The following is a 220,025-nucleotide window of genomic DNA, read 5'->3' on the forward strand; positions in this document are numbered from 1 at the left end:
CGCCGACCAACCCGCTGCTCGGCATCGCCGACATCGCCGCGCTGGCCGCCGTCGCGCACGACGCCGGCGCCCTGCTGGCGGTCGACAACACCTTCGCCTCGCCGTACCTGCAGCAGCCGATCGCGCACGGCGCCGACGTGGTGGTGCACTCCACCACCAAGTACATCGGGGGCCACTCCGACGTGGTCGGTGGGGCGCTGGTGGTGGCCGACGCCGCGCTCGGCGAGGAACTGCGCTACCACCAGAACGCGATGGGCGCGATCAACGGCCCGTTCGACGCCTGGCTCACCCTGCGCGGCATCAAGACCCTGGGCGTACGGATGGACCGGCACTGCGACAACGCCGAGCGGATCGCCGCCTACCTGGACGGGCACGCCAAGGTCGCCCAGGTCATCTACCCGGGCCTGCCCGCGCACCCGGGGCACGAGGTGGCCGCGAAGCAGATGCGCCGGTTCGGCGGCATGATCTCGTTCCGGGCCGCCGGCGGCGAGGAGCACGCGGTGGAGATCTGCAACCGGGCGAAGCTCTTCGTGCTCGCCGAGTCGCTCGGCGGGGTGGAATCCCTGATCGAGCACCCGGGCCGGATGACACACGCAAGTGCTGCCGGCTCGCCGCTTGAAGTTCCCGGCGATCTCGTGCGACTGTCTGTCGGCATCGAGACGGTCGACGACCTGCTCGCCGATCTGGAGCAGGCGCTGGGCTGACCGCTGGCTGGGGAGGGTGGCCGTGCAGGACATCATGCCGACCTGGGTGGGGGCGACCGCCAAGCAGATCGCCCGCGGCGTGCGTCGGGGCGACGTCACGGCCACCCAGGTGGTCGCCGACCACCTCGACCACATCGCCCGCGCCGACGCCGACCTCGCCGCGTTCCGCACGGTGCGCGGCGGGGAGGCGATCACCGAGGCGGAGAAGGTCGACGAGCAGGAGGACCTGGCCAACCTGCCGCTGGCCGGGGTGCCGGTGGCGGTGAAGGAGAACACCCCGGTCGCCGGGCTGCCCACCTGGAACGGGTCGGCCGCGGTGCGTACCGGCGTGGCGGAGGCCGACCACGAGGTGGTCCGCCGGCTGCGCGGCGCCGGCGCGGTGATCCTCGGGGTGACCCGGATGCCGGAACTCGGCCTCTGGGGCCTGACCGACGACGAGACGGCGGTGACCCGCAACCCCTGGGACACCGGCCGCACCCCCGGTGGCTCCTCCGGCGGGGCGGCCGCCGCGGTCGCCGCCGGCCTGGTGCCGATCGCGCACGGCAACGACGGCCTCGGCTCGATCCGCATCCCGGCCGCCTGCTGCGGCCTGGTCGGGCTCAAGCCCGGCCGGGGCGTGGTCCCCTGCCAGCTCGGCGCGGACGACTGGTTCGGCCTCACCGAGCACGGCATGCTGGCCACCACGGTCGCCGACGCGGCGGTCGGCTTCTCGGTGCTGGCCGGTCGCCGGCCGGAGAAGCTGGTGCCGCCGCAGCGGCTGCGGGTCGGTGTCTCGCTCCGCTCGCCGGTGCGCGGGGTCCGGATCGACCAGCCGAACCGGGACGCGGTGGCGGCCGCCGGCCGGCTGCTCGCCGCCGCCGGGCACGACACCGTCCCCGCGGACCCGGTCTACCCGACCCGGCTGGGCCTGCAGGGGATCGCCACCTGGTTCGCCGCGGCGGCCGCCGACGCGCGCGCCGCCGGCCTGGACCGGCGCAGCCTGCAACCGCGCAGCCGCCGGCACGTCGCGCTCGGCGAGTGGGCGCAGCGGCGCGGGTACGTGCGGGAGGCCGACCGGGCGGCCTGGCGGGACCGGTCCATCGGCTTCTTCACCGACCACTCGGTGGACCTGCTGCTCACCCCGGCGCTGGCCGGCCCGCCGCCGCAGGCCGAGCAGTGGTCCGGCCGGTCCTGGCGGGCCAACATGGTGGCGAACATCCGCTACGCCCCGTACGCCGCGCCGTGGAACATCGCCGGCCTGCCCGCGCTGGTGGTGCCGGTCGGCCGCCGCCCGGACGGGCTGCCGGTGGCCGTGCAGCTGGTCGGCCCGCCCGGTTCGGAGCTGCTGCTCCTCGGCGTCGCCGGCCAGTTCGAGCTGCAGGCCCCCTGGACCCGCCACGCCCCGGGCTACCCGCGCATCCCCGCCGCCGTCTGACCTCGCCGATCTCGCACGTCCCGCCCCGGCGAACCGGGGCAGCCGGTGCGTTCCGCGGGCCACACCCGCACCATCGCGGAGACGCGGGGTGCGCGGGGCGTCGGTGGTGGGGGCGGGGGTGGCGGGTGGCACGATCGGGGGCATGACGGAACTGGTCGGGCTCGCCGACGTACGGGCCGCGCGGGACCTGCTCGCCGGCGTCACCCGCACCACCCCGCTGGAACCCTCCCGCCCGCTGAGCGCGGCGCTCGGCGGGCCGGCGTGGCTGAAGTGCGAGAACCTCCAGCGGGCCGGCTCGTACAAGGTGCGCGGCGCGTACGTGCGGATCTGCCGGCTGTCCGAGGCGGAACGGTCCCGCGGCGTGGTGGCGGCGAGCGCCGGCAACCACGCCCAGGGGGTCGCGCTCGCCGCCGGCCTGGTCGGCACGCACGCCACCGTCTTCATGCCGGTGAACGCGCCGCTGCCGAAGGTGGCCGCCACCAAGGGGTACGGCGCGCAGGTCGAGCTGGTCGGCAACAACGTCGACGAGGCGCTGGTCGCGGCGCAGACCTTCGCCGAGCGCACCGGCGCGGTGCTGATCCACCCGTTCGACCACCGGGACGTGATCGCCGGCCAGGGCACGGTGGCGCTGGAGATCCTGGAGCAGTGCCCGGACGTCAAGACGATCATCACCGGGGTGGGCGGCGGCGGGTTGATCTCCGGCATGGCGGTGGCGGCCAAGGCACTGCGCCCGGACGTCCGGGTCATCGGGGTGCAGGCGGCCGGGGCGGCCGCCTTCCCGCCCTCGCTCGCCGCCGGCGAGCCGGTACGCCTGCCCGCGTTCGCCACCATCGCCGACGGCATCGCGGTGGGCCGGCCGGGCGAGATCACCTTCACCCACGTCCGCAAGCTGGTCGACGAGGTGGTGACCGTCTCCGAGGAGGACATCTCGCGGGCGCTGCTGATGCTGCTGGAACGGGGCAAGCAGGTGGTGGAGCCGGCCGGCGCGGTCGGGGTGGCCGCCCTGCTGGCCGGCGCGGTGCAGGTCGAGGCGCCGGTGGTCGCGGTGCTCTCCGGCGGCAACATCGACCCGCTGCTGATGCTGCGGGTGATCGAGCACGGTCTGGCGGCCGCCGGCCGCTACCTGCGGTTCACCGTGCGCTGCTCGGACCGTCCCGGCCAGCTCGCCTCGCTGCTCGGCGAGATCGCCGAGCACCGGGCGAACGTGGTGGACGTGGAGCACCAGCGGGTCAACCCGCACCTGCGGCTGGGCGAGGTGGAGGTGGCGTTGTCGGTGGAGACCCGCGGGGTGGAGCACTCGGACACGCTGATCAGCGCCCTGCGGGCCAGCGGCTACCAGGTGGTCTTCGCGGCCGAGGCGTGACACCCGCCGGTGCCACGCCTCGGTCGTACGCGATGCCGCCGGGCGCGTGCCCGGCGGTGGCCTAGCCGGAGAACGGCTCGAAGCTGACCACTGTCACCTTGATGTCGGCGCCGCTGGGCGCCGTGTAGGTGCAGGTCTGGCCGGCCTTGCAGTCGAGGATGGCCTTGCCGAGCGCGGACTCGGGGCTGTAGACCGTGAGGTCGGTGGTGGACGCGATCTCCCGCGAGCCGAGCAGGAAGGTCTCGGTGTCGTCCTTGTCGTCGTCGAAGTAGATCGTGACGACCATGCCGGGCGCCACCGCGTCGGCGGACGGCGCCTCGCCGACCTTGGCGGTGCGCAGCAGCTCCTGGAGGTAGCGGATGCGGCCCTCGGCCTTGCCCTGCTCCTCGCGGGCCGCGTGGTAGCCGCCGTTCTCCCGCAGGTCGCCCTCCTCGCGCCGCGCGTTGATCTCCGCGGCGATGACCGGCCGGTTCGCGATGTGCTCGTCGAGCTCGGCCTTCAGGCGGTCGTAAGCGTCCTGGGACAGCCAGGTGGCGGCCGCCTCGTTGCCGTTGGACACAGGCGATCTCCTCAGATGTGCGTGGCTGGCTGACAGGTGAACTTCCAAGTTACCAGTGCGGTACGACACGAGGTGTCGCCGATCACCACCGGTGCCCGTTCCGGGCGCCGGCCGTACCGCGCCGGCTCAGCCGGCCGGGCGGCAGCGCAGCACCTCGCCGATGAAGGGCCGGCCGCTGGTGGCCAGGCGGTGCACGGTGCTGACGTGCCGCTCGCCGGGCGGGGCGGACACGGTCACCTCCTCGCGGGCCACCTCGGCGCCGGCGTGGTCCCGGGCCCGCAGCACGCAGACCGCCGATCCGCCGTCCGGCACGGTCACCCGGAAGTTGACCATCACCTGGTTGTCCGTGATGTCGGTGTACGTGATCACCTGGGCCTGGTAGTTCGGATCGCCGTACTGCCGGTAGAGCCGGACCGAGACCAGGCCGAGCAGCGCCAGCAGGACCACCGCCAGCAGCGCCGCCAGCAGCGGGCGGCGGCGGCCGGGCTGGCGGCGGCGGCCGTACCGCCCGGGCGGGAAGACGGGCGTGCCCGGGGGGATTGTGGCGTGCGTCTCGGTCACCGGCGGGTATCTCCTGGCGTTGTTGTCGGCGGTATCGGCAAGAATGAGAGTCCATCCTCCCGGCCCGGCTTCGCCACTCAAGGATGACACCTCGGTGCCGGCGGTCCTCGGGGCGGGGGAGGATTTCGGCAGGTCACCAGGCCAGCAGGCGGTCCCGGGCGCGGGCCCGCCGCTGGGCACGAACGAGGAGCGCACGTTGGCAGAGCAACTGCGACTCATGGCCGTCCACGCCCACCCGGACGACGAGTCGAGCAAGGGCGCCGCGACCATGGCGAAGTACGTCGCCGAGGGGGTGGACGTCCTGGTCGTGACGTGCACCGGCGGCGAGCGCGGCAGCGTGCTCAACCCGAAGCTCGACCGGCCCGACGTCTGGGCCAACATCGGCGAGATCCGCCGCGCCGAGATGGACGCCGCCCGGGCGATCCTCGGCGTCGAGCAGGCCTGGCTGGGCTTCGTCGACTCGGGGCTGCCCGAGGGCGACCCGCTGCCGCCGCTGCCCGAGGGCTGCTTCGCCCTGCAGGACGTCGAGGTGGCCGCCGGGCCGCTGGTGCGCCTGATGCGCGAGTTCCGTCCGCACGTCGTCACCACCTACGACGAGGAGGGCGGCTACCCGCACCCCGACCACATCTTGTGCCACAAGGTCAGCGTGGCCGCCTTCGAGGCGGCCGGCGACCCGGAGCGCTACCCCGAGCTGGGCGCGCCGTGGCAGCCGCTCAAGCTCTACTACGACGTCGGCTTCTCCAAGGGCAAGATCATGGCCCTGCACGAGGCGATGCTGGCCGCCGGCCTGGAGTCGCCCTACCAGGAGTGGCTGGAGCGCTGGGAGGACCGGCCCGACAAGGGCAGCCGGATCACCACCCGGGTCGAGTGCGCCGAATACTTCCCGGTCCGCGACGACGCGCTGCGCGCCCACGCCACCCAGGTCGACCCGGACGGGTTCTGGTTCCAGGTGCCGATGGAGCTCCAGCGGCGCGCCTGGCCCACCGAGGACTTCCAGCTCGCCCGGTCGATGGTCGACAGCCCGCTGCCCGAGTCGGACCTCTTCGCGGGCGTACGCGAGACGGCGCATGCCCGCTGACCCGGCCCGGCGTTACGCTGGGTGCCAGTCGCACATCGGAGGATCGCCATGCTGACCGCTGCCCAGGTGCTCGCCCAGAACAACTTCGGGGACACCCGCACGGGTGGCCTGGCCGGCCCGATGGGCCTCTTCCTCATCCTGCTGCTGGGCACCGCCACCATTCTGCTGATCCGCAACATGAACTCCCGGCTGCGCCGGCTGCCGGACCGGTTCCCCGGCCAGGCGCAGTCGGGTGAGCCGGGTCGGGCGGACGCCGCAGTCGCCGATCCGACAGACGGGACCGCCTCGCAGGATTCATCCTCGACCGCTCCCAACGGGCGCCAGCAGGAGCGCAACGGCTAGTCCCGGCATGATTCACGCCGAACCGGGTCGTCGCCCCCTGTTGCGGTCACCGGGTTTGGCTTAGCCTTCCGCCGGGGGGACCACGCGTCCCCGAGCCGTGCGCGGGAGGGGGCGCCGATGACCGTCACAGTCGCGGCCGCCCGCCGTACCCTCCGCAGGTGGGCGGGAGGGGGTCGGTGACCTCCGATCGGGCCGGCGAGGAGTTCGACCGGCTCGGGTTGCGCGGCACGCCGCCACGGGTGCTCCTGCTCACCGCCGCCGTCGCGGTCACCGCGCTGGTCGCCGCGACGGTGGGGCTGACCCTGCCGGCCCGGCTGCCGGCCGACGACCCGCTCGGCGGCCCGGCCCGGTTCGGCGTCGCGGTCGCCGTCCTCGCCCTCGCCCAGTTGGCCCGGCTGCGGTTCCGCGCCGCCGCCGGCATGGTCAGCATCACCTGGGGCGAGGCCGCGCTGATCATCTGCCTCTATCTGGTGCCGGCCGGCTGGCTCCCCGCCGCCACCCTGCTCGGCGCCGGGCTGGCCTGGTCGGTGATCTCGCTGTTCGGCGAGCGCCGCAGCGCCCTCGAGGTGGTCCGCATCGCGGTGTCGCTCAGCGCCGCCACCGCGCTGGCCGTGTCGGTCACCACCGCGTTGGGCCAGCCGCTGCTGGCCACGCCGACGCCGGCGCTCGCCCTCGCCGTGGTCGCCGGCTCGGTCACCTACCTGCTCGCCAGCGCCTGGCTGGGCGGGGTCACCCTGGCGCTGCGGCACGGCGTGCCGATCGGGCCGCCGCTGCTCGCCGCGCTCCGCGGCAAGCTGCTGATGTTCGTCGGCAACGTCGCCGTCGGGCTGACCGTGGTGACCCTGCTGGAACTCGACGCGCACTGGCTGCTGCTGCTCCCGCCGCCGCTCTGGTTGCTCCAGCAGACCTACCGGCACCGGCTGCGGGCCGACCGGGAGCGGCGCGCCTGGCGGGCCTTCGCCGAGGCCACCGCCGCGCTCAACCAGCTCGACGAGCGGGGGGTCGCCACCGCGGCGGTGACCGGCGCGGTGACCCTGTTCAACGCCGAACTGGTCGACGTCGACGTGGCCCGGGGCGACGGCCGCTGGCGCCGCTACCGGGCCGACGCCGCCGGCCAGGTGGTGGACCGCGAGGTCGGCCCGCCCGGGCCCGCCGAGCCCGACGAGCACGAGCTGGTCCGGGCCCTGACCGTGGGCACCGCCCGGGTCGGCGAACTGCGGGTCCGGTTCCCCCGGTCGGCGCCGCCGAGCTCCCGGGAACACGACGCGGTGGCCGCCTTCGGCGACGCCCTCGCCGCCGCGCTGCACGACGCCGCGACCCACCGGGAGCTGCGGCTGGTCACCGCCCGCTCGTCGTACGAGGCGGTGCACGACCAGCTCACCGGCCTGGTCAACCGGGCGGCCATGCTCAGCAAGGGCGACCAGGCGCTGCGGCAGCTCGCGCACGACCACCCGGTCGCCCTGCTGCTGCTGGACATCAACCAGTTCAAGGAGGTCAACGACACCCTCGGGCACGCGGCCGGCGACCAGCTGCTGCGGCTGACCGCCAGCCGGCTGGGCACCCTGGCCCGCCCCGGTGACCTGCTCGGGCGGCTCGGCGGGGACGAGTTCGCGCTGCTGCTCACCTCGGTGCCGGTGCTCGGCGGCCGGACCGCGCCGATGGCGTACGCGCTGCGCCAGGCCCGCGAGATCGCCGAGCGGCTGGCCGCGCCGACCGAGGTGGCCGGGGTGCGGATGTCCGTGGAGGTCTCCGTCGGCGTGGTGGTCGCCGACGCCGGCACCGCCGACCTGACCGAGCTGCTGCGCCGCGCCGACATCGCGATGTACCAGGCCAAGGAGGGCGGCGGCAGCGTCGCCGCGTACGACTCGGCCCGGGACGCGGCCAGCACCGACCAGCTGGCCCTGCTGGCCGAGCTGCGCGAGGCGCTGGCCGCCGACGACCAGTTGGTGCTGGCCCTGCAACCGGCGGTGGACCTGGCCAGCGGGGCGCCGACCGGGGTGGAGGCGCTGATCCGCTGGCGGCACCCGCGCCGCGGCTGGCTCGGCCCGCACGACTTCATCCGTCCGGTGGAGAACAGCGAGCAGCTGGGCACCTTCACCCGCTACGTGCTGGACAAGGCGCTCTCGGTGGCCGCCGGCTGGGCCCGCGAAGGGCTGGAGATCCCGATCTCGGTGAACCTCTCGGCGCGCAGCCTGCTCGACCCGCGGTTGCCCAGCGAGATCGCCGACGCGTTGCGCCGGCACCAGGTCCCGCCACACCGGCTGGTTCTGGAGATCACCGAGACCGTGGTGATGAGCGAGCTGGAGGTGATCGACGAGGTGCTCGCCACCCTCCGCGCGATGGGCGTGCAGCTCGCGGTGGACGACTTCGGCACCGGTTTCTCCTCGCTCACCTTCCTCACCCGGATCGCCGTGGACGAGCTCAAGGTGGACCGGTCCTTCGTGATCCGGATGGCGGACTCCCCGGAGGCGGCGGCGATCGTCCGGACCACCGTCGGGCTCGCCCACGAGCTGGGGCTGCGGGTGGTCGCCGAGGGGGTGGAGACCGCCGAGCAGCGGACCGCCCTGGCCGAGCTGGGCTGCACCGCCGCCCAGGGCTACCACTTCTTCAAGCCGATGCCGGCCGACAAGATCGGCGCCGTCCTCGGCACCCTGCTCGACGAGGCCCGCCCCAACGTCTTCCCGCTGCGCGCCGACGACGCCTCCTGACCGACCGGCGGGTTCGGCTGCGGCTGGTTATGGTCGTCGGGTGAACCGACTCGCCGACGCCACGAGCCCGTACCTGCTCCAGCACGCCGACAACCCGGTCGACTGGTGGCCGTGGTGTGAGGAGGCGTTCGCCGAGGCGAAGCGGCGGGACGTGCCGGTGCTCGTCTCGGTCGGCTACGCCGCCTGCCACTGGTGCCACGTGATGGCCCACGAGTCGTTCGAGAACGAGCAGGTCGGCGCGCTGATGAACGACGACTTCGTGTGCGTCAAGGTGGACCGGGAGGAGCGGCCGGACGTGGACGCGGTCTACATGACCGCGACCCAGGCGATGACCGGCCAGGGCGGCTGGCCGATGACCGTCTTCGCCACCCCGGACGGCACCCCGTTCTTCTGCGGCACCTACTACCCGCGGCCCAACTTCGTCCGGCTGTTGCAGTCGGTGGCCACCGCGTGGCGCGACCAGCGCGAGGCGGTGCTGCGGCAGGGCGCCGCGGTGGTCGAGGCGATCGGCGGCGCCCAGGCCGTGGGCGGGCCCACCGCGCCGCTGGACGCCGGGCTGCTCGACGCCGCGGCCGAGCAGCTCGCCACGGAGTACGACGAGACGAACGGCGGCTTCGGCGGGGCGCCGAAGTTCCCGCCGCACATGAACCTGCTCTTCCTGCTCCGGCACCACCAGCGCACCGGTTCGGCGCGCAGCCTGGAGATCGTCCGGCACACCTGCGAGGCGATGGCCCGGGGTGGCATCTACGACCAGCTCGCCGGCGGTTTCGCCCGCTACTCGGTGGACGCGCACTGGACGGTGCCGCACTTCGAGAAGATGCTCTACGACAACGCGCTGCTGCTGCGGGCGTACACCCAGCTCTGGCGGCTCACCGGCGATCCCCTCGCGGCCCGGATCGCCGCCGAGACGGCCGCCTTCATGATCGACGACCTGGGCACCCCCGAGGGCGGGCTGGCCTCCGCGCTGGACGCGGACACCGAGGGGGTCGAGGGGCTCACCTACGCCTGGACCCCGGCCCAGCTGGTCGAGGCGCTGGGCGAGGAGGACGGCCGGTTCGCCACCGACCTGTTCGCGGTCACCGAGCAGGGCTCGTTCGAGCACGGCACCAGCGTGCTGCGGCTGGCCCGGGACACCGACGACGTGGACCCGGCGGTGGCCGACCGCTGGGCGCGGGTCCGGGCCCGGCTGCGGGAGGTGCGCGACACCCGGCCGCAGCCGGCCCGCGACGACAAGGTGGTCGCCGCCTGGAACGGGCTGGCGGTCACCGCGCTGGTCGAGCACACCGCGCTCACCGGCGACCCGGTGACCGCCGCCGCGGCGACCCGGATCGCCGAGGTGCTCGCCGACCGGCACCTGGTGGACGGCCGGCTGCGCCGGGTCTCCCGGGCCGGCGTGGTCGGTGAGCCGGCCGGGGTGCTGGAGGACTACGGCTGCGTCGCCGAGGCGTTCTGCGCCGTGCACCAGCTCACCGGCGAGGGACGCTGGCTGGAACTGGCCGGCCGGCTGCTGGACGTCGCGCTGGACCGGTTCGCCGCACCGGGTGGCGGCTTCTACGACACCGCCGACGACGCCGAGCGGCTGGTCACCCGGCCGGCCGACCCCACCGACAACGCCACCCCGTCCGGCCGGTCGGCGATCGTCGCCGCGCTGGTGGCGTACGCGGCGCTGACCGGTGAGCCGCGCTACCGGGAGGCGGCCGAGGCGGCGCTGGGCACCGTCGCGCCGATCGTCGGCCGGCACGCCCGGTTCGCCGGGTACGCGGCCACCGTGGGCGAGGCGCTGCTCTCCGGGCCGTACGAGATCGCGGTGGTCACCGACGAGCCGGCCGGGGACCCGCTGGTCGCCGCGGCGCACCGGCACGCCCCACCGGGGGCGGTGATCGTGGCGGGCCGGGCCGACCAGCCGGGCGTGCCGCTGCTCGCCGACCGGCCGATGCTCGACGGGCGCTCCACCGCGTACGTCTGCCGGGGTTTCGTCTGCGATCGCCCGGTCACCGACGTGGACGACCTGATCGCCCAGCTCGCCGGCCGGTAGGGAGGGTGGCGGCCCGGCCGGATAGGCTGGCGCCGCTATGGATTCCCGTACCGGTCTGCCTGTAGTCGGCATGGTGGGCGGCGGCCAGCTGGCCCGGATGACCCACCAGTCCGCGATCGCCCTCGGCCAGTCGCTGCGCGTGCTGGCGCTCGCCCCGGACGACGGCGCCGCGCTGGTCGCCGCCGACGTCCAGTACGGCGACCACACCGACCTCGCCGCGCTGCGCACCTTCGCCAAGGGCTGCGACGTGGTCACCTTCGACCACGAGCACGTGCCGAACGAGCACATCCGCACCCTGGCCGCCGAGGGCGTGAAGCTCTTTCCGCCGGCCGAGGCGCTGCGGTACGCCCAGGACAAGCGGGCGATGCGGGAGCGGCTGACCGAGCTGGGCGCGCCCAACCCGGCGTGGCGGCCGGTCGGCGAGCCCGCCGACCTGGTCGGCTTCGGCGACGAGGTGGGCTGGCCGGTGGTGCTCAAGGCGGCCAGCGGCGGGTACGACGGCCGGGGCGTCTGGGTGGTGGACGGGCCGGCGCAGGCCGCCGAGCTGGCCGGCACCCTGCTGGCCGGCGGTACCCGGCTGATCGTCGAGGAGCGGGTGCCGCTGCGCCGCGAACTCGCCGTGCAGGTGGCCCGCTCGCCGTTCGGGCAGGTGGCCGCGTACCCGGTGGTCGAGACGGTGCAGCGGGACGGCATCTGCGTCGAGGTGCTGGCCCCGGCGCCCGACCTGCCCGAGGACCTGGCGGTCGCCGCCCAGCAGCTCGCCATCGACCTGGCCACCGCGCTCGGCGTGGTCGGCCTGCTCGCGGTCGAGCTGTTCGAGGTCGTCGACTCCGCCGGCCGCCCGGCGATCGTGGTGAACGAACTGGCCATGCGACCGCACAACTCCGGCCACTGGACCATCGAGGGCGCCCGCACCTCGCAGTTCGAGCAGCACCTGCGGGCGGTGCTCGACTACCCGATGGGCGACACCGCGCTGACCGCGCCGGTGGTGGTGATGGCGAACGTGCTCGGCGGCGAGCCGGGTGGGATGTCGATCGACGAGCGGCTGCACCACCTCTTCGCCGCCGAGCCGGGGGCGAAGGTGCACCTCTACGGCAAGCAGGTACGCCCCGGGCGGAAGATCGGGCACGTCACGCTGCTCGGCGACGACCTGGACGAGGTACGGACCCGGGCCGCGCGGGCTGCCCGCTGGCTGCGGGAGGGTCGCGGTGAGCGCGAGGAGTGAGCTTGCGAGCCCCGCAGTCGCGAACGGAAGGCCGGCTCGGTGAGCGCGAGGAGTGAGCTTGCGAGCCCCGCAGTCGCGAACGAAAGGCAGGCACCAGTGAGCACGGTCGGGCTGATCATGGGCAGCGACTCGGACTGGCCCACCATGAAGGCGGCGGCCGAGGTGCTGGCCGAGTTCGAGGTGTCCTACGAGGTCGAGGTCGTCTCGGCGCACCGTACGCCGGTGAAGATGATCGAGTACGGCCGGGCCGCGGCCGACCGCGGCCTGAAGGTGATCATCGCCGGGGCCGGTGGTGCGGCGGCCCTGCCCGGCATGGTCGCCTCGGTCACCCCGCTGCCGGTGATCGGCGTGCCGGTGCCGCTGAAGCACCTGGACGGGATGGACTCGCTGCTCTCCATCGTGCAGATGCCGGCCGGCGTGCCGGTGGCCACCGTGTCGATCGGCAACGCCCGTAACGCCGGGCTGCTCGCCGTCCGGATCCTGGCCGCCGCCGACCGGGCCCTGCTCGACCGGATGTCGGCCTACCAGGCCGACCTGGAGCAGTTGGTGGCCGAGAAGGACGCCGCCCTCCGCGCCTCGCTGGCCTGACCCGCCCGGCCCCGGCACCGCCGCCGGTTCGGGCGTGCCCGGCCATCGCGTTCGCCCGGACGGCTTCCCGGATCCGGCTTGACCCTCACGGTGCGTGAGGCCGGAGGGTGGGGTGCATGAGCGACTACTACAACGCTTTCGAGATGAGTCCCGTGCCCGCGCCCGGCCCGGACGCGGTGGCGCCGGAGCCGTTCCGGGGCATCTACGGGATGCCCGCGTTCGCGACGATCCCCACCAGCGATCTGGCGGCGTCGGTGGACTTCTGGGTGCGTGGGCTCGGGTTCTTCGAGCTGTTCAGCATCCCCGGCACGCTGGTGCATCTGCGCCGGTGGGCGTTCCAGGATGTACTCCTGGTCTCGGCGGAGAGCGTTCCGGCGCAGGCGCCGGCGCTGAGCCTCAGCTTCGCGTGCGTGCTCAGCCAGGTCGACTCCATCGTCGAGGCCTGTCGCGCGGTGAACCCGGACTCGGTCGACGGCCCGCGGGACACTCCCTGGAACACCCGCGACGTGGAGGTGGTCACCCCCGAGAACGCACGGATCATCTTCACCGCGGCGAAGCCGTTCGATCCAGCCAGTCAGGAGGCGCGGAACCTTGCAGCCATCGGGATCACCCCACCGGGCGTCGGTCGCGGCGACGACGCGGAGCATGCCGGCGGCCACTGACGCCGACGGCCTGACCGTCGGTCAGGTCTCCACGCGGCTGGGGGTGACCGTCCGCGCGCTGCACCACTGGGACGACATCGGTCTGGCGCGGCCGTCGCTGCGCACGCCCGCCGGATACCGGCTCTACACCGCCGGTGACCTGGAACGCCTGCAGCGCATCGTGGTCTACCGGGAGATCGGCCTGGAGCTGGAGCGGATCCGGGCCGTCCTGGACGACCCGGCCGCGGACGTGCCGGGCGCGCTGCGCGCGCAGCGCGCCCAGGTCGCCCAGCGGATCGACCGCCTTCAGCAGCTCAGCGCCGGCCTGGATCGGATGATCGCCGCCCACGAGCGCGGCCTGCTGCTGACCGCCGAGCAGCAGGCCGCGATCTTCGGCCCCCAGTGGAACCCGGACTGGCCCGCCCAGGCCCGTCAGCGCTACGGAGACACGGCGCAGTGGCAGCAGTACGCCGAACGCTCGGCCTCCCGCAGTCCGGAGGAGTGGCGGGCCGTCGCCGACACGGTTGCCGACTTCGACAGGGCCCTCGCGGACGCGATGGACGCCGGTGTCGCGCCGGGCAGCCCGGAAGCGAACCACCTGGTCGAGCGGCACCGTGAGGTGTTCGCCGCGTACTTCCCCCTCACCCGGCAGATGCAGGTCTGTCTCGGCCGCACGTTCGAGGCCGATCCGGGTTTCGCCGCCCACTACGACGGCATCCGCGCGGGCCTGGCCACCTGGTTCCGGCAGAGCATCGACGCCAGCGCACGCGCCCACGGCATCGACCCCGACACCGCCGGCTGGCAGTAGGGCGGGGGTCGGAACCCGCACTCGCGGCGGCGGCCCGGCGGGCGCGGCCCCGGTGGCAGCCGCGTAGGCTGCCCGCCCGGGCCGACGCCCACCGGGCCCCTCCGCCTCACCGCATGCCGCGCAGCGCGGTCTGCAACCGTTCCTGGGCCCGGCGGCGCCGCTCGTTGCTCGCGCCGAGCACCAGCAGCAGGATGCCGACCGGGATCAGCGCCAGCCACGGGCCGAAGGCGAACAGCGCGTGGATCGCGGTGATCGCGGTGACCGTCGCGCCGACGATCACCGGGGCCTGCTGCTGACTCATCGAGCCGAAGACCAGCACGGCCACCGCGCCGAGCAGCAGCAGCACCTGCCGCAGGGTGCTGGAGTCGGTGGCCAGCACGATCGCCAGGGTCGGCAGGAACGCGGCGACCAGCGCCGGCCCGTACGCCACCCAACTGCTCAGGTCGGCGCGCTGCCGCAGCTCCAGGACGCCGACCAGCAGGGCCAGCGCCGCGAACGGCAGCGTGTACGCCTCGGGCAGCGCCACGTCGGCGACCCGCATCAGGATCCACCAGGCGCTGATCTCGCAGGCCACCACCGCCCAGAACAGGACCCGCCGCTCCACCGGCCGGCGGCCTGGACGGGTCGCCGCCACCCCGAGGACCGCACCCCAGGCGGCCAGCAGGGCGGCGATGTGCCGGGGCGAGTCGAAGGCCAGCGCCAGGGCGATCAGCGCGGCGGCGTGCCCGCTCCACTCCACGGTGGCCGCCTCGCGCTGCGCCTCGGGGCGGCGCAGCCGGGGCAGGGTGGCCGCGAACACCTGCAGCGCCGCCCCGACGGCGAGTACGCCGAACGCGGACCAGACCGCGGCCAGCCCGGCGACCAGGCCGGCGGTGAGCACGAAGAGCTGGGCCATCAGCGAGGCGAAGAGCCAGCCGAGGATGCGCGCCCGCTGGTTGGTGCCGAAGAGCGCGGCGACCGTGCCGACACCGACCGCGCCGCCGAGCGTGAACAGGGTCAGGTCCCGGGTGGCCAGGCTGCCGGCGAGCCCGGCGCCGCCGGCCGCCAGGCCGATGGCGAAGACCAGCACCCGGGCCAGCCGCAGCGAGCGGGCCGGCTCGACCAGCGGCGGGGGCGGGGTCAGCGCCAGACCGAGCATCGAGATGGTGAAGACCGAGAGCGCGGCCAGGGTGCTCGTCGGCCAGCCGCTGCCGAGCGCGGTCGGGGTGATCAGCAGGGTCACCGCCGCGCCGGGCAGCACCACCGGCACCGCCCGGGACCGGCGCCCGCCGCTGAACCCGGTGGCGGCCAGCGCCGCGGTCGCGGTCAGCAGCAGCGCGGTCAGCACGTGCGCCGGGTCGACGGCGTCGGGCGGCGGGCTGAGCAGCCCGGGCGGCGGCCCCTGCCACACCCGGGAGAGCGTGGCGTGCGGCTCGACCAGCGCCACGACCAGTGCCGGCGCGATCGACACCAGCGCGATGACGGTCGGCAGGGCGGCCGCGGCGAGGGCGCCGGCCGCCGGGCTGACCCGCCAGCGGCGCCGGGTGCCGTCGTCCGGCAGCCGCCGCAGCGCCCCGTCGAGCAGCACGGACCAGCGCCGTACCGGCTGGGCCGAGCCGGCCGGTGGCTCGGTGGCCCCACGGACCAGTTCGGCCAGCACCCCGAGCAGGCCCGCGGCGGCGGCGTACACGCCCACCGGCAGGCCACTGGGGACGGCGGCCAGGGCACTGATGGTGGCGCCGCCGACCACCGCCGCGCTGGTCCAGGGCAGGTACTGCGGCACCTGGCGGCGTACCGCGGCCACCCCGGCGAGCCCGAGGCTGGACGCGGCCAGCGCGGCGGTCAGCACCACCTGCGGCGAGCGGCCGAACTCGGCCGCCAGCGCGGCGACCGCACCGGGCAGCGCGAGCACCGCCGCCCCGGCCGCGGCGCCCCCGATCTGGGCCAGGTACGGCGGCATGCCGTCGGCCTCGATGTCCGGCACCAGCGGCTCGGCGAGCGACCGGGCCAGCGCCGCCACCACCATCCCGATCAGGGCGATGCTGCCGAGCGCCAGCGCGGTGGTCCACGGCCGGACCAGCCCGGCGCCGGCCGCGTGCAGCGCCACCACGCCGGCCACGGTGGCCCGGGACAGCCCGGCGCGCGCGTCGACCGAGGCCACCGCCGCCATCCCGAAGACCGTGGCGACCATGCCCCCGACCAGCACCGGTGACCACCACGGCAGGTCGAACGCGGCCGGGGCGCCGATGGTGGCCAGCACGGCGGCCACCCCGGACACGTCGTACCGCCAGGGCGGGGGCAGGAGGATCGCGGCGGCGACGCCGAGCAGCGCCAGCGCGACCGGGGCCTGCCAGGTGGCGCCGCCGGTCGGCGCGGCCGGCCAGCCGCTCAGGTCCCCGGCCCAGATCGGCCCGGGGGTGGCCAGGACGCCCACCCCGCCGCGCAGCGCCATCCAACCGGCCAGCACCCCGATCAGCGCCCCGCCGAGGGCGATGCCGAGCACCGGCCCGCGCCGCCACTCCGCCGGCATCGCCCGGGCGGCGACCGCGACCACCAGCACCAGCGCGGCGGCCACCGCCAGTTGACCGCCCGGGGCGAGCACGGCGGCCACCCGGACCAGGGTGGCGATCAGGGCGGCGGTCACCGCGGCCGCTGCCAGGTCGGACCCGTCGAGGGTGAGGTCGGAGCGCCGACCCGCGTCGATCGACGGGGCCAGGAAGAGCAGCACCGCGGCGACCAGCAGCAGCGCGCCCACCCAGGCGTCGGCGACGGTCGCGCCGGGTGCCCCGAACGCGGCAGCGGTGACGACCAGCGCCCCGAGCCCGGTGCCCACCGCCAGCGGGGCCGGGATCTGCCGCTGCGAGACCTGCACGATGGCGGCGTAGCCGAGGGTCACGCAGACCGCGAGGAAGGCGGCCGCGAGCACCGGCACGGTCACCTCGCGCAGGCTGGCCGGGGTGGGCGTGGGTCCGCTGGGCACCGTCGCGGCGACGAAGGCCGCCACCGCCCCGGGCAGCGCGAACGCGGCGCCGCCGGCGGCCCAGGCGGCGAGGGTCTCGGTCGCCGCCGGCGCGAGCCGGACCCGGGGCGCCAGCGCGACCAGGACGCCCGCCGCGAAGAGGGTGAGCAGCACGGCGGTGGTCAACGCCGGCCGGGCCAGCGCGGCACCCGCGCCGAACAGGCCCACCGCGGCGGCGGTGAGCGCGTGCGCCAGCGCGGCCCGTTCCGTCCGGGCGGAGAGCCCGGCCACGCCGATGCCGACCGCGGCCAGCACCAGCGGCCAGGGCGCCACCGCCCAGTCGAGCCCGAAGGAGGCCGGGACGGCGAGCGCGGTCAGCGCCGCGCCGACCACCGCGAACTCCCGACGGATCTCCGGTGGCAGGGCCAGCACCGCGGCGACGGTGAGCAGGAAGGCGCTCGCGGCGAGCTGCCAGGCGGCCGGGCCGACCGCGGCGGCCAGCTCGGCCGGATACCGGTCGAGGTCGGCGGCCCAGGCGGGCAGCGCGGCGCGGACCGGGGCCACGCCGGCCCGCAGGGCCCCGCCGGCCACCACCACACCGCTGACGGTCAGCGCCACCGCGGAGGCGAACTGCGGGCCGCGCCGGGCCGCCTCCGGCAGCGCGCGCACGGCCAGCCCGGTCGCCGTGATCACCGCCGCGATCAGCAGCAGCGACCGGCCGGGCAGGGCCACCGAGGCGACCCGGCCCAGCGCCCCGATCACGGCGAGGGTGAGGATGCCGGCGCCGACGTCCGGCAGCGGCGGCCGGCCCAGCGCGAGCGTCCCGGCCAGCGCCACCGCGGCGGCCAGCAGCAGCACCGTGCCGGCGCCGACCGCGGTGGGCACGGTCTGCGCGCGCAGCAGCGCGGTGACCGCGTACGCGAGGGCGACCGCGACCGCGACGGCGTGCAGCAGCCAGGTCAGCTCACGCAGCCACGGCACCGGACGGGTCGGCGCGGCGTCCGGGCCGGCCGGGCTGGTGCCGGTGAGCACCTCGCCGGCCTCCTCCGGCGCGCCCTCCGGCCGGCCCTCGGGCTGCCGTTGCCGGGGCGCCGCCGGTGCGGCGGCCGGCTCGGCCGGATCCGCCGCCTCCGCCGGGGCGGGCGACGGGAGGTCACGGCGCACCGGCCGTTCCACGGTGACCGGGGTGCGGGCCAGCCACAGGTCGAGGACGGCCACCACGGTCAGCGCCAGCGCCCAGCCGGCCGGTCCGGTGATCCGGTCGTACGCGAACAGTGGCACCACGGGCTGGGCGGCGAGCACGGTGGCGAACCGCGGGGCGCGCAGGCCGGTCCAGTTGGCGTAGCCGAAGGCGACGCCGGCGGTGACCGCGAAGACCAGCCCGGCGAAGACCGCCCCGGAGGCGCCGCTGCCACCGATCCGGTCGACCGCCCAGAGCGCGTACCCGGCCAGCGGCACCAGCAGCAGCCCCACCGCGGCGATGGTCTCGGCGGTGGAGGTGAGCCCCCGGCGGGCCAGCGCGGGCGGGGCGAGCAGCATCAGCACCGTGGCGAGCAGCAGGATGCCCAGCCGGCCCAGCGCGTCCATGGAGCTGGTCGCCACCGCGGCGAAGACCACCGCGGCCACCCCGAGCAGCAGCGCGCCCAGGCCGAGCGGGATGTTCTGCACCTCGCGGGAGGACGCCTCCGGCGGGTGCTCCGGGTTGTCGGCGTCGAGCCAGGTGGCGGTCGAGGGGGGCGGCGGCTCCTCCGGGCCGGGCGGCGGGGTGCCCTGCCGGGGCACCCGGGGCGGGGCGCCGGTGGTGGCCGTCGGCGGTCGGCGGCCCGGCCGGCGGCGCAGCACCCGGCGGGGCCGGGTGGCCTGCTTGAGCCGTTCCTCACCGGCGTGCGCGAGGATGTCCCGCTGGAAGAGCGCGGCCTGCATCTTGGCGGCGATCTGCCGCTGCTCGCTGGCGATGGCGGCCTCGCGGGCCTTCATCTCCGCGATGGACCGCTCGATCTCCGCCAGGTGCTCGATCCACTGTGGCTGCTCGGCCCCGCAGTGCGGGCAGCGGACGGCCGGCTTGATCTCCCGGCCGCACGAGGAGCACTGAAAGGTCGCCACGACACCCCTCCACCCGCACTGTGGACTCCCACTGTCGCAGCATGCCCAATGGCGGCGCGGAATTCGACAGTTGACGGCGGGTCCGGGGCAAACCAGTGACGCGGCCGGCCGCGGAGCGTGCTCCGCGGCCGGCCGTCGGTGTCGGGAAGGGGGACCGTCAGGGGCGGCCCATGCCGCGGTACTCCCAGCCGGCCTGGGTCCACAGGGCGGAGTCGAGGCAGTTGCGGCCGTCGACCACCTTCCGGCCGGCGGCCAGCTCGCCGAGGGCGACCGGGTCGGCGTTGCGGAAGTCGGCCCACTCGGTCAGTACGCAGACCAGGTCGGCGCCGGTGACGGCGTCGTTCATGCTGGCCTCGTAGGTCAGCTCGGGCGCCACCCGGCGGGCGTTCTCGGTGCCCTGCGGGTCGTAGACGTGCACGTCGGCGCCGGCCTTGTGCAGCAGCGCGGCGACGGCCAGCGCGGGCGCGTCGCGTACGTCGTCGGTGTTGGGCTTGAAGGTGGCGCCGAGCACGGCGATCCGGGTGCCGGACAGGTCCGGACCGGCCGGCCCGGAGCGGCGGCCGAGCAGCTCCGCGGCGAGCTGGAGGACCCGGGTCCGGCGGCGCAGGTTGATCAGGTCGACCTCGTGCAGGAAGCGCAGCGCCTCCCCGGCGCCCAGCTCCTGGGCCCGGGCCTGGAACGCCCGGATGTCCTTGGGCAGGCAGGCGCCGCCGAAGCCGAGGCCGGCCTGGAGGAACCGGTTGCCGATCCGGGGGTCGTAGCCGATGGCCCGGGCGAGCTGGGTCACGTCGCCGCCGGAGGCCTCGCAGACCTCGGCCATCGCGTTGATGAACGAGATCTTGGTGGCCAGGAAGGCGTTCGCGGCGACCTTGACCAGCTCGGCGGTGGCGAAGTCGGTCACCACCAGGGGCACCTCCCGGTCCTCGGTGGCGGCCAGGTCGAAGACGCCCTTGTGGGCGGCGTAGAGCATGCCGTTGGCCCACTCGCTCTTGACGCCGACCACGATCCGGTTGGGGCGCAGCACGTCGTCGACGGCGAAGCCCTCCTGGAGGAACTCCGGGCTCCACGCCACCTCGACGCCGAGGTCGGCCGGGGTGTGCTTGCCGACCAGCTGCTCGACCCACTCGGCGGTGCCGACCGGGACGGTGGACTTGCCGACGATCAGCGCCTTGCGGGTCAGGTGCTGGGCGAGGCTGGTCACCGACGCCTCGACGTACGACAGGTCGGCGCCCATGCCGTCGGCCCGCTGCGGGGTGCCGACGCAGATGAAGTGCACGTCACCGAAGTCGGCGGTCTCGGCGATGTCGGTGCTGAACCGCAGCCGCCCGGCGGCCAGGTTGCGCTTGAGCAGCTCGTCCAGACCGGGCTCGTGGATCGGCACCTCGCCCGCGTTCAGCTTGGCGATCTTGTCCGCGTCGACGTCGAAGCCGAGCACCTCGTAGCCCAGTTCGGCGTAACAGATGGCGTACGTCGCGCCGAGGTAGCCGGTGCCCAGGAAGGTGACCCGCGGCCGGGGCGCCCCGGAGGGGGGCGTCACCGCGGCGATGGCGGGTACCGGCTGGATGTTCGGGTACGGGATCGTCACGCCTGTCTTCTCCGCTCGCACTGGCGGCGCTTCGTCGCGTCGCGTTCTGCCGCTGCGGCGCCTGGGCCGGGCACCAGAGGGACTCTATGCCTGTCTGTTCCATCATCGCCGAGCGGCGTGGGCGCTCCGTCAGGTCCAAGCCTACGCGGCGGTAACATCTGCTGAACCGGTCGCTATCCTTCAGTCTGCGCGGTCGGGCGGTCAGGTGACGCTACCGACTGCGCATGATAGCCGTGAAGGGGAGGGGCCGACATGGCCGCAGAGGAGTCGTTCGACGTCTACCGGTTGCCCGAGGAGCACCAGGCGATCCGGGAGGCGGTCCGTGAGGTCTGTGCGGCCAAGGTGGCGCCGCACGCCGCCGAGGCGGACGAGACCGGTGAGTTCCCGAAGGCGTCCTACGACGCGCTGCGGGCCGCTGACTTCCACGCCCCGCACATCCCCGTCGAGTACGGCGGCGCCGGCGCGGACGCCCTGGCCACCGCGATCGTGATCGAGGAGGTGGCCCGCGCCTGCGCCTCCTCCTCGCTGATCCCCGCGGTGAACAAGCTCGGCACCATGCCGCTGCTGCTGGCCGGCTCCGACGAGCTCAAGCGCCGCTACCTGACCAGGGTCGCCTCCGGTGACGCGATGTTCTCGTACTGCCTCTCCGAGCCGGAGGCGGGCAGCGACGCGGCCTCGATGACCACCCGCGCGGTCCGCGACGGCGACCACTGGGTGCTCAACGGCGTGAAGCGCTGGATCACCAACGCCGGGGTGTCCGAGTACTACACCGTCTTCGCGGTGACCGACCCCGCCGCCCGCTCCCGGGGCATCTCCGCCTTCGTGGTCGAGAAGTCCGACTCCGGCGTCAGCTTCGGCGCGCCGGAGAAGAAGCTCGGCATCAAGGGCTCGCCGACCCGCGAGGTCTACCTGGACAACGTGCGGATCCCGGCGGACCGGATGATCGGCGCGGAGGGCACCGGCTTCGCCACCGCGATGAAGACCCTGGACCACACCCGGGTCACCATCGCCGCCCAGGCGGTCGGCATCGCGCAGGGCGCGCTCGACTACGCCAAGGGGTACGTGCAGGAGCGCAAGCAGTTCGGCAAGCCGGTCGCCGACTTCCAGGGCGTGCAGTTCATGCTCGCCGACATGGGCATGAAGCTGGAGGCGGCGCGGCAGTTGACGTACGCCGCGGCCGGCCGGTCCGAGCGCGGCGACGCCGACCTGACCTACTTCGGCGCGGCCGCCAAGTGCTTCGCCTCCGACGCGGCCATGGAGATCACCACCGACGCGGTGCAGCTGCTCGGCGGCTACGGCTACACCCGGGACTACCCGGTCGAGCGGATGATGCGGGACGCCAAGATCACCCAGATCTACGAGGGCACCAACCAGGTGCAGCGCATCGTGATGGCCCGCCAGCTGCTCAAGGGTCTGGCCTAGCGGGGCCGCCGCCGCGGCCGTCGGGGAACCGGCGGTCGCCGGCGGGTCCGGGGCGGGCCGGTCACCCGGCCCGCCCGTCCGTCACTTGATCTCGGTGGTGGTGTCCTCCGTACGGCCGGTCGAGCGGGGCGGCGCCGACCAGGGCGACTCGCCGGCGGTCCGGCGGGGCAGCGGCTCGGTCGGCGTGGGGTCGGGGTAGCCCAGGGTGAGCGGGGCACTGTCCCGGTCCGGCGTCCCCGACGACCAGTCGGTCAGCGTGAAGTCCTGCCCGGTCGGCCCGGCGACCGGCGCCGGCTCGGTCGCCGGTCGCGGCCACTGCCGCCAGCGCTGCCCGCTGAACACCGCCATCAGCAGCAGCAGGCCGATCAGGAACAGCGTGCCGTTCTCCACCGGCAGGCGCAGCGGGAGCGGATCACCGAAGGCCTTCCAGTCGTCCGGGATGCGGTTGCGCACCTGGAACGGCGCGACGAACAGCCCCACGTACGGGACGGCCAGCAACAGCCCGGCCGTCAGCGGGCCGAGCGGGGAGGTGCGCAGCGTGGCGAGCAGGCCCAGCAGGATCCCGCCGACCGCGAGGTAGACGGCCGGCTCGATGAGGTTGGCCGTGTTGAAGGTGCCGATCTCCACCCAGCGGTCGACGGTGCCGGCCGACCCGTCCTGCCCGAGGGCGACCAGCACCCACGTGACGGGTGCCACCACCAATCCGGCGAGGAAGCTCCAGAGATGTCGCATCCGCGCACCGTACCGTTTCCGACATGACAGAGCACCCCTCCGCCGCACCGTCGGGCAAGCCGACGTCGTACTCCCGCGTCACGCTGAGCCGGATCATGACGGCCGTCGACGTCAACCTCTACGGCACCGTGCACGGCGGCGTGCTGATGAAGTTCGTCGACGACGTGGCCGGCGCGGCGGCCGCCCGGCACAGCGGCGGCACGGCGGTCACCGCGGCGATCGACGAGATCGTCTTCTCCGAGGCGGTGCGGGTGGGTGACCTGGTGCACGCCCACGCCCAGGTCAACTGGACCGGGCAGACCTCGATGGAGGTGGGCGTGCGGGTGGTGGCCGAGCGCTGGGACTCGGCCGAGGACGAGCCGGTCCGGGTGGCCACCGCGTACCTGGTCTTCGTCGGCGTGGACGTGGGCGGCGCGCCCCGCCCGGTGCGCCCGGTGCTGCCGGAGACCCCGGAGGACGAGCGCCGGTTCCGGGAGGCGGAGATCCGCCGCGCCCACCGGCTGGCCCGCCGCCGCGCCATCCAGGCCCACCGCGCCGGCTGAGCCGCCGGCACCGGGCGGGTCCGGCCGGCGGCCGGCGGGCGGGCGGCGGGCGGTCGGGATCCACACATCCGTCCGGTCCGGCATGTGGCCCGGCCACGCGCCCTGGACGGCACCCGGTGCGCAGAATGACGATCTGAGGTAGGGCAAGATGGCGCCACGGCCCATTTCACAGCGTCGTGCGGGGCCAGGGGAGGGTGGAGCAGTGACTGACGTGCTGTGGACGCCGCCGGCGGACGTACGCGAGCGGTCCCGGATCGGGACCTACCTGAGCTGGCTGCGCGAGCACCGGGGGCTGGACTTCGCCGACTACGACGCGCTGTGGCGGTGGTCGGTCACCGACCTGGACGCGTTCTGGCGGTCGATCTGGGACCACTTCGAGGTCGTCGCGCACACCCCGCCCACCGCGACGCTGGCCGACCGGCGGATGCCCGGCGCCCGCTGGTTCCCCGGCGCCACGCTCAACTACGCCGAGAACGTGCTGCGGATGCCCGGCCGCGCCGACGGCGACCCGGTGGTCATCGCGCACGGCCAGACCCGGGGGCCGGTCACCCTCACCGCCGCCGGGCTGCGCGAGCAGGTCCGCCGGGTGGCGGCCGGCCTGCGCCGGCTCGGCGTGACCGCCGGCGACCGGGTGGCGGCGTACGCGCCGAACATCCCGGAGACGTACGTGCTGCTGCTCGCCACCAGCAGCCTCGGGGCGGTCTTCTCCTCCTGCGCGCCCGAGTTCGGCACCCGCAGCGTCACCGACCGCTGGCAGCAGATCGAGCCGAAGGTGCTGGTCGCGGTGGACGGCTACCGCTACGGCGACAAGCCGGTGGACCGCCGGGGCGAGGTGGCCGCCATCCGGGCCGCGCTGCCGTCGCTGGAGCACACCGTCGGCATCGCCTACCTCGACCCGGCCGGGCCTCCTCCCGAGGACGCCCTGGCCTGGTCGGAGCTGGCCGCCGCCACCGACGAGCCGCTCACCTTCACCCCGGTCCCCTTCGACCACCCGCTCTACGTGCTCTACTCCTCCGGCACCACCGGCCTGCCGAAGCCGATCGTGCACGGCCACGGCGGCATCCTGCTGGAGCACCTGAAGATGCTCGCCCTGCACCACGACCTGGGCCCGGCCGACCGGTTCTTCTGGTTCACCACCACCGGCTGGATGATGTGGAACTTCCTGGTCTCCGGGCCGGCCGTCGGCGCGGCGATCGTGCTCTTCGACGGCAACCCGGGCCACCCCGACCTGGGGGCGCTCTGGCGGCTGGCCGAGGAGACCGGCACCACGTACTTCGGCACCTCGGCGCCGTTCCTGCTGGCCTGCCGCAAGGCCGGCCTGGTGCCGAAGGAGATCGCCGACCTCTCCGCGCTGCGCGGCCTCGGCTCCACCGGCGCGCCGCTGCCCGCCGAGGGCTTCACCTGGGTGTACGCCGCCGTCGGCGACAGCCTCCAGCTCCAGTCGCTCTCCGGCGGCACCGACGTGTGCACCGGCTTCGTCGGCGGGGTGCCGCTGCTGCCGGTGCACGCCGGGCGGATCACCTGCCGGGCGCTCGGCGCCAAGGTGGAGGCGCGTTCCGGCGACGGCACCCCGGTCATCGGCGAGCTGGGCGAGCTGGTGATCACCGAGCCGATGCCCAGCATGCCGGTCGGGTTCTGGAACGACCCGGACGGCACCCGCTACCGGGAGGCGTACTTCGACCTCTACCCAGGGATCTGGCGGCACGGCGACTGGATCACGATCGACGAGCGCGGTGGCTGCGTGATCACCGGCCGCTCCGACGCCACCCTGAACCGGGGCGGCGTCCGGCTCGGCACCGCCGAGTTCTACTCGGTGGTCGAGGGGCTGGACGAGGTCGTCGACTCGGTGGTGGTGCACCTGGAGGACGACGAGGGCGGCGCCGGTGAGCTGCTGCTCTTCGTGGTGCTCGCCGAGGGCCTGGAACTCGACGACGCGCTGCGCGCCCGGATCTGCCGGGAGCTGCGCACCGCGCTGTCGCCGCGGCACGTGCCCGACGAGATCCACCAGGTCCGGGCGGTGCCGCGCACCCTGTCGGCGAAGAAGCTGGAGGTGCCGGTCAAGAAGATCCTCACCGGCACGCCGGTGGACTCGGCGGCCGCCAAGGGCGCGCTGGCCAACCCCGAGTCGCTGGCGGCGTTCGCCACCTTCGCCCAGCGCCGCGCCACCGAGGACCACCCCACCCCGGCCTGACCCGCGGCGGCGGGGCGGCGCTCAGGCCAGGCTGCGGGTCACCTTCTCGGTCTCCGCGCGCGCCGGGAGGCGGGTGCGGTCGAGGTTGGCGCAGAGGACCGTGCTGGCGGCCGCGGTGAGCGGGGCCAGCAGCCAGTCGACCGGGTCGGGGTGCGCGGCCGTGTCGACCAGGACCCGGTCGCCGGGGGCGATGCCCAGCTCCGCCGCGCGCCCGACCGCGCGGGCGATCAGCTCCGTCTCGCCCGGCCCCGGCGGGGCGTACGGGGTGAACTGGTCGCCGTGCGCGCGTACCTCCACCACGTAGTCGGCGAAGCCCGGCGGCACCTGGGGCAGCGGCAGCGCGAACGGGTGCAGGGCGAGCGCGTACCGCTCGTCGGCCGGCCAGGCGTCCGCCTCGCCGGCCCGGTCGGGGGTGGCGAATAGCGCACCGACCGGCCCCGGTTCCCGGGCCACCGCCAGCCCGGCCGACCAGCAGCCGAGCAGCACCCCGGCGGTCTGCCAGTGCGGCGGCAGCAGCACCCCGGCGGTGTCGCCCGGGCCGAGCGCCGCCCCGTCGACCAGCAGGTTGGCCGTCTTGGCCACCCAGTTCGCCAGCGTCGCGCCGGACAGCTCGGTCCGCTCGCCGGTGGCGTCGTCGTACCAGGTCAGCAGCGGGCGGGTGGGGTCGGGCGCGATCGCGCCGGCGAACACCCGGGCAATGTTGTCGGCCATCGACGCGAACGATACGCCCCCGCGGGCCGTACTCGATGGAGACGTCAAGTCGGCGTACCGTCGGGTCGCAGTCAGCGTCCGCCCCGGGCTCCGGCGTAGGCTTGCCCGGAGTGTTGTTCCCCACAGACCCGCCAGTTCAAGGAGTCGCCCCGTGACCGCCGGTCGCCCGCCCCGCGTGCTCATCGACGCCACGAGTGTCCCCGCCGACCGTGGCGGCGTCGGTAGATACGTCGACGGCCTGCTCGGCGCCCTCGGCAAGGTGTGCGGGTCGGGGGTGGAGCTGGCGGTGGTCAGCCTCCGCACCGATCTCGAGCGCTACACCCGGATGCTGCCCGGCGCGGAGATCATCCCGGCGCCGGCCGCCGTCGCGCACCGCCCCGCCCGGCTGGCCTGGGAGCAGACCGGCCTGCCGCTGCTCGCCCAGCAGGTGGGCGCCCAGGTGCTGCACTCGCCCTTCTACACCTGCCCGCTGCGGGCCGGCTGCCCGGTGACGGTGACCGTGCACGACGCCACCTTCTTCACCGAGCCGGAGCACTACGACAAGTCCCGCCGCACGTTCTTCCGCAGCGCGATCAAGACCTCGCTGCGCCGCGCCGACCGGGTGATCGTGCCCAGCAAGGCGACCCGGGACGAGCTGATCCGGCTGCTCGACGCCGACCCGACCCGGATCGACGTGGCCTACCACGGGGTCGACCACGCCGCCTTCCACGCGCCCAGCGAGGAGGAGAAGGCCCGGGTGCGGGCCCGGCTCGGCCTGGGCAGCAGCAGCTACGTCGCGTTCCTCGGCGCCAAGGAGCCGCGCAAGAACGTGCCCAACCTGATCCGGGGCTGGGCCCGGGCGGTGGCCGACCGCGCCGACCCGCCGGCCCTGGTGATCGCCGGCGGCCAGGGCCACGACGACGACATCGACCGCGCGGTGGCCGAGGTCCCCTCGCACCTGCGCCTGCTGCGCCCCGGCTACCTGCGCTACGCCGACCTGCCCGGCTTCCTCGGCGGGGCGCTGGTGGCCGCCTACCCCTCCTACGGTGAGGGCTTCGGCCTGCCGATCCTGGAGGCGATGGCGTGCGCCGCGCCGGTGCTCACCACCCCCCGGCTGTCGCTGCCGGAGGTGGGCGGCGACGCCGTCGCCTACACCAGCGAGGACGCCGACCAGATCGCCACCGACCTGGCCGCCCTGCTCGACGACGAGCAGCGCCGGGTGACCCTGGCCAAGGCCGGGTTCGACCGGGCCAAGGAGTTCACCTGGGAGTCCAGCGCCGAGGTGCACATCGCGGCGTGGTCCCGGGCCCGGGCCTGACCGCCCGTCGGGGGCCTCGGCCGTCCCGGCGGGTCTCGCCGAGCGGGGCCGGCTGGGGGTGGTCGCGGCCGGCGGTCGGCGACCGCGACGTACCAGGCCGGGCGAATCGGGCATGATGTGCGGGTGATTTACGCCGTCATCCCGGCGGGCGGCAGCGGCACGAGGTTGTGGCCGCTGTCCCGCGCCGGCCACCCCAAGTTCCTCCACCCGCTGACCGGCACCACCGCCTCGCTGCTGCAGGCCACGGTGGAGCGGCTGGCGCCGCTGACCAGCCCCGAGCGCACCCTGGTGGTCACCGGGGCCGCGCACGTGGCCGCGGTGGCCCGCCAGCTGGCCGGCCTGCCGGAGGAGAACATCCTGGTCGAGCCCTCGCCGCGGGACTCGTGCGCGGCGATCGCGCTGGCCGCGGCGGTGATCGCGCTGCGCGACCCGGAGGCGGTGATGGGCTCGTTCGCCGCCGACCACCTGATCGCCCACCCGGAGCGCTGGGTGGCGACGGTCCGCGAGGCGGTCCGCGGCGCCGAGCAGGGGCGGCTGATGACGGTGGGGATCACCCCGACCCGCCCGGAGACCGGCTACGGCTACCTGCAGACCGGCGACCCGGTCGGCGACGGCCCGATGCGCCCGGTCACCGAGTTCAAGGAGAAGCCGAGCGCCGAGGTCGCCGAGGCGTACGTGCGCTCCGGGCACCACCTCTGGAACGCCAGCATGTTCGTCTGGCGGGTGGACGTCTTCCTCGCCGAACTGGCCCGGCAGCAGCCGGCTCTGCACGCCGGGGTCACCGCGATCGCCGCGGCCTGGGGGACCGAGGAGCAGGACGACGTGCTCGGCACCGTCTGGCCGACGCTGCCCCGGATCTCCGTGGACTACGCGGTGATGGAGGGCGCGGCGGCGGCCGGGCGGGTGGCCACCGTCCCCGGCGAGTTCGGCTGGAACGACGTGGGCGACTTCCACACCCTCGGCGACGTGCTGCCGGCCGACGCCGACGGCAACGTCGTGCTGGGCGCGGCGAAGCCGGGGGTGCTGCTGCGGGACAGCAGCAACCTGGTGGTGGTGCCGAACTCCGGCCGGCTGGTGGCCACCGTCGGGGTGCACGACCTGATCGTGGTCGACACCCCGGACGCGGTGCTGGTCTGCCCCCGCGACCGGGCGCAGGACGTCAAGAAGGTCGTCGACGAGCTCAAGGAGCGGGGCGAAGAGGGGCTCGTCTGAGGGCGGCCAGGGCCGGCGCGACGAGCTGTGCGGTCCCGCCGGCCAGCGGCTGCGGCAGCCGCTCCGGCGGGAACCAGCCCAGCGCCTCCGACTCGTCGCTGACCCGTTCCACCGCGTCGGGCGGGGCGACGACGGCGAACCGGACGTCGTAGTGCAGCGAGCCGCCCTGGCAGGCCACCGGGTGGATGTCCACGTCGATCGGCACCGGGTCGACCCGCAGGCCGGCGATCCCGGACTCCTCGGTCGCCTCGCGCAGCGCGGCGCCGGCGAGCGTCCGGTCGGCCGGCTCGCAGTGCCCGCCGAGCTGCACCCAGCGCCGGAACTTGCCGTGCAGGCAGAGCAGCACCCGCTCGCCGGTCGGGTCGAGCACCAGGGCGCTCGCGGTGACGTGCCCGGCGCGGTGCGCCCGGCTCATCGCCACCGGCCCCGCGCCGAGCAGGTCGAGGGTGCGGTCCCGGGCCGCGGCGGCGGCCGCGCTGGTCGGGGCCCAGCCGGCGAGCACGGCGAGCGCGTCGGCGTGCAGCGCCGGGTGCCCGGCCGGGTCGGTGGTGCGGGTGGCGGTCGGTGCGTCCGGCATCCCGACACTGTACGAGCCGCCGGTTCGTACCCTGGCCGGGTGACCCTGCGACTGCTCGAGTTCGTGGTCGGCGGCAACGAGGCCAGCGACCTGCTGCCGGTCCGCTCCGCGGCGCTGCTGCGCGCCCACGGTGCCCGGCGCGGGTTCTGGACGGTGCTCGACGAGGGCCCGGTGGAGCACTGCCTGGCCCTGCTGCTGGAACTCGACGACGGCCGGTGGACGGCCCACCACGTCAGCGCCGACGCGGGGACGGAGAACGGCCGGACCGAGGACGGCGAGGCGCTCGCCCACCACGACGGTTGGGTCTACGTCTTCGGCTCGCACTTCGGCTCCAAGGGCGGGCCGCTGCGCCCGCGGCGCGCCTTCGTGGCGCGGTTCCGGGAGGACGACGCGGCCACCGGGGTGCTGCCGGTGCGGGTGGTGCGCAACCGCTTCCGGCTGCACCGGGCGGTCAACGACGCGCTCACCAAGGCGGCGTTCACCCCGCTGCCGCTCGGTGACCGGGTCCGGTCCCGGTTCGTCGAGGCGACCCTGGCGCGCGGCACCGCCCGGGCGAAGGGCTGGGTGAACCGGCTGACCCCGGACGACCTGCCGCTGAACGTCGAGGCGGCGGCGTTCACCCCGGCCGGCACGGTGCTGCTCGGGCTGCGGTTCCCGGTGACCGTCGACGGCGAGCCGATCCTGGTGGAGCTGGCCGGTGTGCCGGAGATGTTCGCCGACCCGCCGGCCTGGCCGACCGCGGTGGCCGCGTACGCCCTGACCGGGGTGACCCCGCGCGGCGCGCTCACCGGCTTCCGGGCCTTCGCCCCGACGCCCGACGGCGGGTACGCGGCGGTGATCGGCTCGATCGACGCGCTGGGCAAGGGCTCGGTGCTGCTGGACGACCATCCGGCCGGCGGGGACGTCACCTCGCGGCACGTCCGGTTCCGGCTGCCCCCGCAGGGCCACCTGGTCACCGGCGAACTGGTGGCCGACCTGGCGCCGTTCCACCACGTGGAGGGGCTGGCGGAGCTGGACGGGCGGTGCTATTACGTCACCGACGAGGACCACCGGGTCGCGCTCTGGGTCGGCTGAACCGGCGGGTCAGCCGGGACGAGACGACCGGACGGCACCCCTGCGGAGCATGGGCCGCAGACCCTCGTGGTGCCGCCCGGTCACCGGTTCCTCCCCCGGTCCCGGCGCCCAGGGCACGTGGCGCGTCGTCGACGCGCCGGCCTCGTCGGGCATCTGGAAGCATGCCTAACCGTCCCCGGAGGCGTCGAGGTTTTTCAGCCCACGCTTAAAGATGGAGATAAGTGCCGGCCAGGTACAGTGCGAAGGGTCGCCCGCCATCCCCCCTGACCCGGCGGCGCGGGAGCGCACCATGCTGAAGATCTACTTTTCCGGGGAGGACATCCTCCGGACCCGGGTCGCCCCGGGCGCGGACCCGGTCTGGGAGTTGGTCCTCAGCCTGCACCTGCTACAGGGACGCAGCCGTGACCCGCTGATGGCCAACTGGCGGCGCTCGGTGGCCCAGGGGCTGCGCCAGGAGAGCGCCTCCGAACGGCTCCGCCTGCTGCTCGCGCTGAACCCGCCGCGCGGCTACTTTCCCGACTTCCTGACCCCCTACCAGAGCGTCGACGGGTTCGAGGCCGGCCTGGACGCGGTCCGTGGCACGCCGATCCCGCTGCTCCAGCGCGACCTGACCCTGCTGGCCGCCGGCACCACCCTGCCCGAGACGGCGTCCGCGCTGGCCCGGGGCGAGCCGGAGGCGCTGCGCCAGCTCACCGCCGCCATGGAGCAGTACCGGTCGCTGGCCATCAACCCGTACTGGGCGCGGATCCAGGCGGCGGTGGAGGCGGACCGGACGCGCCGGGCCCGGGCCCTGCTCGACGGCGGGGTCGAGGGGCTGCTGGGCAGCCTGCGGCCGGCGATGCGCTGGGAGTCCGGCATGCTCGAGGTACGCGACTATCCGGACAGCCGGGAGCTGCACCTGGACGGGCGCGGGTTGCTGCTGGTCCCGTCGTTCTTCTGCGCGCGTACCCCGGTGGCGCTGCTCGACCCGGCGCTGCCGCCGGTGCTGGTCTACCCGGTCGACCGGCTGGGTGGCCTGGAGCCGGGCGGGGCCGGGTCCGCCGCCGGCCGGGAGGCGCTGGCCGCGCTGCTCGGCCGCACCCGGGCCGCGGTGCTGGAGGCGAGCGACGACGGCTGCACCACCGGCGAGATGGCCCGCCGGTTGCGGATCTCACCGGCCGCCGCGAGCCAGCACGCCACCGTCCTGCGCAACGCCGGCCTCCTGGTCAGCCAGCGCGACCGCAACACCGTCCTGCACACCCTCACCCCCCTCGGCCGCGCCATGCTCGACGCCTGACCCACCCCACCCGGGTCGACGTGCGCCGATCATGAAGTTGTCGCCGGTCGCCTCGGCGGGTCGCGACAACAACTTCATGGCCAACAGGGCGGGAGCGGGTCAGAGGGCGAGGGCGGCGGTGGCGGTGGTGTGGGCGGGGGGCGGGAGGAGGGTGGAGCCGATGCCCTCGGCGGCCAGCGCGGTGCGCAGGCGTTGCAGGTCGGCGCCGAAGCGGACCAGGTCGGCCGGGGCGACCGGGGTGGCCGGGGCGCCGAGCACCAGGGTGCTGGCGTCGGCCGGCCAGCCGGGCACCGCGGCGACCAGTCCGGCGCGTACCTCCTCGTCGGTGACCAGGGTGAAGGTCGTGCCGGGGGCGACCACCTCGGCGACCGCGGCGATCGCCCGGCGTACCGCGGCCGGGTCGGGCGGGGTGGCGCCGGGGCCGTCCGGCAGGGTGGCCGCGGCGGCCAGCCCGGCGGCCCGCGCCTCCGCGGTACCGAGCGAGAAGAGGTCCATCGAGGCGTCCCGGACCAGCGTCGCCGCGCCGGCCCCGTCGTCCGGCCCGGCCGCGTGCAGGTAGCCGCGCACCACCGCGACCGGGACCTGGTCGCACTTGCCCTTGACCAGCTCACCGGCGCCGGCCAACTCGTCGACCACCGCCATCTGGGTGAGCTGGAGCTCGTTGCCGTACGGGTCGGTCTCGCCCCGGTGGTCGCGGATCGCGTCCATCCCGGCCACGCCGAGCGCCACGTCGGTGAGCCCGTTGCGCCAGGGCCGGCCCATGGTGTCGCTGACGATCACCGCGACGTCGACGTGGTAGCGCTCGCGCAGCGCGGCCCGCAGCGCCCGGGCCGAGGCGTCCGGGTCCTTGGGCAGCAGCACCAGCCGGGTCTTGTCGACGTTGGACGCGTCGATCCCGGCCGACGCCATCACGAACCCGTGGTGGGTCTGCACGATCCGGGTGGTGCCCCGGGTCGCCACCACCCGCGCGGTCTCCGCGGCCAGCACCTCGTCCCGCGCGGCGAGCCGGTCCGGTCCGTCCGCCGGGACGTCCACCAGCCGCCCCTCCGCCTTGGAGACGATCTTGCTGGTCACCACCAGCACGTCGCCGTCGCGCAGCCAGGGCGCCGCGGTGGCGATCAGCGCCGCCAGGTCGTCGCCCTCGGTAACGTCGCCGATGCCCAGCACCGGCAGGATCTCCAGCCTCACGTCAACTCCACCGCGGCGCGGACCATGGCCGCCGTCGCCGCCTCGTCGGTCATCCGCAGCGGGACCGCGCGGACCGTCACCTCCGGCACCACGGTGCCCGCGTCCTCCTCGGCGACCAGCCAGCCGTCGAGCAGCCCGCCCGCGGCCCGGCCGCCGTAGAGCCGGCCCACGCCGGCCGCGCTGCACTCGACGCCGAGCACCTCCAGGCAGCGGTCGGCCATCCCGCGGACCGGCGCGCCACCGATGATCGGCGACACGCCGACCACCGGGGCGGGCCCGTCGGCCACCGCCTCGCGCAACCCGGGCACCGCCAGGATCGGCGCCACGCTCACCACCGGGTTGCTCGGCGCGATCAGCACCACGTCCGCGCCGGCGATCGCCTCCGCCACGCCGGGCGCCGGCTTGGCCGTCTCGGCGCCGACGAAGACGAACCGGTGGGTGGGCAACTGGGCCCGGTACCGCACCCACCACTCCTGGAAGTGGATCGCCCGCTGGCCGCCGTCGAGGTCGACCACCACGTGCGTCTCCAGCCGGTCGTCGGTCGCCGGCAGCAGCCGTACGCCGGGCTGCCAGCGGGTGGCCAGCGCCTCGGTCACCGCGTGCAACGGGTAGCCGGCGTTGAGCATCGTGCTGCGCACCAGGTGGGTGGCGACGTCCTTGTCACCCAGGCCGAACCAGGTCGGCTCGGCGCCGTACGCGGCCAGTTCCTCCTTGACCGTCCAGCTCTCCCCGACGCGTCCCCAGCCCCGCTCGGGGTCGGCGCCGCCGCCCAGGGTGTACATGACGCTGTCCAGGTCCGGGCAGACCTTCAAGCCGTGCAGCAGCAGGTCGTCGCCGACGTTGACCACGGCGGTCACCTCGGCGCCGACCTCCCGCGCGTACGCCCGGACGCCGAGCAGGAAGCGGGCGCCTCCGATGCCGCCGGTCAGAACCACGATGCGCATGCCGACCATCCTCGCGCACGTGACGCCGTCGGTCCGCCGGAGGCCGGGGAGACTAGGCTCACGTCGGCAACTGTCCGCTTTCGCCCCCAGGGGGATCTTCGTGACCAGCCCCGCCGAGCCCGCGTCCACCGACGCGACCCGGGCCAGCCAGGTGACAAAGCCGTTCCGCGAACCGGCCGCCCTCGTGCTTCTCGGCGCGAACGCCGTGCTGCTGTTCGTCGGCCTGATCCGGCTGCTGACCCCGACCGAGTACGGCACCTTCACCGGCCGGGCCGGGAGCGCCTTCTACGCGTTCGTCGGCTGGGAGGCGGTGGTGCTGCCGGTGCTGGCCGTGCTGCTGGCCACGCACGTGCAGCCGGCGGTCGCCAAGGCGAAACTGATCACCCAGGTGGCGCTCGTCGAATACGCGGTCAGCGCCCTGTTCGGCGTGCTGACCTTCCTGATCTGGACGGTCGGCCGGCTGGCCGAGGGCGAGGTGCTCGACTCGCTGCTCGGCCTGCTCGCCCGGGTGGCCTGGCTGGCCGTCTTCGCGGTCGCCGCCTACGTCGTCTACACCGTCTGGCGCAAGCTCTACTACGTACCGAAGCCCAAGCCGCAGCCCGGCGTCTACGGCCAGCCCCAGCCCGGCTGGCCGCAGCAGCAGGGCGGCTACCCGGCGCCGGGGCAGCCCGGCGGTTACCCGGTGCCCGGCCAGCCCGGCGCCTACCCGGCCCCCGGCCAGCCGAGCGGCTGGACCGCCCCCGGTCAGTACGGCGGCCAGCCCGCCGCGCCGTACGCCCCGCAGTCGGCGCCCCCGGCGCCGCAGTCCGCGCCGCCGGCCAACCCGGTCCCCGGGTTCGGCCAGTCGGAGAACCCGGTCCCGGGGTTCGGGCAGCCGCAGTCGGCGCCGCCGTTCGGCCAGCCGCCCTCGGCCGACCCGACCCAGGCGATCCCGCGCCAGTCCGCCGAGCCGACCCAGGCCATCCCGCGCGACGGCGACAGCGACCGGACCCAGCGGATCAACCCGGGCGAGAACCCCGACCAACCCCGCTGACCCGGCGCCCCGCGCCGCACCACCACCCGCGCCCCGCGCCGCACCCGCGCCCCGCGCCGCACCCGCGGCGCGGGGCGCGCCCGCGGCGCGGGGCGCGCCGCCTTCCACCCCCCTGTCCGCACCGTCGAACCAGGCCGAACGCCTGCACATTCACTGAACGAGGGGCCTCGCCCGTCGCTGAAGCCCCGCGTTCACTGAAAGTGCGGCCCGCCCCGTCGGCGCGGCCTGGCCCGTGTCCGCGCGGCGCTGCCGGTGCCGGTGCCGGGGCGTGGCTGCACGTTCACTGAAAGAGTGGCCTCGCGCGTCGCTGAAGCCCCTTGTTCACTGAAAGTGCGGCCCGCCCCCTCGCCGTGCCCGCCCCTGTCGGCGCGGCCGCGCCCCGGCCGGCCGGAGCCGGGGTGGGTGGGGGAGTGGTGGGCGGGGTGGGGTTTCCCACCGGGTGGCCGGGGCGGGTGGGGCGGGGCCGATCACCGCATAGGCTGAGCGGATGGTTGATCGCACCGACCCGGGCCCGAGTGACGCGAGCGTGCGCCGGGCCCTGCGCCGGGCCGAGACCGGGCGGGCGCTGGACGTCGACGAGGCGACAGCACTGCTGAGCGCCCGGGGCTCCGCACTGGACGAGTTGCTCCGGATCGCCGCCGCCGTACGCGACGCGGGCCTGCGCGAGGCCGGGCGGCCCGGCGTCATCACGTTCTCCAAGAAGGTCTTCATCCCGCTCACCCGGCTCTGCCGGGACCGCTGCCACTACTGCACCTTCGCCACCGTGCCGCACCGGCTGCCGGCGGCCTTCCTGGACCGCGACGAGGTGCTGGCGATCGCCCGGGCGGGCGCGGCCCTGGGCTGCAAGGAGGCCCTGTTCACCCTCGGCGACCGTCCCGAGGAGCGCTGGCCGGCGGCCCGCCGCTGGCTGGACGAACGCGGGTACGACTCCACCCTGGACTACCTGCGGGCCTGCGCGGTGGCGGTGCTGGAGGAGACCGGGCTGCTGCCGCACCTGAACCCGGGCGTGCTCTCCTGGGCGGAGCTGCAACGGCTCAAGCCGGTCGCGCCGAGCATGGGGATGATGCTGGAGACCACGGCGACCCGGCTCTGGTCGGAGCCGGGCGGCCCGCACTACGGCTCGCCGGACAAGGAGCCCGCGGTCCGGCTGCGGGTGCTCGACGACGCCGGCCGGGTCGGCGTGCCGTTCACCACCGGCATCCTGATCGGCATCGGGGAGACCCCCGCCGAGCGGGTCGACGCGATCTTCGCGATCCGCCGGGCGCACCGCGAGTACGGCCACCTCCAGGAGGTGATCGTGCAGAACTTCCGCGCCAAGCCGGACACCGCGATGCGCGGCATGCCCGACGCGGAGCTGCACGACCTCGCCGCCACGGTGGCGGTGGCCCGGGTGCTGCTCGGCCCGCGGGCCCGGATCCAGGCCCCGCCCAACCTCATCGCCGGCGAGTATGACCTGCTGCTGCGCGCCGGCATCGACGACTGGGGCGGGGTGTCACCGTTGACCCCGGACCACGTCAACCCGGAGCGGCCCTGGCCGCAGCTCGACGAGTTGGCCGGGCACACCGAGAAGTCCGGCTTCACCCTGCGCGAGCGGCTGACCATCTACCCGGAGTACGTCCGGGCCGGCGACCCGTGGCTCGACCCGCGGCTGCTGCCGCACGTGACAGCGCTGGCCGACCCGGCCACCGGCCTCGCCGTCGAGCAGGCCCGGCCGGTGGGCCGCCCGTGGCAGGAGCCGGATGAGGTGTTCGGCGGGCGGACCGACCTGCACGCCACCATCGACACCACCGGCCGCACCGGCGACCGGCGGGGCGACTTCGACAGCGTCTACGGCGACTGGTCCGAGGTGGCCACGAAGGTCGGTGCCGCGCCGGCCGGGTCGGGCGGCGGCGACGCCGACCTGCGGGCCGGGCTGCGGCTGGCGGCGGACGACCCGGGCGCACTGCTCGACCCGCGGCACACCGACGCCGCGCTGGCGCTCTTCGCCGCCGACGGGCCGGCGCTGGACGAGCTCTGCCGGCTGGCCGACGACGTCCGCCGGGACACCGTCGGCGACGACGTGACCTACGTGGTCAACCGCAACATCAACTTCAGCAACGTCTGCTACGTGGGGTGCCGGTTCTGTGCCTTCGCCCAGCGCGAGCGGGACGCGGACGCGTACCGGCTCTCGGTGGACCAGGTCGCGGACCGGGCCGAGGAGGCGTGGGCGGCCGGCGCGACCGAGGTCTGCCTGCAGGGCGGCATCGACCCGAAGCTGCCGGTCACCGGCTACGCCGACCTGGTCCGCGCGATCAAGGCGCGGGTGCCCGGGATGCACGTGCACGCGTTCTCGCCGATGGAGATCGTGACCGCCGCCGCGAAGGCCGGCGTGCCGGTGCGGGAGTGGCTGGGCCTGCTGCGCGACGCCGGGCTGGACACCATCCCGGGCACCGCCGCGGAGATCCTCGACGACGAGGTGCGCTGGGTGCTCACCAAGGGCAAGCTGCCGGCCGCCGCCTGGGTCGAGGTGGTCAGCACGGCCCACGAGCTGGGCATCCGGTCCAGCTCCACGATGATGTACGGCCACGTCGACCATCCCGGTCAGTGGCTGGCGCACTTCCGGGTGCTGGCCGGCGTGCAGGACCGCACCGGCGGGTTCACCGAGTTCGTGGCGCTGCCGTTCGTGCACACCAACGCCCCGATCTACCTGGCCGGCATCGCCCGGCCCGGGCCGACCTGGCGGGAGAACCGGGTGGTGCACGCGATGGCCCGGCTGCTGCTGCACGGGCGGATCGACAACATCCAGTGCTCCTGGGTCAAGCTCGGCGACGAGGGCACGGTGGCCATGCTCCGCGGCGGGTGCAACGACCTCGGCGGGACGCTGATGGAGGAGACCATCTCCCGGATGGCCGGCTCCGCCAACGGGTCCGCCCGCACCGAGGAGCAGTTGCGGGCCATCGCGGCGAAGGCCGGCCGACCGGCCCGCAAGCGCACCACCGCGTACGGTCACCCGCGCCCGTAGCGTCGAACCTTTCCCCGCCGCCGGCCGTACCACTGGATGCCGGCGGCGGTCGCGGCGAGGACCGCCGCCGGCATCCCCCGCAGGGGCCCGGCGGCGTCGTTCCGCGGCGCGGCGCCGGCCCTGGTCCGCCACCCGGGCGCGCCCGCGCCGCAGCCGGAAAGGTTGCCCATGACCAGTGATCAGCGGAAGCGGCCCTGGCCGCGACTGACCCGCCGGCAGACGTTGACCGCGGCGGCCAGCGCAACGCTCGGCGCGGCCGCCCTCACCGTGCCGGGCCTGTCGGCCGCGCAGAACGCCCCGGAGGCGGGCGCCGACGAGCCGATCGTCGTGCACCTGCGGGACGCCGCCGCCGGGAGGCTGGACGTCTTCGTCGGCACCACCCGGATCGAGGTACGCGACCGCGGCCTGGCCGACCGGCTGCGCCGCGCCGCCGGCCGGGCCTGAGCGGAGGTTGGTCACATGTCCTCCCACCGCGAGGCACCGGAGATAGCCAAGGACCCGGTCGCCGACTCGTCCGACCTGTACGCGTTCGTCAGCCCCGACCGGCCCGACACGGTGACGCTGATCGCCAACTACGTGCCGTTGCAACTGCCGTCCGGGGGGCCCAACTTCTTTGAGTTCGGCGACGACGTGCAGTACGACATCAATATCGACAACGACGGCGACTGCCGCGCCGATGTCGTCTACCGTTTCGAATTCACCACCGAGATCACCAATCCGAACAGCTTTCTGTACAACACCGGCCCGATCGACTCGCTGGACAGCGAGAACTGGAACCGGCGGCAGTTCTACAGCCTGACCCGGATCGCCGGCGGCCGGGAGCACCGCCTGGCGCACAAGCTGCCCTGCCCGCCGTGCAACGTGGGCCCGCTCTCCACGCCGAACTACACCGAGCTGGTCCGGCAGGCCACGTACAGCCTCTCCACCGGCGAGCGGGTCTTCGCCGGGCAGCGGGCGGACGGCTTCTTCGTCGACCTCGGCGCGGTCTTCGACCTCGGTACGCTGCGCCCGTTCCAGCAGCTGCACGTGGCCGGCCGGAAGGTCTTCCGGGCCGAGGGCGAGCCGGTGAACGCGACCGACCGGATGAACGTGCACAGCATCGCGCTGCAGGTGCCGCTGGGCACTGTGCGCCGGCGGGCCAACCGTTACGGGGTCACCGACCAGGCGTCGGTGATCGGCGTCTGGACCTCGGCCGCGCGCCGGCAGGCCCGGGTGATCGGCAGCGAACCTGGCCGGGGCGTGGCGGCCGGGCCGTTCGCCCAGGTGTCCCGGCTGGGCAACCCGCTGTTCAACGAGGTCATCGTGCCGATGTCCAGGAAGGACCTGTGGAACTCGCTGCCGCCGACGGAGGACAAGCGGTTCGCCCAGTTCGTCGAGCAGCCGGAACTCGCCGCCCTGCTGCCGGCGCTCTACCCGGGCGTCTTCGCCAACCTGGACCGGCTGAACAAGGCCAAGAAGCCCCGGGCCGACCTGGTGGCGCTCCTGCTGACCGGCGTACCGGCGGGGCTGATCGACGGGTTCGCCAACGCCACCGGCGACATCCAGGCCGACATGCTCCGGCTGAACACGGCGATCCCGCCCAGCCGCCGGCCGGACCGGTTCGGCGTGCTCGGCGGCGACCTGGCCGGCTTCCCGAACGGCCGCCGACCCGTCGACGACGTGGTCACCATCGCGCTCCGGGCGATCGCCGGGCTGACCGTGCCGCTGGTCGACCGGACGTTCCGGCCGGACGCGGCGGCGGCAGCGGTCACCCCGGGGCTGAGCGCCGCGGACGTGACCGCCGGGTTCCTGCCGAACTTCCCCTACCTGGGCACGCCGTACGACGGGTTCACCAACCCGTCGGCGGCGGGGTGACGGGGGAGCGGATGACCGAGCACGCGTACGGGCCGTCGGAGACCGGCAGCGTCGTCCTGGACCTGGGCGGGGACACCGGGGCCCTGATCATCTACACCGGACGGGATCTGCACGGGCGGGAGATCGAGATCAGCCGCACCGCCGACTCGGCGGCGACCGCCGACGACTCGCCGCGTACCCACTCGGCGGTGCGGGAGCGGCGGGTACGCGACGGCACCTTCCACAGTGCCGTCTACCCGGACCTGCCCGCCGGCCTCTATACCGTCTGGTGGGACGACCGTACGCCGGCCGGCGCGGTCACCGTCAGCGGCGGCTCGGTCGCCGAGTTCGTCTGGCCGACCAGGGTCCCGCCGGGTGGCGGCTGACCTCTGCCGGCTCGTCGGGCACCGCGCTCCGTCCACATTGTGGGCGGAGCGCGGTCGGCGTTTCCGGCTCGACGGGCGGCCCTGGCGAAGTCGGGTTAACCTGGCACCCATCAAGATCACCAACTTGGCGGGTGATCTCCCGGGAGTCCTCGCCGGCGCCCTCGTCCCGGGCCGGCGCGGAAACGCCACGGGAGAAAACTCGGGCAACTCGCCGGAGAGGGCGTTACTCGGTCGGGGTCTGAATCGATAGGGCAGGTTGCGAGGCCGGGTGGTCGCGGTGGCCGCCCGGATGCGTGTCGGGAGGGCGACTCCATTATCAAGTTTGGCTTGACGGCGCACGCATTACACGCGTGTAATTTGAATGGGGTTGTTCGCACGGAACGCAACAAAACGGGACCGGACGGACACGCACGCCTTTCGCGTGGGGGGTTGCAGCGGCGATGACGCCGGTGCGCGACAAGGAGGCATCAGATGGACGGCCAGCTTGAGGTGGCCGACCTGCTCGGAAACGCGCCGGAGTGGCAGGAGCGGGCGCTGTGCTCGCAGACCGACCCGGAGGCGTTCTTTCCCGAGAAGGGCGGTTCGACCCGCGAGGCGAAGCGGATCTGCTCGCGCTGCGAGGTCAAGACGGAATGCCTCGAATACGCTCTCGGTCACGACGAGCGGTTCGGGATCTGGGGTGGGCTCTCCGAGCGGGAGCGGCGCAAGCTGAAGCGGCGGGCCGCCTGAGCGGTGCCGGGCCGGGGCGGTGGGGGCCGCCCGGCTCGGGCCCGGGCGCCACGGCGTCCCGACGGGCGGTGACGCGCTCGCCCGGCCGGCTCCGGTCCGCGCTGGCGCGGGTCAGGCCAACTCGTCCGGGTCGACGCCGAGCAGGTTCGCCACCTGCTCGATGATCACGTCATGTACCAGGTCGGCGAGGTCCTCGCGGTCCATCGCGCGGAACTCCAGCGGGCGGCGGTAGAGCACGATCCGGGGCGGCACCTCCTGCCGGCCGGGACGGCCGGGCAGCAGCCGGGCCAGCGGCACCTCGCCGTCCTCCAGCACGTCGGAGTCGTAGACGTTCAGCTCCGGTGGCACGTCCTCCACCGCGAACTCGACCCCGGCCAACTCCTTGGCGAACCGCCGCTCCAGCGTCTCGACGGTGTCCAGGACCAGGTCGTCGAAGACCTCCGCCTTGGTCCGGGCCAGCGGCACGGTCGCCGGCACCAGCCGTCCGCGCAGCCCGCGCCCGTGCCGGTCACGGTGGGCGCGCCGGCCGGAGCCGGGGCGGCGGTGTTCCGGGCTCGTCATGAGGCCAGGGTAGTCCCCGGGCCGGCCTGGCCTGCGGCAGTGCCGCCCCCGTGGCGCGGCGCGGCCACGCCGGGCGAATTGTGATCACCATGACGGGCGTGTCGCAACGCGAAGCGGTGCGCCGGAGCCGGTAATGGAGATACCCTGCCGCCGTGAGGTCACCACGGCGCTGCTCCCGTAACGGCTGCCCCCGGCAAGCGGTCGCCACATTGACCTATGTCTACAACGAGTCGACCGCCGTGGTGGGCCCGCTGGCGGCCTTCGCCGAGCCCCACACGTACGACCTCTGTGAGCCGCACGCCCGGAGCCTGACCGCGCCGCGGGGCTGGGACGTGGTCCGCCACGAGGGCGAGTTCGAGCCCCCGCCGCCCACCACCGACGACCTGGTCGCGCTGGCCGAGGCGGTCCGCGAGGCCGCCCGCCCCACCCCCCGTCCCCCCGAGGACGACCAGAACCTCCCCACCCCCGGCCACACCGCCCGCCGCGGCCACCTCCGCGTAATCCCCCCCAACCACTAACCCCCCCACCGCGCCCCCTCCCCCCGCGCCCGGGGTTCCCGCCGTTGATCATGAGGTTGGCGGCGTTTTCGATCTCCCATGCTGCCGCCAACCCCATGATCGACGGGGTGGGCGGCGGGGGTGGGGGGCAGCCGGGGGTGGGGGGTTAGTGGCCGAGGAGGTGGGAGACGGTGGTGGCTCGGCGGGAGGGGCGGCCGGAGCGGAGTTCGGCGGCGTCGGCGGAGAACATCAGGCGCAGGGCGGCGTTGACCGCCAGCCAGCGCAGGGGCTCGGGCTCCCACCTCGGGGAGCGGTGGTTGACCCAGGGGAGGGCGGTCAGCTCCGTGCGCTCACCCCGGATCAGGTCGGCCAGCGTACGGCCGGCGAGGTTGCTGGTGCCGACGCCGTCGCCGACGTACCCGCCGGCCCAGCCGAGCCCGCTGGCCGGGTCGTAGCCCACCGAGGCGGCCCAGTCCCGGGCCACCCCGAGCGGCCCGCCCCAGGTGTGCGTCACCGGCACGTCCGAGCCGAGCACCGGGAAGAGCTCGCCGAGCGTACGGCGCAGCGCCGCGAAGACCCGCGGCTCCCGGTCGTACCCCGGCACCACGCGGGACCCAAAGTGGTACGGGGCGCCCCGACCGCCGAAGGCGAGCCGCCCGTCGGCGGTGCGCTGGCCGTAGACGATGACGTGCCGGTGGTCGGAGAAGGTCTCCCGCTCCGCCAGCCCGATCCGCTCCCAGGTCCGCGCCGGCAGCGGCTCGGTGGCCACCATCAGCGAGTAGACCGGCGCGACCGTGCGCCGCTGCCCGGGCAGCAGCGGTGTGTAGCCCTCGGTGGCCCGGATCACCACCGGCGCGCGTACCGTGCCGGCCGGGGTCACCGCCGCGCCGGACCGGATCGCCGTCACCGGGGTGCGCTCGTGGATGGTCACCCCGCGCCGCTGCACCGCCCGGGCCAGGCCGCGGACCAGCCGCGCCGGGTGCACCGCCGCGCAGTGCGGCGTGTACGTCCCGCCGAGCACCCCCTCGGCGGCGCACCGGGCCGTCGCCTCGCCGGCGTCCAGCAGCGCCAGGTCCTCCGGGCCGAGTCCGAACTCCCGGGCCTCCTCGACGGCCGCCCGGGCCCGGGCGAGCTGCGGACCGGTCCGGGCGAGCACCACCGTCCCGCCGTACGCCCAGTCGCAGTCGATGCCCTCGGCCGCGACCACCCGGCCGACCTCGCGCACCGTGGCCTGCATGGTGCGTTGCATGGCGAGCGCGGCGTCCCGGCCGTGCCGGCGGGCCAGCGCGGGCAGTGAGGTGGGGAAGAGCGCGGAGCACCAGCCGCCGTTGCGCCCGGACGCGCCGTACCCGGCGATCTCGGCCTCCAGCACGGTGATCCGCAACGTCGGGTCCGCCCCGGCCAGGTAGTACGCCGTCCAAAGCCCGGTGTAGCCGGCGCCGACGATCACCACATCGGCCTCGGCGTCGCCCGGCAGGGGCGGGCGCGGGGTCAGCGGCTCGTCCACCGTGGACAGCCAGTACGACAGCTCCGGGTAACGCATCACCACTCCGGGGGCGGCAGGTCGAAGCGGAGCGCCGGATCGGGCTCCGGGCGGCCGAGCGACTCCACCACCGGCACCACGCCGGCCCAGACCTCGCGCGAGAGGTCCTCGGGCGGATCGTCCGGCGGCCCGGCGCTGATCTTCACCGAGCACTCGGTCAGCGGCAGCGCGAGCACCAGGGTGGCCGCCAGTTCCTTCGCCGACGGTGGCCGGATCACCGCCCAGCGGCCGGGCAGCAGGTGCTCCGAGAGCCGTTCCAGCGCGGCCAGCTTCTCGTCGCCGGCCAGGCTGGCCAGGGTGCCGAGCACCATCGCGCAGCGGTAGTTCATCGAGGACTCGAAGGCGCTGCGGGCCAGCACCAGCCCGTCCAGCAGGGTGACCGTGAGGCAGGCCGGCGCGCCGGCGGCCAGGTGCCGGAACAGCCGGCTGCCGGTGGAGCCGTGCACCAGCACCCGGTCGCCGTCGCGGGCGTAGCCGACCGGGAGCGCGTACGGCTGGTCGCCGTCGACGATGGCCAGGTGGGCGACCCGGCCGGCGTCGAGCACCGCGTACAGGCTCGCCCGGTCGTGCGCCGCGAGGTCGGGCAGCCGGCGTACGCGGGTGCGCGCCGTCCGCCCGACCTCGGGGTCGGCCGGCGGGCGGGCCCCGGCGGACCGGGACCCGGCAGCGGGCGGAGGCCCGGACCCGCCGGTCAGAGGCGTGCCCACGCCTCGGTCAGCACGCCGCGCAGGATCTGCTCGATCTCGTCGAACTGCTGCTGCTCGGCGATCAGCGGCGGGGCGAGCTGCACCACCGGGTCGCCCCGGTCGTCGGCGCGGCAGTACAACCCGGCCTGGAAGAGCGCGGTGGAGAGGAAGCCGCGCAGCAGCCGCTCCGACTCTGCCTCGTCGAAGGTCTCCCGGGAGGTCTTGTCCTTGACCAGCTCGATGCCGTAGAAGTAGCCGTCGCCCCGGACGTCGCCGACGATCGGCAGGTCGTGCAGCTTCTCCAGGGTGGCGCGGAACGCCGCCTCGTTGGCGCGGACGTGCCCGACCAGGTCCTCGCGGGCGAAGACCTCCAGGTTGGCCAGGGCCACCGCGCAGGAGACCGGGTGCCCGCCGAAGGTCACCCCGTGGGCGAACATGCCGGTCTCGGTGAGGAACGGCTCCATCAGCCGGTCGCTGGCGATCATCGCGCCGAGCGGGGCGTAGCCGGAGGTGATGCCCTTGGCGGTGGTGATGATGTCCGGCTGGTAGCCGTAGCGGACGGCGCCGAAGTACTCGCCGAGCCGGCCCCAGGAGCAGATCACCTCGTCGGAGACGAGCAGCACGTCGTACGCGTCGCAGATCTCGCGGACCCGCTCGAAGTAGCCGGGTGGCGGGGGGAAGCAGCCGCCGGAGTTCTGCACCGGCTCCAGGAAGACCGCCGCCACCGTGTCCGGCCCCTCCCGCTCGATGGCGCGGCCGATCTCGTCGGCGGCCCAGCGGCCGAACGCCTCGGGGTCGTCGCCGTGCTCGGGCGCCCGGTAGAAGTTGGTGTTCGGCACCTTGATCCCACCGGGCACCAGCGGCTCGAAGTCGCTCTTGATGCCGGGCAGGCCGGTGATCGACAGCGCGCCCATCGAGGTGCCGTGGTAGGCGATGTAGCGGCTGACCACCTTGTACTTGTTGGGCTGGCCGGTGCGCTTGAAGTAGGCCCGGGCCAGCTTCCAGGCCGCCTCGACGGCCTCCGAGCCGCCGGTGGTGAAGAAGACCCGGTTCAGGTCGCCGGGGGCGAGTGCCGAGATCTTCTCGGCCAGCTCCACCGCCTTCGGGTGGGCGTACGACCAGAGCGGGAAGTAGGCCAGCTCGCCGGCCTGCTTGGCGGCGGCCTCGGCCAGCTCCGCGCGGCCGTGGCCGGCGTTGACCACGAAGAGCCCGGCGAGCCCGTCGAGGTAGCGGCGGCCCTGGGCGTCCCAGACGTACGCGCCCTCGCCGCGGACGATGGTCGGCACCTCGCCGGCGGAGTAGCTCGCCATCCGGGTGAAGTGCATCCAGAGGTGGTCGGTGGCGTTGGCCATGTCAGCCCCATCGGGTCTCGGGCCGGTCAGGGGACACCGGCCGCACTGCCCACGGTTATCCCACAGCCCGAGCCCGGAAAGCAAGTGGGATCGGTGGTCTATGGCCGGAACGACAACGGAATCAGCGAGGAGCTAGAGGGCAGGCGACGGAATCCGCATCTCGGGCTGAGTGCGCCTCGCGCCGTCGCGACAAGATCCACTCTGGTTCGCCGATGTGGCGGTGTCGCACTGGCTCGGATACCGCCACATCGGCGACATGAAGTGGATCAACGCGGGGGGCGTCGGGCGGCCCGGAGGTGCCGACTGGTCAGGCGGTGCCCCAGGTGTAGGTCTGCTTGCGCAGCTTGAGGTAGACGAACGCCTCGGTGGAGAGCACGCCCTCGACCGCGCGCAGCCGTTGCAGGATCTCCAGCAGGTGGTCGTCGTTGCGGCAGACCACCTCGGTGAGCAGGTCGAACGAGCCGGCCGTGATGACCACGTAGTCGACCTCCTCCAACTCGGCGAGGCGGTCGGCCACCGCCTCCAGATCACCGTCGGTACGCAGGCCGATCATGGCCTGGCGGGGGAAGCCGAGCTGGAGCGGATCGGTCACCGCGACGATCTGCATCACCCCGGCGTCGAGCAGCCGCTGCACCCGCTGCCGCACCGCGGCCTCGGAGAGCCCGACCGCCTTGCCGATGGTGGCGTACGGCCGGCGGCCGTCCTCCTGGAGCTGCTCGATGATCTGCTTCGCCACGTCGTCGAGCAGAGCGTGACTGGCACCCTCACGCACGGTTACCCGCCGCCCGCCGTTGCCGGTGTCCTGCTGCCGGTTCGTCATCGACCGCTCCCCATGTCCGTTCCCGGGCTGAGCCTAATGCCCCCGCGCAGTGTGGCGTATTTCGTCGTCCAGAGCTAATCCCGCAACGGAATCCCTTGTAAGGGAGGTCACCTCATGTCAGGATCAGTCGTCCACCGCACTTGACCCTCCCGCCGGCGCGCCACCCCCGTCCTGCCGCCGACGAATGACCCCTAGGAGTCGTCACATGCGAACTCCCCTTCGGCCCCTCACCCGGCGTGGACTGCTCACCGGCACCCTCGGCTCGGCGGCGCTGCTCGCCGCCGGCGGCGCCCTGGCCGGCTGCGGCACCAAGGGCGCCCAGCAGACCGAGACCGGCTGCGTCAGCGAAGACCTCTCCGGCACCGAGAAGAAGCTCGCCTTCTCCAACTGGCCGCAGTACATGGACGTCGATGAGTCCGACGAGTCGAAGCGGCCGACCCTCGACGCGTTCATCGCCAAGTCCGGCATCGCGGTCACCTACACCGAGGACGTCAACGACAACAACGAGTTCTTCGGCAAGGTGCAGAACCAGCTCGCCGGCTGCCAGCCGACCGAGCGGGACATCATGGTGCTCACCGACTGGATGGCGGCCCGGATGATCCGGCTCGGCTGGGTCCAGAAGCTGGACAAGTCGAAGCTGCCCAACGTCGAGGCCAACCTGCTCTCCTCGCTGCGCGGCCGCTCCTTCGACAAGGAGAACCAGCTCGCCATCCCGTGGCAGTCCGGCCTGGCCGGCCTCGCCTACAACGGCAAGGTGACCAAGGAGATCCGTACCGTCGACGAGCTGCTCACCCGCCCCGACCTCAAGGGCAAGGTGACCGCCCTGTCCGAGATGCGCGACACCATGGGCCTGCTGCTCCAGTCGAACGGCCACGACCCGTCGAACTTCACCGCCGCCCAGTTCGACGACGCGCTGAACAAGCTCAAGAAGGCCGTCGACTCCGGGCAGATCCGCAAGTTCACCGGCAACGACTACGCGCCCGACCTGGCCAAGGGCGACATCGCCGCGTGCGTCGGCTGGTCCGGCGACGTCATCCAGCTCGGCTTCGAGGACGAGAACGTCAAGTTCGTGGTGCCCGAGTCCGGCGTGATGCTCTGGTCGGACAACATGCTGGTGCCGAACAAGGCCACCCACAAGGCCAACGCCGAGCAGCTGATGAACTACTACTACGACCCGGCGGTGGCCGCCCAGCTCGCCGCGTACGTGAACTACATCTGCCCGGTGCAGGGCGCCCAGGCGGAGATGGAGAAGATCGACCCGGAGCTGGCGGCCAACCCGCTGATCTTCCCCGACGACGCGATGCTCGCGAAGTCCAAGGTCTTCATGGCCCTGGACGAGAAGCAGGAACGCGAGTACGAAGGCAAGTTCCAGCAGGTCATCGGGGCGTGACGGGAGTGGGCGTGGCATCTGTGGGGCGCGAGACACCGGCCGGCGACCTGCGGCTGGCCAACCTCACCAAGCGGTTCGGCATCTTCACCGCTGTCGACGACCTCAGCCTGACCATCCCGCAGGGTTCGTTCTTCGCCCTGCTCGGGGCGTCCGGCTGCGGCAAGACCACCACCCTGCGGATGATCGCCGGGCTGGAGGAACCGACCAGCGGGCAGGTGCTGCTCGGTGACCGGGACATCGCCCGGCTGCGGCCGTACAAGCGGCCGGTGAACACCGTGTTCCAGAGCTACGCCCTCTTCCCGCACCTGGACATCTTCGAGAACGTGGCGTTCGGGCTGCGCCGGCGCGGCATCCGCAAGGTCGACGACCAGGTCGAGCGGATGCTGGCGCTGGTGCAGCTCGAAGGGTACGGCCGGCGCCGGCCGGCCCAACTCTCCGGCGGCCAGCAGCAGCGGGTCGCGCTGGCCCGCGCGCTGATCAACCACCCGCAGGTGCTGCTGCTGGACGAGCCGCTCGGCGCGCTCGACCTGAAGCTGCGCCGGCAGATGCAGATCGAGCTGAAGCGGATCCAGACCGAGGTCGGCATCACCTTCGTGCACGTCACGCACGACCAGGAGGAGGCCATGACGATGGCCGACACGGTCGCGGTGATGAACGTCGGGAAGATTGAGCAGCTGGGCGCACCGGCCGAGCTCTACGAGTTCCCGGCCACCGCGTTCGTGGCGAACTTCCTCGGCCAGTCCAATCTGCTCGCCGGCGAGGCCGCCGGCGCCGCCGGGGACGAGGTGCCGGTCTCCGCGCACGGCTCCCGCTTCGCCGTGCCCGCCGACCGGGCCCGGGTCGACCGGGGCCCGGTCTACCTGGGCGTACGCCCGGAGAAGCTGCACCTGGTCGGCTCCGCCGACCAGGCCCCCGCCGGGCACCAGCACGTCACCGGGGTGGTCAGCGACGCCTCCTACGTCGGGGTCAGCACCCAGTACCTGCTGCGCACCGGCTGGGGCAGCGAGCTGTCGGTCTTCGTGGCGAACAGCGGCGCGACCGCGCAGCTGCCGGTCGGCACCGAGGCGGTGGCGCACTGGGACCCGCGGCACGCCTTCCTGCTGCCCCGCGAGCCCGGCGCGGACGACCGGACCAGCCCGGCGCTGGACGAGCCGGTGGGGGCCACCTCGTGACAGCCCTGGCCCACGTGCCGACCGGGTCGGGGCAGCCGGCGGCGCCGGAGCGGGCCGTCCGGTCCGGGCGGTACCGGTTCCTGCCGTACCTGCTGCTGCTGCCCGGCGCGGCCTGGCTGTTCCTGTTCTTCGCCGTGCCGCTGTTCCAGCTCGCCGCGGCCAGCCTCTACGACCCCAGCGGCTCGCTCTCCACCGGGTACGCGCTGACCTGGGCGTTCGGCAACTACCCGGACGCGCTGGCGGCGTACTGGCCGCAGTTCACCCGGTCGTTCCGCTACGCCGGGATCGCGCTGGTGCTGGCCCTGCTGATGGGCTACCCGCTGGCGTACGCGATCGCGCAGAAGGCCGGCCGGTGGAAGAACCTGCTGCTGGTCTGCGTGATCGCGCCGATGTTCACCAGCTTCCTGGTGCGCACCCTCGCCTGGAAGACCATCCTGTCCGACAACGGTTGGCTCGTCGGGCTGCTGCGCGACGTGCACCTGCTCGCCCCCGACGGCCGGCTGCTGGCCACCCCGGTCGCGGTGGTGCTCGGGCTGACGTACAACTTCCTGCCGTTCCTGGTGCTGCCGCTCTACGCGAGCCTGGAGCGGCTGGACCACCGGCTGCTGGAGGCGGCCAGCGACCTCTACGCCAGCCCGGTGCGCGCGTTCCGCCGGGTCACCCTGCCGCTCTCCATGCCCGGCCTGGTCGCCGGCACGCTGCTCTTCTTCATCCCGGCCAGCGGCGACTACATCAACGCCGAGCTGCTCGGCACTCCGAACGAATACATGATCGGCAACGTCATCGACTCGGCGTTCCTGGTCCGGCTGGACTACCCGCAGGGCGCGGCGCTGTCCTTCCTGCTCATGGCGGCGATCCTCGCGGTGGTCTTCGTCTACCTGCGCCGCGCCGGCACCGAGGAGGTCCTGTGAGCGTGGGACACCGCATCGGTCGCTGGCTGGCCGACCACTGGGTGCTGGGCGTCGGGCTGCTCGTGCTCGGCTACCTCTTCCTGCCCATCGCCGTGGTGGCTGGCCTGTCCTTCAACCGCCCGTCCAGCCGGCTGTCGTACGACTTCCACGAGTTCACCCTGGACAACTGGCGCAACCCGTGCGCCACCTCGGACATGTGCGACGCGGTGGTGCGCAGCGTCCAGATCGGGTTCATCGCCACCGTGGTCGCCACGGTGCTCGGCACCCTGATGGCGTTCGCGCTGGTGCGGCACCGGTTCCGCGGCCGGTCCGGGATCAACGTGCTGATCTTCCTGCCGATGGCCACCCCGGAACTGGTGATGGGCACCTCGCTGCTCGCCCTCTTCGTCTCCGCCGGGGTGCCGCAGGGGTTCTGGACCATCGTCATCGCGCACGTGATGTTCTGCGTGTCGTTCGTGGTGGTCACCGTGAAGGCGCGGCTGGCCGGGATGGACTCCCGGCTGGAGGAGGCCGCGATGGACCTCTACGCCAGCGAGTGGCAGACCTTCCGGCGGATCACCCTGCCGCTGGTGATGCCCGGCATCGTGGCCGCCGCGCTGCTCGCCTTCTCGCTGTCGTTCGACGACTTCATCATCACCAACTTCAACGCCGGCACCACCGTCACGTTCCCGATGTACGTCTGGGGCGCCGCCCAGCGGGGCATCCCGCCGCAGGTCAACGTCATCGGCACGGCGATGTTCGTGATCGCGTTGCTGCTGGTGCTGGCCAGCATGCTGCGCGGCCGGCGGGGCCGCCGCGCCGCCCTGCGGGTGGCGGCGGGCACCGGGCCGGCGCGGCGACCGTCATGACCGGGCCGCATCCCGGCCGGGCGCTGGCCGACGCGGCGCCCGTGCCGTACTGGCTGGACCGCCCGGAACGGCCCGACCCGCTGCCGCCGCTGACCGGCCCCGACAGCGCCGACCTGCTGGTGGTCGGCGGCGGGTACGCCGGGCTGTGGAGCGCGTTGCTGGCCAAGCGGGCCGACCCCGGGCGGGACGTGCTGCTGGTCGAGGCGGGCACCTGCGGCTGGGCGGCGTCCGGGCGCAACGGCGGGTTCTGCGCCGCCTCGCTCACCCACGGGCTGGCCAACGGCGTCGAGCGCTTCCCGGACGAGATCGACGTGCTGGAGCGGCTCGGCCGGGAGAACCTGGACGCCATCGCCGCGACCGTCGCCGAGTACGGCATCGACTGCGACTTCGAGCGCACCGGCGAACTGGCCGTCGCGGTCGAGCCGTACCAGCTCGACGGGCTGGCCGCCGACGCGGAGCTGGGCCGCCGGTACGGCCACGACGTGCGGCTGCTCGACGCCGACCAGGTACGCGCCGAGGTGAACTCGCCGACGTACCTGGGCGGGATGTGGGACCGGGACCGCACGGCGCTGCTCGACCCGGCGAAGCTGGCCTGGGGGCTGCGCCGCGCCTGCCTGGGCGTCGGGGTGCGGATCGTCGAGCACACCCGGGTGACCGGGCTGCGCCGCGACGGCGCGGCGCTGCGGGCCACCACCACCGGTGGCCGGGACGCCGCCCCGGGCAGCGTCCGCGCCGGGCGGGTGGTGCTGGCGACCAACGCGTTCCCGCCGTTGCTGCGCCGGCTGCGCGCCTTCGTGGTGCCGGTCTACGACTACGCGCTGATGACCGAGCCGCTCGCCGACGACGAGCGGCGCTCGGTCGGCTGGGCGAACCGGCAGGGGCTCGCGGACACCGCCAACCAGTTCCACTACTACCGGATCACCCCCGACAACCGGATCCTCTTCGGCGGCTACGACGCCGTCTACCACTTCGGCAACCGGATGGCCCCGTCGCTGGAGCAGCGCTGGGACACCTTCTGCACCCTCGCCGAGCACTTCTTCACCACCTTCCCGCAGCTCGACGGGCTGCGGTTCAGCCACCGCTGGGGCGGCGTGATCGACACCTGCACCCGGTTCTGCCCGTTCTTCGGCACCGCGTACGAGGGCCGGCTGGCGTACGCGGCCGGGTTCACCGGGCTCGGCGTCGGGGCCACCCGGTTCGCCGCCCGGGTGATGCTCGACCTGCTCGGCGGCGCGGAGACCCCGCTGACCCGGCTGGACCTGGTACGCCGCAAGCCACTGCCGTTCCCGCCCGAGCCGGCCCGCGCGGTCGGCATCAATCTAACCCGCTGGTCGCTGGCCCGCGCCGACGGGCGGCAGGGCCGGCGCAACCTCTGGCTCCGTACGCTCGATCGTTTCGGTTTGGGGTTCGATTCCTGATGCGCATCCTGCTCGTGGGCGCCGGCGGGGTCGGCTCCGCCGCGGTCGCCATCGCCGCCCGCCGTACCTTCTTCGACACGGTGGTGGTCGCCGACCACGACCCCGGCCGGGCGTCCCGGGCGGTGGCCGGGCACGGTGACCGGTTCGTCGCCGCCACGGTGGACGCCTCCTCGGCCGACGCGGTGGCCGCGCTCTGCCGGGAGCACCGGATCACCCACGTGCTCAACGCGGTCGACCCGCGCTTCGTCATGCCGATCTTCCACGGGGCGTTCGCGGCCGGCGCGGATTACCTCGACATGGCCATGTCGCTGTCCCGACCGCACCCCGATCGGCCGTACGCCGAGACCGGCGTGAAGCTCGGCGACGAGCAGTTCGCGGTCGCGGACGAGTGGTCCGCGGCGGGGCGGTTGGCGCTCTGCGGCATCGGCGTCGAGCCGGGCCTGTCCGACGTCTTCGCCCGGTACGCCGCCGACGAGTTGTTCGCCGAGATCGACGAGATCGGGGTGCGGGACGGGGCCAACCTGACGGTGGACGGCTACGACTTCGCGCCGTCGTTCTCCATCTGGACCACCATCGAGGAGTGCCTCAACCCACCGGTGGTCTGGGAGGCCGGCCGGGGCTGGTACACCACCCCGCCCTTCTCCGAGCCCGAGGTCTTCCGGTTCCCAGGCGGGATCGGGCCGGTCGAGTGCGTCAACGTCGAGCACGAGGAGGTGCTGCTCATCCCGCGCTGGGTCGACGCCAGGCGGGTCACCTTCAAGTACGGCCTCGGCAACGAGTTCATCGAGGTGCTCAAGACGCTGCACAAGCTCGGCCTGGACGCGACCGCGCCGGTGCGGGTCGGCGGGGTTTCCGTGTCCCCGCGCGACGTGGTGGCGGCCTGCCTGCCCGACCCGGCCACCCTCGGCGACCGGATGCGCGGCAAGACCTGCGCCGGCACCTGGGTGCGCGGGACCGGCCCGGACGGCCGGCCGCGCGAGGTCTACCTCTACCACGTGGTCGACAACGAGTGGTCGATGACCGAGTACGGCCACCAGGCGGTGGTCTGGCAGACCGCGGTGAACCCGGTGGTGGCGCTGGAACTGCTGGCCGCCGGCGCGTGGTCGGGGGTGGGGGTGCTCGGCCCGGAGGCGCTGCCACCGAGGCCGTTCCTGGACCTGCTCACCGGCTACGGTTCGCCGTGGGGGATGGAGGAGCGATGAGCCGGTACGGCCCGATGTTCGGCCCCGACGTCACCTTCCTCGGGGTGCCCCGCTGCACGCTGGACGAGCCGGCCACGTTCGCCGACGCGGACGTGGTCGTCGTCGGCGCGCCCTTCGACGGCGGCACTTCGCACCGGCCCGGCACCCGGTTCGGCCCGTCCGCCATCCGGCAGGCCTGCTACCTGCCGCACGACGGCTCCCGCCCGTCGCTCGCGCTGCGCGTCGACGGGCTGCGCGACCTGCGGGTGTACGACGCCGGCGACGTGGAGATGTTCTCCGGCGACATCGAGCGGTCGCTTGCCGCGCTGGAGTCCGCCGTCTTCACTGTCGCCTCGGCCGGGGCGATCCCGATCGTGCTCGGCGGCGACCACTCCATCGCGCTACCCGACGCCACCGGGGTGGCCCGGCACCACGGGCTCGGCCGGGTGTCGCTGGTGCACTTCGACGCGCACGCCGACACCGGCGACATCGAGTTCGGCTCGCTGCACGGGCACGGCCAGCCGATGCGCCGGCTCATCGAGTCCGGCGCGGTGCGCGGCGACCGGTTCCTCCAGATCGGCCTGCGCGGCTACTGGCCCGACCCGCCGACCCTGCGCTGGATGGCCGACCAGCGGATGCGCTCGTACGAGATGACCGAGCTGGTGTCGCGCGGCCTGGACGAGTGCCTGACCGAGGCGTTCGGGATCGCGGTGGACGAGTGCGAGGGCGTCTTCCTCTCCGTCGACGTGGACGTGGTCGACCCGGGCATGGCGCCGGGTACCGGCACCCCGGAGCCGGGCGGGCTCACCTCCCGCCAGTTGCTCGACGCGGTCCGCCGGTGCTGCTACGAGCTGCCAGTGGTCGGCGTGGACGTGGTCGAGGTGGCCCCGCCGTACGACCACGCGGACATCACCGCGTACCTGGGCAACCGGGTGGTGCTGGAGGCGTTGTCGGCCATCGCCCGCCGTCGCCACGACGCGGCCGGCGGCCCGCCCTGGAACCCCCGCCAACCCCTGCTCGACGACCGCTGACCCCCCTTCCTCCCGCGATCTTGCACTTCCTGCCCCGACCTATCGGGCCATCTCCGGCAAATCTAGGGCCTTAGGTGCAAGATCGCGGAGGAAGGGCGGGTGGCGTGTAGCAGAGGGGTGGGGGTGGTGGGGGTTGTCCACAGGGGGGTGGGTTGTCCACAGGGGTGGGTGAGAAGGGGGGCGGGCGGGGGTGGGGGTTCGGCATATTGCCCGGCGTGGCGACTCAGCTGTGGCGCGTCGAGGACTTGTTGCGGAGCCTGACCGTGAAGCGCATCCGGACGCGGGTCAGCAAGGAGGAGCTGATCCGGGTGCGGAGAGGGATCTACGCGGCCGAGCCCTGCGGGGATGAGGACGAACTGCGGGCACTCCTGATGTGCCTGCCGGAGGGCGCCGCGTTGACCCGGCAGAGTGCGGCGCGTCGTCACGGCTTCGGGGTGCTGCGGGAGAACCAGGTCCACATCCAGCTACCACCCCATGTGCCCCGGCCTCGGCTACCCGGACTGGTCGTTCACCATTCAGTCCTACCCGTGCAACCCGTTCTCGTCGGCGGAGTGCCGTGCGTTCCGGCCGCCCGCTGCGCGGTCGACCTCACCCGCACCGTGCGACGGCTCGACGCCCTGCCGGTGCTCGACGCCGCTCTCCGGTGCGGAGCCGTGACGCACGACGAGTTGGCGGCGGAGTTGCCGGCCCACCGATCCCTGCGGGGCGTGAGGCAGGCGCGCGATCTCGTGCCGCTGGCGGACGGACGGGCGGAGTGTCGCCAGGAGAGCCAGCTGCGACTGGTGCTGCTCGACGGCCGGCTGCCGCCGCCCGAGCCGCAGCTGTGGGTGCACGACTCGTACGGCATCCGCCGGTACCGGCTTGATCTGGGCTATCGGCAGCGCAGGATCGGCATCGAATATGACGGAATGTCCCACCTGGACCGGGAGCGCCTTCGGCGCGACCGGGAGCGGGTGAACTGGCTCGACGCCAATGGCTGGCGGATGCGCTACTTCACCGACCAGGACCTCTACCGCCGTCCCCACCACATCATCACCACCATCCGCGCCGCCCTCTCCTAGCTCCCCGCGATCTTGCACTTTCTGCCCCGACTTTCCGGGCATTCGTCGCGTCTCTACGGCGCAAAGTGCAAGATCGCGGGGGACCGGGAGGGGTTAGGCGAGGCGGGAGCGGGTGAGGAAGCGGACTCCCTCGGGGGCCTCCAGGGAGAAGCCGCTGCCCCGGCCGGGCACCACGTCGACGGTCAACGTGGTGTGTTTCCACAGCTCCCACTGCGCCGCGGACATCCAGAACTCGACCGGCTCGGGAACGCCGTCGACGGCCAGCGAGGCCAGCAGGACGTCGGACGAGCCGGTGCGGAACTCGCCGGCCGGGTAGCACATCGGGGCGCTGCCGTCGCAGCAGCCGCCGGACTGGTGGAACATCAGCGGCCCGTGCTGCTCCCGCAGCGACCGGATCAGCTCGGCCGCGGCCGGCGTCACCGCCACCACGTCACCCATCAGAAGAAGCCGAGCTTCTTGGGCGAGTAGCTGACCAGCAGGTTCTTGGTCTGCTGGTAGTGCTCCAGCATCATCTTGTGGTTCTCCCGGCCGATGCCGGACTGCTTGTAGCCGCCGAACGCCGCGTGCGCCGGGTAGGCGTGGTAGCAGTTCGTCCAGACCCGGCCGGCCTGGATCGACCGCCCGGCCCGGTACGCGGTGTTGATGTCCCGGGTCCACACGCCGGCGCCCAGCCCGTAGAGCGTGTCGTTGGCGATCTTCACGGCGTCGTCCAGGTCGGCGAAGGAGGTCACCGACACCACCGGGCCGAAGATCTCCTCCTGGAAGATCCGCATGGAGTTGTCGCCCTCGAAGATGGTCGGCTCCACGTAGTACCCGCCGGAGAGTTCGCCGCCAAGGTCGGCCCGCGCGCCGCCGGTCAGCACCTTCGCGCCCTCCTGCCGGCCGATGTCCAGGTAGGACAGGATCTTCTCCAGTTGGTCGTTCGACGCCTGCGCGCCGATCATCGTGTCGGTGTCCAGCGGGTGCCCCTGGCGTACCGCCTTGGTCCGGTCCACGGCCGCGGCGAGGAAGTCGGCGTAGTGGCCCTGCTGGATCAGCGCCCGGGACGGGCAGGTGCAGACCTCGCCCTGGTTGAGGGCGAACATGGTGAACCCTTCGAGCGCCTTGTCGAAGAAGTCGTCCCGGGCGGCGCTGACGTCGTCGAAGAAGATGTTCGGGCTCTTGCCGCCCAGCTCCAGGGTGACCGGCTTGATGTTCTCGCTGGCGTACTGCATGATCAGCCGCCCGGTGGTGGTCTCGCCGGTGAACGCCACCTTCGCCACCCGCGGCGAGGACGCCAGCGGCTTGCCCGCCTCGACGCCGAAGCCGTTGACCACGTTGACCACGCCGGGCGGCAGCAGGTCGGCCACCAGCGAGAGCCAGTAGTGGATCGACGCGGGCGTCTGCTCGGCCGGCTTGAGCACCACCGCGTTGCCGGCGGCGAGCGCCGGGGCGAGCTTCCAGGTGGCCATCAGCAGCGGGAAGTTCCACGGGATGATCTGCCCGACCACGCCGAGCGGCTCGTGGAAGTGGTAGGCGACGGTGTCGTCGTCCAACTCGCCGAGGGAGCCCTCCTGGGCCCGGATCGCCCCGGCGAAGTACCGGAAGTGGTCGATCGCCAGCGGGATGTCCGCGGCCAGGGTCTCCCGGACCGGCTTGCCGTTCTCCCAGGTCTCCGCGATCGCCAGGGCTTCCAGGTTCTCCTGCATCCGGTCGGCGATCCGGTTGAGGATCAGCGCGCGTTCGGCGACCGGCGTGCGCCCCCACGCGTCGGCGGCGCCGTGCGCGGCGTCGAGCGCCTTCTCGACGTCCTCGGCGGTGCCGCGGGCCACCTCGCAGAAGGTCTGCCCGGTGACCGGGGTGGGGTTCTCGAAGTAGCGGCCGGAGTGCGGCGTGACGTACTCGCCGCCGATGAAGTGGTCGTAGCGGGACTGCCAGTGGGTGGGCGCGTCGTAGCGCGGCATGGTTACCTCCGCCGTCCGATCGGGTCGGTTGACGGCGGAGAAGCTAGTTTCCGGGACGTTGCAGCAACGTTGCGCGCGGCAGGTCGTACTCCCGGGCGAGCTGGTCGACCCGGGCCAGCGCGAGCGGCCGGCGCGGCGCGCCCGGCGGCGACGCCGCGGCCAGCGCCTGCCAGGCGGTCAGGTCGTCGGCGCCGGCGGGCGTCGCGGTCCAGGCGGCGAGCAGCGCCGGGTCCCGGGTGGCCAGCACGGCCGCGCGGAGCTGGCCGTCGACCAGCCGGCGCAGCCGGGTCACTCCCGGTGCGTCCGAGCCGGGCAGCAGCGGTCCAGCGTACGCGTCGAGCGCGCCCGCCGGATCGCCGCGTTCCAGCAGTTCGCCGACGGTACGGAAGTCGGCCCGGACGGTCCCGCGCAGCCGGTACGGCCGGGAGTCGAGCAGGTCGGGGCCGAGGATGCGGCGCAACCGGGACAGTTCGGCGCGCAGGGTGACCGGGTGCAGCCGGTCGTCGCCGTACAGGTCGAGGCCGAGCTGCTCGCCGGTGCGCCCCTCGGGGTGGTCGAGCAGCAGCACCAGCAGTTCGCTGTGCCGGCGGCCGAGCCGGATCCGGCGCCCGTCGACCCGCAGCTCCGCCTCGTCCCGGCCGAGCGCGGCGACGGTGACCACGCCCGGCTCGACCGGCCGGTCGGCGGCGAGCTGCGCCTCGGCCGCCCGGGCGGTGGCCCGGACCAGCGCCAGGCTCTGCGGGTTGGCCAGGTGGTCGCCGCCGGTGATGTCGACCGCCCCGAGCAGCCGCCCGGTGGCCGGATCGTGGATCGGCGCGGCGGCGCAGGTCCACCGCTGCACCCGCCGGCTGAAGTGCTCGGTGGCGAAGATCTGCACGCTGTGGTCGATGGCCAGGGCGGTGCCGGGGGCGTTGGTGCCGGCGTGCGGCTCGTCCCAGCGGGCCCCGGGCACGAAGTTCATCCGCTCGGCGTGCCGGAGCACCCCCGGATGCCCCTCCACCCAGAGCAGGCGCCCGTGCGCGTCGCAGACCGCCATCAGGTGCGCGCCGTCCTGGGCGATGCCGCCGAGCAGGTCGCGGAAGAGCGGCAGCACCCGGGCCAGGGGGTGGCCGGCGCGGTAGCTCTCCAGCGCGTCGTCGGTCAGCTCCACCGGTGGGGTGGTCTCCGGATCGAGCAGCGCCGCCGAGCGGCGCCAGGAGTGGGCGACGACCTCCCGCAGCCGCCGGTCGGTACGCCGGGCCGCCTCCGGCCCACCGGCGAGGAACGCCTCGTGGGCGGCACCGACCTGCGCGATCCGCTCCGCCGGATCGACGCCGAATTCCAGGGCGAGCCACGGGTCGGCCATCGGCGACCTCCTCGCGCCCCATCGTGACGCAGCTCACCCCGGATCGCCAAGTGCGGCCGCGGACCGGGGACGGACCGCCCCAGACGGCGTACCGGGGCGGCAAGCGCACCCGTCCGGCTCACGGGCGTTTGTCCCGGGATCGCCGCCGTGGAGGATGGCTCCGGCGGGTGCTTACAGAACCCTTAACTCCAGCCTGAGACGGTGTTCCGGACAACGAGGAACCACGGGGAGAGCAAGCGTGCGGGTGTTGGTGGCGGACGACGAGCGGTTGCTGGCGGACACGGTCGCCGAGGGGCTGCGCCGCCTCTCCATGGCTGTCGACGTCTGCTACGACGGCGACGGCGCGCTGGAGCGGGTCGGGGTGAACCGGTACGACGTCGCCGTGCTGGACCGGGACATGCCCGGGCGCACCGGCGACGAGGTGTGCCGCAGCATCGCCGACTCGGACGCGGGCACCCGGGTGCTGCTGCTCACCGCGGCGGCCGGCATCCGGGACCGGGTGGAGGGGCTCGGGCTGGGCGCGGACGACTACCTCACCAAGCCGTTCGCCTTCGCCGAGCTGGTCGCCCGGGTGCAGGCGCTCGGCCGGCGCTCCGCACCCGCCCTGCCGCCGGTGCTGGCGCGGCACGGGGTGGTGCTCGACGTGGCCCGGCACGTGGCCACCCGGGACGGCCACCCGCTCAACCTGAGCCCGAAGGAGTTCGCGGTGCTGCACGTGCTGATGCGCGCGGGCGGCCGGGTGGTCAGCGCGGAGGAGCTGCTGGAACAGGCCTGGGACGAGTTCGCCGACCCGTTCACCAACGCCGTACGGGTCACCGTGATGACGCTGCGCAAGAAGCTCGGCCAGCCGGCCGTCCTGCACACCGTGCCGAAGGCCGGCTACCGGATCGGCGGCCCGGAGTGACCCCGCGCCGCCGCATCCTGCTGGTCGGGGTGCTCGCGCTGCTCGTCGGCTACTTCCGGCCCGGCCTGGAGAAGTGGCTGCTGGCCACCGTGTGGCTGCGCGGCCGGGAGTTCTGTGACCTGCCGCTGCCCGGGTCGGGGCTGGTGTGCCAGCCGGCGCGCGACCTCGGCGTCGCCCTGTACCCGTTGATCATGCTCGCGGTGCTGGTGGCCGCGGTGGTGGCGATCTGGGCCGCCGCGATCTGGTGCCTGCGCCCGGTGCGGGACCTCGCCGAGCCGATCGCCCACGTCGGCCCGCAGAACCTCGGCCACCGGATCCGCCGGCCGGGCCGGGACGAGCTGGCCCGGCTGACCGGGGCCATCGACGAGATGATGGAGCGGATCTCCGCCGGGTACGAGGGGCAGCGGCGGTTCGCCGCGAACGCCTCGCACGAGCTGCGCACCCCGCTGGCGGTGCAGCGGACGCTGATCGAGGTCGGCATGGCCCGGACGCTCACCGGTGAGCAGACGGAGCTGCTGACCGCCCAACTGCTGGAGACCAACGAGCGCAACGAGCGGCTGATCGAAGGGCTGCTCACGCTCAGCGAGAGCGACCAGGGCCTGCGCTCGCGTACGCCACAGCGGCTCGACGAGATCGTGGCCGGGGTGCTGGCCGGCTACCAGGACCGGGCCCGGGAGGCGGGCGTGACGATCGACAGCCACCTCACACCCCGGGTGGTGCCCGGGGAGCGGGTGCTGCTGGAGCGCCTGGTCAGCAACCTGGTGGAGAACGCGATCAAGTACAACCGGCCCGGCGGCACCCTCACCGTCGCGGTCGGCGACACCCCGGCGCTGACCGTGGTCAACACCGGCCAGTTCGTGCCGGCCGAGGCGGTGGCCGGCCTCTTCGAGCCGTTCCGGCGGCTGGCCGCGGACCGTACCGGCCACGGCGGCGGCGCCGGCCTCGGCCTGGCCATCGCCCGCTCGATCACCCAGGCGCACGACGGCATCATCGCCGCCCGGCCCGCCGAGTACGGCGGCCTGCGGGTCGAGGTCCGACTGCCGCACTGACCCGGCCGACCGGCCGGCACACATCCAGCCACGCCCCTCGTCGGGGGCCGCACGACGCGGCACCCCTACATCCGGCGTGCCCGAAAACCGGTGCCGCCCGACCTGCGACCCGGTACGGCCGGGCGCCCAGCGCCCGCCGGCCACGAAACGGAAGGAGACGAGATGTCCCGCATCGACCCGCCGGCCCCAGCCGGCCCGGTCCGGGCCGACGTCGAGGAGGCCGCCCGCCGGCTCTCCGGCCAGGTGGTGCGCACCCCGGTGCTGCGCTCCCCGGCGATCGACCGGCTGGCCGGCGTCCGGGTGCTGATCAAGGCGGAGAACCTCCAGCACGGCGGCTCGTACAAGATGCGCGGCGCGTCGCTGGCGGTCGGGCGGCTCGCCGAAGCCGGCGGGCACGGCGGCGTCGTCGCGCAGAGCACCGGCAACCACGCGGTGGCGGTGGCGCTGGCGGCCCGCCGGCACGGGATGTCCGCCACCGTGGTGCTGCCGGCGGACGCGGCGCCGACCAAGGTCGCCCGGGCGCGGGCGGCGGGGGCCCGGATCGTGCTGGCCGACACCGCCGAGGAGCGGCTCGCGCTGGCCCGCGAAGTCAGCGCCGCCACCGGCCACCCGGTCGTCGACGCGTACGACCACCCGGACGTGATCGCCGGGCAGGGCACCGCCAGCCTGGAGCTGATCGAGGACGCCGAGCGGGCCGGCACCCCGCTGGACGCGCTGGTGCTGCCGGTCGGCGGCGGCGGTGGGGCCGCCGGCGCCTGCCTCGCCGCCACCGGCCGCCCGATCGAGGTGTACGGCGTCGAGCCGGTCGGCTGCGACTCGCTGGCCCGGAGCCTGGCCGCCGGTCGGCCGACCCCGGTCCCGCCGGCGCCCACGATCGCCGACGGGCTCCGCCCGGCCTGTGTCGGCGAGCTGCCGTTCGCGATCCTGCGCACCGCGCTGCGCGGGGTGGTCCGGGTCGACGACGAGCGGATCACCGAGGCGTTCCGGCTGCTCCTGCTGGAGCTGAAGGTGCTGGCCGAGCCGTCCGGAGCGGCCGGCCTGGCCGGGGCGCTGCGGATCGCGGCCGACGGCCGGCACCACACCGTCGGCGTCGTGCTGACCGGCGGAAATGTCGAGGCGGAACTGGTGGCCCGGTTGGCGGCCCACCGGCTCGCCGAGGTCACGAGCGTGGAAGGGGTGGCGGCATGAGCGCGCCGGTCCGGATCGGAATCCTGTTCGGCGGCCCGTCCGCGGAGCACGAGGTGTCCTGCGCCTCGGCCCTCGGCGTGGCCCGGGCCCTGGCCGGCGGTGGCTACCGCACGGTCGCCATCGGGGTGACCCGCACCGGTGGGCTGCGGCTGGTACCGGACGCCGTGCTGGCGGAGCTGCGCGACGGCGCCGGCGCGGACCGGGCCATCGACGACCGGCTGACGGTCACCGGGCCGCCGGTCGAGCTGCGGCCGGGCCGCCGGCCCGCGACGGCGGTGGTGACCGCGGCGAACGCGTCCGGCGCGGTGCACGCCGAACTGGACGTGGTCTTCCCGGTGCTGCACGGCCCGTTCGGCGAGGACGGGGTGGTCCAGGGACTGCTCGAGTCGCTGGGCGTGCCGTACGTGGGGTGCGGCATCCTCGCCGCCGCGGTCGGCATGAACAAGGTGGCGATGAAGCGGGCGCTGCGGGCCGAGGGGGTGCCGATCACCCCGCACGTGGCATTCGACGCGCAGACGTACCGGACGATCGACGACCCGGAGAAGCTGGTGTTGGGGCTGCGCCGGCCGCTGTTCGTCAAACCGGCCAGCATGGGCTCGTCGATCGGCATCTCCCGGGTGGCCGAGGGGGACGACCTGGCGGCCGCGATCGAGGAGGCGCTGCGCCACGACCAGCAGGTGGTGGTCGAGCAGGGCGTCACCGGCCGGGAACTGGAGTGCGCGGTGCTCGGCGGGTGGCGGCCGGAGGCGTCGGCGGTGGGCGAGGTCCGGGTCTCCGGCGGCTGGTTCGACTACCGGCAGAAGTACTTCGGCGACGCCGACCCGATGGTCGTCCCGGCCGCGCTGCCCGAGGACGTGACCGACCGGATCCGCAAGCTGTCGCTGCGGGCGTTCGCCGCGATCGGCGGCTGGGGACTGGCCCGGGTCGATTTCCTCTACGACGAGGCGGCCGGCGACCTCTACGTCAACGAGCTGAACACCATGCCCGGCTTCACCGCGCACTCGATGTACCCGAAGGTCTGGGCGGCGGTCGGTGTCGGCTACCGGGAGATCGTGGACCGGCTGGTGGAGCTGGCCTTCGCCCGCCACGCGGAGCGCTCCGCCACCGCCGGCGCCGTCACCGGGGTGGCGCGATGATCCTGCTCGCCGATCCCCGGGTGGCGGCCGTGCCCAGCGCCGACGACGGCGACCCGCTGGTGGACCTGCGCGACCTGCCGGAACTGCGGCTGGACAGCCGGGCGGCCGACCCGGCCGGCGCGTACGCCCGGGTGCGGCGGGGGGTCGCGGACCGGCTGCTGGCCGCGCAGCGCGCGCTGCCGGCCGGCCTGCGCCTGCTGGTCGTCGAGGGGTACCGCCCGTACCGGGCCCAGCTGGAGATCTTCACCGGCTACCGGGAGGAACTGCGCCGGGCGCACCCGGACTGGTCGCCGGAGCGGCTGCACCGGGAGACCACCAAGTTCGTCTCGCCGGTCGAGGTGGCACCGCACAGCACCGGCGGGGCGGTCGACCTGACCCTGTGCACCGAGGACGGGGTCGAGCTGGACCTGGGCACCGCCGTCGACGCCACCCCGGAGGCCAGCGCCGACGCCTGTTTCACCGACTCGCCGGCCGTCTCGGCGACCGCGCGGCGACACCGGCGGATCATGGGTGCCGCGCTGCGCGGGGCGGGCCTGGTGAACTACCCGACCGAGTGGTGGCACTGGTCCTACGGCGACCGGTACTGGGCGTTGCTGACCGGCGCCCCGCACACCCGCTACGGCCCGGTGTGACGGGCGGGTGGTCAGCGGAAGGCGTCGGCGTGCGCGCGCGCCCAGTCGGCGAAGGTACGCGGCGGCCGGCCGACCAGCCGCTCGACGGTGTCGCTGACCGTGTACGCGGCCGGCGGCGGGTTGCCCTGCCAGGACGCGAGCAGGTCGATCAGCTCCTCGTCGTAGCCGGCCTGCCGCCACCGGGCGCGGGCCTGCTCCTCGGTCAGCTCGACGAACCGCACCTCCCGGCCGATGGCCGCGGCGACGGCGGCCACCCGCTGCCGCGGGGTGAGGGCCTGCGGGCCGGTGAGAGGGTAGGACCGGCCCGCGTGCCCGTCGCCGGTGAGCACCTCCGCGGCGACCGCCCCGACGTCGGCCTCGTCGACCACCGCGCTGCGGACGTCGGCGAACGGCTCGCGTACCTCGCCGGCGGCACGGATCGACTCCGCCCAGCCGAGGGCGTTGCTCATGAAGTCCACCGGCTGGAGGATCGTCCACTCCAGGCTCCCCGCCCGGACCGCCTCCTCGACCGGGCCGTCCTGGCCGTTCCAGAGCACGGCCAGCCGCCGCACGCCGGCGCGCTCCGCCAGGGCGACGATCTCCGGCCCGGTGCGCAACGTCGCGTAGTCGTCACCAGCGGTGGTCAACAGGTGGACGCCGGTGACGCCCTCGAACGCCGCCGGCAGCGTGGCCGGGTCGGTGAGGTCGCCGGCCACCACCTCGACCCCGTCCGGCAGCCCGGTCGCCCGGGCCGGATCCCTGGTCAGGGCGCGTACCGGCACCCCGCGCGCCACCAGTTCGGCCACCACCCGCCGGCCGGCCCGGCCCGTCGCGCCGGTCACCAGATACGTCATGGCACCTCCTCGATCGCCTGTCCCGACGCTAGGACCTGAAGCCGACTTCAGGTCAACCCGCGGATCGCGGTGAACGGGGCAGCGCTCCCACGCCGTACCAGGCGTCGTAGGTGACACCGACGACGGGAGAGACAACGGTGAGGGTGCAGCGGAAGCACATGCTGGCGGCGGGGGTGGCGGTGGTCGCCACGGCGGTGGTGGCGGTCGGCACCGGGCTCGGGTTCGCGGACAGCGCGCCGGCGCGCGCCTCGGTGTGCCAGGGCTCGGTGACCTTCTCGGCCGAGGGTGGCGCGCCGGCGGCGACCAGCGACCGGTTCCCGGTGGGCACCCGGCTGCGGGTGACCAACCTGGACAACAACCGGTCGGCGACCGTCACCGTGACCGGCCCGTCCGGCAGTTGCGTGCTGCTCAACGCGGCCGCCATGGAACTGGTCCGGGAACCCGGCAAGAACGTGATCCGCCGCAACGTGGTGGAACGCCTGGACGGCGGGGGCGCGACGCAGCCCGGCGGTGGCCAGCCCGGCTCCGGCGCCGCCCAGCCGGGCGGTGGAGCGGCGCAGCCGGGCGCCGGTCAGCCCGGTGCCGCCTCCGCGTGCCCGGGTTCGGTCACCTTCTCGGCCGAGGGTGGCGCCCCGGCGGCGACCAGCGGCCGGTTCCCGGTGGGCACCCGGCTGCGGGTGACCAACCTGGACAACAACCGGTCGACCACGGTGACGGTGACCGGCCCGTCCGGCAGTTGCGTGCTGCTCAACGCGGCCGCCATGGACCAGGTGCGCGAGCCGGGGAAGAACGTGATCCGGCGCAACGTGGTCGAGGTGCTCCGCTGACCGGCCGGGCGGCCCCACGGAGCTGATCGGGCGGCTCCGCCGGCTCGCCCGGCAGCCGGAGGGCCCCTCGGGTGCGGCGAGGGGCCCTCCGGCGTACGGCGGGGCCGACGGCTGTCTGCCGCGGGCCCCCGGCCGGACCCGCCGGGCTCAGCCGGGGAACGCCGCGTCCAGGATGTCCAGGCCCCGGCGCAGCTCGGCGGCGGAGATCACCAGCGGGGGCAGGAAGCGCAGCACGTTGCCGTACGTGCCGCAGGTCAGGGTGAGCAGGCCGGCCGCGTGACAGGCCGCCGAGACCGCCGCCGTGGTGACCGGATCGGGGGTGAGCGTGCCGGGCTGGACGATCTCCACGGCGAGCATCGCGCCCCGGCCACGTACCTCGGCGACCACCCCGGTGCGCTCGGCGATGGCCTGCAGCCGGGGCACCATGGTCGCCTGGATCCGCCGCGCGGCGCCGGCCAGGTCCAGCTCGTGCATGGTCTCGATGCTGGCCAGGGCGGCGGCGCAGGCGATCGGGTTGCCGCCGTAGGTGCCGCCGAGGCCGCCGACGTGCACCGCGTCCATCAGCTCGGCCCGGCCGGTCACCGCGGCCAGCGGCAGCCCGCCGGCGATGCCCTTGGCCAGGGTGACCAGGTCCGGCTCGATTCCCTCGTGCTGGCAGGCGAACCAGTCACCGGTGCGGCAGAACCCGGTCTGGATCTCGTCGGCCACGAAGACCACCCCGGCGGCGGTCGCCCACTCGCGCAGTGCCGGCAGGAACCCCGGCGCCGGCACGACGAACCCGCCCTCGCCCTGGATCGGCTCGATCAGCAGCGCGGCGACGTTCTCCGCGCCGACCTGCTTCTCCACCAGCTCGATCGCCCGCGCGGCGGCCTCCGCGCCCGGCAGGCCACCGTCGCGCAGCGGGTACGACATCGGCACCCGGTAGATCTCGCCGGCGAACGGCCCGAACCGGTGCTTGTACGGCATGTTCTTCGCGGTCAGCGCCATGGTCAGGTTGGTCCGGCCGTGGTACGCGTGGTCGAAGACCACCACCGCCGGCCGCCCGGTGGCGTGCCGGGCGATCTTCACCGCGTTCTCCACCGCCTCGGCGCCGGAGTTGAACAGCGCCGAGCGCTTCTCGAACCCGCCCGGGGTGAGCGCGTTGAGCTGCTCGCAGACCGCCACGTACGACTCGTACGGCGCCACCATGAAGCAGGTGTGGGTGAAGCGCTCGACCTGCGCCCGTACCGCCTCGACCACCCGCGGGGCGGAGTTGCCGACGTTGGTCACCGCGATGCCGGCGGCGAAGTCGATCCACTCCCGCCCGTCGACGTCGGTGAGCGTGCCGCCGCTCGCGCGGTCCACGTAGGACGGGATGACGCTGCCGACGCCCCGGGCGACCGCCGCCCCGCGCCGCTTGTGCAGCTCCTCGCTCGACGCCACGGGTCAGCCCTCGATGTTGTGCATGACGTGCTTGATCCGGGTGTAGTCCTCCAGGCTGTAGACCGAGAGGTCCTTGCCGTGCCCGGAGTGCTTGAAGCCGCCGTGCGGCATCTCGGAGATGAACGGGATGTGCGTGTTGACCCAGACGCAGCCGAAGTCGAGCCGGCGGGTCATCCGCATCGCCCGGCCGTGGTCCCGGGTCCAGACCGAGGCGGACAGGCCGTACTCGACGCCGTTGGCCCAGCGCACCGCCTCGTCCTCGTCGGTGAACCGCTGCACGGTGATGACCGGCCCGAACACCTCGTCCTGGATGATCTCGTCCTGCTGGCGCAGGCCGGAGACCACGGTCGGGGCGTAGAAGTAGCCGCGCTCGCCGAGCGGCGAGCCGCCGGTCTCGACGTTCGCGTGGTCCGGTAGCCGGTCCACGAAGCCACGGACCCGGGCCAGCTGGTTGGCGTTGTTCAGCGGACCGTAGAGCACGTCCTCGTCGTCCGGGGCGCCGGTCCTGGTATTGCGGGCCTGCTCGGTGAGGGCCGCGACGAAGTCGTCGTGGATGCCGGGGCCGGCGAGCACCCGGGTCGCCGCCGTGCAGTCCTGCCCGGCGTTGAAGTAGCCGCCGACCGCGATCGCCTCGGCCGCCGCCGCCACGTCGGCGTCGTCGAAGAGCACCACCGGCGCCTTGCCGCCCAGCTCCAGGTGGGTCCGCTTGAGGTCCGGCGCGGCCGCGGCGGCCACCTCCATGCCCGCCCGGGTCGAGCCGGTGATCGACACCAGCTGCGGGGTCGGGTGCGAGACGAGGGTACGACCGGTGTCCCGGTCGCCGCAGACCACGTTGAACACCCCCGGCGGGAAGAACTCGGCGGCGATCTCCGCCAGCAGCAGCGTGGACACCGGGGTGGTGTCGGACGGCTTGAGCACCACCGTGTTGCCGGCGGCCAGCGCCGGGGCGATCTTCCAGACCGCCATCATCAGCGGATAGTTCCAGGGCGTCACCTGGGCGCAGACGCCGATCGGCTCGCGCCGCACGTACGAGGTGTGGCCGGCCAGGTACTCGCCGGCCGAGCGCCCCTCCAGCAGCCGGGCCGCGCCGGCGAAGAACCGGAACTCGTCCACCGCCGGCGGCAGCTCCTCGTCGGCGGTGAGCTGGCGCGGCTTGCCGGTGTTGCGCACCTCCGCGTCGACCAGTTCGGCCGCCCGGGCCTCGACCGCGTCGGCGAGCTTGAGCAACGCCTTCTGCCGTTCCGCCGGGGTGGCGTCCCGCCAGCCCTCGAACGCGTCGGCGGCGGCCTTCATCGCCGCGTCGACGTCGGCGGCTCCGGAGACCGGGGCCTGCGCGAAGACCTCACCGGTGCAGGGGTCGATCAGGTCGGCGTAGCCGCCGTCCACCGGCTCGACGTACTCGCCGTTGACGAAGTTGCGCAGCTTCTGCTGGTCACTCATGACTCGATCTCTCCGAAGGGGGGCCGGGGGTGCGGGTCTGCGGCGGTAATCGCAGTCTGTGTGCCATCTTCGCTACTGAATTCGCGGCAGACAAGGGTTAACGCGACTGTTTCCGTCGGCAGGTTGGTCGTCTAGGCTGCTCAGCGTGGAGCCCGTTGCCTTCTATGTCGCCGGCCGTCCCGCCCACGGCGAGGGCGAGCTGACCGTGCACCACCCGTACGACGGGCGGGCTGTCGGTCGTACCACCCAGGCCACGCCCGACCAGGTCGAGGCCGCCGTCGCGGCGGCGGCCGAGGTGGCCGCGGCGGCCGCGGCCCTGCCCGCGCACGCCCGAGCGGCGGCCCTGGACCACGTCTCCCGGCGGCTCGCCGAGCGGGCCGACGAGGTGGCCCGGCTGATCACCGCCGAGAACGGCAAGCCGCTGAAGTGGGCCCGGGCCGAGGTGGGGCGGGCGGTCTCCACGTTCCGCTGGGCCGCCGAGGAGGCCCGGCGGTTCTCCGGCGAGCTGCAACGGCTCGACACCGACCCCGCCGCCACCGGGCGGATCGCCCTGGTGCGGCGGGTGCCGAAGGGCCCGGTGCTCGGCATCGCGCCGTTCAACTTCCCGCTCAACCTGGTCGCGCACAAGGTCGCGCCGGCCATCGCGGTGGGCGCGCCGATCGTCGTGAAGCCGGCCCCGGCCACCCCGCTGTCGGCCCTGCTGCTCGGCGAGCTGCTCGCCGAGACCGAGCTGCCGGCCGGGATGTTCTCGGTGCTGCCGCTGCCCAACGAGCGGGCCGCCGAACTCGTCGCCGACCCGCGGCTGCCGGTGGTGTCGTTCACCGGCTCCGGGCCGGTCGGCGCGGCGATCCGCCGGTCGGTGCCCGACAAGCACGTCACCCTGGAACTGGGCGGCAACGCCGCCGCGGTGATCTGCGAGGACTGGAACAGCGACGAGGATCTGACCTTCGCGGCGCACCGGATCGCCACCTTCGCCAACTACCAGGCCGGGCAGTCGTGCATCGCCGTGCAGCGGGTCTACGTGCACGAGTGGCTCTACGACGGTTTCCTGCCCCGGCTGCTCGCCGCGGTGCAGGAGTTGCGCACCGGCGACCCGTCCGACGAGCTGACCGACGTCGGGCCGCTGGTGTCCGAGGACGCCGCGCGCCGGGTCGAGGCGTGGGTGGACGAGGCGGTCGCGGCGGGCGCCACCATCGAGGTGGGCGGCCGGCGCGAGGGGGCGACCTACCCGCCGACCGTGCTGTCCGGGGTGCCGGCGGACGCCAAGGTCAGCGCCGAGGAGGTGTTCGGGCCGGTGCTGGTGGTCGCCCGGGTCGAGCACGACGAGGCCGCGTTCGCCGCGGTCAACGACTCGGCGTACGGGTTGCAGGCCGGCGTCTTCACGCACAGCCTCCAGACGGCCTTCCGCGCCGGCCGGACGCTGGAGGTGGGCGGGGTGATCGTCGGCGACGTGCCGTCGTACCGGGCCGACCAGATGCCGTACGGCGGGGTGAAGGGCAGCGGCGTCGGGCGCGAGGGGCTGCGCAGCGCGATGGAGGACTACACCGAGCCGCGGGTCATGGTGCTGACCGGGGTGACCCTCTAGCTCACCAGGTGCCGTCCTCGCGGACCCGGGCCGGGGCGCGCCCGAGCAGCAGGGTGGTCAGCGCCGCGTCGATGTCGGCGCCGAGGAACCACTCACCGGCCTGGTCGAGCGCGAAGATCCGGCCGTGCTCGTCGACGGCGATGATGCTGTCCTGCCGCTCGGTGCCGATCGGGAAGAGCCGCGCGCCGAGCACGGCGGCGAAGTCGGCCAGCGTGTCGGCGGTGTGCGCGACCTGGCGCGGGCGGATGTCGAACCGGGAGATCCACACCTGTTCGCCCGGACCGCGCCGCGCGCCGACCAGGCTGGGGAACTCGGTGAGGGTCGAGGTGGCGGCCGGGAAGGCGGCGTGGCGGTGGGCCCGGCCGCGCACCGCGCTGACGTCCCGGACGGCCGAGGCGGCGACGATCATGTCGCCCTCGTGCGGGCGCCAGCCGGCCGCCACGAGAGCCTGCGCGACGTCGGGTGGAAAGCGACCCGGTTCCGGATCCGGCTGCGGCTCGGGACGCCACGGCACGGTGTAGCCCCGCTCGGACCAGGGCAGGATGTTGAACTCGACCAGCGCGTCCACGCAGGAGTCGCAGGGACGGTCGGCGGGGCCGCCGTGCGGGTCGCCCGGCTCCCGCACCCGGAACACCTCGAACCGGGCCGAGCGCAGCAGATCCCGCGCCTCGGCCGTGCCCATCGGGGCGATGCCCTCGGCGGCCCGGCGGTGGTCGTACTCGTGCAGCACGTCGGAGACGACGACGAGTTCGGCGTGCCGGTCGGCGCCGCGGACCAGATGACCGGGCGGTAGGCCGTCCAGGTAGCGCCGGACCAGCGGGTGGTGGTGGAGCGTGAGGTCGCCCTTGGCGCCCCGGGCGGTGAAGATCCGGCCGTCGATCGTCAGGTGCGCGGCCGTGTCCGGGGTGGGGATCCGGCGGATCTCGCGGCGCAGCCGGCCGGCCGGGTCGACGGTGCGCGGGGCGGCCGGCCCGGTCGCCCGGCTGCGCCGGTACATCTCCGCCACCGCCGGCACCGGCACCCGGGGCCAGGTGCTGATCTCGCCGGTCTCCTTGTCGACCACGGTGGTCGGCAGGTCGCCCGGCACGGTGCGCGCCGCCAGCGCCACTGTGGACGTGATGACGTAGCCGAGGTCGAACTCGTCGACCGTCGGGGTGCACTCGTATCCCAGTCGCTGTGAGTCGCGACGCGCCCACACCGCGGCGAGCTGCTCGGCCTGATGACGGTCGATCACCCCTGCGAACCTACCGGACAACGCGATTCCGTGGCAGCCGGTATGGTTCGCCCTACTGACGGTGACGGGGAGGCCGGCGTTGGCAGAGAGCGTGGACCGCGACGCCAACCGTGCGCTGCGGGCACGGTTCGACGAGGTGTACGGGCAGTACCGACGGCTGCGGTCCGGTCTGGACGAGCTGCAGGCCAAGCTCGCCGACCTGCGGATCACCCGGCACTCCGACGACGGCCAGGTCACCGCGACCGTCGGCGCCCGGGGCGAGCTGATCGCGGTGGAGCTGAGTCCGGCGGTCTACCGCGACCGGGACGCGGCCGGGCTGGGCCGGAAGATCACCGAGACCGTGCACCGGGCCAGCACGGCGGCCGTGGCCGCCACCCAGGAACTGGTGGCCGGCTACCTGCCCGCCGGCTCCGGGTCGCTCGACTTCGTGCGTACCGGTGACTTCGGGGCGCTGCTCGGCCGGGGCGACGCCGCGCTGCGCGGGGAGCGGTGATGGCCGGCCAGCTCTGGCTCGACCCGCAGCGGGCCCGGCGCGGCGGCGCCGACCTGACCCGCGCGGGCGAGGCGGTGACCGCGCGCCGCGAGCGGCTCGGTGGGGCGATCGCGGCGGCCAGCGCGCAGCGGCCCTGGGGCCGGGACGACCTCGGGGCCGCGTTCGAGCAGCGGTACCGCGGGTTCGAGGAGACGGTGCTGCGCGCCTGGGCGGGTGTCGGGCGCCAGCTGACCGGGCTGGGTGCCGACGTGGTCGGTTCGGTCGAGGCCAACCTGGCGGCCGACGCGGCCGCCGCCGGCCGGCTGGACCGGCCGCACCAGCGCTGATCCCCTCCTGGAGAGCCGGATGAGTCTGTTACCGAGTCCCGTCCCGCACCCGCTCGACTACTCGCCCTGGGAGCTGCCCGGTTGGGTCTACGAGGCCCTGGACTGGGTGGTCGGGGTGGAGTGGCCGGAGGGGAACGAGCGGGCGGTCTGGGACCTGGCCGACCAGTGGTACGCGGTGGCCGCCGCCCTCGCCGGGCCGCGGGCCGACGCGGTCGCCGCCGCGACCGAGGTGCGCGACGGCTACGGCGGCGTCGGTGCCGTCGCGGCCGCGTTCGACACCGCCTGGCGCCGGGTGGCCGAGGGGGACGACGCCCCGCTGCCGGTGCTGCTGGCGATCAGCGCCGACCTGGGCCGCCTGGTGGAGGAGTGCGGCTGCGACATCGAGGCCGCCAAGCTCGAGGTCTGGATCGAGCTGGGCATCCTGGTGGTCGAGCTGCTCACGCTGGCCGTCGCCACCGTGCTCACCGCCGGTGCGGCATCGCCGGCCGCCGGGGCGGCGATCACCGCCAGCCGGCTGATCGTGCAGCGGATCTTCCAGCGGCTGATGGGTCAGCTGGCCCGCAAGTCGCTGCGGCAGGGGCTCCAGGAGGCCGGCGAACGGGCCGCCAAGGAGGTCGCCCGGGACGGCGCCCGAGGGCTGGCCCGGCGCGCCGCGCTCGGCGGGCTGGCCGAGGCGGGGGAGGAGTCGGGGGTCAACCTCGCCATCCAGGCGTACCAGAACACGACCGGCCGCCGGCACGGCCTGGACGTCGCCGACCTGGGCGCCTCGGCGGTCGGCGGCCTGGCCGGCGGGGCGGTGGCGCCGCTGGCCGGGCTGGGCCGGCACGCCAGCGGGCCCGCGGCGCGGGTCGGCGAGCACCTGACCCGGGAGATGGCCGGTGAGGTGCTGGCCGAGCAGGCCGCCAGCCTGGCCACCGGCCAGGGCCTCACGTCGGTCGAGGACGCCGCGCGCGCCGCCGTCTCGGGGGCGCGCGGCTCGGTCACCGGGCAGGCGGACGCGGCGCTGCGGAGCCGGCTGGACGGGCAGTTGAGCGCGCTGGCCGGGGCGGCGGGAAGCCTGCCCACCCCTGCCGCCCGGCTCGACGCGGAGCCCTCGGCGCCTCCGGTGCCCGCGCTCCCGGCGGAGGGGGTGGTTCCGGCGCAGCGGAGCGGGTCGGGGGTCGAGACGGTGTCGTCCCCGGCGCCGGCGGCCGATCTCGCTCGCTCCGCCGACCAGAGCCCTTCGGCTGCCGACGCGGGCGGTGCCGCGCCGGCTACGTCGGCGTCCGGTGGGGCCGGCGCTTCCGTGGCGGACGGCGCTCGCTTCGCCGGCAGCCCGACCGTGGACGGTGCTCCGTCCCAGGCCGGTCCGGCCCTGTCGGCGGCCGCGCCGGCCCAGCCGGCGGCCGGGGCGCTGACCGGTGGTTCGGTGGCGTCGGGTGCGGACGCGGGGGGCGGCGCCGGCCTGCCGGCGACGGGCGGTCCGGCGTCGACCATGCCCGGTAGCGGGTCGAGCGGCGTGGCGACCGCTGGGCCGGTGTCCGCCGCGGCGGGCGTGACTGCCGCCGGGAGCGGGTTGAGCGGCGTGGCGACGACCGGTCCGTCTCCTGCTGAGGGTGCGACCACGGCAGGTGGCGGGGCGAGTCGCGCGGCGGCGACCGGTCCGGTGTCTCCTGCGGCGGGCGTGCCCACCGCCGGCGGCGGGTCGACTGGCGTGGCGGCGACCGGTGCGGCGGGCGTGCCTACGGCGGGCAGTGGGTCGAGCGGCGGGGCAGCGAACGGTCCGTTGTCCGCGGCGGCGAGCGTTACCACGGTGGGCGGCGGGGCGACGGCGCGGCCGGCGCCACCGGCGGCGGGTGTGCCCACGCCCGGCGGCGAGGCGCATCGGTCCCTGCCGCCGAGCGCCGGGGCCGTCACCCTCCCGACGCCGGCGGCCGGCGGCACCATCGACCCGGGACCGCCGGCACCGACCACCCGGTTCCCCCTGCTCGCCGCGCTCGCTCCGGTGCGACCACCGACGCACGCCGGCCCCGCCGCGCCGGAGCACGGCGGTCCGCCCCGGCCGGGCCCTGCCGACCGGCGGGCCGAACGGTGGACCATCGACCGGGAGGCGTTCGAGCGGCGCCGGTACCGGGGCTACTACGAGTCCCAACGGGCCTGGTTCGAGGAGAAGCGCCGGCTGGACGAGGCGGCGCGACTGCGGGCCCGGACGGAGGAACACCACCAGCGGGCGCGGGACTACACCATCCAGGCCCGTCGGCTGGACCACGCGGGCCAGCCGTACCTGGCCGACAGGTGGCAGCGCTACGCCGACGACGAAACCCGGGCGTACGGGGAGTGCCTGGACCTCGCGGACGAGGTGCTGGCCGGCACCGCCGTACCGTCGGTGGTGGGCGTGCACGACCCGCTGGACTTCCGTCGGATCAACGACGACGTGGGTGATCTCGCCGTCGGGGCGGTCGAGACGGCCGACCGGTCGGCCCTCACCGGCGACGACGACCCACCGCCGATCGACCGGTCCCGCCACTACGGCCGCCCGGGCGGGCTGCGCCCGCCGCTGGCGTTGCACCAGACCGACGTCGAGCGGCGGATGCCCCGTGAGCCGGACGGCAGCGTCACCCGCACCGCCGATCCGCGGCGGGGCGACTGGTTCCGGCTGCTGAACGACGGCGGACCGGCCGCCGACCCGACCCGCGGCATCAACTGCCTCGACTGCACCCTGTCCCTCTTCGACACCTGGGTGCACGGGCGGCCCCGGGTGTCGGCTCCCCGTACCTTCGACGCCTACCGGGACGGCGACGTCACCCGCCCGCTGGACGGTGAACGCGACGGCGTCGGGCGGATCGAGGACGTCACCGGCGGTCGCTTCCAGCGGCTGTGCCAGCCCGGCAGCGCGATGACGGCCGGCGAGCGGCGGCACGCCATGGAGACCGGCTACCGGAACCTCCACGACCAGCTGATCCTCGGCGGCCACGGCAGCTTCGCCTTCGTCATCAACAGCTGGGAACAGGGCGGATCCCACATCTGGGTGGCCCTCAACCAGCACGGGACGGTGCTCTACCTCGACCCGCAGACCGGCCGGATCGGCGACCAGCCGCTGTACCGGCACTCGGGCGCCCCGCATCCGCGTAACGCGGTGGACGCCGACATCCTCGTCCTCGGCCCGGACGGCCGGCCGATGCCGATGGCCGGGTTGCGCCGGGGACGGTTCAGCGCCCGGCCCGACCTGCCGCAATACCCGCCGGCCGTGAACGACGAGGGGTACGGCGAGCCGTACGTCAACCGCATGCACCTGCTGGACGGCCCCGGCGCGCTCCCCGCGGGAGGCGAGCGACCCGACGCATCGGATCACCGAGACAGCGAAGACCCACGCGGCGGAGAGTTGCCGCTGTCAGCCGCGGAGCGGTCGGTATTGAGCGCCGTACGGGATCGGGCGCTCGCCGAGGCGGACGACGTGGAGGCCGTTCTCGACACGGTGGGCGTGCGGGTGACGGAAAGCCTCCAGCCGGCGGCGTCCATCCGGCTGACGGGCCAGAAGTTCCGGGTCAAGAGCTTCGAGTCGTTGGCGCGTAAGTACCTGGACGAAGCGCAGGTCGTCGGAGTGTCGGTGGAGGACTTCGCCGGCGAGGTGAACGACGTCCTCAGGTTCACGTTCACTCTGCCCTCTGGAGCGCGATATGTGGATGCTGCCGTCGCTGTGCTGGATCAGCTGGCGCGCCTAGGTTTCCGAGTCGACGGGTGCAAGAACTTCTGGAAGCCCGGGAACCGCTTCTACGGACTCAACTGCACGCTGATCTCGCCAGGTGGGGTCACCTTCGAGCTCCAGCTGCACACCGACTCCTCCAGGGACGTCTGGCTCCGAACTCACCGTGCCTACGAGGTTCTTCGGCGGACCGCAGAGGCCGCCGAACGGCGGGTCGCGGCCTTCCTGCAGATGCTGGCCGCAAACCGTCATGGTGGGCTGCCGAATAAAGTACCTCCTGGCCTGCATGAAACCTTCCCGGCCAAGGACACCAGCTTCGTTAAGTGGATCTTGACCAACGGAGCGCTGTGGCGAGAGTATCGGCGCTACCTCGACGGGCAGGGACGGAGCTTCGGGGAGATCGTTGCCGAGTACGGGTTGACGTCTGATGACTTCCCGATTGCGCGAGAGTTCGCGTCGAAGCTGGAGAGAGATGATGTTGACCTACTACGTCGTCTACCGCACTGAGGCAAAGACCGAGCCCGCAGGCATCTTCGTCATGGACGTGGCCACGGGCGCCGCCGTCCTGTGGAACCACCGCAGCCGAGGGTGGTCCTACGATCCCGGCCTCGTGGTGCGATTCCTTGACGATCCGAGGAACGTCGACCGGTACGAGGTCGTCGACCGGATCACACTTGAAGGCCTGGTGGAAACCATCACGGGAGGTTCTCCGCTTCCGGACGAGCGCGCTCTCGAATCGATGGTGGAGCAGGGGCAAGGATCGGTCGGCTGACGCCCCGAGCAGGTGCGCCACGTTGGGTGCGGTCTCGGGCGCCTTTGGGCGCCGAGCAGCCGTCTGCCTCGACACCAAACCTGGTTGCGGCTGGGCCCTGGCTTGGTCAGGGTCGCTGTCATGGCTGACTCGCCCACCGCCCGCGACACCCCCGCCGATCGGCCCGACCGGAACTTCGCCTGGTCGAACATGTTCGTGCACCCCGACGACGATCCGCGCTCGGAGGGTGGCTTCGACGACGAGCGCACGATCCTCGTGCAGTACCTGCGTGACCAGCGCCTGACGCTGGAACTCAAGTGCGCCGGCCTGGACGCCGAGGGGCTGGCCCGCCGGGCGTACCGCCGTCGACGCTGTCGCTGCTCGGCCTGGTGCGGCACCTGGCCGAGGTGGAGCGCGGCTGGTTCCGGCGGGTGATGGCCGGCGAGGACGCACCGAAGATCTACCGCTCCGACACCGACCGTGACCTGGACTTCAACGGGGCGGTGGCCGACCCGGAGGTGGTCGCCGAGGCATGGCGGAACTGGCGGGTCGAGGTGGCGTACGCCGAGCGGCTGGTTGCCGAGGCGCCCGACCTCGGCGTCAAGGGCCGCCAGCGGGACGGCAGTGAGATCTCGCTGCGCGAGCTGCTGGTGCACATGATCGAGGAGTACGCCCGGCACAACGGTCACGCCGACCTGCTCCGCGAGCTTATCGACGGTCGCGTCGGCCAGTAGGGGCGCGGGGCCTCGCGGACGGGCACGCGGACCGGACCGGGCCGCCGTGTCCGGTTGACCGTCCTCGTCGGGCATCCGGCTGCCGGGCCGGAATACGCTCAGGCGATGGCGCAGAAGGACGAGCGGCCGACCCCAGCAGAGCCACCACGACCGGACGGACCGTCAGCGCTGGCGGACTCGCCGAGGCCGGCCGGACCACCGGACCCGGTCGAACCGCCGCGGCCGGACGGGCCGCCGCCAACGGACGGGCCGGCGGATCCGACCGAGCCGTCCCGGCCTGACGGCCCGCCGACGCTCGCCGGGCCGCGGACGCAGGACGGGCCGTCGAAGTCGGAGGGTTCGTCGGCGCAGGGCGGGTCGAATTTCTGGGCCTGGCTGGTCGGGATGATGCTCGGCTTGGTGATCGGCCTGCTGACGCTGGGCGGCGCCGGCGGTGTCGCGTTCGGCATCGCCATCGGGATCGCCTTCGCGCTCGCGCTCGGCGCCACCTCCCGCAACCGCGGCGACGAGCAGGAGCCGGACAAGACCTCATGACGGGCCGCCAGGGTAGTGATCGACACGAGATCCCGGATATGGCGGTGTCCAGACGGTCGGGATACCGCAATATCCGGGAACCGGAGTGGATCACCCCGCCGGCCCCGCCGCCCGCGCCGGCCTCGCCGGCCCCGCCGCCCGCGCCGGCCTCGCCGCCCGCGCCGACCCCGCAGGCCGCGCCGACTCCGTCGCCGGCCGGGCCGACTCCGCAGGCCGGGCCGGCTCCACCGCCGGCCGGGCCGGCCCCGCCGCCGGCCGGGCCGACCCCGCCGACCGCGCCCGGCGCGCCGGGCGGGGTCAGCGTGCCGGGGAGTGTGGCGGAGGCGGTGGCCGTACAGGATCGGCTGCGGACGCTGGTGGATCTGGTCGGGCCGGGGCCCGCCGCGCCCGCGACGGTGGCCGGCCTCGACGTCGCGTACGCCGAGAGCGGCGACCGGCTCGCGGCGGCCGTCACGGTGCTGGACGCCCGGACCCTGGCCGTGGTGGAGAGCGCGGTCGTCGTCGGCCGGCCGGCGTTCGGGTACGTGCCGGGGCTGTTCGCCTTCCGCGAGTTGCCTGCCCTGCTCGACGCGCTGGACCGGCTGGCCACCCGCCCGGAACTGCTGGTCTGCGACGGGCACGGGCTGGCCCACCCGCGACGGTTCGGGCTGGCCTGCCACCTGGGCGTGGTGACCGGGCTGCCGGCGATCGGGGTGGGCAAGACGCCGCTGGTCGGCGAGTGGACGCCGCCGGCTGACGTCCGGGGTGCCTGGTCGCCGCTGCACGAAGGCGGCGAGGTGGTCGGGCGGGTGCTGCGGACCCGGACCGGGGTGAAGCCGGTCTTCGTCAGTGTCGGCCACCGGATGAGTCTCGACAATGCCACCGCCCGGGTGCTGGCCCTGACCCCGCGCTTCCGGCTGCCGGAGACCACCCGGACCGCCGACCGGCTCTGCCGCGAGGCCCTGGCCGCCGCGTCGCCGTGACGTCCCGCCCCAGCGGCCAGGACCGCGACCTGCCCCGCCGGCGTCGACAGTGAGCGCCGGCAGGGCCGCCGCGACCTGGGCTTCGGTGTCGCAGTTGGTGGGTAATACGGCACACATCTGGGGCGCTCTATGACCAGGGGCTGTCCGGCCCTGGTAGTAGCCTGACCGACGGTCCCCCGCTCCCGGGGGAGGAACGGCGAGGTGATCATGGCGGTGCGTCGGCACGCGGTGCGGGTGGTGACGGTCGGCGCGTTGCTGGGCGGCCTGGTGGCGCTCGGCGGGTCGCCGGCGCTGGCCGACGACGACCAGGTCCGGGTGCGCTCCGCGGGCAGCTTCACCGCCGGTGGTTCGGCCGAGGGCGTCTCGATGGAGGTACGCCGGCGCAAGGACGGCTGTGTGCTGCTGCGTACCGCGCTCGGGCTGCGCCTCGCCGGTGTCCGGGCCGACCAGGTGCGCGTGCAGGTCGGCTACAACGGCCAGTGGTTCCCGGTGCCGCTGGGCGGCGGCGCGGGCAGCGTGGCCAGCACGACCACCTCGCCGCCGAACCCGCGGCTGTGCAAGGGCAAGAGCATCACCGTGCGCTACCGGGTGGCGTTCACCGCCGCAGCGCCGAGCGGCCGGCTCACGGTCACCGCCGAGGCGACCAATGCCATGGGCCAACTGCTGGGCCGTGGTTCGGCCGCCTCCCGGGTGGTCGGCGGTCGCGCCACCGCGTCGCCGACGCCGTCGAAGAAGCCGTCGCCCACCCCGAGCGCGGTGGCCGCCGAGGAGAACGTCGAGGACGTCACGCCCGTGGCCGCGCTCGCCAATCCGGCCGGCAACACCTCGAACGCGGCCGAGGGGTCGTCGGGCTTCGGCTCCGTGGTGATGTTCTTCGGCATCGCCATGGTGGCCGTCGGGATCCTGCTCATCGTGCTGCTGTTCCGCCGCTCCCGCGCCGACAAGGAACAGGTCGACGCCGTGCCGCCGGTCCCGCTGCCGGGCAACCCCGGCGGCACCACCTACCGCTCCGCGCAGGGCCCGGCCGCCGCCCCGGTCCGACCCGGCCAGGTGTACGGCCAGCAGCCGCCGGCCCCCGGCGCGGTGTACGGCGGCCCGTCCGCCCCGCGTCCCACCGGCGGCGTCTACGGCGCACGGCCGACCCCCGAGGCGACCCAGGTGATGCCCGGCCGGCACGCCGCCCCCACTCCGCCGGTCCCCGGTTCGCCCGCCGCCCCCTTCGGCTCGCCAGCCGCGCCGGTCTCCGGTTCGCCCGCCCCGCCCTCTGGCTCGCCCGCCGCGCACTCCGGACCGCCGACGGAGCGCTGGGCGCCGGCCTCGCCGGTCTCCGGTTCTCCGGCGGACGGCTGGGCGCCGGCCGCGCCGGTCTCCGGTTCTCCGGCGGACGGCCGGGCGCCGACCTCGCCGGTCTCCGGTCCGCCGACGGAGCGCTGGGCGCCGACCTCGCCGGTCTCCGGTCCGCCGAGCCGGCCGGTCTCGCCGCCGGCCGAGCCGTGGGCCGGCCGGGCGGAGCAGCCCGCGCCCCGGCAGCCCGGAGCGTCGCCGGCCGAGCCGACCTCCGCGCCTCCCGGGCAGCCCGGCACCCCGCCCGAGGCCGAGGGCGGGGGCGACCACACCGTCTTCATGCCCCGGCTACCCGGCTGAGCCGGGCGGCGCGGTGACCCTCCGATACGCTCAGGCCGTCGATGACGAGCGGCCGAGGAGTGGAACCGGTGTCTGATCTGTCCCAGATCGTGAAGGCTTACGACGTCCGTGGGACGGTGCCTGACCAGTGGGACGAGCGTGTCGCCGAGGCGCTCGGGGCGGCCTTCACCCAGGTGCTCAACGGCTCCGGTGAGCCGGGCGAGGCCGTCCTCATCGCGCACGACATGCGCGCCACCGGGCCCGGCCTGGCCGCCGCCTTCGCCGCCGGCGTACGCGCCGAGGGGCGCACGGTCATCGAGTTGGGGCTCTCCTCCACCGACATGCTCTACTACGCCTCCGGCTCGCTGAACCTGCCGGGCGCGATGTTCACCGCCAGCCACAACCCGGCCCAGTACAACGGCATCAAGATGTGCCGTTCCGGCGCCCGCCCGATCGGGCAGGACAGCGGGCTGGCCGAGATCCGCGACCGGGCGCAGGCCCGGCTCGACAAGGGTGAGTCCGCTCCGGCCGGCGAGCCGGCCGCCCCGGCCGAGCGGCGCGACCTGCTTCCGGACTACGCGGCGTACCTGCGCAAGTTGGTCGACCTCTCCGGTATCCGGCCGCTGAAGGTGGTCGTCGACGCCGGCAACGGGATGGGCGGTTACACAGTCCCGACGGTGCTCGGCGACGCCGCCCTGCCGGCGCTGCCGCTGGAGATCGTGCCGCTCTACTTCGAACTCGACGGCACCTTCCCCAACCACGAGGCCAACCCGCTCGACCCGGCCAACCTGGTCGACCTCCAGCGGGCGGTGGTCGAGCACGGCGCGGAGATCGGGCTCGCCTTCGACGGTGACGCCGACCGCTGCTTCGTGGTGGACGAGCGCGGCGAGCCGGTCTCGCCCTCGGCGATCACCGCCCTGGTCGCGGCCCGCGAGCTGGCCAAGCACCCCGGCGCCACGGTGATCCACAATCTGATCACCTCCAGCGCGGTGCCGGAGATCATCCGCGAGCACGGCGGTGAGCCGGTGGTGGCCCGGGTCGGCCACTCGTTCATTAAGGCCGAGATGGCCCGCACCAACGCCATCTTCGGCGGCGAGCACTCGGCGCACTACTACTTCCGGGACTTCTGGTTCGCCGACACCGGCATGCTGGCCGCCATGCACACGCTCGCCGCGCTCGGCGAGCAGTCGCAGCCGCTCTCCGTGCTGGCCAGCGAGTACGAGCGGTACGTCGCCTCGGGTGAGATCAACTCCACGGTGTCCGACCAGGCGGCGAAGGTCGCCGAGGTGCGGGCCGCGTACCCGGACGCGGAGGCCGACGAACTGGACGGGCTCACCCTGCGCTTCCCGGACGGCGCCTGGTTCAACCTGCGTGCCTCCAACACCGAGCCGCTGCTGCGGCTGAACGTCGAGGCCCCCACCACGGAGCGGATGATCGCCCTCCGTGACGAGGTGCTCGACCGGGTTCGCCGATAAGATCGCCTGCGCCGGTCGGCACCGCCGTCCGGTCATGCCGCACACGTGGAAGGAGCCGCGCCGTGGCCCTGGACCCGCAGTTGCTGGAAATCCTCGCCTGCCCGGACACGCACCACGCCCCGCTCGACTACGACGCGCAGGCGCAGACGCTGACCTGCACCGAGTGCGGCCGGATCTTCGAGGTCCGCGACGACGTGCCGGTGCTGCTGCTGGACGAGGCGCGCCGCCCCACGGAGCAGTCGTGATCGACGGTACGGCCGGGGTCAGCGGCCAGCGCGACGCCGACGAGGCACTGCTCGACGACCCGGAGACGCTCGCCGAGCGCGACCCGGGCGGCATGCTGCGGCACACCGCGTCCGCCGGGGCGCAGGTCCGCGAGTCCGCGGCCCTGGCCGCCGAGGCGAACCTCCAGGTACTCGCCGACGAGGGGCGGCCCCGGGCGGTGGTGATCGCCGGCATCGGCACCGCCGGTCGTACCGGTGACGTGCTCGCCACGGTCGCCGGGCCGCGCTGCCCGGTGCCGGTCATCCCGCACCGCAGCGCCGGCGTGCCCGGTTGGGTGGGCGCCGCCGACGTGGTGATCGCGGTCAGCGCCTCCGGTCGCAGCCCCGAGGCGCTCGGCGCCGCCGAGGCCGCGCACCGCCGGGGCGCCCGGCTGGTCGCCGTCGGCGCGCCGGACTCGCAGTTGCAGTCGGTGGCCGAGCGGGCCCGCGCCCCGTTCATCCCGGTGCCGCGCCGCGCGCCGGCCCGGGCCAGCCTCTGGGCGCTCACCGTGCCGGTCCTGCTGGCCGCCCGTACGCTCGGCCTGGTCAAGGTCAACGAGGCGGACCTGGCGGAGACCGCGGCCCGGTTGGACGCGGACGCCGACCGGTGCCGGCCCACCGCGGAGTCCTTCGTCAACCCGGCGAAGTCCCTCGCGCTCGGCCTGGCCGGCTCGATCCCGATCGTGTGGGGGTCGTCGCCGCTGGCCACCGTCGCGGCCCGCCGGTTCGGTGACACGCTCTCCGCCAACGCCCGCTACCCGGTGGTCAGCGGGGCCCTCGGCGAGGCCGGCCGGGGTCGGGTCGGCCTGCTCGACGGTGTCTTCGGCGGGCTGGTCGAGGGGGCGCGGGACATCTTCGCCGACCCGGACGAGAGCGCTGGCGATGCCACCCGGCTGCGCCTGGTGCTGCTGCGCGACGGCGGTCTCAACCCCGAGGACGACGCCGACGAGCCGCTCGCCGTCGAGGAGCGCCGCGCGGAGGCGGTGCAGACCCTCGCCGAGCGGCGCGGGGTGCGCTGCGACGTGGTGACCGCCGAGGGCGGATCGGCGCTGGAGCGGCTCGCGTCGCTGATCGCGGTGCCCGACTTCGCCTCGATCTACCTCGCCCTCGCGCACGGACTGGACCCGATGGCGGTGCCCGCCATCACCGAGATGAAGGAGCTGGCAAACCAGTGAGCGAACGCAGTGAGCGAGCCATCCGGCTCAGCAGCGTGGCGCCGCGCGCCGCCGCGCAGCGGAGCGGAGCGGCGGCGTGAGCGCCAACGGTGGGACGAAGGCGATCGTCGCCGCCCTGCTGGCCAACGTCGGCATCGCGATCACCAAGTTCATCGCGTTCCTGCTGACCGCCTCGTCGTCGATGCTGGCCGAGTCGATCCACTCGGTCGCCGACTCCGGCAACCAGGCGCTGCTGCTGCTCGGCGGGCGGCGGGCCAAGCGGGCCGCCACCCCGCAGCACCCGTTCGGCTACGGCCGGGAGCGCTACATCTACGCGTTCATCGTGTCCATCGTGCTGTTCAGCGTCGGTGGCCTCTTCGCGCTCTACGAGGCGTGGCACAAGTGGTCGGACCCGCACCCGATCGAGGAGTGGCAGTGGGTTCCGGTGACCGTGCTGGTGGTCGCGATCATCATGGAGTCGTTCTCGTTCCGTACCGCCATCAAGGAGTCCAACCACGTCCGGGGCAACCAGTCCTGGGTGCACTTCGTCCGCCGGGCCAAGGCCCCGGAACTGCCGGTCGTGCTGCTGGAGGACCTCGGCGCGCTGGTCGGTCTGATCTTCGCGCTCTTCGGCGTCACCATGACGCTGATCACCCACAACGGCGAGTGGGACGCGATCGGCACCGCGATGATCGGCATCCTGCTGGTCGTGATCGCGATCGTGCTGGCCATCGAGACCAAGAGCCTGCTGCTCGGTGAGGGCGCCGAGGCGCACGACGTCGCCGCTATCGAGAAGGCGATCACCGACGGTCCCGAGGTCGAGCGGATCATCCACATGAAGACGCTCTACCTGGGCCCGGAGGAACTGATGGTCGCCGCGAAGATCGGCGTGCCGGCGTGCGACAACGCCGAGGAACTGGCCCGGGGCATCAACATCGTGGAGAACCGGATCCGCGCCGCCGTGCCGATCGCCCGGGTCATCTACCTCGAGCCGGACATCTACAGCGCCGCCGCCGCGCAGGCGGGCACCGGCGCGGTGGCGCACACCGCCGTGCCCCAGCCGGAGACCGAGCCGGACGAGGCCGCCGGGCGGCCCGGAAGCTGACCGTGGAACCGCTGTACGGGCCGATCAAGGACTACGCCTGGGGCTCCCGCTCGGCGCTCGCCGAGCTCCAGGGGCGCCCGGCGCCCGCCGACGGCCCCGAGGCCGAGCTGTGGCTGGGCGCCCACCCGGGCGCCCCGGCCACTGTCGACCGCGACGGCGCCCGGGTCAGCCTGGCCGAGCTGCTGCGCGCCGAGCCGGGGCACTGGCTCGGCGCGCGGGTGGTCGACCGGTTCGGCGCCCGGTTGCCGTTCCTGCTCAAGGTGCTCGCGGCCGACGCGCCGCTGAGCCTGCAGGCGCACCCGGACGCCGCGCAGGCCCGCGCCGGCCACGCCGCCGACGCGCTCCGCACCGACGGGCACCGCAACTACGTGGACCCGTACCACAAGCCGGAGCTGCTGGTCGCGCTCTCGCCGTTCGAGGCGCTCTGCGGCTTCCGGGACCCGGTGGTGTCGGCCGCCGCGCTGGCCGCGTTCGGCGTACGTGAGCTGGAGCCGGTGGTGGCCGCGCTGCGCACCGGGCCGGCGGGCCTGCGCGACGCGGTGGAGCTGCTGCTCACCTGGCCGCGCGCGGAGTGCGACGAGCTGCTGGCGGCCGTACGGGGCTCCGGGGTCACCGGGCCGGACGCGGAGCTGGCCCGTGACCTAACCACCGCCTACCCGGGCGATCCCGGCGCGCTGGTCGCGCTGCTGCTCAACCGGGTGCGGCTGGCGCCGGGCGAGGGGATCTGGATGCCGGCCGGCAACCTGCACGCCTACCTGCGCGGCACCGGCGTGGAGATCATGGCGGCCAGTGACAACGTGCTGCGCGGCGGCTTGACGCCCAAGCACGTGGACGTGCCCGAGCTGCTCCGGGTGCTGCGGTTCGAGGTGCTGGCCGACCCGGTGGTCACGCCGCGGGTGGTGGCACCGGGGGTGGTGTGCTGGCCGGTCCCGGTGGACGACTTCGCGCTGCACCGGGTGACCGTGGACCAGGAGGTGCCCGAGGTGACGCTGACGCTGACCGGGCCCCGGGTGGTGCTCTGCTGCGGTGGCGAACTGGTGGTGGACGACGGCTCGGGCGCGGTGAAGCTGGAGCCGGGCCGGGCCGCTGTCGGGTCCGCTGCCGGCGGGCCGCTGGTGGTCACCGGCGCGGGCCACGCGTACGTGGCGACCGCCGGTCAGCGCTGAGCGGTCCGCCCGCTCCGCTGAATGCCGGCTGGCGGTTGCCGGCGGCGAACAGCGCTGCGGCAAGTCCGACTTTCCCGAAATAGCTTGACGCAGTGCTCGCCCAGTGTGACTCTATGAGTGCGCAGCGTTATCGCGACGACGGTCCGAGAACGCGCGGGGGAACCAAACCGGGGGGATGCACGGGGCGGCCGGCGAGTGGACGGAAAGTCCGTCCATGACCGACCGCCCCGTGCGCTGTCCACCGGCGTCCCCGTCGGGCCCACCCCGACCGCCCCTGGCCGCTGTCCGCCGGCCGCCCCCTGCGCCGTCCACCGACGCGCGTAAGGTGGGAGGTCGCGCAGGACAACGTTCGACAGGAGCTTTCATGACCAGCACCCTCCCGGCGTCCGCCAGCGGCACGCCGTCCGAGGCCCGGCCGCGCACCCTCGCCGAGGGCGACTACAAGGTGGCGGATCTGTCGCTCGCCGAGTTCGGGCGCAAGGAGATTCGCCTCGCCGAGCATGAGATGCCGGGTCTGATGGCGATTCGTCGTGAGTTCGCCGAGGCGCAGCCGCTTGCCGGGGCCCGGATCACCGGCTCGCTGCACATGACCATTCAGACCGCCGTCCTGATCGAGACGTTGGTGGCGTTGGGTGCGCAGGTGCGGTGGGCGTCGTGCAACATTTTCTCCACGCAGGATCACGCGGCCGCGGCGATCGTGGTCGGCCCGGACGGCACGCCGGAGGCGCCGGCGGGTGTGCCGGTGTACGCCTGGAAGGGCGAAAGCCTGGAGGAGTACTGGTGGTGCACCGAGCAGGTGTTGACCTGGCCGGACGGTCAGGGCCCGAACATGATCCTGGACGATGGTGGTGACGCCACGCTGCTGGTGCACAAGGGTGCGGAGTATGAGAAGGCGGGTGTGGTGCCGCCGGTGGAGTCGGCGGACTCGGAGGAGTTCGCGGTCATCCTCGGCCTGCTGCACCGGTCGCTGGCGGAGGACGGTCAGCGGTGGACGCGGATCGCGTCGGGGATCAAGGGGGTGACGGAGGAGACCACCACGGGTGTGCACCGGTTGTACGAGATGCACCGGTCCGGGACGCTGTTGTTCCCGGCGATCAACGTGAACGACTCGGTGACGAAGAGCAAGTTCGACAACAAGTATGGTTGCCGGCACTCGTTGATCGACGGGATCAACCGGGCCACCGATGTGCTGATCGGTGGGAAGATGGCCGTGGTGATGGGCTACGGCGACGTGGGTAAGGGCTGCGCGGAGTCGTTGCGGGGTCAGGGTGCGCGGGTGGTGGTGACCGAGGTCGACCCGATCTGCGCGTTGCAGGCGGCGATGGACGGCTACCAGGTCGCGACGTTGGATGACGTGGTGGAGCAGGCGGACATCTTCATCACCGCGACCGGCTGTTTCAACGTGATCACCAACGAGCACATGGCGCGGATGAAGCACCAGGCGATCGTGGGCAACATCGGTCACTTCGACAACGAGATCGACATGGCCGGGTTGGCCAAGCGTTCGGACGTGACCCGGGAGAACATCAAGCCGCAGGTCGACCTGTGGCGCTTCGACGACGGGCACGCGATCATCGTTTTGTCCGAGGGTCGGCTGCTGAACCTGGGCAACGCCACCGGGCATCCCAGCTTCGTGATGTCCAACTCGTTCGCCAACCAGACCATCGCCCAGATCGAGTTGTACACCAAGACCGACGAGTACCCGATCGGCGTGTACGTGCTGCCCAAGCACCTCGACGAGAAGGTCGCCCGCCTGCACCTGGACGCCCTCGGCGCCAAACTCACCCAACTCACCAAGGAACAGGCCGCCTACCTCGGCGTCTCGGTGGAGGGCCCGTTCAAGCCGGAGCACTACCGCTACTGATCCGACGCACTCGGCGACCGGGCCGGCCGCACCCGCGGCCGGCCCGGTCCGTCGTTCCGGCCGGACACCGCCGGTCCCGTCCGATGCCGGCGACCGGCTCGACCCGGGGGGGTGCCCGTGCGTGCCCGGCTCGACCCCGTGGTACCCGTCAGCGTCCGGCTCGCCCCGTGGTGCCCGCCAGCGTCCGGCTGGTCAGCGCGGGTCGCGGCGGGTGGGGCGGACCCACGTCCACACGCACCAGGCGAGCCAGGCCAGCGACACGACGGTGGCCAGCGTCCGCAGCCGGAGCGCGCTGAGCAGCAGCACCACGGCCAGCACCGCCAGCCACGGCCCGAACGCCCTCACGCCCGCCACCGGCCACGCACCAGCCGCCGCACCAGCGGCGGCGCGACCCACGACCAGACGCAGAACAGCAGCCAGGCCAGCCCGAACAGGCCGGCGAGCAGGTCCAGCCCGGCCAGGTTGAGCAGCACGATCACGCCCACCGCGATCAGCCAGGTGCGCAGGATGCCGAGCCGGTAGAGCGGGCGCAGCGGCAGCAGCAGCGGATGGGTGTACACCCGGGACTCCCAGGCCGCGTCGGCGTAGTCGGCGTCGGTCGGATCGTGCGCCACCGCCTGGCCGAACGAGCGGTGCGCCGCGTCCACCCGGCCCCGCTGGGCCGCGGCGGCACCGTGCAGCGCGAGCGCCACCGGATGGCCGGGCCAGGCGCCGAGGAACTCCCGGGCCACCCGCTCGGCCGCCCGGTCGTCGCCCCGGGCGTACGCCAGTTGGAAGCGGGAGGCGAAGACCGGCGGCGCCTCCGGGGCCAGCGCGGCGGCCCGGGTCACCAGCCGCTCCGCCTTGTCGGTCTGCCCCACCGCGCTGCACAGGTCGGCGTACTGGCAGAGCAGCCAGGGGTTCTGCGGCTCGATCGCCAGCCCGTCGAGCAGCGCCCGTTCCGCCGGGGCGTACTCGTCGAGGTGGCGCAGGGCGAGGCCGAGCCGGCCGAGCAGTTCCGCGTCCGGGCCGGTCTCGGCGAGACCCTGCCGGGCGACCGTGGCCACCTCCGCCCAGCGGTCCAGCTCGGACAGCGCGGCGGCGCGCAGCCGGAACGCGGCCACGTCGGTGGCCAGCGCGGCGGGCAGCCGGCTCAGCTCGGCCAGGGCCTGCTCGGCCCGGTTGAGTTCCAGCAGCTGGGCGGCCCGCATCAGCACCGCCTCCGGGGCGCTCACGCCGGTACCCCGGCGCCCGCCGGGCCACCGTGCGGCGCCGTCGTGATCCGCTCGCTCATGCGGCGGCCAGCAGGACGATCAGCAGGGCCTCGGCGACCCCGAGCAGCAGCACCGCGGCGATGCCGGGCAGCCAGAGCGACGCCGGCTCACCACCGCGCAGCTCGTACGCCCGGAACCGGCCCTTCTGGGTGACCGAGACGACCAGCCAGACCAGGGCGCCGGCCAGCGCGCCGATCAGCCGGACGGGCCGGTCCGCCGAGCCGGAGAAGACCGTCAGGGTGACCGCCACCCGGGCGGCCAGCGCGGCGATCCCGGCGCCGGCCACCGCCAGCCGGGCCCGGCCGGGCAGGCCCAACCGGGCCGCGTTGACCAGGGCGAGCACGGTGACCGCCGTCGGGCCGCCGAAGACGGCGGGGAAGAGCAACGACTGGGGACGCCACGGCGGGCGCCGCGCTTCGTACGCCGCCGGGGCGATGGTGGGGGTGAACAGGTCGTCGGCCACGGGTCGTCCTGTCTGCGGTAGGGGCAGGCCGGATACTGCCACACCCGGCCCGTCCAGGCGGACCGCCCGTCGGGCGGGAGCCAGCGGGCCGCCGAGGCACCGCCCCCGTCGAGGCGTTGCCCGCCCGGGGCGGTGTTGCCCGGCGGGGCGCGGTGTTGCCCGGCCGGAGCGCGGCCGGCGCGGCGTTGTCCGGCCGGGGCGGGGCCGGGGCGGCGGTGTCCGGCCGGAGCCCGACCAGCGCGGTGTTGCCCGGCCGGGGCGTCGACCGGCGGAGCGTTGCCCGGCGGGCGCGGCCGGGGCGGTGTTGTCCGGCCGGGGCGCGGCCGTGGCGGCGTTGCCAGGCCGAGGCGTCGACCGGCGAGCGGCGGTGGTCAGCGGTCGGGACGGTCTCCGGGCGCCGTCGCCGGTCGTACCGTGGGCGGGCCGGCCTGCGCCGGCACGGCCACCGGCGCCGCGCCGGGCGCCGCCGGCCGGACGGCCGCCGCCGGTGCGACGACCGAGGGCGTCGACCCAGCGCCGGCCGTGGCCAGGAAGGCGGCACCGGCCGCAGAGGACCCGACGGCCGGGGAAACGGCGCCGGCGGCCGGCGCGGCGGCGGTGGGGGCCGGGGAAACGGCGCTGGTGGCCGGGGAGGTGGCGGTGGGGGCCGGTGGGGTGGCCGGGCCGGGCAGCAGCTCCGGCCAGAGCGCCGCGGTGACCGCCCGTCCCCGGGCCAGCCGCAGCCGCGCCCGGCGGTGCCGCTCACCGAGCACCGCCGCCAGGTAGACCGTCGCCGGCAGGTTGGGCGGCGGGGGTGGGGTGATCACCGCCGCGACCTCGGCCCACAGGCCACGGGCCAGCCGGTCCCGCGCCGGCTCGGCCAACTGGTGCACCCGGGCCAGGTACTGCCGCGCGGCCAGCGCCAGACCGTCGTCGAGCCGGCTCAGGTCCAGCGTGTGCGCCCAGCCGACCAGCGCCGGCACCGAGGTCGGCACCGGCCGCCAGATGATCGCCGACCGGGTGTGCACGACCATCGTGCCGGCCACCAGGTCGCCCAGCCGCCGGCCGTGCCGGTCGGTCAGCATCACCGTCACGCCCGCCACCCAGCTCAGCAGCGGCAGCACCAGCCCGGGCCACTCCACCGCGACGCCGACCAGCGCGCGGGTCAGTGACTGCCGGACGCCGACCGGCGCGCCGTCGGCGCTGACCACCCGCAACCCGACGGCCATCTTGCCGGGCGTCCGGCCGTGGTTGAACCGTTCGAAGAGCACCGGGTAGCCGACCAGCACGGACACCAGCGCGACGGTGCCGACGGCGTTGCTCAGCGCCGCGTCCACCAGGCGCATCGGCAGCGCGGCGAGCACGATGCCGACCAGCATGGCCAGGACCAGCGCGAGCAGCAGTTGGGTCACCACGTCGAGCAGCAGCGCCAGCGCGCGGGAGCCGATCCGGGCGACCCGCACGTCCAGCGCCACGGCCTCTCCGCTGACCAGTCCGGCGTCACCCCAGCCCGGGGCCGGCGGTCGTGGTTGCGCGCTCACCCCGACAGTGAACACTATGATCCGCGAACGGGGGTGGACGGTGGATCTCGACGCGTACGTCGCGGAGCACGGCGGGGAGTGGCGTCGGCTCGAGGCGCTGACCGACCGGCGGCGGTTGGACGCCGCCGAGATCGACGAGTTGGTAGTGCTCTACCAGCGGGCCGCCACCCAGCTCTCGGTGCTGCGCAGCCGCTCGCCCGACCCGGCGCTGGTCGGCCAGCTCTCCCAGGTGGTGCTCCGGGCCCGGGCCCGGCTCACCGGACGACCCCGGCCGTCCTGGGCGGCGGTGGGTCGCTTCCTGGTGGCCGGCTTCCCCGGCGCGGTCTACCGGGCCTGGCCGTGGTGGTGCGGTGTGGCGACCGGGTTCACCCTGCTCAGCTTCTTCCTGATCTGGTTCGTGGCCGGAAATCCCGACACCGCGGCGGCGTTCATCGGCGAGGAGGCGGCCGCCGAACTGGCCGACTCCGGCTTCGCCGACTACTACACCGAGTACTCCGCGCCCACCTTCGCCGTCCAGCTCTGGACGCACAACGCCTGGGTGGCCGCCCGCTGCCTGGCCGCCGGGGTGCTCATCGTCCCGGTGCTCTACCTGTTGTGGCAGAACGCGCTGAACATCGGCGTGACCGGCGGGGTGATGGTCTCCCACGGCCGGGCCGACGTCTTCTTCGGCCTGATCACCCCGCACGGGCTGCTGGAGCTGACCGGGGTCTTCGTGGCCGCCGGCGTCGGGCTGCGGACCGGCTGGGCGTGGATCTCGCCACCGGCCGGGCTGACCCGGGGGCAGGCGGTGGCCCGGGCCGGGCGCCAGGCCATCCTGGTCGCCGTCGGGCTGGTCGGGCTCTTCGCGGTCTCCGCCGTCATCGAGGCGTTCATCACCCCCGCGCCCGTGCCGATCCCCTTCCGCATCGCCGCCGGCGCCGCCATCTGGCTCGCCTTCCTCGCCTACATCCTCACCCTCGGCCCCCGCGCCACCCCCACCCCCACCCCCACCCCCGCCCCCACCCCCGCCCCCACCCCCGTTGATCATGAGGTTAGCGGCGTTCTCGATCTCCAGAACCGCCGCTAACCTCATGATCAACCAGCCGTACCGCAGGGCGGGGTGGGGTGGGGTGGGGTGGTCAGAGTTGGGCTTGGGATTTTAGGCGGAGGTAGGTGTCGGCGAGGGTGGGGGCCAGGCGGCCGGCGGGGGCGTCGACGACCAGGACGCCGTGCCGGGCCAGGGCGGCGCGGATGCGGTCCCGCTCGGCCAGCGCCCGCCAGCCGGCCGCCGCCGCGTAGGCGTCCCGGGGCTGCGCCGGTACGGCCGTGGTGAGCGCGGTCAGCACCGGGTCGTGGGTCGCCGCGATCAGCACCCGGTGCCGGGCGGCCAGCCGGGGCAGGACCGGCAGCAGGCCCGCGCTCAGCGCACCGGCCTCCAGCGCGGTGAAGAGCACCACCAGGCTGCGCTGCCGCTGCCGCCGCAACAGCTCGCCGGCGATCAGGTCGAAGTCCGTCTCCACCAGGGCCGGTTGCAGCGGGGCCAGCGCGTGCACCAGCCGGGGCAGCAGGGCCGGCCGCCCGGTCCCGGTCACCGTGGCCCGTACGGCGGTGTCGGCGGCGAGCAGGTCGACCCGGTCGCCGGCACGCGCGGCGAGGGCGGTGAGCAGCAGCGCCGCGTCGATCGCGGTGTCCAGCCGGGGCTCGTCGCCGACCCGGATCGCCGAGGTGCGGCCGGTGTCCAGCACGCAGACCAGCCGGCGGTCCCGCTCCGGCCGCCAGGTGCGCACCAGCACGTCGGCCCGGCGGGCGCTGGCCCGCCAGTCGATCGAGCGCACGTCGTCACCGACCACGTACTCGCGCAGGGTGTCGAACTCGGTGCCCTGGCCGCGTCCCCGGGTGACCTGGGTGCCGTCGATCACCCGGAGCCGGGACAGCTTCTCCGGCAGGTGCCGGCGCGAGTCGAAGCGGGGCAGCACGCGCAGCGTCCACGGCGGCGTGGCCGGGCGCTCCGAGCGCTGGCGGAATCCGAGCCCGAGCGGGCCGAGGGAGCGGACGGTCAGCGCCACCGCCGGCCGGTCACCGCGGCGGGTGGGGGTGAGCCGGCTGGGCAGCGCGGCGGACCGGCCGGGCTCGACCCGGACCAGCCGGGTCGGCGGGACGTCCGGACGGGCGCCGGCCGACGGCACCCAGGCGTCGCGGACCTGGGCGCGCAGCGTACGGGCGGAGGGGTTGCCCAGGTGCAGCACGACGGTGGCGGTGCCGCCGAGCCGGACCGTGCGGTCCCCGTCCCGGGTGGCGGTCAGCGCGCTCGGCGGCACCGCCAGCGCCCGGTCCAGCACCACCAGGAGCAGCACCGCCCCGGTCATCACCAGCACCCCGGCGAGCGGCGACGGCCAGGCCGGCAGGGTCAGCGCACCGGCCGCCAGCAGGAGCGCCGCCCGCCAGGTCATCGCGGGGTCGGCACGGTGGCGAGCACCGTGTCCAGCACCGCGTCCACGCTGACGCCCTCCAGTTCGACCTCCGGTCGCAACCGCAGCCGGTGCCGCAGGGTGGGCCGGGCGACCGCCTTGACGTCGTCCGGCACGACGTGGTCCCGGCCGGCCAGCCAGGCCCACGCCTTGGCCGTGCCGAGCAGCGCGGTCGCGCCCCGGGGCGAGGCGCCCAGCTCCAGCGCCGGGGTGGCCCGGGTGGCCCGGCACAGGTCGACCAGGTAGCCGAGGAGCGGCTCCGCCACGTGCACCCGGCCCACCGCGGCCCGCGCCGCGGCAAGGTCGGCCGCCCCGGCCACCGGTCGTACGCCGGCCGCCGCCAGGTCGCGGGGGTCGAAGCCGGCGTGGTGCGCGCGCAGCACGCCCAGCTCCTCCTCCCGGCTGGGCAGCGGCACGGTGAGCTTGAGCAGGAACCGGTCCAACTGCGCCTCCGGCAGCGGATAGGTGCCCTCGTACTCGATCGGGTTCTGGGTGGCGGCGACGATGAACGGCTCGGGCAGCGGCCGCCGGTCGCCCTCCACCGAGACCTGCCGCTCCTCCATCACCTCCAGCAGCGCCGACTGGGTCTTCGGCGGCGTCCGGTTGATCTCGTCGGCGAGCAGCAGGTTGGTGAAGACCGGCCCCTCCCGGAAGGTGAACGCGGCGGTGTGCGGGTCGAAGATCAGCGACCCGGTGACGTCGCCGGGCATCAGGTCGGGGGTGAACTGCACCCGCTTCGAGGTCAGGTGCAGCGCGGTGGCCACGGTGCGGATGAGCAGCGTCTTGGCCACCCCGGGCACGCCCTCCAGCAGTACGTGGCCGCGGCAGAGCAGGGCGATCACCAGGCCGGTGACGACCGCGTCCTGCCCGACGACCGCCTTGGCCACCTCGGTGCGCAGCCGGTGCAGGGCGGCTCGGGCGGCGTCCGGGTCGGCGATCTGCGGCTCGGCGGTTCCGGCGGGTCGGGTCACCGCGGTTCTCCTTCGGTTCGGTCGGGCAGTGGCACGTCGGGGGAGGCCGGCGGTGCCACCGTACGGGTCACCCCGTCCAGCGCGCGCGCCAGCTCCAGCAGGTCCTGGTCGGTCTCCGGCTCGCCGCCGTACAGCAGCTCCTCGGTCGCGGCCGGCTCGGCGCCGGTGCGGGCGGCGACCGCGCCGGCGACCCGGTCCGGCGCCGCGTCCGCCGGCAGGTTGAGCCGGGGGAGCAGCCGGGTCAGGGCGGCCTCCCGCAGCGTCCGGGCGGCCGCCTCGCGCGCCCCGGCCCGCTGGTAGAGCCGGGCCCGGCCGAGGACCGTCTCGGCGGAGCGGACGGTCACCGGCAGCGGCTCCGCCGCCGGCGGGCCGAGCCGGCGGGCCCGCCAGAGCGCCAGGAACAGCACCGCCAGCGCGAGCTGGGCCAGCAACGCCCAGAACCAGGGCGGGAAGGCGGCCCAGAGCGGGTTCGGCGGGTCGTCCCGGTCGGCGGCCTCGCCGTCGCCGTCACCGGAGCCGGACTGGTCGCCCCCGCCCGGGCCGCCGGGCTGGCCGGGTTCTCCGGGGCCGCCCCGGCCGTCGCCGGTGCCCGTGCCGTCGCCGCTGCCGTCACCGGTCCCGGTGCCCGGACCGTCCTCGGTGGCCGGCGTCCGGGACGGGCGGCCGGTGCCGGTGGCCGGCGGCGGCTCCGGCTCGGCCAGGTCCAGCCAGACCACCCGGCCGGTCACCCCGAGCAGGCCGGTGGCGAAGGCGAGGTTGTCCCACTCGGCGATCCGGTCGTTGCGGAACGGGTCGCTGGCACCGACCGCCACCTGCTCGACCGCCCCGGACACGCGGGCCAGCGCGCCGGCGAAGCAGAACTGGACCTGCTCCGGCCGGTAGGAGCCGGCGGTGTAGCGCTGCAGGCCGACGGCCGCGCTGCCGACCCCGCCCAGCTCGGGCAGCTGGCAGGGCAGCCCGCCGGCCGCCGGGCTGAGCGCCTGCGCCGCCCAGCGGCGCTCGCCGGGCAGCAGCGGCAACCCGGCGGACACCAGCACCGGGCGGGCCGGGTCGACCAGGACCAGCCGGGTCCGGGCCGGAAGCCGGTCCAGGGCCCGGACGGTCTCCCGGCGCAGCAGCGCCGGCGCGGGGACGAAGAGCGTGGCCGGCGCGGACCGGACGGCCGCCAGTGCCGCCGCCGTGGTGGTCTCCCGCTGCACGGTGACCCCGCGCTCGCGCAGGGCGGCGGCGAGGCGGCTGCCCCCGTGGTCCCCGGTGGCCACCGGGGAGAGGAAGCCGGCGTCCGGATCGGGCTGGTCGACGGCATGGGTGACCAGGGTGGTGGTGAGCAGCAGCGCGGCCAGCCCGAGCGGGATCACGATCCGGTGCCACCGCCGGCCCCGCCCGCCGCGCCCCTTGGCGGTGGTGGTGGCCCCGGTCCGCGCGCCGGCTGTCGTCGTCGCGGTCACGGCCGGTCCTCCCGCTCGGCCGGCCCGGCCAGCACCCGGTGCAGCTCGCCGGCGTGCTCCCGCATCCGGCGGTCGTGCTCGGCGGTGGCGGGGCGCTCGGCGTACCAGAGTTCGGAGAAGATCGCGCCGGCCGCGCGCAGCGGCGGGCCGACCGGCGGGTGGTGCTCGCTCGCCGTGGCGATCACCTCGGTGACGGTCATCCCGGAGCGCAGTCGCACCATCCGGCGGGTCACCAGCTCGCGGAGCATGGCCCGCAACCGCTCGCGGACCGCCTCGGCGTAGCGGCCCTCGGTGGCCAGCCGGTCGGCCAGGGACAGGTGGACGGCCGCCGCCGGCTCCTCGGCCGGCTCCCGGGCGGCGGGCACGACCGGCGCGGCGGTCGCCGGGCCCGGCCGGGCCCGGCGTCTCCGCCGGCACAGCCGGGGCAGCCGGGGCAGCCGGCGGGGCACCCAGGCCGGGTAGGTGTACCACGCGACGGCGACCAGCACCGCCGCGAGCACCAGCAGCAGCGCGGCCAGCGGCAGCGGTACCCGGTCACCGAGGGACGCCGTGGTCTCGGTCCACCACCGGCTGAAGCTCATCGCCCGGCCGCCAGCAGCGCGGCGTCCGGCGTGCCGGCCGGAGCGCGGGCGAGCAGGATGTCCAGCCCCTCGGTGCGGATCCGGGTCTCCAGGTGGACCGCCGCGTCCAGACAGGCGATCGCCGGATACGCCACGCTGTTCACGCCCGCCCAGACGAGCAGGGACACCGGGATCTGCCACGCCTCGGGCAGCAGGTCGAGCCCGTCCAGCCCGTAGTAGACGCCCACCCCGAGGCCGACCCGGACGAGCCACCAGGCGAGGTAGCCGAGCAACCGGACGGCGCCGGCCCGGCCCCCGGCGCGGACCGCGAGCGCGGCCGAGCGCAGCGGGGCGCGCAGCGGGTGCACCCGGTCCACGACCAGCGCCGGGGTCACCGCGCCGAGCAGGGCGAAACCGATGATCCAGGTGGGCCCGAGCAGGGCGGCGGTGGTCATCACCGCACCCACCACCGGCACCAGCAGCAGGGTCGCCCCCCACCGTGCCCCGGCGGGGCGGAGCAGGTCCCGGGCGCCGGCGCGCCGGCCGAGCAGCGCCGCCCCGGCGGCCCGTGCCGCCGGGTTGCCGAGCAGCGCGATGATCATCGACTCGGTGGCCGCGCCGATGACCAGCAGCAGCCAGTACCAGCCGAACCGGCCGAACTCGACGAACCAGACGGGCGGTTCCGTGCCGGCCGCCAGGCGTACCGGCAGGAGCAGCAGCTGCTCGCCCGCGGCCAGCACCGCGGCGAGCGGGACCAGCACCCGGGCGTGGTCGCGCAGCAGCAGGACCGCCGAGTCGAGCAGCTCACCGACGGTGAGCGGGCGACGCGGGAGCACGGCGGTCGGGCCGGCGTCGGGCACGCGTACTCCTGGTGGACGAACGGTGGTGGCGCGTGACGGCGCACGCGGGGATCATGGTGTCACGCGCGGTCCGCCGAGGTGGACCCCGCTCGCCGGGCGGTGTCCGGGGGCCGGTTGCTGGGCGACGGCGTCCCGCGGCAGTACCGTGCCGGGTGACGTGGATCCCACCGAACTGAACGGGGATGGAAAATTAATCCCATGAGAGCCCGGGTACTGGTGGTCGACGACGACCCAGCGCTCGCCGAGATGCTCGGCATCGTCCTGCGCAGCGAGGGCTTCCTGCCCTCGTTCGTGGCCGACGGGGAGCGGGCCTTGGCCGCCTTCCGCGACAATCGGCCCGACATCGTGCTGCTCGACCTGATGCTGCCCGGTATGAGTGGTATCGACGTGGCCCGGTCGATCCGCGCCGAATCGGGCGTTCCGATCGTCATGCTGACCGCCAAGAGCGACACCGTCGACGTGGTCCTCGGCCTCGAGTCCGGTGCCGACGACTACGTGGTCAAGCCGTTCAAGCCCAAGGAACTGGTCGCCCGGATGCGGGCCCGGCTGCGCCGCGGCGAGGACGCCGCCCCGGAGATGCTGACCATCGGGCCGCCCGGCAACCAGATCACCATCGACGTCCCGGCGCACACGGTGAGCCGTAACGGCGAGGAGGTGAAGCTCACCCCGCTGGAGTTCGACCTGCTGGTCGCGCTGGCCCGCAAGCCGCGCCAGGTGTTCACCCGCGAGGTGCTGCTGGAGCAGGTCTGGGGCTACCGGCACGCGGCGGACACCCGGCTGGTCAACGTGCACGTGCAGCGGCTGCGCGCCAAGATCGAGCCGGATCCCGAGCGGCCGGAAATCATCCTCACGGTTCGCGGCGTGGGCTACAAGGCGGGGACCGGATAGCCTGGTCGCACTGTGGTCACCTCCCCGGTCCAGGACTCCCCGTCACCAGCTCCCCGCCGCCGCGGCGCCGCGTGGGAGCTGTGGCGCGGGCTCGCCGCCCGCGGTGCCCGGCTGCTCGCCGGCCTGCACCAGACCTGGCGGCGCTCGTTGCAGCTGCGGGTGGTGACCATCACCCTGGTGGCCTCCAGCCTGCTGGTGGGCGGGTTCGCGTACGTGATCGCCAACAAGATCACCGACATCCTGCTGGAGAACGCGGTCACCGACACCCGGCTGCGGCTGACCAGCGGGGCGGACTACACCGCCAAGCAGGTCTCGCTCTTCAGCCAGCCGCAGGAGGCCCAGCTCCAGGACACCATCGAGGGCACCGTCAACTACCTGGCCGGCGGTGACCCGCAGCAGACCAGCGGCGTGGTGGTGGCGATCACCGCCGACGACCACCCCGGCATCCTGCAGACCCGCAGCTCGCCCGCGATCGACGTCCGGCCGCTGATCAGCCGGGAGCTGCGGGCCGCGGTCGCCGACGGCAACGTGGCCAAGCAGATCCGCACCGGCCGGCTCACCGGCGAGCGCACGAAGTACCTGGTGTACGGCTCCCCGGTGCCGACCGAGTTCGGCCAGATCGAGATCTACTACTTCGTACCGCTGGCCCGGCAGGACGCCGCCGCGGCCGACGCCCGGACCACCGTGGCGGCCACCGGTGTCGCCCTGGTGCTGCTGCTCGGCCTGCTGGCCGCGCTGGTCACCCGGCTGGTGGTGACCCCGGTACGGGTGGCCGCCCGGACGGCGCAGCGGCTCTCCGCCGGGCTGCTCGACCAGCGGATGGCGGTCAACGGCGAGGACGACCTGGCACTGCTCGCCGCCTCCTTCAACCAGATGGCCACCAACCTGCAACGGCAGATCCTCCGCCTGGAGGAGATGTCCCGGTTGCAGCGCCGCTTCACCTCGGACGTGTCGCACGAGCTGCGGACGCCGTTGACCACGGTCCGGATGGCGGCCGACCTGATCTTCGCCGAGCGCGACGAGTTCGACCCGGCGGTCGCCCGCAGCGCCGAACTGCTCCAGGCCGAGCTGGACCGGTTCGAGGAACTGCTCACCGACCTGCTGGAGATCAGCCGCTTCGACGCCGGCTTCGCCATGCTCGACGCCGAGCCGACCGACCTGGTGCCGGTGGTGCACCGGGTCGCCGACCGGCTGGCCGGGCTGGCGGAGCGGGTCGGGGTGGCCATCGAGCTGGACGTGCCGACCGCCCCGGTGATCGCCGAGGTGGATCCGCGCCGGGTCGAGCGGGTGCTGCGCAACCTGGTCGGCAACGCGGTCGAGCACGGCGAGGGCAAGCCGGTGCTGATCACCCTGGGCGCGGACGAGACAGCGGTGGCGATCACCGTCCGCGACCGCGGGGTGGGGCTCAAGCCGGGCGAGGAGAAGCTGGTCTTCAACCGGTTCTGGCGGGCCGACCCGTCCCGTGCCCGGCAGACCGGTGGCACCGGGCTCGGGTTGTCGATCAGCCTGGAGGACGCCCGCCTGCACGGCGGCTGGCTGGAGGCGTGGGGGGCGCCGGGGCAGGGTGCCCAGTTCCGGCTCACCCTGCCGGCCCGCGCCGGCGACCGGCTCACCACCTCCCCGCTGCGCCTGGTGCCGGCCGACGCGGCGCTGCCGTTCGGCGGCCCGCGCGACGGTGGGCTGCTGGCCATCGGGCCGGGCGCCGGTGGCGCGCTGGCCGTCACGCCGGCGCCCGCCGGTGACGGGACGGCCGGGGAGCGGGCGGAGGCGCGGTCGTGAGGCGCCCGCTGCTGACCGGCGTCGCGGGCGTCGCACTGCTCGCCCTCGGGCTGACCGGCTGCGGCATCCCGGCCAGCACCGATGTCGAGGTGGAGCGCCGGGTCTCCACGGCCGGGGCCGGGTCCGTCAGCGGCGGCAGCCTCCAGCCGCCGGCCCGGACGGCCGCCGGGAGCAACGCCCAGACGTTCGTCAACAACTTCCTGGCCGCCGCCGCCGGCGAGCCGGACCGCGCCTACGACCGGGTCAAGGATTTCATCGACCCGCGGCACCACGACCGGCTCCAGGAGAAGCAGGGCAGCGAGGTCGCCCTCACCGTGGTACGGCTGACCGACGACCCGGTGATCACGCCCGACGTCGACAGCACGAAGGTGACCATCAACGTGCAGCAGGTCGGCCTGCTGCGGGCGAACGGCACCCTGCTGCCCCCGGTGGCCACCGAGCGCAGCTACGAGTTCAAGCTGGTCAGCGCGGCCGTCCCCGGCCAGGGCGACGTCGAGCAGGCCGGCCTGTACGTGCAGGACCCGCCGAACGCGCTGCTGCTCAGCGACGTGGCGCTGGCCCAGTACTACAAGGAGTCCTCGGTCTACTTCTGGAGTTCCGACCGCGCCCGGCTGGTGCCCGACCTGCGCTACCTGCCCGAGGCGGTGCCGGAGGAGCGGCAGGTCACCGAGGTGGTCCGCTGGCTGATCGGCGGCCCGTCCGACTGGCTGCGCACGGCGGTCGTCCCGCTCCCCGACCGCACCGAGCTGATCAACAACGCCACCGGCAGCGCCGACCGGTGGGAGGTCAACCTGGCGCTGCCCGCCAACGACGAGGAGCGGCTGGACCAGTTCGCGACCCAACTCGCCTGGTCGCTGCCCAACCTCGACGGGCAGGTGGAACTGAAGGTGCAGAACCAGTCCCGCCGGGTGGTCGACCTGGCCGGCCAGCGGCGGGCCAACCCGGTCTACGAGCTGGCGCAGAACCCGCACCGGTTCTGCGTCTACGACGGCGCCGTGCACCCGCTCGCCGTGGTGGGGGAGCCCGGAACGGTGCCGCTGGCCGAGGGCGACAACCGCAACGTGGTGTCGGCCAACTTCGACCGGATCAACGACCGGACGCTGGCCGCGCTGGTGGTCACCGGGCCGGACAAGCGGCAGCGGCTGGCCGTCGGCAGCGGCGCCGCCCCGCTGGCCGGCCTGCGCAAGGGGCCCGTACACACGACGGTGGGCCGGCCGGTCTGGCTGCGTACCCTCGACCCGCTGCAGCCGCGCGGGCTGGTGGTGGCCGACGGGAGCCTCTACCTCTTCGACCGCGACGCGCGGATGAGCAGGGTGCAGCTCAACGGCGTGACCGGGGCGGTCACCGCCGTGGCGGCGTCGCTGGACGGCCAGCGGATCGCGCTCATCGTCGGCGGCGGGCTCTACGTGGCCGCCGTGGACATGGACGGCGACAGCGTCACCGTCGGGCCGGCGCGGCGGGTGTTCACCTCGCTGACCGCGCTCTCGGCGGTCGACTGGGCCGGCGAGGACCGGCTGGTGGTGGGCGGTTCGACCGACCGCCCGGCGGTCTACGACGTCAGCGTCGACGGCGCCCGGCAGACCGCGCTGCAGGAGAACGTGGGCGCCCGGGTGACCCACCTGGTGGCGTACCCGGTCAACCCGGTGGCACCGCAGCCCAGCGCGGTGATGTACGAGGCCAACGGGGTCTCCTACAGCGGGTCGACGCGGATCCAGTCGGACCAGGTGCTCGACGTCAACCCGGACCCGACCGGGGACCGCTCCGGCAACCCGACCGCCCCCTTCTTCCTCTACTGATCCCGGTGCGGGACGTCGGCGCGCTCTGGGCGGACCTCGCCGACCTGGTGCTGCCCGCCGACTGCGCGGGCTGCCGGGAACGCCGGCCCGGCCTGCGGCACGGCGTGTGCCCGGCGTGCGCCGGGCTGTTGCAGGCGCTGCGGCCCCGTCCGGCGCGACCCACACCCGCCCCGCCCGGCCTGCCGCCCTGCGTCGCCCTCGGCCCGTACGCCGGGCCGCTGCGGGAGACGCTGCTGGCCTACAAGGAACACGGCCGGCACGGCCTGGCCCGGCCACTGGGCGGACTGCTCGCCGAGGTGGTGGCGACCGCGCTCGGCGGGCCGCGCCCGGTGACCCTGGTGCCGGTGCCGGACACGGCGGCGGCGGCCCGGGCCCGCTACGGCGACCACCTCGGCCGGCTGGCCCGGCACTGCGCGTACCGGCTGCGGCGGGCCGGCTGGCCGGTGCGGGTCTCGCGCCCGCTGCGCGCCCTGCCCCGCCCGGACTCGGTGACGCTGGACAGCGCGGGCCGGGCCGCGGCGGCCGAGTCGGCGTTCCGGTCGCGCGGCCGGGTGCCGCCGGCGCCGCCGGGGACCGCCGTGGTGGTGCTGGACGACATCGTCACCACCGGCGCCACGATCGCCGCCGTCAGCCGCGCGCTGGTTGCGACCGGACTGTCACCCACGGTGGCCGCGGTGCTCGCGGCGACCGAGAAACGGCAACAGTCGTAACCGTTCGTGTTTCCGTTTCACCCGATGGTGTACGAGCTGTGAAAATTCCTGAGCCGTCTCGGCAACCAGGGGTGACTGTGCCTGGAACAGGAGTTAGCGTTTTGCTGTCGGGGGTAGGAGGTCTTTCCCACCCGCCCCCGGCGGTGAAAGGAGGCGTAGCCGTATCGACCGGTCGACGCCGAGTGGGACCTCCCCGGGGCGTGCGACCGGATGCCGGATCGAACGACCATCCGAGCAAGGAGGTCACGTGGACATCGTGGTCAAGGGCCGGAACGTCGAAGTTCCCGACCATTACCGGGTGCACGTCGCGGAGAAACTCGCGAAGATCGAACGCTACGATCACAAACTCATTCGGGTCGATGTGGAGCTGTTCCACGAGCGCAACCCGCGCCAGGCGGACCACTGCCAGCGAGTGGAGATAACCTGCGTGTCCCGTGGCCCGGTGATCCGGGCCGAGGCGTGCACGAACGACTTCTACAGCGCGCTCGACGCGGCGATCGCCAAGCTCGACACCCGGTTGCGCCGAGCGGCCGACCGCCGTCGGGTCCACCGGGGTCGGCACGCGCCGCTCTCCGTGGCCGCCGCCACCGCCGGCCTGCCCGTGGCGGATCTCGACGCCCCGCCGCTGTCCGCCCCGGTGAACGGCGCCAGCGCGGCCACCGCCACCGCGGTCGCCGAACGGGTCGACACCGAGGACGAGTACGACGACCAGCCCTGGCACATCGCGCGGGAGAAGGTGCACCCCGCCGAGCCGATGACCGTCGACGACGCGCTGTTCCAGATGGAACTCGTCGGCCACGACTTCTACCTGTTCCAGGACAAGGAGTCCGGCCGGCCGAGCGTCGTCTACCGCCGGCACGCCTACGACTACGGGATCATCTCGCTGGCGATCTGAGCAGTCGAGCGCCGTCGTGGTGGGGGCCCCCCCCCGCCCCCACCCCCCGCCGCGCGGCCGGGGCGCACCCCGCGGCGGTGCGCGGGCGGCGGGGGGGGGCCCCCCCCCCCCCCCCCCCCCCCCCGGCCGCGCGGCCGTTCCGCACCGCACGACGGTCCGCGGTCGCCGGCGGCGGCACCGCCCCCGCCGACCGCGCGGGTCAGCGCAGCTCCTCCGGCAGCAGGCCGAAGACCAGGTCGTCGATCCGCGTTCCGGCCAGGCCGGGCAGCCGCCCGCGCAGCAGCCCCTCGCGGCGGAACCCGACCTTCTCCAGCACCCGGTGCGAGGCGATGTTGTCGGGCATGGTGCCGGCGGTCAGCCGGGCGATGCCGGCCGGACCGAACGCCCAGCCGGCGAGCAGCCGGACGGCCCGGGTGGCGAGGCCGCGACCCCGCGCGGCCGGCAGCAGCGCGTAGCCGAGGCTCGCCTCACCCGCCGGCAGGTCGGTGTACGACAATCCGCAGCTGCCCAGCGGTTCGCCGGTGGTCGCGTCGACGATCAGCAGCCGCGCGATGACGCCGGTGAGCCAGGCGCTCTCCGAGAGTCGGCAACGCCGCTCGATCGCGTCCCGGGTGGGCGGCACGGGTGGTGCCTGGTTCGCCACCACCTCGGGCAGCGTGTGCAGCCGGAACATCAGGTCCGCGTCGTCCGGGGCGAGCCGGCGCAGGGTCACCGCGCCGTCGGTGAGCCGGCCGTCGGCCAGGTCGGGCAGCGGGCGCGGGGCCGGTCCGGGCGGGTCGCCGGCGAGGCGTACCCAGGCGAGCAGGTCGTGCCGACCGCCGTCACGGTTCGGGCTGGCGGCGCGGCGTACGCCCTCGTAGCGGAAGCCGGCGGCGAGCGCGACCCGCTGGCTGGCGGTGTTCTCCTCGTGGGTGAACAGTTCCAGCCGGGCGGTCCCGGTGGCGAACGCGTACTCCGCCAGCGCCCGGGTCGCCGCGCTGGCCACGCCCCGCCCGCGCGCCCACGGCGCCACCCAGTAGCCGATCTCGGCCTGGCTCCGGTAGGGCACCGGGTGGCTCAGCCCGACCGCGCCGAGCAGCCGGTCGGTGTCCGGGTCGGCCACCACGTAGGCGGCCCCGCCGCTGGCCCAGGCCGCGGGCGCCCCCTCGGTGACCCACCAGCGGGCGTCCGCCTCGGTGTACGGCGACGGCAGGCCGGAGATGAAGCGCTGGGTCAACGGGTCGGCGCAGGCGGCGGCGGTGTCGGCGACGTCGTCCGCCCGGTTCTCCCGCAACCGCACCCCGTACGCCTCGATGACCTTCGGCGTCACGTCAGGTCCTCGGCGAGCAGCCCGGCGACCCAGACGTCCAGCCGCTGGCCGCGGTGGTTGACCCCGCCCCGGGCGGTGCCCTCGACGGTGAAGCCGGCCTTCTCGGCGACCCGGCGGGAGGCGGTGTTGCCCACGTCGGCCCGCCACTCGACGCGGGCCAGGCCGAGCGTGGCGAAGCCCCAGGCGCAGAGCGCGGCGAGCGCGGCCGGCTGGTAGCCCCGGCCCCGGGCGTGCGGGGCGGTCATGAAGCCGACGTCGGCCACCAGCGGGTCGGCCGGGGAGACGCGCAGGTCGATCGAGCCGGCGTACCGGTCATCGGCGTCGGCGATCGCGTACGTCGCCCCGGTGCCTCCCGCCCAGCCCGCCTCCGCGACGTCCCGGCGGAACCCCTCGGCGTGCTCGCGCTGGTACGGGTCGGGCACCGTGGTCCAGCGGACCGTCTCCGGGTCTCGGCAGGTGGCCACGATGGCGTCCAGGTCGCGTTCCTCCACCGGGCGCAGCCGTAGCTCGGTGGCGCCGGCGGTGGCGAAGAGGACCGGCTGCGGGCGGCCGAAGACGGCGGCCCGCCGGGCCTCCAGGGTGCCGGGGCCGGCGGGACCGGTGCTGCCGGGGGCCGGCACCTCGCCGGGCAGCAGCGAGCCGATCCAGCCCTGGTTGCCGCCCTCCGGGGTCGGGTCCGCCAGCCGCAGCCGCCCCTCGATCCGGAACCCGGTGCGGAGCGCCACCAGCCGGGACGCGTGGTTGCCGACCTCGGCCTGCCAGATCAGCCGGCGCAGCTCGAGGCTGTCGAAGGCCCAGCGGGCGACCGCCCGGGCGGCCCGGACGGTGACCCCGCGCCCGCGGGCCCAGGGGGCGACCCAGTAACCGATCTCGCCGGAGCGCAGGACGGGGTCGATGGAGACCAGCCCGCACGACCCCAGCAGCTCACCGGTGACCGCGTCGCAGACCGCGAACGGCGCACCCCGGCCGGCCGCCCAGTCGCCCGGCGCCACCTCGGTGACGAACGCGCTGGCGTGTTCGGGCCGGTACGGGCGAGGTACGGTGGTCCAGCGCTGGATGTCCGGATCCTGGCACGCCCGGTGCACGGCGTCGGCGTCGGTGGCCTGCCACGGGCGCAGCAACAGGCCGTCCTCGGTGATCTCCACGGGGTCCACCGGGCCATCGTGCCGGATCGTTCGCGGACGGCGTAACGGATAATCCCGGCGCTGGCGGATCGGCTGCGCGTTATGTCGTTTTCGCCGGGCCGGACCGCCGCCACCAGTGACCATCGCCCCGATGGAGCGCCTACGATGGTTCGAGACTGTCTAGGGGAGCGTTGATCCGTGTCGATTCTGGAAAAGGTCCTCCGCGCGGGCGAGGGCCGTATGGTGCGCCGGCTCAAGGCCATCGCCGCCGCCGTCAACTCGATCGAGGACGACTACGTCAACCTCACCGACGAGGAACTGCGCGACATGACCGTGCAGTTCAAGGAGCGGCTGGCCGACGGCGAGACCCTCGACGACCTGCTGCCCGAGGCCTTCGCGGTGTGCCGGGAGGCGGCCGCCCGGGTGCTCGGCCAGCGCCCGTACGACGTCCAGGTGATGGGCGGCGCGGCGCTGCACTTCGGCAACATCGCCGAGATGAAGACCGGTGAGGGCAAGACCCTGACCTCGGTCATGCCGGTCTACCTCAACGCGCTCTCCGGCAAGGGCGTGCACGTGGTCACGGTCAACGACTACCTGGCCCAGCGCGACGCCGCCTGGATGGGCCGGGTGCACGAGTTCCTCGGCCTCACCGTCGGCGTGGTGCTGCCCAACCGGCCGGCCAGCGAGCACCGGGCCGCGTACGAGTGCGACATCACCTACGGCACCAACAACGAGTTCGGCTTCGACTACCTGCGCGACAACATGGCCTGGTCCCGGGAGGAACTGGTCCAGCGCGGGCACAACTTCGCCGTGGTCGACGAGGTCGACTCGATCCTGATCGACGAGGCCCGGACCCCGCTGATCATCTCCGGCCCGGCCGAGCACTCCGCCCGCTGGTACGGCGAGTTCGCCGCGGTGGTGGCCCGGCTCCAGCCCGGCAAGGACGGCGAGGGCGACTACGAGGTCGACTACGCCAAGCGGACCATCGCGGTCACCGAGCGCGGCGTGGCCAAGGTCGAGGACCGGCTCGGCATCGACAACCTGTACGAGTCGGTGAACACCCCGCTGGTCGGCTACCTGAACAACGCGATCAAGGCCAAGGAGCTCTACAAGCGCGACAAGGACTACATCGTCAGCGACGGCGAGGTCCTCATCGTCGACGAGTTCACCGGCCGCATCCTGCACGGCCGCCGCTACAACGAGGGCATGCACCAGGCGATCGAGGCCAAGGAGGGGGTGGAGATCAAGCAGGAGAACCAGACCCTGGCCACCATCACCCTCCAGAACTACTTCCGCCTCTACGAGAAGCTCTCCGGCATGACCGGTACCGCCCAGACCGAGGCGGGCGAGTTCAACAAGGTCTACAAGGTCGGCGTGGTGACCATCCCGACCCACCGGCCGATGATCCGGCAGGACCGCCCGGACGTCATCTACAAGACCGAGAAGGCCAAGTTCAACGCCGTGGTGGAGGACATCGCCGAGCGGCACGAGGCCGGGCAGCCGGTGCTGGTGGGCACCGTCTCGGTGGAGAACTCCGAGATCCTCTCCCAGCTGCTGCGCCGCCGGGGCATCCCGCACTCGGTGCTGAACGCCAAGTTCCACGCCCGGGAGGCCGAGATCGTCGCCCAGGCCGGGCGCAAGGGCGCGGTCACGGTGGCCACCAACATGGCCGGCCGGGGCACCGACATCCTGCTCGGCGGCAACCCCGAGTTCCTCGCCGCGAGCGAGCTGCGCCAGCGCGGCCTCGACCCGATCGAGCACGAGGAGGAGTACGCCAAGGCGATGGAGGAGGTCCTGCCCAAGTGGAAGCAGGCCTGCGACGCCGAGGCGGAGGAGGTGGCCGCCGCCGGCGGCCTCTACGTGCTGGGCACCGAGCGGCACGAGTCCCGGCGGATCGACAACCAGCTGCGCGGTCGTTCCGGCCGGCAGGGTGACCCGGGCGAGTCCCGGTTCTACCTGTCCCTGCAGGACGAGCTGATGAAGCGGTTCCGCTCCGGCGCGGTCGAGGCGGTCATGGACCGCTTCAACATCCCGGAGGACGTGCCCATCGAGTCGAAGATGGTCACCCGGCAGATCAAGAACGCGCAGGCCCAGATCGAGGGCCAGAACGCCGAGATCCGCAAGAACGTCCTGAAGTACGACGAGGTGCTGAACAAGCAGCGCACGGTGATCTACGCCGAGCGTCTCCGGGTGCTCAACGGCGAGGACCTCTCCGACCAGGTCCGCAACATGATCGACGACGTCGTCGAGGCGTACGTGCAGGGGGCCACCGCCGAGGGCTACGGCGAGGACTGGGACCTCGAGCAGCTCTGGTCCAGCCTCAAGCAGCTCTACCCGGTCGGCGTCACGATCGAGGAGCTGGAGGAGGAGGCCGGCGGTTCCCGGGCCGGCATGGACGCCGATTTCCTGATGTCCCGCCTCAAGGAGGACGCGCACGCCGCGTACGACCGGCGGGAGGAGCAGCTCGGCGAGGAGGCGGTACGCCAGCTGGAGCGGATGGTGCTGCTCCAGGTGATCGACCGCAAGTGGCGTGAGCACCTCTACGAGATGGACTACCTGCAGGAGGGCATCAACCTGCGGGCGTACGCCCAGCGCGACCCGGTGATCGAGTACCAGCGCGAGGGCTTCGACATGTTCGCCACCATGATGGACGGCATCAAGGAGGAGACGGTCGGCTTCCTGTTCAACCTGGAGGTCCAGGTCGCCGAGCCGGAGCCGGAGGCCGAAGAGGTCAAGCTGCTCGACAAGCCGGTGGAGATCCGGGCCAAGGGCCTGAACCGGGCGCCCCAGCAGCAGGGCCTGCAGTACTCCGCGCCGACCATCGACGGCGAGGCCGGCCGCGGCTCGGTGGCCGTCGAGCAGGCCGACGAGCAGGCGCCGGCGCTGGGCATCGGGCGTGGCGCGAAGGCCGCCCCGGCCGGGCCGGGCACCACCGCGCCGAGCGCCCCGCAGCGTCCGACGAGCGGGCTGCGCGGCCCGGCCGTGGCGTCGAACTCGGCCCGGCGGGCCGCCCCGGGGCAGGCGGAGGCGAGCAACGGCCCGTCCCGCAACGCGCCCTGCCCGTGCGGTTCCGGCCGCAAGTACAAGCGCTGCCACGGTGCCCCCAACGGCGGCGCCTGATCCGACAGTCGCCCCGACGGGCCCCGGCCGACCTGGCCGGGGCCCGTCGGCGTTCCCGGGTCCATCCGCACCCGGCCGGCCGTGCGGAGAGCTGGAGACCCGGGACGTCCACCGACCGAGCCAGGTGGACGCCCCGGGCGGTCCAGCGGCCGCCGAGCCGGCGGGACCGACGACCGGTTACGGCGACACCGGGTGACCCACGCGGCGTGCGGCATCTGGTGGTCTTCCATCGCGGGGAAGCCCCGGCGTGCCGCATCCGGAGCGGATCAACAGGTGGCCGCCCGCGGCCGGGGTGGGGGCCCGGGTCAGAGAACCTGGAGGGCGGTGCAGAGCCAGGCGCCGCGGCGGTGTTCCAGGCGCAGCGCCATTGCCCAGGTGTGGCCGTTGCCGCCGGCCAGCACCGCGGCCACCTCGACGGCGGCGGCCCGGGGTTCGCAGACCCGCAGCCGGCGCAGCCGCACCGCGGGCCGGGTGGACCGGCGGCGTACCGGGCCCGTCCGCGTGCCGGCCCGGGCCAGCTCGGGCAGCAGCTCGGCGGCCCGGCCCGGATCGAGCAGCGGCCGGAGTTGGCCGGGTGGGCGGTAGCCGTTGAGCACTTCGAGGCAGGTACCGACGAACCGGTGGGCGGCCCGGGTCGCCTCCGGGGTGGCGGTCACCAGGGCGCCGGGGGGCAGCGGGCCGGGGGCGTGCCGACCGGGGCGGGCGGGGGTCGGCCCGGCCCGCAGTCGCCGGTCCGGCGGGCGGCCGGGCTCGCGGCGGGCCGCCTCGAACAGGTCGAGGGCGAGCTGGCCCGGCCCGGGCGACGGCCAGTGGCTGCCGTCCTCGTCGGCGTAGGGCGGCTCGAAGGAGGGCGCGGGCCGCAGCCGCACCGGCGGTCGCGACGGGCCGGGTCGGCGGGAGTCCGTCATCGCGCTACCCCCTTGTTATTGCGTTTGCCTTCGTTTGCCTCCGAACGAGTCTCATTGTTGGGCATGGCGAGGCCTGTGGTCAATGGCTCCGCGCACTGGTCGGGTCACTCATGGTCGCGGTCGGCGAGCGGGTTGCTGCGTACCCACTCGGCGGTCTCCGCGTACTTGCGCTGGATGTACTCCTCCAGTTGGGCGCGCTCCACGCGCCACTGGCCGCGCCCACCGATCTTGATCGCCGGCAGTTCGCCGCTGCGCACCATGTGGTAGACCTGCGAATCCGACACGTTCAGCTCGGCGGCCACGTCGGAGAGGAGCAGGAACCTCGGCTCCACGGAAACTCCCGGGGTTGGCGTCGTTTGGCTCAGTTTGCCATCGCCCGCCCGCGCCGCCCAGCGTCCGACCGGCCGCCCGGGCGACGTCCGGGCGGGACACACCGGGGCGGAACTTCCACCAGCGCGGTGCGGGGTGTATGACGGTCACGGCGTACGGCATGATCGGCGCCCGGGCCGGTGGACGCCGGCGGAGGATCTCAGCAGGGAGACACCGGTGACCGACGACCTTGTCCGGGTGTACGTGCCGGCGACCGTCCCGATCCTGGCCCGGCTGCGCGAGCAGGGGCTCAGCGCGGAGCGGGCGCACGCGGTGACCCCGGCCCTGCGGGAGTGGTACGCCGAGGGCGACGAGGAGGAGCTGGAGTACGTCGCCTTCACCCGTGCCGCCCAGGACGCGTTGCAGCTGCTCCGGGCCGACCCGGACGCGCCCCGCCGCCGGGTGGTGGTCTCGGCCGACCTGCCGGCCGCCGCGGTCGGGCGGGGCGACGGCGAGCTGGGGTCGAGCGCGGTCGAGCTGACCCGGCCGGTGCCGATCGACGCCGTCGCGGCGATCCACGTGGACGGGTCGGAGGCGACCGAGGACGTGGCCGCCGCCGCGGAGGTGGTCGCCGAGGCGCTCGCCGGTGACCCGGACGCGCAGTTCACCGTCGACGGCGCCGAGGACCACGAGCTGGAGTGGTACGACGTCACCGAGCTGGAGTTGTTGCTGCGTACCGCCGGCTGACGGCGGGCGGAGTCAGCGCTCGGTGACCTCCACCGGCTCGTCGTCGCCGGCGGCCGGGCCGAGCGTGCGGCCGAACGCGATCAGCGCGGTCAGCGCGCCCACGAAGAGCACCCAGATGCCGTTGTCCACCCGCGAGGTGCCCAGCGACGTCTGGGCCACCGCGTCCGCCTCGCTCAGCGCGGCGGCCAGGTCGAGCAGGGAGCGCCCGCCGACCCGGATGATCACCTCGGCGACGAGCAGCAGCAGGCCCGGGCCGGCCCCGGCCGCCAGGTACGCCGGCCAGCGCAGCGCCGGGGCGTCCGGGTCCCGCCGGGCGGCCCGGCGGCGCGCCCAGGCCAGGTAGCCGAAGGCGAGCAGGCCGGCGACCACCCCGGCGAGCAGCGACTCGGTACGCGACACCCACTTGGCCGCGTTCACCAGGGACTCCTGGGTGTCCCCGGCCCCGAAGAGGTCGAACAGCGGGTCGCGGGCCCGGCTGAACGCCACCACGAAGACCAGCGTGCCGAGCGCGGCGGCCACCACCGCGCCGACGGTCGGGGCGCTGCGCGCGCCGGCGGCGGCCCCGCCGATGATCGCCGCGGCGGCGCTGGTGCCGGCGATCACGTTGGTGGTCGCGTTGTCGGCGTAGGTCAGGTTGATCGCGAACGCGGTGGCCAGCCCGATCAACAGGCCGGCGCCGATCGCCGCGAGGAAGCGCAGGGTGGCCCGGTCGCCGACCCGGTGACCGAGCAGGTCGACGCCGAAGAGGGCGAAGGCGGCCCCGGCGACCAGCGCGGCGGAGATCACCCCGGGCAGCGCGAACGCGGAGAGGCTGATCGCGGTGACCCCGGCCGCCGCCGAGGTGATCGCCTCACGGGTCGACCAGAGCATGGCGGCCAGCCAGCCCAGGGCGAGCAGCGCGAGCAGCGCCGCCCCCGGCACGGGCGCCGGCCCGCGCACCGCGGCGGGCTCGTCGTCGGTGGCCGCGTCCCGGTCGGCGTCGGCCGTGTCGGGGTCGCCGGCCTCGCCCGCCCGGTCCGCTCCGGTCGCCCGCTGGACGGCGGCGGCGGTCGCGCCGGTCGTGGAGGCGCCGGATCCAGCAGCCGTGGTGGGGTCGTCGGCCACCGGCTGGTCCGACTCCGCGGCCGCGGAGCCGCCGGGCTGCTTGGTCATCGTCTCCCCTTCGAGGCGGGCCGGCATCCGGGCGGTCGGCCGGGCCGGGGCAGGCAGGTCACCGGCACCCCAGCGTACGCGCTCACCCACCCCACCCGTCCCGCCGCCGTCCCCCGGCCGCCGCGGTGATCGATGGGTCGGGGTCGGGACCGGCGCGCATCCCGAGCCCCCACCCCGCGAGCAACGGGCAGGGGTCCGGGGGAGGGTGGTGGGGAGGGGGTCGCGTGGGAAGATTGGGCTCGGTCCCGCCGCCGCGACCGGCTACCGCCGCGCGGCGTTCCGGCGCAGGTCACCCGGCCGCGCGCCAGCGGGTCCGGTTTCGCCACCGCTGTCGAGATCGCCAGGAGCCTTGATGGACGCCGTGTTCTCCGTACCCGAGCCCCGCAACGAGCCGGTACGCAACTACGAGCCGGGCAGCGCCGACCGGGAACGGCTCCAACGGCGGCTGGCCGAGCTGGCGGCCGAGCGCATCGACCTGCCGATGACCATCGCCGGCGAGCAGCGGATGGCGGGCGGCGAGTCGATCGACGTGGTCCAGCCGCACAAGCACGCGCACGTGCTGGGGGTCACCGCGCACGCCACCCACGACGACGCGCGCGCGGCGGTCAAGGCCGCCAAGGACGCCGCCCCGATGTGGCGGGCGTTGCCGTTCGAGGAGCGCGCGGCGATCTTCCTGCGCGCCGCCGAGCTGCTGGCCGGCCCCTGGCGGGACACCCTGAACGCGGCCACCATGCTGGGCCAGTCCAAGACCGCCATCCAGGCCGAGATCGACTCGGCTTGCGAGTTCATCGACTTCCTCCGGTTCAACGTGCACTTCGCGCGCCGGCTCCTCGCCGAGCAGCCGCTCTCCTCGCCGGGCACCTGGAACCGGTTCGACCACCGGCCGCTGGAGGGGTTCGTCTACGCGATCACCCCGTTCAACTTCACGGCGATCGCCGGCAACCTGCCCTCGGCGCCGGCCCTGCTCGGCAACACGGTGGTCTGGAAGCCGGGCCCGACCCAGCAGTTCGCCGCGCACTTCACCATGCGGCTGTTCGAGGCGGCCGGCCTGCCGCCCGGTGTGATCAACATGGTCACCGGGCGGGGCGAGGAGGTCTCCGACGTGGTGCTGGCCGACCCCGACCTGGCCGGCATCCACTTCACCGGCTCCACCAAGGTCTTCCAGCACCTGTGGAAGACCGTCGGCGACAACATCTCCCGCTACCGGGGCTACCCCCGGCTGGTCGGCGAGACCGGCGGCAAGGACTTCGTCGTCGCGCACTCCAGCGCCGACGTGGACGCCCTGCACACCGCCCTGATCCGGGGCGCCTACGAGTACCAGGGCCAGAAGTGCTCGGCGGCGTCGCGGGCGTACGTGCCGCGGTCGATCTGGGAGGGTGGGCTGCGCGACCGGCTGGCCGCCACCGCCGACGCCCTCACCTACGGTGACGTCACCGACTTCAGCAACTTCGGTGGCGCGGTGATCGACGCCAAGGCGTTCGACCGGCACACCGCCGCGCTGGAGCTGATCAGCGGGGACGACACCTGCCGGATCATCGCCGGCGGCACCGCCGACGACTCGGTCGGCTACTTCGTCCGGCCCACCCTGTTCGAGTGCACCGACCCGGCCCACGAGACCTTCACCACCGAGTACTTCGGCCCGATCCTCGGCGTGCACGTCTTCGACGACGCCCGGTTCGACGAGGTGGTCGCGCAGGCCGAGTCGATCGCCCCGTACGCGCTGACCGGCTCGATCTTCGCGACCGACCGCCAGGTGGTCGACGCGGTGGCGGAGAAGATGCGGTACGCGGCGGGCAACTTCTACATCAACGACAAGCCGACCGGGGCCGTGGTCGGGCAGCAGCCGTTCGGCGGCGCCCGGGCCAGCGGCACCAACGACAAGGCCGGCTCCTGGCACAACCTGGTGCGCTGGATGTCGCCGCGGACGATCAAGGAGACCTTCGTCCCGCCGACCGACCACACGTACCCCCACATGGGCTGAACCGGCGGCAGCCCGCCGGCGGCACGTGTTGCGCGCCGCCGGCGGGCTCCGGTCCGGCCGCTCGGTCGGCGGTCGGCGGGAGTCCGGACGCGGCGGTAGCGTGGCGCGATGAGCCACCCCACCCCCGCGTACGACCCCCGGTTCGGTGAGCAGGGTGGCCTGCTCACCTACAGCGACTACCTCCGACTGACCGACCTGCTCGCCGCGCAGGTGCCGGAGTCCGACCCGGCCTCCCACGACGAGCTGCTCTTCATCACCATCCACCAGGTCTACGAGCTCTGGTTCAAGCTGCTGCTGTCCGAGCTGACCGACGCCCGGGACCGGCTGCTGGCCGGCGAGACCTACCTGCCCCGGATCCGGCTGGAGCGCTGCCACGTGGTGGAGCGGGTGCTGATCGGCCAGGTCGACGTGATCGACACGATGACCCCGCAGGACTTCCTGGTCTTCCGCACCAAGCTCGCCCCGGCGTCCGGCTTCCAGTCGGTGCAGTTCCGGGAGATCGAGTTCCTCTCCGGCCTGAAGGACCCGGACTTCCTGCGCCGGTTCCGGGGGCTGGCCGCCCCGGAGCGGGAGCGGCTGGAGCGCCGGTTGGCCGAGCCGAGCCTCTGGGACGGTTTCCTGGCCGTGCTCGACCGGGCCGGCTTCGACGTGGCTACGGCGGAGGCGCGCTTCGCCGCGTACGCCGCCATCGCGGCGGACCGGGAGCGGTTCGGCGCACTGTGGGACCTCGCCGAGGCGCTGGTCGCCCACGACCAGGCGTTCTCGCTGTGGCGGGCCCGGCACGTGCTGATGGCCGAACGGCAGATCGGCACCAAACCGGGCACCGGCGGCTCGGCCGGCGGCGCGTACCTGCGCTCCCGGGTGGAGACCCGGTTCTACCCGGAGCTGTGGGAGTTGCGCAGCCGGCTGTAAGACATCGACAACTCCGGCAGGGACTGTCTCGCGCCGACAGTGCACATAGGAACCCCTACCGGGTGGCGAAACCGTGAAATCCTGGACGGAGGGTCGGCAAAGTGGCAGCGTGAGGGGCATGGCGGATTCCGGAGTCAACCCCACGGCGGCGGCCCTGCTCGGGCTGCTCCACGAGGGCCCCATGACAGGTGGCCAGTTGATGGCCGCCGCCGAGCGCCGGCTGGCGCCGTACTGGTCGATGACCCGCAGCCAGGTCTACCGCGAGTTGCCGGTGCTGGCCGAGCGCGGGCTCGTCCGGATGGGCAAGCCCGGCCCGCGCATGAGCCAGCCGTACGCGATCACGGCAGCCGGAAAACGGACGTTCTCCCGCTGGCTCGCGGAGGATCCCGGCCGGGACACCATCCGCAACCCGATAGCGCTGCGTATCGCCTTCGGCGACCTGCACTCGCCCAGCCAGCTCAAGAACCTCCAGGCGGCGGCGAACGAGTACCACACCGAGGCCCTCGCCCGGGTCCGGGAGCAGGTCAAGAACGCCAAGAAGGAGGGCGAGACGTACGACGCCAGCGCGCTGGAGTTCGCCGTGGCGTACCACAAGGCCGCCCTGTCGTGGCTCAAGAGCGCCCCCGTCGGGTGACCGCCGGCCGACCCGCCCGCCCCCAACCGCGGGGCCCGCACGCCGATCCCGCCCCCGCGCGGTGCCGAATTGGCGCGCGACTGCGGGGCTCGCAAGCTCACTCCTCGCTCGCGCGGTGCCGAATTGGCGCGCGACTGCGGGGCTCGCAAGCTCACTCCTCGCTCGCGCAGTACGCTTGTCAGTCGTGACCGCTGCCGATTACGCCGAACAGCTCAAGGAACTCGACGCCACCCTGCGCAACATCGAGTCGGTGCTCGACATCGACCGGCTCCGCGCGGACAAGGCCCGCCTGGAGCAGGAGGCGTCCGCCCCCGACCTCTGGGACGACCAGGCCCGGGCCCAGCAGGTCACCTCGCAGCTGTCGTACGTCAACGGCGAGATCGGCAAGCTCTCCAGCCTCCGCTCCCGGCTCGACGACGCCGGGGTGCTGCTGGAGCTGTCCGAGGCGGAGTCCGACCCGAGCGTGCTGACTGAGGTCGAGTCCGAGATCACCGGGCTGACCAAGGCCATCCAGGAGATGGAGGTCCGCACCCTGCTCTCCGGCGAGTACGACTCCCGGGAGGCGCTGGTCGCCATCCGGGCCGGCGCCGGTGGCGTGGACGCCGCGGACTTCGCCGAGATGCTGCTGCGGATGTACCTGCGCTGGGCGGAGCGGCACGGCTACCCGACCGAGGTCTACGAGACCTCGTACGCCGAGGAGGCGGGCCTGAAGTCGGCCACCTTCGCGGTCAAGGTCCCCTACGCCTACGGCACGCTCAGCGTCGAGTCGGGCACCCACCGGCTGGTCCGGATCAGCCCGTTCGACAACCAGGGCCGGCGGCAGACCAGCTTCGCCGGCGTCGAGGTGCTGCCGGTGGTGGAGCAGACCGACCACATCGACATCCCCGAGAACGAGATGCGGATCGACGTCTACCGCTCCTCCGGCCCGGGCGGGCAGAGCGTGAACACCACCGACTCGGCGGTGCGGATCACCCACATCCCGACCGGCATCGTGGTCACCTGCCAGAACGAGAAGTCCCAGTTGCAGAACAAGGCCTCCGCGCTGCGGGTGCTCCAGGCCCGGCTGCTGGAGCGCAAGCGGCAGGAGGAGCAGGCCAAGCTCCAGGGCCTGAAGACGGACGCGGCCGGCTCGTGGGGCGACCAGATGCGGTCGTACGTCCTGCACCCGTATCAGATGGTGAAGGATCTCCGAACCGAGCAGGAGACCGGCAATCCGTCGTCGGTCTTCGACGGCGATCTGGACGACTTCATCGAGGCCGGTATCCGGTGGCGTAAGCAGCAGCAGCTCGCCGGCGACAGTGCGTGATCGGTCGCGGGCGGAGCGCTTCGTCGATCTTCCCGATACGCCCTAGATTGATGACTCGCCTCGCAACCGCGGGGCGTGGGGCTTGGCTCTCTGGTTACACCGCGTAGACTCACCACCCGTGATTCAGCTTGAGCAAGTGACGAAGACGTACCCGAAGGCGTCCCGGCCTTCGCTCGACAACGTGTCCGTCTCGATCGAGAAGGGCGAGTTCGTCTTCTTCATCGGTCCATCCGGCTCCGGCAAGTCCACCATCATCAAGTTGCTGCTGCACGAGGTCACCCCGAACAAGGGCCGGGTCATCGTGAACAGCAAGGACGTCACCTCGATGCGGTCCTGGAAGCGACCCCACTTCCGCCGCTCGATCGGCTGCGTCTTCCAGGACTTCCGGCTGCTGCCGAACCGCACCGCCTACGAGAACGTGGCGTTCGCTCTCGAGGTGATCGGCAAGACCAAGGCGGTCGCCCGCCGGGTGGTGCCGGAGGTGCTGGAGCTGGTCGGGCTCGGTGGCAAGGAGCACCGCTACCCGCACGAGCTCTCCGGTGGTGAGCAGCAGCGGGTCGCCGTCGCCCGGGCGTTCGTGAACCGGCCGCTGATCCTGCTGGCGGACGAGCCCACCGGAAACCTGGACCCGGACACCTCGATCGAGATCATGCGCCTGCTGGACCGGATCAACCGCACCGGCACGACCGTCGTGATGGTCACGCACGACTCCAACATCGTGAACCAGATGCGCCGCCGGGTCATCGAGATCGAGAGCGGCCGCATCGTGCGCGACCAGGCCCGCGGCGTCTACGGGTGAGCCGACCGACCACCCTCAGCCGTACGACCTGACGACGAACACCTCACGCCGGAGAGCCGGAGGAATTCCCGATGCGGATGAAGTACGTCCTGTCCGAGGTACTGGTCGGACTGTGGCGCAACGTCACCATGACGATCGCCATGATCATCACCATGGCGGTGTCGCTGTTCATGCTCGGCGCCAGCGGCCTGCTGTACCAGAAGGTCGGCGACATGAAGGACCTCTACTACGAGAACGTCGAGGTCTCGATCTTCCTGGACCAGGAGGTCACCCCGGAGCAGCGGGACGCGCTGGACGCGAAGCTGAAGAGCGACCCCCTGGTGAAGGAGGCGTTCTACGTCAACAAGGAAGAGGCGTACAAGAGCTTCCAGGAGATGTTCCAGGACGCTCCCGACCTGCTCAGCGCCGTCAAGGCCGACAGCCTTCCCGAGTCGTTCCGGCTCAAGCTGAACAACCCGGAGCAGTACAAGAACATCTACGACCAGTACAAGGACGCCGAGGGGGTCGACGAGATCGTCGACCAGAGCCGCCTGCTGGACAAGGTCTTCGGGGTACTCACCGGGATCCAGAACTTCGCGCTGGCGATCGCTGTCGTGATGGCCGTCGCCGCGCTGCTCCTGGTCGCCAACACCATCCAGGTGGCCGCCTACAGCAAGCGGCGTGAGGTCGCGGTCATGAAGCTGGTCGGCGCCTCCAACTGGTTCATCCAGGCACCGTTCGTGCTGGAGGCCGTGGTCGCCGGCCTGATCGGCTCGATCTTCGGCCTGGTCGCGCTGGCCGCGCTGAAGTTCGCCGCCGGCGGCGGCTCGCTGGCCGCGCTGGAGGGCCTGATCACCCCGATCTCGTGGGGCGACATCGCCCTGATGTTCCCGCTGATGGCCGGCGTCGGCGGCGTCGTCAGCGCGGTCACCGCCTGGGTCACGCTCCGCTTCTACCTGCGGGTCTAGTTACCGTACGGCTCTCCGAGGGCCCTCCCGCGCCGGAATAAACGGCGCGGGAGGGCCCTTGTGGTTCGGGTAGCATGATCTCCGCCCCGCGGCCGGCCGGACCGGTCACGGGTCACCTGGAAAGGGGGTGGCGCCGATGCCACGGGAAAAGGGACGCAAGGTCGTCGCCTCCAACAAGAAGGCCCGGCACGACTACTCGATCCTCGACACCTACGAGGCGGGCATGGCGCTGACCGGCACCGAGGTCAAGTCGCTGCGGGCCGGGCGGGCGTCGCTGGTCGACGCGTTCGCCCAGGAGCGCAACGGCGAGCTCTACCTGCACGGGATGCACATCCCGGAGTACACCCAGGGCACCTGGACCAACCACGAGCCCCGGCGTACCCGCAAGCTGCTGCTCAACCGGCTGGAGATCGACCGGCTGATCGGCAAGACCCGCGAGGGCGGCCTGACCATGGTGCCGTTGCAGGTCTACTTCTCCGACGGCTGGGCCAAGGTGGAGATCGCTCTGGCCAAGGGCAAGAAGTCGTACGACAAGCGGCAGGACCTCGCCAAGCGGGACGCGGACCGGGAGATCGCCCGGGCCGTCGGCCGGCGCGGCAAGGGCATGGGTGAGTGATCTGTACCCGTTCGTCCGGGTCGGCGTGCCGGCCCGGCCTCGGGATGAATCCGGTTGTGGCAGGCGTTAGTCTTGATGGTGCCGCCGACAGGGGCGGCCCTTCGAGGGGGTGACTGGTTTCGACTTCGTACGTTGCGGCAGGGGAAGCGAGCCGAGGAAGCCGACGTCGTCTCGTGAATCGTTCGTCGGAAAACAATAAGCGCCAAGCAGAATCGCGCTGACTTCGCTCTCGCCGCCTGAGGCGAGTAGCAAGTCTGTCGGCCTGGGAGTGCCTTCGACCCAGTTAGCCGGCATCAGCTAGGAGGCTGGCCAATCGGACCCGGTCGCGGGGTCCGTGCGGCGAGATCAATCAGCGACTGGGCCCGTCACACCGACTCGCTCGCGTGATCGGAGGGGCCGAGTAGAGGCACAGCGAGCTGCGCTCGGAGAAGCCCTGACAAGGCGGCGAAGGACCCGGGTTCGATTCCCGGCACCTCCACCACCTGACCTGTGCGCCCCGGTCCACCGGACCGGGGCGCACAGTCGTCTCCGGCTCTGTCCTCGGGTGTTCCCGCTGGGGCCGCTGTGACCTGCGGGAACAGCGGGGCAGCAGGGACGGATGAGGCGACCCCGCACCCTGGACACCGGCCCCCGCCGGGTCCACCATCGCTGTACGCGGTCAGACGCAGCGCGGGGAGGTGCCCCATGGTCACCGGTCCGATCCAGCAACCGTCAACCGTCTTCGAGGCGGTCCGCCCGCACGTCGCCCACCGGGCCAGTCTGGCCGCCGACGTCCACGCCCTGGCCTGTGCGCTGGCCGGCCCGCCCGCGGAGCCCCGGTTCCGGGAACTCGTGGCGCTGCGGCTGGCTCCGGTACGGCAGGGCTTCGCCGAGCACGTCCAGCTCACCGAGGGGCCGAGCGGCCTGTACGCCGAACTGCTCGCGCACGCTCCGCGGCTGTACCGGGGCGTCCGCCTGCTGACCCGCGAGCACGACCTCATCGCGGCCGCCCTCGCCGGCCTCCAGGAGGCCGCCGAGCTGCCCGGGATGCCGGTCGACGCCCTGCTGGACCGGGCCGCGCTCCTGCTGCGGGCGCTGGCCCGGCACCGGCGACGCGGCGCCGACCTGCTCTGGCAGGCGTACCAGACCGATCTCGGCGGGGAGACCTGACCGGCGCCGGCGGCCGGCTGGGCCGGGCCGGCCGGGGGGATGGCGGGAACCGGGCCGGGCGGGGCCGCGTCGAACCGGTATGCGTCGATCAGTCGCCCTGCTGGGGCTGCCCCTGATGGTGATGCTCGCCGGCTGCGCCGCGACCGAACCCGGCGGGCCGGCCGCGCCGGACCACCGGCGGGAGGCCTTCGCGCAGCGGGCCACCGAGGTCGCCGAGGCGTGGCGACCCGGCCCGGCGTGGCGCACCGGATACCTGCCGCTGCAGGAGCCGACCGTGCTGCTCGGCGATCCCGGTTTCACCCCGGACACCGAGGCGGCCTTCCGGGCGGGCTGGTACCGGGACCAGCTCGACCTGCCGACCACCCGTCCGGCGGACGGCACCATCCGGTTCCCGGACGGCACGCTCACCGTCCCGCTGATCGGCGCGGCGGAGGCGTACCGGCAGCTCGACCAGGGGGACCCGCCGCCGTGTCCGGGGCGGCCGACCGGGCCGGCGCGGCCGAAGTCCGGGCCGACCGTCGAACCCGGCCCGGACGGCCCGGTCAGCAGCAGCCCGCAGACCGCGTGCGTCCCGCTGACCGTCACCGAGGTGAAGCTCGGCACCGCCCCGGTGCGGACCAGCCGGGGCGAGGCGCAGGTGCCGGCCTGGGTGTTCACCGTGGCGGAGCTGACCGCGCCGGTGGCCCGGGTGGCCGTCGCCGCGGACGCGACCGGCGCGCTGCCGGAGCCGACCGCCCCGGCCCGGCCCGCGGCGGAGGGGATGGTCGGCGCGCAGGACATCCAGTCGGTCGACGGCGCCACTGTCACCTACCGGCTCGGCGTGGGTGCGTGCGACACCGGCATCACCCCACTCGTGCAGGAGCGCGACGACGTGGTGGTGGTCGGCGGCAGCGTGGTCCCCGCCGAGGGGGTCTGCACCGCCATGCTCAAGCTCGAACCGGTCACCGTGACGCTGGCCGCGCCGCTGGGCGCCCGCCCGGTGCTCGACGTGCTCTCCGGCGCTCCGCTGCGACTCACCGCGAACTGACGCGTCAGATGATCGCCGGCACGTCGGTGCTGATCGGCACCGGCAGCACGGTCGGCCCGTCCGACCGCAGCCCGGCGGCGAGCGCCTCGCCGAGCTCGTCGGGCGTCCCGACCACCCGCGCGGCACAGCCGTAGCCGCGGGCCAGCGCGGTGACGTCCACCCCGGGCAGGTCCAGCCCGGGCACCCCGGGCGTGTGCTTGAACTCGGCGAACGCCTTGAGGATGGCGTACTGCTGGTTGACCGGGACGACCACCACCAGCGGCAGCCGCAGCCGCGCGGCGGTCCAGAGCGCCTGCACCGAGTAGTGGAACGAGCCGTCGCCGATCACCGCCACCACCGGCCGGTGCCGCCCGGTGTCCCGTTCGGCCAGCGCGACCCCGACCGCCGCCGGCAGGCCGTAGCCGAGGCCGCCGCTGGCCATGGTGAAGTACGACGCCGGCCTGGTGATCCGCAGCCGGCGGCGCAGCGCCGGCAGGTTGGACGGGCTCTCCTGGACCAGGACCCCGTCCGCCGGCCAGTGCCGGGCCAGCGCGGCGAAGAGCGCGTCGGCGCTCGGCGGCTGCTCGTCCGGGGGCGGCGCCGGCTCGGCGCGCGGCGGCGGAGCCGGCCGGTCGGTCGCGGGCAGCAGGTCGAGCAGGGCGGCCAGGGTCAGTCCGGCGTCGCCGAGCAGGCTGTCGCCGACCGGGGCCCGGGCCGCCTCGTCCGGGTCGTCGGTGACGTGCAGCAGCCGGGTGCCCTCGGGCAGGTGGTCGCCCGGCACGTGCGGGTAGTAGCGGAACACCGGGGCGCCGACGACGAGCACGGTGTCCCGCCCACGCAGCTTCTCGGCCAGCGGCCCGATCGCGAACGGGAGCACCCCCTGGTAGTGCGGGTGGTCCTCGGGGAAGCCGGCCCGCTCCGGCGCGGGCGCGGACCAGACCGGCGCGGCCAGCCGCTCGGCCAGCGCCACGGCGGCGGGCCAGCCGCCGGCCCGGTCCACCGCCGCGCCGAGCACCAGACCGGGCGCCCGGCTGTCGGCCAGCACGGCGGCGAACTCCCGCAGCCGCTGCGGATCCGGGGCGTACCGGGTGGCCACCGTGCGCACCGGCGGCGGCGGGCCGGCGGGCTGCGACCAGTCGTCGAGGGGGAGCGAGAGGTAGACCGGCCCGGAGGGTGGTTGCACGGCGGTCGCGTACGCCCGCATCAGCGCCGCCGGGATGTCCTGCGCCCGGACCGGCTCGTGGCTCCACTTCACGTACGGCTGGGGCAGCTCGGTCGCGCGGCGACTGGTCAGCCGCGGCTCGGCCAGCAGCATCTCCCGGTTCTGCTGGCCGGCGGTGACGATCAGCGGGGTGCGGTTGTGCCAGGCGGTGACCAGGTTGCCCATGCCGTTGCCGGTGCCCGGCGCGGTGTGCAGGTTGACGTGCGCCGGCCGGCCGGTGGCCTGGGCGTACCCGTCGGCCATCCCGACCGCGGACGCCTCGTGCAGGGCGAGCACGTAGTGGAAGTCGTCCGGGAAGTCGGTCAGGAACGGCTCCTCGGTGGAGCCGGGATTGCCGAAGACGGTGGTCAGGCCGAGGGCGCGCAGCAGGTCGTACGTGGTGTCGCGGACCGTTGCCATCGCCACCCAATCTATCGGCGCAGACCGGGTGTGTCGGGCGATTCGCCCGCCCGCCGGATCAGGGCAGCGCGAAGGGCAGCTTGATCCCATCCAGGGCCCGGCCGCAGTCGCAGTCCCGCTCGGTGGGCAGCTCGGCGAGGGCCGCCAGCAGCAGTCCGCGCAGCCGGTCGGTGTTCTCCCCGAAGACCCGGAAGACCTCCTCCTGGGTCACCGCGCCGCCGCCCTCGACGCCCGCGTCCAGGTCGGTGACCAGGGCGATCGACGAGTAGCACAGGGCCAGTTCGCGGGCCAGCACCGCCTCCGGGTGGCCGGTCATGTTGACCACCGTGCCGCCGATCGAGGCGAACCAGCGGGACTCCGCGCGGGTGGAGAAGCGCGGCCCCTCCACCACCACGACCGTCCCGCCGTCCGCCGCCGGGACGTCCCGGCCGGCCGCCGCGGCGAGCAGCGTGCGCCGGCCGTTCGGGCAGTACGGGTCGGCGAAGGAGACGTGCACCGCGCCCCGGTCGTAGTAGGTCTGCGTCCGGCCGCTGGTCCGGTCGATGAGCTGGTCCGGCACCACGAAGGTGCCCGGCCCGAGATCCGGCCGGAGCCCGCCGACGGCACACGGGGCGAGCACCTGCCGCACCCCGAGCGACCGCAGCGCCCAGAGGTTCGCCCGGTACGGGATCAGGTGCGGCGGATGCCGGTGGTCCCGGCCGTGCCGGGGCAGGAACGCCACCCGGCGGCCGGCCACCTCGGCGATGGTGACCACGTCCGACGGCGGCCCGTACGGCGTCTCCACCTCGTGTTCGGTGGCGCCGTCGAGCAGGGCGTAGAGACCTGATCCGCCGATCACCGCCAGTTCCGCCGTCGGGCCCATCGGTCCTCCCCAATTCCCGTCGATCACGCGCCGGTCAGACCTTAACCAGCGCCCCGGGCGCAGGCTATGGTGCCAGGCATGGCGTTGACAGCGGGGACGGTCCCGGAGTGCCTCGCCCACCCGGCGGGTGACGGGCACCACGTCCGGCCGCACGGCTGACGGGTGTACGGCATGCAGGGAGAGGGACAGGCGATCGGCGGGCGAGCGATGGAGTCGATGACCGGGCGGCTGCTGGTCGCGACTCCGGCGCTCAAGGACCCGAACTTCGACCGTACGGTGGTGCTGCTGGTCGCCCACGAGCCGGGCGGGGCGCTCGGCGTGGTGCTGAACCGGGCCACCGAGGTGCCGGTCGCCGACGTGCTCGGCGACTGGAGCGACCTGGCGCGCCACCCGGCGGTGCTCTTCGAGGGCGGCCCGGTGCAGCCCGACTCGGCGATCTGCCTGGCCCGGATGCGCAACCCGGTACGCCGGCTCAAGGGGTTCCACCAGGTCTCCGGCGCGGTCGGCACGCTGGACCTGTCGGTCGATCCGGAGCGGCTGCGGGAGAGCGTCACCGGCATCCGGGTCTTCGCCGGCTACTCCGGCTGGGGCTCGGGCCAGCTGGAGCAGGAGATCGAGGAGGGCTCCTGGTTCGTGCTGGACGCGCTGCCCGGCGACGCCTTCGTCGACCGCCCGGACGACCTCTGGCCGATGGTGCTGCGCCGGCAGGGCGGCATGATGGCGGCGGTGGCCCACTTCCCGCCGGACGTGGCGCTCAACTGACCGAGCCGGGCCGGTCCGGCGGTGCGGGGGAGGGGACCCCCGCGAGATGACCATGCCGGCGGGCGTGTGTATAGTTCTCCCAGTGCCCGGGCGACCGGGACGCAGCAAGGGGCCGTGGCGCAGCTGGTAGCGCACCACACTGGCAGTGTGGGGGTCAGGGGTTCGAGTCCCCTCGGCTCCACCCGAGCGAAACGCCCTGGTCGGGACAGATCTACCGGGCCAGGGCGTTTGTCGTTTCCGATCTCTCCGGGGCGCCAGTCGCCACCACGGCCCGGCAGCTCAGAGGTCGGTTTCAGGTCGCGCCTGCCGGGAACGACGGCTGCCATGTCAGAGCCCGCGGAGGAGCGTGCCAAGGAGGCGGTGCGCGACGTCCATCGGGCCGCCACCCGGCATCGGGACGAGGGTCTGCACCGGGCGGCGCTGGAGATCAGCCGCATGGCTCGGGAACTGGGACACGATCCGGGCCCGATCGAGGATTGGCGGCCCTGCCCGGTGTGCGGGGCAGAGCCGGGAGCGAGCTGCATCCAGGTGCCGGGGCACGACATGGTCGGTGGTGCACACCCGGAGCGCACCAGGGAGTAGGGCGCGGGAGTAGGGCTTCCGCCTCAGGCGAGCCGCGGCTCGTCCGAGCCCGGCAGCGCAGCCGCCGCCTTGGCCGCGCCGCCACCTATGATTGCGCGATGTCGATCACAGCGGGTTCGACCCGGCTGCTGATGGTGGTGTCGGCAGCCGCTTTCGCGGGCGCGGCCTACGCGATCCGGGCCGCGATGGACGGGCCCGTCGAACAGTACTCGGGCGCCGCCTTCTCCGGTGCCATCGTCTACCTGATAGTGATCTTCATCCGGCCGCTGATCTCCCCACTGCGCGCCGCCGGCGCCGCGGTCGCGTACTGCTGGTTCATCGAGTTCGCACAGCTCACCCCCATACCCGCGGCACTCTCCCAACGCGCCTGGCTCGTCCGCCAGCTGCTGGGCGCGCAGTTCGACCTCGTCGATGTCGCCTGGTACCCCGTCGGCGTCGTCCCGCTGGTCGCCGTGCACTGGTTTCTCCGCGCCGGCACACGTTCCCGACCGACCCCGACACCCGCTGGCCCTAGCCCTCTCCCGCAACCGCGGAGGTGAACCCCCGGTTGCGCTCAACCGGATGTTCCCGGCAAGGCGACTAGCCGGCGCGCGGCGCGTACATGATGACGGCGACGCCGAGCAGGCAGATCGCCGCGCCGACGACGTCGTAGCGGTCGGGGCGGAACCTGTCGACGACCATGCCCCAGGCGAGGGAACCGGCGACGAAGACGCCGCCGTAGGCGGCCAGGATGCGGCCGAAGTTGGGGTCGGGTTGGAACGTCGCGACGAAGCCGTACCCGCCGAGCGCGATGACTCCGGCCGCGATCCACAGCAGTCCCCGGTTTTCCCGCCAGCCCTGCCACACCAGCCAGGCCCCGCCGATTTCGGCGAGCGCGGCGATCACGAACAGCAGGATCGACCGGGCAACCGTCATGCGTCGACGGTACGTCCCCGAGGATTCCCGGCGAACGGCGCCGGCGGCACCCGGCAGGCGGCGGGTTCGGCGGATCCCGCCGCCGGGCGATCCGGCCCGCCCCGCCCGTTAATGGGTGGCGGGAGTCCCGGGCGTCGATCACGCTTCACGGATCATGACGAGCAGTGACCTGTGGGACGAGGACACCGCCGAGCGGTACGACGCCCTCTCGGCCGAGATGTTCGCACCCGACGTGCTGGACCCCGCCGTGGACTTCCTGGCGCGGCTCGCCGGTGACGGCCCCGCCCTGGAGTTCGCCGTCGGTACGGGGCGGGTGGCGATCCCGCTCGCGGCCCGGGGCATCCCGGTGACCGGGATCGAGCTGTCACCGCCGATGGTCGACCGGCTGCGGCGCAAGGTGCCCGAACGGGAGCTGCCGGTCATCGTCGGGGACATGGCCACCACCGCCGTGCCCGGCCGGTTCTCGCTGGTGTACGTGGTGTGGAACAGCATCGGCAACCTGCGCACCCAGGACGAGCAGGTGGAGTGCTTCCGCAACGCCGCCCGGCACCTGGCGCCGGGCGGCCGGTTCGTCGTGGAGCTGTGGGTGCCGGGCATCCGGCGCTTCCCGCCGGGGCAGTCGGCGGTGCCGTTCGAGGTGACCGACCGGCACGTCGGTTTCGACACCTACGACATGGTCACCCAGCAGGGGACCTCGCACCACTACCGGCGGCTGGACGACGGGAGCGTCCGCTACGGCTACAGCAACTTCCGCTACATCTGGCCGTCCGAGTGCGACCTGATGGCCCGGCTGGCCGGGCTGACGCTGGAGCGGCGGGTGGCGGACTGGACCGGAGCGCCGTTCACCTCGGACAGCGAGAGCCACGTCTCGGTCTGGCGCAAGCCGCTCGACGATCAGGGCTAGCTGGCCGACCCTCCGCTCGGGCCACCCGAGGCGGCAGCTGGTCGATCAAGGGCCGGCCCACGGCCAGCCCTTGATCGTTCGCGTGGTCCGAGTTCTGGTGTCACGAGCCGGTCGGCCGCACCCGCCTGGCGTTCGTCCGGTCACGCGGTGGCCGGGCTGATCTCCGCGCGGTTCGTGGCGAGGCGCCGGCGGCGGGTCGGCAGCAGCAACGTCGGGTGGGCGACCCCCCACGCCGCGCCCTTGCAGACCACCTCCTTGTAGCGGGCGGCCAGCTTCCCGCTCAGCAGCGACGGCTTGGCCCGGTCGTCGGCGGTCACGAACTGGATGAGGCCGTCGCGGCGGCCGAGGCTGATGCACTGGTTGACGTAGCGGATCGGGGTCCGTGGGATCTTCCGGCCGGTCAGCCGCGCGGCGATGGCGTCGGCGGCCTGCCAGGCCATCGGGATCCCCGAGGCGCAGGACATCCGCAGCGGCTTGCCACCGGGCCCCTCGGCGAGTGCGGCGTCGCCGACGGCGTACACGTCGGGGTGCGAGACCGAGCGCATCGTGGCGTCCACGACGATCTGTCCGGTCTCGGCCACCTCCAGGGTGCTGGCGGCGGCGATGGGGTGGACGGCGAATCCGGTCGCCCAGACGGTCACCTGGGCCGGGAGCACGCGGGCGTCGCCGGTGACCGCGCCGCCGGCCTCGACCCGCGCGACGTCGGTGTGCTCGTGCACGGCGATGCCGAGCCGGTCGAAGACCCCGCGCAGGTACCGCTGGGCCTTCTCGTCGAGCCAGTCGCCGAGGCCGCCGCTGGTCGCCATGGCGACGTCGAGGTCCGGCCGGGCCTCGGCGATCTCGGTGGCCGCCTCGACGCCGGTGAGGCCCCCGCCGACGACCAGCACCGTGCCGCCCGCGGCGAGGCCGGCCAGGCGCTCGCGCAGCCGCTGCGCGGACCGCTTGCCGGCGATGTCGTACGCGTGCTCGGCGACGCCGGGGACGCCGTGGTCGGCGGCGCCGCTGCCCAGGGCGTAGACAAGGGTGTCGTAGGCGATCTCGCCCGCGCCGTGCTCGTCGACCAGCGCGACCGTCCGGCGGTCGGCGTCGACGGCGGTGACCCGGGCCAGCCGCAGCTTGACGCCGGTGCCCGCGTACATGTCGCTCAGCCGGCGGCGCTTGAGGTCCTGCCCGGTCGCGAGCTGGTGCATCCGGACCCGCTCGACGAAGTCGTCGTCGGCGTTGACGACGGTGATCTCGGTGTCGTCGGGGTGCAGCCGACGGGCGAGGCGGCCGGCGGCGCTGGCTCCGGTGTATCCGGCGCCGAGGACGACGATGCGGTGCTTCATGGTCCTACTCCTGTCTCGGGAGGTTCGCTACCTGAACCGGGCAGCGACGCGATTCCTGACAGGAGCGGGCTATGACCTGGGTCACCAGCCGACGACGGGCTCCCCGTGCTCGGACGCGGACCACTGCCGCGTGGCGCGTTCCAGCTTGTCGGGGTTGACCTGGTTGCGGATGGCGACGATGCCCGCGGCGGTCACCTCCGGCGACATGATCGCGGCGACCCGGCCGTCGACCACGGCCACCACCGCGGGCACACCGTTGACGACCTCGACGTAGAGGGCGGGGTTGCCGCCCACCATGGTCCGCTTGGCGTCGGTGGGCTTGAACAGGCCGCGCAGGAATCTCGCCACGGCCAGCGCGCCGACGACCGGCGCGGTGCCGGCCGGGACCTTGCCGCCGCCGTCGCCCACGCTCACCGCGTCGTCGGTCAGCAGCTCGACCAGCCGCTCGATCTCGCCGCTGGCGGCCGCGGCGAGGAACTCCTCGACGACCCCGCGCGCGGCGGCCACGTCGATCTCCGCGCGGGCCCGGTTCGTCGCGACGTGCTGCTTGGCGCGCCGGTAGATCTGCTGGCAGTTCGACTCGGTGAGGTCGAGGATCCCGGCGATCTCGCCGTGCGGGTAGCCGAAGGCCTCGCGCAGCACGTACACCGCACGCTCGTTGGGCGAGAGCCGCTCCAGGAGGGTGAGCACCGCCATCGAGACCGACTCGCGCTGCTCCGCGGTGTCGACCGGGCCGAGCATCCGGTCCCCGGCGAGCACCGGCTCGGGTAGCCAGGTGCCCACGTAGGTCTCCCGCCGGGCCCGGGCCGAGGTGAGCTGGTTGAGGCACAGGTTGGTGAGCACCTTCGTCAGCCACGCCTCGGGCGTCTCGACGCGCTCCCGGTCGGCGGCCTGCCAGCGCAGGAACGTGTCCTGGACGGCGTCCTCGGCGTCGCTCGCCGAGCCCAGCAGGCGATAGGCGATCGCCTCCAGGCGGGCCCTGGAGTCCTCGAACTGGGCGACCTCGTGAGGACTGAGCGGCATGGCTCCATAGTCAACCACGCGCCGCCCGGGCCGCCCGCCCGCGCGCCTCGAAACCCGAGGGGGGTTCGTCGGACGGGCAACCGGGCGCCGGCGACGGCGCCCGGTCGGTGGTTCAGCCCTGGCGGCTCTTCCACTGCGGGTTGGCGCGGTTCACGACGACCACCCGGCCACGGCGGCGGACCACCACCGAACCCGGCTTCTGCTTCAGCGCCCGCAGCGAGCTGCGTACCTTCATGTCTGCCTCTTCTCGGTGTCGTCGGGGGTTCCGGTGGTGGGAACGCCCCGGCCGGCACCGGGATTCCCGGCCGGCCCGCGCCGACGACCCAACCGGCGGGGCGGGAGGGCGGGCCGTCGAACCTTTGCCGTCCGGCGCTCGTACCAGTGCGCGGGAGGTCGAAGCCATGACCGTACGTCGCGCCGCCGTCGCCGTGCTGGTCGCCGTCGCGACCGTGCCGGTCACCGCCGCACCCGCCGCCGGGCACGGCGCGCCGACCGACCCGCTCAGCCGTGCGGCGGCCTGCGCCCCCGGGAGCCGGTACGCGGCCACCGCGCCCTGCCGGGCGGCGGTCGAGGCGGGCGCCGCCGTGCGCGAGTGGGACAACGTCCGGGTGGCCGCGGTGAACGGGCGGGACCGGGAGCGGATCCCCGACGGGGAGTTGTGCAGCGGCGGGCTCTCCGCGTACCGGGGGCTGGACCTGGCGCGTGCCGACTGGCCGGCGACCGAGCTGACCGCGGGCGCCACGGTCACCTTCCGCTACCGGACCACCATCCCCCACCGGGGCACCTTCCGGCTCTACCTGACCCGCCCCGACTACGCCCCCACCACCCCGCTGACCTGGGACGACCTGGAGAGGGTGCCGTTCCTGCGGGTGACCGACCCGCCGGTGCGCGACGGGGCGTACCAGCTGCGGGGGCGGCTGCCGGCGGACCGGACCGGTCGCCAGCTGATCTACACGATCTGGCAGAACTCCGACACGCCGGACACCTACTACTCCTGCTCCGACGTCGAGTTCCGCCCGCCGGCCGGCACCGCCGGATTCGGCGGAGCCGCCCCGGACCCCGGCAGAGCCGCCCCGGGCCCCGCCAGCCCGGCCGCGCCGCGTACCGCCGGGGCGGCACCGGCCGGGGCGGAGCCGGCGGCGACCGGGACCGGCGTGGCGGTGGCCTCGGTGCGGGACGGCCACGGCGGCGGCCGGCCGCTGCTGGCCGGCGCCGCCGTGGCGCTCGCGGTGCTGCTGCTCAGCATGGCCGGGACGCGGTGGCGCCGCGCCGACCGGGCCCCGGTCGGCCGGCCCTGCGCGGTACGCAGCCACCGGGCCGACCGGCCCCGCACCTGGTGACGCTCAGCCGAGGTGCCGGTCGATCTCGGCCAGCTCCTCGGCGGTGAAGTCGAGGTTGCCCAGCGCGGCGACGTTCGCCTCCAGCTGCGGCACGCTGCTCGCTCCGATGATCAGGCTGGTCATCCGCGGGTCGCGCAGCGCCCAGGCGAGCGCGAGCTGGGCCAGCGACTGGCCGCGCCGCTCGGCGACCGCGGCGAGCGCCCGGATGGTCGCCATCCGCTGCTCGTCCAGGTCGCTCTCGTTGAGGAAGACGCTGGTGCGTACCCGGGAGTCCGCCGGGATCCCGCCGAGGTAGCGGTCGGTGAGCAGGCCCTGCGCCAGCGGGCTGTACGCGATGCAGCCCGCGCCCACCCGCTCCAGGGTGTCCAGCAGGCCGTCGGACTCGGTCCACCGGTTGAGCATCGAGTAGGCCGGCTGGTTGATCAGCAGCGGCGTGCCCAGGTCGCGCAGGATGGCGGCGGCCCGCTCGGTCTGCTCCGAGGTGTAGTTCGAGACGCCGACGTAGAGCGCCCTGCCGGAGCGGACGATGGCGTCGAGCGCGCCCATCGTCTCCTCCAGCGGGGTGTCCGGGTCGAAGCGGTGCGAGTAGAAGACGTCGACGTAGTCCAGGCCCATCCGGCGCAGCGACTGGTCGAGCGAGGCGATCAGGTACTTGCGGGAGCCCCACTCGCCGTACGGGCCGGGCCACATCAGATAGCCGGCCTTGCTGGAGATGACCAGCTCGTCCCGGTAGGGCGCCAGGTCGGTGGCGAGCAGCCGGCCGAAGTTCTCCTCGGCCGCGCCGGGCGGCGGGCCGTAGTTGTTGGCCAGGTCGAAGTGGGTGATCCCGAGGTCGAAGGCGCGCCGGACGATGTCCCGCTGCCGCTCCAAGGGCCGGTCGGGCCCGAAGTTGTGCCACAGGCCGAGGGAGATGGCGGGCAACCGCAGGCCGCTGCGCCCGCTGCGCCGGTAGGTCATGGAGTCGTAGCGGTCGTCCGCGGCGAGGTAGGTCACGATCATGAGCCTAGTCGCCCGGGTGCGACGCGCCCGGCCGGCGCGGCGCGGAGCGCGTCACCCGGCCGGGAGCCGGGGAGTTGACCAGCACGGGCCGGGCCCTCGACGCCGAGGCCGTCGCCGACATCCGAACGGGGGAATGACCAGATGGACGACATCACCGCGCTGATCCTCGACGACCACGCCGCGTTCCGGCGCGGCTTCGCCCGCCTCGACGACGCCCGCGACGAGCAGGAGCTGCTGGCGATCTGGGAGGCGCTCGCGCTGCATCTGGACATCCACGCCGAGGCCGAGGAGGCGATCCTCTATCCCCACCTGGTCCGGCACGGCGACGACGGCGAGGCCGAGACGGTGGACGCGGTCGGCGACCACAACAAGATCCGCGACGCGATCGCCGAGTCGAAGCTGCACCCGGTCGGCTCGCAGCAGTGGTGGGCGGCGGTCTGGCAGGCCCGGCGGGAGAACAGCGAACACCTCGCCGAGGAGGAGGACGAGGCGCTGCCGGACTTCCGCCGGCACGCCGGCACCGAACTGCGCGCGGAGCTGGGCCGGCGCTGGCTGACCTTCTACGGCGAGCACAAGAACGGCCGCGACCTGCCGTTCCGGGACAAGGACCCGGAGCGCTACGTGCGGGAACACCGCTGACGATCTCCCCGGCACGGGGGAGTCGCCCGGCCGGTTGACGCCGGCAGAATGGGCGGATGACCCCCCGGGCGGCCCTGGCCCCGCTGGTCGCCGGCAGCACCTGGCGACGCGGCGTGTTCCTCCTGCTGGGCGGGGTGCTCGTGCTGCCGTACGTGCTCCTCGCCGTCGTCTTCGCGCAACTGCTCGGCCAGGCCGAGGTGCCCCGGCCGCTGGCGCTCGGGTTGCTGGTGGTGGCGGCGGCGATCGCCGTGGTGCCGGTCTTCCTCGACGGCAGCCGGGCGCTGGAGATCGCCGCGGCCCGGGCGCTGCTCGGCGTCGCGTTGCCGGACCCGACCCCCGGGCACCGGGCCGACCGGGAGACCCGGCTGCGCTCCGCGCTCTGGATCGCCACCCACCTGACCATCGGCGGACTGGTGATGTTCGCGCTGATCAGCGCGCTGCCGATGGCGCTGGCGTTCATCGCCCAGCAGTTCGGGCTGGGCGCCGAGCAGCTCAGCCGGGAGCGGTACGGGCCGCTGGACGGGCGGGACACCGGCTGGCTGACCCTGGCCGGGGTGGTGATGCTGGTGGCGCTCGGCTACGCGGTCGCCGGGCTGGGGGCGCTGGCCGCGTCGATGGCGCCGGTGCTGCTCGGCCCCGCCCCGGCGGAACGGATCGCCGCCCTGGAGGCCCGGGCCACCCAGCTCGCCGAACGCAACCGGCTGGCCCGGGAACTGCACGACTCGGTCGGCCACGCGCTGACCGTGGCCACCCTCCAGGCCGGCGCGGCCCGCGAGGTGCTGGACCGGGATCCGGAGTTCGTCCGGCGGGCGCTCACCGCGATCGAGGAGACCGCCCGGGCCGCGACGGAGGACCTGGACCACGTGCTCGGCCTGCTCCGGGACAGCGAGGCCGGCCGGGCCGGGCCGGCGCCGCAGCGGACGCTCGCCGACCTGGACCGGCTGGTGGCGGACACCCGGGCGGCCGGGCTGGCGGTCGCCGTGCGGTGCGCCGGGGATCCGGCCGAGCTGCCGGCGGTGGTGTCCCGGGAGGGTTACCGGATCGTGCAGGAGGGGCTCACCAACGCCGCCCGGTACGGTCGGGGGCCGGTGACGCTCCGGCTCGACGTCGGCCCCGAGGCGTTGGAGCTGGAGCTGGTGAACGAGCTGGCCGGTGTGGTGCCGGCCGACCCGCGGCGCGGCGGGCGCGGCCTGGACGGGATGCGGGAGCGGGTGCTGCTGCTCGGCGGCCGGCTGACCGCCGGGCCGGACGGGGACCGCTGGCGGATCCGGGTGCGACTGCCGCTGGAGGGAACGCGATGACCGGGGGAACCACCGACGACGCGGTGACCGGGGTGCTGATCGTCGACGACGACGAGCTGGTCCGGATCGGCCTGCGGGCGATCCTGGACGCCCAGCCCGACCTGCGGGTGCTCGCCGAGGCCACCGACGGTGCCGAGGTGCTGCCGCTGGTCGCCCGGCACCGGCCCCGGGTGGTGCTGATGGACGTGCGGATGCCGGGCATCGACGGCATCCAGGCCACCCGGTCGCTGCTCGCCGCGTCCGCCGACCCGCCCCGGGTGCTGGTGGTGACCACCTTCGAGAACGACCAGTACGTCTACGACGCGCTGCGCGCCGGGGCGAGCGGCTTCCTGCTCAAGCGGGCCCGGCCGGCCGAGGTGGTGGAGGCGGTCCGGGTGGTCGCCCGGGGCGACTCGCTGCTCTTCCCGGCCGCGATCCGTCGGCTGGTCGGGGCGTACGGGGGGCGCGGCGGGGACCGGCTGGCGGCGGCCCGGCTCACCGACCGGGAGGCCGAGGTGCTCCGGCTGATGGCGACCGGCCGGTCCAACCCGGAGATCGCCGAGCACCTGGTGGTCGGGGTGGAGACGGTGAAGACCCACGTCGGCAACGTGCTGGCCAAGCTCGGGGTGCGCGACCGCACCCAGGCGGTGATCGCCGCGTACGAGTCGGGGTTCGTCACGCCCACCGGCTGACCGGCTCCCCCCGGCGGGGGAGCGGGTTCACCGGCGTACGGGAGGGATCGCGGGGGCCGCCGGCCGAGGCTGGAGTCATGACGACGATCACCGATTCCCGCCACCGAACCGTCTCCCGCTGGCCCGACCGATTCGCCCCGCTGGCCGCCGGCTGGCTCGGCCTCTGGGGCGTGCTCGCCCTGGTCGCCACCGTCACCGGGGCCGGCTACCCGTTCGGCCCGGACGACCCGGACACCGGCACCAGCCTGCTCCGGCTGGTCCCGGCGAACGTCGGGCCGCCGCTGTTCGCCGCGCTGCTGCTCGGCGCGGCGGTCGCCGCCCTGGCCATGACCGGGCCCGCCGCCCGGGCCTCCCGGCCGCTGCGCACGCTGCTCGCCGGGTACGCCTGGGCGGTCGCCGCGCTGCTGGCCGTGGTGGTGCCCGACGCCCAGGTGCTGATCATGCTCGGATACGCGCCGATGCTGATCCTCGGGGCGCCGTTCGGCTGGCCGCCGGTGGACTACGCGGACATCTTCACCTGGCCGCTGGCCGCCCGGTTCGCCGCCGTCGTCGGTGGGGTGCTGCTGGCCGGCGCGGTGCTCACCTGGCAGCGGCGGACCGCCGGCGCCTGCGCGGGCTGCGGCCGGGGCGGCGCCGGCCGGGACTGGACCACCCCGGCCGCCGCCGCCCGCTGGGGCCGGTGGGCCGCCGGCATCGCCGCCGCGATCCCCTTCGCCTACGCGCTGACCCGGTTCGCCTGGGCCGCCGGCATCCCGCTCGGCATCTCCCGCGAGTTCCTCACCGAGATGCAGGGCAACGGCATGGTCTGGGCCGGGTTCGGGCTGGGCGCCTTCGCCACCGTCGGCGCGGTGCTCACCCTCGGACTGGTGCAACGCTGGGGCGAGCGGTTCCCCGGCTGGGTGCCGGTGCTGGGCGGGCGCCCGGTGCCGGTGAAGCTGGCGGTGGTGCCGGCCACCCTGGTCGCGGTGGCGGTCACCGCGGCCACCCTGGGCCTGGTCGCCAACCCGGACTTCTGGGCGCTGACCGGTGACGGGTTCAACCTGGCCAGCGCGCCGATGCTGCTCTGGCCGGCGTGGGGGCCGGCGCTCGGCGCGGCCGCGTACGCGTACCACCTGCGCCGCCGCGGCGGCTGCCCGCGCTGCGGCCGGGACTGAGGGTGGGAGCGGGGGTACCCGGCAAGGAACGGGCACCCCCGCCCGACCCGAGCTAGCGTGGGCGGGTGACTGCGCCCAACCCGGTAATCCCGGCCCCACCGGCCGACCTGCCCGGCACGCTCGGCGCGCTGCGCGCCGCCGGCCACCGCCACCGCCACCGCAGCGTCAAGCAGGAACTCCGCGACAACCTCCTGGCCCGGATGCGGGCCGGCGCCGACCGCTTCCCGGGCATCGTCGGCTACGACGACACAGTGCTGCCCGAGGTCGAGCGGGCCCTGCTCGCCGGGCACGACATGGTGCTGCTCGGCGAGCGTGGCCAGGGCAAGACCCGGCTGATCCGCTCGCTGGTGGGCCTGCTCGACGAGTGGACCCCGGTGATCGCCGGCTCGGTGCTCAACGAGCATCCGCTGCACCCGATCACCCCGGCCTCCCGGGCGTTGGTCGCCGAGGCCGGCGACGACCTGCCGGTCGGCTGGCTGCACCGCTCGATGCGTTACGGCGAGAAGCTGGCCACCCCGGACACCAGCGTCGGTGACCTGATCGGCGACGTGGACCCGATCCGGCTGGCCCAGGGGCGCAGCCTCGGTGACCCGGAGACGATCCACTTCGGCCTGGTGCCGCGTACCAACCGGGGCATCTTCGCGGTCAACGAACTGCCCGACCTGGCCGAGCGGATCCAGGTGGCGTTGCTCAACGTGCTGGAGGAGCGGGACATCCAGGTCCGTGGCTACCAGATGCGGCTGCCGCTGGACCTGTTCCTGGTGGCCAGCGCCAACCCGGAGGACTACACCAACCGGGGCCGGATCATCACCCCGCTCAAGGACCGGTTCGGCGCCGAGGTGCGTACCCACTATCCGGTCGACCTGGAGCTGGAGCTGGCCCTGATCCGGCAGGAGGCCGACCTGGTCGCCGAGGTGCCGGAGCACGTGCTGGAGGTGCTCGCCCGGTTCGCCCGGGCGGTGCGCGAGTCGCCGTCGGTGGACCCGCGCTCCGGGGTCTCGGCCCGGTTCGCCATCGCCGCCGCCGAGACGGTCGCCGCGGCCGCGCTGCGCCGCGCCGGCCTGCTGGCCGCCGCCGACACCCCCGAGGGGGTACGCCCCGAAGCGCCGGTGGCCCGGGTCGGCGACGCGGTGTCGGTGACCTCGACGCTGCGCGGCAAGGTGGAGTTCGAGAGCGGCGAGGAGGGGCGGGAGGTGGAGATCCTCGGCCACCTGCTGCGGACCGCCACCGCCGAGACGTTCCGGGCCCGGTTGGCCGGGCTGGACCTGTCCGGGTTCACCGGGCTGGTCGCGGAGGGCACCGTGATCGAGACCGGTGAGCTGGTCAGCTCGGCCGAGCTGCTGCGCCAGGTGGGCACCGTGCCGGGGCTGGCCAAGGCGCTGGACCGGCTCGGCATGGGCGACGCGCCCACTCCGGAGGAGGCCGCCGCCGGCGTCGAGTTCGTGCTGGAGAGCCTGCACCTGACCCGCCGGCTCGGCAAGGACGTCACCGACTCCGGCCGCACCCGCTACGGCGGCCGGGGCTGAGCGTGGCCGGCAACCGGTTCCGGTACGGGCAGTGGCGCGGCGGGCCCGACCCGCTGGCGCCCCCGTACGACGTGCGGGCGGCGGTCGACGCGGTGGGCGCGCAGGTGCTGGCCGGCGGCAGCCTGCGGGAGGCGCTGCGCGAGCTGCTGCGCCGGGGCCCGCAGGGCCGCGGCGGCCTGGACGACCTGGCGGCGCGGGCCCGGCGGCTGCGCCGCGAGGCGCTGCGCCGCGGTGACCTGGACGGGGCGGTGACCCGGTCCCGGGCGCTGCTCGACCAGGCGCTCGCGGCCGAGCGGGACGAGCTGCGCGGCCGGGACGACGACGCGGCGCGCTTCGCCGAGGCGGTGCTGGACAACCTGCCCCGCTCCACCGCCCGGGCGGTGGAGGAGCTGGCCGGCTACGAGTGGGCCAGCGACGAGGCGCGCCGGTCGTACCAGCAGATCCTCGACGGGTTGCGCGACGACGTGCTGGGACAGCGGTTCGCCGGGCTGCGCGACGCGGTACGGGCGTCGGCGGATCCGGCGGCCCAGCAGCGGCTGGCCGAGATGATGCGCGACCTGAACGACCTGCTGGCGCGGCACGCCCGCGCGGATGACACCACCGACGCGTTCGCCGAGTTCATACGCCGGCACGGCGACTTCTTCCCGGAACAGCCGAAGGACGTCGACGAGCTGGTGGACGTGCTGGCCCGGCGGGCGGCGGCGGGTGAGCGGCTGATGCGGTCGCTGTCGGACCGGCAGCGCGAGGAGCTGGCCGGGCTGATGCGCCAGTCGCTCGGCGACCGGTTGGCCGGGGAACTGTCCGCGCTGGACGCCCACCTGCGCGCGCTCCGCCCCGACCTGGCCTGGGGGCGCGGCGAGCGGGTCCGCGGCGAGCGACCGCTGGGCTACGGCGAGGCGGCCGGCGCGCTCGGCGAGATCGCCGAGCTGGACGAGCTGCTGGATTCCCTGGACCAGGACTATCCGGGGGCGACCCTGGACGACGTCGACGTCGACGCGGTGGCCCGGACGCTGGGCCGGGACGCGGCCGACGACGTACGCCGGTTGCGGGAGCTGGAGCGGGAGCTGCGCCGGCAGGGCTGGGTGAGCCGCGACGCGGACGGGCTGACCCTGAGCCCGAAGGCGCTGCGGCGGCTCGGCGGCACCGCGCTGCGGCGGGTCTTCGCCGACCTGACCGCCGGGCCCCGCGGCCAGCACGACCTGCGCTCGGCGGGCGCCGCCGGCGAGGTCAGCGGCGGCTCCCGGCCCTGGGAGTACGGCGACGAGCAGCCGCTGGACGTGGTGCGGACGCTGACCCGGGCGGTCCGCCGGGCCGGGCCGGGCGTGCCGGTGCAGCTGGCGGTCGAGGACTTCGAGGTGGTGGAGACCGAGCGGCGGGCCTCGGCGGCGGTGGCGCTCTGCGTCGACCTGTCCTACTCGATGATCTCGCAGGGACGCTGGGGGCCGATGAAGCAGACAGCGCTGGCCCTGGCGCACCTGATGGCGACCCGGTTCCCGCAGGACGCGCTCCAGATCATCGGGTTCGGCCGGCAGGCGCTGCCGCTGAGCCAGCACGAGCTGGCCGCCGTCGAGCCGGACATGGAGCAGGGCACCAACCTCCAGCACGCGCTGCGGCTGGCCGGCCGGCACCTGCGCCGGCACCCGGACGCCGAGCCGGTGGTGCTGGTGGTCACCGACGGGGAGCCGACCGCGCACCTGGACCCGGACGACGGGGAGGCGCTGTTCCACTGGCCGCCGCTGCCGGAGACCATCGAGGCGACGATCGGCGAGGTCGACCGGCTCACCCGCTACGGCGCCACGCTCAACCTGTTCATGCTCGGCGACGACGACGGGCTGCGGCGCTTCGTCGACGCGGTGGCCCGCCGCTCGCGCGGGCGGATGTTCACCCCGGACCTGGACGACCTGGGCGAGTACGTCGTCTCCGACTATCTGCGCGCCCGCCACGGCCGCCGCTGACCCGCCGCCCGCATCCGTGCGCGTGCGGCGCTGGTCGCGGCCGGCGCGGCGCGGTGGCCGGCGTGGCGGGCAGCCCGGCGCGGTGGCCGGTGTGGCGGGCAGCCCGGCGCGGTGGCCGGTGTGGCGGGCAGCCCGGCGCGGTGGCCGGCGTGGCGGGCAGCCCGGCGCGGTTCCGGGGGTTCGGGCCCTGTGGAGCTGCCCCATCTGTGAGGGCGCCCGGCCATGGCGCCGGCCCGTCGGGGTGCCGGTCGTTCGGGCAGCCACCGCCCGTCGGAGTGCTGCTCGATCAAGCAGCCCTCGCCGGTCGGAGTGCCGCTCGGTCGGGCAGCCCTCGCCGGGCGGGCACCTGCCGCCTCTGATGCCGGCGGGCCCGGTTGTCCCGGGTCGCCGGCCGCCCGGCTGTCGCAGTCGCTGCCCCTGGTCCTACCGGTGGGGCAGCTCGACAGCGTCCCGTCAGTCGTTCCACCGGCCGATCCCGGATCCGGCTGACGGCGCGGGGACCCCGCCTGGCGGTGCCGGGATGCCGGCCGCGCCCACCGCCGACGGCGGCGGCGCCGGGTCCCGTCCGGGTGAACCGACCACCGGAACGCCGGACCGGCCGGCGCGGGCCGGGCTTCACTGAGCGTATGGACAGTGGGGCGTTACGGGACGCGTACGCGCAGGTGCTGGCCGAGGTCGACGCCGGCGGATTCGGACCGCCGCCGGAGGGGCAGCTCAGCGCCGAGCAGATCGTCGCCCACCTGGCCGCCAACGACGAGCTGATGGTCGAGGCGACCGAGGCGGTGCTGGCCGGGGCGCCGTTCGCCTACTACGACCTGGAGACCATCCACCGCCCGCAGGTCGACGCGCTGGTCGCCGAGTGCGGCGGGCTGGACGCCCTGGCCACCCTGCTGCGCGCCACCAGCCAGAAGCTCTGCGCGCTCACCGAGCGGCTCGGCCCGGCGGCGCAGACCCCGGTCGACACCCACCTGCGCGAGGGCTACGACCTCAACGTGGACGAGCCGCTGCCCTGGGGCCGCACCCTCGACCTGCACACCCGGGTGCACCTGCCCAAGCACCTGGCCCAGCTGCGGATGCTCCGCGCCGGCTGACGGAGGCGGCCCCCGCTCGCCGGCCGGGGGCGGGGCGTCGGCCGGTCCGCCGGTCGGCCGGCGTCGGTCAGGCCGGCTCGGGCTGGCGGCGGAAGGCGCGGCGGTACGCCGACGGGGCCACCCCGATCCGCAGGTGCAACTGCTGGCGCAGGGCCGCCGCGGTGCCGAAGCCGCAGCGGCGGGCCACCTGGTCGACGGTGAGGTCGGTGGTCTCCAGCAGTAGCCGGGCGTGGTCGGTGCGCTGCTGGAGCAGCCACTGGGCCGGGCTGAGGCCGGTCTCCGAGCGGAACCGGCGGGTGAAGGTGCGCACGCTCATCCGGGCCTGCTCGGCCAGGTCGCGCAGGGTCACCGGCTCGTGCAGCCGCTGCCGGGCCCACTCCCGGGCGGCGGCGGTGCTGGCGTCGGCGGCCCGGGGCACCGGCCGCTCGATGTACTGGGCCTGACCGCCGTCCCGCCACGGTGGCACCACACAGCGCCGGGCCGCCCGGTTGGCCACCTCGCTGCCGTGGTCGGTGCGGATCACGTGCAGGCACAGGTCGAGCCCGGCGGCCACCCCGGCCGAGGTGAGCAGCCGGTCGTCGGGGATGAAGAGCACGTCGGGGTCGAGGTCCACCGCCGGGTGCAGCCGGCGGAACCGCTCGGCGTACGCCCAGTGGGTGGTGGCCCGGCGCCCGTCCAGCAGGCCGGCGGCGGCCAGCACGAAGGCCCCGGTGCAGATCGACATGACCCGGGCGCCCCGCTCGTACGCGGCGCGCAGCGCCTCGGCCACCTCCGCGTCGAGGGTGCCGTCGGTCAGCGGCGTCCCGCCGTGAATCCCCGGCACGACCACCGTGTCGGCGGTGGCCAGCAGTTCCAGCCCGTGGTCGGGAAGCACCCGGTAGCCGCCGCTGCTGCGGATCGTCCGGGCGCCCGGGGTGCACACCTGCACCGTGTAGAGCGGCGTCAGGTCGGCGTCGCGGGCGGTGCCGAAGACCTGGGCGGGGGTGCCGAGGTCGAGGCCGACGACGTCGTCGAGGGCGAGCACCGCGATCCGGTGCCGGTGCAGAGTCATGGCCCGATTATTGCGCATGATGGCTTTCCGGCCACTCGTCGGTGCGGGCGTGGATCCCGAGACTCGACACGTGACCCGATCCCGTCGCCTGCACCCGGCCTGGACCGTCGCCGCGGTCGCCTTCGTCGCGCTGGTCGGCGCGGCCGGCTTCCGGGCCGCCCCGTCGGTGCTGCTGCACCCGCTGCACGCCGAGTTCCGCTGGCCGCTGGCCACCATCTCCGCCGCGGTCTCGGTCAACCTGCTGCTCTACGGGCTCACCGCGCCGTTCGCCGCCGCCCTGATGGACCGGTTCGGCATCCGGCGGGTGGTCACCACCGCGCTGCTGCTGGTCGCGGCCGGCAGCGGGCTGACCGTCTTCATGACGGCGAGCTGGCAGCTCATCCTCTGCTGGGGCGTGCTGGTCGGGCTGGGCACCGGGTCGATGGCGCTGGCCTTCGTGGCGACCGTCACCGGACGCTGGTTCGTGCACCGCCGCGGGCTGGTCACCGGGGTGCTCACCGCCGGCGGCGCGACCGGCCAACTGGTCTTCCTCCCGCTGGTCGCCCTCCTCGTCGGCGAGTACGGGTGGCGGTCGGCGGCGCTCGTCGTGGCCGGGGCCGCGCTGGCGGTCGTACCGCTGGTGGTCTGGCTGCTGCGCGAGCACCCGGCGGACCTGGGGCTGCCGGCCTACGGCGCGGCCGAGGTGACGCCCCCGGCGCCGCCGGCCGGCGGCGCCGCAGCGCGGGCTCTCGGCGCGCTGGCCCAGGCGGCCCGCACCCGGCCGTTCTGGCTGCTGGCCGGCGGCTTCGCGATCTGCGGTGCGACCACCAACGGGCTGGTCGGCACCCACTTCGTGCCGGCCGCGCACGACCACGGCATGCCGCAGACCACGGCGGCCGGGCTGTTGGCGCTGGTCGGGCTCTTCGACATCGTCGGCACCATCGCCTCCGGCTGGCTGACCGACCGGGTGGACCCCCGGCTGCTGCTCGGCGCCTACTACGCGCTGCGCGGCGGCTCGCTGCTGGTGCTGCCCGGGCTCTTCGCGGCCACCGCCGAGCCGAGCATGCTGGTGTTCATCGTCTTCTACGGGCTGGACTGGGTGGCCACGGTGCCACCGACGGTGGCGCTGTGCCGGGAGTACTTCGGCGCCTCCGCGGCGGTCGTCTTCGGCTGGGTGTTCGCCGCGCACCAGGTGGGCGCCGCGCTCGCCGCGACCGGCGCCGGGCTGGTCCGCGACCAGCTCGGTGACTACGCGCTGGCCTGGTTCGCCGCCGGGGCGCTGTCGATCGGCGCGGCCGGGCTGTCGCTGCTGCTGCGGCGCCGCCCGGGCGCCCCGGTCGCGCCGCTGGCCGTGCCGGTCGCGGCGACCGGCCGGCGGGCGTGGAGCTACCGGGGCTGACCGGTCAGGCCACTGTCCACTGCTGCTCGACCGTGCCGGTGCAGGCGGCCTGTTCGACGTCGTCGCCGACCTCGGTGCCGCCGTCGTCCACCTGCCCGCAGCGGCCGCTGTGCACCGCGACCAGCAGCACCGGGCCGGTGCCGGTCGGGGTCAGCCGCCACTGCTGGTTGGCCTGGCCGTGGCAGGGGAACTGGAGCAGCTTGGTGCCGTCGTCGGTGCCGGCCCCCTCGACGTCGAGGCACTGCCCGGTGGCGGCGTTGGTCAGCGTCACCACGTCCGGGCCGGCCGGGTTGACCACCCACTGCTGCTCCGGTCCGCCCGTGCAGACCGCGAGCTGCGCCGGCGCCCGCTCGCCGGTGCCGTCCAGGCCGAGGCAGAGCCCGGACGCGGCGGCCCGGAACACCCGGGGGCCGGCCGTCGGCGCCGCCGGGGTGGTCGGGGCGGCCGTCGGCGAGGCGGCGGGGCTGCTCGGCGCCGGTTCGCTCGCCGCCGGGGCGCTCTCCGGCGCCGCGGACGGCGTGCCGGCCGACGCCGGCACCACCGGCTCGGCATCGCCGCCGAGCACGCCGGTGGCGAAGAAGACCCCGAGCAGGACGCCGGCCAGCCCGACGCCGAGCGCCGTGCGCATCAGCGGATCGCGGGGCAGCCCCGGGCGCGACGCGCGCCGGCCGCCGTAGACCGTGCCGGCCGGGTCGTTGCGCTCTTCGGTCATACCGGCATCCTGGCCCACTCCGGCCGCCGGCGGCCAGCCGGCCCCCGCGGGGGTGACCCCGCGGCGCTCAGTCGACGACCCGGACGTCCTTCCAGAAGGCGACCCGGTCGCGGACCAGCTCCGCCTCGGGCTTCGGGTCGGGGTAGTACCAGACGGCGTCGGCGCTTCGCCGGCCGTCGTGCTCAAGGGTGTAGTAGGACGCGGTGCCCTTCCACGGGCAGACGGTGTGGGTCGGCGACTCGCGGATCAGGTCGTCGCGCAGCGCGGACCGGGGGAAGTAGTGGTTGCCCTCCACCAGCACGGTGTCGTCGCTCTCGGCCACGACCAGGTCGTTCCAGACGGCTTTCGGCATGGCTCCCACGCTATGCCGGCGGCCGGCCCGCGGCCACCGCGCGATCCGGCCCTCGGCGCTGAGCGCAATGGCCGGCCGGCGGTCGGCGCGCCGGACCGCCGGCCCCGCGTCAGCGGGCGGGTTCCGGGTCGGTGACGTCGGCGACCGTGGCCGCCAGCAGGTCGAGTGCCCGGTCCGCGTCCACCGCCACGGCCGCCCCGTGCTCGCCGGCGCCGAGGGTGATCTGCCGGCCGCGCAGCCGCTCGTCGGCGACCGCCGGCCAGGCGGTGCTGGCGCCGAACGGGGTGATGGTGCCCCGCTCGTAGCCGGTCACCGCCTTCGCCGTGGCCGCGTCGGGCAGGGAGAGCCGGTTGACGTGGAGCAGCGCGCGCAGCTTCGGCCAGGAGATCACCCGGTCGCCGGGGGTGAGCACGAAGAGGTGGTCGTCCGGGCCGCGCCGGACGACGATGGTCTTCACCACGTCCGGTACGGCCACCCCGCGCGCCTGAGCGGCCTCGGCCAGGCTGCGTACCGGCCCGTGCCGGATCACCCGGTAGGGCAGGCCGGTGGCGTCCAGGGCGGCGTACGCGGGAGAGGGCATGCCGGCCACGGTAACCCGGCCGATCCTTCCGAGATGCGAAATGGCCACCGTGGACATCCCACGCCGAAGGCGTCTCGGCGCGTAAAGTGATCTCATGTGCGCGGTCCGTGTGGATCATCATCCGGTCGACCACGAGAGTGCGGTGGCCCAGTTGCGGCGCTCCTACGCCGCGGTGCCCGCCGGTGCGCCGGTCCGGCTCGCCAAACGCACCTCCAACCTGTTCCGCCCGCGATCCGCGCCCCGCATCCCGGGCCTGGACGTCAGCGGCCTGACCGGGGTGCTGGCCGTCGACCCGGCCGCCCGCACCGCCGACGTGCAGGGCATGTGCACGTACGAGGACCTGGTCGACGCGACCCTGCCGCACGGGCTGATGCCACTGGTGGTGCCGCAGCTGCGCACCATCACCCTCGGCGGCGCGGTGACCGGGCTGGGCATCGAGTCCACCTCGTTCCGCAACGGCCTGCCGCACGAGTCGGTGCTCGAACTCGACGTGCTCACCGGCGCCGGCGAGATCGTCACCGCCCGGCCCGAGGGCGAGCACGCCGACCTGTTCGCCGCGTTCCCCAACTCGCTGGGCAGCCTCGGCTACGCCACCCGGCTGCGCATCGAACTCCAGCCGGTCCGCCGGCACGTGGCGCTGCGCAACGTGCGGTTCACCCGGTTGGAGGAACTGGTCGACGCGATCGCCGAGGTGAGCGCCACCCGTTCCTTCGGCGGCGTCGAGGTGGACGCGATGGACGGGGTGATGTTCAGCCCGGGCGAGGCGTACCTGGTGCTGGGCACGTTCACCGCCGACGCGGGCGAGGTCAGCGACTACACCGGGCAGGACATCTACTACCGCTCGCTGCGCCGGCGCACCCGGGACGCGCTGACCGCGTACGACTATCTGTGGCGCTGGGACACCGACTGGTTCTGGTGTTCGGCGGCCTTCGGGGTGCAGCACCCGGTGGTCCGCCGGATCTGGCCGGCGCGGTGGCGGCGCAGCGACGTCTACCACCGGCTGGTGCGGCTGGAGCACCGGCACGGGGTGGCCGCCCGGATCGACCGGCTGCGGGGCCTGCCCGCCCGCGAGCGGGTGGTGCAGGACGTGGAGATCCCGCTGGATCGGACGGCGGAGTTCCTGCGCTGGTTCGCCCGCACCGTCGGGATGAGCCCGGTCTGGCTCTGCCCGCTGCGGCTGCGCGAGCCGACCGGCCCGGGATCGGCCCGGGCCTGGCCGCTGTATCCCCTGCGGCCCGGGCAGGACTACGTCAACATCGGATTCTGGGGGAGCGTGCCGATCGCGGAGGGCGCCGCCGACGGCGACGTCAACCGGTCGATCGAGCGCGAGGTGTCGGAGCTGGGCGGGCACAAGTCGCTCTACTCCGACGCGTACTACGACCGGGCGTCCTTCGACCGGCTCTACGGGGGCGAGACCTGGCGCGCGGTGAAGGACCGTTACGACCCGGATCACCGGCTGACCGGACTGTACGAGAAGGCGGTTGCACGACAATGAGCCTGACCGATCGAGACCAGGGAGCGGCGAGCACTCCCGCCACCCCGCCGGCGGGGGGCCGGCGGATCGGCCCGACAGTGGCCGACGTGATCCGCGCGGTGACCACCGGCCCGCTGCCGGTGCGGGTCACCGCTTACGACGGCAGCGCGCTCGGCCCGACCGACGCCGGGATCACCCTGGCCGTCCGCTCCGAGCGAGGGCTGTCCTACCTGCTCACCGCCCCGGGTGACCTGGGCATGGCGCGCGCCTACGTCAGCGGGGACCTGGCGTTGGAGGGGGTGCACCCGGGCGACCCGTACGAGGCGCTGCGGGTGCTCAAGGACGAGATGCGCCTGCGGGTGCCGTCGCTGACCGAGGGGCTGAGCCTGGTCCGCCGGCTGGGCTGGGAACGGCTGCTGCCGCCACCCCCGCCGCCGCAGGAGGCGCTGCCGCGGTGGAAGCGGGTGGTGAACGGGCTGCGCCACTCCCGGACCCGGGACAGCAACGCGATCTCCCACCACTACGACGTGTCGAACGCCTTCTACGAGAAGGTGCTCGGCCCCTCGATGACGTACACCTGCGCGCTGTTCCGCAGCCCGGACGACACCCTGGAGCAGGCCCAGGCGGCCAAGTACGACCTGGTCGCCGGCAAGCTGGCGCTCAAGCCGGGGATGCGGCTGCTCGACGTGGGGTGCGGCTGGGGCGGCATGGTCCGGCACGCGGCCCGCGAGTACGGCGTGAAGGCGCTCGGTGTGACGCTGTCCCGGGCCCAGGCGCAGTGGGCCCAGGCGGCGATCGAGCGGGAGGGGCTGACCGAGCTGGCCGAGGTGCGCCACCTCGACTACCGGGACGTGCCGCCGCAGCAGTTCGACGCCGTCTCCTCGATCGGGCTGACCGAACACATCGGGGTGCGCAACTACCCGGCCTACTTCGGCTTCCTGCGCGACCGGCTGCGGCCGGGCGCGCGCCTGCTGAACCACTGCATCACCCGGGCGGACAACCACGCCCCGCACCGGTCGGGCGCGTTCATCGACCGGTACGTCTTCCCCGACGGTGAGCTGGCCGGCCCCGGCCGGCTGATCAGCGAGCTGCACGACGTGGGGCTGGAGGTGCACCACGAGGAGAACCTGCGCCAGCACTACGCGCTGACGCTGGCCGGCTGGTGCCGCAACCTGGTGGCGCACTGGGACTTCTGCGTGGGCGAGGTGGGGGTGGGCACGGCCCGGGTCTGGGGGCTCTACATGGCCGGTTCCCGCCTGGCGTTCGAGCGCAACGGCATCCAGCTGCACCAGGTGCTGGCCACCCGCAACGGGCCGGACGGGTCGAACAGCTACCCGTTGCGCCCGGACTGGCTGCCCTGAGCACCCACACCGCCTCCGGCGGGTGGCGCAGGTCGCGGACGAAGACCAAGGTCCTGCCCGCCCGCTGACGAAGGCCGCGCGGATCGCGCGGCCTTTCGTCGAACCCATTGACAAAGAAGTTTTGTACGTACAAACTGATTTTGCCATGAGAGAAGTCCTGTACCTGGAGCAGATCGAGCAGGCCGAAGCCCTGCTCAAGCCGCAGCGCGTCGAGGTGCTGCGGCAGTTGGCCGAGCCTCGCACCTGCACCGAGGTCGCGACCCGGCTGGAGCAGACGCCGCAGCGCGTCTACTACCACGTCAAGCAACTGGTGGCGGCCGGCCTGGTCGAGCGGGTCAGCGAGCGCCGGGTCCGCGGCATCACCGAGGGCATCTACCAGGCGGCCGCCCGGTCGTACTGGCTCTCGCCCCGGCTGGTCGGCCGGATCGGTCTGCGCCGGGCGCGGGACGAGCTGAGCCTGGGCTACCTGCTCGACCTGATGGAGGAGGTCCAGGCCGACATCGCCGGGCTCGACCGCGCCGCCCCCGAACTCCCCTCGGTCGGGGTGTCCGGCGAGATCCGGGTGCCGGCGGCGCAACGACAGCAGTTCCTGCACGACCTGCAGACCGCCCTGCAGGGCCTTTTCACCCGCTACGGGGGCGCCGAGGGAGACGCCTTCAAGCTCGCCGTGGCCTGCTACCCGAAGGGGAACGACCGTGAGTGAACCGATGAAGCTGCACGCCCGCCTGGCCGCGCCGGTGGAGACCGTCCGCCGCGCCCTGACCGACCCCGCCGAGCTGCGCGTCTGGCTGGCCGAGCACGCCGAGGTCGACGTCCCGGGCCGGTACGAGTTCTGGGGCCGGTTCACCCCGGAGGGCGACGCCCCGCACCAGCGGCTGCTGCACGTCGACGACGACACCCTCCGCTTCGCCTGGCTGCTCGACGGGGTGGAGACCACCACCGAGTTCGCGCTGCGTGCCGAGGGCGCGGAGACGACGGTCCTCACGCTGACCCAGAGCCACTTCGACGTCAACGAGATGATGAGCGGCAGCAGCATCCGGGGCGTGCTGCAGACGTTCTGGAGCCTGTCCATCGCCAACCTGGCCGCCCACGTGGAGGGTGCGCCGCTGGTGCCCAAGGTCGACTTCACCTCCGCGGAACTGCGCGGCGAGTTGCTCATCGACGCGCCGATGGCCAGGGTGTACGAGTCGCTGACCGACTCCGAGCAGGCCAGCGCCTGGTTCGGCTATCCGATCGGCATCGAGCCCTGGGTCGGCGGCCGCTACGCGATGGGCGGCTTCGACGCCGGCTACGCGGCCAAGGTGATCGACCTGGAGCCCGGCCGGAAGATGTCGGTGGACTGGGGCCCGACCGGCGTGACTACCTGGGAGCTGGCCGAGTCGGCCGGGAAGACCAAGTTGACCTTCGTGCAGAGCGGCTTCGACGAGACCAACCCGCCGTACGCGGCCTGGGCGGGGTCGCTGTCGGGCCTGGCCGAGCTGCGCCGCTTCCACGAGGTGGCGGGCTGGCAGCCGATCTGGCTGCCGGCGGAGATCCCCGGCATGGAGCCCCAGCCGGCCGACGCCGGCTGAGCCGCCGCCATCGCACCAGAAGTGCCCGACCGCTGGACCGGCGGTCGGGCACTTTTGGTGTTGTCGGTACCCAACCCACCCCTGGTCGCCGTAGACCTCCCGACCTGCGGCATAGCACTCGAAGATCGCTGACGGTCGGATCAGTGAAGATGGCTCCGGTTTCCCCCGAACATGGGACAATTTCACCATAGGGTGCCAATCGATCCCGAGTGCCGGAGGTTCCGACACCACGTCGCTCCGGCACGCGGTGCCTTCGCGTGCCCGCGTCCCGTGACGGACGCGCATTCTGTGTCGTCGGTCGCGGGCTGGGATCCCCGTCTAGGAGGAAACAGCAATGATCATGCGACGTACTCGACTGTGGACGGTGGCGGTGGCGGCCAGCGCGGCCGTCGCCGCCACCGCCCTGGGTACCGCGGCCATGGGCGACGGCCGGGACGACTCCGGCGACAAGCGTGAGTCGCACGACCAGCGGGACTCCCGCGACTCGTGGGACTGGAGCGACTCACGCGGCAAGGAGGTGGTCCGGGCGAAGCTCAGCGGCTACGAGGAAGACCCGCTGACCATCTCCACGCCCGGCTTCGGCCGGTTCGTGGCGCACATCGACGAACGCAACAAGGAAATCAAGTACCAGCTGACCTACGACGAGCTCAACGACGTCCAGCAGGCGCACATCCACTTCGGGGGCCGGCACCAGAGCGGCGGGATCGCCGCCTTCCTCTGCTCCAACCTGAAGGACGCCAAGGGCGGGGCGGCGAAGCACGTCCCGGACTGCCCCAAGTCCCCGGCCAAGGTCGAGGGGACCATCAAGCCCGAGGACGTCGTCGGCCCCGCCGAGCAGGGCATCGAGCCGGGCGAGTTCGACGAGCTCGTCGACGCGATCGAGGCCGGCGTGACCTACGTCAACGTGCACACCAAGAAGTACCCGAACGGTGAGATCCGGGGCCAGATCAAGAGCGACGAGGACCGGAAGAAGGACGACGACCGGAAGAAGGACCACGAGTCCTGGGGCTGGGACGCCAGCGACGAGGGCCGGGACCGGGACCACAAGGACTCGGACTGGAGCCGGGACGAGCGGGACGAGGACCGGGACCACGGCAAGGGCGACGAGTCGGGCCGCGACGAGCACGACGAGAAGCGGGACCACGACAAGGGTGGCGAGTCGGGCCGCGACGAGCACGACGAGAAGCGGGACCACGACAAGGGTGGCGACCACTGGGACGGGTGGATGAACTCCGAGGGGTGACCCTGCCGACCCGCGAACCCTGAACGCCCGTCCCGGCATCCCGGGGCGGGCGTTCGGCCGCGCGGATTGGTGATCGTCCGCTGCCCGGCGGGTCACCGAGGACCGGATCGGCCTGCCGCGCAACAGACGATCATGGTCGTGGGGGTGTGTCGGGTGCCTCGGGGTGGGTAGTGGCGGGGGATGTTCCTCATCTTCGGGCTGCGCACCAAGGTCACCCGATCGGGCGTCGTGCAGCAGGTCTGCCGCAACTGCGGGAACCACGCGGCACAGGTGATCACCCGCCGGTCGACGAAGTTCAGCCTGTTCTTCATCCCGATCATCCCGATCCGCACCCGCTACCTCCAGCAGTGCTCGTACTGCGGGGCCCAGTACGAGGTCCCCAAGGCCGAGGCCCGGCGCCTTCCGGTCGGCTGAGCGTCGGCGATGGTCCGGTTCCTCTGCTGGCTGATCGGCCGGTGCCCGGAGGCCCCCGCGCACTCCCTCTCCCGGCCGCCCTGCACCCCCGGCCGTCGGCGGCGCCGGCGTGAGCGCCGTCCGCTGGCCGGCACCGCGCTGCCCCGTTCCCCCTGGAACCGCTCGGCCGGCCGGTGACCGGCCGCGTGTGATCTTCGACCCGGCGCGGATCTCGCCCCCGGCCACGGCAACTAGGCTGAGACGGCCGTCCGAACGGGGGAATCGTGCGCAACCATCCGGCCGTCGTGCTGGTCGCCGTCCTGCTGTCCACGCTCTCGTTGCCGGTGTCGCTGACCGGCGCCTCGGTCGCCCTGCCGGACATCGGTCGCGACCTCGACGCCGGGCTGGCCGGGGTGCAGTGGGTGGTGAACGGCTACAACGCCACCTTCGCCAGCTTCATGCTCGCCAGCGGCGCGCTCGCCGACCTGCTCGGCCGGCGTCGGGTCTTCGCCACCGGCGTCGGGATCTTCGCCGGCGCGGGGCTGCTCGCCGCGGTCGCCGACGACATCGTGCTGCTCGACGGCCTCCGCGCGCTCGCCGGCATCGGCGCGGCGGCCGCCGCCACCAGCGCGTCGGCGATCCTCGCCGGCACCTTCCACGGCCGGGCCCGGGCCCGCGCGTTCAGCGTCTTCGGCACGGCGATCGGCGTCGGCCTGGCGTTCGGCCCGTCCATCGCCGGGTTGCTCATCGACGCGTTCGGCTGGCGGTCGGTCTTCGCCGCGCCGGCGCTGGCCGGTCTGGTGGTGCTGGCCCTGGTGCCGCTGCTGCCCGAGTCCCGGCAGCCGGAGGGCGGGCGGATCGACTGGCCGGGCACCGGGTCGTTCACCGCCGCGTTGCTGCTGCTCATCTTCGGCTTCGTGCAGGGTCCGGAGCACGGCTGGGGCGATCCCGTCATCGTCGCCGCGTTCGCCGCCGCGCTGGCGCTGCTGGTGGTCTTCGTCCGGGTCGAGCGGGGCCGTGCCGAGCCGATGTTCGACCTGGCGCTGCTGGCCAGCCCCCGGTTCCTCGGCATCTGCCTGGCGGCGGCCACCATCGTCGCCGTGCTGGTGCCGCTGCTGGTCTACCTGCCGTCGTACCTGACCGCGGTGGTCGGGCTCAGCCCCGCCGCGGCCGGCGCGACGCTGATCCTGCTCACCGCGCCGACGCTGGTCCTGCCGCTGCTCAGCGGGGTGCTGACCCGACTGGTGCCGGCCCCGGCGGTGATCGTCGCGTCGGTCGCGGTGGTGGCCGTCGGCGCGGCCTGGGCCACTGTGCTCGGCCCGGACAGCGATCCCGGCGCGCTGGCCGGGCCGCTGCTCACCATCGGCGTCGGGGTGGGGCTCTCCATGGGGCTGCTCGACGCGCTGGCGATCGGCAGCGTGGCGCCGGCCCGGGCGGCCACCGGCGCCGGAATGATCAACACCGCCCGGCTGGCCAGCGAGACGGTCGCCATCGCGGTGGTCGGGGCGGTGGTCGCCAGCACCACGGCCGGCCGGCTCGCGGACCCGGGGTTCACCGGCGGGCTGCGCGTCGTGCTCTGGTCGATGGCCGGGGTCGCGCTGGTGGCGGCCGCGCTCGTCGCCGTGCTGGTGCGGCGGGGCGTGCCGGCGCCGGTGCCGGTCACCGCCGACAGCCGCTGACCCCGGTCGCGGCGCGCGTGGCGCGGAGCCGGTCCGGGCCTATCCTGGGCGGATCATGACGAGCAGCGAGCAGCGACTGGCGGCGATCCGTGGCGGGGTGCCGGCCCGGCGGCACAACGCCCGCACCATCGCCGCGCTGACCGGCAACCCGGGTTGCACCCGGCGGGCCGTCCTCGACGGCGCCGGGGTGGACAAGCCGAAGCTGGCCGAGCGGATCGGCTTCCCGGCCCGGTTCGGGCAGTCCCGGTTCGCCATCACCCGGGGCAACGCGTTCGAGGCGCAGCTCAAGGCGGACGGCGGCGTGGAGCTGCTGCGGCTGGTGGCGGAGCGGCTGGGCGTGCCGCCCGGCGACCGGGCCGACTGGACCGACCTCGGCGCCGACGACCTGGCGGACCGGCAGCGGCGCTCCCGGGAGGTGCTCGCCGCCGCCGTACCGGCCGGGCCGGACGAGCCGGCCGCGCTCTTCGACCACCCGCTGCTCGGCCTGGACGTCGCCGGCCGGCGGGTGTACCTGGAGCCGGACCTGGTCGCGGCCCGGCTCGCCGGCCGGTTCCACGTCGTGGAGATCAAGTCGTTCCCGGTGATCGACGGGCAGGCCGACCCGGGCAAGGTGGCCGCCGCGGCGATCCAGTCCGCCGTCTACGTGCTGGCGCTGCGCGAGCTGCTCACCGCCGAGGGGCACGACCCGGAGCTGGTGTCGCACGACGTGGTGCTGGTCTGCCCGCGCGACTTCGCCAACCAGCCGGTGGCGAGCCTGCTCGACGTGCGCAAGCAGCTGCTGGTGCTGCGCCGTCAACTGGACCGGATGGCCCGGATCGACGCGCTGCTGGCGGCCGTGCCCGAGGACTTCACCGCCGACCTGACCGCCGAGCCGGCGACGCTGGCCGCCGCGCTGTCCACCGTGGAGGCCCGTTACGCGCCGGACTGCCTGGCCGCCTGCGAGCTGGCGTACTTCTGCCGGCACGAGGCCCGGGAGCAGACCGCCGCGCTGGGCCGGCCGGTGCGCGAGGCGCTCGGCGGCGTGCCGACGGTGCCGGAGGTGCTGGCGCTCGCCACCGGCGAGCGGACCCCCGAGCCGGAGCAGGCGGAGGCCGCCGCGCTGTTGCGCGCCGCCGCCCGGTTGCGCGCCGAGGCCCTCGGGCTGCCGGCATGAGTACGCTGCGCGCGCTGGCCCGGGCGCAGGCGCTCGCCGCCGGGGTGGCGCAGCCGGTGGCCACCGTACGGCACCTGCACCTGTCGCCACGGCCGCTGGTGCTGGTGCCGCTGGCGATGGCCGGCGAGGCGAACGCCCCGCTGGCGATGCTGGTCGGCGCGGCGCCGGACGAGGCGCGGCTGCTGATCGTGCCGCAGCCCCGCAACCGCGACCAGCGCTTCGCGTTCGCCGCCGAGCTGGCGGCGGTGCTGCTGCCGTACCTGGACGGGCACCGGGGGGCCACCGAGGCGGTGGCGGTGGACCGGGGCCGGGACGTCCGCCACCGCTACGTCGACGCGCCGCAGCTGCTGGTGCCGAACCCGGCCGGGATCACCTTCCTGCGGCTGCTCGGCCGCGCCACCCGGTTCCGCCGGACCGACGGCGAGCATCCGGTGCACCCGTCGGTGCCGCTGCTGGGTCGCTGGCTGACCTTCTTCGCCGAGCGCGCCGAGCATCCGGGCTCGTCGGCGCTGGTGGCGATGACCGACGCGCTGACCCTGCACTGGGCGACCGGGCAGAGCGCGGTGGAGGACCTGCACCTGCCGGCGCTGCTCGGCTGGATCGACCCGCCGGCCGGGCACACCGGCGCCGAGGCGGCGGCCCTGGCCGAGGACCCGGCGCGCTGCCCGCCGGCCGGGCCGGCCACCGATCCCGAGTTCGACAACCGGTGGCTCGCCCCGGCGATCGCCGCGTACGCCGCCGCCGAGGCGGATCCGGCGGCCCGCGCGGCCGCGTACGCCGAGCTGGAACGGCTGCTGCGCGACCAGCTCGCGCCCACCTGGGAGCTGATGTGGCGCGGCGTGGGGTTGCTGCGCGCGCTGCCGCCCGGCGCCCGGGTCGAGGGCCGGTGGGCCGGCGACCGGGACGCGTTCACCGGCTACGCGGAGCACCTCGACGCGGGCGGCGGCCCGCAGCCCCGGCGCGACGGCGCGGTGGCGGCGGCCCAGCGGCTGCACCGGCTGGAGCGGGCGCTGACCTCCTACGCCGTGCAGCGCGCCTACGACGACCCGCTGGTGATGGCCGAGCACCGGCTGGCCGGTGAGGCGTTCGTCGGCGAGGTGACGCTGGCCGACCCGAAGCGGGTGGACGACAGCGGCAAGCGGCCGGTGCTGCGGCCCCGGATCCAGCTGGTCACCACCGAGCCGGTGCTGGTGCCGGTCGGCGCGGTGCTGTACTCGCCGACCCGGCCGGCGCAGAAGGCCCGGGTGGTGTTCGTGACCCCGGCCGCCGACGGCAAGACCGAGGTGGTGCTGGAGCTCTCCGGCGGGATGGGCCGCGGCCTGGCGGCGGCGCCCGGCAGCGTGCCGGAGGCGGGGGAGCGGCTCTGCTACACCACCCTCTCGGAGGCCTTCCTGCCGCCCGCCACCTTCCCCACCGCCGAGGAAACCCCCTGGACCCACGGCGGCCCACCCACCCCCACCCCCGACCCCGGTTGATCATGAGGTTGGCGGCGGTCTCGATCTCCGTTGCTGCCGCCAACCTCATGATCACCGAGCGATGGCGGGGGTGGGGGTGGGGGGTGTGGGGTGGGTGGGGGGTGGGTGGTGGATTCAGGGTGCGTTTGCGGTGACGGGCGCCGCTACCAGCCACTCGAGGACGGCCGGTGTCGCGTCGAAGTGACCGGCGTGGCCGGCATCCGGCTGGACCTCGAGCTCGGCGCCGGGGATGCGCGCCGCGAGCCACCGGCCGTGCGCGGCGGGCACGGCCTGGTCGAGCGCGCCGTGCCACACCCGCACCGGTCGCGACACGGTCGCCGGGTCGAAACCCCACGGCAGCCCGAAGAGGGCGTGCACGTCGTCGACCCAGCCGTCGAGGCCCGGCCGGACGGCCTCGGCGAACGCGGCCCTGACCATGGCGTTGATCTCCGGCCTAGCGAGCACGGCCTGGTCGTTGGCGGGCAACAGCGCCGGCCCGCCCTGGTCCACAGCAGCGAGGTGCGCCTCGACGGCTGCCCGGCCCCGCAAGGCCGCTGCCGCGCTGCGGCGATTGCCGTCGGCCATGCCGGCCGTCCACTCGAGGCCCGCGGCGTCGCGGGGCGCCAGGCTCGCCAGCACCGCCACCCGGACGACCCGCTCCGGGTACCGGGCGGCGAACGCCAGCGCGTGTGGCCCGCCGCCAGATACCCCGACGACCGAAAGCCGGTCCAGATCGAGCGCGTCGACGATAGCCGCGATGTCGTCGGCACCGTCAACGACCCGACGGCCCGGTCTCGGTGTCGAGCGACCGAACCCTGGCCGGTCGTAGGTGACGAGCCGTACGCCGAGCCGCTCGAAAAGCGCCGGATCGGGATACCGCGCCAGGCGGCTCATCGGACTACCGCACACCGACAGCACCGGTGCTCCGTCGGGAACGCCCCACTCCTCGACCGCCAGGATCCGTCCGTCCCCCGTGTGAACCTCATGCACGACCACCACGGTAGGCCGCCGACCTGCTGATGATCAATCTGCTGTCAGCTAACACGACGAGACCGACGTCAAGGCTGCCGTTGTCACCGGGTTCGTTGCCGACCGCCCGGTGCCGTCAGCCCACCGGCCGAGTGCCCGCACCACCGCGTCGAGTTCGTACCCCCGACTGGTGTGCTATGGACCGTCGCGCCGGCGGGCAGCGGGCGCCGGCGCTGGTGCGGGACGCCGAAGCCTCCAACTCGCTGGGACGCCGGGCGAGCACGTCCGTTCCGGTTCCGGGCAGATCCACGCGACGCGTGCCGGTGGCCGTCCGGCTCTGGCGGGGCGGCTGAGCGCGTGGCTACGCTTTCCGGGTTTGCCGGGCCGGTCCTCGCCGTCGAGGGTGCGCACGAGAGAGAGCCGGAGCGATCGGATCGCGACAGCACGTCGAGCAGGCCGCCGGGGGCGTCCCCGCGCCGGCCGCCGCGGTCCGCCCCGCGGACTCCGGCCCGCCGGCCGACGCCGCACCGCCGACGCTGTGGGGACGCCCGGCCCGCCCGATGTCGGCACGTACCGCTCGGATCGGCCTGCTCGGCGCGGGCGCGGTGCTGGTCGGCGAGGCGCTCTGGCTGTTCGCCGCGCTGCCCGCCGCGGCCGTGGTCAGCGACGCCGGCGCGCTGCTGGTCGCCGGCTGGGCGGCGGTGGCCTGCCGCGAGGCGGCCCGCCGGCACCCGGCGCCGCTGCGCCGGTTCTGGACGCTGCTGGCGGTCACCATGGCGCTCGCGGCGCTCGGCCGCGCGGTGTGGACGGTCGACCGGCTGCTCGGCGGCGACCTGCCGCACACCCCCCTGGTCGGGGCGATCTTCACCGCGGGCATCCTCACCGGCACCGGCGCGCTGCTCTGCTCGCTCGCCGCCCCGCGGACCGCCGTGGGGCGGGCCCGGACGGTGCTGGACGGGGTGATCGTCGGGCTCGCCCTGGTGCCGATCGGCTGGGTCGTGGTGGTCCGCGACGTGGCCGCCGCCGACCTGGCCGATCCGCTGCGTACGCTCGGGCTGCTCTTCCCGATGCTCGACCTGATGCAGCTGACCATCCTGGTCGCGGTGGCCCGGCCGGCGTGGCGGCCGATGACGGTGATCGGGGCCAGCCTCACCCTGCGGGCGGTGGCGGACACCGTCTACGTCTCGCTCGCCGTGCGCGGCGACTACTTCTCCGGCCACCCGATCGACCTCTGCTGGCCGTTGAGCTACCTGCTGGTCGGCGTGGCCACCCGGTATCCGCCGCCGCCGGAGTGCGACCACGCGGACGAGGCCGAGTCGCCGCTGCCGCCGTGGTGGCGGGTGGCGCTGCCGTACCTGCCGGTGGGTGGGGCGATCGTCGCGGTGGTGCTGGCCCGCCAACCCACCGGGCAGACCCCGCACCTGGTCTTCTACGGCATGATGGCGCTGCTCGCCGCGCTGGCGCTGCGGCAGGGGCTGGCCGCCAACGAGAACCTGCGGCTGGTGGTCCGGCTGCGCCGGCTGGCGTACGCCGACCAGCTCACCGGCCTGCCCAACCGGCTGATGTTCAACCGGAAGCTGCGCGGCGCGCTGCGCGACGGCCGGCCGGTCGCCGTGCTGCTCCTCGACCTCGACGGGTTCAAGCAGGTCAACGACCGGTTCGGACATGCCACCGGGGACAGCCTGCTGACCGGGGTCGCCGAGCGGATGCGGGCGGCGGTCGACGGCGACGGCACGATCGCCCGGCTCGGCGGCGACGAGTTCGCGGTGCTGGTCGACGGTGAGGGGCGGGTGCCGCCGGAGCGGCTGGCCGAGCGGCTGCTGGCCGCGCTGGAGCCGGCCGAGGACGACGACGGCGACCTGGGGCTGCACCCGTCGGCCAGCATCGGCATCGCCGAGTACGGCCCACAGCACGCCTCGCACACCGACCTGCTGCGCGACGCCGACATCGCCATGTACGCGGCGAAGGCCGCCGGCAAGTCCGCGTACCGGACCTGCACGCCCGCGCTGCGGGAGTCGGCGGTGACCCGGGCGGAGCTGATCGCCGACCTGCGCCGCGCGGTCGACGAGGGCCAGTTGCACCTGGAGTTCCAGCCGATCGTCGACCTGGCCACCGGGGCGGTACGCAGCGCCGAGGCGCTGGTGCGCTGGCGGCATCCCCGGCTGGGGCTGCTCAGCCCGGCCCGGTTCCTGCCGCTGGCGGAGGAGACCGGGTTGATCGTGCCGATCGACCGGTGGGTGATCCACGAGGCGTGCCGGGCCGCGGCCACCTGGCGGGGCCGGCGGACCGAGGCGACGGTGGCGGTGAACATCGCCGCCGCGCACCTGCGCCGGCCGGACCTGATCGCCACGGTGACCGCGGCGACCGCGAGCGCCGGCCTGGCGCCCCGGGCGCTCACCCTCGAGCTGACCGAGTCGGCGCTGATCGACGGCAGTGAGGCGGTGCTGGACCGGCTGCGCCAGCTGCGCGAGCTGGGCATCCGGATCTCCATCGACGACTTCGGCACCGGGTACTCGGCGCTGAGCTACCTGCACCGGATCCCGGCCACCGAGCTGAAGATCGACCGGTCCTTCGTGGCCCGGCTCGACACCGACGCCCGGGCGTACGCGACGGTGGAGATGGTGACCCGGCTCGCCGGCGCGTTCGAGCTGTCGGTGGTCGCCGAGGGGGTGGAGACCGAGCGGCAGCACGCCGCGGTGGCGGCGATCGGCTGCGTGCACGGCCAGGGCTACCGCTACGGCCGCCCCACGGGGCTGGCCCAGCTGCGCACGGCGCTCGCCCGGACCTGAGCGGCCGGCCGCGCTGGATGCCGGTGGTCGAGGCGCTCAAGCCGGCGGCGGAGATCGCGCCCGCAGGAGCTGGCCGGCCGCCCGACAGGCCGGGTGGGCCGGCTCGGCTCGGGCGAGCCGCGGCGGTCGGGGTGACCGGCGTCGCAGAATCGGACTTGACCCTCACGTAACGGCAGGCCGGAGCCTGGTTTCCGGAAGGGAGGGAAACCATGGCGTACACGGTGGGACAGGTGGCCGGTCTGGCCGGGGTGACCGTGCGGACGCTGCACCACTACGACGAGATCGGGCTGCTCTCGCCGAGTGGTCGCAGCAGCACCGGCTACCGCCGCTACGACGACGCGGACCTGGAGCGGTTGCAGCACATCCGCTACTACCGGGAGCTGGGGTTCCCGCTGGAGGAGATCGCCGCGATCCTGGACGACCCGGCGAGCGACCCGACGGCGCACCTGCGCCGCCAGCACGAGCTGCTGACCGTACGGATCAAGCGGTTGCAGGAGATGGTCACGGCGATCGAGTTCGCGATGGAGGCGAGCAAGTTGAACATCCAACTGACCCCGGAGGAGCGGTTCGAGGTCTTCGGCGACTTCGACCCGGAGGCGCACGCCGAGGAGGCGGAGCGGCGGTGGGGCGGCAGCGAGGCGTACCGGGAGTCGAGCCGGCGGGTGTCCCGCTACACCAAAGAGGACTGGCTGCGGATCAAGGCGGAGAACGAGGACTGGGGCCGCCGGATCGTGGCGCTGATGTCCTCCGGCGCGCCGGCCGACAGCCCGGCGGCGATGGAACTGGCCGAGGAGCACCGCCAGCTCATCAGCCGGTCGTTCTACGAGTGCTCGTACGAGATCCACACCGGGCTGGCCGACATGTACCTGGCCGACGAGCGGTTCACCGCGCACTACGAGGCCATCGCGCCGGGCCTGACGGCGTACCTCAGCGAGGCGATCCACGCCAACGCGATCAGCCGGGCGTGAGCACGCCGGTGCGGTCCCGGCTACGCTGGCCGGGCCGCACTGTCGTGAGCGTCGATCGGTGATCCGCCGGCGGGCTTGCACACCCCCGAGGAGCCGCCGTGAACCGTCGCAAGCTGGTCGCCGCCGGTGCCGTCCTGGCCGTCGCCGCGGTCGTCGGCGGCTGGGCCGCCTTCGGCCGGTCCGAGCCGTCCACCGACCGGCCGGCGGCGGGCGCCGATCCGGCCGCCGTGCTGGTCGACGCCGCCGCGGCGGTCGACCGGGAGTCCTACCGGTTGACCGTCGGCTCCGGCACCGCGGGGGACGGCACCGTGCTGGTCTGGGATCCGCGCGCCCGGCGGGGCCTGGAGACCACCTCGCTGAAGGTGCCCGCCGGTGAGGTGAAGGTCGAGCGGCTGGTCACCGGGACGGACGCCTACGTGCGGGTGAGCGCTCCCGACCGGCGGGTGCCGGAGTGGGACGGCCGAACCTGGTGGCAGGTGCCGGTCGACGGCGGCCGGGGCCTGGACAACACCCGGCTGGCCAGCACGCTGCGAGCCCCGAGCGGGGTACGGCAGACCGGTGACCGCGAGTACGCCGGCACCCTCGACCTGCGGGGCAGCGCAGACGTGCTCGGCGAGGGGGTCGGCGCCGTGCTCGGTGACCGGGCCGGGGCGGTGCCGTTCACCGCCGCCCTGGACGAGCGGGGCCGGCTGGTCCGCTACCGGATCGAGCTGGCCGCCGAGCCGGGGCGGGCGGCGGCGCTGGAGCTGACGTACGCGGACTTCGGCCTGCCCGTCGCGGTGGAGAAGCCGGCCGCCGAGATGGTGCGCGACGACCCGCCGGCCAACATCCCGGGCGTCTGAGCTACTCCTCGTACGCCCCGTCGCCGGGCGGCACCAGGTAGTCGTAGACGGTACGGGCGAGTCGGCGGACCGTCTCGTCGCCGGTGGCCATCGGGCCGCCGGTGAGGAAGGCGACAGCCGTCTGCGAGCCGGGGATCAGGTAGTAGCCGACGTCGTGCGACGCGTCGGGCAGGTCCCCGGTCTTGTGCGCCACCGGCACGCCGGGCGGCAGCGCGGCGGGGATCTTGGTTAGGGTCTGCGCCCGCAGGAAACCGATCATCAGGCCGCGGGACGCCGGGGTGAGGATCTCGGCGTCCCACACCGCGCCGAGCAGCGAGACCACGTCGTCCGGGCTGGTGTAGTTCTCCTCGCCGCGCCGGGCCGCCTCGGTGTCGAGCATCTTGCGGGCCAGTACGGTCTCGCGCTGGTTCATCGCGTCGATCAGCGCGTTGACCGGGCCGAATCCGCCCAGGTGGTCGATCAGCACGTTCGCCGCCGTGTTGTCGCTGTAGATCACCATGTACTCGGCGAGCCGGTGCAGCGTGACCACCTGGGGGAACGTCTCGTACTGCAACTCGCCGGTGCCGTCGACCACGTCGGCCGGGGTGACCAGCACCCCGTCGGCCAGGGACTCCTGCCCGCAGTCCACCCGGCGCAGCAGCTCGACCAGGATCCACAGCTTGATCACGCTGGCCGCCTTGGGGCGGAACGTGCCGTTGACCGCGACCTGCTGGTGGCCGTACCGGCCGGAGAGGTCGCGGACGGCGACGCCGGCCGGGTTGGCGGTGGACGCTTCGACCGCCCGGGCCAGTTGCCCGGTGAGCGGGAGCAGCCGCCGCCCGGCGGCCGGGTCGGTGGGCGGCTGCGGGTCGGTGACCACCGCGCCGACCAGCGCCGCCGGCCGGGCGCCGGGGCGGAACACCTCCACCACCCCGGGCACGCGCCCGACCAGCGGGATGTCGTACGCGTAGGTCGTCGCGCCGACGGTGACCTCACCGCTGGCCACCCGGCGGGCGACCTGCATGCCGGGGTCGGGGATCCGGCCGGTGTCGCCGGCGCAGCCGCGGTAGCGCACCGTGCGCGCCGCCGTGTCCACCGAGAACACCCCGCCCGGGACGGCGAGCCAGGCCAGCGTGGCCGCCGGGGGTGGCGGTGCGGTGGGCGGCACCGCCGGCCCACCGTCGGCCGCCGCCGGCCCCACCGGCCCGAGCAGAGTCAGCGCCACCAGGGCGGACAGCGCTCGCCGTGCCCATCGGGAAGATGAAGCCTTTTTGTCGGTTTTGCTCACGTTTGCACGATAAGGAGCGGTCAAGCCGGCCGGCGCCGGTGCCGGTGGCGTCACCCGTCCGGGTGCGGCGGCGGCGCGGTGGGGTCGGACCGGGGGACCATCACCGGGGTCGTCACCCGTTCCGAGGAGGTCCACGATGGTCATCGTCGCCGGCAGCCTGTACGTCGACCCGGCCGAGCGGGGCGCCTACCTGGCGTCCTGCGTCGAGACGATCCGGCAGGCGCGCTCCGCGCCGGGCTGTGTCGACTTCGCGATCAGCGGCGACCCGGTCGAGCCGGGGCGGATCAACGTCTACGAGCGTTGGGACTCCGACGAGCTGCTGCTCGCCTTCCGTGGTTCCGGTCCGGCCGAGGCGCAGGTGGCGGCGATCCTCGGCGCCGAGGTGCACAAGTACCGGATCGCCGCCGTCGAGGCCCCCTGACCGGCCCCGGCCGGGCCAGCGCCCGGTCGGGGCCGGCCGAGGGCCGGCAGGTCAGTGCCGCGACGGCGGGTAGCCGTAGCCGGGCAGCAGTCGCCCGGCGAGCAGGGCCGCGCCGAGCACGATCAGCACCGCCGGCAGCATGGTGTGCAGCGGGTAGCCGACGCCGGGGCCGGTCAGGCCGATGAAGGCGGCACAGACGGCGGCCGGCGCGTGCGGCGCCCGCAGCAGCAGCATGGTGACGACCGACGCCACCGCCGCCGCGCTGGCCGTCCACACCGACGGGCCCGCGACCGCGGTGACCGCCACCGCGACGAGGGCGCACGGCGGATAGCTGAGCAGCACCGCCGCCGGCCGGGCCAGCGGCGCGCCGGGCGCCAGTGCGAGCACCGCCGCCGAGGCGACGAAGGGCAGCGCGAAGACGTCCAGCCCGGTCACTGCCTCCACGGTGGCCAGCAGAACCGTCGCCCCGAGCAGCATGGCGCCCGCGCTCAGCGCGGCGCCCCAGGCCGCCCGCCGACCGGTGACCGGCGGGCGCAGGGTGGTGGCGGACATCCGGCTACCGGGCCCGGCGCAGGAAGCCGCGGATCAGGCCGGCGATCTCGTCGCCGTGGGTCTCCAGCGCGAAGTGGCCGGTGTCGAGCAGGTGGACCTCGGCGTCGGGCAGGTCCCGGGCGTACGCCTCGGCCCCGGCGGCGCCGAAGATCTCGTCGTGGCGGCCCCAGGCGACCAGCGTGGGCGGCCGGTGCTCGCGGAAGTAGCGCTGGAAGTCGGGGTAGGCGTCCAGGTTGAACTGGTAGTCCCAGAAGAGCTGGAGCTGGATCTCCTTGTTGCCCGGCCGGTCCAGGCCGGCCTGGTCGAGGGTCCAGGTCTCCGGGGCGATCCGGTCCAGCCGGTCGGCCGGCACGCCGTGGGTGTACTGCCATTCGGTGGCCTGCGCCGTGAGCAGGTCGCGGACCGCCGGCTCGTGGGTCGCCCGGTCCTTGGCGTGCGCGAAGAGCACCTCCCAGAAGGGGGTGAACCCGTCGGTGTAGGCGTTGCCGCTCTGCACGACCAGCCCGGTGACCCGGTCCGGGTTCCGGCTGGCGATCCGCAGGCCGATCGGGGCGCCGTAGTCGTGCAGGTAGAGGGCGAAGCGCTCGATGCCGAGGGTGTCGAGCAGCGCCAGGGTGATCTCGGTGAGCCGTTCGAAGCTGTACTCGAACCGGTCCACCGGCGGGGCCGAGGACCGGCCGAATCCGATGTGGTCGGGAGCGACGAGGTGGTACTCGTCGGCCAGCGCGGGGATCAGGTTCCGGAACATGTGCGAGCTGGTGGGGAAGCCGTGCAGCAGCACCAGCGTGGGCCGTGACGGGTCGCCGGCCTCCCGGTAGAAGACCTGCTGGCCGGCGAGGGTGACGGTGCGGTGACGGGTGACGAAGGGGGACACGGAGGCTCCTCGGAATCTGTGAGAACGATCGTTCTCCGGTTGCCTGCTACCGTAGGAGAACGACGGTTCTCCGCGCAAGGGGCTTTGACATGGACCACACGACGGCCGAGGCGCGCCTGCTCGACGCGGCCGACGCGCTCTTCTACGAGCGCGGCATCCAGGCGGTCGGCATGGACGCCATCCGGCAGGCGTCCGGGGTCTCGCTCAAGCGCACCTACCAGCTCTTCCCGTCCAAGGAGCACCTCGTCGAGGCGGTGCTGCGCCGGCGGGACCGGGCGATCCGGGAGCAGATCTCGGCGTACACCTCGGCTCGGGCGACGCCGGCGGAGCGCGTCCTGGCGGTCTTCGACTACCTGTACGACTGGTTCGGCCAGCCCGACTTCCGCGGCTGCGCGTTCATCAACTCGTTCGCCGAACTCGGCCCGGCGTCGGCGAACGTGGTCGACATCGTCCGCGCCCACAAGCAGGCGGTCGCCGACCACCTCGCCGCCCTCGTCGCCGCGGCCGGCCGGTCCCCGGCGCTCGCCGCGCAACTGCTGGTGCTGGCCAACGGCGCGATGGTCACCGCTGCCATCGTCGGCAGTCCGGAACCGGCGCGCGACGCCCGCGCGGCCGCGCAGCGGCTGCTCGACGCCGACCCGGCGACCTGACGCCCGGCCATCGCGCCCGTCGGCCGCTCACAGCGGTGGCGGGGTGGGTGCCGGCTCGGGCGGCAGGCCCGGCGCCAGCCGGCGCAGCGAGGTGAACGTCGGCACCAGCGCGTCGTAGAGCTCGGAGAAGAGCGGCAGCAGCGTCGCGTAGGTGGCGGCCGCCGCCGGGTCGGGCTGCACGGTCTGCTCGATCCGGACCAGGTCGGCGGCCACGTCGATCGAGGCGATCTGGCCCAGCGCCTGCATGCCCAGCAGCGCCGCGCCGAGGCTGGACCCCTCGTGCCCGGCCGGGAACCGCACCGGCATGCCGAGCACGTCGGCGAGGATCTGCCGCCACAGGCCGCTGCGGGCGAAGCCGCCGCTGGCCCGGACCTCGTGCACCTCGTTGCCGGCCGCCCGCACCGACGCCAGCACCAGCGCCAGCTGCTGGCAGACCCCCTCGATCGCGGCCCGCACCAGGTGCGACCGGCGGTGGCCGTGGGTCAGCCCCACGTACGCGCCGCGCGGCAGCGCGCTCCAGTGCGGGGCCCGCTCGCTGAGCAGGTACGGCAGCATGATCAGCCCGCCCGAGCCGACCGGGGCGCGGGCGGCCAGCGCCAGCAGCTCGTCCTCGGCGTCCTCGCCCAGCTCGGGGGCGAGCGCGTCACCGGCCCAGTCGAGCACCACCCCGCCGTTGTTGATCGCCCCGCCGACCACCCAGCGCCGCTCGGTCAGCGCGTAGCAGTACACCCCGCCGAGCGGGTCCACACCCGGGTGCTCCACCACCACCCGCATCGCGCCGCTGGTGCCGATCGAGCAGGCCACCACCCCGGGGGACACCGCGCCGAGGCCCAGGTTGGCCAGCGGTCCGTCGCCGGCGCCGACCACCACCGGCGTACGCCGGGGCAGCCCGGTCGCCTCGGCCGCCTCGGGGGTCAGGCCGGGCAGCACGGCGGTGGTGGAGACCAGCCGGGGAAGCTGGGTGTCGGTGATGCCGGCGATGCCGAGCGCCTCGGCGTCCCAGGCCAGCCGGTGGATGTCCATCAGCCCGGTGCCGGAGGCGACCGAGTGGTCGGTGACCAGTTCGTCGCAGAGCCGCAGCAGGACCCAGTCCTTGATCCCCACCCAGTACGCCGACCGCCCGAACAGCTGCGGCTCCTGCTCGGCCAGCCAGAGCAGCTTGGGCAGCGGCGCCATCGGGTGCACCGGGGTGCCGGTACGCCGGTGCAGGGCCAGCCCGGACGGGACCGCGCGCAGCCGCTCGGCCTGTCGGCTGGCCCGGGCGTCGGCCCAGGTGATCGACGGGGTGATCGGCTCGCCGTCGGCGTCCAACCCGATCAGACTGTGCATCGCGGTGCTGAACGCCAGCCCGGCCACCGGCCGCCCCAGGTCGGCCACCACCGCCCCGATCGCCTCCAGCACCGCCGCGTGGATCCGCAGCGGGTCCTGTTCGGCCCAGCCGGGTTGCGGCTCGTCCAGCGGATACGGCGAGCCGTACTGGGTGAGCTGGCGGCCCTGGGTGTCGTAGGCGACCGCCTTGGCGCTGGCGGTGCCGATGTCGACGGCGATCACGGCGTCGCGACGGCCACCCGTCTCGGTCACCGGCGCTCACCCCTTCCGCCCGCGCCGGCGTCACCGGCTGTGGCTGACGTTACCGAGCGCCGGGCCGCCCCGTGCCGGGAAAGCGAACGGCGGCCGCGGGCACGGTCAATCGGCGACGGGGCTCCCGATCGGGGGTGTACGCGAGGGCCCGACCGGGGTGAGAATGCCGAGCAACGTGAATGTTTCTGGACGATGACGTCCGGCGGGGGAGGATGGCGTGACCGGTCCAGCTCTTCGCCTCGGTGCGGCGGTGGCCGCCCTGGGCATGGTCGTGTCCGGGTTGGTCGCCGGGTCGGCGCCGGCCGCCGGCAAGCAGCGCGACGGGCGGGGCTACTCCGCCGAGATCCGCCGGGCGTCCTACGGCGTCCCGCACATCACCGCGCACACCTTCGGCAGCCTCGGCTTCGGCGTCGGCTACGTCCAGGCCGAGGACAACCTCTGCGTGATCGCCGAGAAGGTGGTCACGGTCAGCGGCGAGCGGTCCCGCTGGTTCGGCGCGAGCGGCCCGACCGACGCCAACGTGCGCAGTGACCTGTTCTTCCGCAAGGCGATCGAGGACCGCGCGGTCGAGCGGCTGCTCGACGGCCGCCGCGACGGCGTGCACTCGCCGTCCGACGACGTCCGGGACCAGATCCGGGGCTTCGTCGCCGGCTACAACCACTACCTGCGCCGGGTCGGCGGCGCGGCGAACCTCACCGACCCGGCCTGCCGGGCCAAGCCGTGGGTACGCCCGCTGACCGAACTGGACCTGTGGCGGACCACCTGGGCCAGCATGATCCGCGCCGGCTCGCGCGCGCTGCTCGACGGCATCGTCGCCGCCGCCCCGCCGACCGCCACCGGCCCGGCCGCCGCCCAGGACGCGCCGGGCGCCGCCGCCGTGCTCGCTTCGGTCGACGGCGCGCCGGCCGGGGTCGGCAGCAACGCCTACGGGCTCGGCGCCGGGGCCACCACGCACGGCGGCGGGATGGTGCTGGCCAACCCGCACTTCCCCTGGGACGGGGCGGAGCGGTTCTACCGGATGCACCTCAAGGTGCCCGGCCGCTACGACGTGGAGGGCGCCGCGCTGATCGGCGACCCGATCGTGGAGATCGGGCACAACCGCACCATCGCCTGGAGCCACACCGTCTCCACCGCCCGCCGCTTCGTCTGGCACCGCCTCGCCCTGGTGCCCGGCGACCCGACCTCCTACTACGTCGACGGCCGGCCGCGGAAGATGACCACCCGCACGGTCACCGTGCAGGTGCCGAACCCGGCCGGCGGCACGGTCCCGGTCAGCCGCACCTTCCACGACACCCACTACGGGCCGGTGGTCGTGGTGCCCGGCAGCTTCGACTGGACGACCGAGGCCGCGTACGCCGTGACCGACGTGAACGCCACCAACAACCGGGCCTTCGACGGCTGGTTGCAGATGGGCCGGGCGAAGACGGTCCGTGAGTTGAAGCGGGTGCTGGACCGTTACCAGTTCCTGCCCTGGGTGAACGTGATCGCCGCCGACGCCCGCGGCGAGGCGCTCTACGCCGACCACTCGGTGGTGCCCCGGGTCACCGACGACCTCGCCGCCGCCTGCATCCCGGCGCCGTTCCAGCCGCTCTACGCCAGCAGCGGGCAGGCCGTCCTGGACGGGTCCCGGTCGGCGTGCGCGCTGGGCGCCGACCCGGACGCGGCGGTGCCCGGCATCCTCGGCCCGGCGAACCTGCCGATCCGGTTCCGCACCGACTACGTGACCAACTCCAACGACAGCCACTGGCTGGCCAACCCGGAGGCGCCGCTGGTGGGCTACCCCCGGATCATCGGCCGCGAGGGCAGCCAGCGCAGCCTGCGTACCCGGCTCGGGCTCGACCAGGTGCAGCGGCGCCTGGCCGGCACCGACGACCTGCCGGGCACCCGGTTCACCACCGGCCGGCTCTGGCAGACGGTGTTCGGCAACCGCGTGTACGGCGGCGAACTGGTCCGCGACGACCTGGTGGCGCTCTGCACCGCCCAGCCGACCGCGACCGCCTCCGACGGCACCACCGTCGACCTGCGCGACGCCTGTGCCGCGCTGCGGGGCTGGGACCTGCGGGCTGACACCGGCAGCCGGGGCGCCCACCTGTTCACCGAGTTCGCCCTGGCCGGCGGCATCCGGTTCGCCGACGCCTTCGACCCCGCCGATCCGGTGCACACCCCGGCCCGGCTGGCCACCGCCGACGCGGGGGTGCTGCGGGCGCTCGCCGACGCCGTCCGCCGGCTCGCCGGCATCCCGCTGGACGCCCGGCTCGGCGACGTCCAGACCGAGCCGCGCGGCGACCAGCGCATCCCGATCCACGGTGGACCGGCCGAGGCCGGCATCTTCAACATGATCATCAACCCGTTGCGCCCCGGCGTCGGCTTCCCGAAGGTGGTGCACGGCTCCTCCTTCGTGATGGCCGTCGAGCTGGGCCCGGACGGGCCGTCCGGCCGGCAGATCCTCACCTACTCGCAGTCGACCAACCCGAACTCGCCCTGGTACGCCGACCAGACCCGGCTCTACTCGGGCAAGGGCTGGGACACCGTCAAGTACACCGAGGCGCAGCTGCGGGCCGACCCGAACCTGCGCACCTACCGGATCTCGGAGGGCCGCCGGCACTGAGCCGGCCACCCACCCGTCGTCGCGTCCGTCGGTCGCTGCACCGGCGGACGCGACGCGTTACCCGGCTTGCCGTTCCGGTCCACTCCGACCGTACGTGTGCCAGCAGCCCGGAGCTCCGGGCGTCGCGGACCGCGTGCGCCGTTGAGCCCGAGCTGATCGGCGCGCATGCCACGGCGTCGATCCCGCCTCGTACGACGACCGCCGCGCCGGGCACACCGAGCCGTGCGGACCGGAACACGCATGCTCGTGCTCGCTCCGGCTCCGGCAGAACAACAGGCAGAAGTTGCTGCGGAAGCTTCGCACAGCGCTGCGACGTACGTCACAGCCCCTTCTCCGGGTCCTCGCGCTGAGCTGGGCGAACGTCGCCGACCCCGGTGGCCGCCACCGTCCGCGCAACCGTTGTGGCACGACGTTGCCGCCGCTACGAAACGTGCGGATGAACTCATCCCGAACACCCAGGCACCTGGATCCAGCGATCACGCCGATCGACGCACCGAAGTGGAGAGGACCCCCATGCGACAACGCCGTCTTCTGGCGTACGGCACACTGGGCGCCACGCTGGCGACCCTGTTCATCGGAGTCGCGCCCGCCACCGCGGACCCCGCGGCAGCATCGGCTCCGGTGGTTCCCGTGGCCCAAGATCCGGAGCCCGCGCGGAAGCTGACCCTGTTCACCGGCGACCAGGTCACGGTCCGCGGCAGGGAGGTGAGCGTCGCCCCGCGTGCGGGCGTCCACTTCGTACGCCTCCAGCGGGACAAGGCCGACTACGTCATCCCGTCCGACGCCATCCCACTGCTGAAGGCCGACCGGCTGGACGAGCGACTGTTCAACGTCACCGCTCTGCTCGAGTTCGACTTCGACAAGCTCACGCACCTGCCGCTGGTGGTCTCCGACGCGACCGCCGTGCGGGGCCTGTCCACCGGGCCGGAACTGGAAGCGGTCGACGGCTTCGCCACCAAGGTGCCGACCACCGAGCTGGCCAGGACCTGGCAGAGCACCCGGACCTCGCTGTCCCGCGGCAAGATCTGGCTCGACGGCATCCGCAAGGCCAAGCTGGACACCAGCGTGCCGATGATCGGCGCGCCGACCGGCTGGGCGGCCGGATTCGACGGCACCGGCGTGAAGGTCGCGGTGCTGGACAGCGGCATCGACGACGCCCACCCCGACCTCGCCGGCAAGGTGGTGGGACGGCACAACTTCGTCCCCGAGCGCGAGACCGGCGTGGACCTCAACGGGCACGGCACCCACGTGTCGTCGACGATCGCCGGCAGCGGCGCCGCTTCGGGCGGCAAGTACAAGGGCGTGGCGCCGGGCGCGACCCTGCTGGACGGCAAGGTGTGCTGGAACGTGGAAGGCCAGGGCAGCTGCTCCGACTCGGCCATCCTGGCCGGCATGCAGTGGGCGGCCGAATCCGGCGCCGACATCGTCAACATGAGCCTCGGCACCGCCGACGCGATCGGCGTCGACCCGCTGGAGGCGGCCGTCAACGACCTGACCGCCGAGTACGGCACCTTGTTCGTCATCGCCGCGGGCAACTACAACGGCTGGCAGTTCCGGGTCGGCTCTCCGTCGACGGCCGACGCGGCGCTGTCGGTGGCGAACTTCGACAAGGCCGGCGAGCTGAACTGGTCGTCGCTGCGCGGCCCCCGGATCGGCGACTTCGGTGTCAAGCCGGACATCGCGGGGCCCGGCACCGAGATCACCGCTGCCCGGTCGCCGAGCGCCCTCAGCCACCTGCCGGCGGCGCAGTACTTCGCCGCCACCGGCACCTCGATGGCGGCACCGCACGTGGCGGGCGCCGCCGCCCTGCTGGCTCAGGCCCACCCCGACTGGAAGGCCACCCAGGTCAAGGAAGCGCTGATGGCGACGGCGTCGCCGAATCCGGCGTACGACGTCTTCGGGCAGGGTGCCGGCTTCGTCAACGTGGCCAAGGCGTTGGGGCAGCCGATCACCGTCACGCCGGCTTCGCTGAGCCTCGGCGTGCTCGAGTGGCCGCACACCGAGGACCCGACCGCCCGGACCATGACCTACCACAACCGCGGTGACCAGCCGGTGACGCTCGACCTGGCCCTGGATGGCGACGCGCCGGCGGGGCTGTTGACGCTGAGCGCGACCAGCCTGACCGTTCCGGCCCACGGCGACGCGACCGTCGAGGTCACCGTGGCCGAGCGGGCCAGTGCCTCGTACGGCCTCTACAGCGGGCGCCTGGTGGCCACCGGCGGTGACGTCAAGGTGCAGACGCCGTTCAGCGTCTACCACGAGGAGCCGGCGGCGGGCGTGACGATCTCCGCCATCGGGAAGGACGGCGACGCACCCGGCACCGTGCTGATCGAGATGGTCAATCCCGACCCCGAGAACTACGCCAGCTACACGTTCTACTCGGCAACCCAGTCGGTGCGGGTGCCGCTGAACAGCTCCTGGAACGTCTCGGCGTACCTCGAGAACTCCGACGGCACTGTCGCGTTGCTGACCAACAACAAGATCGTCGCCGACGGGGACCAGCAGGTCGTGCTCGACGGGCGCAGGGCCCGACCGCTCGACATCACCGTCCCGGACCGCCAAGCCCGCCCGTACGACGCCTCGGTGCTGGTGCAGCGCACGGCCGATCCGATCCTGACGTACGCCGCCGTCTCCGGTGAGCTGGACACGATCCTCACCGCGGATGTCGGTCCGACGGATCTGCCGGGCGTGACCACCCAGGTGCACGCGGTCTTCCAGGGCCCCGCCGAGAAGAGCCGGGCACCGGACGTCTACCAGTTGGGCTGGCGGATGCGGGGCTCCTTCATCACCGGCCTGGTCGAGCACGTCTCGCGGCGCGAGTTGGCCGCGGTCCGCGCCGAGTACGCGCAGAACGCGACCGGCGTGGTGGCCTGGCGCAGCAACAGCACCCCCGACCCGGACGTGTCCTCCGGGTACATGCTGACCAGCGAACTGCCGCCGGTGGCGACGCCCGGCCGGCGTACCGAGTTCTACAACGGCGACGTGTCGTGGCGCTCGCACATTCTGGAGAAGACCGCGACCGACGACCTGTGGATCCTCGACCTGGCACAGACCCAGGACGCCGGTTACCGGGCCGGCCGCGACTACACCGAGCGCTGGAACGGCGCGGCCCTCAACACCACCCTGATCCCGGTGTACCCCGGCTCGCCGGTCGCGGTACGGCAGGGCAACACCGTGCAGACCGCCTTCAACGGCTACACCGACGGGTCCGGCCACGTGGGCCTGCCGTACATGATGACCAACCACCAGCTCACCCTGCACCGGGGCGACACGCTGGTGGGCAGCTTCGACTACCTGTACGGCAACTGGGAGGTGGCCGCCGAGCCGACCACCTACCGGATGCGGTACGCGTTCGACCTGCCGGAGCCGTACCGGCTGGCCCGCCACATGGACACGGAGTGGACCTTCACCACCTCCGCCGACCAGGCGGGTCCGCTGCCGCTGACCTCGATCGGGTTCCGGCCGGCGTTGGCGCTGGACAACAGCGCCCAGAGGGGCAGCAGGTTGGACATCCCGCTGACGTTCGCCCAGCAGGAGACCGCGGGCCGGGTGACGTCGGCGAGGGTGTCGGTGTCGTACGACGACGGCCGCACCTGGGTGGCGGTTCCGACCACGGAGAAGAGTGGGCGGTACACCGCTGCGGTCTCCCACCCGAAGGCCACGTCGGGCTTCGTGTCGCTGCGCGCCACCGCTGAGGACAGCAAGGGGAACACGGTCACCACCACCGTCTACCGGGCCTACCAGCTCCGGTAACGGTGCGGGTATGCGGGGCCGGGCGGCGACCGCCCGGCCCCGCTGCTCAGGAGACTCGACGGCCCGCTGTCGAGTCGAGTTCTGCGAGCCGGCCGAGGGCCTGGTCCACCAGGTCCACCGGCCCGACCCGCCGGGCGATCCGCAGGACCCGTCGCAGTTGCCCCCGGGCCTCCTCCGCCCGACCCAACCGCATGAGGGCGGTGCCCAGCCCGAGCCGACAGCGGGCCTCGCTCTGCCGCACCCCCGAACGCTGCAACACCGGCAGCGCCACCCGGAAGCTGGCCGCGGCCGGTGCCCACCGTCGCAGGGCCAGCAGACTCAGGCCGACGTTCAGGTGAAGGTGCCCGGCGGTCACCCCGCTGACCGTCGGGGACGGTGCCCGACCCGGATCCGCCAGGGTCAGCTCCAGCCGCCGGTACTGCTCGATGGCGTCCCGATGCCGGCCCGCCTGGGCGAGGCTGCCGGCCAGCAGCGACAGTGCCTGCGCGTATCCGTCCCAGTCCGCCGCGACGTCGAACAACGGCAGCGACTGCCGGGCCGCCGCCTGCGCCTCGGTGGCATCGCCGCGGCGCCGGGCCGCGAATCCCAGGTAGAGCCAGGCCCACCCCTGCTGGCTGAGGTCACCCGCCAGGCCGGCGAGCCGCAGCGCTTCCCGCGCCGGCGCCTCGGCCAGGTCGGGGCGCAGGGCGCAGGTGGTGTACGCCCAGGAGACGTAGTTCAGGTGGACCGCCTGGCCGCGGGGGTCGCCGAGCACCTCAGCCGAGGCCGCCGACAGCTGGAACACCTCCAGCCAGTGCTCCCAGTGCGTCCACCGGTCGGAGAACCAGTGCATGGCGTCGGCGACCGCCATCACCTCGGCGTGCCGGCCCGCGGCGGAGGCGGCCCGCAGCGCGCCGAGCCAGTTCAGGCTCTCCTGCTCGATCCAGCGGCTGGCCTCCTCGGGCGAGGCTGGTGCGCTCCGCCGCTCGCCGGCGTGCTCCGGCTCGAACCACCGTCCCGCGGCGACCGCGGTGGCGAGCAACCAGGTGACCAGCCGGTCCGCGGCGTGCCGCCGCTCCTCCGTGGTCTCCTCCGCGGCCAACCGGGCCCGGGCGAACAACCTGATGAGGTCGTGGAAGCGGTAGCGACCGTCAGTGGCCGGCTGAAGCAGCCCGAGCTCGGCCAACTCCTCCAGGGCGACCTCGGTCTCCCGGACACCCAGGCCGGCCGCCTGGGCGGCCAGGTCCAGGCCGGCGTCCGGGCCGGGCAGCAGCGACAGCCGGCGGAACGTACGGGCGGCGGCGGCGGACAGTTGCCGGTAGGAGAGCATGAACGGCGCCGCGATCTGAAGATCTCCGGCAACCAGCAGGTCGAGCCGGTCGTCCTGGCCGGCCAGCCGGCGCACCAGGTACTCGATACTCCAGTCCGGGCGGCTGAGCAGGCGGTTGCCGGCGATCCGTAGCGCCAGCGGCAGGTTTCCGCAGGCGTGGGCGAGACCGGACAGCATGGTGTCCGGCTCGGCGGCGGACCGTTCCGGTCCGATGATCCGTTGCAGCAGCGCGACCGCCTCGCCGCTGGGCAGCGCCGCAAGGGCGAGCCGGTCGACCGCCTCCAGGCCGGCCAGGCCGCGCCGGCTGGTGACGATCGTCATCGTGCTCCCGGTTCCCGGCAGTAGCGGGCGCACCTGCGTCTCGTCGGCGGCGTTGTCGAGCAGCAGCAGGCAGCGCCGCTCGCCCAGCACGGCCCGGTACTGGGCGCTTCGGGCGTGCTCGTCGCCGGGCACCCGGGTCTCCTCCACGCCGAGCGCGGTCAGCAGGCGCAGCAGCAGGTCGGCCGGACGTGGTGGATCATCGTCCAGGCCGCGCAGGTCGAGGAAGTGCACACCGTCCGGAAAGGACCTGGCGTACCGGGCCGCGGCCTGCAGCATGAGTGCGGTCTTGCCGAGGCCGGCCGGCCCGGACACGACCGCGACCACCGGCGGGCCGTGCTGGTCGGCCGGTTCGGCGCTGAGCGCGACGAGGTCGCCCAACCAGCGCAGCTCGCGATCCCGGCCGGTGAAGTCGGCGACGATCCGCGGCGGCGCCAACGCCGGCGCCGGCCACGTGGCCTGGCGGCCGGTGCGTGCGCTCTCCCGCAGCGCGGTGGCCGCACCGTCCGGCAGGCGCAGCGCCTGTACCAGCGCCTCGACGGTGCGCCGCTGCGGTACCCGGCTCCGCCCGCGTTCCATGTCGCTGATCGCCCGGACGCTCACCCGCGAGGCCGCGGACAACTCCTCGATCGTCAGTCCAACCTCGCCGCGGTGCCGCCGCAGCAGCCGGCCGAATCGATTCGGCTCGGTCATCGGACGGTTAGGCCGGACCGGCGGCGCCGCCGGGCGCGACGCCTGGGTGTCGGCGGGTCAGCGGCCACGGGTGAGCCGATCGGAGCAGGTCGCGGTGGACCTCGGCAGAGCCGAGCGGGAGTGGGAGCGCTTCCACACCGCTGGCGGAAGCGAAGCCGGAGGCTCCGTCTGCATGCCGGTGATCGTACCCGTCCGGTGCTGCGGGGACGCATCCCGCCGACGCCGCTGACCCGCCCCGGCGGGGGAGTGTGGGCGGGTCGGCCGGGAAATGTGAAATCGCGGCGCAGAACCTCCCAATGGTTCGGTTTGCTCAGCCGATCGGGTGATTCGCCCGAAGTGGCGTGTCCGGGCCGGACGCCGCCGGAGTTAACACGTGTGACACCCCGGTTGGTTGTCTGCGCGGCGAAGGAGTCGGCGTGGCGAGGACTGATTCGACGGGTTCCACATGGCGGTACCGGTGGGCGCACCGGCAGAACGAACGGCGGCTGCGGTCGTACCGCGGCGCCGAGACCGCATGGCGGCGACGCGACGACGAACTGCGCCGGCTGCGGAGCCTCGCCGAGGAGTTCCACGGATCGGCCGCCGCCGGCGCCGGGCTGCCGCTGGAACTCGGCCCCGGCGAGGTGGTCCTCTGGGCGCTGCCCGCCGCCCAACTGGTCGAGGTCCGGCACACCAGCGTGCTCCCGGCCCCCGACCTGACGGTCGCCGCCGACGCCGCGCCGCTGCGGCCCCGCCGGCCCGACGGGATCCGGGTCGCCGACGCCGGCATGGCGGTGATCACCAACCGGCGGCTGGTGCTGCTCGGCGGGCGCGGCCGGCGCGACTGGGCGTACGGCCGGATGACCGGCCTGGCCCACGACCCGGCGGCCCCGGTGACGCTGATCCAGGTGCTGGACCGCCGGCGCACCTCCGGGCTGATGCTGCCCGCTGACGCCGCCGCGGACTTCCGGTTCAAGCTGACCCTGGCCTTCGCCGACGCCATCGAGCAGCGCGACGCCGTCATCGCCCAGCTCGACGAGCTGATCGCCGAGCACGCGCAGCTCAAACCGATCCGGCCGGGCATCGCCACGCCGGCGCAGGCCCGGCTCAGCGCGATGCTGCCCGGCGGCCGCCGCACCGTGGCGGTCGCGGCGGCCATCGCCGTGCTGGTGCCCGCCGCGCTCATCGAGTCGGACCCGTCGGACCCGACCCGCCCCGAGGTGGCGGCCGCGGCCACCCCCGCGCCGACCGCCGCGCCGCGGCTCGGCCCGTCGGTGCCGCCGGTCGCCGCGGCCGGCCCGACGGCGAAGCCGAAGCCGAAGCGCACCACGGCACCCGCGCCGGCACCGTCGAGGACGACCTCCGGGGAGCGGCTCTGCGGCGCGCCGGCGAACCCGATGGGGTACGACTTCTGCGGCGGCTACCGGATCCGCAAGCCGGACGCCGAGGTCTGCGACTGGTTCGACTGCGTGCCGCAGTTCTGGGCCGGGCGGGGCTACCTGGTGCAGTGCCGGGACGGGGCGGTCAGCCTGGCCGGCGGGCAGCGCGACGCCTGCGCCGGGCACCGGGGCGTGCGCCGTACCGTCTGGACCTGAACGGCCGCCGGCCGGCTCCCGCCGGTCGGGTCACCGGCCACCTGTCGCCGCCCGTGAGACCCTGAGGCATCGCCATGACTCTCAGGTATCACGCTCGGCAGGGCGCGGCTCGGCGAGCCGCTGCAGCGGAAGCAGGCCGACGAGGATGAGGGCCGCGCCGAGCGGCAGCAGGTCGAGGTTGACCGCGATCGGCAGGAAACCGAGCAGCACCAGCACCGGGCTCCAGCCGGGCAGCAGACGCGGCCGGACGCTCGCCGCCTGCACCAGCAGGGTGAGGATGCCGACCTGGAACAGCAGCGGCCCGAGCAGCATCGCCGGGTCCGGCAGCGGCGCGGCGTCGGAGAGCCGGGGGAACAGGTCGCCGAGGATCACCCAGAGGAACCCGGCGGCACCGGCCAGCCCGAGCGCCGTCGCGACCTCGGTGAGCGGTCGCTGCCGTGGCGCGGCCCGGCGCAGTAGCCGCCGCAGCCCGACCAGGAGTACGGCGAAGAGCACGAACGCCACCAGGAAGAGGGTGTGCCCGACGTTCCACGCCCAGCCCGGTCCATGGTGGCCGTCCAGCCCGTCGACCAGGCGCAGCAGGCCGTAGAGGAGCAGGAGCGCCGGCGCCCCGAGGGCGGCGGCCGGGACGAGCTTCGCGGAGGTCCGGGAATGGACGGTCGTCATGTCCACCAGCGTTGCCGGGCGACGGCGTGGCGGCATCGGGGTCTTCCCGTACCGGCCCCGGACCCGGCGTTCCTCAGGGGTGGTCGGCCAGAGTATTTCGCTCCGATTCCGCCCTGATGTCCGGAATGATGGGCGGATGGAGATCCGCTCCGACGACGGCGCCCGGGTGAGGATCCGCCCGGTCGGCTACCAGCCGGGTGTGGCGCCGCCGGTCCACCCCGACGAGGGCTGGGACGACTGGCTCCTCGTCGAGACGGACGCCCGCACCGCCGACGGGCAGGCGTGGTCGCACCTGGAGCCGTGCCTGACCGTGGCCGAGGCGGCGGCGCTGAGCGGCTGGCTGCGGTGGCGTGCCGAGTCCGCGGCCGACCCGGCGGCGCCGCCGGCGGTGGTCCGGTTCACCGAGCCGAACCTGACCTTCCGGAGCCGGGTGATCCGGCGCCGGCGGGTGGAACTGGTCGTCGAGTTCTCCTACGAGTCGCTGCCCCCGTGGATGCCGCGGCGGCCTCTCGGCGCGGTGTATCCGCTGCCGCTGACGGTCTCGGCCGACGCGCTGGCCGCGGCCGCCGAGCAGTGGGCGCGGGAGGCCGAGGCGTACCCCCGGCGCGTCGTCTCGTAGCCGGGACGCCCGGGTTCCGCGGTCGCCGGGGGCCAATTCTCTCCTTTCCGGAACAACGCGGATATATCGATCGTCATGCGTGTCCTGTCGACGGGACGAGCGGTTGTACCAGACGTGACGGCGACATCACCGGCCACCATCCGGGACGCGGCGCCGGCGGAAGCCCGCTGGCGCACCACCTGGTCGGAGCGCGAGAACGACCGGCGGCGGCGCGCGTACGACGCCGAGACCGCTGCCTGGCTCCGGCGGCACGACCAACTGGTGCGGCTCCAGATAGAGGCGGCCAGCTTCCTCGGCTGCACCCAGCCGCGTACCGGCCTGCCGGTGGACCTCGCCGACGACGAGGTCGTCTACCGGGTGCTGCCCACCGCCGAACTGGTCGAGGCCGAGGCCCGGCACGTCGCCGGCCTGCCCACGCCCGGCCTGGCCGGTGCCGCGACCGGCCCCGACGGCGCCGACCGGGCTCTGCCCAGGGGTGTGCGGTCGGTCGACGCCGGCATGGCGGTGGTGACCAACCACCGGGTCGCCTTCGCCGGGCGGGCGCACCGGCGCGAGTGGACGTACCCGGACCTGGTGGGACCGGCGCACCACCCGGACGCCCCGCTCACCCTGCTGCACCGCACCGACGGCGGGCGGCTCGCCGGGCTGCTGGTGCCGGCCACCGCGGCGGTGAACTTCCGCTTCTACCTCACCCTGGCCTTCGCCACCGCCGGCGGGCGGCGTGCCACCCTTGCCGCCGAGGTCGACGACCTGCTCGACGCCCACCGGCGGGCGCGGCCGGTGCCGCCGCCGGTGGCCGAGCCGGCCCACGCCCCGCTGACCGCGCGGCGTCCCGACCGCCGGGTGGCCGCCGCCACCGTCCTGGCCACGTTGGCGTTCGGCACGCTGACCGCCGGTGGCTTCGACGCCGAGCAGCCCGGCCCGACGTACCGGGCGCAGGTGGGCGGCTCCGCCGCCGCGGACGCGGCGTCGACGCCGCTCGAACTCGTCGCTCCGCCGATCCCCGGCGAGCCGGCGGACGGCGGCGCGGCCGCGCCGGTGACCGGCGAGCCCGCGCCCCGGGCCACCGGCGGCGCCGGACGGCACCGGTCGACCCGGCCCACGGCCCCGGCGAGCCGGCGGCCGTCCGTCCCGCCGGCGATCGCCGCGCCCGCCCCGGCGCCGCCCACGGTCGCGCCGCCGCCGACGAGCGCGCCCGCCCCGACCACCGCCCCGCCGGTGGCCCCGACCACGCGCCCGAGCACGCCGCCGACCACCGCCCCGGCGTCGTCGGATCCCGGCTCGCTGCTCACGCTCTGCCTGGACCCGCTCCAACTGCCGCTGCTGGATCCGCTGCTCTGCCCGTCGCCCAGATCCTGACCCGTGGGTCAGGCGCCGAAGTCGGGGACGGTGATGGTGCCGTCCGTGCCGAGCGGGAAGCCGGGATTCCAGGCGATCTCCCAGACGTGGCCGTCCGGGTCGGCGAAGCAGCCGGCGTAGCCACCGTAGAAGGTCTCCCGGGCCGGGCGGGTCACCTCGGCACCGGCGGCCGCCGCCGCGGCGATCAGGTCGTCGACCTCGGCGCGGGAGCGGACGTTCTGCGCCAGCGTCATCCCGCCGAACCCGCCGCCGCCCGGGTCGTCGACGCCCGCGTCGTCGGCCAGCTTCGCCCGGCCCCACAGCACCAGCGCCAGCCCGCCGGCCTGGAAGAAGACCGTCTCCTCGACCTCCTGGCCGCGCCAGCCGAGCCGCTCGTAGAAGGCCCGGGCCCGGGCCACGTCGGCGACCCCGAGGGTGACCAGGCTGATCCGCTGCTCCATGCCGCCAACCTAACCGGGATCACTGCGCCGCGTGGCAGACCGCCTCGACGTTGTTGCCGTCCGGATCGCGGACGAACGCGCCGTAGTAGGTGGGGTGGTATTCCGGCCACACCCGGGGCGCGTGCAGCACCTCGGCGCCGGCCGCGACGGCGGCGTCGTGGAACGCCCGCACGGTGGCGCGGTCGGGCGCGGTGAACGCCAGGTGCACCTCCCGGGCGGCGCCGGCGGTGGTCGTCGGGCCGAGCCAGAACTCGGGCCGCTCGACGCCGTAGCCGATGACGTTGGGGAACTCCAGCAGCCGCCGGCCACCCAGCGGGGCGAGCACCGCGTCGTAGAAGGCCGCGCTGGCGGCCACGTCGCGGACCTGGACGGACAGATGGTCGATCATCACAGCTCCTTCGCAGCCGGCGTCGCTGGCACGCTAGCGCCGGGGTGCGACACGGACCAGGTCACCGCACCGTCCACAGCGGGCGGGGTCCGGTTCGTGCCGCCGCCAGGCTTCCGAACCGTCGAGCGACCCGTCCGCGGAGGCCCCCACGGCCGGCGACCGCTGACTAGGGTGGGGCGATGCCCCGCTTCGCTGTCGGTCTACCCAACGTCGGGCCCTTCGCCGACGCCGCGACCCTGGTCGAGCTGGCCGTCGCGGCCGAGGAGCGGGGCTGGGACGGCGTCTTCCTCTGGGACCACGTGCTCTACCACGAGCCGGACTGGCCGGTGGTGAACCCGGTCGTGGTGACGTCCGCGATCGCCGCCCGCACGACCCGGATCAGGCTCGGGGTGCTGGTGACCGCGCTGCCCCGGCGGCGGGTGCAGATCGTGGCGCGGGAGACCGCCACGCTGGACACGCTCTCCGCCGGCCGGCTCGTCTTCGGGGCCGGCATCGGGTCGATGGACCTCGAGTACGCGGCCTTCGGCGAGGATCCCGACCTGCGGGGCCGCGGCAGGCGGCTCGACGAGTCACTGGAGCAGCTCGCGGCGCTCTGGTCGGGTCAGGAGGTGCCGCTGCCGTCGGGCGAGCGGGTGCGGATGCTGCCGACCCCGGTGCAGCGCCCCCGCATCCCCGTCTGGTGCGCCGGCCGCTGGCCCAACCGTCCCGGCTTCCGCCGCTCAGCACGGTGGGACGGGTTCATGGCGACCTTCCGCGACGCCGGCCGGGACGTCCCGGTGCCGGTTGAGGACTTCGCCGACGCGGTACGGTTCGTCGCCGCCGAGCGGGGATCGCTGGACGGGTTCGACGTCGTCCTCGAAGGCTGGACCACGCCGCAGAACGCCGAACGGGTCGTCGCGCCGTACGTCGACGCCGGGCTGACCTGGTGGGTCGAGGCGATGGGGTGGTGGCGCGGCGGCGTGGACGCCGCCCGGGAACGCATCCTGGCCGGCCCGCCCCGCTGACCCGCGACCGCTGCCGACGGACGCCGGCCCGGTCCCGGGCGGCCGACGGACGCCCGCCGCCGGCTCAGTGCTGGCCGGCCATCCGGTCGGCGAGCCGGTCCAGCGCCGGTACGGCGGCGAGCACCGCCGCCCGGTCCGCCTCGTCCAGCTCGGACAGTGCGGCGGCGAGCAGCTCCCGCCGGTGCCGCCCGTACGCGGCGATCCGCTCCCGGGCCGCGTCGGTCAGCTCCAGCCGGACGCTGCGCCGGTCGGCCGGGTCCCGTTCCCGGTGCAGCAGGCCGGCCCCGGTCAGCTCGCCGACCAGCGTGCTGACCGTGTTCGGCGCGGTGCCCAGCCGCTCGGCGGCCTCCCGGACGCTGACCCCGGGTTGGCGCTGCACCAGCCGGAGCACCTCCACCTGGGCGTCCGGCAGGGCCACCCGACCGGCCCGCTGGATGGCCCGCCGGCGCAGCGCCCGGTGCAGCTCGCCGACGGCCCCGCCGAGGCGATCGACCATCTCGTCGGTCACAGTCCGCCCTCTCCACGCTGCGATAGCTCTGGAATCAGAGCTATCGTAGCCGGGCTGAGCCACCGGGGAGAGGACAGTCATGTCGCAGACCACCGCGCCGCCCGTACGCCCGGACGAGCGCGTCGCCGCGCCGACCGGCCGGGCCGCCGCCGTGCTGGTGGTGCTGCTCGGCACGCTCACCGCGTTCGGGCCGCTCTCCCTGGACACCTACCTGCCGGCGTTCCCCGAGATGACCCGCGACCTGGCCGCCAACCAGGCCCGGATCCAGCTCTCGCTGACCACCTGCCTGGTCGGCATGGCCCTCGGCCAACTGGTCACCGGCCCGCTCAGCGACCGCTGGGGGCGCCGCCGCCCGGTGCTCGCCGGCGTCGGCGCGTACGCCCTGCTCTCGCTGGCCTGCGCGGCCGCGCCGACCGCGGAGATCCTGGCCGCGACGCGGTTCGCGCAGGGCTTCGCCGGTGGGATGGGGGTGGTGGTCGCCCGCGCCGTCGTCCGGGACCTCTACGCCGGCCGGGACGCCGCGAAGTACTTCTCCCGGCTCACCCTGATCTTCGGCATCGCCCCGATGGCCGCCCCCGCCTTCGGCAGCCTGGTGCTGCGCTTCGGCGACTGGCGTACGGTCTTCGTCGCGCTCGCGGTGATCGGCGCGCTGCTCGCCGCCGCCGTCGCCTGGCGGCTGCCCGAGACGCTGCCCGCCGCGCGGCGCAGCACCGGCGGTCTTGCCGCCACGGCCGCCGCCGGCCGCGCCCTCTTCACCGACCGGATCTTCCTCGGGTACGCGCTGACCCAGGGACTCGCCTTCGCCGGGCTGTTCGCCTACATCTCCGGGTCGTCCTTCGTCTTCCAGGACGTCTTCGGCGTCTCCGCCGCCGGGTTCAGCGCGATCTTCGGCCTGAACGCGCTCGCCCTGGTCGCGGTCGGCCAGCTCAACGCCCGGCTGCTCGACCGCTTCGAACTCCGCCCGCTGCTGATGCGCGCGCTGGGCGTGAGCGTGCTGGCCGCCGCCGCGGTGCTCGCCGGCGCGCTGCTGGACAGCCTGCCGCTGGTGGCGGTGGCGCTGTTCGCCTTCGTCGGGTCGCTCGGCATGGTCACGCCGAACGGCACCGCGCTCGCCCTGGACCGGCACGCCGCCCACGCCGGCACGGCCGCCGCGCTGCTCGGCGCGATCCAGTCGGTGGTCGGGGCGCTGGCCGCGCCGCTGGTCGGGCTGGGTGGCGAGGGCAGCGCGCTGCCGATGGCCGTGGTGATCGCCGGCGCGGCGGTCGCCTCCCTCACCACCGTCCTCACCCTGGCCCGCTCGCGCTCCCGACGCTGACGACCGTCGCAGGAGAACTTTCCGACGGGACCGGCCGCAAGGGCTGATAAGTGTTATCCCAAGAGGGCGGATAACCCTTATATCGGTGCCCTGCCCGCAGCGATCGGCGACCGCCGCCTGCCGCCGCCGTCCGTGACCGCGGTTACCCTCCGGGAGGCTGCCAACCGATTCAGCCGCGACCACACGAACGCTCGCGAGCAGCGCTGGCACCGCGGCCGCAGCCCGCCACGCTGTTTGCACGCTGTTTCCACGGTGCTTCCACGCGGCGCTGCAATCGTGGATGTCGATCCGGAAGGGGCGCGTCGCAACCCCAGCTGCGGCGCGACCCTCCCGGCAGACGAGGGGAGTGGGCCACCGGGGCGTTCGGGTGCAGTTGTTGTCGTCCCAGCGACAACAACTGCACCCAGAGCGCACGAAGCCCTCGCGGACCTGGCGGCCTGCCGGCGCCCCACCTCGCCTCGTCGACATCAATCCGGGACGGGTGCACCGCAACGCACCGGTCCCGGCCATCGACCAGCGGCTGGATCGTGGGGCCGAACAGCTCGTGCCGACCTTCGGGGCGCCGGCACCGACGGGGGCCAGCCGCTGGCCAACGGAGAGGCATCGGAATGCAGATCGAACCGCTGGTGAACCCCGATCGGGGAGGTGTGCGCCGGGCGACCCGACGAATGGGCCGGCGCGGCCTCGCCCTGGCGCTGGTCGCGACGACGGCGCTGTCCCTGCCGATCACCCCGGCCAGCGCGGCCGAACCCGCCGCGGAGACGCCGGCCGCCGCCGCGGCGGCGGTGCCGATCGCCGCGTCGGAGGTACGCAACTACGCCTGGTTCAACCAGAAGACCGAGAGCGACATGCACGCCGGAGTCGCCGCGCACGTCACCCGGCTGATCAACGCCGCCGCGCCCGGGGCGACGCTCTCGCTCACCCTCTACTTCTTCAACCGCCAGGAGATCGTCGACGCGCTGCGCTCGGCGGCCGCCCGGGGCGTACGGGTGCGGATCGTCATCAACGGCAGCCAGGTCGGCAGCGCCCACTACAACGCGCTGAAGGCGATCCCGACCGCCCGGGTGGTCGCCTGCGGGCAGCGGCGATCCGACGGGCAGTCCACCCGCGGCTGCGTCACCCGCCGGACCGGGGCGTCGCCGCTGCACAACCCGCCGCTGCTGCACGACAAGTTCATGACCATCTCCCGGGTGCAACTGGCCGGCGGCGGCACGGCGAGCAACGTCCTCTACGTCTCCTCGGCGAACCTCGACCACTACCGGGCGTACGAGAACGCCATCACCATCAGCCACGCCGGCCTGTACAACGCCTACCTGAGCTACTTCAACGACCTGATGAGCTACGGCGCCTCCGGGCGGAACAACCCGAACTACGGCCGGACGACCACCGTCGGCGCGCACCGGCTCTACACCTTCCCGCGCCGCGAGGCCGCCGGGCGTACGCCGGGCAGCGCGAGCAACGACCCGATCGCCAGCCTGCTGCGCTCCACCGACTGCTCCGGCGGGACGCGCATCGACCTGGCCAACTTCCGCATCCAGCGAAGCGCCGTGGTACGGGAGCTGAAGGCGGCGCGCAACCGCGGTTGCCAGGTGCGGATCGTCACCGGCGCCAAATCCGGCCGGCCGCACGACGCGGGCGCCCCGATGAAGGCCCTGGTCGACCTGGCCCGCGCGATGCCGGTGCACCTGTGCGGCTACACCGCGGCCGGGGGCGTCCCGATGCACGAGAAGTTCATGATCATCCGTCGGGGCAGCCAGTCGACCCTCTACACCGGCAGCCACAACCTCACCTACCGGGCGCTGCGGCAGAACGACGAGAACATCCTGGCGCTGCGCAACCACCCGCTCGCCGCGCCGTTCCAGCAGCGCTTCGAGCAGCACCACAGCACCTGCCTGCGGTGGACACCGCCGGCCGGCACCACCGGCACCGCCTCGGCCGAGGACGCCGGCTGAGTAGTCCGCTACCGGAGGGCCGGCCCGGCTGCGGCCGGCCCTCCGGGCGCTCAGCAGGTGGTCGCCCGGCCGTAGCGAGGCGAGTCGACCCATTCGGTCCGGTGCTCAGGCCGTGGTCGCCCGGGCCGGCAGCGAGCCCGATCCGCTCGGTCCGGTGCTCAGGCTGCGGTCGCACCGGCCAGCAGGGCGCGGACCCGGTCGGCGTCCGGATGGTCGAGGTCGGTGAGGATGTCCAGCGCCTGCCGCCAGGACTCCCGGGCGGCGGCGCTGTCCCCGCCGGCGTGCTGGGTCTCGCCCAACTGGCGCAGGGTGACCGCCTCGTTCATCCGGTCGCCGAGCTGCCGGTAGAGCCCCAGCGCCTGCCGGTAGCAGGCCAGCGCCTCGCCCGGGTCGACCTGCCGGTAGGCGTACCCGAGGCTGTCCCAGGCGCCGGCCATGCCCACCGGGTCGCCGAGCCGCTCCAGCAGCGCCAGCGAGCGGCGGCAGTGCGCGACCGCCGCCGCGTGGTCACCCAGCAGCGCGTGGCACCAGCCCACCGAGTTGTGTGTGTTGGCCACCCCGCGCTCGTGCCCGGCGCGCTCGAACAGCTCCAGCGCCGCCAGGTCGTGCCCCAGCGCCGCACGGACGTCACCCTGCTGCTCGCACAACCAGCCCAGGCTGCGCCGGGTGAACCCCTGCCCGACCAGGTCACCCAGCCCGCCGAACAGCTCCAGCGCCCACCCGTAGTGCTCCCGCGCGGCGGCGAAGTCGCGCAGCCGCACATGCGCGCCGCCCAGGATCCGGTGCGCCTCGGCCTCGGCCGCCCGGTCGTCCTGCCGGCGCGCCGCGGCCACCGCCGCCTGCCCCACCCGCACCCAGTCCCGCCAGTGCCCACGCCGGGCGAGGAAGTTCGCCGCGGCCCAGGCCAGCCGCCACACGTGCCCGTCCAGGCCGGCCCGCTCGGCCCGGTCCAGCGCGGCGAGCAGCACCGGGTGCTCGGCGGTGAACCAGGCCAGTGCGGCGTCGCGGTCCGCGAACACCTCCGGCCGCACCCCGGGCGCGGTCGCGGCGGGCGCCAGCGGGTCCCGGTGCGGCCAGAGCAGCCGGTCCGCGGCGAGCGCGGTGTGCAGGTAGTGGTCGAGCACCCGGCGCAGCGCCGCCCGTCGCCCGCCGTCGTCCGCCAACTCACCGGCGTACGCGCGCAGCAGGTCGTGCAGCGCGTACCGGCCGGGCAGGTGCTCGACGAGCAGATGCGCCGCCGCCAGCTCGCGCACCGCGGCGCGTACCTCCTCGGGGGGCGCGGCGGCGAGGCTCGCCGCCGCCGCGACCGTGACCTCCGGGCCCGGGTGGGCCGCCAGCAGCCGGAACAACCCCGCCGCCGGCGGCGTCAGCCCGTGGTACGACCAGGAGAAGACCGCCCGGACGTCGGCGCCGCCAACCGCGAACGCGTCGAGCCCGCCACCGCCGCCGCGCAGCTCCCGGGCGAGCGCGTCGAGGGTGAACTCGGGATGGCTCGCCGCCCGGGCCGCCACGATGGCCAGCGCCAGCGGCAGTCGCCCGCACGCGTGGACGATCTGCCGGACCGCGTCCGGTTCGCCGGCCAGCCGGGCGGCCCCCAGCCGGCGGCCGACCAGCTCCCGCGACTCGCCGTCGGTGAGCAGGTCGAGCCGCAGCGGCCGGGCGCCCTCGGCGACCACCAGGCCGGGCAGCTGGTTGCGGCTGACCACCACCGTGGCGCAGCCCGCCGCGCCCGGCAGCAGCGGGCGGACCTGGTCGGCGTCGCGGACGTTGTCCACCACCACCAGCACCCGCCGGTCGGCGAGCAGGCTCCGGTAGAGCCCGGTCTGCGCCTCCAGGGTCCCCGGCACCCGGTCGGGCGGCACGGCCAGCGCGTCCAGGAAGCCGCGCACCGCCGTACCCGCGCCGAGCGGGGTGCCGTCCGGGTCGTAGCCGCGCATGTCCACGTACAACTGGCCGTCCGGGAAGTCGCCGCGCAGCGCGTGGGCCAGGCGTACCGCGAAGAGCGTCTTGCCGACCCCGGCCAAGCCGCTGACCAGCACGGTGGGGGAGCCGTCGGCGGGGGAGAGCAGCAGCCGGCGGGCGGCGGCGAGATCCTCGGCGCGGCCCACGAACTGCGGCGGATCGGGCGGCAGCAGGCAGGGCCGCGCCAGCTTCACCGAGTCGGCGGCCTCGCGTGGCGACGGTACGAGCCGGCGGAGGATGTCCCGCTGGAGTTCCTGGAGTTCCGGGGCGTCCAGCCCGCGTTCGCCGAGCAGGACGACGCCCTCCCGGCACACCTCGGCCGCCTCGTCCACCCGCTGCTCGGCGTAGAGCGACAGCGCGAGCAGCCGTCGTACCGCCTCGTCGTAGGGGTCGTCGGCGAGGGCGGTGGAGAGTTGGGCGACCGCCTCGGCGTGCCGGGCCAGCGCGGCCAGCCCTTCGGCGTAGCCGCGCCGGGCCGCCCGGCGTCCCGCCTCCAGCCGCGCGGCCCGTGGCCGGACGAACGGGCGGTCGGCCAGGTCGGCGAAGGCCGGACCACGCCACAACGCCAGCGCGTCGTGCAGCAGCGCCACCCCGCGCTCGACCAGCGCGGGCTCGCCGGCGGTGACCAGCCGACGGCCGTCCGCGGACCAGCGCTCGAAGCGGTCCGCGTCGAGCGTGTCGGGTGGAAGGTCGAGGCAGTAGGCGGAGCCTGCCCCGGAGCCGACGGTCCTGATGATCGGCGTACCCGCTGCCGGACCCGACGCAGGTGCCACGCCAGATCCGGTCTTCAACGCGCGGCGCGCCCTCCGGTCCGCTTCTGTCAGGCGCGGACCACGGTCCGCCTTCCGCGCAGATCGCTCGCCGAGCGCCGCTTCCGGCGCGGAGGGCTCGCGGAGTGCCGCTCTCGGCTCGGAGGGTTCGTCGAGCGCCGTTTCCTGGGCGGAGGGCTCGCCGGGTTTCGCTTTCGGCGGGTGGTGCTCGCCGCTCTCCGCTCTTAGCGCGGGGTGCGGATCCCGTTTCGCTTGCGGCGGGTGGTGCTCGGCGGGGTTCGCTTCGAGGGCTCGGCGGAGGTGGGAGATGTGGCTGCGGAGCGTGGCCCGGGCGCCGGCCGGCGGCGCCGCGTCCCACAGCAGCTGGACGACCCGGGACGCCGGTACCGCCGAGCCCGCCTCGACCAGGAGGATCGCCAGCAGTTCCACCAGCTTCGGCCCCAGCCGGACGGGCCGGCCGCCGTGCGTCACCTGCACCGGGCCGAGCACGCTGATCCGCAACACCCAGGACCCACCCTCCCTTGTGGCGTATCGACTACCGTAGTGGCCCGTCGGGTGACGATGCGTACACCGCGACGGGTGTCCCGGATGCCGGTCGGTGAGCCGGCGACGCGTAACGCGCGGGCGGCTGGTGGCGGATTATGCGCTCGCGGCGGCGGTGGCCCGGCGGTAGCGTCCCGGCGTGAGCCGCACCGTGACCCTCGTCCTGCTCGACGCCGCCGGCGCGCCGCTGGGCGCCCTGCCGCCGTTCGACGTGCCCACGCCCTGGTGGCAGGACATCGCCCCGGTCGTCGAGGCGGCCCGTGAGCGCTACGCGGTCGACGTGCAGGTGCTCCGCCTGCTCGGCGGGGACGACACCGGCACCATCGGCGGCGCGGTGACGTACCTCGGACAGGTGAGTGACCCGCCGACCACGCCGCTGCGGCCGGCGGCGGTGGAGCTGACGGCGGACCCGCTGCGCGCCGCCTACGCCGAGCCCGGCGGCCCGGCCCGCAGCCTGGCGTGGGCGACGGCGCAACTGCGACGGCTCGGCCGGCCGGTGCGGACCGTCACCCAGCAGCGCACCTGGAACCTGTCGGCGATCTGGCGGCTCGACGGCGCGGGCGGGACGGCGTGGCTGAAGCAGGTGCCGGTGTTCTTCCGGCACGAGGCAGCGGTACTGCGCTGGCTCGGCCGGGCCGTGCCGGGACGCACCTCGACGCTGCTCGCCGACGACGGCGACGGGCGGATGCTGCTGGAACACGTGCCCGGCGAGGACCGGTACGGGGCGCCGATCGAGGAGCGGCTGGCGATGGCCGCCGACTACCACCAGGTGCAGGTGCGGTCGGTGCCGGACGTGGCGGAGCTGGTGGCGGCGGGGGTGCCGGATCTGCGCGGGACCGGCCTGGCTGCCTGGATCCGTGGTCACCTTGCCGGTCACGACACCTCGTCGGTGGATTCCCTGCTGGCCGGCTTGGAGGGGCGACTGGACGAGGTGCGGCGGTGCGGGCTGCCGGAGACGCTGGTGCACGGGGACCTGCACCCGGGCAACGTTCGGGTGTGCGGCGACCAGCGGGTGGTGATCGACTGGGGGGACGCGTTCGTCGGGCACCCGGCGTTCGACGTGCTGCGGTTGTCCGAAGGGCTTCCCGAGGCCGCCGCGGCTTCGGTTCTCTCCGAGTGGTGCGCGCGGTGGCGGGCCGATGTGCCGGGGTGTGCGCCGGAGCGGGCCGTGGAGCTGTTGCGGCCGGTGGCGGCGCTGCGGCTGGCGGCGGTGTACGCGCTGTTCCTGGCCGGGATCGAGGCGAGCGAGCGGGTTTACCACGCGACGGACGTCGACACCTGCCTGAAGCAGGCGGCCGAGCAGGCGTCAACGGTGGCTGGTTTCGACGCGGCCTCCGGGTGACGACTGCACCCCGATGAGCGATGCGTGGCGGAACGACACACGGTGCACGAGGGGGTAGAGCGATGAGCGATCGCGTCGACTGGAATGACCTACGCGACCGCCGGTTGGCCGAGCCAGGGGCAGCCGAAGCGTATGAGGCCACCCGTATCGCCTTCGAGCTGGGTCAGCAGGTGCGTCATCTGCGGGAGAACAACGGCTGGAGCCAGAGTCAGCTAGCCCAAGCTGCCGGCATGACGCAATCCGCGGTGGCCCGCTTCGAGGCCGGTGGAACGGTGCCGACGCTGCCGGTGCTGGAGCGCCTCGCGCGAGCCCTCACCATGAAGTTGGAAGTCAGGTTCGCGCCAAGAGCGGACGCGGCCTGAATCGGCTGGTCCACTCAAGCGGCGATGGCGCGGGCCGCGGCGTACATGTCGGCGGGGAGCGGGTGGCGCAGTTGCCAGATGATCCGCATGGGCCGGTCCCCGGTGTGCTCGCGGTAGGTCATCGTGCCGGCATAAAGGTAGGCGGGAGCGCCGAGGTCCCGGTCGGGCAGCTTCGTCTCCCGTACGAACAGGTGCACGGTTGAGCCGCGCTTCTCGTGGTGGATGTAGCGCTGACCGGTGGCCGAGGCCGCCGAGGTGGTGCTCTGGGACTCCCACTGGAACAACTCGTCGGTGATGGCCCGGTCGGCGTACATGGTGGTGGGGGAGTAGTGCTCCTCCGACTTGACCAGGGTGACGAAGAAGAGGTCGGCCTGGGCGTCCGGTAGCCACTTCACGCCTTCGCGCAGCGACCCCGGGTTCGGCATCCCGAAGGCCGCGCACGCCTCGTTGCGGCTGTAGCGGGCGTGCACCCGCAACGGCAGCCCGCCCTCGGCTTGAGGGGTCACCCGGTGGATCCGGTCGCGGAGCACGTCGGTCACCTGGCGCAGCTCCGCGCAGCGCGCCGGCTCGGCCCAGAGCCGCGCCAACCGCTCGTCGCGCTCGGCGAGCGGCGCGTTCGGCCCCCACAGGTCGAAGTGCAGCATGTCCCACAGCAGCCCGGCATCCGGCCGCTCGCCGGCCGCCACCCGGGCCAGCAGGTCGAGCCGATCCGGGTCGTCGATGTGCAGCATCCGCCCGATGGCCCGCCCCAGTTCCCGGTCGTCCGGCCCCGGCTCCGACGTTTCCAGCCCGGCTAGCCGGCGTAGCCCAGTCCAGCCGCCGACGCTCGCCGACCGGTACACGTCCTCGACCTCCAAGCCGCTCTCCCGTAGGAACTCGGTCAGGCTCACCTCGCCGAGCTGCCGCAGCTCCGCCATCAGGCCGGTCTTCGACGTGGGCAGCGCGGACTTCAGGTTGCGAAGCACGATCTCCTTCGCCACCCGGTCCAGCTCGATGTGGCACCCGCTCGGCAAGGTGGGGAAGTCCTGCTCGACCGCCTCGTACACGGCCCGCCGGCTGACCCCGGTCAGCGCCCGCCAGCGCAGGTCGAAGCGGAAGTTGGCGTGCTGCGCGCCGATGAAGTCGAGGACCGTCAGGCAGGGCTTGTCGTCGTCGAGCCGGAGCCCGCGGCCGAGCTGCTGGAGGAAGATCGTCGCGCTCTCGGTGGGCCGCAACATCAGGATCGTGTCGACCATCGGCAGGTCGACGCCCTCGTTGAACAGGTCCACCGTGAAGAGCACGCGCAGCTTGCCGGCCTTGAAGTCCCGCAGCAGGGCGTGCTGCGCCGGGCGGTCGACCTTCGAGGTCACGGCAGCCGACGGCACGCCGTGCTGGGTGAACCAGTCGGCCATGAACTCGGCGTGCCCGATGCTCACGCAGAACCCCAGCGCCCGCATCCGCCCCGCGTCGACCGTGTCCCGCACCGCCCGCAGCACCGCCCGCGCCCGGGCATGGTTGCCGGTGTAGACCCCGTCCAACTCGGTCGGGTCGTACCCCTGCCCGCGCTTCCAGCGCAGCTGCGACAGGTCCACGTCGTCGTGCAGCCCGAAGTACTGGAACGGCGCCAGCAACTGCCGCTCCAACGCCTCCCACAAGTGCAGCTCCACCGCCGCGCGGCCGTCGAACCACCGACGCACGTCGCCGCCATCGGCCCGGTCGGGGGTCGCGGTCAGCCCCAGCAGTACGCGCGGCCGCAGCCGCTCCAACAACCGGGCGTACGTCGGCGCCTCCGCGTGATGGAACTCGTCGACGATGACCATGTCGTACGCCTCGGGGTTGATCTCCCGGCGGTGCAGCGACTGGATGGAGGCAAAGACGTGCCGCCAGTGCTGCGGCTCCTTTCCCCCGACGAGCGTCTCGCCGAAGCTGCCGTCGCCTACGACCTGGCGGAACGTCGACAGGCTCTGCCGCAGGATCTGCTCCTGATGGGCGACGAAAAGCAGCGAGTCGACAGCTCCCGCCTTGCGCAGCCGGCGATAGTCGAGCGCGGCGACAATCGTCTTGCCGGTGCCGGTGGCCATCACGACGAGGTTGCGCCAGCGCCCGTGCACCTGCCGCTCCGCCTCCAGGTCGGCCAGGATCTCCGCCTGGTACGGGTACGGCCGCACGTCCAGGTTGGCGATCTCGGTGGGCGCCTCGTCGCGGCGCTCCCCGCTGAGTGCCGCCCGGAGCCGCTGCGCGTCCTTGGCCGGGTCGTACTCCTCGAAGGCCGGATCGTTCCAGTAGTCCTCGAAGGTGGCGGTGAAGGTGTCGATGACGTGCGGCTGCTCCAGGTTGGAGATGCGCACGTTCCACTCCACGCCGTCGACCAGCGCGGTCTTCGACAGGTTGGACGAGCCGACGTACGCGGTGCTGGTGCCGTTGTGGCGGCGGAACAGCCACGCCTTGGCGTGTAGCCGGGTGGTCCTGGTCTCGTAGGACACCTTGATCTCGGCGCCCAGCTCGGCCAGGCGGTCGAGGGCTCGTTGGTCGGTGGCGCCGAGGTAGGTGGTGGTGATGACGCGGATCCGGCCGCCGCGGGCGATCAGGTCGCGGATGGCCGGCTCGACGATGCGTAGGCCGTACCACTTGATGAAGGCGCAGAGCAGGTCGACGGAGTCGGTGGAGGCCATCTCGTGGGTGACCTCGTGGCCGATCCGCGGCTGGTGGCGGCCGTTGACCAGCAGGGCGCCGGTGGAGAGTGGGGTGGTCGGGCGCTGCGGGAAGACGGGCTGCGCGGGTGGGGCTGGCGGGGCGGCGATGGCGTGCAGGAGGTGCCTCGCGTCGCTCACCTGGTCCTGTTCGGTCGACGCGTGTGGGCTGAGGTTTGCGATGGCGTCGGCGATGCGGTTGGCGAGGTCGACCTGGCGGGTGAGCTTGTCGTCCCCACCTGAAACGGCGCGCAGGGCACGGTGAGCCAGGGTGGCGATGTGACGGACAAGGAGGTCTGGTGCGTCAGCGGGGTCGAGCTTGTCGCGCTGGATCAGGGCGGGGTCGACATGGTGTAGGCGGCTGGCCAGCTCGTGCGTGATCAGGTGCTCATAGATGCCCCGCCCAAGATCCGTCACCCTGGCAAGGTAGCTGCCCCCCAGTCGCAGTGTTAGTCCGCCACTCGTGTCGGGTCTATGACAGTTGGGCATATGCGCCGGCCGACTGATGCCGTGCGTCCTTCGTCGGGAACTCGATCTTGAAACGCGGGAGAGAAACGGCCGACGTTCGGAGGACGGCGGGGCGATACGGCGGCCGGTAGCGTCCGGGGATGACCGACATCCCCCACGATGATCTGCTCGTCGGTCTCAGCCCCGCCCAGCCCTACACCAGGGAAGTTGCCGCCAGCGCACCCCGAGGGCTCGGCGTGCACGTCGTGTTCGACGGTGACGAGGTCATCTATGTCGGCAACACCACCAAGCAGCCGCTGCGCGACCGGTTGCGCCAGCACCTGACCGGCAATCGGGGCTCGTCGGCGCTGCACAAGCACGTCGGTCGGTGGCTCGACGAGCGGCTCGGTCGGAAGGCGACGACCGCCGAGATCGCCGACTGGCTGGGCGCGTGCGAGGTCCGGTGGCGGGAGACCGACGACCCTGAAGGGCTGAAGGACGCCCTGCTCCAGCGGCTGCGACCCCGATTCAACCGGCAGCTCTCCGGGCAGGCCGGATCCTACGGCACCGCGCCACGCGGCACGGGCCACTGGATCTACCCGGTCAACGAGCGCGGCCCGCAGTGGGGCGAAGACCGCAGTGTCTGGGAGTACTTCACCACGACGGAGGGGGTGGTCGACTGGCGGCTCGCCTCCGGGTACCACCAGATCGCGGCCGGCGACCGGATCTGGGCGTACGCCACCGAACCCATCGCCCGGCTTGTCGCCGGCGGGGTGATCTGGGACGCGCCCTACCACCAGGCCGGCGGGGACAAGCCGCAGTGGCGGGTGCCCATCCGTTGGGACCACGAGCTGACCCGGTTCCTCCTGGCCGACGAGCAGGCCGTGCCCGGTGTGCCGGCGACCTCCGTCCGCCGGGTGCGCGGCATGCGGGAGGAGGAAGTCGAGCGCCTCACCGACGCGCTGGGCGGCCGCCGCGGACCGAAGCTGCAAGGGCTGCCGGAGGGCCGCCGTCGGCGGCTTGCGGAGATCACCGCCCGCCAGGGCCAGCCCGACTTCCGGCGCCGGCTCCTTGAGGCTTACGGCGGTCGCTGCGCGATCACCGGTTGCGACACCGAGGCCGCCCTCCAGGCCGCCCACATCTCGCCGTACGACGGACCGGCCACGAACAGGGTGACCAACGGTCTGCTGCTCCGGGCCGACCTGCACAACCTCTTCGACCGCGGCCTGATCTGGGTCGACGAGCAGTTCCGCGTCCGAGTGAAGGCGGAGGCCGCGCACTACGCCCGATGGCATGGTGAAGAACTGCGTCTGCCAACCCGTACGGCGGACCGTCCGGATGCTGTCGCGTTGCTGGCTCACCGCCGCGAAGTGGCCGGAATGCGCTGACCTCGGCCCGTCCGGGTCGCCTGTCGGGGTGGGGCCGGCTCACGTGCGCTACGCCGGGCCGGAGAACCGGGGCGTCACTGGCCCGGCGCCTGGTAGGTGACCGGCATTCTGGCTGCCGCGTCGATCTCCATCGGGGTCAGTAGCGGGACGACGCGGGCTTCCACCCCGCCCGCCGCCCGGACGGCGATGCCTAGCGCGGCGGCGGTCACATTGTCCGGCACTTCACCAACCACGTACAGGTCGTGCTCGCCCAACGCGAAGTACAGCGACTCCACCCGACCACCGGAGTTCTCGATCAGCGCCCGGACCACCTCGGCGCGAGCGGTGCCGCCCTCCTTGCCCAGCCCGGCGATCCCCTTGGCGGTGTAGGTCGCCCGGATCATGAACCTCGCCACGTTGGCACCTGCCTTCCTCACGCTCGCGCAGCCCACCGCGGGTACCCGCTTGCCGCCCGGCCACGCCTGCCGGGCTCGCCCGCTCCCGACGGTCGACCGGAGCGCCCAGTGATGTCCGGCACGCCGAGTGGCGACCCCATGATCGGCGTGATGGCCAACGCGCGCGGCGGCGGCACGCGCCTCCGCCCAACGTTCACTGCTGCCTGTTGCCGCAGGTCAGCGTGGGGTTCCCGCATTCTGCCCAGCCCGGACGTCCCTGGTCCTCGCCTGCCACCCGTCCCTGTGGCGTAGGGTCCCGTAGACCTCGTCGGGAAGGTGGGATCGATGCGCGCCGGGTTGGAGCTGCCGCCGGCCGTCGAAGCGGAGCGGGTCATCACGGCCGTGTTGGCCGACCTGCGATCCGGCGACCATCGTGGCGTGGTGGTCGACTCGCCGCCCGGAGCCGGCAAGTCGACCCTGGTGGTCCGCGCCGCCGTCGAACTGGCCGCCGCCGGCGAACCGCTGATCATCATCGCGCAGACCAACGAACAGGTCGACGACCTCATCGACCGTCTGGCGCGGAAGGCGCCCGAGCTGCGCATCGGCCGGCTCTCCGCCGCCGACTACAAGCCGTCGGAGCGGGTCCGGGGCCACGCTACGGTCCGCGTCGCGGCCAAGGTCGCCGACCTGGGTGGTCAGGGCGTCATCATCGGTACGGCCGCCAAGTGGGCGACGGTCACCGAGGGCTCCTGGCCGTGGGCGATCGTGGACGAGGCGTACCAGATGCGCTCGGACGCCCTGCTGCGCGTGGCTGGCCGGTTCGAGCGGGCGCTGTTCGTGGGTGACCCTGGTCAGCTGGACCCGTTCTCGACGGTCGAGACCGGGCGCTGGACGGGGCTGACCTGGGACCCGATGCAGTCGGCGGTGGCCGTGCTGCTGCGGCACAACCCGGAGTTGCCGGTGCACCGGCTGCCGGTTTCCTGGCGGCTGCCGGCGTCGGCGGCGCCGGTGGTGGCGGCGGCGTTCTACCCGTTCACCGGGTTCCGTGCCGGTACGTCGGCGTCTGACCGGGCGCTGTCGCTCAGCGATCCGGGACGCGGAGACGCGTTGGATCAGGTGGTGGACATCGCCGCGTCCAGTGGCTGGGCGCTGTATGAGCTGCCGGCTCGGCAGACCATCCGTACCGATGGCGAGGCGGCCGCGGCCTGCGCGGACCTGGCGCTGCGCGTGTTGCAGCGGGGAGCGGTCGCCGTCTCCGAGCACGCGCCAGCGGGCGCGCCGGTCACGGCGGACCGGATCGCCATCGGGGCCGCGCACCGCGACCAGGCCGCGGCCATACGCGCGCACCTGGGCACGGCGGGCGCCGGGATCACCGTCGACACCGCCAACCGGCTCCAGGGGCGGGAGTACGACGTGACGATCGTGCTGCATCCGCTGTCCGGGCGGCGGGACGCGACCGCGTTCCACCTGGAGTCGGGGCGGCTGTGCGTACTGACGTCGCGGCATCGCCACGCGTGCATCGTGGTGGCCCGGGCGGGGATCGGTGAGCTGCTCGACGCGCATCCGTCGACCGAGTCCGTGCACCTCGACGTACCGGTGAAGTTTCCGGACGGCTGGGAGGCGAACCAGACGATTCTGGCGATGCTCGCCGGCTCGGCCAGATCTGCGAGCTTGCTGCACCAAGCCAGATGATTGTCAACGCCGTGATGTAGCCGGGTTGCGAGATCGGTGCGTAACGGGGTCGGCCTACCTGCCAATGGGTCTTGTCAGAACCAGGTACGTCGGCGCGCCCTCCCACCGCGGCCTGAGCCGTGCAACGTCTCCCCATCCCCAGGAGGCGTAGGCACGCCGAGCAACGGTGTTGTCGGGACGGACGAGCAGCGTGGCCCGTTCCTCGGTACGGCTCTTTACCAGCTCGTCATGCAAGGCCCGCGCTATGCCGCGTCGCTGCCAGGCGCGGCATACCAGCAACTCGCTGATGGCGAAGGTGCGCCGGCCGTTCTCCTCCGTGAAGCCGGCCGCGACGGGCTCCTGGATGCCGTCCCACCAGCGAGTATCCGCTGCTAATGGGAATCCATAGATGTATCCCACCAATTCGCCGTCGACCATCGCTGTCACCAGTTCCCACCCGCGTCGTGGCATGTGCGCGGCGAGTTGCTGCCGGTACCGATCGGCGTTGTACAGCGGTCCGTCACCGGCGTGAGCATCGAGGTAGACGTCAACGAGTTGGCCGACTAGCGCTCGAGCTTCCTCGGCCGTATGGCGCCGCAGGCGCCAGTCTTCCTGCATCACGCAAACGTTCCGTCGTAGGCGTCCGCGAACTCGCGGACCTGCGGAAGCGAGGTGGGGGCGCCCTCAAGGCTGGACCGCACCCCAGCCAGCAGCGCGCTCACCCGTCCAGATCGCACTGGCCCTATGTCCGGCAACGCCTTCAGGCCAGCCTGGGCTGTACCCACGAAGTCGCCCTGCAGTCTTGCTGCTCGCGCGAGCTGGACGGTGTAGTAGACCTTGTTCCGCCGAAACCTCCCACCCGGCACAGCCGTAATGGATCGGAAGCAGGCGGCGGCGCGGCTGGCGCGGCCGAGGGCGAGATAGGAAAGCCCTTGAATGCCTGTCACTTCCTGATGCGTCACAAAGGAGATGAACGGAAGGTCGTCCTCGTGGTCGCCGCTGTCGAAGGACCGCCGTGCTCGGGTCATCTCGTGTTCGAAGCTGAGGCTGTCCTGAAGCGTGGCATGCGCGTATGCGGAACGTAGGTGCAGTAACGCCCTCAACCTGGGCGTTGCCCAGCCAGCAGATGCGCGCAGTGCCGCCTCTGCACAGTGCACCGCTTCACTCGGCCGGTCCTGCCGAAAGAGCAAGGACATGCAGGCCAATACTCGTACCTCGACGCGTGAGTCGTCGGCGATCCGCGCACGGGCGATGGCCTCATGGAGGTACGGACGAGCTTCTGTTCGGCGGTTCGCATCGATGGCGAGCCAGGCTGCCTGGATTGCCAGATCAGCCAGTGCACTCTGAAAAGCGTCGCCGACGGACCGACTGTAGGACGCTTTCGCAGCCCATGCCGACAACTGGTTGTGCACGTGGATCGCTAGATCGCACAGCGCATCGGCGCCCACATGCGCGTCTGCTCTGCGGAACTCCTCGACGAGCGTCGCGGCGTGGCGCACCTGCTCCATGCCGATGCTGCTGGGCACGGCGGACCGTGGCATGAGCAGGTCGATACAGCCGCTCGCCTCAAGACCAGCAAGGGCGGCGAGGGCATGGAATTGCCGGCGGCTCGTAGTGGCACCTTCTTCGGGAGCCCCTCGTGCTGGCTCGATCGTCCCGTCAACCGCCTGGGTGTGACTGCCTGGGAGAGCGAACCAGAGTGCTGACGGTGGGATGTGCAGGAGCTGCGCCCAGTGGACGAGCCGGTCGAGATGCACCATGGGCGGCCCGTTCTCCACACGACTGAGCTGTGCCTGTGTGATGCCCAGCCAGCCCGCTACGACGGCCTGCGGCAACGCCGCTCGCCCGTGGTACGGGTGGTGTCGGTACGCCCGGATCACCCGCCCGAGATGCCGTTCTGCCAGTGCACGCCGTATCGGCTCGTGCGCCCAGAACGACGTCGGAACCTCCGGCGGAGCGCTCAGCCGGTCGCGTTCGGCGGCCTGGCAGGGTGTGCAGCGTCCGCTGTCGTTGTCGCGGGCCAGGCGTCCTCCGCAGCGGGGGCAGTTCGCAGGTGTCACCGGCAACCTCGCCGTTCGCGGGTGGCTGTGTCCATTGCGCTCTGTCGAGCGTAACCATTCAAACCGCTTCGCGGGCTCGCGGTATACGCGCCACGTATATCGACGATTCTCGTGGCGTCATGTCAGAAGATGTCGGCCCGCTAGAGCCTGCATTCGAGGCAACCCACGCCGACGGAAGGAGCAGGATGCTCACCATCGACCGGGTCAGCACCGGCCGAGCGCTCGTCTCCAATGAGCTGTTCGCCCAGCTGACCGCCCGCATCGCCCATGACCACCCCGAGCTGGACTCTCGCCTGCCGGCCCGGATCATGGATCAGGCGCTCGCCTTCCTCGCCGCCTGCGCCACCGCCACCGATCCGCTCGGCCCGAGCGACCTGGTCGACATCGGCTGGCACACCTTCATCCTGCACACCCGCGAGTACGCCGGCTTCTGTCAGCGCATCGCCGGTCGGTTCATCCACCACCAGCCCGAGCCCACACCCGACGACCCGCCGTCCCGACCCGAGCCGATTGGCGCTCCAATCTCCCGGGCGACTGCCGCCATCACCGCCGCTGGCTTCGCGCTCGACCAGGAGCTGTGGAGCGGCCGGGCCGCCGACTGCAACTCGAAGTGCACCCAGTGCCACGCCGGTTGCACCGACAGCCCCACGCGATAGCGGGCCCGTCGGCGGTCCCGGGCATACACTGCCCGGGACCGCTCGCCGTCGGGGAGACCACCGCATGCCGCGTCGCCGCCACTGGCACGAGCTTCCCGACGAGGTACGCCGCCACGTCGAACACCACACCGGGGCTGTCCACGCGGCGTGCTCGGTACCGACCGGCGCCTCCTGCGCCCTGGCCGCTGTCCTCGACACCGACACTGGCCGCATTTTCTGCAAGGGCGGGGAGATCGACGGCCCAACCGCCTGGCTCTACCGGAACGAGGCTCGTGTCAATCCCTACCTGCCCGAGGCCGCCCCTCGCCTCCGATGGACCATGGAGGAACAGGGCTGGCTACTCCTCGGGTTCGAGTACGCAGCGGGGCGCCACCCCGATCTGAGCCCGGAATCACCCGACCTGCTCCCGGTGGTGCAACTGCTGAGCTCACTGAACCATCAGCTGACCCCGGCACCGCCCATTCCGATGCAGCGATTCGCCGACCGTTGGCGGGACCTCATCGCACCCGAGCTGGTCGCCGGCGAGACTCTCCTGCACACCGACATGACGCCGCGGAACTTCCTGCTCGGCGACCAGCTGCGGCTCGTCGACTGGTCCAGCCCGGCGTGCGGCGCCGCGTGGGTCGACACCGCCTTCATGCTGGTACGCCTCATCCGCGCCGGCCACGAACCGGCCGCCGCCGAGGCATGGGCCCGACAGGTCCCGGCGTGGGCGCGGGCGTCCGATGAGGCGCTGCAGGCCTTCGCCGACGGCCTGGTGCGGCTCTGGGAACGCAAGCAGCAGGCCGCGCCCGGTCCCCACCACGGGCCACTGCTCGATGCCGCGCGTCAGTGGCGGGCCCATCGGGAGCGCACCAACAGTCGGTAGAGCTGCCGCATACGAGCTGTGCATATCGGCTACCTCGCGCACGTCATACGGCCCGCCGCACTGATTTACAACCCTGCCATGGAGGCCCGGGGCGGGTGCTGGGCTCCGGCGGCGTCGACCCGAACGACGAGCGCCACCCCGCCCGCCCCGGTGCCCCACCAGAGCCAGGGAGAGACATGGACTCGATCGACGAGGTGCTCGGCGAGCTGCCGTTGCCGCCGTACGTCACCGCCGAGGACGTCGGCTTCGCCGTCAGGGCACTGACCGTGCACGCCGCCGAGCAGTGGCCCGACGGCCCGCGTTGCCGCAATGACCGCGCCCCGCACCCCTGCCGGCTGCACCGCTGGGGCCAACGGGTGCTCGACCAGCGCGGCCTCACCGACCGGCAGATCCAGACGCTGGTCGCCGAACAGGAGGCACCGCACCGATGATCTACCTGACCGGCGAGCGACTGCTGCCGCACCACGTCCGCGCCGCCGCCTTCGACACCCGCTGGCGCGGCCTCGACCCTGACCAGGTCCACGCCTACCTGGATCAACTCGCCGACGAACTCGACCAACTGCACCGCGACCTGGCCACCGCCAACACCGAGGCCGAGCGCATCCGTCAGGCGCTGCGGCAATGGCAGTCCCGCCACCACACCATGAGCAGGTGGCCAACGTGACCCCGCCCCGCTGGGTCATCCACCTGCCCACCACCCTGACCAGCCTCGATGCCGCCGTCGAGCTGGCCGTCGCGCTGCGCGACTCGCTCGGCCACGTCACCGCCGTCGACTTCGGCGAGACCACGCTCAGCCAGGAGGACCGGCAGTTCCTGCGTACCCGGATCTGGTGTGACGCCAGGCTCGACGGGCCCGGCCGCTGCCGGCGGCGCGACGCCCACGACGGACCCTGCGCAACCAACGAGGACGCCGTCGATTCGGAGCCGCCGCGCTGATCGTTGAACCAGTGCCCGATCTTCAGCGCAGGAGGACACGTGCCGGGTTATCCGCAGGCGAACGTTCCGGTCGACCATGTCGAGCCGGTGCCGCGCCGGATCCGCGCCTTCGCCGCGGGGCAGAAGGTGCTGGACACCACGCTGGCCCGGTACGTGTGGGAGTGGCCGCTCTACCCCCAGTACTACATCCCGACCGCCGACGTGGATCGCAGCCTGCTGGTCGACGAGCAGCGCACGGAGCAGTCGTCGCGCGGCACGGCGCGGCTGCGCGGGCTGCGGGTGGGCGAGACGATCCGCCGTTCGTGCGCGCGCTGGTACGGCGACGACGCGCCGCCGGTGCTCGCCGACACTATCCGGTTCGACTGGGCCGCGATGGACAGCTGGTTCGAGGAGGACGAGGAGGTCTTCGTCCACCCCCGCAACCCGTACGCCCGGGTGGACGCGCTGCGCTCCACCCGCCGCGTACGGGTGGAACTGGACGGGGTGGTGCTGGCCGAGTCGGCCTCGCCGGTGTTGGTCTTCGAGACCGGCCTGCCGACCCGCTACTACCTCAACCGCACCGACGTGGACTTCAGCCCCCTCGTGCCGTCGGCGACGACGACCGCCTGCCCGTACAAGGGTCGGACCAGCGACTACTGGTCCGTCCGCGTCGGCGGTACCGTCCACCCGGACCTGGCCTGGTCGTACACCTTCCCCACCGGCGCGCTCCTGCCGATCGCCGGCCTGGTCGCCTTCTACAACGAGAAGGTCGACCTGATCGTGGACGGCGAGCGGCTCAGCCGGCCGAAGACGCACTTCTCCTGACCCCCGCCTCGCCGTCGCGGTTCCGGCCACCCGCGCGGGAGCCGCAGCACTCAGTCGACTACTTGACGTAGTCAGCTTGGAGATAATGCCTGGTCGGGCGACTACCTAGCGTGAGCGCGTCATCGACGAAGCTCCGCGGTGGTCGGCCCGACACAGGGCACCGCCGCGGGGCGTGACAGACAGGAGAGTCCCATGTCCGCTCAGCGAGCCTCCCGCCGGTTCGGCCCCCGTGCCCTCAGCCTCACCGTCGGCCTCGCCGTCGCCACCGCGGTCCTCCCGGCCGCCCCGGCCTCCGCCGCGGTCCCCGGCCTGGTCCGGATCTCCGCGACCAGTGCCAGCAACTCCACCGACTTCCGCAGCGTCACCGCCACCTGTCCGGCCGGCAAGGTGCTCACCGGCGCGGGCTACGAGATCAACGGGGCGACCGGCGAAGCGGTCGTCGACGACTTCCGACCAAACGGCGGCGCGGCCACCGCGCCGACGGCCGTCACGGTCGGGGCGTACGAGGCGGAGGCGTTCGCCGGCAACTGGTCGGTGACCGCGTACGCCATCTGCGCCAACCCGGTCGCCGGCCTGGTGCGGGTGTCGGCGACCAGCGCCAGCAACTCCACCGACTTCCGCAGCGTCACCGCGACCTGCCCGGTCGGCAAGGTGCTCACCGGCACCGGCTACGAACTGACCGGCGTCACCGGCGAGGGAGTGGTGGACGACTTCCGGCCCAACGGCGGCACGGTCACCGCGCCGACGTCGGTCACCGTGGGGGCGTACGAGGCGGAGGCGTTCGCCGGCAACTGGTCCGCGACGGCGTACGCGATCTGCGCCAACCCGCTCGCCGGCCTGGTGCGCAACTCGGCGGTCGGCGCCAGCAACTCGACCGACTTCCACAGCGTCACCGCCACCTGCCCGGCCGGCAAGGTGCTCACCGGCGCCGGCTACGAGTTGAACGGCGTCACCGGCGAGGCGGTGGTGGACGACTTCCGCCCCGGCGGCGGCCCGGCCGCCGCGCCGGCCTCCGTCTTCTCCGGCGCGTACGAGGAGGACGCGTTCGCCGGCAACTGGACGAACACCGCGTACGCCATCTGCGCGACGGCGTAACCGCGCGGGTCCGTGGAGCCGCCCCGCCGGACGGGGCGGCTCCACCGGGTGCCGCCCTCTACAGTCGACAGAGCTGTCGACCGGAGGCGAGCGGGCGGGAATGCGGATCGGAATCAACACGTGGGCATGGGTGGCGCCGCTGACCGACGACGCGCTCGCCCGGCTGGCCCCACGGATCAGGTCGTGGGGCTTCGACGCCGTCGAACTCCCCATCCAGGCGCCGGGCGACTGGGATCCCGACCGGGCCGCGGACCTGCTCGGCGGGCTCGGCCTGGCTCCCGCCGTCTGCGCCGGCCTGCTGCCCGATCACGACCTGCTGGCCGAGGAAAGCGAGATCGTGCGCCGTACGGCCGATTTCGTGCGCTACTGCCTGCGGGCAGCGAGCCGGCTGGGGGCCGCCGTCGTGGCCGGCCCGCTCTACGCTCCGGCCGGCCGCACCTGGCTGCTCGATCCGGAGGCTCGCCGAGCCACCACCGCCCGCCTGGTGCGCCGGCTCCGCCCGCTCGCGGAAGAGGCCGCCGAGTCGGGCCTGACCATCGCGCTCGAACCGCTCAACCGGTTCGAGACCAGCCTGGTCAACACCGTCGAGCAGGCGTTGGAGGTGGTCGACGGGATGGCCGGCGCGGGTATCGCGCTGGACACCTTCCACATGAACATCGAGGAACGCGACCTGCCGGCCGCCATCCGGCTGGCCGGCGACCGACTCGTCCACTTCCAGGTGTGCGGCAACGACCGCGGCGTCCCCGGTGGCGACCACCTGGACTGGCCGGGAATCGCCGACGCCCTGGCGGCCGTCGGCTACTCCGGTCAGGTGAGCATCGAGTCGTTCACCGCGCCGGCCCTGGCGGTGCCGATGTCCGTGTGGCGGCCGCTCGCCACCAGCCCGGACGCCCTCGCCGTCGACGGGTTGGCCTTCCTCCGCGAGCGGCTGGCCGGGCACCGCGTCCCGCGCGCCCGGACCGCTGCCGGGAACTCCTGAGCCAGCCAGCAGACCCCGTTGCGGTGACCCGCACCGGCCCGGGCGCCGACGACGCTGAGCAGCGGCGACGCCGCTACGGCGTACGACCGGATCGAGCTGGGCCGGTCACCGGCCCGGGGGCCGGTATTCGAGCCGTTCCCGGGTCGCCTCGTCGATCTCGTCGGCGGTCAGGATCGGGGTGACCCGGGTGTCCACGCCGCCCGCCGCACGGATGTCGATGGCCAGCGCGGCGGCGGTCTTGTGGTCCGGCAGGTCGCACACCACATAGGTGTCGTCCGCGCCGAACCCGAAGTACATCGACTCCATGCGCCCGCCGACGCCTTCGATCATCTTCCGGACGACCTCGACACGTTTGGTGCCACCGTCGACGGTCAGCCCTTTGATCCCCTCGACCGTGTAGGTCGACCTCAGTAGGAACATCGCCACGCCGCCATCACCTCCCCGCGCATCGATCGCCCGGGGCTCAGCCCGTGCCCTGGCGCTGGACCCGGTCCGGGCCCTCGACCTTGGCGCGCCCCTGGTCGCGTTCGCTGCCGGCCGACCCGGTGGCGGTGCGCAGGTGCCGCGCCTTCGGGGAGTGCTCCACCGGTGAACCCTGGTGGCCCCGCGCGCCGCTGCCCGGATGCCGCCGCCCGCGCGCCGACTCGCCGCCCGGATCGTGCTTGTTCTCCTTGTGGCTACCCATGGGCGGCGCGTACCCGGTACGCCGCCCGCTACGCATCCGCCGGCGCGGCGCGCCGACGGCGAGCGACAGCTCCGACACGGACTGCCGCCGCCGCTCCGCACGGGGCCACGCGATCCGTCGTGTTTCACTACTGTCTGTGCCGTGACGGGGATCAGTGTGCGCCGTGCCGGTCGGCTGGGTCTGGTGCTGTTCGCCCTCGTGGCGTTCGGGATGTTCCTGCTGCCGTGGTTCCGTGGCGACCGTGGCGAGGTGGTCATCGGCCTCGACCTGACCTACGTCGGGCCCGAGGTGCCCGGCACGCCGAATCCGTTGACCCAGTACTTCCTCGAACTGGCGCCGCTGCCGGCGTACGTCGGGCTGCTGCTCGCGTTCACCGTGGCGGTGCGGCGGCGGTGGGCGCGGATCGTCGCGGTGGTAATCGTCGTCCTGGCCGCCGCGCTGACCGCGGCGTCGGCGGCCGCGCTGCTCGCCGGTGTGGCGGACCACTGGGAGCCGGCCGAGGTGCGCCGCTACCGGCTGTTCGCGCTGGTGACCGTCGCACTGGCGGTGCTGCTGCTGGCCGCCGCCGGCACGCTGGCGCTCGGGCTGCGCCAGGTCTACCACGGCTTCGTGGTGGCGCTGCTGCTCGCCTTCACGGCGTTCCACCTGGTCAACGTCGCGATCCTGGCCGGGCAGGCGGTGGGCGAGCGGATGACGCCGGCGGCGTGGCTGCCGGCACCGGCGTACCTGCTGGCGGCCGGCTGCGCGGTCCTCGCCGCGATCGGCGCCGCGCTGGCCGAGCGCTCGGAGCCGGCCGCCGCCCCCGCACCGCCCGGTCAGCCGGCGGTACGCGCGTAGCCGAGCCGCGGTGGCGCCGGTGCCGGTCGACCGGCTGCCGGTCAGCGGGGAGCGCGGGTCGGGGAGCGGCGGGATGTCCGACGGTTCGGCTACCGTCGGGGCGTCATGGAGCCGCGGTTCGGCGAGGTCGTCATCGGGCGGGAGCACCCCGCGGGTCTGTTGCGCGTCGAGGTCGACCGGGCGGCTGCCAGCCACGGCGGTCTGGTGCTGGTCGCCGGCGAGCCGGGCATCGGCAAGACGACCCTGGTCACCGCGACGGCGAAGGAGGCGCGCCAGCGCGGCGCGCTGGTGCTCGGCGCCGCCTGCTGGGATTCCGACAGCGCGCCCGGCTACTGGCCCTGGGTGCAGGTGCTGCGCGGACTGCGCCGCTCGCCCGACGACTGGGCGGCGGCCCGCGAGGCGGCCGAGCGGGGGCTGGCCCCGCTGCTCGGCGAGACGACCGACCGGGCGATCCGCGAGGCGATCGAGCGCGCCGGCGGCAGCGCGCTGGCCGAGGTGGCCGGCGACGGGCGCGGCGACCGGGACGAGTTCGACCTGCACGACGCGGTCACCACCGCGCTGGTCGCGGTCTCCCAGCGCCGGCCCGTGGTGGTCGTCCTCGACGACCTGCACTGGGCCGACCCGGCCTCGATGCGGCTGCTCCAGTTCGCCGCCCAGCACACCTGGTTCGAACGGCTGCTGCTGATCGGCACCTACCGCGACGCCGAGGTGGAGGCCGCCGACCATCCGCTGCGCCCGCTGCTGATGCCGCTGGTGGCGAAGGCCACCACTGTCACCCTCACCGGCCTGTCTCGCGACGAGGTCAGCGCGCTGATGACCCGCACCGCGGGCCGCGAGCCGGACGCCGCCCTGGTCGACGAGGTGCACCGGCGCACCGGCGGCAACCCGTTCTTCGTCGAGCAGACCGCCCGGCTCTGGCGCGCCGACGGCCAGGTGAGCACCATCGCCCCGGGCGTACGGGAGGCGGTGCGGCGGCGGCTGGCCCAACTGCCCGCCCCGGTGGTCGAGGTGCTCACCGTCGCCGCCGTGCTGGGCCGCGAGTTCCACCGGCAGGTGCTGGCCGCCAGCGGCGCCACCCCGGCCGCCCAGGTCGACCGGCTGCTCGACCGGGCGGTGACCGCCCGGCTGGTGCTGGCCCGGAGCGGGGGCCGGTTCGCCTTCGCCCACGACCTGGTCCGGGAGACCCTCTACGACGGCCTCGCCGACGACGACCGGCGGGCCCGGCACGCCGCCGTGGTCCGGGCGGTCGACGGGTCGGCGGCGCTCGCCGAGCGGCTGATCCCGGCCGACCTGGCCCGGCACGCCCACCTCGCCGGTGACCGGCTCGACCCGTTCCGGGCCGCCGAGTTGCTGGTTGCCGCGGCCCGGGACGCCGGCCGCCGGCTGGCCGTGGACGAGGCGCTCATCCACTTCCGCCGGGCGCTGGACGTCGCCACCGACCCGGCGCAGCGGGTGAAGACCATGATCGAGCTGGGGGAGTTGCAGCACCACGGCGGTGACGGCGTCGAGGCCCTGCGCCTCTTCGCCGAGGCCGCCGAGCTGGCCCTGGCGGTCGACGACCCGGTGGTGCTGGCCCGCGTCGCCCTCACCGTCCACCGCGCCTGCCTGGCCGGCACCAAGCGGGTGCCCGACCCGGAGGCGCTGCTGCGGGAGGCGTACCGGCGGCTGATCGGCGAGTCCGGGGACGGCCTCCCGGTCGGCACGCTGGTGACCGATCTGATCACCGCCACCGAGTCACGCGCCCGGCTCGGCCACGACGACGAGGCGCTCACCTTCAGCCTCTGGGCCCGGCACGACACCAGCTGGGGGCCGGGCACGGCCGCCGCCCGGGCGCCGATCACCGCCGAGATCCGCGAGGTGGCCCGCCGCACCGGCGACCGGGAGACCGAACTCTGGGCGACGTCGCTGCGCTGGGTCGCCCTGCTGGAACTCGGCGACCCGCGCTACCACACCGAACTCACCGCCTTCGTCACCGGAGCCCGCGAGGGCGACGCCCGGCACCGGTTCGCCGCCAACATCGACGGCGGCATCGTCGCCGCGTTCCGGGGCGACTTCGCCCGGGCCGGTGAACACTTCGCCGAGCTGGGCGACCTCAGCGAGTGGGAGCACGCCGACTTCGCGTTCATGGGCGAGCACATCCGCTGGTCGTGGCTGCTGTTGCAGGGGCGGTTCGACGAGGCCGACGCCCTGCTCGACGGGCTGGACCCGGGCGGCCACCCCTACCTGCGACTGGTGCGGGCCATCACCGCGGCCGAGCGCGGCGACCCGGCGACCGCGCTCCGGCTGACCGCCGCCATCGAGGAGGCCGGTACCACCTACCCCCGGGCGGTGTCGCCGCTGTGGCTGCGGCTGCGCGCGCAGGTCGCGGCCGCGACCTGCGACCCGCGCCGCTGCGCCGAGGCGCGCGAGGCGCTGGCGCCGCACCGTGGGCAGTGGCTGGCCGCCCTGTTCGGTTGCGACCTCAGCGGCCCGGTGGACCACTGGCTGGCCCTGCTCGACGCCGCGCAGCAGCGGTGGGACGACGCCGTCGCCGGGTTCGCCGCGGCCCGCGACGCCGCCGACCGGATGGGCGCCCGACCGTGGTCCGTGCTGGCCCGCGCCGCGCTGGCCGACGCGCTGGCCGGGCGCGACCGCCCCGGCGACGCGGCGGCCGCCCGCGAGCTGCGCGCCGCGGCCGCCCACGACGCCGCCGCGCTCGGCATGCACCAGGTGGCCGAGCCGATCGGCGCACCGGTCACGGGGGCGACCGGTGCCTCGCTCGCGCCGGCCGCGCCGTCGGCCCGCGCGTCGTCTCCGCCGGGCGGCCCGCTGTTCGGCGCGCCCTCCACCTCGCCCGGCGCCTCCACCCCGGCTCCGGGTCCAGATCCGGCCGGGTCCGCGGTCGGGCCGCCGGCGGTCGAGGCGTATGAGTTCCGCCGCGACGGCCCGGTCTGGCAGCTCGGCTACGCCGGCACCGTGGTGCACCTGCCCGACGCCAAGGGCCTGCACGACCTGCACCTGCTGCTGAGCCGGCCCGGCGTCGACGTGCCCGCGGTGGAACTGCTGGACCCGGCCGCCGGGCCGGAACTGGTCGCCGCCCGCCGGATGGGCGGCGACCCGGTCCTCGACGACGAGGCGAAGGCCCGCTACCGGCGGCACCTGGCCCGGCTCGACGACGAGATCGACCGGGCCGCCGAGCGGGGTGACGAGCCGAAGGTAGCCGCCCTCGACGCCGAGCGGTCGGCGCTGCTCGCCGAGTTGCGGGCCGCCGCCGGGCTGGCCGGGCGCAGCCGCCGCCTGGGCGACGAGGCCGAGCGGGCCCGCAAGACGGTGACCGCCCGGATCCGGGACGTGCTGCGCAAGCTCGACGACCGGCACCCGGCGCTCGCCGCCCACCTGCGCGACACCGTCTCCACCGGCGGCACCTGCCGCTACCTGCCACCCGAACCGGTGCCCTGGCGCCTCTGACCCAGCCGGCGGGATCCGCGGCTGCCCCGGCGGCAGGATCCGCGGCAGCCTGGGGCGGGCAGGAGGTGCGGCTGCCCGAGGGAGCCGGATCTCCGGCAGCCAGGCGCAGGACCGGGTCGCCGGCGTCCGCTCGATCGCCGATCCGGCGGACGGGTAAACCTCGCGGACCCGCGCGGTGTCTTGCTGACTGACGAGACCAGGAGGTCAGATGCGAGACGCGCGGGGCGCGGAGTTCGACGACTTCGTCCGTAGCCGGTCGGTGGCGCTGTTGCGGGTCGCTCACCTGCTGAGCGGCGACCGGCCTCTTTCCCGACGGGCAGGACAGGCCGCAACCGCCGCAGCTCACCCACACGTTGCCCGGCGCGGACCGGGCGTGGGGCCCCGACCCCGCCGGGCAGGCCGACACGGTGCACGAGGGGGACCCGCTCGCCGCGTACATCGACGCCGGCGGCACTCACCGAGGCGGGAGTTCGCCCGTGCTGACCGTGTACGGGGCCACCCCCGACGGCCGGCGGCTGCTGCTGCGGACCATCCAGTACGACGACGACAGCTCGGGTCATCGCCCTGCTCGCCCGCGGCGACGCACCCTTCCAAGCGGCGGCCAGCGGGTTCGCCGACTGGACCGCGCCGCTGCCGGTGCGGCTGCGGCTGCCCGACGGGCAGGGGATCCTCGTCGCCGCCGAGGGCGCGGCGCTGAGCTACCGGGTCGGCGCCGGGCGGTGGCAGGACGCCGGGCGGAACGCGGCGCTGCTCCGCGCCGGTGCCACCGAGGTACGCGTCACCGCCCCCGACGGCGAGACCGCCACCGTCCCGGTCGGTTCGTAGCCGTCCGCCGACGGGCCCCGCCACGGTGGTGGCGGGGCCCGTCGGCGACGCGCTGCTCAGCGGCGGTTGTACCGGTACATGGTCAGGGTGCCGAAGACGACCACGAACGCGGCGCTCCACACCAGCGTCCACATCGTGCTCGACGGGTCCGACGCCCCCGACATCACGGCGCGCACCGAGGCGACCAGCTGGGTGATCGGGTTGACCTTCACGAACGCCTGCAACCAGCCGGGCATGGTGGCCGGCTCGACGAAGACGTTGCTCAGGAAGGTCAGCGGGAACAGCACCATCATGCTGACCCCCATCACCGACTTCTCGCTGCGCAGGACCAGCCCGAAGAACGTCCACACCCAGGAGAACGCGAACGAGAAGACCACCAGCAGGCCGATGCCGCCCAGCACGCCGAGCAGCCCGCCGTCGGGGCGGAAGCCCAGCACCAGCCCGACGCCGAGGATCACCACGGCGGCCAGCACGTAGCGCAGCACATCACCGAAGATCATGCCGACCAGCGCGGCCGGCCGCCAGACCGGCAGCGTCCGGAACCGGTCGAAGACGCCCTTCTCGATGTCGGTGTTCAGTCCGATCCCGGTGTACATGGTGATCATCACGACGCTGGTCACCATGATGCCGGGCAGGAAGAACTGGAGGTAGTCCCGCGGGCTGTCGGCGAGCGCGCCGCCGAACAGGTAGGTGAACATCAGCACCATGATGATCGGGAACGCCGTCACGTCGAACAGCTGCTCCGGCACGTGCTTGATCTTCAGCATCGCCCGCCAGCCGAACGTCAGGGACGCCGACAGCGGGCTCGGTCGCGGTGGCCGCGCGCCGGGCGCGAGGACTGTCGACAGCGCCTCCGCCGACGGTACGTAGACCGTCGGGGCCGGCCCGGTCGTGGTGGTGGCGTTGCTGCTCATCGGGCTGCCTCCAGCTGCTCGTCCCGCTCGTCGGCCGGCACGGCGGGGTGGTCGGTCAGGGCCAGGAAGACCTCGTCCAGGCTCGGCTGGCCGAGGGAGAAGTTGTCCACCACGATGCCGGCGCGAGCCAGGTCGCCGAGGACCCGCGCGGCCTGCTCACTGGCGTCGAGGTCGCTGCCGTCGCCACCGACCCGGGCGGTCAGCGCCACCGGGTCCGGTTCGAGCTGCACCGGCACGTCGAGCGCCGTCCGCAGCAGCCGCTCGGCCTCGGGCCGCTGGTGCGCGTCGCGCAGTCGCAGGTGGACGGTGCCGGAACCGACCGACGCCTTCAGCTCGCCCGGGGTGCCCTCCGCGATCACCCGGCCGTGGTCGACCACCGCGATCCGGCCGGCCAGCTGGTCGGCCTCGTCGAGGTACTGCGTCGTCAGCAGCACGGTGGTGCCGTGCGCCACCACCGCCCGGACGATCTCCCACACCTGGTTGCGGCTGCGCGGGTCCAGCCCGGTGGTCGGCTCGTCGAGGAAGAGCAGATCCGGGGTGTTGAGGATGCTGGCGGCGATGTCGATGCGCCGCCGCATGCCGCCGGAGTACTTCTTCACCTGCCGGTCGGCCGCCTCGGTCAGCCCGAACGCGGCGAGCAGGCTCTCCGCCCGCTGCCGGGCGGCCGGCTTCCGGTGGCCGAGCAGCCGGCCGAGCAGGATCAGGTTCTCCAGCCCGGTCAGGTCCTCGTCCACCGAGGCGTACTGGCCGGTCAGGCTGACCCGGGCCCGGACCGCGTCGGCCTCGGCGATGACGTCGTGACCGAACACCCGCGCCCGCCCGCCGTCCGGGCGGAGCAGCGTCGCCAGCACCCGTACCGCGGTGGTCTTGCCGGCGCCGTTCGGGCCGAGCACCCCGTAGACGGTGCCGGCGGGCACTGTCAGGTCGAGCCCGTCCAGCGCCCGGGTGTCCCCGAACGACTTGGCCAGCCCTTCGGCCTCGATGGCCGGGCCGGTGCTGCGTCTACTCATGATCCCTACCTTCCTTCGCGAACTCTTCAGGAGACGTACGGGCGCGCGGCGCGGCCGTCGCGCAGTGCCAGGCCCCACCAGCAGAGCTGGTCGAGCAGGACCCGGGCGGTGCGGCGCAGCTCGTCGGTGGCCAGCGGCGGCGGCTCGCCGCAGAGCAGGTCGACGCCGACGACGTCGCGCACCGTGACCGCGTGCAGGGCGGTGAAGACCGTCCGGAGCTGGTCGACCGCGTGCAGGCCGACGGAACCACAGCCGTACGACACGAAACCGACCGGCTTGGCCTGCCACTCGTCGTACGCGTAGTCGATCGCCTGTTTCAACGAGGCCGGGAAGCTGTGGTTGTACTCCGGGGTGACCACGACGAACGCCTCCGCCCGGCCGACCTGCTCGGCGAACGCCCGCATCGCCGGGGTCGGCTCGGCCGGGTAGCCGGCGGGAAAGTCGAAGTCGGCGAGGTCGACCACGGTGACCGCCAGCCCGTCGTGCCGGTCCGCCTGGTCGACGAACCAGCGGGCGATCCGGTCGCCCGCCCGCCCCTCGCGGGTGCTGCCGATGATCACGGCGAGTCGCAGTGGGCTCATGGTTCCTCCTCCCGGCCGCTCCGGTCCCACCCGTCAGGCGCGAGAGGGCGACCGACGCCCGCTAGATCCGATCTAGCGGCCCGCGCGGCCGCCGCGTTCCGGCGCCGCGGTGTCGGTGGTGGCTGTTTGAATGCTCCCCGAAGGAACGGGGGGACACCATGACCGATGTCCGCATCGAGCCGTGGCGCGAGGACGACCTCGACCTGCTGCGGCGGCTCAACGCGCCGGAGGTCCGGGCGCACACCGGCGGCCCGGAGACCGACGAGCAGGTCCTCGCCCGGCACGAGCGCTACGTGCGCTTCGGCGACACCGGCAAGGGCTGCATGTACACGGTGGGGCTGCCCGACGGCGCCAAGGTGGGCAGCGTCGGCTACTGGGAACGCGAATGGCACGGCCAGCAGGTCTACGAGCTGGGCTGGGCGATCCTGCCCGGGCACCAGGGGCGCGGGCTGGCGACCGCGGCGGTACGCGCGGCGGTGGCGGTGGCCCGCGACCGCCGCACCCACCGCTGGGCGCACGCCTATCCGTCGGTCGACAACGCCCCGTCGAACGCGGTCTGCCGCAAGGCCGGCTTCACCCTGCTCGGCGAGACCGAGTTCGAGTACCCGCCCGGGCACCTGATGCGCTCCAACGACTGGCGGCTCGACCTGGCCGCCTGACCCGCGCCAGCGCCCGTCGGGCGGGGAGAGCGCGCGCGGACCGGTCCAGGCCCCCGCGCCGGAAGGCATCGCCTCAGGCCGCCGCCCGGCCCGACGGGTCGGGGCGGGCGGCCACCAGGTGGGCGGTGGCCGCCTCGACCAGCGCCTCCGGGTCGTCGGCGTGGAAGCGCAGTTCGGTGACCCGCTCGCCGCGCGCCTTGCGGGTCGGCACCGTGATCGGCTCGCGCAGCAGCAGGTCGACGCTGGTCTGGTTGGCCATCCCGAGGCTCACCGTGACGTCGTCGCCGCTGCGCTCCACCTGGACGCTGCCCTCCGGTGGCAGCGAGCGCCGGTTGACCCGTAGCCGCTCGATGGCCGACCAGGGCACTGTCAGGTCGAGGGTGATCCCGTTGCGGATCCGGATGCCCGCCGCGCCGACCACGTGCGGGTGCACCTTGAGGCTGGCCAGCAGGCCGAACATCCAGAACAGGCCGTAGATGCCGAGGCCGAGCACGATGTTGCTGACGAGTTCCCAGGGCAGGATCATCTCGAAGATGGGGATCTCCACCGCGGAGAGGATGATGAAGATCCACATCAGCGTCATCACCGCGCCGCTGTAGCCGAACGTCCGGTCGCCGGGACGCAGCCGCTCCGGCCGCCGGAAGATCCACCGGTAGAGGCTGCGCCACATGCCGATCTCGTAGCGGACGGCGAAGCGCAGCAGCTTCCACGTCGTGGCGATCACTGGTCCTCCTCGCGGATCTCGGGGGAGAGGCCCTGCTCGCGCAGCCGCCCGAGGACGTCGTCCAGCCCGGCGACGAAGCAGTCCAGCCGCTCGGCGGGCATCCCGCCGAAGAGCAGGTCGGCGAAGCCCCGCTGGTCACGCTCCATCGCCTCGATGGTGCGGGCGCCGTGCTCGGTGAAGGTGACCAGGAACGCGCGCCGGTCGGTGGGATGCGGCTCGCGGGTGACGAAGCCGGTGCTGACCAGGCCGTCGACCAACCCGGTGACGGTACGGGGGCTGACCCCGAGCGCGTCGGCCAGGTCGCGCTGGGTGACCGGGCCGCTGCGGCGCAACTGCCACAGCAGGGTGGCCCGGGAGGTGGTCAACCCCTCCCGGGCCAGCCCCCGGCTCATGTCGTCGCTGAGCACCACGACCAGTTCGAGCACCCGGTCCAGCGCGGTGATCAACCGGCCCCCGTCCGACACCGTTACCTGCCTTCATAGTGAGTATGCCTCACTATGATGCCACATCACCAAACGGGCTGGCACTCGGGGGCGGCTACCGGGCCGCGTCCAGGCGGGCCCGCTGCTCGGCGCTCAGCGCCAGGTCCACCGCGGCCAGCGACTCGTCCAGCTGGGCCACCGAGGACGCCCCGACCAGCGGGATCGCCGGCACCTCGGCGTCGATCAGCCAGGCCAGCACCACCTGGTTCACCGTCGCACCGGTCTCCTTCGCCACCGCCTCCAGCGCCGCCAGCCGGTCGGGAACGCTCGGCAGGTCGTACCCGGCGCCGAGTGGCTTGTCCGGGCGGGTGTAGGCGCCCCGCACCAGCGGCGAGTACGCCACCAGGGCCAGCCCCGGCTCGGCCCGCAGGTAGGAGAGCAGGTCCGGACCGACCGCGCCCACGTCGCCGTCCCGGTCCAGCTCGCTCGGCAGATCGGCGCGCCGCTGCAGGTAGGTGTGGTGGTACTGGAGCACCTCGTAGCCGGGCAGCCCCGCGGCGGCGGCCAGGTTACGGGCCCGCTCCACCCGCCACGCCCGGTGGTTGCTCACCCCGAGCAGGCCGACCGTGCCCTCGGCGACCAGCTCGGCGAAGGCCGCCACGGTCTCGCGCAGCGGCACCCGGTGGTCCTCGATGTGCGCGTACAGCAGGTCCAGCTTCGCCATGCCGAGCCGCTCCCGGCTGCGCTCCGCGGCCTCCCGGATCACCGCGGCCGACAGCCCCTCCGGGTTGTCGACGTAGCTGGTGCCGGGGGCGAGTGGCCGGGCACCGAGCTTGGTGGCGACGACGATCTCGTCGCCGACCCCGCGGCTGCGCCGCCACCTGCCGAGCAGCTCCTCGCTCTCCCCGCCCTGCCCGCCGTTCATCCAGAAGGCGTAGTTGTTCGAGGTGTCGATGAAGGTGCCGCCGGCCTCGACGTACCGGTCCAGGATGGCGAACGACGTCGCCTCGTCGGTGGCGGTGCCGAACAGCATGGCGCCGAGGCTCAGCACGCTCACCTCGCGGCGGGTGTTCGGGTCGGTGCCGATGGTGCGGTACCTCACGGGTGTCCCCTCTCACGCGGCCCGTCCTCCGGGCGCTCGGGGACGAGCCTGGCTGCTGGAGCGCACTCGAAGTCAACCCCTCACCAGGGCAGGACGCCGTACCCGCCGCCGCCGTCGGCGAGGTGCCCCCAGAGCTGGCCGGACGGGCCGTCCGCCGGCAGCGTCGCCAGGTGCACGCTCACCTCCGCGCCCTGCTCGGCGCTGCGGAAGCCGGTGTGCCCGTTGAAGTCGGTGGCGCAGTAGCCGGGGTTGGCCGCGTTCACCTTGACCGGGGTGTCCCGCAGCTCCTTGGCGTACATCGCGGTGACCATGTTCAGCGCCGCCTTCGACGACGGGTACGGCACCGAGGTCAACCGCCAGATGAAGCTCTCCGGGTCGGTGATGGTGCCGATCGAGCCGACCTCGCTGGAGACGTTGACGATCCGCGCCGCGGGAGCCCGCAGCAGCAGCGGCAGCAGCGCGTTGGTGACCGCCACCACGCCGAAGACGTTCGTCTCGTACACCCGGCGCAGCGTCGCCAGGGTGGTCTCGCTGGGCAGCGCCCGCTCGCCGTCGCCGAGCACGATGCCGGCGTTGTTGACCAGCACGTCGAGCTTGCCGTACTCCTCGGCCACCAGCTTCGCGGCGGTCGCCACGGACTCCTCGTCGGTCACGTCCAGCGAGAGGAAGCGGGCCTGCGCGCCGCCGTCGCGCAGCCGCCGCTCCGCGGCCCGGCCCCGCTCTGCGTCCCGCGCGCCCACCAGCACTGTCATCCCGCGCGCACCGAGCTGCCGGGCGGTCTCGAAGCCGATTCCCTTGTTGGCCCCGGTGACCAGGGCGATCATGTTCGTCATGTCCTCGACGGTGCCGGCCCGGCCCGCCCGGCGGGAGAGACCGGCCGAGGCTGGGACCGGCGGTACCACCCTCGGCGGCGCCGGCCGAGGCAAGCTTGACGGCATGACCAGAAACTGCCTGCGCCGGGAGGAACTGGCGGCGTTCCTGCGTAGCCGCCGGGAGCGGCTGCGCCCCGCCGAGGTCGGTCTCCCCGACGGGGTACGCCGCCGCACCCCGGGGCTGCGCCGGCAGGAGGTGGCCCAGCTGGCCGGCATGTCGGTCGACTACTACATCCGGCTGGAGCAGGGCCGCGGCCCGCACCCGTCCCGGCAGGTGCTGTCCGCGCTGGCCCGGGCGCTGCTGCTCACCCGGGACGAGCGCGAGTACCTGTTCCGGGTGGCCGGCGTGGCTCCGCCCCCGGCCGCCGGGCCGAGCCGGGAGGTTCCCGCCGGCCTGCGGCACCTGATGGACGCGATGACCGAGACCCCGGCGTACCTGGTCGACGCCAGCTACCAGATCCTGGCCTGGAACCGGCTGGCCACGTACTTCGTCGGGGATCTCGCGGCGGTGCCCGCCGCCGACCGCAACATGGTCCGCTGGATGTTCCGGATGTCCGACGACGCGCACTGGGCCGACCCGGAGGTGGTGCACTTCGCCCGCACCACGATCGCCGACCTGCGCGCCGCCTACGGCCGCTACCCCCGCGACCGGGGCCTCGCCGAGCTGGTCACCGAGCTGCTCGGCACCTCACCCCGGTTCGCGCGGCTCTGGGCCGAGCACGACGTGGCGGAGCGCCGCCTGATCGTCAAGCGGGTGCCGCACCCCGACCTGGGGTTGCTGGAGTTCGAGTGCCGGGTGCTGCACGTGCCGGAGACCGACCAGCGGTTGATCGTCTACGTGCCCGAACCGGGCTCGCCCACCGCGGCCGTCTTCCGCCGGCTCGCCGAGCGGGTCACCAGCTGACCCGCTCGGCCGTCCACCGCACCCTCCGTGGAGCGAGCCCGCTGGCTCAGGTGGCCCGCTCCAGGGCGGCGGTGGCCAGCGGCGCCAGCTTGGCCAGCAGGTCCCTGCCGGCGGCCAGGTCGCCCTCGTCCGCCGAGGCGTCCACCTGGAGCACGAAGTTGCCCCGGACCAGCATCAGGGTGCACTGGTGCCGGGTGGCCTCGCCGATCAGCTTCTCGCAGAAGGTGATGGTGTCCGGGCCCTCGGCCACCGGCGGGGGCGTCGGCCGGACGATCTCCGAGGTGCGCCCGTCGTTGGGCACCTCGTACTTCTTGCAGGTCTTGAGCACGGACCGCAGTTCGTCGGCGAGCTTGCGCCCGGGCACCTTCAGGTAGCCGACCACGTACTGCCGGATCCAGACCGTCTCGCCGTCCCAGACCCGCTCCCGGTAGGCGGTGCGCTTGCGGTCGGAGGGCAGGCTGTCCCGGCACAGCGAGATCAGCTTCCACGCCTCGCTGTTCTCCTCGGTGAACTCCGCCGTCTCCGGGTGGAACGTGCTGTCCAGGTCCAACATCGCCGCCTTCACCCGGCTGCGGACCTCGGCGGTGGAGGTCGGCGCGGGACGCGGCGCCGGCGCGCTCGGCGAGGCCGACTCCGCCGGTGCGGACCAGCGGGGTGTCTCGGCTTCGGCCGGCCCGCACGCGGTCGGGGCGAGCAGGGCCAGCATCGACAGGAGCAGCAGCGGGGTACGGCGGCGCATCATCGCGGGGGCGCGATCCTTTCGGTTGCTGGGCGCAGACTCGCCGGCGTTCCTCGACCGCGCGGGTCGCCCAGGGATTGAAAGCGACAAAGGGGGGCCCGTCCGGGCCCCCCTGCCATCAGCGCCGCCGTGATCCGCCCCGTTACGCGGGGAGGTAGTCGAAGGTGTCCGGATCCGGCCCCTGCCGTCCCGCCGGGCCCTTGTCCAGCGCGGTGATCCGCTCCATCGCCACGTCGTCCAGCTCGAAGTCGAAGATCCGGAAGTTCTCCTCGATCCGGGCCGGCGTGGTCGACTTCGGGAAGACGACGTCGCCGCGCTGCACGTGCCAGCGGAGCACCACCTGGGCCGGGGTCCGGCCGACCTCCTGGGCGATGTCGACCACCGTCGGGTCGTCCAGCACCTTGCCCTGCGCGATCGGCGACCACGCCTCGGTGATGACGTTGTGCGTCCGGTCGTACTCGCGCACCTGCTCGTTGCCGAAGTACGGGTGCACCTCGATCTGGTTCACCGCCGGCACCACCCGGGCCTCGGCGGCCAGCCGCTCCAGGTGCGGCACCTGGAAGTTCGACACCCCGATCGAGCGGGCCCGCCCGTCGCGCTGGAACTCCTCCAGCGTCCGCCAGGTCGAGACGAAGTCGCCGTCGTAGCGGGTGGGCAGCGGCCAGTGGATCAGGAACAGGTCGATGTAGTCCGTCTTCAGCGCGGCCAGCGTCGACTCGAACGCCCTGCGGGCGTCGTCCGGGCGGTGGAAGGCGTTGCTCAGCTTGCTGGTCACGAAGACCTCGCCCCGGTCCAGCCCGCTCTCCCGGATCGCCTGCCCCACCTCGGCCTCGTTGCCGTACATCTCGGCGGTGTCGATGTGCCGGTAGCCGACCTCGAGGGCGGTGCGGACCGCCGCCACGGTGTCCTTCGGCTCGATCTGGAACACGCCGAAGCCGAACTGGGGGATGGTGTTGCCGTCGTTCAGGGTGATGTCGGGGATGGTGTTCGCCATTGCGGCTCCTTCGCCGGTCGTCGCCGGGTAGCGGATGCGCCTCCACGTACCGTCTGCCGCCTGTCCGCGTACCCGGGGACCGGCGTTTCTCACCGGTGATCCGCGCCTCAGCCGGCGGCGTCGAAGAGCACCCGCCAGGGCCGTGGCGCCGGTGCCGCCGGTGGGGCAGGCGGGTCGGCGGCGGCCAGCACCTCGGCCGCGAGCTGCCCGACCATCGGCGCGGCCGGGTGCGCGGCCCGCCGCGGCCACGCCGCCGAGGTCCGCTTGACCAGCGGGGCGCCGGCCACCGGCCGCCAGGCGATCCGCGGCTCCCGGCGGCCCAGCGCGGCCGGCTCCACGGCCACCCCGCCGCCGGCCAGCACCAGCCCGAAGAGGAACTCCGGGTTACGGGCCGGGCGCACCCGCGCCGGCGCGAACCCGTGCCGGCGGCAGACGTCGAGCAGGTGGTCGTGCCAGCCGGGCGCGGTGGCCCGGGGCGCGGCCACCAGGTCCAGGCCGGCCAGCGCGGCCAGCTCCACCTCCCGGGCGCGGGCCAGCGGCGAGGTCCGCGGCAGCAGGACCCCCAGCGGTACGTCCACCGCCGCGCCGAAGCGCAGCCCGTCGGCGGCGACCGGGTGGTGCAGCAACCCCACGTCCAGCCGCCCCTCGGCGAGCATCCGCTCCTGTTCGCCGCTGGTCAGCTCGTGCAGCTCGACGTCCAGCCCGGGCGCCCGGCCGACCAGCCGGTCCAGCAGCGCCCGCAGGCTGACCGCCGGGGTCTCCGGCGGCACGCCGGCCCGCAGCACGCCCAGTACGCCGTCGCGCGCCTGGCGCAGCACGTTGCGCAGCCGGCGCTCGCCGGCCAGCAGCTCCTCGGCCTCGGCGAGCAGCAGCTCGCCCGCGGTGGTCAGCCGCACCTGCCGGCGGGACCGGTCGAACAGCTCGACCCCCAGCTCCCGTTCCAGCCGCTGGATCGACTGGCTCAGCGGCGGCTGTGCCATGCCCAGCAGCTCGGCCGCGCGCCCGAAGTGCAGCTCCTCGGCGACCACCACGAAGTGCCGCAGGTGTCGGAGCAGGTCCACCGCCGCAGGCTACGCCAGGGGCGGCAGCGCACCCGCCGCCCCGTCCCGGCCCGGACGGCCACTACCGTGCCAGGGGTGACGGTGCGGGAGCGGATAGACGGGATCTTCGACCGGCTCGGCATCACCGCCAACCTGCACGTGGTGGAGCTGGCCGGGGGCCGGCCGGGCGGGTCCGCCCGGGTCGACGGCGGCCGGGAGGTGGCGGTCCGGGCCGACGAGCAGGTGGTGATCGCCTCGATCTTCAAGATCCTGCTGGTGCTGGAGTTCGCCCGGCAGGTGGTCGCCGGTCAGCTCGACCCGCGCGAGCGGGTGCTGGTGACCGCCGAGGACCGGCTCGGTGGCTGGGGGATCGCCGGCTGTGCCGACGACGCCGAGGTCTCGCTGCGCGACCTGGCCTACTTCGCCATGTCGGTGAGCGACAACACCGCCGCCGACCTGCTGCTGCGCCGGGTCGGCCCGGACCTGCTGCCGATGCTCGCCGCCGAGCTGGGGCTGTCCCGCACCCGGATCGTCGGCGGCCCCCGGCAGCTCGCCGAGTCGATGCTGGCCGACGTCGGTGCGCGGACCGAGGCGGAGTTCGCCCGGATCTTTCCGACCCTGCCGGTCGAGCGGGTCCGGGCGATGCGGGTCTTCGATCCCGCGCAGACCACCGCCAGCACGGCGCGGGAGATCACCCGGCTGCTGGGCCTGATCTGGCGGGACGAGGCCGGCCCGGCCCAGGCGTGCGCGATGGTCCGGGAGTGGATGTCGCGGCAGCTGTTCTGGACCCGGCTGGCCTCGGGCTTTCCGCCGGGCGTCCGGGTCGCCGGCAAGACCGGCACCCTGCCCGGGCTGCACCTGGAGGCGGGCGTCGCCGAGTACCCCGACGGCGGCCGGTACGCGATCGCCGTCTTCGCCCGGATGGCCGATCTCGCCACCCGCCGGATCGACGTGGACCTGGCCATGGGGGAGGCCGCCCGGACGGCGGTCGAGGCGCTGCGCGGGGAGTGATTTTCCGGCCCGCAGCGCCTTGCTGCCCCGGCGCTGACCTGGGCTGATATCCGGACGGATATCGAGCCTTTCGGCCGTCGATCTTGGACCTGGCCCGGGTGGCGCTGGTTGGCTCGGGGCCGACCGATCAGCACCACGACGGGGAGAGTTCCGCATGCCCAACCTGGACCGCCGCCGCTTCCTGCGCGACGCCGCCGCCGGCACCGCCCTGGTCACCACCGCCGGGCTCGCCGGCGCCACCCTGGCCGCACCGGCGCAGGCCGCACCGCCGGCCGCCGCGCCGGTCGGGGCCGCCCCGGCCGGCCGGCGCCGCGGCCCGGTCAGCTTCCGCTGGTGGGGTACGTCGGGCTGGCGGGTCGACATCGGCGACCGGACCGTCCTGATCGACCCCTACCTGAGCCGCCTCGACACCGGGCTGTTCACGGGCGCCTTCAACCAGTCGAAGTCGCTGGAGGTCAACACCTCGGCGGTCGACGCGCTGGTGGACCGGGCCGCGACGGTGTTCGTCACGCACACCCACTGGGACCACTACATGGACGTCCCGTACATCGCCGGCCGCACCGGGGCGCAGGTGTTCGGCACGCTGACCGCGTACCACCTCGGGTTGGCGTACGGGGTGCCGTCCGGGCAGCTCAGCCCGGTCAAGGGTGGGGAGGTGCTGGACTTCGGCGACCACACGGTGGAGGTGGTCGGTTCGCTGCACAGCCGCAACGTGTCGTACTCGATGGCCTTCCCGGGCGTACGGGTCAGCCCGCCGCCGAAGCCGGCGACCATCGCCGACCTGCCCGAGGGCGACACCCTCGCCTACCAGCTGCGGGTCGACGGCGGGCCGGCGGTGTTCTTCATGGGCGCGAGCGACTTCGTCGAACGGAACCTGACCGGCCTCGCCCCGGACGTGGCCATGGTGGCGCTGCCGAGCAGCACCGCCACCGCCGACTACGCGGAGCGGCTGCTCACCGCGCTGGACCACCCGAAGGTCGTGGTGCCGGTGCACTTCGACAACTTCGAGGTCGAGCTGCGCAACCCGGTGCCGGTGGCGCCGAACGACCGCAAGCGCCTCGACGAGTTCATTGCCACCATCCGGCGGGTGTCGCCGCGCAGCCGGGTGCTGGTGCCCGAGTACGGCACCGCCTACCACTTCTGATCCGGCCGCGGGGGGGGGGGGCCGGGGGCGCCCCCCCCCCCCCCCCCCGGGGCCGGTCAGCTCGCCGGGATCTCGTCGGCGAGGGTCAGCCACGCCTCCTCGGTCCGCTCCCGCTCGCCCCGCAGCTCCTTGAGCTGGGCGTCGAG

At 74.1% G+C, this 220,025-nt stretch carries 197 protein-coding genes, 1 tRNA gene, 1 other RNA gene and 3 pseudogenes (1 of these 202 cut by a window edge); 128 read left to right on the forward strand and 74 right to left on the reverse strand.

Going from position 1 to position 220,025, the window contains the following annotated elements; genetic code table 11:
* From SM577_RS15295 to ilvA, 3 genes are all read left to right on the forward strand, one after another.
* Nucleotides 1–704, forward strand: partial view of a cystathionine gamma-synthase gene (locus SM577_RS15295; RefSeq protein WP_474587155.1) — the 3' portion only. Its footprint begins 439 nt before the window's first position; the window shows 704 of its 1,143 coding nt (coding positions 440–1,143); its start codon lies beyond the left edge, outside the window; the stop codon is at nt 702–704.
* A gap of 16 nt (nt 705–720) precedes the next feature.
* Nucleotides 721–2,118, forward strand: a complete 1,398-nt coding sequence (locus SM577_RS15300; RefSeq protein WP_302918171.1) for an amidase — start codon at nt 721–723, stop codon at nt 2,116–2,118.
* Between the two features lie 142 nt (nt 2,119–2,260).
* Complete coding sequence (gene ilvA / locus SM577_RS15305; RefSeq protein ID WP_302918170.1) at nt 2,261–3,481, forward strand: threonine ammonia-lyase; 1,221 nt, start codon at nt 2,261–2,263, stop codon at nt 3,479–3,481.
* Nucleotides 3,482–3,542: 61 nt separating this feature from the next.
* Here ilvA and greA read toward each other — a convergent pair whose 3' ends face one another.
* Together greA and SM577_RS15315 are read right to left on the reverse strand one after the other, a co-directional pair.
* Nucleotides 3,543–4,040: a transcription elongation factor GreA gene (gene greA / locus SM577_RS15310; RefSeq protein ID WP_302918169.1), complete on the reverse strand. Its 498-nt coding sequence runs from the start codon at nt 4,038–4,040 to the stop codon at nt 3,543–3,545.
* A gap of 126 nt (nt 4,041–4,166) precedes the next feature.
* Entirely contained in the window at nt 4,167–4,601 is a 435-nt protein-coding gene (locus SM577_RS15315; RefSeq protein ID WP_302918168.1) for a DUF4307 domain-containing protein, read from the reverse strand.
* Nucleotides 4,602–4,797: 196 nt separating this feature from the next.
* Here SM577_RS15315 and mca point away from each other — a divergent pair, with 196 nt between their 5' ends.
* From mca to SM577_RS15360, 9 genes and pseudogenes are all read left to right on the forward strand, one after another.
* Nucleotides 4,798–5,679, forward strand: a complete 882-nt coding sequence (gene mca, locus SM577_RS15320) for a mycothiol conjugate amidase Mca (RefSeq protein WP_474587156.1) — start codon at nt 4,798–4,800, stop codon at nt 5,677–5,679.
* A 48-nt stretch (nt 5,680–5,727) separates the two neighbouring features.
* On the forward strand, nt 5,728–6,021 hold the full coding sequence (locus SM577_RS15325; RefSeq protein ID WP_302918166.1) for a hypothetical protein: 294 nt from the start codon (nt 5,728–5,730) through the stop codon (nt 6,019–6,021).
* Between the two features lie 218 nt (nt 6,022–6,239).
* Nucleotides 6,240–8,729 (forward strand): putative bifunctional diguanylate cyclase/phosphodiesterase, encoded by a 2,490-nt coding sequence (locus SM577_RS15330; RefSeq protein ID WP_302918725.1) that lies wholly within the window; start codon nt 6,240–6,242, stop codon nt 8,727–8,729.
* A gap of 40 nt (nt 8,730–8,769) precedes the next feature.
* Nucleotides 8,770–10,000: pseudogene (locus SM577_RS15335) on the forward strand (thioredoxin domain-containing protein); the annotation flags it as partial.
* A 53-nt stretch (nt 10,001–10,053) separates the two neighbouring features.
* Nucleotides 10,054–10,764 (forward strand): annotated as a pseudogene (locus SM577_RS15340) (hypothetical protein); the annotation flags it as partial.
* Nucleotides 10,765–10,801: 37 nt separating this feature from the next.
* Nucleotides 10,802–11,989 (forward strand): 5-(carboxyamino)imidazole ribonucleotide synthase, encoded by a 1,188-nt coding sequence (locus SM577_RS15345; RefSeq protein WP_302918164.1) that lies wholly within the window; start codon nt 10,802–10,804, stop codon nt 11,987–11,989.
* 96 nt (nt 11,990–12,085) lie between these two features.
* On the forward strand, nt 12,086–12,577 hold the full coding sequence (purE, locus tag SM577_RS15350) for a 5-(carboxyamino)imidazole ribonucleotide mutase (RefSeq protein ID WP_302918163.1): 492 nt from the start codon (nt 12,086–12,088) through the stop codon (nt 12,575–12,577).
* A 116-nt stretch (nt 12,578–12,693) separates the two neighbouring features.
* Nucleotides 12,694–13,239: a VOC family protein gene (locus SM577_RS15355; protein WP_302918162.1), complete on the forward strand. Its 546-nt coding sequence runs from the start codon at nt 12,694–12,696 to the stop codon at nt 13,237–13,239.
* Nucleotides 13,223–14,026, forward strand: a complete 804-nt coding sequence (locus SM577_RS15360; protein WP_474587157.1) for a MerR family transcriptional regulator — start codon at nt 13,223–13,225, stop codon at nt 14,024–14,026. The genes SM577_RS15355 and SM577_RS15360 overlap by 17 nt, the downstream gene beginning before the upstream one ends.
* A gap of 106 nt (nt 14,027–14,132) precedes the next feature.
* Here SM577_RS15360 and SM577_RS15365 read toward each other — a convergent pair whose 3' ends face one another.
* Nucleotides 14,133–19,067 carry an SCO7613 C-terminal domain-containing membrane protein gene (locus SM577_RS15365; RefSeq protein WP_474587158.1) on the reverse strand — a complete coding sequence of 1,645 codons (4,935 nt, stop codon included), beginning with the start codon at nt 19,065–19,067 and terminating at the stop codon, nt 14,133–14,135.
* 157 nt (nt 19,068–19,224) lie between these two features.
* On the reverse strand, nt 19,225–20,652 hold the full coding sequence (locus tag SM577_RS15370; protein WP_302918159.1) for a UDP-glucose dehydrogenase family protein: 1,428 nt from the start codon (nt 20,650–20,652) through the stop codon (nt 19,225–19,227).
* 252 nt (nt 20,653–20,904) lie between these two features.
* On the opposite strand from SM577_RS15370, the gene SM577_RS15375 reads away from it, so the two are divergent.
* Nucleotides 20,905–22,074, forward strand: coding sequence for an acyl-CoA dehydrogenase family protein (locus tag SM577_RS15375; protein WP_302918158.1), 1,170 nt, complete (start codon nt 20,905–20,907; stop codon nt 22,072–22,074).
* Nucleotides 22,075–22,155: 81 nt separating this feature from the next.
* On the opposite strand, the gene SM577_RS15380 is transcribed toward SM577_RS15375, so the two are convergent.
* On the reverse strand, nt 22,156–22,806 hold the full coding sequence (locus SM577_RS15380) for a hypothetical protein (protein ID WP_474587159.1): 651 nt from the start codon (nt 22,804–22,806) through the stop codon (nt 22,156–22,158).
* Between the two features lie 23 nt (nt 22,807–22,829).
* Between SM577_RS15380 and SM577_RS15385 the strand changes: the two genes are divergently transcribed.
* Nucleotides 22,830–23,348: an acyl-CoA thioesterase gene (locus tag SM577_RS15385; RefSeq protein ID WP_167181792.1), complete on the forward strand. Its 519-nt coding sequence runs from the start codon at nt 22,830–22,832 to the stop codon at nt 23,346–23,348.
* A 202-nt stretch (nt 23,349–23,550) separates the two neighbouring features.
* A complete protein-coding gene (locus SM577_RS15390; protein ID WP_302918156.1) occupies nt 23,551–25,539 on the forward strand; it encodes an acetoacetate--CoA ligase in 1,989 nt (662 codons plus the stop codon).
* A 21-nt stretch (nt 25,540–25,560) separates the two neighbouring features.
* Here the strand turns inward: SM577_RS15390 and SM577_RS15395 are convergent, their stop codons facing one another.
* The gene (locus tag SM577_RS15395; RefSeq protein WP_302918155.1) at nt 25,561–26,250 is read right to left on the reverse strand and encodes a TIGR03089 family protein; all 690 of its coding nucleotides are present in this window, start codon (nt 26,248–26,250) and stop codon (nt 25,561–25,563) included.
* Between the two features lie 151 nt (nt 26,251–26,401).
* On the opposite strand from SM577_RS15395, the gene SM577_RS15400 reads away from it, so the two are divergent.
* Entirely contained in the window at nt 26,402–27,547 is a 1,146-nt protein-coding gene (locus SM577_RS15400; RefSeq protein WP_474581060.1) for a glycosyltransferase family 4 protein, read from the forward strand.
* Nucleotides 27,548–27,670: 123 nt separating this feature from the next.
* Nucleotides 27,671–28,759 (forward strand): mannose-1-phosphate guanylyltransferase, encoded by a 1,089-nt coding sequence (locus tag SM577_RS15405; protein ID WP_302918153.1) that lies wholly within the window; start codon nt 27,671–27,673, stop codon nt 28,757–28,759.
* Here the strand turns inward: SM577_RS15405 and SM577_RS15410 are convergent.
* Nucleotides 28,728–29,336 carry an NUDIX hydrolase gene (locus SM577_RS15410; RefSeq protein ID WP_302918152.1) on the reverse strand — a complete coding sequence of 203 codons (609 nt, stop codon included), beginning with the start codon at nt 29,334–29,336 and terminating at the stop codon, nt 28,728–28,730. The genes SM577_RS15405 and SM577_RS15410 overlap by 32 nt on opposite strands.
* Before the next feature lie 39 nt (nt 29,337–29,375).
* Between SM577_RS15410 and SM577_RS15415 the strand changes: the two genes are divergently transcribed.
* Complete coding sequence (locus tag SM577_RS15415; RefSeq protein ID WP_302918151.1) at nt 29,376–30,410, forward strand: hypothetical protein; 1,035 nt, start codon at nt 29,376–29,378, stop codon at nt 30,408–30,410.
* A gap of 289 nt (nt 30,411–30,699) precedes the next feature.
* Nucleotides 30,700–31,686, forward strand: a complete 987-nt coding sequence (locus SM577_RS15420; RefSeq protein ID WP_302918150.1) for an ArsR/SmtB family transcription factor — start codon at nt 30,700–30,702, stop codon at nt 31,684–31,686.
* A 99-nt stretch (nt 31,687–31,785) separates the two neighbouring features.
* On the opposite strand, the gene SM577_RS15425 is transcribed toward SM577_RS15420, so the two are convergent.
* On the reverse strand, nt 31,786–32,874 hold the full coding sequence (locus SM577_RS15425; RefSeq protein ID WP_302918149.1) for a coenzyme F420-0:L-glutamate ligase: 1,089 nt from the start codon (nt 32,872–32,874) through the stop codon (nt 31,786–31,788).
* Nucleotides 32,871–33,818, reverse strand: coding sequence for a 2-phospho-L-lactate transferase (gene cofD / locus SM577_RS15430; protein WP_474587160.1), 948 nt, complete (start codon nt 33,816–33,818; stop codon nt 32,871–32,873). The genes SM577_RS15425 and cofD overlap by 4 nt, the downstream gene beginning before the upstream one ends.
* A gap of 100 nt (nt 33,819–33,918) precedes the next feature.
* Between cofD and SM577_RS15435 the strand changes: the two genes are divergently transcribed.
* The 6 genes from SM577_RS15435 (at nt 33,919) to SM577_RS15460 (ending at nt 40,800) form a co-directional block, all read left to right on the forward strand.
* The gene (locus SM577_RS15435; protein ID WP_474587161.1) at nt 33,919–34,851 is read left to right on the forward strand and encodes a hypothetical protein; all 933 of its coding nucleotides are present in this window, start codon (nt 33,919–33,921) and stop codon (nt 34,849–34,851) included.
* Between the two features lie 487 nt (nt 34,852–35,338).
* The gene (locus SM577_RS15440) at nt 35,339–37,852 is read left to right on the forward strand and encodes a bifunctional FO biosynthesis protein CofGH (RefSeq protein WP_474587162.1); all 2,514 of its coding nucleotides are present in this window, start codon (nt 35,339–35,341) and stop codon (nt 37,850–37,852) included.
* 168 nt (nt 37,853–38,020) lie between these two features.
* Nucleotides 38,021–38,296: a hypothetical protein gene (locus SM577_RS15445; protein ID WP_302918145.1), complete on the forward strand. Its 276-nt coding sequence runs from the start codon at nt 38,021–38,023 to the stop codon at nt 38,294–38,296.
* 15 nt (nt 38,297–38,311) lie between these two features.
* Nucleotides 38,312–39,706 (forward strand): DUF4331 domain-containing protein, encoded by a 1,395-nt coding sequence (locus SM577_RS15450; protein ID WP_474587163.1) that lies wholly within the window; start codon nt 38,312–38,314, stop codon nt 39,704–39,706.
* An 11-nt stretch (nt 39,707–39,717) separates the two neighbouring features.
* A complete protein-coding gene (locus tag SM577_RS15455) occupies nt 39,718–40,071 on the forward strand; it encodes a phospholipase (protein WP_474587164.1) in 354 nt (117 codons plus the stop codon).
* A gap of 471 nt (nt 40,072–40,542) precedes the next feature.
* The gene (locus tag SM577_RS15460; RefSeq protein WP_007455784.1) at nt 40,543–40,800 is read left to right on the forward strand and encodes a WhiB family transcriptional regulator; all 258 of its coding nucleotides are present in this window, start codon (nt 40,543–40,545) and stop codon (nt 40,798–40,800) included.
* Nucleotides 40,801–40,911: 111 nt separating this feature from the next.
* Here the strand turns inward: SM577_RS15460 and SM577_RS15465 are convergent, their stop codons facing one another.
* Nucleotides 40,912–41,361, reverse strand: coding sequence for a metallopeptidase family protein (locus SM577_RS15465; protein WP_076471216.1), 450 nt, complete (start codon nt 41,359–41,361; stop codon nt 40,912–40,914).
* A 152-nt stretch (nt 41,362–41,513) separates the two neighbouring features.
* Between SM577_RS15465 and SM577_RS15470 the strand changes: the two genes are divergently transcribed.
* The gene (locus SM577_RS15470) at nt 41,514–41,879 is read left to right on the forward strand and encodes a DUF3499 domain-containing protein (protein WP_302918142.1); all 366 of its coding nucleotides are present in this window, start codon (nt 41,514–41,516) and stop codon (nt 41,877–41,879) included.
* Nucleotides 41,880–42,024: 145 nt separating this feature from the next.
* Here the strand turns inward: SM577_RS15470 and SM577_RS15475 are convergent, their stop codons facing one another.
* From SM577_RS15475 to SM577_RS15490, 4 genes are all read right to left on the reverse strand, one after another.
* Complete coding sequence (locus tag SM577_RS15475) at nt 42,025–43,401, reverse strand: NAD(P)/FAD-dependent oxidoreductase (protein ID WP_474587165.1); 1,377 nt, start codon at nt 43,399–43,401, stop codon at nt 42,025–42,027.
* Nucleotides 43,401–44,108, reverse strand: a complete 708-nt coding sequence (locus tag SM577_RS15480) for a pyridoxamine 5'-phosphate oxidase family protein (protein WP_474587166.1) — start codon at nt 44,106–44,108, stop codon at nt 43,401–43,403. Before SM577_RS15480 ends, SM577_RS15475 begins: the two co-directional genes overlap by 1 nt.
* The gene (locus tag SM577_RS15485; protein WP_474582884.1) at nt 44,093–45,439 is read right to left on the reverse strand and encodes an aspartate aminotransferase family protein; all 1,347 of its coding nucleotides are present in this window, start codon (nt 45,437–45,439) and stop codon (nt 44,093–44,095) included. The genes SM577_RS15480 and SM577_RS15485 overlap by 16 nt, the downstream gene beginning before the upstream one ends.
* Before the next feature lie 307 nt (nt 45,440–45,746).
* Nucleotides 45,747–46,259 (reverse strand): Lrp/AsnC family transcriptional regulator, encoded by a 513-nt coding sequence (locus SM577_RS15490; protein WP_302918138.1) that lies wholly within the window; start codon nt 46,257–46,259, stop codon nt 45,747–45,749.
* A 205-nt stretch (nt 46,260–46,464) separates the two neighbouring features.
* On the opposite strand from SM577_RS15490, the gene SM577_RS15495 reads away from it, so the two are divergent.
* The 8 genes from SM577_RS15495 to SM577_RS15530 all read left to right on the forward strand — a co-directional run bounded on the left by SM577_RS15495 (nt 46,465) and on the right by SM577_RS15530 (nt 55,271).
* The gene (locus SM577_RS15495) at nt 46,465–47,649 is read left to right on the forward strand and encodes a polyamine ABC transporter substrate-binding protein (protein ID WP_474582885.1); all 1,185 of its coding nucleotides are present in this window, start codon (nt 46,465–46,467) and stop codon (nt 47,647–47,649) included.
* A gap of 11 nt (nt 47,650–47,660) precedes the next feature.
* Complete coding sequence (locus tag SM577_RS15500) at nt 47,661–48,821, forward strand: ABC transporter ATP-binding protein (RefSeq protein WP_474587167.1); 1,161 nt, start codon at nt 47,661–47,663, stop codon at nt 48,819–48,821.
* Entirely contained in the window at nt 48,818–49,732 is a 915-nt protein-coding gene (locus SM577_RS15505; protein WP_474582887.1) for an ABC transporter permease, read from the forward strand. The genes SM577_RS15500 and SM577_RS15505 overlap by 4 nt, the downstream gene beginning before the upstream one ends.
* A complete protein-coding gene (locus SM577_RS15510) occupies nt 49,729–50,580 on the forward strand; it encodes an ABC transporter permease (RefSeq protein ID WP_474582888.1) in 852 nt (283 codons plus the stop codon). Before SM577_RS15505 ends, SM577_RS15510 begins: the two co-directional genes overlap by 4 nt.
* On the forward strand, nt 50,577–51,998 hold the full coding sequence (locus tag SM577_RS15515) for an NAD(P)/FAD-dependent oxidoreductase (protein ID WP_474587168.1): 1,422 nt from the start codon (nt 50,577–50,579) through the stop codon (nt 51,996–51,998). The genes SM577_RS15510 and SM577_RS15515 overlap by 4 nt, the downstream gene beginning before the upstream one ends.
* Entirely contained in the window at nt 51,998–53,200 is a 1,203-nt protein-coding gene (locus SM577_RS15520) for a saccharopine dehydrogenase family protein (RefSeq protein WP_474587169.1), read from the forward strand. The genes SM577_RS15515 and SM577_RS15520 overlap by 1 nt, the downstream gene beginning before the upstream one ends.
* Nucleotides 53,197–54,210, forward strand: coding sequence for an agmatinase (gene speB, locus SM577_RS15525; protein WP_302918131.1), 1,014 nt, complete (start codon nt 53,197–53,199; stop codon nt 54,208–54,210). The genes SM577_RS15520 and speB overlap by 4 nt, the downstream gene beginning before the upstream one ends.
* A gap of 215 nt (nt 54,211–54,425) precedes the next feature.
* Nucleotides 54,426–55,271: a DUF559 domain-containing protein gene (locus tag SM577_RS15530; protein ID WP_474587170.1), complete on the forward strand. Its 846-nt coding sequence runs from the start codon at nt 54,426–54,428 to the stop codon at nt 55,269–55,271.
* Nucleotides 55,272–55,364: 93 nt separating this feature from the next.
* On the opposite strand, the gene SM577_RS15535 is transcribed toward SM577_RS15530, so the two are convergent.
* From SM577_RS15535 to SM577_RS15545, 3 genes are read right to left on the reverse strand one after another with little or no spacing between them, the layout of a single operon-like run.
* Complete coding sequence (locus SM577_RS15535) at nt 55,365–55,709, reverse strand: DUF779 domain-containing protein (RefSeq protein WP_474587171.1); 345 nt, start codon at nt 55,707–55,709, stop codon at nt 55,365–55,367.
* Entirely contained in the window at nt 55,709–57,214 is a 1,506-nt protein-coding gene (adh, locus tag SM577_RS15540) for an aldehyde dehydrogenase (protein ID WP_474587172.1), read from the reverse strand. The genes SM577_RS15535 and adh overlap by 1 nt, the downstream gene beginning before the upstream one ends.
* A 43-nt stretch (nt 57,215–57,257) precedes the next feature.
* Nucleotides 57,258–58,559, reverse strand: coding sequence for a GAF domain-containing protein (locus tag SM577_RS15545; RefSeq protein ID WP_302918127.1), 1,302 nt, complete (start codon nt 58,557–58,559; stop codon nt 57,258–57,260).
* A gap of 238 nt (nt 58,560–58,797) precedes the next feature.
* Here SM577_RS15545 and SM577_RS15550 point away from each other — a divergent pair, with 238 nt between their 5' ends.
* The 5 genes from SM577_RS15550 to SM577_RS15570 all read left to right on the forward strand — a co-directional run bounded on the left by SM577_RS15550 (nt 58,798) and on the right by SM577_RS15570 (nt 63,468).
* Nucleotides 58,798–59,463 carry a response regulator transcription factor gene (locus tag SM577_RS15550; protein ID WP_302918126.1) on the forward strand — a complete coding sequence of 222 codons (666 nt, stop codon included), beginning with the start codon at nt 58,798–58,800 and terminating at the stop codon, nt 59,461–59,463.
* The gene (locus SM577_RS15555) at nt 59,460–60,512 is read left to right on the forward strand and encodes a sensor histidine kinase (RefSeq protein WP_474587173.1); all 1,053 of its coding nucleotides are present in this window, start codon (nt 59,460–59,462) and stop codon (nt 60,510–60,512) included. The genes SM577_RS15550 and SM577_RS15555 overlap by 4 nt, the downstream gene beginning before the upstream one ends.
* A 162-nt stretch (nt 60,513–60,674) precedes the next feature.
* Nucleotides 60,675–61,700: a threonine ammonia-lyase gene (locus tag SM577_RS15560; protein WP_474587174.1), complete on the forward strand. Its 1,026-nt coding sequence runs from the start codon at nt 60,675–60,677 to the stop codon at nt 61,698–61,700.
* On the forward strand, nt 61,697–62,836 hold the full coding sequence (locus SM577_RS15565; RefSeq protein ID WP_302918123.1) for a D-alanine--D-alanine ligase family protein: 1,140 nt from the start codon (nt 61,697–61,699) through the stop codon (nt 62,834–62,836). Before SM577_RS15560 ends, SM577_RS15565 begins: the two co-directional genes overlap by 4 nt.
* On the forward strand, nt 62,833–63,468 hold the full coding sequence (locus SM577_RS15570) for a M15 family metallopeptidase (protein ID WP_302918122.1): 636 nt from the start codon (nt 62,833–62,835) through the stop codon (nt 63,466–63,468). Before SM577_RS15565 ends, SM577_RS15570 begins: the two co-directional genes overlap by 4 nt.
* A gap of 11 nt (nt 63,469–63,479) precedes the next feature.
* On the opposite strand, the gene SM577_RS15575 is transcribed toward SM577_RS15570, so the two are convergent.
* On the reverse strand, nt 63,480–64,301 hold the full coding sequence (locus tag SM577_RS15575) for an NmrA family NAD(P)-binding protein (protein WP_302918121.1): 822 nt from the start codon (nt 64,299–64,301) through the stop codon (nt 63,480–63,482).
* A gap of 137 nt (nt 64,302–64,438) precedes the next feature.
* Between SM577_RS15575 and SM577_RS15580 the strand changes: the two genes are divergently transcribed.
* On the forward strand, nt 64,439–65,128 hold the full coding sequence (locus SM577_RS15580; RefSeq protein WP_474587175.1) for an RlpA-like double-psi beta-barrel domain-containing protein: 690 nt from the start codon (nt 64,439–64,441) through the stop codon (nt 65,126–65,128).
* Nucleotides 65,129–65,275: 147 nt separating this feature from the next.
* Here SM577_RS15580 and gabT read toward each other — a convergent pair whose 3' ends face one another.
* Nucleotides 65,276–66,550, reverse strand: a complete 1,275-nt coding sequence (gabT, locus tag SM577_RS15585; RefSeq protein WP_474587176.1) for a 4-aminobutyrate--2-oxoglutarate transaminase — start codon at nt 66,548–66,550, stop codon at nt 65,276–65,278.
* A gap of 3 nt (nt 66,551–66,553) precedes the next feature.
* Nucleotides 66,554–67,990, reverse strand: coding sequence for a gamma-aminobutyraldehyde dehydrogenase (locus tag SM577_RS15590; RefSeq protein WP_302918118.1), 1,437 nt, complete (start codon nt 67,988–67,990; stop codon nt 66,554–66,556).
* Between the two features lie 145 nt (nt 67,991–68,135).
* Between SM577_RS15590 and SM577_RS15595 the strand changes: the two genes are divergently transcribed.
* Complete coding sequence (locus SM577_RS15595; RefSeq protein ID WP_474587177.1) at nt 68,136–69,575, forward strand: aldehyde dehydrogenase family protein; 1,440 nt, start codon at nt 68,136–68,138, stop codon at nt 69,573–69,575.
* A gap of 1 nt (nt 69,576) precedes the next feature.
* Here SM577_RS15595 and SM577_RS15600 read toward each other — a convergent pair whose 3' ends face one another.
* Nucleotides 69,577–70,809, reverse strand: a complete 1,233-nt coding sequence (locus SM577_RS15600) for an SUKH-3 domain-containing protein (protein WP_474587178.1) — start codon at nt 70,807–70,809, stop codon at nt 69,577–69,579.
* Nucleotides 70,810–70,888: 79 nt separating this feature from the next.
* Here SM577_RS15600 and SM577_RS15605 point away from each other — a divergent pair, with 79 nt between their 5' ends.
* The 15 genes from SM577_RS15605 to ahcY all read left to right on the forward strand — a co-directional run bounded on the left by SM577_RS15605 (nt 70,889) and on the right by ahcY (nt 86,941).
* A complete protein-coding gene (locus tag SM577_RS15605) occupies nt 70,889–71,302 on the forward strand; it encodes a YbaB/EbfC family nucleoid-associated protein (RefSeq protein ID WP_474587179.1) in 414 nt (137 codons plus the stop codon).
* Nucleotides 71,302–71,628, forward strand: coding sequence for a hypothetical protein (locus SM577_RS15610; RefSeq protein WP_474587180.1), 327 nt, complete (start codon nt 71,302–71,304; stop codon nt 71,626–71,628). The genes SM577_RS15605 and SM577_RS15610 overlap by 1 nt, the downstream gene beginning before the upstream one ends.
* Nucleotides 71,629–71,647: 19 nt before the next feature.
* Nucleotides 71,648–75,817, forward strand: coding sequence for a toxin glutamine deamidase domain-containing protein (locus tag SM577_RS15615; protein ID WP_474587181.1), 4,170 nt, complete (start codon nt 71,648–71,650; stop codon nt 75,815–75,817).
* The gene (locus SM577_RS15620; RefSeq protein ID WP_474587182.1) at nt 75,783–76,082 is read left to right on the forward strand and encodes a hypothetical protein; all 300 of its coding nucleotides are present in this window, start codon (nt 75,783–75,785) and stop codon (nt 76,080–76,082) included. Before SM577_RS15615 ends, SM577_RS15620 begins: the two co-directional genes overlap by 35 nt.
* A 120-nt stretch (nt 76,083–76,202) precedes the next feature.
* The gene (locus SM577_RS15625; RefSeq protein WP_474587183.1) at nt 76,203–76,496 is read left to right on the forward strand and encodes a hypothetical protein; all 294 of its coding nucleotides are present in this window, start codon (nt 76,203–76,205) and stop codon (nt 76,494–76,496) included.
* The gene (locus SM577_RS15630) at nt 76,469–76,795 is read left to right on the forward strand and encodes a mycothiol transferase (protein ID WP_474587253.1); all 327 of its coding nucleotides are present in this window, start codon (nt 76,469–76,471) and stop codon (nt 76,793–76,795) included. Before SM577_RS15625 ends, SM577_RS15630 begins: the two co-directional genes overlap by 28 nt.
* 399 nt (nt 76,796–77,194) lie before the next feature.
* Nucleotides 77,195–77,329, forward strand: a complete 135-nt coding sequence (locus SM577_RS15635) for a hypothetical protein (RefSeq protein WP_474587184.1) — start codon at nt 77,195–77,197, stop codon at nt 77,327–77,329.
* 302 nt (nt 77,330–77,631) lie between these two features.
* Nucleotides 77,632–78,291, forward strand: a complete 660-nt coding sequence (gene nfi, locus SM577_RS15640) for a deoxyribonuclease V (protein WP_474587185.1) — start codon at nt 77,632–77,634, stop codon at nt 78,289–78,291.
* A gap of 207 nt (nt 78,292–78,498) precedes the next feature.
* Nucleotides 78,499–79,935, forward strand: coding sequence for a hypothetical protein (locus tag SM577_RS15645; protein WP_474587186.1), 1,437 nt, complete (start codon nt 78,499–78,501; stop codon nt 79,933–79,935).
* A 68-nt stretch (nt 79,936–80,003) separates the two neighbouring features.
* Nucleotides 80,004–81,389: a phosphomannomutase/phosphoglucomutase gene (locus tag SM577_RS15650; protein ID WP_302918109.1), complete on the forward strand. Its 1,386-nt coding sequence runs from the start codon at nt 80,004–80,006 to the stop codon at nt 81,387–81,389.
* Nucleotides 81,390–81,451: 62 nt separating this feature from the next.
* Nucleotides 81,452–81,634 carry a Trm112 family protein gene (locus SM577_RS15655; protein ID WP_302918108.1) on the forward strand — a complete coding sequence of 61 codons (183 nt, stop codon included), beginning with the start codon at nt 81,452–81,454 and terminating at the stop codon, nt 81,632–81,634.
* On the forward strand, nt 81,631–82,827 hold the full coding sequence (locus tag SM577_RS15660) for an SIS domain-containing protein (RefSeq protein ID WP_302918107.1): 1,197 nt from the start codon (nt 81,631–81,633) through the stop codon (nt 82,825–82,827). Before SM577_RS15655 ends, SM577_RS15660 begins: the two co-directional genes overlap by 4 nt.
* 76 nt (nt 82,828–82,903) lie before the next feature.
* The gene (locus SM577_RS15665; protein ID WP_474587187.1) at nt 82,904–83,911 is read left to right on the forward strand and encodes a cation diffusion facilitator family transporter; all 1,008 of its coding nucleotides are present in this window, start codon (nt 82,904–82,906) and stop codon (nt 83,909–83,911) included.
* A 2-nt stretch (nt 83,912–83,913) separates the two neighbouring features.
* Entirely contained in the window at nt 83,914–85,077 is a 1,164-nt protein-coding gene (gene manA / locus SM577_RS15670) for a mannose-6-phosphate isomerase, class I (RefSeq protein ID WP_474587188.1), read from the forward strand.
* 364 nt (nt 85,078–85,441) lie between these two features.
* Entirely contained in the window at nt 85,442–86,941 is a 1,500-nt protein-coding gene (gene ahcY / locus SM577_RS15675) for an adenosylhomocysteinase (protein ID WP_474587189.1), read from the forward strand.
* A gap of 192 nt (nt 86,942–87,133) precedes the next feature.
* Here the strand turns inward: ahcY and SM577_RS15680 are convergent, their stop codons facing one another.
* From SM577_RS15680 to SM577_RS15695, 4 genes are all read right to left on the reverse strand, one after another.
* Nucleotides 87,134–87,286, reverse strand: coding sequence for a hypothetical protein (locus tag SM577_RS15680; protein ID WP_302918103.1), 153 nt, complete (start codon nt 87,284–87,286; stop codon nt 87,134–87,136).
* Nucleotides 87,283–88,155, reverse strand: a complete 873-nt coding sequence (locus SM577_RS15685) for a hypothetical protein (protein WP_474587190.1) — start codon at nt 88,153–88,155, stop codon at nt 87,283–87,285. The genes SM577_RS15680 and SM577_RS15685 overlap by 4 nt, the downstream gene beginning before the upstream one ends.
* A gap of 55 nt (nt 88,156–88,210) precedes the next feature.
* Nucleotides 88,211–88,657: a hypothetical protein gene (locus SM577_RS15690; protein WP_302918101.1), complete on the reverse strand. Its 447-nt coding sequence runs from the start codon at nt 88,655–88,657 to the stop codon at nt 88,211–88,213.
* 371 nt (nt 88,658–89,028) lie between these two features.
* The gene (locus tag SM577_RS15695; RefSeq protein WP_474587191.1) at nt 89,029–90,177 is read right to left on the reverse strand and encodes an RDD family protein; all 1,149 of its coding nucleotides are present in this window, start codon (nt 90,175–90,177) and stop codon (nt 89,029–89,031) included.
* Nucleotides 90,178–90,193: 16 nt separating this feature from the next.
* Between SM577_RS15695 and SM577_RS15700 the strand changes: the two genes are divergently transcribed.
* Nucleotides 90,194–91,243, forward strand: coding sequence for a stage II sporulation protein M (locus tag SM577_RS15700; protein ID WP_474587192.1), 1,050 nt, complete (start codon nt 90,194–90,196; stop codon nt 91,241–91,243).
* 52 nt (nt 91,244–91,295) lie between these two features.
* On the opposite strand, the gene SM577_RS15705 is transcribed toward SM577_RS15700, so the two are convergent.
* From SM577_RS15705 to SM577_RS15725, 5 genes are read right to left on the reverse strand one after another with little or no spacing between them, the layout of a single operon-like run.
* The gene (locus SM577_RS15705; protein ID WP_474587193.1) at nt 91,296–92,606 is read right to left on the reverse strand and encodes a DUF58 domain-containing protein; all 1,311 of its coding nucleotides are present in this window, start codon (nt 92,604–92,606) and stop codon (nt 91,296–91,298) included.
* Nucleotides 92,603–93,562 carry an AAA family ATPase gene (locus SM577_RS15710; protein ID WP_474587254.1) on the reverse strand — a complete coding sequence of 320 codons (960 nt, stop codon included), beginning with the start codon at nt 93,560–93,562 and terminating at the stop codon, nt 92,603–92,605. The genes SM577_RS15705 and SM577_RS15710 overlap by 4 nt, the downstream gene beginning before the upstream one ends.
* A gap of 29 nt (nt 93,563–93,591) precedes the next feature.
* Nucleotides 93,592–95,043 carry a DUF4350 domain-containing protein gene (locus SM577_RS15715; RefSeq protein ID WP_474587194.1) on the reverse strand — a complete coding sequence of 484 codons (1,452 nt, stop codon included), beginning with the start codon at nt 95,041–95,043 and terminating at the stop codon, nt 93,592–93,594.
* Entirely contained in the window at nt 95,040–95,624 is a 585-nt protein-coding gene (locus tag SM577_RS15720) for a DUF4129 domain-containing protein (RefSeq protein WP_474587195.1), read from the reverse strand. Before SM577_RS15720 ends, SM577_RS15715 begins: the two co-directional genes overlap by 4 nt.
* Nucleotides 95,621–96,463 carry a hypothetical protein gene (locus tag SM577_RS15725; RefSeq protein WP_302918094.1) on the reverse strand — a complete coding sequence of 281 codons (843 nt, stop codon included), beginning with the start codon at nt 96,461–96,463 and terminating at the stop codon, nt 95,621–95,623. The genes SM577_RS15720 and SM577_RS15725 overlap by 4 nt, the downstream gene beginning before the upstream one ends.
* A 198-nt stretch (nt 96,464–96,661) precedes the next feature.
* On the opposite strand from SM577_RS15725, the gene mtrA reads away from it, so the two are divergent.
* The 5 genes from mtrA (at nt 96,662) to hpf (ending at nt 102,531) form a co-directional block, all read left to right on the forward strand.
* On the forward strand, nt 96,662–97,351 hold the full coding sequence (gene mtrA, locus SM577_RS15730) for an MtrAB system response regulator MtrA (RefSeq protein ID WP_088995875.1): 690 nt from the start codon (nt 96,662–96,664) through the stop codon (nt 97,349–97,351).
* Between the two features lie 12 nt (nt 97,352–97,363).
* Nucleotides 97,364–99,130, forward strand: a complete 1,767-nt coding sequence (gene mtrB / locus SM577_RS15735; RefSeq protein WP_302918093.1) for an MtrAB system histidine kinase MtrB — start codon at nt 97,364–97,366, stop codon at nt 99,128–99,130.
* On the forward strand, nt 99,127–100,926 hold the full coding sequence (locus SM577_RS15740) for an LpqB family beta-propeller domain-containing protein (protein ID WP_474587196.1): 1,800 nt from the start codon (nt 99,127–99,129) through the stop codon (nt 100,924–100,926). Before mtrB ends, SM577_RS15740 begins: the two co-directional genes overlap by 4 nt.
* A 5-nt stretch (nt 100,927–100,931) precedes the next feature.
* Entirely contained in the window at nt 100,932–101,636 is a 705-nt protein-coding gene (locus tag SM577_RS15745) for a ComF family protein (RefSeq protein ID WP_474587197.1), read from the forward strand.
* A gap of 247 nt (nt 101,637–101,883) precedes the next feature.
* Nucleotides 101,884–102,531, forward strand: a complete 648-nt coding sequence (gene hpf / locus SM577_RS15750) for a ribosome hibernation-promoting factor, HPF/YfiA family (protein ID WP_302918090.1) — start codon at nt 101,884–101,886, stop codon at nt 102,529–102,531.
* A gap of 199 nt (nt 102,532–102,730) precedes the next feature.
* Here hpf and SM577_RS15755 read toward each other — a convergent pair whose 3' ends face one another.
* Complete coding sequence (locus SM577_RS15755) at nt 102,731–103,840, reverse strand: GNAT family N-acetyltransferase (protein ID WP_474587198.1); 1,110 nt, start codon at nt 103,838–103,840, stop codon at nt 102,731–102,733.
* The gene (locus SM577_RS15760; RefSeq protein WP_474582178.1) at nt 103,837–104,994 is read right to left on the reverse strand and encodes a GNAT family N-acetyltransferase; all 1,158 of its coding nucleotides are present in this window, start codon (nt 104,992–104,994) and stop codon (nt 103,837–103,839) included. The genes SM577_RS15755 and SM577_RS15760 overlap by 4 nt, the downstream gene beginning before the upstream one ends.
* A 168-nt stretch (nt 104,995–105,162) precedes the next feature.
* Between SM577_RS15760 and secA the strand changes: the two genes are divergently transcribed.
* Nucleotides 105,163–108,084 (forward strand): preprotein translocase subunit SecA, encoded by a 2,922-nt coding sequence (gene secA / locus SM577_RS15765; RefSeq protein WP_302918087.1) that lies wholly within the window; start codon nt 105,163–105,165, stop codon nt 108,082–108,084.
* Between the two features lie 305 nt (nt 108,085–108,389).
* Here the strand turns inward: secA and SM577_RS15770 are convergent, their stop codons facing one another.
* Nucleotides 108,390–108,992 (reverse strand): Rv3235 family protein, encoded by a 603-nt coding sequence (locus tag SM577_RS15770; RefSeq protein ID WP_474587199.1) that lies wholly within the window; start codon nt 108,990–108,992, stop codon nt 108,390–108,392.
* A 104-nt stretch (nt 108,993–109,096) separates the two neighbouring features.
* Nucleotides 109,097–109,324 carry a helix-turn-helix transcriptional regulator gene (locus SM577_RS15775; protein WP_474582176.1) on the reverse strand — a complete coding sequence of 76 codons (228 nt, stop codon included), beginning with the start codon at nt 109,322–109,324 and terminating at the stop codon, nt 109,097–109,099.
* 214 nt (nt 109,325–109,538) lie between these two features.
* On the opposite strand from SM577_RS15775, the gene SM577_RS15780 reads away from it, so the two are divergent.
* Nucleotides 109,539–110,048 (forward strand): DUF6912 family protein, encoded by a 510-nt coding sequence (locus tag SM577_RS15780; RefSeq protein WP_302918084.1) that lies wholly within the window; start codon nt 109,539–109,541, stop codon nt 110,046–110,048.
* Between the two features lie 12 nt (nt 110,049–110,060).
* Here SM577_RS15780 and SM577_RS15785 read toward each other — a convergent pair whose 3' ends face one another.
* Nucleotides 110,061–111,200, reverse strand: coding sequence for a hypothetical protein (locus tag SM577_RS15785; protein ID WP_474587200.1), 1,140 nt, complete (start codon nt 111,198–111,200; stop codon nt 110,061–110,063).
* A 352-nt stretch (nt 111,201–111,552) separates the two neighbouring features.
* Here SM577_RS15785 and pruA point away from each other — a divergent pair, with 352 nt between their 5' ends.
* The 10 genes from pruA (at nt 111,553) to SM577_RS15835 (ending at nt 120,571) form a co-directional block, all read left to right on the forward strand.
* Nucleotides 111,553–113,181, forward strand: coding sequence for an L-glutamate gamma-semialdehyde dehydrogenase (gene pruA, locus SM577_RS15790; protein ID WP_474582174.1), 1,629 nt, complete (start codon nt 111,553–111,555; stop codon nt 113,179–113,181).
* A gap of 108 nt (nt 113,182–113,289) precedes the next feature.
* On the forward strand, nt 113,290–114,093 hold the full coding sequence (locus SM577_RS15795) for a tryptophan 2,3-dioxygenase (protein WP_302918081.1): 804 nt from the start codon (nt 113,290–113,292) through the stop codon (nt 114,091–114,093).
* A 118-nt stretch (nt 114,094–114,211) separates the two neighbouring features.
* Nucleotides 114,212–114,727 carry a PadR family transcriptional regulator gene (locus SM577_RS15800; protein ID WP_302918080.1) on the forward strand — a complete coding sequence of 172 codons (516 nt, stop codon included), beginning with the start codon at nt 114,212–114,214 and terminating at the stop codon, nt 114,725–114,727.
* A 184-nt stretch (nt 114,728–114,911) separates the two neighbouring features.
* A complete protein-coding gene (gene prfB, locus SM577_RS15805) occupies nt 114,912–116,033 on the forward strand; it encodes a peptide chain release factor 2 (protein WP_302918079.1) in 1,122 nt (373 codons plus the stop codon).
* Nucleotides 116,034–116,151: 118 nt separating this feature from the next.
* Nucleotides 116,152–116,832 carry a cell division ATP-binding protein FtsE gene (gene ftsE / locus SM577_RS15810; RefSeq protein ID WP_109904753.1) on the forward strand — a complete coding sequence of 227 codons (681 nt, stop codon included), beginning with the start codon at nt 116,152–116,154 and terminating at the stop codon, nt 116,830–116,832.
* A gap of 71 nt (nt 116,833–116,903) precedes the next feature.
* Nucleotides 116,904–117,779 carry a permease-like cell division protein FtsX gene (gene ftsX, locus SM577_RS15815; protein WP_474582173.1) on the forward strand — a complete coding sequence of 292 codons (876 nt, stop codon included), beginning with the start codon at nt 116,904–116,906 and terminating at the stop codon, nt 117,777–117,779.
* 136 nt (nt 117,780–117,915) lie between these two features.
* Entirely contained in the window at nt 117,916–118,395 is a 480-nt protein-coding gene (gene smpB, locus SM577_RS15820; RefSeq protein ID WP_167181938.1) for an SsrA-binding protein SmpB, read from the forward strand.
* Nucleotides 118,396–118,500: 105 nt separating this feature from the next.
* Nucleotides 118,501–118,876: a transfer-messenger RNA gene (gene ssrA / locus SM577_RS15825) on the forward strand.
* A gap of 203 nt (nt 118,877–119,079) precedes the next feature.
* Entirely contained in the window at nt 119,080–119,544 is a 465-nt protein-coding gene (locus SM577_RS15830) for a hypothetical protein (protein ID WP_474587201.1), read from the forward strand.
* 79 nt (nt 119,545–119,623) lie between these two features.
* On the forward strand, nt 119,624–120,571 hold the full coding sequence (locus SM577_RS15835) for a hypothetical protein (protein ID WP_474587202.1): 948 nt from the start codon (nt 119,624–119,626) through the stop codon (nt 120,569–120,571).
* A gap of 4 nt (nt 120,572–120,575) precedes the next feature.
* On the opposite strand, the gene mdlC is transcribed toward SM577_RS15835, so the two are convergent.
* Together mdlC and SM577_RS15845 are read right to left on the reverse strand one after the other, a co-directional pair.
* A complete protein-coding gene (gene mdlC, locus SM577_RS15840) occupies nt 120,576–122,171 on the reverse strand; it encodes a benzoylformate decarboxylase (RefSeq protein ID WP_474587203.1) in 1,596 nt (531 codons plus the stop codon).
* Nucleotides 122,172–122,229: 58 nt separating this feature from the next.
* Nucleotides 122,230–123,033, reverse strand: coding sequence for an S-methyl-5'-thioadenosine phosphorylase (locus tag SM577_RS15845; RefSeq protein ID WP_474587204.1), 804 nt, complete (start codon nt 123,031–123,033; stop codon nt 122,230–122,232).
* 171 nt (nt 123,034–123,204) lie between these two features.
* Between SM577_RS15845 and SM577_RS15850 the strand changes: the two genes are divergently transcribed.
* The 3 genes from SM577_RS15850 (at nt 123,205) to SM577_RS15860 (ending at nt 124,916) form a co-directional block, all read left to right on the forward strand.
* Nucleotides 123,205–123,795 (forward strand): YqgE/AlgH family protein, encoded by a 591-nt coding sequence (locus tag SM577_RS15850; RefSeq protein ID WP_302918072.1) that lies wholly within the window; start codon nt 123,205–123,207, stop codon nt 123,793–123,795.
* Nucleotides 123,796–123,903: 108 nt separating this feature from the next.
* Nucleotides 123,904–123,976 (forward strand) — tRNA-Ala (locus SM577_RS15855).
* Nucleotides 123,977–124,475: 499 nt separating this feature from the next.
* Nucleotides 124,476–124,916 carry a ribosomal maturation YjgA family protein gene (locus tag SM577_RS15860; protein ID WP_474582169.1) on the forward strand — a complete coding sequence of 147 codons (441 nt, stop codon included), beginning with the start codon at nt 124,476–124,478 and terminating at the stop codon, nt 124,914–124,916.
* Nucleotides 124,917–124,956: 40 nt separating this feature from the next.
* Here SM577_RS15860 and SM577_RS15865 read toward each other — a convergent pair whose 3' ends face one another.
* Nucleotides 124,957–125,292, reverse strand: a complete 336-nt coding sequence (locus SM577_RS15865; protein ID WP_474582168.1) for a YnfA family protein — start codon at nt 125,290–125,292, stop codon at nt 124,957–124,959.
* A 154-nt stretch (nt 125,293–125,446) separates the two neighbouring features.
* Here SM577_RS15865 and SM577_RS15870 point away from each other — a divergent pair, with 154 nt between their 5' ends.
* Nucleotides 125,447–126,196: a class I SAM-dependent DNA methyltransferase gene (locus tag SM577_RS15870; RefSeq protein ID WP_302918068.1), complete on the forward strand. Its 750-nt coding sequence runs from the start codon at nt 125,447–125,449 to the stop codon at nt 126,194–126,196.
* A gap of 140 nt (nt 126,197–126,336) precedes the next feature.
* On the opposite strand, the gene SM577_RS15875 is transcribed toward SM577_RS15870, so the two are convergent.
* The 3 genes from SM577_RS15875 to SM577_RS15885 form a co-directional block, all read right to left on the reverse strand.
* A complete protein-coding gene (locus SM577_RS15875; RefSeq protein ID WP_474587205.1) occupies nt 126,337–127,524 on the reverse strand; it encodes an NAD(P)/FAD-dependent oxidoreductase in 1,188 nt (395 codons plus the stop codon).
* 81 nt (nt 127,525–127,605) lie between these two features.
* Entirely contained in the window at nt 127,606–128,547 is a 942-nt protein-coding gene (locus tag SM577_RS15880) for an RNA polymerase sigma-70 factor (protein WP_474587206.1), read from the reverse strand.
* Between the two features lie 112 nt (nt 128,548–128,659).
* Complete coding sequence (locus SM577_RS15885; protein ID WP_030490864.1) at nt 128,660–128,782, reverse strand: 50S ribosomal protein L36; 123 nt, start codon at nt 128,780–128,782, stop codon at nt 128,660–128,662.
* A gap of 166 nt (nt 128,783–128,948) precedes the next feature.
* Here SM577_RS15885 and SM577_RS15890 point away from each other — a divergent pair, with 166 nt between their 5' ends.
* Nucleotides 128,949–129,887, forward strand: coding sequence for a lytic polysaccharide monooxygenase auxiliary activity family 9 protein (locus tag SM577_RS15890; protein ID WP_474582165.1), 939 nt, complete (start codon nt 128,949–128,951; stop codon nt 129,885–129,887).
* Nucleotides 129,888–129,890: 3 nt separating this feature from the next.
* Here the strand turns inward: SM577_RS15890 and mgrA are convergent, their stop codons facing one another.
* Nucleotides 129,891–130,886: an L-glyceraldehyde 3-phosphate reductase gene (gene mgrA / locus SM577_RS15895; protein WP_474587207.1), complete on the reverse strand. Its 996-nt coding sequence runs from the start codon at nt 130,884–130,886 to the stop codon at nt 129,891–129,893.
* A 141-nt stretch (nt 130,887–131,027) separates the two neighbouring features.
* On the opposite strand from mgrA, the gene SM577_RS15900 reads away from it, so the two are divergent.
* The 7 genes from SM577_RS15900 (at nt 131,028) to SM577_RS15930 (ending at nt 139,223) form a co-directional block, all read left to right on the forward strand.
* On the forward strand, nt 131,028–131,525 hold the full coding sequence (locus tag SM577_RS15900) for a hemerythrin domain-containing protein (protein ID WP_302918063.1): 498 nt from the start codon (nt 131,028–131,030) through the stop codon (nt 131,523–131,525).
* Between the two features lie 56 nt (nt 131,526–131,581).
* Nucleotides 131,582–132,826: a sensor histidine kinase gene (locus tag SM577_RS15905; RefSeq protein WP_474587208.1), complete on the forward strand. Its 1,245-nt coding sequence runs from the start codon at nt 131,582–131,584 to the stop codon at nt 132,824–132,826.
* A complete protein-coding gene (locus tag SM577_RS15910; protein ID WP_474582164.1) occupies nt 132,823–133,497 on the forward strand; it encodes a response regulator transcription factor in 675 nt (224 codons plus the stop codon). The genes SM577_RS15905 and SM577_RS15910 overlap by 4 nt, the downstream gene beginning before the upstream one ends.
* 77 nt (nt 133,498–133,574) lie before the next feature.
* Nucleotides 133,575–134,651 (forward strand): hypothetical protein, encoded by a 1,077-nt coding sequence (locus SM577_RS15915; RefSeq protein WP_474582163.1) that lies wholly within the window; start codon nt 133,575–133,577, stop codon nt 134,649–134,651.
* A gap of 65 nt (nt 134,652–134,716) precedes the next feature.
* Nucleotides 134,717–136,177 (forward strand): sigma 54-interacting transcriptional regulator, encoded by a 1,461-nt coding sequence (locus SM577_RS15920; RefSeq protein ID WP_474587209.1) that lies wholly within the window; start codon nt 134,717–134,719, stop codon nt 136,175–136,177.
* Between the two features lie 2 nt (nt 136,178–136,179).
* Nucleotides 136,180–138,132, forward strand: coding sequence for a VWA domain-containing protein (locus SM577_RS15925; protein WP_474587210.1), 1,953 nt, complete (start codon nt 136,180–136,182; stop codon nt 138,130–138,132).
* Between the two features lie 626 nt (nt 138,133–138,758).
* Nucleotides 138,759–139,223, forward strand: a complete 465-nt coding sequence (locus SM577_RS15930; RefSeq protein WP_302918057.1) for a hypothetical protein — start codon at nt 138,759–138,761, stop codon at nt 139,221–139,223.
* A gap of 67 nt (nt 139,224–139,290) precedes the next feature.
* Here the strand turns inward: SM577_RS15930 and SM577_RS15935 are convergent, their stop codons facing one another.
* A complete protein-coding gene (locus SM577_RS15935) occupies nt 139,291–140,292 on the reverse strand; it encodes a GlxA family transcriptional regulator (RefSeq protein ID WP_474587211.1) in 1,002 nt (333 codons plus the stop codon).
* Between the two features lie 52 nt (nt 140,293–140,344).
* Between SM577_RS15935 and SM577_RS15940 the strand changes: the two genes are divergently transcribed.
* Nucleotides 140,345–141,652 carry an MFS transporter gene (locus tag SM577_RS15940; RefSeq protein WP_474587212.1) on the forward strand — a complete coding sequence of 436 codons (1,308 nt, stop codon included), beginning with the start codon at nt 140,345–140,347 and terminating at the stop codon, nt 141,650–141,652.
* Nucleotides 141,653–141,656: 4 nt separating this feature from the next.
* On the opposite strand, the gene SM577_RS15945 is transcribed toward SM577_RS15940, so the two are convergent.
* From SM577_RS15945 to SM577_RS15955, 3 genes are all read right to left on the reverse strand, one after another.
* Complete coding sequence (locus SM577_RS15945; protein ID WP_474587213.1) at nt 141,657–142,364, reverse strand: RICIN domain-containing protein; 708 nt, start codon at nt 142,362–142,364, stop codon at nt 141,657–141,659.
* A gap of 67 nt (nt 142,365–142,431) precedes the next feature.
* The gene (locus SM577_RS15950) at nt 142,432–142,716 is read right to left on the reverse strand and encodes a DUF427 domain-containing protein (protein ID WP_474582157.1); all 285 of its coding nucleotides are present in this window, start codon (nt 142,714–142,716) and stop codon (nt 142,432–142,434) included.
* Nucleotides 142,717–142,825: 109 nt separating this feature from the next.
* Nucleotides 142,826–143,296, reverse strand: coding sequence for an aminoacyl-tRNA deacylase (locus SM577_RS15955; protein WP_474587214.1), 471 nt, complete (start codon nt 143,294–143,296; stop codon nt 142,826–142,828).
* Between the two features lie 94 nt (nt 143,297–143,390).
* Here SM577_RS15955 and SM577_RS15960 point away from each other — a divergent pair, with 94 nt between their 5' ends.
* The 9 genes from SM577_RS15960 (at nt 143,391) to SM577_RS16000 (ending at nt 153,645) form a co-directional block, all read left to right on the forward strand.
* Nucleotides 143,391–144,791, forward strand: a complete 1,401-nt coding sequence (locus SM577_RS15960) for an FAD-binding oxidoreductase (RefSeq protein ID WP_474582156.1) — start codon at nt 143,391–143,393, stop codon at nt 144,789–144,791.
* Complete coding sequence (locus tag SM577_RS15965; RefSeq protein WP_302918050.1) at nt 144,788–146,131, forward strand: class I SAM-dependent methyltransferase; 1,344 nt, start codon at nt 144,788–144,790, stop codon at nt 146,129–146,131. Before SM577_RS15960 ends, SM577_RS15965 begins: the two co-directional genes overlap by 4 nt.
* Nucleotides 146,132–146,276: 145 nt before the next feature.
* Complete coding sequence (locus SM577_RS15970; protein ID WP_302918049.1) at nt 146,277–146,834, forward strand: winged helix-turn-helix domain-containing protein; 558 nt, start codon at nt 146,277–146,279, stop codon at nt 146,832–146,834.
* The gene (locus SM577_RS15975) at nt 146,827–147,702 is read left to right on the forward strand and encodes an SRPBCC family protein (protein WP_474587215.1); all 876 of its coding nucleotides are present in this window, start codon (nt 146,827–146,829) and stop codon (nt 147,700–147,702) included. Before SM577_RS15970 ends, SM577_RS15975 begins: the two co-directional genes overlap by 8 nt.
* 334 nt (nt 147,703–148,036) lie before the next feature.
* Nucleotides 148,037–148,945: a CHRD domain-containing protein gene (locus tag SM577_RS15980; RefSeq protein WP_474587216.1), complete on the forward strand. Its 909-nt coding sequence runs from the start codon at nt 148,037–148,039 to the stop codon at nt 148,943–148,945.
* A gap of 180 nt (nt 148,946–149,125) precedes the next feature.
* On the forward strand, nt 149,126–149,359 hold the full coding sequence (locus tag SM577_RS15985; protein ID WP_474582152.1) for a zinc-ribbon domain-containing protein: 234 nt from the start codon (nt 149,126–149,128) through the stop codon (nt 149,357–149,359).
* Nucleotides 149,360–149,622: 263 nt separating this feature from the next.
* Complete coding sequence (locus tag SM577_RS15990) at nt 149,623–151,017, forward strand: MFS transporter (RefSeq protein WP_302918045.1); 1,395 nt, start codon at nt 149,623–149,625, stop codon at nt 151,015–151,017.
* A gap of 55 nt (nt 151,018–151,072) precedes the next feature.
* Entirely contained in the window at nt 151,073–152,170 is a 1,098-nt protein-coding gene (locus tag SM577_RS15995; RefSeq protein WP_302918044.1) for a hypothetical protein, read from the forward strand.
* The gene (locus tag SM577_RS16000; protein ID WP_474587217.1) at nt 152,167–153,645 is read left to right on the forward strand and encodes a hypothetical protein; all 1,479 of its coding nucleotides are present in this window, start codon (nt 152,167–152,169) and stop codon (nt 153,643–153,645) included. Before SM577_RS15995 ends, SM577_RS16000 begins: the two co-directional genes overlap by 4 nt.
* Nucleotides 153,646–153,759: 114 nt before the next feature.
* On the opposite strand, the gene SM577_RS16005 is transcribed toward SM577_RS16000, so the two are convergent.
* The gene (locus tag SM577_RS16005) at nt 153,760–154,614 is read right to left on the reverse strand and encodes an alpha/beta fold hydrolase (RefSeq protein ID WP_474582149.1); all 855 of its coding nucleotides are present in this window, start codon (nt 154,612–154,614) and stop codon (nt 153,760–153,762) included.
* 539 nt (nt 154,615–155,153) lie between these two features.
* Between SM577_RS16005 and SM577_RS16010 the strand changes: the two genes are divergently transcribed.
* From SM577_RS16010 to SM577_RS16020, 3 genes are all read left to right on the forward strand, one after another.
* Nucleotides 155,154–157,382, forward strand: a complete 2,229-nt coding sequence (locus SM577_RS16010; protein ID WP_474587218.1) for a putative bifunctional diguanylate cyclase/phosphodiesterase — start codon at nt 155,154–155,156, stop codon at nt 157,380–157,382.
* Nucleotides 157,383–157,591: 209 nt separating this feature from the next.
* On the forward strand, nt 157,592–158,350 hold the full coding sequence (locus SM577_RS16015; RefSeq protein ID WP_474587219.1) for a MerR family transcriptional regulator: 759 nt from the start codon (nt 157,592–157,594) through the stop codon (nt 158,348–158,350).
* A 98-nt stretch (nt 158,351–158,448) separates the two neighbouring features.
* On the forward strand, nt 158,449–159,192 hold the full coding sequence (locus SM577_RS16020; RefSeq protein ID WP_474587220.1) for a hypothetical protein: 744 nt from the start codon (nt 158,449–158,451) through the stop codon (nt 159,190–159,192).
* A 1-nt stretch (nt 159,193) separates the two neighbouring features.
* Here SM577_RS16020 and SM577_RS16025 read toward each other — a convergent pair whose 3' ends face one another.
* The gene (locus SM577_RS16025) at nt 159,194–160,459 is read right to left on the reverse strand and encodes a serine hydrolase (RefSeq protein ID WP_474587221.1); all 1,266 of its coding nucleotides are present in this window, start codon (nt 160,457–160,459) and stop codon (nt 159,194–159,196) included.
* Nucleotides 160,460–160,595: 136 nt separating this feature from the next.
* On the opposite strand from SM577_RS16025, the gene SM577_RS16030 reads away from it, so the two are divergent.
* On the forward strand, nt 160,596–160,880 hold the full coding sequence (locus SM577_RS16030; protein ID WP_302918037.1) for a putative quinol monooxygenase: 285 nt from the start codon (nt 160,596–160,598) through the stop codon (nt 160,878–160,880).
* A gap of 51 nt (nt 160,881–160,931) precedes the next feature.
* On the opposite strand, the gene SM577_RS16035 is transcribed toward SM577_RS16030, so the two are convergent.
* Together SM577_RS16035 and SM577_RS16040 are read right to left on the reverse strand one after the other, a co-directional pair.
* On the reverse strand, nt 160,932–161,432 hold the full coding sequence (locus SM577_RS16035) for an HPP family protein (protein WP_302918036.1): 501 nt from the start codon (nt 161,430–161,432) through the stop codon (nt 160,932–160,934).
* 4 nt (nt 161,433–161,436) lie between these two features.
* Nucleotides 161,437–162,306 (reverse strand): alpha/beta fold hydrolase, encoded by an 870-nt coding sequence (locus SM577_RS16040; RefSeq protein WP_302918035.1) that lies wholly within the window; start codon nt 162,304–162,306, stop codon nt 161,437–161,439.
* 89 nt (nt 162,307–162,395) lie between these two features.
* Here SM577_RS16040 and SM577_RS16045 point away from each other — a divergent pair, with 89 nt between their 5' ends.
* On the forward strand, nt 162,396–162,956 hold the full coding sequence (locus SM577_RS16045; protein WP_302918034.1) for a TetR/AcrR family transcriptional regulator: 561 nt from the start codon (nt 162,396–162,398) through the stop codon (nt 162,954–162,956).
* 27 nt (nt 162,957–162,983) lie between these two features.
* Here the strand turns inward: SM577_RS16045 and SM577_RS16050 are convergent, their stop codons facing one another.
* Nucleotides 162,984–164,537, reverse strand: a complete 1,554-nt coding sequence (locus SM577_RS16050; RefSeq protein ID WP_302918033.1) for a gluconokinase — start codon at nt 164,535–164,537, stop codon at nt 162,984–162,986.
* 265 nt (nt 164,538–164,802) lie between these two features.
* Between SM577_RS16050 and SM577_RS16055 the strand changes: the two genes are divergently transcribed.
* Together SM577_RS16055 and SM577_RS16060 are read left to right on the forward strand one after the other, a co-directional pair.
* On the forward strand, nt 164,803–167,145 hold the full coding sequence (locus tag SM577_RS16055; protein ID WP_474587255.1) for an acylase: 2,343 nt from the start codon (nt 164,803–164,805) through the stop codon (nt 167,143–167,145).
* A gap of 630 nt (nt 167,146–167,775) precedes the next feature.
* Nucleotides 167,776–170,898 carry a S8 family serine peptidase gene (locus tag SM577_RS16060; protein WP_474587222.1) on the forward strand — a complete coding sequence of 1,041 codons (3,123 nt, stop codon included), beginning with the start codon at nt 167,776–167,778 and terminating at the stop codon, nt 170,896–170,898.
* A gap of 46 nt (nt 170,899–170,944) precedes the next feature.
* Here SM577_RS16060 and SM577_RS16065 read toward each other — a convergent pair whose 3' ends face one another.
* Entirely contained in the window at nt 170,945–173,218 is a 2,274-nt protein-coding gene (locus tag SM577_RS16065) for an ATP-binding protein (RefSeq protein ID WP_474587223.1), read from the reverse strand.
* A 416-nt stretch (nt 173,219–173,634) separates the two neighbouring features.
* On the opposite strand from SM577_RS16065, the gene SM577_RS16070 reads away from it, so the two are divergent.
* Nucleotides 173,635–174,792 (forward strand): hypothetical protein, encoded by a 1,158-nt coding sequence (locus SM577_RS16070; protein WP_302918032.1) that lies wholly within the window; start codon nt 173,635–173,637, stop codon nt 174,790–174,792.
* Between the two features lie 81 nt (nt 174,793–174,873).
* Here the strand turns inward: SM577_RS16070 and SM577_RS16075 are convergent, their stop codons facing one another.
* Nucleotides 174,874–175,458, reverse strand: a complete 585-nt coding sequence (locus SM577_RS16075; protein ID WP_474587224.1) for a hypothetical protein — start codon at nt 175,456–175,458, stop codon at nt 174,874–174,876.
* Between the two features lie 136 nt (nt 175,459–175,594).
* Here SM577_RS16075 and SM577_RS16080 point away from each other — a divergent pair, with 136 nt between their 5' ends.
* Both SM577_RS16080 and SM577_RS16085 read left to right on the forward strand, forming a co-directional pair.
* Nucleotides 175,595–176,077, forward strand: a complete 483-nt coding sequence (locus SM577_RS16080) for a WapI family immunity protein (protein WP_302918030.1) — start codon at nt 175,595–175,597, stop codon at nt 176,075–176,077.
* Nucleotides 176,078–176,191: 114 nt separating this feature from the next.
* A complete protein-coding gene (locus SM577_RS16085; protein ID WP_302918029.1) occupies nt 176,192–177,436 on the forward strand; it encodes a hypothetical protein in 1,245 nt (414 codons plus the stop codon).
* Between the two features lie 8 nt (nt 177,437–177,444).
* On the opposite strand, the gene SM577_RS16090 is transcribed toward SM577_RS16085, so the two are convergent.
* Together SM577_RS16090 and SM577_RS16095 are read right to left on the reverse strand one after the other, a co-directional pair.
* A complete protein-coding gene (locus SM577_RS16090) occupies nt 177,445–177,876 on the reverse strand; it encodes a VOC family protein (RefSeq protein ID WP_474587225.1) in 432 nt (143 codons plus the stop codon).
* Between the two features lie 19 nt (nt 177,877–177,895).
* Nucleotides 177,896–178,264 (reverse strand): VOC family protein, encoded by a 369-nt coding sequence (locus tag SM577_RS16095; protein ID WP_302918027.1) that lies wholly within the window; start codon nt 178,262–178,264, stop codon nt 177,896–177,898.
* Nucleotides 178,265–178,443: 179 nt separating this feature from the next.
* Here SM577_RS16095 and SM577_RS16100 point away from each other — a divergent pair, with 179 nt between their 5' ends.
* Entirely contained in the window at nt 178,444–179,268 is an 825-nt protein-coding gene (locus SM577_RS16100; protein ID WP_302918026.1) for an LLM class flavin-dependent oxidoreductase, read from the forward strand.
* 64 nt (nt 179,269–179,332) lie between these two features.
* Here the strand turns inward: SM577_RS16100 and SM577_RS16105 are convergent, their stop codons facing one another.
* Nucleotides 179,333–179,764, reverse strand: a complete 432-nt coding sequence (locus SM577_RS16105) for a MarR family winged helix-turn-helix transcriptional regulator (protein WP_302918722.1) — start codon at nt 179,762–179,764, stop codon at nt 179,333–179,335.
* 91 nt (nt 179,765–179,855) lie between these two features.
* Between SM577_RS16105 and SM577_RS16110 the strand changes: the two genes are divergently transcribed.
* The gene (locus SM577_RS16110; RefSeq protein WP_474587226.1) at nt 179,856–181,091 is read left to right on the forward strand and encodes a multidrug effflux MFS transporter; all 1,236 of its coding nucleotides are present in this window, start codon (nt 179,856–179,858) and stop codon (nt 181,089–181,091) included.
* A 608-nt stretch (nt 181,092–181,699) separates the two neighbouring features.
* Nucleotides 181,700–183,043: a phospholipase D-like domain-containing protein gene (locus SM577_RS16115; protein ID WP_474587227.1), complete on the forward strand. Its 1,344-nt coding sequence runs from the start codon at nt 181,700–181,702 to the stop codon at nt 183,041–183,043.
* A 158-nt stretch (nt 183,044–183,201) separates the two neighbouring features.
* On the opposite strand, the gene SM577_RS16120 is transcribed toward SM577_RS16115, so the two are convergent.
* Together SM577_RS16120 and SM577_RS16125 are read right to left on the reverse strand one after the other, a co-directional pair.
* Nucleotides 183,202–185,778 carry an ATP-binding protein gene (locus SM577_RS16120; RefSeq protein WP_474587256.1) on the reverse strand — a complete coding sequence of 859 codons (2,577 nt, stop codon included), beginning with the start codon at nt 185,776–185,778 and terminating at the stop codon, nt 183,202–183,204.
* Nucleotides 185,779–186,054: 276 nt separating this feature from the next.
* A pseudogene (locus SM577_RS16125) lies at nt 186,055–186,279 on the reverse strand (AfsR/SARP family transcriptional regulator); the annotation flags it as partial.
* A 178-nt stretch (nt 186,280–186,457) separates the two neighbouring features.
* Between SM577_RS16125 and SM577_RS16130 the strand changes: the two are divergent.
* Nucleotides 186,458–187,660, forward strand: coding sequence for an aminoglycoside phosphotransferase family protein (locus SM577_RS16130; protein WP_474587228.1), 1,203 nt, complete (start codon nt 186,458–186,460; stop codon nt 187,658–187,660).
* 62 nt (nt 187,661–187,722) lie between these two features.
* The gene (locus tag SM577_RS16135; RefSeq protein WP_109901295.1) at nt 187,723–188,022 is read left to right on the forward strand and encodes a helix-turn-helix domain-containing protein; all 300 of its coding nucleotides are present in this window, start codon (nt 187,723–187,725) and stop codon (nt 188,020–188,022) included.
* A gap of 14 nt (nt 188,023–188,036) precedes the next feature.
* On the opposite strand, the gene SM577_RS16140 is transcribed toward SM577_RS16135, so the two are convergent.
* Nucleotides 188,037–191,108 carry a DEAD/DEAH box helicase gene (locus SM577_RS16140; RefSeq protein WP_474587229.1) on the reverse strand — a complete coding sequence of 1,024 codons (3,072 nt, stop codon included), beginning with the start codon at nt 191,106–191,108 and terminating at the stop codon, nt 188,037–188,039.
* A 191-nt stretch (nt 191,109–191,299) separates the two neighbouring features.
* On the opposite strand from SM577_RS16140, the gene SM577_RS16145 reads away from it, so the two are divergent.
* Nucleotides 191,300–192,526, forward strand: a complete 1,227-nt coding sequence (locus SM577_RS16145) for an HNH endonuclease (RefSeq protein WP_474587230.1) — start codon at nt 191,300–191,302, stop codon at nt 192,524–192,526.
* 74 nt (nt 192,527–192,600) lie between these two features.
* Here the strand turns inward: SM577_RS16145 and SM577_RS16150 are convergent, their stop codons facing one another.
* The gene (locus SM577_RS16150) at nt 192,601–192,909 is read right to left on the reverse strand and encodes a GYD domain-containing protein (protein WP_474582190.1); all 309 of its coding nucleotides are present in this window, start codon (nt 192,907–192,909) and stop codon (nt 192,601–192,603) included.
* 336 nt (nt 192,910–193,245) lie between these two features.
* Between SM577_RS16150 and SM577_RS16155 the strand changes: the two genes are divergently transcribed.
* A complete protein-coding gene (locus SM577_RS16155; RefSeq protein WP_474587231.1) occupies nt 193,246–194,592 on the forward strand; it encodes an AAA family ATPase in 1,347 nt (448 codons plus the stop codon).
* A gap of 54 nt (nt 194,593–194,646) precedes the next feature.
* Here SM577_RS16155 and SM577_RS16160 read toward each other — a convergent pair whose 3' ends face one another.
* Together SM577_RS16160 and SM577_RS16165 are read right to left on the reverse strand one after the other, a co-directional pair.
* The gene (locus SM577_RS16160) at nt 194,647–195,189 is read right to left on the reverse strand and encodes a GNAT family N-acetyltransferase (RefSeq protein ID WP_302918019.1); all 543 of its coding nucleotides are present in this window, start codon (nt 195,187–195,189) and stop codon (nt 194,647–194,649) included.
* Nucleotides 195,189–196,331 carry a hypothetical protein gene (locus SM577_RS16165; protein WP_474587232.1) on the reverse strand — a complete coding sequence of 381 codons (1,143 nt, stop codon included), beginning with the start codon at nt 196,329–196,331 and terminating at the stop codon, nt 195,189–195,191. The genes SM577_RS16160 and SM577_RS16165 overlap by 1 nt, the downstream gene beginning before the upstream one ends.
* A 485-nt stretch (nt 196,332–196,816) precedes the next feature.
* On the opposite strand from SM577_RS16165, the gene SM577_RS16170 reads away from it, so the two are divergent.
* From SM577_RS16170 to SM577_RS16205, 8 genes are all read left to right on the forward strand, one after another.
* Nucleotides 196,817–197,287: a glycine-rich domain-containing protein gene (locus tag SM577_RS16170; RefSeq protein WP_474587233.1), complete on the forward strand. Its 471-nt coding sequence runs from the start codon at nt 196,817–196,819 to the stop codon at nt 197,285–197,287.
* 64 nt (nt 197,288–197,351) lie between these two features.
* Nucleotides 197,352–198,155: a hypothetical protein gene (locus SM577_RS16175; protein WP_474587234.1), complete on the forward strand. Its 804-nt coding sequence runs from the start codon at nt 197,352–197,354 to the stop codon at nt 198,153–198,155.
* Nucleotides 198,156–198,331: 176 nt separating this feature from the next.
* A complete protein-coding gene (locus SM577_RS16180; RefSeq protein ID WP_474587235.1) occupies nt 198,332–198,586 on the forward strand; it encodes a hypothetical protein in 255 nt (84 codons plus the stop codon).
* Nucleotides 198,583–198,819, forward strand: a complete 237-nt coding sequence (locus SM577_RS16185) for a DivIVA domain-containing protein (protein ID WP_474587236.1) — start codon at nt 198,583–198,585, stop codon at nt 198,817–198,819. Before SM577_RS16180 ends, SM577_RS16185 begins: the two co-directional genes overlap by 4 nt.
* Nucleotides 198,807–199,091 carry a hypothetical protein gene (locus tag SM577_RS16190; protein ID WP_474587237.1) on the forward strand — a complete coding sequence of 95 codons (285 nt, stop codon included), beginning with the start codon at nt 198,807–198,809 and terminating at the stop codon, nt 199,089–199,091. Before SM577_RS16185 ends, SM577_RS16190 begins: the two co-directional genes overlap by 13 nt.
* Before the next feature lie 39 nt (nt 199,092–199,130).
* The gene (locus tag SM577_RS16195; protein ID WP_474587238.1) at nt 199,131–199,895 is read left to right on the forward strand and encodes a DUF427 domain-containing protein; all 765 of its coding nucleotides are present in this window, start codon (nt 199,131–199,133) and stop codon (nt 199,893–199,895) included.
* Nucleotides 199,896–200,087: 192 nt separating this feature from the next.
* On the forward strand, nt 200,088–200,990 hold the full coding sequence (locus SM577_RS16200; RefSeq protein WP_302918011.1) for a hypothetical protein: 903 nt from the start codon (nt 200,088–200,090) through the stop codon (nt 200,988–200,990).
* Nucleotides 200,991–201,090: 100 nt separating this feature from the next.
* The gene (locus SM577_RS16205) at nt 201,091–201,969 is read left to right on the forward strand and encodes a sugar phosphate isomerase/epimerase family protein (protein ID WP_474587239.1); all 879 of its coding nucleotides are present in this window, start codon (nt 201,091–201,093) and stop codon (nt 201,967–201,969) included.
* Between the two features lie 105 nt (nt 201,970–202,074).
* Here the strand turns inward: SM577_RS16205 and SM577_RS16210 are convergent, their stop codons facing one another.
* Both SM577_RS16210 and SM577_RS16215 read right to left on the reverse strand, forming a co-directional pair.
* Entirely contained in the window at nt 202,075–202,389 is a 315-nt protein-coding gene (locus SM577_RS16210; RefSeq protein WP_474587257.1) for a GYD domain-containing protein, read from the reverse strand.
* Between the two features lie 43 nt (nt 202,390–202,432).
* On the reverse strand, nt 202,433–202,654 hold the full coding sequence (locus SM577_RS16215) for a hypothetical protein (RefSeq protein WP_302918005.1): 222 nt from the start codon (nt 202,652–202,654) through the stop codon (nt 202,433–202,435).
* 141 nt (nt 202,655–202,795) lie between these two features.
* Between SM577_RS16215 and SM577_RS16220 the strand changes: the two genes are divergently transcribed.
* The 3 genes from SM577_RS16220 (at nt 202,796) to SM577_RS16230 (ending at nt 207,763) form a co-directional block, all read left to right on the forward strand.
* A complete protein-coding gene (locus SM577_RS16220) occupies nt 202,796–203,491 on the forward strand; it encodes a hypothetical protein (RefSeq protein WP_474587240.1) in 696 nt (231 codons plus the stop codon).
* Between the two features lie 105 nt (nt 203,492–203,596).
* Nucleotides 203,597–206,938, forward strand: coding sequence for an ATP-binding protein (locus tag SM577_RS16225; RefSeq protein WP_474587241.1), 3,342 nt, complete (start codon nt 203,597–203,599; stop codon nt 206,936–206,938).
* Between the two features lie 636 nt (nt 206,939–207,574).
* Nucleotides 207,575–207,763, forward strand: coding sequence for a hypothetical protein (locus SM577_RS16230; RefSeq protein ID WP_474582124.1), 189 nt, complete (start codon nt 207,575–207,577; stop codon nt 207,761–207,763).
* Nucleotides 207,764–207,819: 56 nt separating this feature from the next.
* Here SM577_RS16230 and SM577_RS16235 read toward each other — a convergent pair whose 3' ends face one another.
* The 3 genes from SM577_RS16235 to SM577_RS16245 are packed head-to-tail and all read right to left on the reverse strand — an operon-like array spanning nt 207,820 to nt 210,268.
* The gene (locus tag SM577_RS16235; RefSeq protein WP_302918001.1) at nt 207,820–208,677 is read right to left on the reverse strand and encodes an ABC transporter permease; all 858 of its coding nucleotides are present in this window, start codon (nt 208,675–208,677) and stop codon (nt 207,820–207,822) included.
* Complete coding sequence (locus tag SM577_RS16240) at nt 208,674–209,687, reverse strand: ATP-binding cassette domain-containing protein (protein ID WP_302918000.1); 1,014 nt, start codon at nt 209,685–209,687, stop codon at nt 208,674–208,676. The genes SM577_RS16235 and SM577_RS16240 overlap by 4 nt, the downstream gene beginning before the upstream one ends.
* Before the next feature lie 26 nt (nt 209,688–209,713).
* Nucleotides 209,714–210,268 (reverse strand): NADPH-dependent FMN reductase, encoded by a 555-nt coding sequence (locus tag SM577_RS16245; RefSeq protein WP_474582123.1) that lies wholly within the window; start codon nt 210,266–210,268, stop codon nt 209,714–209,716.
* A gap of 158 nt (nt 210,269–210,426) precedes the next feature.
* Here SM577_RS16245 and SM577_RS16250 point away from each other — a divergent pair, with 158 nt between their 5' ends.
* Nucleotides 210,427–210,927 carry a GNAT family N-acetyltransferase gene (locus SM577_RS16250; RefSeq protein ID WP_474582122.1) on the forward strand — a complete coding sequence of 167 codons (501 nt, stop codon included), beginning with the start codon at nt 210,427–210,429 and terminating at the stop codon, nt 210,925–210,927.
* A 73-nt stretch (nt 210,928–211,000) separates the two neighbouring features.
* On the opposite strand, the gene SM577_RS16255 is transcribed toward SM577_RS16250, so the two are convergent.
* The 4 genes from SM577_RS16255 to SM577_RS16270 all read right to left on the reverse strand — a co-directional run bounded on the left by SM577_RS16255 (nt 211,001) and on the right by SM577_RS16270 (nt 214,008).
* The gene (locus SM577_RS16255; RefSeq protein ID WP_474587242.1) at nt 211,001–211,651 is read right to left on the reverse strand and encodes a PH domain-containing protein; all 651 of its coding nucleotides are present in this window, start codon (nt 211,649–211,651) and stop codon (nt 211,001–211,003) included.
* The gene (locus SM577_RS16260; protein ID WP_302917996.1) at nt 211,648–212,115 is read right to left on the reverse strand and encodes a MarR family winged helix-turn-helix transcriptional regulator; all 468 of its coding nucleotides are present in this window, start codon (nt 212,113–212,115) and stop codon (nt 211,648–211,650) included. The genes SM577_RS16255 and SM577_RS16260 overlap by 4 nt, the downstream gene beginning before the upstream one ends.
* 73 nt (nt 212,116–212,188) lie before the next feature.
* A complete protein-coding gene (locus SM577_RS16265; protein ID WP_474582119.1) occupies nt 212,189–213,175 on the reverse strand; it encodes an aldo/keto reductase in 987 nt (328 codons plus the stop codon).
* An 80-nt stretch (nt 213,176–213,255) separates the two neighbouring features.
* Nucleotides 213,256–214,008 (reverse strand): SDR family oxidoreductase, encoded by a 753-nt coding sequence (locus SM577_RS16270; RefSeq protein ID WP_302917994.1) that lies wholly within the window; start codon nt 214,006–214,008, stop codon nt 213,256–213,258.
* 103 nt (nt 214,009–214,111) lie between these two features.
* On the opposite strand from SM577_RS16270, the gene SM577_RS16275 reads away from it, so the two are divergent.
* Nucleotides 214,112–214,951, forward strand: coding sequence for a helix-turn-helix transcriptional regulator (locus tag SM577_RS16275; protein ID WP_474587243.1), 840 nt, complete (start codon nt 214,112–214,114; stop codon nt 214,949–214,951).
* A 46-nt stretch (nt 214,952–214,997) separates the two neighbouring features.
* On the opposite strand, the gene SM577_RS16280 is transcribed toward SM577_RS16275, so the two are convergent.
* The 3 genes from SM577_RS16280 to SM577_RS16290 form a co-directional block, all read right to left on the reverse strand.
* Nucleotides 214,998–215,693 (reverse strand): hypothetical protein, encoded by a 696-nt coding sequence (locus SM577_RS16280; protein ID WP_302917988.1) that lies wholly within the window; start codon nt 215,691–215,693, stop codon nt 214,998–215,000.
* A gap of 139 nt (nt 215,694–215,832) precedes the next feature.
* Entirely contained in the window at nt 215,833–216,684 is an 852-nt protein-coding gene (locus SM577_RS16285) for an aldo/keto reductase (RefSeq protein ID WP_302917987.1), read from the reverse strand.
* A 107-nt stretch (nt 216,685–216,791) separates the two neighbouring features.
* Complete coding sequence (locus SM577_RS16290) at nt 216,792–217,745, reverse strand: LysR family transcriptional regulator (RefSeq protein ID WP_474587244.1); 954 nt, start codon at nt 217,743–217,745, stop codon at nt 216,792–216,794.
* 75 nt (nt 217,746–217,820) lie between these two features.
* On the opposite strand from SM577_RS16290, the gene SM577_RS16295 reads away from it, so the two are divergent.
* The gene (locus SM577_RS16295) at nt 217,821–218,735 is read left to right on the forward strand and encodes a serine hydrolase (protein WP_302917985.1); all 915 of its coding nucleotides are present in this window, start codon (nt 217,821–217,823) and stop codon (nt 218,733–218,735) included.
* Nucleotides 218,736–218,889: 154 nt separating this feature from the next.
* Nucleotides 218,890–219,879: an MBL fold metallo-hydrolase gene (locus tag SM577_RS16300; RefSeq protein WP_474582116.1), complete on the forward strand. Its 990-nt coding sequence runs from the start codon at nt 218,890–218,892 to the stop codon at nt 219,877–219,879.
* Nucleotides 219,880–220,025 lie beyond the last annotated feature (146 nt).

This window comes from Micromonospora desertarenae (genome assembly GCF_056150265.1).

What these genes read in the sequence shown, in the direction of transcription:
- SM577_RS16285 (WP_302917987.1), bottom strand. Translation starts at nt 216,684, where the DNA reads ATGGCGAACACCATCCCCGACATCACCCTGAACGACGGCAACACCATC.
- SM577_RS15785 (WP_474587200.1), bottom strand. Translation starts at nt 111,200, where the DNA reads ATGACCAAGCAGCCCGGCGGCTCCGCGGCCGCGGAGTCGGACCAGCCG.
- SM577_RS15965 (WP_302918050.1), top strand. Translation starts at nt 144,788, where the DNA reads ATGAGCCTGACCGATCGAGACCAGGGAGCGGCGAGCACTCCCGCCACC.
- SM577_RS16145 (WP_474587230.1), top strand. Translation starts at nt 191,300, where the DNA reads ATGACCGACATCCCCCACGATGATCTGCTCGTCGGTCTCAGCCCCGCC.
- SM577_RS15560 (WP_474587174.1), top strand. Translation starts at nt 60,675, where the DNA reads ATGTCCCGCATCGACCCGCCGGCCCCAGCCGGCCCGGTCCGGGCCGAC.
- SM577_RS15865 (WP_474582168.1), bottom strand. Translation starts at nt 125,292, where the DNA reads ATGACGGTTGCCCGGTCGATCCTGCTGTTCGTGATCGCCGCGCTCGCC.
- SM577_RS16075 (WP_474587224.1), bottom strand. Translation starts at nt 175,458, where the DNA reads ATGACGACCGTCCATTCCCGGACCTCCGCGAAGCTCGTCCCGGCCGCC.
- SM577_RS15360 (WP_474587157.1), top strand. Translation starts at nt 13,223, where the DNA reads ATGCCGGCGGCCACTGACGCCGACGGCCTGACCGTCGGTCAGGTCTCC.
- SM577_RS15355 (WP_302918162.1), top strand. Translation starts at nt 12,694, where the DNA reads ATGAGCGACTACTACAACGCTTTCGAGATGAGTCCCGTGCCCGCGCCC.
- SM577_RS15860 (WP_474582169.1), top strand. Translation starts at nt 124,476, where the DNA reads ATGTCGATCACAGCGGGTTCGACCCGGCTGCTGATGGTGGTGTCGGCA.
- SM577_RS15410 (WP_302918152.1), bottom strand. Translation starts at nt 29,336, where the DNA reads ATGCCGGACGCACCGACCGCCACCCGCACCACCGACCCGGCCGGGCAC.
- SM577_RS15395 (WP_302918155.1), bottom strand. Translation starts at nt 26,250, where the DNA reads ATGGCCGACAACATTGCCCGGGTGTTCGCCGGCGCGATCGCGCCCGAC.
- ftsX (WP_474582173.1), top strand. Translation starts at nt 116,904, where the DNA reads ATGCGGATGAAGTACGTCCTGTCCGAGGTACTGGTCGGACTGTGGCGC.
- SM577_RS16205 (WP_474587239.1), top strand. Translation starts at nt 201,091, where the DNA reads ATGCGGATCGGAATCAACACGTGGGCATGGGTGGCGCCGCTGACCGAC.
- SM577_RS16080 (WP_302918030.1), top strand. Translation starts at nt 175,595, where the DNA reads ATGGAGATCCGCTCCGACGACGGCGCCCGGGTGAGGATCCGCCCGGTC.
- SM577_RS15325 (WP_302918166.1), top strand. Translation starts at nt 5,728, where the DNA reads ATGCTGACCGCTGCCCAGGTGCTCGCCCAGAACAACTTCGGGGACACC.
- SM577_RS16235 (WP_302918001.1), bottom strand. Translation starts at nt 208,677, where the DNA reads ATGAGCAGCAACGCCACCACCACGACCGGGCCGGCCCCGACGGTCTAC.
- SM577_RS15610 (WP_474587180.1), top strand. Translation starts at nt 71,302, where the DNA reads ATGGCCGGCCAGCTCTGGCTCGACCCGCAGCGGGCCCGGCGCGGCGGC.
- SM577_RS15455 (WP_474587164.1), top strand. Translation starts at nt 39,718, where the DNA reads ATGACCGAGCACGCGTACGGGCCGTCGGAGACCGGCAGCGTCGTCCTG.
- SM577_RS15885 (WP_030490864.1), bottom strand. Translation starts at nt 128,782, where the DNA reads ATGAAGGTACGCAGCTCGCTGCGGGCGCTGAAGCAGAAGCCGGGTTCG.
- SM577_RS16280 (WP_302917988.1), bottom strand. Translation starts at nt 215,693, where the DNA reads ATGATGCGCCGCCGTACCCCGCTGCTGCTCCTGTCGATGCTGGCCCTG.
- SM577_RS15565 (WP_302918123.1), top strand. Translation starts at nt 61,697, where the DNA reads ATGAGCGCGCCGGTCCGGATCGGAATCCTGTTCGGCGGCCCGTCCGCG.
- SM577_RS15700 (WP_474587192.1), top strand. Translation starts at nt 90,194, where the DNA reads ATGATCCGCGAACGGGGGTGGACGGTGGATCTCGACGCGTACGTCGCG.
- SM577_RS15960 (WP_474582156.1), top strand. Translation starts at nt 143,391, where the DNA reads ATGTGCGCGGTCCGTGTGGATCATCATCCGGTCGACCACGAGAGTGCG.
- SM577_RS15495 (WP_474582885.1), top strand. Translation starts at nt 46,465, where the DNA reads ATGCGAACTCCCCTTCGGCCCCTCACCCGGCGTGGACTGCTCACCGGC.
- SM577_RS15950 (WP_474582157.1), bottom strand. Translation starts at nt 142,716, where the DNA reads ATGCCGAAAGCCGTCTGGAACGACCTGGTCGTGGCCGAGAGCGACGAC.
- SM577_RS15955 (WP_474587214.1), bottom strand. Translation starts at nt 143,296, where the DNA reads ATGCCCTCTCCCGCGTACGCCGCCCTGGACGCCACCGGCCTGCCCTAC.
- mdlC (WP_474587203.1), bottom strand. Translation starts at nt 122,171, where the DNA reads ATGGCAACGGTCCGCGACACCACGTACGACCTGCTGCGCGCCCTCGGC.
- SM577_RS16180 (WP_474587235.1), top strand. Translation starts at nt 198,332, where the DNA reads ATGGACTCGATCGACGAGGTGCTCGGCGAGCTGCCGTTGCCGCCGTAC.
- SM577_RS16300 (WP_474582116.1), top strand. Translation starts at nt 218,890, where the DNA reads ATGCCCAACCTGGACCGCCGCCGCTTCCTGCGCGACGCCGCCGCCGGC.
- SM577_RS15465 (WP_076471216.1), bottom strand. Translation starts at nt 41,361, where the DNA reads ATGACGAGCCCGGAACACCGCCGCCCCGGCTCCGGCCGGCGCGCCCAC.
- SM577_RS15625 (WP_474587183.1), top strand. Translation starts at nt 76,203, where the DNA reads ATGGCTGACTCGCCCACCGCCCGCGACACCCCCGCCGATCGGCCCGAC.
- SM577_RS16210 (WP_474587257.1), bottom strand. Translation starts at nt 202,389, where the DNA reads ATGTTCCTACTGAGGTCGACCTACACGGTCGAGGGGATCAAAGGGCTG.
- SM577_RS16170 (WP_474587233.1), top strand. Translation starts at nt 196,817, where the DNA reads ATGCTCACCATCGACCGGGTCAGCACCGGCCGAGCGCTCGTCTCCAAT.
- SM577_RS16215 (WP_302918005.1), bottom strand. Translation starts at nt 202,654, where the DNA reads ATGGGTAGCCACAAGGAGAACAAGCACGATCCGGGCGGCGAGTCGGCG.
- ilvA (WP_302918170.1), top strand. Translation starts at nt 2,261, where the DNA reads ATGACGGAACTGGTCGGGCTCGCCGACGTACGGGCCGCGCGGGACCTG.
- SM577_RS15905 (WP_474587208.1), top strand. Translation starts at nt 131,582, where the DNA reads ATGACCCCCCGGGCGGCCCTGGCCCCGCTGGTCGCCGGCAGCACCTGG.
- SM577_RS15535 (WP_474587171.1), bottom strand. Translation starts at nt 55,709, where the DNA reads ATGGGTGACGTGGTGGCGGTGACGCCGGCCGCGGCCGAGCTGATCCGG.
- SM577_RS15795 (WP_302918081.1), top strand. Translation starts at nt 113,290, where the DNA reads ATGAGCCACCCCACCCCCGCGTACGACCCCCGGTTCGGTGAGCAGGGT.
- adh (WP_474587172.1), bottom strand. Translation starts at nt 57,214, where the DNA reads ATGCCGCGCTACGACGCGCCCACCCACTGGCAGTCCCGCTACGACCAC.
- SM577_RS16030 (WP_302918037.1), top strand. Translation starts at nt 160,596, where the DNA reads ATGGTCATCGTCGCCGGCAGCCTGTACGTCGACCCGGCCGAGCGGGGC.
- SM577_RS16175 (WP_474587234.1), top strand. Translation starts at nt 197,352, where the DNA reads ATGCCGCGTCGCCGCCACTGGCACGAGCTTCCCGACGAGGTACGCCGC.
- SM577_RS15850 (WP_302918072.1), top strand. Translation starts at nt 123,205, where the DNA reads ATGCAGGGAGAGGGACAGGCGATCGGCGGGCGAGCGATGGAGTCGATG.
- SM577_RS15910 (WP_474582164.1), top strand. Translation starts at nt 132,823, where the DNA reads ATGACCGGGGGAACCACCGACGACGCGGTGACCGGGGTGCTGATCGTC.
- SM577_RS16000 (WP_474587217.1), top strand. Translation starts at nt 152,167, where the DNA reads ATGAGTACGCTGCGCGCGCTGGCCCGGGCGCAGGCGCTCGCCGCCGGG.
- SM577_RS16275 (WP_474587243.1), top strand. Translation starts at nt 214,112, where the DNA reads ATGACCAGAAACTGCCTGCGCCGGGAGGAACTGGCGGCGTTCCTGCGT.
- SM577_RS15460 (WP_007455784.1), top strand. Translation starts at nt 40,543, where the DNA reads ATGGACGGCCAGCTTGAGGTGGCCGACCTGCTCGGAAACGCGCCGGAG.
- SM577_RS15915 (WP_474582163.1), top strand. Translation starts at nt 133,575, where the DNA reads ATGACGACGATCACCGATTCCCGCCACCGAACCGTCTCCCGCTGGCCC.
- SM577_RS15375 (WP_302918158.1), top strand. Translation starts at nt 20,905, where the DNA reads ATGGCCGCAGAGGAGTCGTTCGACGTCTACCGGTTGCCCGAGGAGCAC.
- SM577_RS15515 (WP_474587168.1), top strand. Translation starts at nt 50,577, where the DNA reads ATGACCGGGCCGCATCCCGGCCGGGCGCTGGCCGACGCGGCGCCCGTG.
- ahcY (WP_474587189.1), top strand. Translation starts at nt 85,442, where the DNA reads ATGACCAGCACCCTCCCGGCGTCCGCCAGCGGCACGCCGTCCGAGGCC.
- SM577_RS15450 (WP_474587163.1), top strand. Translation starts at nt 38,312, where the DNA reads ATGTCCTCCCACCGCGAGGCACCGGAGATAGCCAAGGACCCGGTCGCC.
- cofD (WP_474587160.1), bottom strand. Translation starts at nt 33,818, where the DNA reads ATGCGCATCGTGGTTCTGACCGGCGGCATCGGAGGCGCCCGCTTCCTG.
- SM577_RS16055 (WP_474587255.1), top strand. Translation starts at nt 164,803, where the DNA reads ATGGTCGTGTCCGGGTTGGTCGCCGGGTCGGCGCCGGCCGCCGGCAAG.
- SM577_RS15800 (WP_302918080.1), top strand. Translation starts at nt 114,212, where the DNA reads ATGGCGGATTCCGGAGTCAACCCCACGGCGGCGGCCCTGCTCGGGCTG.
- SM577_RS15485 (WP_474582884.1), bottom strand. Translation starts at nt 45,439, where the DNA reads ATGGCCAACGCCACCGACCACCTCTGGATGCACTTCACCCGGATGGCG.
- SM577_RS15720 (WP_474587195.1), bottom strand. Translation starts at nt 95,624, where the DNA reads ATGAGCTTCAGCCGGTGGTGGACCGAGACCACGGCGTCCCTCGGTGAC.
- SM577_RS15875 (WP_474587205.1), bottom strand. Translation starts at nt 127,524, where the DNA reads ATGAAGCACCGCATCGTCGTCCTCGGCGCCGGATACACCGGAGCCAGC.
- SM577_RS15645 (WP_474587186.1), top strand. Translation starts at nt 78,499, where the DNA reads ATGGCGGTGCGTCGGCACGCGGTGCGGGTGGTGACGGTCGGCGCGTTG.
- SM577_RS16240 (WP_302918000.1), bottom strand. Translation starts at nt 209,687, where the DNA reads ATGAGTAGACGCAGCACCGGCCCGGCCATCGAGGCCGAAGGGCTGGCC.
- SM577_RS15930 (WP_302918057.1), top strand. Translation starts at nt 138,759, where the DNA reads ATGGACAGTGGGGCGTTACGGGACGCGTACGCGCAGGTGCTGGCCGAG.
- SM577_RS15890 (WP_474582165.1), top strand. Translation starts at nt 128,949, where the DNA reads ATGACCGTACGTCGCGCCGCCGTCGCCGTGCTGGTCGCCGTCGCGACC.
- SM577_RS15475 (WP_474587165.1), bottom strand. Translation starts at nt 43,401, where the DNA reads ATGCGTTACCCGGAGCTGTCGTACTGGCTGTCCACGGTGGACGAGCCG.
- SM577_RS16010 (WP_474587218.1), top strand. Translation starts at nt 155,154, where the DNA reads ATGTCGGCACGTACCGCTCGGATCGGCCTGCTCGGCGCGGGCGCGGTG.
- SM577_RS15590 (WP_302918118.1), bottom strand. Translation starts at nt 67,990, where the DNA reads ATGAGTGACCAGCAGAAGCTGCGCAACTTCGTCAACGGCGAGTACGTC.
- SM577_RS15900 (WP_302918063.1), top strand. Translation starts at nt 131,028, where the DNA reads ATGGACGACATCACCGCGCTGATCCTCGACGACCACGCCGCGTTCCGG.
- SM577_RS16160 (WP_302918019.1), bottom strand. Translation starts at nt 195,189, where the DNA reads ATGCAGGAAGACTGGCGCCTGCGGCGCCATACGGCCGAGGAAGCTCGA.
- SM577_RS15705 (WP_474587193.1), bottom strand. Translation starts at nt 92,606, where the DNA reads ATGACCTGGCGGGCGGCGCTCCTGCTGGCGGCCGGTGCGCTGACCCTG.
- SM577_RS15490 (WP_302918138.1), bottom strand. Translation starts at nt 46,259, where the DNA reads ATGACGAACCGGCAGCAGGACACCGGCAACGGCGGGCGGCGGGTAACC.
- SM577_RS15440 (WP_474587162.1), top strand. Translation starts at nt 35,339, where the DNA reads ATGGTTGATCGCACCGACCCGGGCCCGAGTGACGCGAGCGTGCGCCGG.
- SM577_RS16245 (WP_474582123.1), bottom strand. Translation starts at nt 210,268, where the DNA reads ATGAGCCCACTGCGACTCGCCGTGATCATCGGCAGCACCCGCGAGGGG.
- SM577_RS16065 (WP_474587223.1), bottom strand. Translation starts at nt 173,218, where the DNA reads ATGACCGAGCCGAATCGATTCGGCCGGCTGCTGCGGCGGCACCGCGGC.
- SM577_RS15970 (WP_302918049.1), top strand. Translation starts at nt 146,277, where the DNA reads ATGAGAGAAGTCCTGTACCTGGAGCAGATCGAGCAGGCCGAAGCCCTG.
- SM577_RS15980 (WP_474587216.1), top strand. Translation starts at nt 148,037, where the DNA reads ATGATCATGCGACGTACTCGACTGTGGACGGTGGCGGTGGCGGCCAGC.
- SM577_RS16015 (WP_474587219.1), top strand. Translation starts at nt 157,592, where the DNA reads ATGGCGTACACGGTGGGACAGGTGGCCGGTCTGGCCGGGGTGACCGTG.
- SM577_RS15770 (WP_474587199.1), bottom strand. Translation starts at nt 108,992, where the DNA reads ATGACGGACTCCCGCCGACCCGGCCCGTCGCGACCGCCGGTGCGGCTG.
- SM577_RS15380 (WP_474587159.1), bottom strand. Translation starts at nt 22,806, where the DNA reads ATGCGACATCTCTGGAGCTTCCTCGCCGGATTGGTGGTGGCACCCGTC.
- SM577_RS16110 (WP_474587226.1), top strand. Translation starts at nt 179,856, where the DNA reads ATGTCGCAGACCACCGCGCCGCCCGTACGCCCGGACGAGCGCGTCGCC.
- SM577_RS15995 (WP_302918044.1), top strand. Translation starts at nt 151,073, where the DNA reads ATGACGAGCAGCGAGCAGCGACTGGCGGCGATCCGTGGCGGGGTGCCG.
- SM577_RS16115 (WP_474587227.1), top strand. Translation starts at nt 181,700, where the DNA reads ATGCAGATCGAACCGCTGGTGAACCCCGATCGGGGAGGTGTGCGCCGG.
- SM577_RS15420 (WP_302918150.1), top strand. Translation starts at nt 30,700, where the DNA reads ATGCTGAAGATCTACTTTTCCGGGGAGGACATCCTCCGGACCCGGGTC.
- SM577_RS16100 (WP_302918026.1), top strand. Translation starts at nt 178,444, where the DNA reads ATGCCCCGCTTCGCTGTCGGTCTACCCAACGTCGGGCCCTTCGCCGAC.
- SM577_RS16095 (WP_302918027.1), bottom strand. Translation starts at nt 178,264, where the DNA reads ATGATCGACCATCTGTCCGTCCAGGTCCGCGACGTGGCCGCCAGCGCG.
- SM577_RS15870 (WP_302918068.1), top strand. Translation starts at nt 125,447, where the DNA reads ATGACGAGCAGTGACCTGTGGGACGAGGACACCGCCGAGCGGTACGAC.
- SM577_RS16135 (WP_109901295.1), top strand. Translation starts at nt 187,723, where the DNA reads ATGAGCGATCGCGTCGACTGGAATGACCTACGCGACCGCCGGTTGGCC.
- SM577_RS15620 (WP_474587182.1), top strand. Translation starts at nt 75,783, where the DNA reads ATGATGTTGACCTACTACGTCGTCTACCGCACTGAGGCAAAGACCGAG.
- mgrA (WP_474587207.1), bottom strand. Translation starts at nt 130,886, where the DNA reads ATGATCGTGACCTACCTCGCCGCGGACGACCGCTACGACTCCATGACC.
- SM577_RS15445 (WP_302918145.1), top strand. Translation starts at nt 38,021, where the DNA reads ATGACCAGTGATCAGCGGAAGCGGCCCTGGCCGCGACTGACCCGCCGG.
- SM577_RS15880 (WP_474587206.1), bottom strand. Translation starts at nt 128,547, where the DNA reads ATGCCGCTCAGTCCTCACGAGGTCGCCCAGTTCGAGGACTCCAGGGCC.
- SM577_RS15520 (WP_474587169.1), top strand. Translation starts at nt 51,998, where the DNA reads ATGCGCATCCTGCTCGTGGGCGCCGGCGGGGTCGGCTCCGCCGCGGTC.
- SM577_RS15545 (WP_302918127.1), bottom strand. Translation starts at nt 58,559, where the DNA reads ATGGCCGACCCGTGGCTCGCCCTGGAATTCGGCGTCGATCCGGCGGAG.
- SM577_RS16200 (WP_302918011.1), top strand. Translation starts at nt 200,088, where the DNA reads ATGTCCGCTCAGCGAGCCTCCCGCCGGTTCGGCCCCCGTGCCCTCAGC.
- pruA (WP_474582174.1), top strand. Translation starts at nt 111,553, where the DNA reads ATGGACGCCGTGTTCTCCGTACCCGAGCCCCGCAACGAGCCGGTACGC.
- SM577_RS15345 (WP_302918164.1), top strand. Translation starts at nt 10,802, where the DNA reads ATGGATTCCCGTACCGGTCTGCCTGTAGTCGGCATGGTGGGCGGCGGC.
- SM577_RS16045 (WP_302918034.1), top strand. Translation starts at nt 162,396, where the DNA reads ATGGACCACACGACGGCCGAGGCGCGCCTGCTCGACGCGGCCGACGCG.
- SM577_RS16250 (WP_474582122.1), top strand. Translation starts at nt 210,427, where the DNA reads ATGACCGATGTCCGCATCGAGCCGTGGCGCGAGGACGACCTCGACCTG.
- SM577_RS15985 (WP_474582152.1), top strand. Translation starts at nt 149,126, where the DNA reads ATGTTCCTCATCTTCGGGCTGCGCACCAAGGTCACCCGATCGGGCGTC.
- SM577_RS16090 (WP_474587225.1), bottom strand. Translation starts at nt 177,876, where the DNA reads ATGGAGCAGCGGATCAGCCTGGTCACCCTCGGGGTCGCCGACGTGGCC.
- speB (WP_302918131.1), top strand. Translation starts at nt 53,197, where the DNA reads ATGAGCCGGTACGGCCCGATGTTCGGCCCCGACGTCACCTTCCTCGGG.
- SM577_RS15615 (WP_474587181.1), top strand. Translation starts at nt 71,648, where the DNA reads ATGAGTCTGTTACCGAGTCCCGTCCCGCACCCGCTCGACTACTCGCCC.
- SM577_RS15385 (WP_167181792.1), top strand. Translation starts at nt 22,830, where the DNA reads ATGACAGAGCACCCCTCCGCCGCACCGTCGGGCAAGCCGACGTCGTAC.
- smpB (WP_167181938.1), top strand. Translation starts at nt 117,916, where the DNA reads ATGCCACGGGAAAAGGGACGCAAGGTCGTCGCCTCCAACAAGAAGGCC.
- SM577_RS16105 (WP_302918722.1), bottom strand. Translation starts at nt 179,764, where the DNA reads ATGGTCGATCGCCTCGGCGGGGCCGTCGGCGAGCTGCACCGGGCGCTG.
- SM577_RS15570 (WP_302918122.1), top strand. Translation starts at nt 62,833, where the DNA reads ATGATCCTGCTCGCCGATCCCCGGGTGGCGGCCGTGCCCAGCGCCGAC.
- SM577_RS15945 (WP_474587213.1), bottom strand. Translation starts at nt 142,364, where the DNA reads ATGACCGAAGAGCGCAACGACCCGGCCGGCACGGTCTACGGCGGCCGG.
- SM577_RS16165 (WP_474587232.1), bottom strand. Translation starts at nt 196,331, where the DNA reads ATGGTGCATCTCGACCGGCTCGTCCACTGGGCGCAGCTCCTGCACATC.
- SM577_RS16155 (WP_474587231.1), top strand. Translation starts at nt 193,246, where the DNA reads ATGCGCGCCGGGTTGGAGCTGCCGCCGGCCGTCGAAGCGGAGCGGGTC.
- SM577_RS15845 (WP_474587204.1), bottom strand. Translation starts at nt 123,033, where the DNA reads ATGGGCCCGACGGCGGAACTGGCGGTGATCGGCGGATCAGGTCTCTAC.
- SM577_RS16185 (WP_474587236.1), top strand. Translation starts at nt 198,583, where the DNA reads ATGATCTACCTGACCGGCGAGCGACTGCTGCCGCACCACGTCCGCGCC.
- SM577_RS16150 (WP_474582190.1), bottom strand. Translation starts at nt 192,909, where the DNA reads ATGATCCGGGCGACCTACACCGCCAAGGGGATCGCCGGGCTGGGCAAG.
- SM577_RS16270 (WP_302917994.1), bottom strand. Translation starts at nt 214,008, where the DNA reads ATGACGAACATGATCGCCCTGGTCACCGGGGCCAACAAGGGAATCGGC.
- SM577_RS16225 (WP_474587241.1), top strand. Translation starts at nt 203,597, where the DNA reads ATGGAGCCGCGGTTCGGCGAGGTCGTCATCGGGCGGGAGCACCCCGCG.
- SM577_RS15935 (WP_474587211.1), bottom strand. Translation starts at nt 140,292, where the DNA reads ATGCGCAATAATCGGGCCATGACTCTGCACCGGCACCGGATCGCGGTG.
- SM577_RS15830 (WP_474587201.1), top strand. Translation starts at nt 119,080, where the DNA reads ATGGTCACCGGTCCGATCCAGCAACCGTCAACCGTCTTCGAGGCGGTC.
- SM577_RS16035 (WP_302918036.1), bottom strand. Translation starts at nt 161,432, where the DNA reads ATGTCCGCCACCACCCTGCGCCCGCCGGTCACCGGTCGGCGGGCGGCC.
- mtrA (WP_088995875.1), top strand. Translation starts at nt 96,662, where the DNA reads ATGAGAGCCCGGGTACTGGTGGTCGACGACGACCCAGCGCTCGCCGAG.
- SM577_RS15575 (WP_302918121.1), bottom strand. Translation starts at nt 64,301, where the DNA reads ATGACGTATCTGGTGACCGGCGCGACGGGCCGGGCCGGCCGGCGGGTG.
- SM577_RS15835 (WP_474587202.1), top strand. Translation starts at nt 119,624, where the DNA reads ATGCGTCGATCAGTCGCCCTGCTGGGGCTGCCCCTGATGGTGATGCTC.